This is a genomic window from Xanthomonas fragariae (genome assembly GCF_900183975.1).
In the GTDB taxonomy this organism is placed as follows: domain Bacteria; phylum Pseudomonadota; class Gammaproteobacteria; order Xanthomonadales; family Xanthomonadaceae; genus Xanthomonas; species Xanthomonas fragariae.
On sequence record NZ_LT853882.1, the window covers coordinates 1,945,255 to 2,175,940 of the forward strand.

The 230,686-nt window shown below is 62.4% G+C and carries 182 protein-coding genes, 3 other RNA genes and 38 pseudogenes (2 of these 223 running past the window's edge); 121 read left to right on the forward strand and 102 right to left on the reverse strand.

Translation table 11 applies throughout. The features are described 5' to 3' along the window. Positions 1-31, reverse strand: partial view of an imidazolonepropionase gene (gene hutI, locus PD885_RS09035; protein WP_088056815.1) — the 5' portion only. Its footprint begins 1,175 nt before the window's first position; only the first 31 of its 1,206 coding nucleotides appear in the window; the start codon lies at positions 29-31; its stop codon lies off the left edge, out of view. 60 nt (positions 32-91) lie between these two features. Here hutI and PD885_RS09040 point away from each other — a divergent pair, with 60 nt between their 5' ends. Both PD885_RS09040 and hutC read left to right on the forward strand, forming a co-directional pair. Then, entirely contained in the window at positions 92-1,468 is a 1,377-nt protein-coding gene (locus PD885_RS09040; RefSeq protein ID WP_088056816.1) for a formimidoylglutamate deiminase, read from the forward strand. A 184-nt stretch (positions 1,469-1,652) separates the two neighbouring features. Then, on the forward strand, positions 1,653-2,378 hold the full coding sequence (hutC, locus tag PD885_RS09045; protein WP_040762353.1) for a histidine utilization transcriptional repressor HutC: 726 nt from the start codon (positions 1,653-1,655) through the stop codon (positions 2,376-2,378). 495 nt (positions 2,379-2,873) lie between these two features. On the opposite strand, the gene PD885_RS09050 is transcribed toward hutC, so the two are convergent. Together PD885_RS09050 and PD885_RS09055 are read right to left on the reverse strand one after the other, a co-directional pair. After that, complete coding sequence (locus tag PD885_RS09050) at positions 2,874-3,440, reverse strand: phasin family protein (protein WP_002804515.1); 567 nt, start codon at positions 3,438-3,440, stop codon at positions 2,874-2,876. 164 nt (positions 3,441-3,604) lie between these two features. Beyond that, on the reverse strand, positions 3,605-3,880 hold the full coding sequence (locus PD885_RS09055) for a polyhydroxyalkanoic acid system family protein (RefSeq protein WP_002804516.1): 276 nt from the start codon (positions 3,878-3,880) through the stop codon (positions 3,605-3,607). A 248-nt stretch (positions 3,881-4,128) separates the two neighbouring features. On the opposite strand from PD885_RS09055, the gene PD885_RS09060 reads away from it, so the two are divergent. Then, complete coding sequence (locus tag PD885_RS09060; RefSeq protein WP_002804517.1) at positions 4,129-4,947, forward strand: FHA domain-containing protein; 819 nt, start codon at positions 4,129-4,131, stop codon at positions 4,945-4,947. On the opposite strand, the gene msrQ is transcribed toward PD885_RS09060, so the two are convergent. Genes msrQ through PD885_RS09075 form a run of 3 tightly spaced genes read right to left on the reverse strand, consistent with a single transcriptional unit; the run spans position 4,889 to position 7,085 of the window. Further along, positions 4,889-5,545 carry a protein-methionine-sulfoxide reductase heme-binding subunit MsrQ gene (msrQ, locus tag PD885_RS09065; RefSeq protein WP_002804518.1) on the reverse strand — a complete coding sequence of 219 codons (657 nt, stop codon included), beginning with the start codon at positions 5,543-5,545 and terminating at the stop codon, positions 4,889-4,891. The two genes, PD885_RS09060 and msrQ, sit on opposite strands and share 59 nt — an antisense overlap. A gap of 44 nt (positions 5,546-5,589) precedes the next feature. After that, on the reverse strand, positions 5,590-6,438 hold the full coding sequence (gene asd / locus PD885_RS09070) for an archaetidylserine decarboxylase (protein WP_002804519.1): 849 nt from the start codon (positions 6,436-6,438) through the stop codon (positions 5,590-5,592). Continuing rightward, positions 6,435-7,085 carry an SCO family protein gene (locus PD885_RS09075; protein ID WP_002804520.1) on the reverse strand — a complete coding sequence of 217 codons (651 nt, stop codon included), beginning with the start codon at positions 7,083-7,085 and terminating at the stop codon, positions 6,435-6,437. Before PD885_RS09075 ends, asd begins: the two co-directional genes overlap by 4 nt. 81 nt (positions 7,086-7,166) lie before the next feature. Here PD885_RS09075 and prmB point away from each other — a divergent pair, with 81 nt between their 5' ends. The 6 genes from prmB (at position 7,167) to PD885_RS09105 (ending at position 12,368) form a co-directional block, all read left to right on the forward strand. After that, positions 7,167-8,093 carry a 50S ribosomal protein L3 N(5)-glutamine methyltransferase gene (prmB, locus tag PD885_RS09080; protein ID WP_002804522.1) on the forward strand — a complete coding sequence of 309 codons (927 nt, stop codon included), beginning with the start codon at positions 7,167-7,169 and terminating at the stop codon, positions 8,091-8,093. Next, on the forward strand, positions 8,083-8,571 hold the full coding sequence (locus tag PD885_RS09085) for a hypothetical protein (protein ID WP_002804523.1): 489 nt from the start codon (positions 8,083-8,085) through the stop codon (positions 8,569-8,571). Before prmB ends, PD885_RS09085 begins: the two co-directional genes overlap by 11 nt. Next, positions 8,561-9,664 carry a chorismate synthase gene (gene aroC, locus PD885_RS09090; RefSeq protein ID WP_002804524.1) on the forward strand — a complete coding sequence of 368 codons (1,104 nt, stop codon included), beginning with the start codon at positions 8,561-8,563 and terminating at the stop codon, positions 9,662-9,664. The genes PD885_RS09085 and aroC overlap by 11 nt, the downstream gene beginning before the upstream one ends. Beyond that, a complete protein-coding gene (locus PD885_RS09095) occupies positions 9,657-10,745 on the forward strand; it encodes a 2-hydroxyacid dehydrogenase (RefSeq protein WP_088056817.1) in 1,089 nt (362 codons plus the stop codon). Before aroC ends, PD885_RS09095 begins: the two co-directional genes overlap by 8 nt. An 86-nt stretch (positions 10,746-10,831) precedes the next feature. Beyond that, the gene (locus tag PD885_RS09100; protein ID WP_088056818.1) at positions 10,832-11,857 is read left to right on the forward strand and encodes an aspartate-semialdehyde dehydrogenase; all 1,026 of its coding nucleotides are present in this window, start codon (positions 10,832-10,834) and stop codon (positions 11,855-11,857) included. A gap of 435 nt (positions 11,858-12,292) precedes the next feature. After that, positions 12,293-12,368, forward strand: a non-coding RNA gene (locus PD885_RS09105) — sX9 sRNA. Positions 12,369-12,499: 131 nt separating this feature from the next. Here PD885_RS09105 and PD885_RS09110 read toward each other — a convergent pair. Further along, positions 12,500-14,611: a methyl-accepting chemotaxis protein gene (locus PD885_RS09110; RefSeq protein ID WP_002804528.1), complete on the reverse strand. Its 2,112-nt coding sequence runs from the start codon at positions 14,609-14,611 to the stop codon at positions 12,500-12,502. 463 nt (positions 14,612-15,074) lie between these two features. On the opposite strand from PD885_RS09110, the gene PD885_RS09115 reads away from it, so the two are divergent. The 4 genes and pseudogenes from PD885_RS09115 (at position 15,075) to PD885_RS09130 (ending at position 20,416) form a co-directional block, all read left to right on the forward strand. After that, positions 15,075-16,589 carry an ATPase domain-containing protein gene (locus PD885_RS09115; RefSeq protein WP_002804529.1) on the forward strand — a complete coding sequence of 505 codons (1,515 nt, stop codon included), beginning with the start codon at positions 15,075-15,077 and terminating at the stop codon, positions 16,587-16,589. Beyond that, positions 16,576-18,654: a PAS domain-containing sensor histidine kinase gene (locus PD885_RS09120; protein ID WP_002804530.1), complete on the forward strand. Its 2,079-nt coding sequence runs from the start codon at positions 16,576-16,578 to the stop codon at positions 18,652-18,654. The genes PD885_RS09115 and PD885_RS09120 overlap by 14 nt, the downstream gene beginning before the upstream one ends. A 76-nt stretch (positions 18,655-18,730) precedes the next feature. Continuing rightward, a pseudogene (locus PD885_RS09125) lies at positions 18,731-19,856 on the forward strand (IS3 family transposase). 53 nt (positions 19,857-19,909) lie between these two features. Continuing rightward, positions 19,910-20,416 (forward strand): hypothetical protein, encoded by a 507-nt coding sequence (locus tag PD885_RS09130; protein ID WP_088057116.1) that lies wholly within the window; start codon positions 19,910-19,912, stop codon positions 20,414-20,416. A 167-nt stretch (positions 20,417-20,583) separates the two neighbouring features. Here the strand turns inward: PD885_RS09130 and PD885_RS09135 are convergent, their stop codons facing one another. The 13 genes and pseudogenes from PD885_RS09135 to PD885_RS09190 form a co-directional block, all read right to left on the reverse strand. Beyond that, positions 20,584-21,294 carry a tetratricopeptide repeat protein gene (locus tag PD885_RS09135; protein ID WP_002808160.1) on the reverse strand — a complete coding sequence of 237 codons (711 nt, stop codon included), beginning with the start codon at positions 21,292-21,294 and terminating at the stop codon, positions 20,584-20,586. Beyond that, the gene (locus PD885_RS09140; protein WP_002808159.1) at positions 21,294-21,743 is read right to left on the reverse strand and encodes a cytochrome c-type biogenesis protein; all 450 of its coding nucleotides are present in this window, start codon (positions 21,741-21,743) and stop codon (positions 21,294-21,296) included. The genes PD885_RS09135 and PD885_RS09140 overlap by 1 nt, the downstream gene beginning before the upstream one ends. After that, on the reverse strand, positions 21,743-22,078 hold the full coding sequence (locus PD885_RS21400; RefSeq protein ID WP_386271024.1) for a thioredoxin domain-containing protein: 336 nt from the start codon (positions 22,076-22,078) through the stop codon (positions 21,743-21,745). The genes PD885_RS09140 and PD885_RS21400 overlap by 1 nt, the downstream gene beginning before the upstream one ends. Next, a pseudogene (gene ccsA, locus PD885_RS09145) lies at positions 22,079-22,705 on the reverse strand (cytochrome c biogenesis protein CcsA); the annotation flags it as partial. It lies immediately after the preceding gene. Positions 22,706-22,768: 63 nt separating this feature from the next. Further along, a pseudogene (locus tag PD885_RS22510) lies at positions 22,769-23,353 on the reverse strand (cytochrome c maturation protein CcmE domain-containing protein). 10 nt (positions 23,354-23,363) lie between these two features. Beyond that, on the reverse strand, positions 23,364-24,683 hold the full coding sequence (locus PD885_RS09155; protein WP_002808156.1) for a S8 family peptidase: 1,320 nt from the start codon (positions 24,681-24,683) through the stop codon (positions 23,364-23,366). Beyond that, on the reverse strand, positions 24,680-25,342 hold the full coding sequence (locus tag PD885_RS09160) for a zf-HC2 domain-containing protein (RefSeq protein ID WP_002808149.1): 663 nt from the start codon (positions 25,340-25,342) through the stop codon (positions 24,680-24,682). Before PD885_RS09160 ends, PD885_RS09155 begins: the two co-directional genes overlap by 4 nt. Next, positions 25,339-25,920, reverse strand: a complete 582-nt coding sequence (locus PD885_RS09165; RefSeq protein WP_002808147.1) for a sigma-70 family RNA polymerase sigma factor — start codon at positions 25,918-25,920, stop codon at positions 25,339-25,341. Before PD885_RS09165 ends, PD885_RS09160 begins: the two co-directional genes overlap by 4 nt. Positions 25,921-25,983: 63 nt before the next feature. Continuing rightward, positions 25,984-26,724 (reverse strand): hypothetical protein, encoded by a 741-nt coding sequence (locus tag PD885_RS09170; protein WP_002808145.1) that lies wholly within the window; start codon positions 26,722-26,724, stop codon positions 25,984-25,986. 260 nt (positions 26,725-26,984) lie between these two features. Further along, positions 26,985-27,281, reverse strand: a pseudogene (locus PD885_RS09175) (c-type cytochrome); the annotation flags it as partial. Between the two features lie 28 nt (positions 27,282-27,309). Then, a pseudogene (locus PD885_RS09180) lies at positions 27,310-27,600 on the reverse strand (cytochrome C); the annotation flags it as partial. 4 nt (positions 27,601-27,604) lie between these two features. Further along, a pseudogene (locus PD885_RS09185) lies at positions 27,605-28,410 on the reverse strand (IS5 family transposase); the annotation flags it as partial. 47 nt (positions 28,411-28,457) lie between these two features. Further along, positions 28,458-28,686, reverse strand: a pseudogene (locus PD885_RS09190) (hypothetical protein); the annotation flags it as partial. Here PD885_RS09190 and PD885_RS22710 point away from each other — a divergent pair. Beyond that, positions 28,687-28,926 (forward strand): annotated as a pseudogene (locus PD885_RS22710) (hypothetical protein); the annotation flags it as partial. It abuts the pseudogene before it with no gap. Between the two features lie 92 nt (positions 28,927-29,018). Next, positions 29,019-29,094, forward strand: a non-coding RNA gene (locus tag PD885_RS09195) — sX9 sRNA. Positions 29,095-29,097: 3 nt separating this feature from the next. Here the strand turns inward: PD885_RS09195 and PD885_RS09200 are convergent. Continuing rightward, positions 29,098-30,504 carry an MFS transporter gene (locus PD885_RS09200; RefSeq protein WP_002808135.1) on the reverse strand — a complete coding sequence of 469 codons (1,407 nt, stop codon included), beginning with the start codon at positions 30,502-30,504 and terminating at the stop codon, positions 29,098-29,100. Positions 30,505-30,856: 352 nt separating this feature from the next. Here PD885_RS09200 and PD885_RS09205 point away from each other — a divergent pair, with 352 nt between their 5' ends. Beyond that, positions 30,857-31,858 carry an LLM class flavin-dependent oxidoreductase gene (locus tag PD885_RS09205; RefSeq protein ID WP_002808133.1) on the forward strand — a complete coding sequence of 334 codons (1,002 nt, stop codon included), beginning with the start codon at positions 30,857-30,859 and terminating at the stop codon, positions 31,856-31,858. A gap of 215 nt (positions 31,859-32,073) precedes the next feature. Here PD885_RS09205 and PD885_RS09210 read toward each other — a convergent pair whose 3' ends face one another. Together PD885_RS09210 and PD885_RS09215 are read right to left on the reverse strand one after the other, a co-directional pair. Further along, on the reverse strand, positions 32,074-32,745 hold the full coding sequence (locus PD885_RS09210; protein WP_002808131.1) for an exopolysaccharide biosynthesis protein: 672 nt from the start codon (positions 32,743-32,745) through the stop codon (positions 32,074-32,076). Continuing rightward, positions 32,729-34,069 (reverse strand): hemolysin family protein, encoded by a 1,341-nt coding sequence (locus PD885_RS09215; protein WP_002808128.1) that lies wholly within the window; start codon positions 34,067-34,069, stop codon positions 32,729-32,731. The genes PD885_RS09210 and PD885_RS09215 overlap by 17 nt, the downstream gene beginning before the upstream one ends. Positions 34,070-34,336: 267 nt before the next feature. Here PD885_RS09215 and PD885_RS09225 point away from each other — a divergent pair, with 267 nt between their 5' ends. The 3 genes from PD885_RS09225 to PD885_RS09235 all read left to right on the forward strand — a co-directional run bounded on the left by PD885_RS09225 (position 34,337) and on the right by PD885_RS09235 (position 36,976). Next, on the forward strand, positions 34,337-34,963 hold the full coding sequence (locus PD885_RS09225) for a DUF47 domain-containing protein (RefSeq protein ID WP_002808125.1): 627 nt from the start codon (positions 34,337-34,339) through the stop codon (positions 34,961-34,963). Positions 34,964-34,972: 9 nt separating this feature from the next. Next, on the forward strand, positions 34,973-36,100 hold the full coding sequence (locus tag PD885_RS09230; RefSeq protein WP_002808123.1) for an inorganic phosphate transporter: 1,128 nt from the start codon (positions 34,973-34,975) through the stop codon (positions 36,098-36,100). 117 nt (positions 36,101-36,217) lie between these two features. Then, on the forward strand, positions 36,218-36,976 hold the full coding sequence (locus PD885_RS09235) for a YdcF family protein (protein ID WP_002808121.1): 759 nt from the start codon (positions 36,218-36,220) through the stop codon (positions 36,974-36,976). A 221-nt stretch (positions 36,977-37,197) separates the two neighbouring features. Here PD885_RS09235 and PD885_RS09240 read toward each other — a convergent pair whose 3' ends face one another. Together PD885_RS09240 and parE are read right to left on the reverse strand one after the other, a co-directional pair. Continuing rightward, positions 37,198-38,703 carry a S10 family peptidase gene (locus PD885_RS09240; protein WP_002808120.1) on the reverse strand — a complete coding sequence of 502 codons (1,506 nt, stop codon included), beginning with the start codon at positions 38,701-38,703 and terminating at the stop codon, positions 37,198-37,200. Between the two features lie 309 nt (positions 38,704-39,012). Then, complete coding sequence (gene parE, locus PD885_RS09245; protein WP_002808118.1) at positions 39,013-40,902, reverse strand: DNA topoisomerase IV subunit B; 1,890 nt, start codon at positions 40,900-40,902, stop codon at positions 39,013-39,015. 162 nt (positions 40,903-41,064) lie between these two features. Here parE and PD885_RS09250 point away from each other — a divergent pair, with 162 nt between their 5' ends. The 8 genes from PD885_RS09250 (at position 41,065) to truD (ending at position 48,558) form a co-directional block, all read left to right on the forward strand. Then, the gene (locus tag PD885_RS09250) at positions 41,065-41,304 is read left to right on the forward strand and encodes a hypothetical protein (RefSeq protein WP_002808117.1); all 240 of its coding nucleotides are present in this window, start codon (positions 41,065-41,067) and stop codon (positions 41,302-41,304) included. 176 nt (positions 41,305-41,480) lie between these two features. Further along, positions 41,481-43,145 (forward strand): CTP synthase, encoded by a 1,665-nt coding sequence (pyrG, locus tag PD885_RS09255; protein WP_002808116.1) that lies wholly within the window; start codon positions 41,481-41,483, stop codon positions 43,143-43,145. Positions 43,146-43,392: 247 nt separating this feature from the next. Further along, positions 43,393-44,226, forward strand: coding sequence for a 3-deoxy-8-phosphooctulonate synthase (kdsA, locus tag PD885_RS09260; protein WP_002808115.1), 834 nt, complete (start codon positions 43,393-43,395; stop codon positions 44,224-44,226). A 175-nt stretch (positions 44,227-44,401) separates the two neighbouring features. Then, positions 44,402-45,694 (forward strand): phosphopyruvate hydratase, encoded by a 1,293-nt coding sequence (eno, locus tag PD885_RS09265; protein ID WP_002808113.1) that lies wholly within the window; start codon positions 44,402-44,404, stop codon positions 45,692-45,694. Between the two features lie 3 nt (positions 45,695-45,697). Beyond that, positions 45,698-46,054, forward strand: a complete 357-nt coding sequence (ftsB, locus tag PD885_RS09270; RefSeq protein ID WP_002808110.1) for a cell division protein FtsB — start codon at positions 45,698-45,700, stop codon at positions 46,052-46,054. Further along, the gene (ispD, locus tag PD885_RS09275; RefSeq protein WP_088056820.1) at positions 46,051-46,845 is read left to right on the forward strand and encodes a 2-C-methyl-D-erythritol 4-phosphate cytidylyltransferase; all 795 of its coding nucleotides are present in this window, start codon (positions 46,051-46,053) and stop codon (positions 46,843-46,845) included. Before ftsB ends, ispD begins: the two co-directional genes overlap by 4 nt. A gap of 3 nt (positions 46,846-46,848) precedes the next feature. Next, positions 46,849-47,340 carry a 2-C-methyl-D-erythritol 2,4-cyclodiphosphate synthase gene (ispF, locus tag PD885_RS09280; RefSeq protein WP_002808106.1) on the forward strand — a complete coding sequence of 164 codons (492 nt, stop codon included), beginning with the start codon at positions 46,849-46,851 and terminating at the stop codon, positions 47,338-47,340. A gap of 108 nt (positions 47,341-47,448) precedes the next feature. After that, complete coding sequence (gene truD / locus PD885_RS09285) at positions 47,449-48,558, forward strand: tRNA pseudouridine(13) synthase TruD (protein WP_002808104.1); 1,110 nt, start codon at positions 47,449-47,451, stop codon at positions 48,556-48,558. Between the two features lie 212 nt (positions 48,559-48,770). Here the strand turns inward: truD and PD885_RS09290 are convergent, their stop codons facing one another. Then, positions 48,771-49,310, reverse strand: a complete 540-nt coding sequence (locus PD885_RS09290) for a Smr/MutS family protein (RefSeq protein WP_002808102.1) — start codon at positions 49,308-49,310, stop codon at positions 48,771-48,773. A 99-nt stretch (positions 49,311-49,409) separates the two neighbouring features. Between PD885_RS09290 and surE the strand changes: the two genes are divergently transcribed. The 4 genes from surE to PD885_RS09310 are packed head-to-tail and all read left to right on the forward strand — an operon-like array spanning position 49,410 to position 52,272. Then, entirely contained in the window at positions 49,410-50,189 is a 780-nt protein-coding gene (gene surE / locus PD885_RS09295; protein WP_002808095.1) for a 5'/3'-nucleotidase SurE, read from the forward strand. Next, positions 50,186-50,863, forward strand: coding sequence for a protein-L-isoaspartate(D-aspartate) O-methyltransferase (locus PD885_RS09300; RefSeq protein ID WP_002808094.1), 678 nt, complete (start codon positions 50,186-50,188; stop codon positions 50,861-50,863). The genes surE and PD885_RS09300 overlap by 4 nt, the downstream gene beginning before the upstream one ends. Positions 50,864-50,881: 18 nt before the next feature. After that, positions 50,882-51,496, forward strand: a complete 615-nt coding sequence (locus PD885_RS09305; protein ID WP_002808092.1) for a YqaA family protein — start codon at positions 50,882-50,884, stop codon at positions 51,494-51,496. Next, complete coding sequence (locus PD885_RS09310) at positions 51,493-52,272, forward strand: peptidoglycan DD-metalloendopeptidase family protein (RefSeq protein WP_172404510.1); 780 nt, start codon at positions 51,493-51,495, stop codon at positions 52,270-52,272. The genes PD885_RS09305 and PD885_RS09310 overlap by 4 nt, the downstream gene beginning before the upstream one ends. A 126-nt stretch (positions 52,273-52,398) precedes the next feature. On the opposite strand, the pseudogene PD885_RS20645 reads toward PD885_RS09310, so the two are convergent. The 3 pseudogenes from PD885_RS20645 to PD885_RS09325 all read right to left on the reverse strand — a co-directional run. Then, positions 52,399-52,678: pseudogene (locus tag PD885_RS20645) on the reverse strand (transposase); the annotation flags it as partial. Positions 52,679-52,828: 150 nt separating this feature from the next. Next, positions 52,829-53,447: pseudogene (locus PD885_RS09320) on the reverse strand (DUF8082 domain-containing protein). 44 nt (positions 53,448-53,491) lie between these two features. Next, positions 53,492-54,621: pseudogene (locus tag PD885_RS09325) on the reverse strand (Cache 3/Cache 2 fusion domain-containing protein). Between the two features lie 256 nt (positions 54,622-54,877). Here PD885_RS09325 and PD885_RS09330 point away from each other — a divergent pair. After that, positions 54,878-56,229 (forward strand): annotated as a pseudogene (locus PD885_RS09330) (IS5 family transposase). A 23-nt stretch (positions 56,230-56,252) separates the two neighbouring features. On the opposite strand, the pseudogene PD885_RS09335 reads toward PD885_RS09330, so the two are convergent. The 3 genes and pseudogenes from PD885_RS09335 to PD885_RS09345 form a co-directional block, all read right to left on the reverse strand. Then, positions 56,253-56,808: pseudogene (locus tag PD885_RS09335) on the reverse strand (IS5 family transposase); the annotation flags it as partial. A gap of 145 nt (positions 56,809-56,953) precedes the next feature. Then, complete coding sequence (locus PD885_RS09340) at positions 56,954-57,184, reverse strand: hypothetical protein (protein ID WP_231892737.1); 231 nt, start codon at positions 57,182-57,184, stop codon at positions 56,954-56,956. A 58-nt stretch (positions 57,185-57,242) separates the two neighbouring features. Beyond that, the gene (locus PD885_RS09345; protein WP_088056822.1) at positions 57,243-58,610 is read right to left on the reverse strand and encodes an IS5 family transposase; all 1,368 of its coding nucleotides are present in this window, start codon (positions 58,608-58,610) and stop codon (positions 57,243-57,245) included. Between the two features lie 164 nt (positions 58,611-58,774). On the opposite strand from PD885_RS09345, the pseudogene PD885_RS20650 reads away from it, so the two are divergent. Next, positions 58,775-58,888: pseudogene (locus PD885_RS20650) on the forward strand (IS5/IS1182 family transposase); the annotation flags it as partial. An 89-nt stretch (positions 58,889-58,977) separates the two neighbouring features. On the opposite strand, the gene metX reads toward PD885_RS20650, so the two are convergent. Further along, a complete protein-coding gene (gene metX / locus PD885_RS09350) occupies positions 58,978-60,180 on the reverse strand; it encodes a homoserine O-acetyltransferase MetX (RefSeq protein WP_002809366.1) in 1,203 nt (400 codons plus the stop codon). A gap of 289 nt (positions 60,181-60,469) precedes the next feature. Between metX and PD885_RS09355 the strand changes: the two are divergent. Next, positions 60,470-61,742, forward strand: a pseudogene (locus PD885_RS09355) (transposase). Between the two features lie 347 nt (positions 61,743-62,089). Here PD885_RS09355 and PD885_RS09360 read toward each other — a convergent pair. The 9 genes from PD885_RS09360 to ccmA all read right to left on the reverse strand — a co-directional run bounded on the left by PD885_RS09360 (position 62,090) and on the right by ccmA (position 69,076). Continuing rightward, positions 62,090-63,103 (reverse strand): tetratricopeptide repeat protein, encoded by a 1,014-nt coding sequence (locus tag PD885_RS09360; protein WP_040762659.1) that lies wholly within the window; start codon positions 63,101-63,103, stop codon positions 62,090-62,092. Further along, a complete protein-coding gene (locus PD885_RS09365; RefSeq protein ID WP_172402154.1) occupies positions 63,103-63,537 on the reverse strand; it encodes a cytochrome c-type biogenesis protein in 435 nt (144 codons plus the stop codon). The genes PD885_RS09360 and PD885_RS09365 overlap by 1 nt, the downstream gene beginning before the upstream one ends. Next, positions 63,534-64,136, reverse strand: coding sequence for a DsbE family thiol:disulfide interchange protein (locus tag PD885_RS09370; protein ID WP_002808067.1), 603 nt, complete (start codon positions 64,134-64,136; stop codon positions 63,534-63,536). Before PD885_RS09370 ends, PD885_RS09365 begins: the two co-directional genes overlap by 4 nt. Further along, entirely contained in the window at positions 64,129-66,066 is a 1,938-nt protein-coding gene (locus tag PD885_RS09375) for a heme lyase CcmF/NrfE family subunit (RefSeq protein WP_002808064.1), read from the reverse strand. The genes PD885_RS09370 and PD885_RS09375 overlap by 8 nt, the downstream gene beginning before the upstream one ends. Before the next feature lie 213 nt (positions 66,067-66,279). Then, positions 66,280-66,729, reverse strand: coding sequence for a cytochrome c maturation protein CcmE (gene ccmE, locus PD885_RS09380; protein WP_002808063.1), 450 nt, complete (start codon positions 66,727-66,729; stop codon positions 66,280-66,282). After that, positions 66,726-66,896 (reverse strand): heme exporter protein CcmD, encoded by a 171-nt coding sequence (gene ccmD / locus PD885_RS09385; protein WP_002808062.1) that lies wholly within the window; start codon positions 66,894-66,896, stop codon positions 66,726-66,728. The genes ccmE and ccmD overlap by 4 nt, the downstream gene beginning before the upstream one ends. Then, on the reverse strand, positions 66,893-67,645 hold the full coding sequence (ccmC, locus tag PD885_RS09390) for a heme ABC transporter permease CcmC (protein WP_002808061.1): 753 nt from the start codon (positions 67,643-67,645) through the stop codon (positions 66,893-66,895). Before ccmC ends, ccmD begins: the two co-directional genes overlap by 4 nt. Positions 67,646-67,739: 94 nt before the next feature. Then, a complete protein-coding gene (gene ccmB, locus PD885_RS09395) occupies positions 67,740-68,435 on the reverse strand; it encodes a heme exporter protein CcmB (protein WP_002808060.1) in 696 nt (231 codons plus the stop codon). Next, positions 68,432-69,076, reverse strand: coding sequence for a heme ABC exporter ATP-binding protein CcmA (gene ccmA / locus PD885_RS09400; protein WP_002808059.1), 645 nt, complete (start codon positions 69,074-69,076; stop codon positions 68,432-68,434). The genes ccmB and ccmA overlap by 4 nt, the downstream gene beginning before the upstream one ends. 219 nt (positions 69,077-69,295) lie before the next feature. Between ccmA and PD885_RS09405 the strand changes: the two genes are divergently transcribed. Together PD885_RS09405 and PD885_RS09410 are read left to right on the forward strand one after the other, a co-directional pair. Next, positions 69,296-70,444, forward strand: a complete 1,149-nt coding sequence (locus PD885_RS09405) for a pyridoxal phosphate-dependent aminotransferase (protein WP_002808058.1) — start codon at positions 69,296-69,298, stop codon at positions 70,442-70,444. A 156-nt stretch (positions 70,445-70,600) separates the two neighbouring features. Then, positions 70,601-71,401 (forward strand): amidohydrolase, encoded by an 801-nt coding sequence (locus PD885_RS09410; RefSeq protein WP_002808057.1) that lies wholly within the window; start codon positions 70,601-70,603, stop codon positions 71,399-71,401. 83 nt (positions 71,402-71,484) lie between these two features. Here the strand turns inward: PD885_RS09410 and PD885_RS09415 are convergent, their stop codons facing one another. Next, positions 71,485-72,288, reverse strand: a complete 804-nt coding sequence (locus tag PD885_RS09415; protein ID WP_002808056.1) for a glutaminyl-peptide cyclotransferase — start codon at positions 72,286-72,288, stop codon at positions 71,485-71,487. Between the two features lie 170 nt (positions 72,289-72,458). Between PD885_RS09415 and PD885_RS09420 the strand changes: the two genes are divergently transcribed. Then, complete coding sequence (locus PD885_RS09420; RefSeq protein ID WP_002808054.1) at positions 72,459-72,896, forward strand: hypothetical protein; 438 nt, start codon at positions 72,459-72,461, stop codon at positions 72,894-72,896. Positions 72,897-73,098: 202 nt separating this feature from the next. On the opposite strand, the gene PD885_RS09425 is transcribed toward PD885_RS09420, so the two are convergent. Genes PD885_RS09425 through PD885_RS09435 form a run of 3 tightly spaced genes read right to left on the reverse strand, consistent with a single transcriptional unit; the run spans position 73,099 to position 76,829 of the window. Continuing rightward, on the reverse strand, positions 73,099-74,730 hold the full coding sequence (locus PD885_RS09425; RefSeq protein ID WP_002808053.1) for a pseudouridine synthase: 1,632 nt from the start codon (positions 74,728-74,730) through the stop codon (positions 73,099-73,101). Then, entirely contained in the window at positions 74,723-75,946 is a 1,224-nt protein-coding gene (gene scpB, locus PD885_RS09430) for an SMC-Scp complex subunit ScpB (protein WP_088056823.1), read from the reverse strand. Before scpB ends, PD885_RS09425 begins: the two co-directional genes overlap by 8 nt. Further along, positions 75,924-76,829 (reverse strand): segregation and condensation protein A, encoded by a 906-nt coding sequence (locus tag PD885_RS09435; RefSeq protein ID WP_002808051.1) that lies wholly within the window; start codon positions 76,827-76,829, stop codon positions 75,924-75,926. The genes scpB and PD885_RS09435 overlap by 23 nt, the downstream gene beginning before the upstream one ends. Positions 76,830-77,182: 353 nt before the next feature. On the opposite strand from PD885_RS09435, the gene PD885_RS09440 reads away from it, so the two are divergent. From PD885_RS09440 to PD885_RS09485, 10 genes and pseudogenes are all read left to right on the forward strand, one after another. Continuing rightward, a complete protein-coding gene (locus PD885_RS09440; protein ID WP_088056824.1) occupies positions 77,183-77,482 on the forward strand; it encodes a YciI family protein in 300 nt (99 codons plus the stop codon). Continuing rightward, positions 77,479-77,749, forward strand: a pseudogene (locus PD885_RS09445) (BolA family protein). Before PD885_RS09440 ends, PD885_RS09445 begins: the two are co-directional and overlap by 4 nt. A 374-nt stretch (positions 77,750-78,123) precedes the next feature. After that, positions 78,124-79,146 (forward strand): LacI family DNA-binding transcriptional regulator, encoded by a 1,023-nt coding sequence (locus PD885_RS09450; RefSeq protein ID WP_002808048.1) that lies wholly within the window; start codon positions 78,124-78,126, stop codon positions 79,144-79,146. A 118-nt stretch (positions 79,147-79,264) separates the two neighbouring features. After that, positions 79,265-82,243: a TonB-dependent receptor gene (locus PD885_RS09455; protein WP_002808047.1), complete on the forward strand. Its 2,979-nt coding sequence runs from the start codon at positions 79,265-79,267 to the stop codon at positions 82,241-82,243. Positions 82,244-82,349: 106 nt separating this feature from the next. Continuing rightward, the gene (locus tag PD885_RS09460) at positions 82,350-83,969 is read left to right on the forward strand and encodes a glucoamylase family protein (RefSeq protein WP_088056825.1); all 1,620 of its coding nucleotides are present in this window, start codon (positions 82,350-82,352) and stop codon (positions 83,967-83,969) included. A gap of 3 nt (positions 83,970-83,972) precedes the next feature. Next, entirely contained in the window at positions 83,973-85,319 is a 1,347-nt protein-coding gene (locus PD885_RS09465) for a sugar ABC transporter substrate-binding protein (RefSeq protein WP_040762612.1), read from the forward strand. Then, positions 85,316-86,200 (forward strand): carbohydrate ABC transporter permease, encoded by an 885-nt coding sequence (locus PD885_RS09470; protein ID WP_088056826.1) that lies wholly within the window; start codon positions 85,316-85,318, stop codon positions 86,198-86,200. Before PD885_RS09465 ends, PD885_RS09470 begins: the two co-directional genes overlap by 4 nt. Beyond that, positions 86,197-87,033 (forward strand): carbohydrate ABC transporter permease, encoded by an 837-nt coding sequence (locus PD885_RS09475; protein WP_088056827.1) that lies wholly within the window; start codon positions 86,197-86,199, stop codon positions 87,031-87,033. Before PD885_RS09470 ends, PD885_RS09475 begins: the two co-directional genes overlap by 4 nt. Positions 87,034-87,059: 26 nt before the next feature. After that, complete coding sequence (locus tag PD885_RS09480; protein WP_088057117.1) at positions 87,060-90,197, forward strand: discoidin domain-containing protein; 3,138 nt, start codon at positions 87,060-87,062, stop codon at positions 90,195-90,197. A gap of 259 nt (positions 90,198-90,456) precedes the next feature. Further along, positions 90,457-91,214, forward strand: a pseudogene (locus tag PD885_RS09485) (transposase); the annotation flags it as partial. Positions 91,215-91,394: 180 nt separating this feature from the next. Here PD885_RS09485 and PD885_RS09490 read toward each other — a convergent pair. Continuing rightward, positions 91,395-92,762: an IS5 family transposase gene (locus PD885_RS09490; protein ID WP_088057118.1), complete on the reverse strand. Its 1,368-nt coding sequence runs from the start codon at positions 92,760-92,762 to the stop codon at positions 91,395-91,397. 130 nt (positions 92,763-92,892) lie between these two features. Between PD885_RS09490 and PD885_RS09495 the strand changes: the two are divergent. Further along, positions 92,893-93,133: pseudogene (locus PD885_RS09495) on the forward strand (endonuclease/exonuclease/phosphatase family protein); the annotation flags it as partial. 149 nt (positions 93,134-93,282) lie between these two features. Here the strand turns inward: PD885_RS09495 and PD885_RS09500 are convergent. From PD885_RS09500 to ykgO, 7 genes and pseudogenes are all read right to left on the reverse strand, one after another. Further along, positions 93,283-94,515 (reverse strand): TraB/GumN family protein, encoded by a 1,233-nt coding sequence (locus PD885_RS09500; protein WP_002805789.1) that lies wholly within the window; start codon positions 94,513-94,515, stop codon positions 93,283-93,285. Next, positions 94,508-94,699 (reverse strand): annotated as a pseudogene (locus PD885_RS22715) (GNAT family N-acetyltransferase); the annotation flags it as partial. The pseudogene PD885_RS22715 and the gene PD885_RS09500, both read right to left, overlap by 8 nt. A gap of 27 nt (positions 94,700-94,726) precedes the next feature. Next, positions 94,727-94,906, reverse strand: a pseudogene (locus tag PD885_RS22720) (GNAT family N-acetyltransferase); the annotation flags it as partial. Positions 94,907-94,910: 4 nt separating this feature from the next. After that, a complete protein-coding gene (locus tag PD885_RS09510) occupies positions 94,911-95,795 on the reverse strand; it encodes a carbon-nitrogen hydrolase (RefSeq protein ID WP_002805787.1) in 885 nt (294 codons plus the stop codon). A gap of 77 nt (positions 95,796-95,872) precedes the next feature. After that, a complete protein-coding gene (locus PD885_RS09515; protein WP_002805785.1) occupies positions 95,873-96,907 on the reverse strand; it encodes an agmatine deiminase family protein in 1,035 nt (344 codons plus the stop codon). 225 nt (positions 96,908-97,132) lie between these two features. Then, complete coding sequence (locus PD885_RS09520; RefSeq protein WP_002805783.1) at positions 97,133-97,435, reverse strand: hypothetical protein; 303 nt, start codon at positions 97,433-97,435, stop codon at positions 97,133-97,135. 245 nt (positions 97,436-97,680) lie between these two features. Then, entirely contained in the window at positions 97,681-97,806 is a 126-nt protein-coding gene (gene ykgO / locus PD885_RS09525; RefSeq protein ID WP_002805782.1) for a type B 50S ribosomal protein L36, read from the reverse strand. 177 nt (positions 97,807-97,983) lie between these two features. On the opposite strand from ykgO, the gene cmk reads away from it, so the two are divergent. The 10 genes and pseudogenes from cmk to PD885_RS09575 form a co-directional block, all read left to right on the forward strand. Continuing rightward, positions 97,984-98,667: a (d)CMP kinase gene (gene cmk / locus PD885_RS09530; protein ID WP_002805781.1), complete on the forward strand. Its 684-nt coding sequence runs from the start codon at positions 97,984-97,986 to the stop codon at positions 98,665-98,667. A gap of 184 nt (positions 98,668-98,851) precedes the next feature. After that, entirely contained in the window at positions 98,852-100,537 is a 1,686-nt protein-coding gene (rpsA, locus tag PD885_RS09535) for a 30S ribosomal protein S1 (protein ID WP_002805780.1), read from the forward strand. Positions 100,538-100,625: 88 nt separating this feature from the next. Then, positions 100,626-100,937: an integration host factor subunit beta gene (locus PD885_RS09540; RefSeq protein ID WP_002805779.1), complete on the forward strand. Its 312-nt coding sequence runs from the start codon at positions 100,626-100,628 to the stop codon at positions 100,935-100,937. Between the two features lie 68 nt (positions 100,938-101,005). Then, positions 101,006-101,311 carry a lipopolysaccharide assembly protein LapA domain-containing protein gene (locus PD885_RS09545; protein WP_002805777.1) on the forward strand — a complete coding sequence of 102 codons (306 nt, stop codon included), beginning with the start codon at positions 101,006-101,008 and terminating at the stop codon, positions 101,309-101,311. A gap of 6 nt (positions 101,312-101,317) precedes the next feature. After that, complete coding sequence (gene lapB / locus PD885_RS09550; RefSeq protein WP_002805775.1) at positions 101,318-102,496, forward strand: lipopolysaccharide assembly protein LapB; 1,179 nt, start codon at positions 101,318-101,320, stop codon at positions 102,494-102,496. Further along, positions 102,496-103,464 carry an MraY family glycosyltransferase gene (locus PD885_RS09555; RefSeq protein WP_002805773.1) on the forward strand — a complete coding sequence of 323 codons (969 nt, stop codon included), beginning with the start codon at positions 102,496-102,498 and terminating at the stop codon, positions 103,462-103,464. Before lapB ends, PD885_RS09555 begins: the two co-directional genes overlap by 1 nt. Before the next feature lie 13 nt (positions 103,465-103,477). After that, a complete protein-coding gene (locus PD885_RS09560) occupies positions 103,478-105,385 on the forward strand; it encodes a polysaccharide biosynthesis protein (protein WP_002805772.1) in 1,908 nt (635 codons plus the stop codon). Then, entirely contained in the window at positions 105,385-106,278 is an 894-nt protein-coding gene (gene galU, locus PD885_RS09565; RefSeq protein WP_002805770.1) for a UTP--glucose-1-phosphate uridylyltransferase GalU, read from the forward strand. The genes PD885_RS09560 and galU overlap by 1 nt, the downstream gene beginning before the upstream one ends. Before the next feature lie 153 nt (positions 106,279-106,431). Further along, positions 106,432-106,716, forward strand: a pseudogene (locus tag PD885_RS09570) (cation:proton antiporter domain-containing protein); the annotation flags it as partial. Between the two features lie 108 nt (positions 106,717-106,824). After that, positions 106,825-107,471: pseudogene (locus PD885_RS09575) on the forward strand (transposase); the annotation flags it as partial. A 26-nt stretch (positions 107,472-107,497) separates the two neighbouring features. Here the strand turns inward: PD885_RS09575 and PD885_RS09580 are convergent. Further along, positions 107,498-108,422: pseudogene (locus tag PD885_RS09580) on the reverse strand (IS3 family transposase). Positions 108,423-108,479: 57 nt separating this feature from the next. Between PD885_RS09580 and PD885_RS09585 the strand changes: the two are divergent. Both PD885_RS09585 and PD885_RS09590 read left to right on the forward strand, forming a co-directional pair. Next, positions 108,480-109,580: pseudogene (locus PD885_RS09585) on the forward strand (IS5 family transposase); the annotation flags it as partial. Positions 109,581-109,723: 143 nt separating this feature from the next. Continuing rightward, positions 109,724-111,093, forward strand: a pseudogene (locus tag PD885_RS09590) (IS5 family transposase). 359 nt (positions 111,094-111,452) lie between these two features. Here the strand turns inward: PD885_RS09590 and PD885_RS09595 are convergent. Beyond that, complete coding sequence (locus tag PD885_RS09595; protein WP_002805766.1) at positions 111,453-111,773, reverse strand: DUF1244 domain-containing protein; 321 nt, start codon at positions 111,771-111,773, stop codon at positions 111,453-111,455. 49 nt (positions 111,774-111,822) lie between these two features. On the opposite strand from PD885_RS09595, the gene folD reads away from it, so the two are divergent. The 4 genes from folD to PD885_RS09615 all read left to right on the forward strand — a co-directional run bounded on the left by folD (position 111,823) and on the right by PD885_RS09615 (position 117,478). Beyond that, entirely contained in the window at positions 111,823-112,707 is an 885-nt protein-coding gene (gene folD / locus PD885_RS09600; RefSeq protein ID WP_002805762.1) for a bifunctional methylenetetrahydrofolate dehydrogenase/methenyltetrahydrofolate cyclohydrolase FolD, read from the forward strand. A gap of 103 nt (positions 112,708-112,810) precedes the next feature. Further along, complete coding sequence (gene guaB, locus PD885_RS09605) at positions 112,811-114,268, forward strand: IMP dehydrogenase (protein WP_002805758.1); 1,458 nt, start codon at positions 112,811-112,813, stop codon at positions 114,266-114,268. A 125-nt stretch (positions 114,269-114,393) separates the two neighbouring features. Next, complete coding sequence (gene guaA, locus PD885_RS09610; RefSeq protein WP_002805756.1) at positions 114,394-115,959, forward strand: glutamine-hydrolyzing GMP synthase; 1,566 nt, start codon at positions 114,394-114,396, stop codon at positions 115,957-115,959. A 307-nt stretch (positions 115,960-116,266) separates the two neighbouring features. Further along, complete coding sequence (locus PD885_RS09615) at positions 116,267-117,478, forward strand: tyrosine-type recombinase/integrase (RefSeq protein ID WP_002805754.1); 1,212 nt, start codon at positions 116,267-116,269, stop codon at positions 117,476-117,478. An 83-nt stretch (positions 117,479-117,561) separates the two neighbouring features. Here the strand turns inward: PD885_RS09615 and PD885_RS09620 are convergent, their stop codons facing one another. After that, on the reverse strand, positions 117,562-117,819 hold the full coding sequence (locus tag PD885_RS09620) for a helix-turn-helix transcriptional regulator (RefSeq protein ID WP_002805752.1): 258 nt from the start codon (positions 117,817-117,819) through the stop codon (positions 117,562-117,564). A 191-nt stretch (positions 117,820-118,010) separates the two neighbouring features. On the opposite strand from PD885_RS09620, the gene PD885_RS09625 reads away from it, so the two are divergent. Beyond that, positions 118,011-119,378, forward strand: a complete 1,368-nt coding sequence (locus PD885_RS09625) for an IS5 family transposase (protein WP_088057118.1) — start codon at positions 118,011-118,013, stop codon at positions 119,376-119,378. Between the two features lie 73 nt (positions 119,379-119,451). Here PD885_RS09625 and PD885_RS09630 read toward each other — a convergent pair whose 3' ends face one another. After that, a complete protein-coding gene (locus PD885_RS09630; RefSeq protein WP_002805744.1) occupies positions 119,452-120,456 on the reverse strand; it encodes a hypothetical protein in 1,005 nt (334 codons plus the stop codon). Positions 120,457-120,537: 81 nt separating this feature from the next. Between PD885_RS09630 and PD885_RS09635 the strand changes: the two genes are divergently transcribed. The 10 genes and pseudogenes from PD885_RS09635 to PD885_RS09680 form a co-directional block, all read left to right on the forward strand. Continuing rightward, entirely contained in the window at positions 120,538-120,771 is a 234-nt protein-coding gene (locus tag PD885_RS09635) for an SPRY domain-containing protein (RefSeq protein ID WP_002805742.1), read from the forward strand. A 3-nt stretch (positions 120,772-120,774) separates the two neighbouring features. Further along, positions 120,775-121,653 (forward strand): helicase RepA family protein, encoded by an 879-nt coding sequence (locus tag PD885_RS09640; RefSeq protein WP_002805739.1) that lies wholly within the window; start codon positions 120,775-120,777, stop codon positions 121,651-121,653. Further along, positions 121,607-122,512: a replication protein C, IncQ-type gene (gene repC / locus PD885_RS09645; protein ID WP_425477658.1), complete on the forward strand. Its 906-nt coding sequence runs from the start codon at positions 121,607-121,609 to the stop codon at positions 122,510-122,512. Before PD885_RS09640 ends, repC begins: the two co-directional genes overlap by 47 nt. 661 nt (positions 122,513-123,173) lie before the next feature. Next, positions 123,174-123,455 carry a TraK family protein gene (locus tag PD885_RS09650; protein ID WP_002805735.1) on the forward strand — a complete coding sequence of 94 codons (282 nt, stop codon included), beginning with the start codon at positions 123,174-123,176 and terminating at the stop codon, positions 123,453-123,455. A 411-nt stretch (positions 123,456-123,866) separates the two neighbouring features. Beyond that, on the forward strand, positions 123,867-124,121 hold the full coding sequence (locus PD885_RS09655) for a FitA-like ribbon-helix-helix domain-containing protein (RefSeq protein WP_002805732.1): 255 nt from the start codon (positions 123,867-123,869) through the stop codon (positions 124,119-124,121). Next, positions 124,118-124,537, forward strand: coding sequence for a type II toxin-antitoxin system VapC family toxin (locus PD885_RS09660; RefSeq protein WP_002805728.1), 420 nt, complete (start codon positions 124,118-124,120; stop codon positions 124,535-124,537). The genes PD885_RS09655 and PD885_RS09660 overlap by 4 nt, the downstream gene beginning before the upstream one ends. 156 nt (positions 124,538-124,693) lie before the next feature. Further along, a complete protein-coding gene (trbJ, locus tag PD885_RS09665; RefSeq protein WP_040762517.1) occupies positions 124,694-125,308 on the forward strand; it encodes a P-type conjugative transfer protein TrbJ in 615 nt (204 codons plus the stop codon). Positions 125,309-125,393: 85 nt separating this feature from the next. After that, a pseudogene (locus PD885_RS09670) lies at positions 125,394-125,636 on the forward strand (transposase); the annotation flags it as partial. Between the two features lie 117 nt (positions 125,637-125,753). Next, positions 125,754-127,121, forward strand: a complete 1,368-nt coding sequence (locus tag PD885_RS09675; RefSeq protein WP_088056828.1) for an IS5 family transposase — start codon at positions 125,754-125,756, stop codon at positions 127,119-127,121. A 22-nt stretch (positions 127,122-127,143) separates the two neighbouring features. Next, positions 127,144-128,049, forward strand: a pseudogene (locus tag PD885_RS09680) (IS3 family transposase); the annotation flags it as partial. A 244-nt stretch (positions 128,050-128,293) separates the two neighbouring features. On the opposite strand, the pseudogene PD885_RS09685 reads toward PD885_RS09680, so the two are convergent. The 4 genes and pseudogenes from PD885_RS09685 to PD885_RS09700 form a co-directional block, all read right to left on the reverse strand. Beyond that, a pseudogene (locus tag PD885_RS09685) lies at positions 128,294-129,669 on the reverse strand (IS5 family transposase). Positions 129,670-130,073: 404 nt separating this feature from the next. After that, on the reverse strand, positions 130,074-130,946 hold the full coding sequence (locus tag PD885_RS20655; RefSeq protein ID WP_145954097.1) for a hypothetical protein: 873 nt from the start codon (positions 130,944-130,946) through the stop codon (positions 130,074-130,076). Positions 130,947-131,287: 341 nt separating this feature from the next. Then, positions 131,288-132,059, reverse strand: a protein-coding gene (locus tag PD885_RS09695; protein WP_088056830.1) for an IS5 family transposase whose coding sequence is annotated in 2 segments (ribosomal slippage) — positions 131,288-131,816 and positions 131,815-132,059 — 774 coding nt in all. Because the reading frame shifts where the segments join, the coding sequence is not laid out codon by codon here. A 175-nt stretch (positions 132,060-132,234) separates the two neighbouring features. Further along, positions 132,235-133,041: an IS5 family transposase gene (locus PD885_RS09700; RefSeq protein WP_002802516.1), complete on the reverse strand. Its 807-nt coding sequence runs from the start codon at positions 133,039-133,041 to the stop codon at positions 132,235-132,237. Between the two features lie 594 nt (positions 133,042-133,635). Between PD885_RS09700 and PD885_RS09705 the strand changes: the two genes are divergently transcribed. The 15 genes and pseudogenes from PD885_RS09705 to PD885_RS09770 all read left to right on the forward strand — a co-directional run. Beyond that, the gene (locus PD885_RS09705) at positions 133,636-135,003 is read left to right on the forward strand and encodes an IS5 family transposase (RefSeq protein WP_065975201.1); all 1,368 of its coding nucleotides are present in this window, start codon (positions 133,636-133,638) and stop codon (positions 135,001-135,003) included. A gap of 341 nt (positions 135,004-135,344) precedes the next feature. Further along, positions 135,345-136,769 carry a histidine--tRNA ligase gene (gene hisS / locus PD885_RS09710; RefSeq protein WP_002806353.1) on the forward strand — a complete coding sequence of 475 codons (1,425 nt, stop codon included), beginning with the start codon at positions 135,345-135,347 and terminating at the stop codon, positions 136,767-136,769. A 223-nt stretch (positions 136,770-136,992) separates the two neighbouring features. After that, positions 136,993-137,319, forward strand: a complete 327-nt coding sequence (locus PD885_RS09715) for a YerC/YecD family TrpR-related protein (protein ID WP_002806359.1) — start codon at positions 136,993-136,995, stop codon at positions 137,317-137,319. A 9-nt stretch (positions 137,320-137,328) separates the two neighbouring features. Then, entirely contained in the window at positions 137,329-138,243 is a 915-nt protein-coding gene (gene hisG, locus PD885_RS09720) for an ATP phosphoribosyltransferase (RefSeq protein ID WP_002806360.1), read from the forward strand. Further along, entirely contained in the window at positions 138,240-139,535 is a 1,296-nt protein-coding gene (gene hisD, locus PD885_RS09725) for a histidinol dehydrogenase (RefSeq protein ID WP_002806361.1), read from the forward strand. Before hisG ends, hisD begins: the two co-directional genes overlap by 4 nt. Then, positions 139,532-140,623, forward strand: a complete 1,092-nt coding sequence (gene hisC / locus PD885_RS09730) for a histidinol-phosphate transaminase (RefSeq protein ID WP_002806362.1) — start codon at positions 139,532-139,534, stop codon at positions 140,621-140,623. Before hisD ends, hisC begins: the two co-directional genes overlap by 4 nt. Next, a complete protein-coding gene (gene hisB, locus PD885_RS09735) occupies positions 140,620-141,747 on the forward strand; it encodes a bifunctional histidinol-phosphatase/imidazoleglycerol-phosphate dehydratase HisB (RefSeq protein WP_002806363.1) in 1,128 nt (375 codons plus the stop codon). The genes hisC and hisB overlap by 4 nt, the downstream gene beginning before the upstream one ends. Next, positions 141,744-142,346: an imidazole glycerol phosphate synthase subunit HisH gene (hisH, locus tag PD885_RS09740; protein ID WP_002806364.1), complete on the forward strand. Its 603-nt coding sequence runs from the start codon at positions 141,744-141,746 to the stop codon at positions 142,344-142,346. The genes hisB and hisH overlap by 4 nt, the downstream gene beginning before the upstream one ends. Beyond that, positions 142,343-143,077, forward strand: coding sequence for a 1-(5-phosphoribosyl)-5-[(5-phosphoribosylamino)methylideneamino]imidazole-4-carboxamide isomerase (hisA, locus tag PD885_RS09745; RefSeq protein ID WP_002806365.1), 735 nt, complete (start codon positions 142,343-142,345; stop codon positions 143,075-143,077). Before hisH ends, hisA begins: the two co-directional genes overlap by 4 nt. Beyond that, a complete protein-coding gene (gene hisF / locus PD885_RS09750) occupies positions 143,071-143,847 on the forward strand; it encodes an imidazole glycerol phosphate synthase subunit HisF (RefSeq protein ID WP_002806368.1) in 777 nt (258 codons plus the stop codon). Before hisA ends, hisF begins: the two co-directional genes overlap by 7 nt. Next, positions 143,837-144,457 (forward strand): bifunctional phosphoribosyl-AMP cyclohydrolase/phosphoribosyl-ATP diphosphatase HisIE, encoded by a 621-nt coding sequence (hisIE, locus tag PD885_RS09755; protein WP_002806369.1) that lies wholly within the window; start codon positions 143,837-143,839, stop codon positions 144,455-144,457. Before hisF ends, hisIE begins: the two co-directional genes overlap by 11 nt. 181 nt (positions 144,458-144,638) lie before the next feature. Next, entirely contained in the window at positions 144,639-146,225 is a 1,587-nt protein-coding gene (locus PD885_RS09760; RefSeq protein WP_002806370.1) for a calcineurin-like phosphoesterase C-terminal domain-containing protein, read from the forward strand. A 233-nt stretch (positions 146,226-146,458) separates the two neighbouring features. Then, on the forward strand, positions 146,459-147,133 hold the full coding sequence (locus tag PD885_RS09765; protein ID WP_002806373.1) for a hypothetical protein: 675 nt from the start codon (positions 146,459-146,461) through the stop codon (positions 147,131-147,133). 198 nt (positions 147,134-147,331) lie between these two features. Beyond that, positions 147,332-147,427 (forward strand): annotated as a pseudogene (locus tag PD885_RS22895) (hypothetical protein); the annotation flags it as partial. Positions 147,428-147,462: 35 nt separating this feature from the next. Next, positions 147,463-147,981, forward strand: a pseudogene (locus PD885_RS09770) (transposase); the annotation flags it as partial. Between the two features lie 47 nt (positions 147,982-148,028). On the opposite strand, the gene PD885_RS09775 reads toward PD885_RS09770, so the two are convergent. The 6 genes from PD885_RS09775 to PD885_RS09800 form a co-directional block, all read right to left on the reverse strand. After that, entirely contained in the window at positions 148,029-149,105 is a 1,077-nt protein-coding gene (locus PD885_RS09775) for a C13 family peptidase (protein WP_040762558.1), read from the reverse strand. Between the two features lie 266 nt (positions 149,106-149,371). Further along, positions 149,372-150,070, reverse strand: a complete 699-nt coding sequence (mtnC, locus tag PD885_RS09780) for an acireductone synthase (RefSeq protein ID WP_002806381.1) — start codon at positions 150,068-150,070, stop codon at positions 149,372-149,374. Positions 150,071-150,072: 2 nt separating this feature from the next. Next, a complete protein-coding gene (locus PD885_RS09785) occupies positions 150,073-150,639 on the reverse strand; it encodes a 1,2-dihydroxy-3-keto-5-methylthiopentene dioxygenase (protein WP_002806387.1) in 567 nt (188 codons plus the stop codon). Positions 150,640-150,673: 34 nt separating this feature from the next. After that, the gene (locus tag PD885_RS09790) at positions 150,674-151,327 is read right to left on the reverse strand and encodes a methylthioribulose 1-phosphate dehydratase (protein WP_002806388.1); all 654 of its coding nucleotides are present in this window, start codon (positions 151,325-151,327) and stop codon (positions 150,674-150,676) included. A 74-nt stretch (positions 151,328-151,401) separates the two neighbouring features. Then, positions 151,402-152,832 carry an amino acid permease gene (locus PD885_RS09795; protein WP_002806392.1) on the reverse strand — a complete coding sequence of 477 codons (1,431 nt, stop codon included), beginning with the start codon at positions 152,830-152,832 and terminating at the stop codon, positions 151,402-151,404. A 73-nt stretch (positions 152,833-152,905) separates the two neighbouring features. Then, complete coding sequence (locus tag PD885_RS09800; protein WP_002806395.1) at positions 152,906-154,375, reverse strand: amino acid permease; 1,470 nt, start codon at positions 154,373-154,375, stop codon at positions 152,906-152,908. 181 nt (positions 154,376-154,556) lie between these two features. Here PD885_RS09800 and PD885_RS09805 point away from each other — a divergent pair, with 181 nt between their 5' ends. Further along, positions 154,557-155,144, forward strand: a complete 588-nt coding sequence (locus tag PD885_RS09805) for an NUDIX hydrolase (protein ID WP_088056831.1) — start codon at positions 154,557-154,559, stop codon at positions 155,142-155,144. Positions 155,145-155,273: 129 nt separating this feature from the next. Here PD885_RS09805 and serA read toward each other — a convergent pair whose 3' ends face one another. Next, a complete protein-coding gene (serA, locus tag PD885_RS09810; protein ID WP_002806401.1) occupies positions 155,274-156,515 on the reverse strand; it encodes a phosphoglycerate dehydrogenase in 1,242 nt (413 codons plus the stop codon). Between the two features lie 210 nt (positions 156,516-156,725). Between serA and PD885_RS09815 the strand changes: the two genes are divergently transcribed. Genes PD885_RS09815 through PD885_RS09825 form a run of 3 tightly spaced genes read left to right on the forward strand, consistent with a single transcriptional unit; the run spans position 156,726 to position 160,327 of the window. Next, complete coding sequence (locus tag PD885_RS09815; RefSeq protein ID WP_002806405.1) at positions 156,726-158,144, forward strand: FAD-binding oxidoreductase; 1,419 nt, start codon at positions 156,726-156,728, stop codon at positions 158,142-158,144. Positions 158,145-158,177: 33 nt separating this feature from the next. Beyond that, complete coding sequence (locus PD885_RS09820; protein ID WP_002806408.1) at positions 158,178-158,471, forward strand: DUF2388 domain-containing protein; 294 nt, start codon at positions 158,178-158,180, stop codon at positions 158,469-158,471. Continuing rightward, complete coding sequence (locus tag PD885_RS09825) at positions 158,468-160,327, forward strand: DUF7844 domain-containing protein (RefSeq protein WP_088056832.1); 1,860 nt, start codon at positions 158,468-158,470, stop codon at positions 160,325-160,327. The genes PD885_RS09820 and PD885_RS09825 overlap by 4 nt, the downstream gene beginning before the upstream one ends. Positions 160,328-160,379: 52 nt before the next feature. On the opposite strand, the gene yeiP is transcribed toward PD885_RS09825, so the two are convergent. From yeiP to PD885_RS09845, 4 genes are all read right to left on the reverse strand, one after another. Continuing rightward, positions 160,380-160,946: an elongation factor P-like protein YeiP gene (yeiP, locus tag PD885_RS09830; RefSeq protein ID WP_002806413.1), complete on the reverse strand. Its 567-nt coding sequence runs from the start codon at positions 160,944-160,946 to the stop codon at positions 160,380-160,382. Positions 160,947-161,062: 116 nt separating this feature from the next. Then, positions 161,063-161,833 (reverse strand): SDR family NAD(P)-dependent oxidoreductase, encoded by a 771-nt coding sequence (locus tag PD885_RS09835; RefSeq protein WP_002806416.1) that lies wholly within the window; start codon positions 161,831-161,833, stop codon positions 161,063-161,065. A 138-nt stretch (positions 161,834-161,971) separates the two neighbouring features. Next, positions 161,972-162,868, reverse strand: a complete 897-nt coding sequence (locus tag PD885_RS09840) for a hydroxymethylglutaryl-CoA lyase (RefSeq protein ID WP_002806419.1) — start codon at positions 162,866-162,868, stop codon at positions 161,972-161,974. Then, positions 162,865-163,662 (reverse strand): enoyl-CoA hydratase-related protein, encoded by a 798-nt coding sequence (locus tag PD885_RS09845; RefSeq protein ID WP_002806422.1) that lies wholly within the window; start codon positions 163,660-163,662, stop codon positions 162,865-162,867. The genes PD885_RS09840 and PD885_RS09845 overlap by 4 nt, the downstream gene beginning before the upstream one ends. Before the next feature lie 116 nt (positions 163,663-163,778). Between PD885_RS09845 and PD885_RS09850 the strand changes: the two genes are divergently transcribed. From PD885_RS09850 to rpfC, 17 genes and pseudogenes are all read left to right on the forward strand, one after another. Then, positions 163,779-164,027 (forward strand): FeoA family protein, encoded by a 249-nt coding sequence (locus PD885_RS09850; RefSeq protein ID WP_002806424.1) that lies wholly within the window; start codon positions 163,779-163,781, stop codon positions 164,025-164,027. After that, positions 164,024-165,883, forward strand: a complete 1,860-nt coding sequence (gene feoB / locus PD885_RS09855; protein WP_002806427.1) for a ferrous iron transporter B — start codon at positions 164,024-164,026, stop codon at positions 165,881-165,883. The genes PD885_RS09850 and feoB overlap by 4 nt, the downstream gene beginning before the upstream one ends. Position 165,884: 1 nt before the next feature. Further along, positions 165,885-166,139, forward strand: a complete 255-nt coding sequence (locus PD885_RS09860; RefSeq protein ID WP_002806431.1) for a DUF6587 family protein — start codon at positions 165,885-165,887, stop codon at positions 166,137-166,139. Positions 166,140-166,260: 121 nt separating this feature from the next. Continuing rightward, a pseudogene (locus tag PD885_RS09865) lies at positions 166,261-167,492 on the forward strand (aminotransferase-like domain-containing protein). A 413-nt stretch (positions 167,493-167,905) separates the two neighbouring features. After that, complete coding sequence (gene dapB, locus PD885_RS09875) at positions 167,906-168,622, forward strand: 4-hydroxy-tetrahydrodipicolinate reductase (protein WP_002806433.1); 717 nt, start codon at positions 167,906-167,908, stop codon at positions 168,620-168,622. Positions 168,623-168,861: 239 nt separating this feature from the next. Next, the gene (gene carA / locus PD885_RS09880) at positions 168,862-170,058 is read left to right on the forward strand and encodes a glutamine-hydrolyzing carbamoyl-phosphate synthase small subunit (protein ID WP_002806434.1); all 1,197 of its coding nucleotides are present in this window, start codon (positions 168,862-168,864) and stop codon (positions 170,056-170,058) included. 69 nt (positions 170,059-170,127) lie between these two features. Then, complete coding sequence (locus PD885_RS22020; protein ID WP_002806436.1) at positions 170,128-171,276, forward strand: AAA family ATPase; 1,149 nt, start codon at positions 170,128-170,130, stop codon at positions 171,274-171,276. Continuing rightward, complete coding sequence (locus PD885_RS09890) at positions 171,273-171,680, forward strand: PIN domain-containing protein (RefSeq protein WP_002806438.1); 408 nt, start codon at positions 171,273-171,275, stop codon at positions 171,678-171,680. The genes PD885_RS22020 and PD885_RS09890 overlap by 4 nt, the downstream gene beginning before the upstream one ends. A gap of 8 nt (positions 171,681-171,688) precedes the next feature. Beyond that, complete coding sequence (gene carB / locus PD885_RS09895; protein WP_088056833.1) at positions 171,689-174,931, forward strand: carbamoyl-phosphate synthase large subunit; 3,243 nt, start codon at positions 171,689-171,691, stop codon at positions 174,929-174,931. Positions 174,932-174,939: 8 nt separating this feature from the next. After that, on the forward strand, positions 174,940-175,404 hold the full coding sequence (gene greA, locus PD885_RS09900; RefSeq protein WP_172402120.1) for a transcription elongation factor GreA: 465 nt from the start codon (positions 174,940-174,942) through the stop codon (positions 175,402-175,404). 16 nt (positions 175,405-175,420) lie between these two features. Further along, on the forward strand, positions 175,421-176,341 hold the full coding sequence (locus tag PD885_RS09905; RefSeq protein WP_002806444.1) for a hypothetical protein: 921 nt from the start codon (positions 175,421-175,423) through the stop codon (positions 176,339-176,341). Further along, positions 176,338-178,077 (forward strand): single-stranded-DNA-specific exonuclease RecJ, encoded by a 1,740-nt coding sequence (gene recJ / locus PD885_RS09910; RefSeq protein WP_002806448.1) that lies wholly within the window; start codon positions 176,338-176,340, stop codon positions 178,075-178,077. The genes PD885_RS09905 and recJ overlap by 4 nt, the downstream gene beginning before the upstream one ends. A 277-nt stretch (positions 178,078-178,354) precedes the next feature. Next, positions 178,355-179,480 (forward strand): peptide chain release factor 2 gene (prfB, locus tag PD885_RS09915; RefSeq protein WP_108780202.1). Its coding sequence is split into 2 segments (ribosomal slippage): positions 178,355-178,429 and positions 178,431-179,480, totalling 1,125 coding nucleotides; the frame shifts between segments, so codons are not numbered across the junction. 208 nt (positions 179,481-179,688) lie between these two features. Further along, complete coding sequence (gene lysS / locus PD885_RS09920) at positions 179,689-181,206, forward strand: lysine--tRNA ligase (RefSeq protein WP_002806455.1); 1,518 nt, start codon at positions 179,689-179,691, stop codon at positions 181,204-181,206. Positions 181,207-181,345: 139 nt separating this feature from the next. Then, the gene (gene rpfG, locus PD885_RS09925) at positions 181,346-182,482 is read left to right on the forward strand and encodes a cyclic di-GMP phosphodiesterase response regulator RpfG (RefSeq protein ID WP_002806458.1); all 1,137 of its coding nucleotides are present in this window, start codon (positions 181,346-181,348) and stop codon (positions 182,480-182,482) included. A gap of 151 nt (positions 182,483-182,633) precedes the next feature. Then, positions 182,634-183,122 (forward strand): RpfH protein, encoded by a 489-nt coding sequence (locus PD885_RS09930; RefSeq protein WP_231895773.1) that lies wholly within the window; start codon positions 182,634-182,636, stop codon positions 183,120-183,122. After that, positions 183,119-185,308, forward strand: a complete 2,190-nt coding sequence (gene rpfC, locus PD885_RS09935; RefSeq protein ID WP_002806464.1) for a sensor histidine kinase RpfC — start codon at positions 183,119-183,121, stop codon at positions 185,306-185,308. The genes PD885_RS09930 and rpfC overlap by 4 nt, the downstream gene beginning before the upstream one ends. A gap of 13 nt (positions 185,309-185,321) precedes the next feature. Here rpfC and rpfF read toward each other — a convergent pair whose 3' ends face one another. Next, positions 185,322-186,191, reverse strand: coding sequence for a diffusible signal factor synthase RpfF (gene rpfF / locus PD885_RS09940; RefSeq protein WP_002806466.1), 870 nt, complete (start codon positions 186,189-186,191; stop codon positions 185,322-185,324). Positions 186,192-186,370: 179 nt separating this feature from the next. After that, complete coding sequence (gene rpfB, locus PD885_RS09945; RefSeq protein WP_002806467.1) at positions 186,371-188,056, reverse strand: fatty acyl-CoA ligase RpfB; 1,686 nt, start codon at positions 188,054-188,056, stop codon at positions 186,371-186,373. Positions 188,057-188,152: 96 nt separating this feature from the next. On the opposite strand from rpfB, the pseudogene PD885_RS09950 reads away from it, so the two are divergent. Then, positions 188,153-188,604, forward strand: a pseudogene (locus PD885_RS09950) (hypothetical protein). A gap of 238 nt (positions 188,605-188,842) precedes the next feature. On the opposite strand, the gene acnA reads toward PD885_RS09950, so the two are convergent. Further along, positions 188,843-191,611, reverse strand: coding sequence for an aconitate hydratase AcnA (gene acnA / locus PD885_RS09955; protein ID WP_002806469.1), 2,769 nt, complete (start codon positions 191,609-191,611; stop codon positions 188,843-188,845). A 143-nt stretch (positions 191,612-191,754) separates the two neighbouring features. Here acnA and PD885_RS09960 point away from each other — a divergent pair, with 143 nt between their 5' ends. The 4 genes from PD885_RS09960 to PD885_RS09975 all read left to right on the forward strand — a co-directional run bounded on the left by PD885_RS09960 (position 191,755) and on the right by PD885_RS09975 (position 196,063). Next, a complete protein-coding gene (locus PD885_RS09960; RefSeq protein ID WP_002806474.1) occupies positions 191,755-192,003 on the forward strand; it encodes an AbrB/MazE/SpoVT family DNA-binding domain-containing protein in 249 nt (82 codons plus the stop codon). Further along, positions 192,000-192,410, forward strand: coding sequence for a type II toxin-antitoxin system VapC family toxin (locus PD885_RS09965; RefSeq protein ID WP_002806475.1), 411 nt, complete (start codon positions 192,000-192,002; stop codon positions 192,408-192,410). The genes PD885_RS09960 and PD885_RS09965 overlap by 4 nt, the downstream gene beginning before the upstream one ends. Before the next feature lie 49 nt (positions 192,411-192,459). Continuing rightward, the gene (locus PD885_RS09970; RefSeq protein ID WP_002806477.1) at positions 192,460-195,051 is read left to right on the forward strand and encodes a bifunctional aconitate hydratase 2/2-methylisocitrate dehydratase; all 2,592 of its coding nucleotides are present in this window, start codon (positions 192,460-192,462) and stop codon (positions 195,049-195,051) included. A 196-nt stretch (positions 195,052-195,247) separates the two neighbouring features. Next, positions 195,248-196,063 (forward strand): alpha/beta fold hydrolase, encoded by an 816-nt coding sequence (locus PD885_RS09975; protein WP_002806478.1) that lies wholly within the window; start codon positions 195,248-195,250, stop codon positions 196,061-196,063. Positions 196,064-196,248: 185 nt separating this feature from the next. Here the strand turns inward: PD885_RS09975 and PD885_RS09980 are convergent, their stop codons facing one another. The 13 genes and pseudogenes from PD885_RS09980 to PD885_RS10030 form a co-directional block, all read right to left on the reverse strand. Next, entirely contained in the window at positions 196,249-198,561 is a 2,313-nt protein-coding gene (locus PD885_RS09980) for a sensor domain-containing protein (RefSeq protein WP_002806479.1), read from the reverse strand. Between the two features lie 60 nt (positions 198,562-198,621). Beyond that, positions 198,622-199,698 carry a protein-glutamate methylesterase/protein-glutamine glutaminase gene (locus PD885_RS09985; RefSeq protein WP_002806480.1) on the reverse strand — a complete coding sequence of 359 codons (1,077 nt, stop codon included), beginning with the start codon at positions 199,696-199,698 and terminating at the stop codon, positions 198,622-198,624. Then, a complete protein-coding gene (gene cheD / locus PD885_RS09990) occupies positions 199,695-200,285 on the reverse strand; it encodes a chemoreceptor glutamine deamidase CheD (protein WP_002806481.1) in 591 nt (196 codons plus the stop codon). The genes PD885_RS09985 and cheD overlap by 4 nt, the downstream gene beginning before the upstream one ends. Further along, on the reverse strand, positions 200,282-201,142 hold the full coding sequence (locus PD885_RS09995; RefSeq protein WP_002806483.1) for a CheR family methyltransferase: 861 nt from the start codon (positions 201,140-201,142) through the stop codon (positions 200,282-200,284). Before PD885_RS09995 ends, cheD begins: the two co-directional genes overlap by 4 nt. Before the next feature lie 185 nt (positions 201,143-201,327). Further along, complete coding sequence (locus PD885_RS10000) at positions 201,328-201,585, reverse strand: hypothetical protein (RefSeq protein WP_002806485.1); 258 nt, start codon at positions 201,583-201,585, stop codon at positions 201,328-201,330. A 67-nt stretch (positions 201,586-201,652) separates the two neighbouring features. Then, positions 201,653-202,135, reverse strand: a complete 483-nt coding sequence (locus PD885_RS10005; RefSeq protein WP_002806488.1) for a chemotaxis protein CheW — start codon at positions 202,133-202,135, stop codon at positions 201,653-201,655. Between the two features lie 129 nt (positions 202,136-202,264). Then, a pseudogene (locus PD885_RS10010) lies at positions 202,265-203,050 on the reverse strand (flagellar brake protein). A 127-nt stretch (positions 203,051-203,177) separates the two neighbouring features. Continuing rightward, a pseudogene (locus PD885_RS22410) lies at positions 203,178-203,324 on the reverse strand (methyl-accepting chemotaxis protein); the annotation flags it as partial. A gap of 319 nt (positions 203,325-203,643) precedes the next feature. Continuing rightward, complete coding sequence (locus tag PD885_RS10015; protein ID WP_002806493.1) at positions 203,644-205,905, reverse strand: methyl-accepting chemotaxis protein; 2,262 nt, start codon at positions 205,903-205,905, stop codon at positions 203,644-203,646. 215 nt (positions 205,906-206,120) lie between these two features. Next, positions 206,121-206,330 carry a hypothetical protein gene (locus PD885_RS10020; protein ID WP_145954098.1) on the reverse strand — a complete coding sequence of 70 codons (210 nt, stop codon included), beginning with the start codon at positions 206,328-206,330 and terminating at the stop codon, positions 206,121-206,123. A gap of 115 nt (positions 206,331-206,445) precedes the next feature. Then, the gene (locus PD885_RS10025) at positions 206,446-208,704 is read right to left on the reverse strand and encodes a methyl-accepting chemotaxis protein (RefSeq protein ID WP_088056834.1); all 2,259 of its coding nucleotides are present in this window, start codon (positions 208,702-208,704) and stop codon (positions 206,446-206,448) included. Between the two features lie 569 nt (positions 208,705-209,273). After that, a pseudogene (locus PD885_RS21405) lies at positions 209,274-209,477 on the reverse strand (hypothetical protein); the annotation flags it as partial. 108 nt (positions 209,478-209,585) lie between these two features. Further along, a complete protein-coding gene (locus PD885_RS10030) occupies positions 209,586-211,835 on the reverse strand; it encodes a methyl-accepting chemotaxis protein (RefSeq protein ID WP_065975204.1) in 2,250 nt (749 codons plus the stop codon). A gap of 249 nt (positions 211,836-212,084) precedes the next feature. On the opposite strand from PD885_RS10030, the gene PD885_RS10035 reads away from it, so the two are divergent. After that, positions 212,085-212,160, forward strand: a non-coding RNA gene (locus tag PD885_RS10035) — sX9 sRNA. A gap of 4 nt (positions 212,161-212,164) precedes the next feature. On the opposite strand, the gene PD885_RS10040 is transcribed toward PD885_RS10035, so the two are convergent. From PD885_RS10040 to PD885_RS10100, 12 genes and pseudogenes are all read right to left on the reverse strand, one after another. Further along, positions 212,165-214,420, reverse strand: a complete 2,256-nt coding sequence (locus tag PD885_RS10040; RefSeq protein ID WP_002806500.1) for a methyl-accepting chemotaxis protein — start codon at positions 214,418-214,420, stop codon at positions 212,165-212,167. Positions 214,421-214,635: 215 nt separating this feature from the next. After that, positions 214,636-217,008 (reverse strand): annotated as a pseudogene (locus PD885_RS22415) (methyl-accepting chemotaxis protein). Between the two features lie 13 nt (positions 217,009-217,021). Continuing rightward, on the reverse strand, positions 217,022-217,783 hold the full coding sequence (locus PD885_RS10050; RefSeq protein ID WP_002806505.1) for a transporter: 762 nt from the start codon (positions 217,781-217,783) through the stop codon (positions 217,022-217,024). Between the two features lie 327 nt (positions 217,784-218,110). Then, the gene (locus tag PD885_RS10060) at positions 218,111-218,644 is read right to left on the reverse strand and encodes a hypothetical protein (RefSeq protein WP_002806508.1); all 534 of its coding nucleotides are present in this window, start codon (positions 218,642-218,644) and stop codon (positions 218,111-218,113) included. A 440-nt stretch (positions 218,645-219,084) separates the two neighbouring features. After that, positions 219,085-221,079, reverse strand: coding sequence for a chemotaxis protein CheA (locus tag PD885_RS10065; protein ID WP_088056835.1), 1,995 nt, complete (start codon positions 221,077-221,079; stop codon positions 219,085-219,087). Between the two features lie 33 nt (positions 221,080-221,112). Then, the gene (locus PD885_RS10070; RefSeq protein WP_002806565.1) at positions 221,113-221,478 is read right to left on the reverse strand and encodes a response regulator; all 366 of its coding nucleotides are present in this window, start codon (positions 221,476-221,478) and stop codon (positions 221,113-221,115) included. Then, the gene (locus PD885_RS10075) at positions 221,475-221,783 is read right to left on the reverse strand and encodes an STAS domain-containing protein (protein ID WP_002806567.1); all 309 of its coding nucleotides are present in this window, start codon (positions 221,781-221,783) and stop codon (positions 221,475-221,477) included. Before PD885_RS10075 ends, PD885_RS10070 begins: the two co-directional genes overlap by 4 nt. Before the next feature lie 98 nt (positions 221,784-221,881). After that, complete coding sequence (locus PD885_RS10080) at positions 221,882-222,949, reverse strand: chemotaxis protein CheW (RefSeq protein ID WP_002806569.1); 1,068 nt, start codon at positions 222,947-222,949, stop codon at positions 221,882-221,884. Continuing rightward, on the reverse strand, positions 222,946-223,728 hold the full coding sequence (locus PD885_RS10085; protein ID WP_002806571.1) for a ParA family protein: 783 nt from the start codon (positions 223,726-223,728) through the stop codon (positions 222,946-222,948). Before PD885_RS10085 ends, PD885_RS10080 begins: the two co-directional genes overlap by 4 nt. A 1-nt stretch (position 223,729) precedes the next feature. Continuing rightward, positions 223,730-224,704: a flagellar motor protein MotD gene (motD, locus tag PD885_RS10090; RefSeq protein WP_002806572.1), complete on the reverse strand. Its 975-nt coding sequence runs from the start codon at positions 224,702-224,704 to the stop codon at positions 223,730-223,732. Positions 224,705-224,710: 6 nt separating this feature from the next. After that, entirely contained in the window at positions 224,711-225,451 is a 741-nt protein-coding gene (locus PD885_RS10095; protein ID WP_002806574.1) for a flagellar motor protein, read from the reverse strand. 115 nt (positions 225,452-225,566) lie between these two features. Continuing rightward, positions 225,567-226,935, reverse strand: a pseudogene (locus PD885_RS10100) (IS5 family transposase). A gap of 88 nt (positions 226,936-227,023) precedes the next feature. On the opposite strand from PD885_RS10100, the pseudogene PD885_RS10105 reads away from it, so the two are divergent. Continuing rightward, positions 227,024-228,067, forward strand: a pseudogene (locus PD885_RS10105) (PQQ-dependent sugar dehydrogenase); the annotation flags it as partial. 178 nt (positions 228,068-228,245) lie between these two features. On the opposite strand, the gene PD885_RS10110 reads toward PD885_RS10105, so the two are convergent. Then, positions 228,246-228,644, reverse strand: coding sequence for a DUF3693 domain-containing protein (locus tag PD885_RS10110; RefSeq protein ID WP_088056836.1), 399 nt, complete (start codon positions 228,642-228,644; stop codon positions 228,246-228,248). Positions 228,645-228,884: 240 nt separating this feature from the next. Between PD885_RS10110 and PD885_RS10115 the strand changes: the two genes are divergently transcribed. The 3 genes from PD885_RS10115 to PD885_RS10130 all read left to right on the forward strand — a co-directional run. Then, positions 228,885-229,946, forward strand: a complete 1,062-nt coding sequence (locus tag PD885_RS10115) for a replication initiation factor domain-containing protein (protein ID WP_065975223.1) — start codon at positions 228,885-228,887, stop codon at positions 229,944-229,946. Between the two features lie 124 nt (positions 229,947-230,070). Continuing rightward, positions 230,071-230,361 carry a hypothetical protein gene (locus tag PD885_RS10120; protein ID WP_065975225.1) on the forward strand — a complete coding sequence of 97 codons (291 nt, stop codon included), beginning with the start codon at positions 230,071-230,073 and terminating at the stop codon, positions 230,359-230,361. Positions 230,362-230,606: 245 nt separating this feature from the next. Next, positions 230,607-230,686, forward strand: the 5' portion of a protein-coding gene (locus PD885_RS10130) for a hypothetical protein (RefSeq protein WP_065975229.1). 133 nt of this gene lie beyond the right edge of the window; 80 of the gene's 213 nt are visible here — the first part of the coding sequence; its start codon is at positions 230,607-230,609; its stop codon lies off the right edge, out of view.

The window sequence follows — 230,686 nt, forward strand, 5'->3', positions numbered from 1 at the left end:
GCGCGTTGTGCCAAAGAACGTCGCAATGCATGGCGCAGGCTCGTGGTGTCTGATATGTATATACAATAAAGTCGGTGATTGAGGGTGTCCAGTGGCGGACCAGCAAACGCACACACAGGTGATATGGGCAGCCCGGGCGCTGTTGCCGGAGGGCTGGGCCAGCGATGTACGCATCACGCTGGCGCAAGGGCGTATCGCCGCAGTGCAGCCCGACACGCCGGCCGCTGCCACCGATGTGCGCAGCGAGGTACTGCTGCCGGGCTTGTGCAACCTGCACAGCCATGCGTTTCAGCGCGGCATGGCTGGTCTGGCCGAAGTAGGCGGGCGCAGCGGCGACAGTTTCTGGAGTTGGCGCGAGTTGATGTATCGCTTCGTCGACCGGCTCGACCCGGACAGCCTGCAAGCGATCGCCGAGCAGGCCTATGTGGAAATGCTTGAAAGCGGCTTTACCCGCGTCGGCGAATTCCATTATCTGCACCACAGCGCTAGCGGCGCGGCATATGCGCACGCTGGCGAAATGTCAGAGCGCATCGCCGCCGCCGCCGCCAATACCGGCATCGGGCTGACCTTGCTGTCGGTGTTCTACGCACATTCGGATTTCGGTGGTGTTGCGCCGAGTGCCGCGCAGCGCCGTTTGATCCACGACATCGACGGCTTCGCACGTTTGCTCGACGACTGCACGCACAGCCTCAAAGCGCTGCCGGACGCGGTGCTCGGGCTCGCTCCGCACAGCCTGCGCGCGGTCACGCCTGAGCAATTGGCCGCGCTGATGCCGCTCACCATCGGCCCGGTCCACATCCACATCGCCGAACAGCAGCGCGAGGTCGACGCCTGCATCGCATGGTCGGGTCAGCGTCCGGTGCAGTGGCTGCTGGCGAACGCACCAGTGGATGCGCGCTGGTGTCTGGTGCACGCCACGCATGTGGATGCACGCGAGCTGCAGGCGATTGTCGATAGCCACGCGGTGGTCGGGCTGTGCCCGATCACCGAGGCGAATCTGGGCGACGGGCTGTTTCCGATGCAGGCATTTGCTGTTGCGGGTGGGCGCTTCGGCGTGGGCTCGGATTCGAATGTGCTGATCGATGCGGCCGAAGAACTGCGCTTGCTCGAATACGGCCAGCGTTTGAAGCAGCAGGCCCGTAATGTGCTGGCGCAAGGTGAAGTTTCCAGTGGGCGTTGGCTGTTCGACCAGGCGGGTAATGGTGCAGCACAGGCGCTGGGCATTGCGCAATGTGGAATCCGTGCAGGCGCAGCGGCCGATCTGATCGAATTAGACCTCATCCATCCGGCATTGCTGGCACGCAGCGACGACGCACTACTCGATAGCTGGTTGTTCGCCGCACGCGGCAGCGCCGTGCGTACTGTCTGGCGCGGCGGGAAGCGGGTGGTGCGCGATGGGCAACATGTCGATCGCGCGCGCATTGCCGCGCGTTTTGCCGGCGTACTGCAATCGTTGCTGAGCAACTAAGCAGATGCCCGCACAAAACGGTGCTTAGAGTGGCTGATCACACCTGGCCAGCTGTCGTCAGACATGGGGGAGTGCGCTCGCAACCGCGGTGTGCCAATGGCACACACCGCATCGAGCACCGGTCGCCACCCCAGGCGGCGATGCACCATTTTTTGCATAGCCGCTCTTTCCGGAGACCTGAGCTTTGACCGCCACCGCCGCGCCCGGCACCTTGCATCAACGCATCCGCCAGGATCTGGAACAACGCATCTACAGCGGCGACTGGCCGCCGGGTCACCGCGTGCCGCCCGAGCACGAGTTGATGACGCAGTACGGGTGCTCGCGCATGACCGTGAACAAGGTGCTCGGCTTGCTGGCCGATGCCGGCATGATCGAGCGCCGCCGTCGCACCGGTTCGTTCGTGGCGCGGCCGCATCTGGAGCAGGTCGCGCTGTCGATCCCGGATATCGAAGTGGAAACGACCAAGCGTGGTCAGGTCTACCAGTTTTCGTTGATGTCGCGGCAACTGCGCAATCTGCGGCAGCGCTTGCCGCAGGAACGTGCGTTGGGCAGTACCGGCAAAGTGCTCGCGTTGGAAAGCGTGCACTTGGCCGGTGGCCGCCCGTTCGCGCTGGAGCAGCGAGTGATCGACATCACCACCGTGCCCAAAGCGTTAGCGCAATCGTTCACCGACGTAGCGCCGGGCAGTTGGTTGTTGCGCAACGTGCCGTGGACGCGCGTCGAGCACTGCATCAGCGCGGTCAACGCCAACGCTGCGCAAGCAGAGCGGTTGCAAGTGGATGATGGTGCAGCCTGTCTGGTCATCGATCGCCACACCTGGCGCGGCGACCAACCGGTCACTTATGTGCGTCAGTTGTTTTTGGGTGGTTCGTACGATCTGATCGCGCGGTTCGCGCCCAGGATGCGTTGAGGTTTGGCGTAATGTATCCGAGTCGCGCGTCATCCGATCGCCCGTAAGCATCATCAACCCGATCAAATCCTGGTGCACTTCGGTTGCCATCCGCGTTGATCCTGCAAAACACGCAACGCCATGGCGGAAAAATCGCCCCAGCGCATGGCGGCCAGGGCGGGTACGCCTTTTCGTCAATGGATCGCGGGCGCCGGATGTCTAGAGCTGTGATCCAGATAGCGAAAGACCCGCCAGTCCGAAGCCGTGAAAAGAGCGAAGCAAACGGACTTGGTGTTGCAGGACTGGCGAATCCTTTCCCGATTGCCCAAAAATCATGTTGCTTTGCAGCGTTGGCCGACGAGGCATTCAGAACTGCTGACGGCACCCATGACGGTACGCAGAAATGGGCCACATAAGGACGTGGAAAATGTGGGATACCAGAACGTGCGACACAGATGAAATCCCAGCACTGACCGCGCCCACCTACGCGATGACGCAGCCGTGTCGATCGCCGCTTTATTCGCCGTCAAAAGCGCCGGCGTTGGTGGGCGTCGAACCGGTTCCGGACGTTGTCGACGAGCTCTGGCTGGCCGAATCGCTGCCGGCCGCCTGCGCTGCTTGATGCGCAGTGCGGTTGGCACGCTTGGTGGTAGCAGTATTGGCGCGCATCTGGGCCTTCAAGGATTCAACCTCGCGACGCAGGTTCTCCAACTCTTCCTGTTCGGGGATGTTAAGCGTGCGCAGCACTCCCTTGACGCGGTCGTCGAAAGCCTTGCCCAGCTTGTCCCAGCCACGCACCGCCGTGTCGCGTGCCTGCTCGAAGTGGGTTTCCACTTCCTCGCGCAGCTCCTCGACGCTTTCGGCCGCCTTGCGCTGGCCGGTGCGCTCGTAGGCGGCGCCTTCGCGCACCAGCGAGTCGAACAATTTGCCGCCTTCACTCTGGACGCGACCCAGCGCGCCGAGTCCTGCCAGCCACACGGTTTGCGCCGATTCGCCGAGCCGGCGCGAGATCTGTTCCGCCTGCGCCTGAAAGCCCTGGGCCGCGTTGTCGCGGTTGCCGTTCCGATCGTATCCGGTGGTCATGCGATGCTCCTGTAGGTTGCCAAAGTGACGTTGCGTTCACCCTAGTGCCGACCCTGCATCGGGCAGGTGAAACGCTGCCTGATAAGGCGTGCTGCAAGCATCCGCCCATCAAGTCCAAGGTGGGTGACTTGGCGCTGAAGCGTCGCATTCGCAGATCTAGCGACTCAGTTGAGCTTTTCGGACAGCAGGCGGCGGATTTCCGATTCCACCATCGGCTGCACCGCCGACAACAGAAAACCGAGTTCGGCCGTGACGTGGACTTGCTGCGGCAGCAGCGTGATCGCTCCATCCACGCCAGCACGCGAAATGCGCAATGTGTCGCCTTCCCAGTGCGAGGCGATGCCGTAGCGATCGGTCAGCTTGCGCGCCGCCTCGTCGATTGCCGCGCGGGCCTGGGCCGGCGTCAAGGAATGGTCGTGGCGGATATCGATGCTGGACATGGGTTAGATGGGTCATGCGAAAGGAGGGGCGCATTGTGCGCATGCGCGAGCCAGGCTCCAAGTGCAGCGGCGTGTTGCCGCACCGACAACACCAGGAAAAATGTCTGTGCGGCGTCCGACTCGCAAGCGCGCGCGTTCGATCGGCACGGACTCACACTGCCGTTTCGGCGCGTCACGCGCATCCACTGACGGCAGCCGGTCACGTTTTGATGGGCGCTCTCGATAGCAAACCTGCTAGGCTACCGCGGGTGCGCGATTTGCAAGTTCATTTCACCCACCGGCAGCAGCCGGATCATTTCCTCAAGCCCGGTGTCCACCGGATCGTACGTCATGCCTCCGGCAGCGTACTGGTGGTGGACGATGCGCAGGGCGCGCTGCTGTTGGCGCAGTTCTGCCTGGATCGGCGCGGCCTGTGGCTGCAAGTGGCCAATGGCATCCGCGGCATCCGAGGCATCCACGTCAACGGACGTCCGGTGCGCCGCATGGCGCTGCTGCGTCCGGGCGATGCGATCTACGCCGACGGGGTGGAAATGCTGCTGCGTAGCGCGCCGTCGAGCGCGCCGGCCAACGATATCCAGGACGAGACTGCCGGGTTGAGCGAGGTCTGCTTGTTGCTGCGCGGTCTGGGCGGTCGCCACCACGGGCGCAGTTTCACCTTGGATCGCTCGCGGCTGGTCGGCAGCGACGCCGCATCCGACATCGTGATCGACGACCCGGCGTTTGCTGCCCAGCACGCGCGCCTGGAACGCCATGGCGACCGTGTGCTGATCCGCGATCTCGGCTCCGAAGAAGGCAGCTGCATCAACGGCGTACAAGTACGCGACGGCTGGCTGCAGGCCGGCGACCAGGTCGTGTTCGATGCCCGCCACCGGTTCGTTGTGGAGGTGCCACGCACCCATCACGGCACCACTTGGGATCTGCCCGACATCGAGCCGCTGCCGCCACAACGTGCCATCACCGAGCCGACGCGTGCGCCGATGAAGGTCGCGCGCTGGCCGTGGTTGCTGCTCAGCGCGGTGTTGCTGGCGGCGGCGCTGAGCGCTTTGCTGTGGTTTGGCGCGCGCTGAGTTTTTTCCAGGCCCGCCACCCGAGCAGCACGGCCAGGATGCCGGCATACAGCGCCGGCTCGCGGAGATCGGATTTCACCAGCCACCAGAAGTGCAGCACCGCCAACAGCCCGATCGGATAGATCAGCATGTGCAGGCGGCCCCAGTTACGCTTGAGCCGGCGCATCCAGCCCTGGGTCGATGTGATTGCCAAGGGGATCAGCAGCAGCCATGCCGCGAAGCCAACCGTGATGTAAGGGCGCTTGAGGATCTCTTCGAAAATCTGCGTCCAGAAGCCGCGCAGATCCAGCGTGAGATACGCGGCCAAGTGTGCGGTTGCGTAGAAGAACGCGTACAAGCCCAACATACGGCGGAAGCGAATCAGTACTGCCTGCCCGGTGAGCTGCCGTAGCGGGGTGATCGCCAGCGTGATCAGCAGGAACCGCAGCGCCCACAGCCCGGTGCGATGCTCGATCTCGGCCACCGGGTCGGCGCCCAGCGCATCGCTGCCGGCCTGCCACACCTGCCAGAACTGCCAGCCGAGCAACGCAATCGGCGCTGACCCGGCGGCATGCACCAGCGTCTTGGCGGCGATCAGGGGGGCGGAAGGCTTGGCCATGCGATCTCGAAAGATAAGGAAGACAGACTGCGCGGGAATGCGCGTCAGCTCACTTGCCGGCGTGCGAGCGCTTGTCCCAGCCGAACCGAAGTCTCTGCAGTCAGTCCGCCATCAAGCGTGGCGACACCCGCAGGCAGCAGCACGATTACGGTCGAGCCGTAGTTGAAGCGTGCCATCTCCGCAAACCGCTCCAGCACGATGCCCTTGCCGCGGTAATCCTTGCGCGTAATACGATTAGCATAGCGCGGAATCTCCACGCCGCTCCATACCGTCTCCACGCCGGATACCAGCAGCGCGCCCACCATCACCGATGCCATCGGGCCGAACTCGGTGTCGAAGTGGCACACCAGGCGCTCGTTGCGCGCGAACAGGCGCGGCACGTTGCGCACCGCATCTGGGCCCACGCTGAACAAGCGGCCGGGCACGTGCACAGTTTCGCGCAAGGCGCCGGTCCACGGCATATGCACGCGGTGATAGTCCTTGGGCGAAAGGTAAACGGTGGCGAACAGTCCGTGGTCGAACGGTAGCGCCGCCTCCGCATCGCCAAGCAATTCCGCTGCGGTGAACGACTGCCCCTTGGCCTGGAAAATGCAGCCGTTGTCGATCTGGCCGAGCTGGCTGATACGGCCGTCGGCCGGCATCAACAGTGCCGCAGGATCGGGGTCAGCAACGCGCGCGCCCGGCTTCAGGGCGCGGGTAAAGAACGCATTGAAGGTAGGGTAAGTGCGCGGGTCCGGTTCCAGCGCTTCGCTCAGGTCCACGCCGAATTTGCGCGTCACCGTGTCGATCAACCATTGCTTGGTGGAAGGGGTGTCGGAATAGGCCAGGGCGCGCGCCAGCGAGGACAGTAGCCGGTGCGGCAGCACGTAGGTCAGGGAAGTGACGAGACTCACGGAGCAGTTACCTTGGTCAGCTGTTGGAGGTCGGCGGCGATCGCCTTCGGGTCGAGCGGGGGACGCATCAAGCCGGCCAAGCGGCCTTGCGGATCGAGCACGGCGATGCCGGCCGAGTGATCCATGCTGTAGTCGTTGGGATTCTGCGCAAACCCTTTGCCCGGCACCTTCTGAAACACGAAGCCCAGCGCGGTGGCAAAGCGCTCCAGCGCGGGCACATCGGCGGTGGCCGCCAACGTGTCTTTATGGAAGGCGTGTGCATATTCGCCCAGGCGCGCAGGCGGGTCGCGCTGCGGGTCCACCGAGACAAACAGCACGCGTGGGCGTAATCCATCGGGAATGCTTTCCCACTGCTGCTGCGCCACGGCCAGATCGGTCAGCGTCGTCGGGCAGACATCCGGGCAGAACGTGAAGCCAAGAAACACCAGCGTCCAATGCCCCTTCAGCTCACCGGGCACTAACTGGGTGCCGTCGGACTGGCGCAAGCTGAACTGCGGCAACGGACGTGGTTGCGGGTAAAACCTGATCGTTTGGGTGGGTGGCCAAGGCGAGCTGGGCGCACCGCCAAGGAACTTCTGGCACAGCAACAGCCCCAGGCCGGCGGCCAGCGCCACCAGCAGCACGATGCCGGTATTGCGATTGAACATGGCGGTTTCCGGTGCAACGGACGCTCATAATACCGATCCGACCTCTATAATCGGCGGCCGATTCATCATTTAGTTGTTGCCATGACTGCCGCTGCGGCCGACGAACTGCACACCATCATCGACCTGATCCGCTACGGCACCAGCCGTTTCAACGCAGCCGGTCTGACTTTCGGCCACAGCTACGACAATGCGCTGGACGAGGCCACCCAACTGGTCCTGCACAGCCTGCATCTGCCGCATGATCTGGGCCCGGCCTACGGCCAGGCGCGCCTGCTGCGCTCGGAAAAAGAGCAGGTGCTGGGCTTGTTCGAGCGCCGTATCGTCGAGCGTGTGCCGGCTGCGTATCTCACCGGAGAGGCCTGGTTTGCCGGTCTGAGTTTCAAGAGCGATGCACGCGCGCTGGTGCCGCGTTCGCCGATCGCCGAGCTGATTGAGGCCGGCTTCGAACCCTGGCTTGGCGGCCGCGAAGTGACTCGCGCGCTGGACCTGTGCACCGGCTCCGGCTGCATCGCAATTGCGATGGGCCACTACAACCCGCATTGGCACGTGGACGGCGTGGACATCAGCGACGATGCGCTGGCACTAGCCGCCGAAAACAAGGCGCGCCTGCACGCCGACAACGTCACCCTGCTCAAGTCGGACCTGTTCACAGGTCTGGCCGGCCGCCAGTACGATCTGGTCGTCACCAATCCGCCATACGTCACCAATGACGAAACCGATGCGCTGCCGCAGGAGTATTCCTACGAGCCGCAACTGGGTCTGCGTGCGGGCGACGATGGTCTGGATCTGGTGCTGAAGATATTGCGCGATGCGCCGCAGCACCTCAGCGAAGATGGCCTGCTGATCTGTGAGGTGGGCGATTCCGAGCAGCACCTGATCAAGCTGCTGCCGGAAGTGGATTTGGCCTGGGTGGAATTCAAGGTCGGGCAGATGGGCATTTTTGCGGTCGAATGCCGCGAGTTGATCGCGCATGGCGCACGCATCACCGAGTTGGTCAGTGCGCGCTGAGCCGCACGCAACGCGGCCGCAGCTGACCGATATCGTGCTGTTGGTGCCGGTCTCGATGTTCGGTGTGTGCATTGCGCTCGGTTTGATGGATGTGGCGTCGCGTTTGTTCGACCTGGTGTACGCCGGCGTGTCTTTACCGCGCTGGTTGAGCGCAGCGGCGGAGTTTTGGTTCGGCTTGATGGCGTTTTTCGGCCTGGTGTGGGCCTGGATCGTGGTCGCCAGCTCTGAGGCGTCCTTGCGTGCGCACCGGCGTCGCACGCTGATCGAGGCACTCGGCTTGCTGGACGGGATTGCTGTTGCGCTGTATCTGCTCGCCGATTGGCTGCTCAGCGGGCGCATCGAGCTGGGTATGTTTCTGGTGGTGGTCAGCGGTTCGTTGGCCGTGGCACCGATGCTGGTGGCGGCACGTCGTCTACCGCGCAGCGTGCGCGCGGTGCCGCCTGCCACGATGTTGAGAGGATACCGATATGGGCAGTAACAGTTTCGGCCGCTTGCTAACGGTCACCACGTTCGGCGAATCGCATGGGCCGGCGATCGGCTGCGTTGTCGACGGCTGCCCTCCGGGGATGGAAATTACGCCGGAAGAATTCACCCACGATCTACAGCGCCGCGCCAGCGGCAAGAGCCGGCACACCTCCGCGCGCCGCGAGGCCGACGCCATCGAGATTCTGTCCGGCGTCTACGAAGGCCGCACCACCGGCACGCCGATCGGGCTGCTGATCCGCAACACCGATCAGCGCAGCAAGGACTACAGCAACATCGCCCAGCAGTTCCGCCCCGGGCATGCGGACTACACCTACTGGCAGAAGTACGGCATCCGTGATCCGCGTGGCGGCGGTCGCTCGTCGGCGCGCGAGACCACCATGCGTGTGGCCGCTGGCGTGATTGCCAAAAAGTGGCTCAAGCAGCGTCATGGCGTGCTGGTGCGCGGTTTCCTGTCGCAGCTGGGCGACATCCGCCCGACCGGTTTCGATTGGAACGCGGTCGAAGACAACCCGTTTTTCTGGCCACATGCCGACCAGGTGCCGGAGCTGGAAGCCTACATGGATGCGCTGCGCAAGTCCGGCGATTCGGTCGGTGCACGCGTGGACGTGGTGGCTGGCGGCGTGCCCGCGGGCTGGGGCGAGCCGATCTACGGCAAGCTAGATGCCGAGCTTGCTGCGGCGCTGATGAGCATTAACGCGGTCAAGGGCGTAGAAATCGGCGACGGCTTCGCCAGCACCGCGCAGAAGGGTACCGAACACCGCGATCTGATCACCCGGGAAGGCTTCCTCAGCAATCATGCCGGCGGAATCTTGGGCGGCATTTCCACCGGTCAGGCGATAACCGCTTCGATGGTGCTCAAGCCGACCTCGAGCTTGCGCCTGCCCGGTGCGACGGTGGATGCCGATGGTGCAGTAGTCGATGTGATCACCACCGGTCGGCATGACCCGTGCGTGGGCATCCGCGCCACCCCGATCGCCGAGGCGATGATGGCGCTGGTGTTGATGGATCAGGCGCTGCGTCATCGTGCGCAATGCGGCGATGTCGGCGAGGTGTCGCCGCGTATTCCCGGTCAGATCGATGTCTGAGTCGCGGCGCGCCAAGGTGTGGGTCAGCCAGCCGCTGTTCGACGATGTCCTCGCGCAGCTGGGTGAGCATTTCGAGCTGAACATCACCGAGCGCGTCACCGCGTATTCGCCGGCCGACCTGGCTGCGCGTTTGGCATCGCAGGACGGTGCCTTGCTCACCCTCAACGAGCGTATCGGCGCTGCGCAAATTGCTTGCGCACCACAGCTACGCGCGATCGCCAATGTCGGCGTCGGCTACAACAATCTCGATATCGATGCGCTGAGTGCTGCCGGCATTCTGGCCAGCAACACGCCGGATGTGCTGACCGAAACCACCGCCGATCTCGGCTTTGCCTTTTTGATGGCCACCGCGCGCCGCATCACCGAATCCGAGCGCTGGTTGCGCGACGGGCAGTGTGGGCAGTGGTCGTTCAAGACCATGCTCGGTGCCGATATCCACGGCAGCACGCTCGGCATCCTGGGCATGGGCCGAATCGGGCAGGGCATCGCACGCCGCGGCGCGCACGGCTTCGGCATGCGCGTTCTGTATCACAACCGCAGTCAGTTGCCGGCCCACACCGAACAGGCGCTCGGCGCCCAGTACGTGGATGTCGAGACACTGCTGGCGCATGCCGATCATCTGGTGCTGGCATTGCCGTCCACCAAGCAATCGCACCACATCATCGATGCCGCAGCGTTGGGCAAGATGCGCCCGACCGCCACACTGGTGAACATCGCGCGCGGCGGCCTTGTCGATGAACTTGCGCTGGCCGATGTGCTCGCCGACGGGCGCCTGGCCGGTGCCGGCCTGGATGTCTACGAAGGCGAGCCTGCGGTACGTCCCGAACTGCTGGCCTTGCAAAACGTGGTGCTGACGCCGCACATCGGCAGTGCCAGCCTGGCCACGCGCCGCGCGATGGTGCAGCTGGCGGTGGATAATCTGATCGCCGCGCTGGGCGCAGGCCCCAATGCCGGCCATCCGCCGAGCGCGCTCAATGCCGATGCGGTTGCCGCTGCCAAACAGGGCGGTAAGGCCGTGGGCACGATCGATAGTGACGCGATCAACGCCGGCGCGACCGAAACCATCTTGACCAAACGATAGGGAACCTCCGCGGCCAGCTTTGGAGGTTCCCCGAACCCAGTCTGCAGCGCGTTCCTCTTTTCACTACTCTCGATAAAGACATCCTCATGAGCAACGAAAACCGTCGTTTCAACGTCGCGGTCGTGGGCGCCACCGGCGCTGTCGGCCAGACCATGCTGAGCATCCTGGCCGAGCGCCAATTTCCGGTCGCCACCCTCTACGCGCTGGCCTCGTCGCGCTCGGCGGGCGGGCAGGTCGAGTTCAATGGCGGCAGGACCGACGTGCTGGATCTGGCCGATTTCGATCCCACCGGCGTGGACATCGCACTGTTCTCCGCAGGCGGCAGCGTGTCCAAGGAATACGGCCCCAAGTTCGCCGCTGCCGGCACGGTGGTGATCGATAATTCCTCGGCATTCCGTTACGACGACGACGTGCCGCTGGTGGTGTCGGAAGTCAACCCCGAAGCGCTTAGGCAGCGCCCGCGCGGCATCGTCGCCAATCCCAATTGCTCGACCATGCAGATGCTGGTCGCACTCGGCCCGATCCATCGCAAGTATGGTATCGAGCGCATCAATGTGGCGACCTACCAGTCGGTGTCTGGCGGTGGGCGTTCGGCGATGGAAGAGTTGGGCAAGCAGACCAGCGAGTTGCTGAGCTTCCAGCAGATCGACCCGCAGCGTTTCCCGGTGCAGATCGCCTTCAATCTGATCCCGCATATCGACAATTTCCAGGACAACGGCTACACCAAGGAAGAGATGAAGCTGGTCTGGGAGACCCGCAAGATTCTGGGCGATGAGTCGATCCAGGTGAATCCCACGGCAGTGCGCGTGCCGGTGTTCTACGGGCACTCTGAAGCGGTGGCGATCGAGACCCGCGACAAGATCACCGCCGAAGAAGCGCGCGCGTTGCTGGCAGCCTCGCCCGGTGTGGAAGTGGTAGACGAGCGCAAGCCCGGCGGCTACCCCACCCCGGTCACGCACGCCTCCGGCAAGGACGCAGTGTTCGTCGGTCGCATTCGCGAAGACTTGTCGCATCCGCGCGGTCTGAATCTGTGGATCGTCTCGGACAACATCCGCAAGGGCGCAGCGCTCAATGCGGTGCAGCTGGCCGAGCTGGTCGCACAGGAAGGTTGAGCAGCTGGAACCCGGAAGATACCTCTGCCTCTCAGCAGGCAAACGCTCCTTGCGGGTCAGCGGTATCCCGGTGCGGAGTAGAGGCGGGTTGGAATGTAGAAGCCATGGATATAGCGCGCGAAAGCGCGCGTCGCAGTGTTGGCGCGTCACAGGCCACTTCCCGGGCGAGGTTGACGGTCAGCGGCACGGCGTGTGCGCCGCAGCGTTTGCATTGGCGCCAGCCACGCCGGTGCCATGCATCACCCGCTCCGCACCGCTGCCATCCATGCATCTCATCCCGAAGTGCATAACACGCTCTAGTGGTTTAACCGAGATGTCCAACTGCCGGGCGGCGCCAGCACAGCCGATGCACTCGGCCAGCGTCACGGCTCTGAGTGGCCAGCAAAATGACTGCACTCACCGCCAGGGTGGGCGCGGCCAGTGCCCCGAATCGGTATATACCATGGATAAATTTCGGTTCCTCCACGCCGTCCGCACCCACCTGGCAACTGCTCGCTACGTTTTATCAGCTACTCATAGGCCTTGAAGTCATCGGTGTCACGACGAGCCATGGGGTGCATTAGCACCTCCAGGCGCGATGAAAAGTAGCGCTTCTTGGCGTCCGTTTCGGTAGGGCGGGTTCAGCCGAACTGTCCGGCGAAATCACATCACCGTCGGCTTGACTTTGAACACTTCAACGGCTCGTGTGAGTTGTGTGGAGTGCTCCTCGAGGGAGCGTGCGGCGGTACTCGCTGATTCGACCAAGCCGACGTTTTGCTGGGTGGTTTCATCCATCTGGGCGATGGTGTGGTTGACCTGTTCGATGCCGCCGGCTTGTTCCTGCGAGGCGGCGGAAATGTGGCCAATGATGTCGGTGACGTGCTGGACGCTGTTGACGACCTCGCCCATGGTGGTGCCAGCCTTGCGTACCAGTGTGGCGCCATCGGCGACGCGTTGCACGGAGTCGTCGATCAGCCGTTTGATTTGTTTTGCCGCGTCCGCGGAGCGGTGCGAGAGGGTACGCACTTCCGATGCGACAACGGCGAACCCGCGGCCTTGTTCGCCGGCGCGTGCAGCTTCGACCGCGGCGTTGAGGGCGAGGATGTTGGTCTGGAACGCGATGCCGTCGATAACCGAGATGATGTCGGCGATGCGCTTGGACGAAGCTGCGATGCCGGACATCTGTTCGATGACCTGGCCGACCACGTCGCGTCCTTCCGAGGCAATCGCGGCGGCGCTGAGCGCGAGCTGATTGGCGCGGCCCGCGTGTTCGGCATTCTGCTTGACCGTTGAGGTCAGCTCTTCCATTGAGGCGGCGGTTTCTTCCAAATTAGCGGCCTGTTGCTCGCTGCGGCGGGCCAGCTCCTGATTGGCACTAGTGATGTCTTCGGCGGCGAAACTAATGCTGTTGGAGGTGGTCTGGATGTGCGTGACGATGTCGGTAAGGCGGTGCACGGTGCTGTCGGCATCGTCGCGCATCGAGGCGAACACGCCATGGAAGTTGCCGGACATGCGCACGGTCAGATCGCCCTCGGCGATGGAACGTAGCAGGCCGGAGAACTTGGCCAGATTAGTGTCTGAAATGGCCATCATGGTATTAAGGTTTTCGACCATCAGGCGGAAGTCGTGCTCGAACTTTTCCGGTGGGCCACGTAGCGCGAAGTTGCCGGCGCACGCAGCCCGGGTAAGTTGCTGGATCTGTGCGTTGATAGCGTACAGGTTCTGTCTGACCTGCTGCATGGTGGCGGAGATGGCGGCTTTTTCGCCGGGATACTGTTCAATCTCGGGTGCGAAGTTGCCGATGGCGTAGTTGCCCATGACCTCGGTCATGCGCAATTGGGTCTGCACGTGTGCATGCACCAAAGCGTTGGTGTCTTGCACCATGTCACCGTATTCACCGGGAAAGCGCTGCGCGTCGGTGCGATAGCTGATCTCACCGGCGTCGTGGCGTGCAGCCATGGCGCGCTGTGCGGAGATCACATCCTGCAGGCGACGCTGCATCTGCTGCATGGCACGCAGCAGTTGACCGGATTCGTCGTCGCTGGTCGGAGTGTCCTGACTACGCAGATCGCCTTCGTTGATACGCTCTGCCAACCGTAGCGACAGGCGCAACGGCAGCACCACGCTGCGCGTCAGCAAAAACGCGATCGCCGCGCCCAGCAACAAGGCGATGATGGTGGAGATCACCATCAGTATCGCAAAGCCGCGTGCGATAGCCACGGCGTCCTTGGCGGCCTCGCGGTTCTTGGCTTCCTGCAGATCGATGAAGGCATTGATACTGGCCAGCCAGGCGATGAAGGCCGGGCGCGCGTCTCGCAGCAAGCGTTGTTCTGCCTGCGGTTTATCGGCGGCATTGCGGAACGTGCGCACCTGAACAATCAACGGCATGGTGCGCTGCTCGACAGCCTTGATTTGCTGGAGGATGGCCTTTTCTTTCGCATCCGAAGAGGCCGCGATCATGTCATCGAGCGGCTGCGCAGAGCGCGCATAGTCTGCGGCGAGCTTGTCGATCGATTGCTCGGCCGTATGGCGGCCTGCCGGATCGTCCATCAGTACGACATCACGCAAGGCGATCGCGCGGTCGTGGACGCTGCCACGGAAGTTGATCGCATAGCGTTGTTTGACGCTGTTAACCTCGTTGATGGCGGTGAGCTGTTGGTCGATGCTGCGAACGCGTTGGATGCCGACCACGGTGAGGATCACCATCAGGACGATGATCGCGAGGAAGCCCAGAGCCAGGCGCTGACCAATGCGCAGATTCGAAAAGAAATGCATAAGGGTTCGATCGGTGATCCGACTAACGGAGGAGTGGATAGGCCCGGCAACAGCAGGAGGACGGAAGTGCTCGGGATACCGCTGGAATCAGCCCAACCGCCGCTGCTCCGATCGTGTCTCGATGCAGTCATTAGCGACCCCAATCATTGGAGCTGAAACCCCAGCGCCTGCCGTATTCAGGTGCGGGTAGGCCTAGTCAGGGCGCCCAATCCGTCCGGCAAGTGGTCTGTGGCGTACGCTTTACCGTCGATGCAGCGACCGCTGCGGTAAGTGCAGGGCAGCTCGACGAAGGCATGGTGGTTGCGACTAATCCGTCTCTGGCGGTCGACCTGGAGCGGCGTGTCGTGCAGTTGCTGGAGTGGCAGCCGCAGTGCGTGCAAGAGCCGTCGCGCGTTGTCGGCCAGGTTGCGGCGATTCAGTCGTGCACACCGGTCTCTCACATACGCGTGATAAGTTGTGGGTTATGGGAAATTTGAAGCCGACGATCGCAAAGCGCATTACCACGGGCAGCGAAGGGCTGGATAGAATTCTCCGCGGGGGCCTCCCGCCCAATCGACTGTATCTGCTTGAAGGCCAGCCTGGGTCGGGCAAGACAACGGTGGCGCTGAAGTTCTTGCTCGACGGTGCGGCCAAGGGGGAGAGCTGCCTGTACGTGACCTTGTCGGAAACCATCGACGAGCTCAACGAGGTGGCTGCCTCGCATAACTGGGTGCTGGACGGCCTGCATATTTTCGAGCTGGCCTCGGCCGAGGCGTTCCTGAGCGACGGACGTCAGCAGTCCATCCTGCATCCGTGGGAAGTGGAGCTCGATGGCACCATCAAGCTCATCCAGTCCGAAGTCGATCGGGTCAAGCCGACGCGCGTGGTATTCGATTCGCTGTCCGAACTGCTTCTGCTGGCGCAGGATCCATTGCGTTACCGCCGCCAGATGTTGGTGCTCAAGCAGTTCTTCGCGCCGCGCAATATCACCGTGTTCTTGGTGGACGATCTGACTAGCGAAAACGGCGAGCGCGATGCGCATCTGCACAGCCTCTGCCACGGCGTGATCTCGCTGGAGCGCATGACGCTGGACTTCGGTGCGGCACGTCGGCGCATGCAGGTGCAGAAACTGCGCGGCGTGGATTTCATCGCTGGGTATCACGATCTGACCATCACCACCGGCGGCATGCGGATCTATCCGCGCCTGATCGCGTCCGACCACCACGTGCCGTTTATAGCCGACAAGGTGTCCAGCGGCGTGGAACGCATCGATGCGCTGTTGTACGGCGGCCCATTGCGCGGCACCAGCACGCTGCTGACCGGGCCGTCTGGCTCGGGCAAGACCAGTATCGCGCTGCAGTACGTCAGTGCAGCCTGCGAGCGTGGCGAGCACTGCTGCATCCTGGAGTTCGATGAGCGCACTGGAACGTTGTTGACGCGCGCCGAAAGCCTGGGCATCGATCTGCGCAAGCACCTGGATTCAGGCTTGCTGGAACTGCATCAGATGGACCCGGCCGAGCTGACCCCGGGCGAGTTCGCCTGGGCAGTGCGTGCCAGCGTGGAAGAGCGCAACTGCCGTATGCTGGTGATCGACAGTCTCAACGGCTACCTGTCGTCGATGCCACAGGAAAAGCAGCTGATGCTGCAGATGCACGAGTTGCTGTCCTATCTCAATCAGATTGGCGTCACCACGTTCTTGATCAGCCCGCAGCACGGTCTGGTCGGCACCATGCCGACCGGCAACCTCAACATCTCCTATCTGGCCGACTCCGTCATCCTGTTCCGCTTCTTCGAAGTGAAGGGACGCATTCGCAAGGCCTTGTCGGTGATCAAGAACCGCAGCGGTGCGCATGAGGATTCGATCCGAGAGTTGCGTATCGGCGACAGTGGTATCCACCTGAGCGAGCCGCTGGAAAAACTCCACGGTGTGCTGACCGGTACTCCACAGTTCATTGGAGACGATGCGCCGTTGCTGGATCGTCCACTTGACCACCAGTGATCCAGACGGCTCGATCGTCCACATCATCGCTCCATTCGGCCGCGATGCGGAAACCATTGCCGACATTGTCGGCCAGCGTGGACTGACGCGCAGAGTCTATAGCGCGCTTGCTGCATTGGCGGACGATCTGCTCGAAACCTCGGGTGTGGTGGTGTTGACCGAAGAAGTGGTCGGCGGCGATCTGCACCAGCTCTCGCATATCTTGCAGGGCCAGGCCGCGTGGTCGGATATTCCGTTCGTGCTGTTGCGTGCGCCGCGCGGCACGCGTAGCGGGCGGCAAGCCAGCCTGCCGGCCGAGATGACCAACGTTATCGAGCTGGAGCGGCCGCTGAGTTCGGCCTCGTTGCTGAGCGCGATCTCCAATGCGTTACGCTCGCGGCAGAAGCAGTTCGTGATTCGCGACCAGATGGCACAGCTCGCCGAAAGCCAGGCCGCGCTGGCACTGAGCGAGGCCGAGCTGCGTCGCGTTACCGATGCGTTGCCGGTGCTGATCGTCTTCATCGACAAGAATTTGGTGTATCGCTTTGCCAATCGCTCGTACGAGGATTGGATCGGCATCCCACCTGCGAATGTGATCGGGCGGTCATTATTGGAGGTGGTCGGCCCGGACGTGGTCGCCGAGCGCCGTGCCTGGGTCGACGCCGCACTGGCGGGGCAGGCATTGACCGTGGAAGCAAGCTGGCCGCACGTCGACGGGCGTCGCCGCGATGCGGAGATTCGCTACATGCCGCGCTTCGATGCGGATGGCAAGGTCGATGGCTTTCATGTATTTGCGACCGATGTGACCGCACGCGCGTTGGCGATGGAATCGATCCAGCAGCAGGCCAACCTGCTCGAGGTCAAGGTTGTCGAGCGTACTGCCGAGTTGCAGCAGCAGATGCTGGCGCGCGAATCCAGCGAGGCTGCACTGCGCCAGGCGCAGAAGATGGAAGCGGTGGGCCAGCTGACTGGCGGTATCGCACACGATTTCAACAATATGTTGACCGGAATTTTGTCGGCGCTGGATCTGGCGCGGCTGCGCATCGATCAGGGCCGCACCGAGGGGCTGGGGCGCTTCCTGGATGTGGCCTCGGCATCGGCCTTGCGCGCAGCTGCATTGACCCAGCGCCTGCTCGCGTTTTCGCGCCGGCAATCGCTGGAAGCGCGGCATTTGCATTTGAACGATCTGGTGGGGTCGCTGCAGGAATTGCTGGCGCGCACCTTAGGCGAGTCGGTGCGTCTGGAAACCGATCTGCAGGCAGATCTGCCGCAGGCCTACGTCGATGAAAATCAGCTGGAAAGCGCATTGCTCAATCTGGCCATCAACGCGCGCGATGCAATGCCCGATGGTGGGCAGTTGCGCATCGCAACGCGGCATCTGCAAGTAGAAGATCAGCCACTCGAACTCGGTCACGGCGTTACCCTGCCGCCGGGCACTTACGTAGTGGTGTTGGTGACCGACACCGGTACCGGCATGCCGGTGGATGTGCTCGAACGCGTGTTCGAGCCGTTTTACACGACCAAACCCATCGGGCAGGGCACTGGCCTGGGCATGTCAATGATCTACGGCTTCATGCAGCAGTCCAATGGGCAGGTGTGGGTGGAGTCGCAGATTGGCGTGGGCACCACGGTCAGCCTGTACCTGCCGGCCGGCGTGAGCCCGCACAGTGTGTTGCCTCAGCCGCAAGCCGGTGCGGTGGTGGCCGGGCATGGGCAGGGCCAGCAGGTGTTGGTGGTGGAAGACGACGAACAAGTGCGGCTGTTGGTGACCGAGCTGCTCAACGAACTGGGCTACCAGACTGCCGTGGTCGCCGATGCCGTCGCGGCACTACCGATTCTGGCCTCGCCGCGACAGATCGATTTGCTGGTCACCGATGTCGGGCTGCCTGGGCTCAATGGACGCCAATTGGCAGAGATCGCCCGGCAGTCACGTCGCGATCTGCCGGTGATCTTCATGACTGGCTACGCGGAGACTGCGCGCGACCGCGGTGAATTTCTTGCCGAAGGCATGAGCATGATCGTCAAGCCATTCACGCTGGGCGAGTTCAGCGGAAAGCTGCATGAGGTGTTGGGGCCGTCGTCATAGGGCAGACCCGACGTCCCCCCGATTTTGAGTAGCGCCTCAGTTTGGAGTCCAATTCCCTACCCCGAGGAGATTGGACGTGAAGAAGCGCTTTACCGAAGAGCAGATCATTGGCTTCCTGCGTGAGGCCGAAGCAGGCGTGGCGATCAAAGACCTGTGCCGGCGCCATGGCTTCAGTGAGGCCTCGTACTGCCTGTGGCGCAGCAAGTTCGGCGGGATGAGCGTGCCCGATGCCAAGCGACTCAAGGACCTTGAGTCCGAAAACGCGCGGCTGAAGAAGTTGTTGGCCGAGCAGCTGTTCGAGAACGACCTGATCAAGGATGCGCTGCGAAAAAAGTGGTGAGCGCACCGGCGCGTCGTGCGCTGGTGCGCGAGTGGATCGGGTGCGGTGCCAGCGAGCGTCGCGCGTTGGCCGCGATCGGCATGAGCGCCAGTGAGTTGCACTACTGCCCGCGCGAAGATCGCAACATCGAATTGCGTGAGCGCATCTGTGCGTTGGCGCATCGTCATCGCCGCTATGGCGTGGGGATGATCTATCTCAAACTGCGACAGGAAGGCCGCATCGTGAACTACAAGCGTGTGGAGCGGCTGTACCGCGAAAAGCAGTTGCAGGTCCGGCGCCGCAAGCGCAAGAAAGTGCCAGTGGGCGAGCGTCAGCCGCTGCTGCGGCCATTGCGAGCCAACCAGGTGTGGTCGATGGACTTCGTGTTCGACCGCACTGCCGAAGGCAGGGCGATCAAGTGTCTGGTGATCGTGGACGACGCAACCCACGAAGCGGTCGCCATCGAGGTGGAACGCGCGATCTCCGGCCACGGCGTGACGCGGGTGCTGGATCGGCTGGCGGACAGTCGCGGTTTGCCGCAAGTCATCCGTACCGAGCGCGAAGCCTGCCCTCGGGGCACAACGGCAAGGAGTTTTGCGGCAGGGCGATGGTCGCCTGGGCGCACGCCCGTGGTGTGCAGCTACGGCTCATCCAGCCGGGCAAACCGAACCAGAACGCCTACGTCGAATCGTTCAACGGCCGACTACGCGACGAATGCCTCAACGAGCACTGGTTCCCAACACTGCTGCATGCACGCACCGAGATCGAGCGATGGCGACGCGAATACAACGAGGACCGACCCAAGAAAGCAATCGGCGGCATGACGCCGGCCGCTTATGCCCAACATCTGGCAAACACCGATATCATCAGGCCCGGACTCTAAACCCGGCCGCTACTCAGGGCGGGGGGACGTCGATCCCTCGCACGCGGGATGGACTGAGTTTCGAGAACGATCCTGGATTTGCCGAAAGCAAGGCCGAGCAAAAGTGGCTTGACCGGCATGGCTATCCGAACGAGAAGCAACTAGAAGCTTACATGCCCGCCCCTGAGACGCTTCTCAAGCAAGCTGCCGAGACGGGTGATATGGCAGCGCAAGCAATGCTCGACGCAAGGCTGCTGCCAACTGACCAAAAAGCTCAACAACGTCTTGTGGATGCAGGAGCAGAAGGCAATCTTTTCGCATTGAATATGCTTGCGTCTTATCAGGGGGGCAGTGCCAGTGGAGATCCTGTGGCGGCCTATGCAGTGTCGCGTGTGGCGGAAATGCGGGGCGACACCCGAGCTGGAATAACCAGGGAAGTTATGATCGCAAAGTCTCTTACGACTGAGCAAAGAATGCTTGGTGAGTCTGAGGCCTTACGGCTGAATCAGGCAATAAATCAAATCTACATTTCAAAGCACGGCGCTGCGCCGATTTTGGATAAACGTCCCATCGGGGGGTAATAGTTTTTCTGTCGGCAGAAATGTCCAGAAACCAGTACTCAGCGTAACGAAAACTGCTAGTTCTGGCACGCACCTGGAACCATCAAAGCGTTGCGGCGATTGGGTGTTGGGGGTTTTACAGGAGAGACGAATTAACACTTTTACTCAAACCCAGCGTGCCATTGCGCTCAGTGCGAGGCACACTTTGACTGACGCGCACTGACCATCGATTCCGCCACGGCGATCTTGTCGGCTACTGCTTTCTGCATTGGCGAGCCGGCGTCCAGCAAGCCATGCAGGTGGCGCCAATGTTCGGTGGCGGCGCTGTAATCATGCTGTTGGAAGTCGCTGATGCCGAGCAGCCACAGACCGCGTTGATTCCCCGGCTCGCGTGCGACCACCTGTTGCAGACGTGTGCGTGAGGCGGCATCGATAGCGAAGTCGCTGCGCGTTGCCAGGTCTGCCGCCACCCAGCCGACGATGGCGGCACCGATGTCGGGTGCAATCTTGAGTGCTTGCGCGTAGGCCTGGCGTGCGTCGGCGGGGCGATTTTCCTGCTCGTGCGCTTTGGCCTGCTGCATCCACGATTCCAACGCCTGCTCCTGCGCATCATCGGCGGCGTGGGTGTCCTGCGTTTGCTCACCACCGGCAGTGGAAGAGAGTGTGGCTACCGATTGCGCAGTGGACTGCGCCGCCGCGTACACACGCCGTGCGATCGCATCCGGCGCACCGACCAGCCGATACAAACCGGCCGTGGCGATCGGCAAGGCGAGCACTAATAGAATCGGCAATGTGTAGTGTGCATCGCCATTGCGCGTGGGTTGGCGCACCAGCGGCATCAGCCACAACAGCAGCGCAATCGCCACCATTGTCGCGCTTGCGTAATAGAAAACTGTCATCACCACTGTTCCTCTGCTTGGGGCGCCACTGGCGTGCCGGCACACGCACGTTTGCGCCCTGTATGGATCACCACGCCCGCACCCGCACCCAGCACCAACAACGGCCCGAACCACAGCAGCCAGGTGCCGCGCTTGACCGGCGGATCGTACAACACGAAGTCCGAATAGCGATCGACCATGTACTGCTTGATCTGCGTGTCGCTGTTGCCGGCCTGGAGTTGGGCAAACACCTGATGGCGCAGATCGCGCGACGGCTCGGCTTTGGAGTCGGCCAGGTTCTCGTTCTGACACACCAGGCAACGGGGCTGCACTGTCAGCCGTTGATAGCGTGCTTCATCGCTGCGGTTCTTGAACGGTAACTGGGCCACCGCCTGCGCAGCCAGTGGTGGCGCAAACAACACGCCCAGCAGCAACAGCACGATCAAGCGCAGTTGACGACGCCACGGCATCACGGTGCGCCCTTGGGTCGCGCGGCGATGGCAGGCAGCAACTCGTCGTCGATGACATCGGGCGTGAGCACGCCGATGTGCTTGTAGCGGATCAGGCCTTGCGCGTCGATAAGGAAACTTTCCGGCACGCCGAGCCGGCTGGCTTGCGCCATCAATACAGGATGTTCGTGCACGCACTCGACGCACCAGCTGCCGAAATCATTGAGCACGCAGGGCTTGCCCAGCAGTTGCTCGCGGCTGACGCGTAGCTCGGGCTGATCCAGCCGCGGCAACGAGAACGCCGGTGCCGGTTCGCCGACCAACGGCGAGGGCACATCGCGCAGGTTGTGCTGCATCGTCCAGTAGATGCCGAAGCCGAACAGTGCCGCCGGCAACAAAAAGCCCAGCAAGGGCAGCATGCGATTCACGGGTGCGATGCCGATATACAGCACCGGCGGGTGGAAGGTCATGCCCGGATCCTGCAGCACCGGATTGAGTTCGTTGCCATCCAAGGGAATCGGCGACAGCCGCCCGAATGGGTTGGAGGTCCGCAGGACGAAAGCCGGAAAGCCTACCGACACCAGCCCCAACACCGCCAGGACACGCGCGGCAAGGTGCTGCGGCAAATGCCGGCTGAAGGCGGCCAGCAACAGCGTCCAGGTGGCGGGTATGGCGATCCACAGCAGCAACGAGCCTTCGTGCGCGCCCCACAACGTGGCAAACCGGTAATACCAGGGCAGGGCGATGTTGGCGTTGTCGGCGACAGAACGCACCGAAAAATCCAGAAAATCCAGCCAGAGCAGCGACCACGCGAGCAGGCCGAACGCCATCCATACAAACACCGCTTGACCCACCGCCGCAGGCCGCGCGATACCCATCAACGCGGTGTTGCCGCGCCAGGCACCGATCAGCGGCAACACGCCTTGAGCAAGCGACAGCAGTAATGCCAGGATCAGTGCGATCTGGCCGAATTCAGGCGTCACGGGCCATTCGCACGGTGCCACGAAAAGAGACTATCAAGGTGATTGAACGCAACCGGCATCGCATCAACGCGGTGCAGTCAGCAGTACAGCGGCGGCAGGAATCGGCTTGCCGACATGGCCTTCTGCCATCGCGTCTTTGGTTCTTTCGGCATGTAGGTTTCGTCGTGCTTGGCTATCACTTCGTTGGCGATAACGCGCCTGCCTTGCATGCGTCCGTTGGCGATCACCGATTGGTTGTTGCGAAACAGATCCCCAGATGCGGAAGAATGCCGGTGTACTCGCCTGCGTTGCCGCGTGCTTGTCGATGACGGTGAAGTTGACTTTCAGGCGATCGGTTGCGCGCTGGATCGAGCCAGCCTTGACCATGCCGCCTAGCCGGATTCGCCATACCAATGCGATAAACGCCGACACTCCCATCGCTGCGTAGATGAAAAGACTCATCCAGGCGCTAGGCACGTGGATGAAGATGATGCGGTATGCGTCGTGCTGCTGATAATCCGGCGGCGCCAACACCAGCCCGCCATACGCGGCGACCACGCCAAGCAGCAACGCCAGACCCAACGCCCACGGGCGCACGATGCCGGCGAAGCGATAAAAGACGGGCGGCGAGCTGAGTTTATGCAGCCACAAGTGGACCCGCTTGGCCATACCGATGCCGTCAGTTGGAATGTCTGGCGGGAGGCGCCAGCACTTCGACCGCTGCGCCGGCGTTGACCTGCAGCTGGCCGTTGGAGACCTTACTGGTGCGCTGCATCAGCTCGCGCAACGCAGTGGCATCCATCGATGGCGACAGCGACAACAGCAGCGCGGCCATACCGCTGACATGCGCAGTCGCCATCGACGAGCCGGAGGTAAAGTCGTAGCGGCCGTTCGGCTGCGTGGTCAGGATGTCCTTGCCGGGCGCGCTCAGCACGCCGGGCATGGCGGCAGTGGCGCTGCTGCTACGCACGACCAGCACGCCGGGTACATCGTTGGGAAACCCATCCAATCGCCCGTTCGGCGGCATCGCCGCCACCACGACGCGGCCCTGTTGCACCAGCCGCTGCAACATCTTGCTCAGCAGCGGATCGGCCGGGCCGCCCAGGCTCAGATTGATCACGCGTGCGGAGCTGTTGTTGATCGCCGCCAGCGCCTTGGCCAGGGTGAAGGTGTTGCAGCGCGCCGTTGCGCCGACTGTCGGCGCATACCAGCACGCTTTGTAGATGCTCATCATGGCCTTGGGCGCCATGCCGACGATACCTTGGTTGTTGTTGCTGGCGGCGGCAATGATTCCGGCCACTTCGGTGCCGTGCGAATCGGTGCTAGCCATGACCGGCGTGTCATCGACTAGATCGTGCACATCGCGGATGCGTGCCTTCAGATCGGGATGGTTGGCATCCACGCCGGTATCGACGATTGCGACCACGACGCCGCGGCCCTGAGTGGTGGTCTGCGCGCTGGCGGCATCGATGGCGATGAAGCCGCGCTGCATGTCCACATACGGATCGTTGTAGCTAGACAGCGGTGTGGTTTTTTCCGCCGCATCGGCGGAAAAAACCGAGAAATCCTGCACCGGTTGCACCAGCTCCACGCCTTCGTCGTCGGCCAGCGCGCTGACCAGCTCATCGCGCGACACGCCCGACGGCGGTTCGAGCACGGCGCAGTACAGGCCCAGCGAAGTGATCGGCCAGCCTGAGACTTGGCGCAGTTTGTAGCGCTGCTTGATGGTGTCCATACGCGCGGCCGCATGCTGGCCGGCGCCGTAGTAACTGGATGCGTAACCGATCAGGCTGGAGCCGGCGCGGGCCGGCGGTGCGGTGAGCGGATTGGCAACCGCCAGCAGGATGTCGCGGCTGCTGTCGGGCGTATGCGCATCGGCCGGCGGCGTGATGGCGACATCGGGCGTGGGTTTCTGCAGTGCCTGTTCGGCGCTCGCATTGGCGTGCGCGCCCAGGCCGAGGAGCGCAGCGATCAGGCCGATAGCAAAGAAGCGACTCATGGGGCCGAGACGATCTCGGCCAGCCGGATGCCCGGATTGGCGCGCAGCTGTTGCACGGTCTGCCGCGGCTGGGCCGGTGGCTGCGGTGCGGCAGGGACCACGGTGTAGGCGCCCATTTCGTTGGGGCCACCGACGACCTGCAGCTGCTGCGCATGTAGCAAACGGTCCCAATCGGCGACGCTCATCCTGGCGTCCGGCACCACGCGGATGGCACCTTGCGGCACCGGTAATGCCGTGGCGCTGCTGAGCGTGCGGTAATCGTGCGCCGGCACCGGTGCCGGCGACGCCAGCTTGACGCCCATGACGCCTAAACCAATTGCCTGCACCAAGGCGGCGGCGGCCAGTGCGCGCACCGTCCAGCTGCCGGAGCGGCGTGTCGCCGCGACCGGTGCAGGTGCGGCGTGCTGCTCCGGCGCATCCAGGCGCCCAAGCAGGCGTTGCAGCCCGGTGTTGGCGTCCAGCTTGACCGTCGATGGCAGCGCCAATGCCTGGCGCAGGCGGTTCTGCTGAGCAAACTCGGCGCTGCACGAGGCGCACTTGGCCAGGTGCGCGATCAGCCAAGTGTTCTCTTCTTCGGTGGCACTGTCCAGCAGCACTGCCGGCATCAGCTCCCAGGCGTGCGAGCATTCCTTGCCAGGTGCGATGAAAAAAGTCTTCATTGCATGGTCTCCGTGTAAGGGGCGCCGTCGGCCAAACCGGGCAGCACATTGCGTAATTTAACCCGCGCATGGAACAGGCGGGCTTTGATCGTGCCGACCGGGCACTGCATGATGTCGGCCACTTCTTCGAGCTTGTGGCCGACCCCGTAGACTAGCTCGATCACCAGGCGCTGATCCGGCGACAGCCGTTGCATGCCTTTATCGAGCCAATCGCGCAGCTCGCGGTCGTCGTTGTCGTCGGCGCTGGGGGCGTGCTCTTCCACCACGGCGGTATCGTCGATGGCTTCGCCGTCATGCTGACGCAGGCATTTGAGCCCGCAGCGGTAGGCGATGCCCATGATCCAGGTTGACACCTGCGAATCGCCGCGGAAGTCGCCGGCTTTTTGCCAGGCGATCCAGAAACAGTCGTTGATGGCTTCTTCGATGATGTCCGGGCGGCGGGTCAGGCGTGACAGGAATCGGCATAGCCGGCCGTGATAGCTGTGGTACATGCTCGCAAGGGCGTTGCGATCGCCCGCAGCCATGCGGCGCAACAGCATGCGGTCGGTGGCATCACTTAAGGTGTCGGTGTCATTCATCAAAGCGGGTACGGCTCAGGACGCATGTCAGTGCCCACGAGCAGGCAAAAGGTTGCGGGCGAATCAAAACGTCTTGGCCAGCATGCCCAGCCATGGCGTTTCGCCGGGCCCACCCTGCATGCGTGGCGTATTGTCGCTGGTGAGGATACGTTCCATTTTCAGGGTCCATCCGGCGCGGCTCCACTTCAGGCCCAGTTGTCCGTACCGATAAAGGCCTGCATTGGCGGCGCCGTAGGCCATCGCCGGAAACTGCGAGACGCCCGCGCCAGCCGAGAGGCTGAAATCCGCCGAGATCGGCACGTTGGCAGTGACGTCAATGGCCATGATCCAGGGCGAGCGCTGCGCACGGGGAAAATTGAAGGTGGAGAACGAGAACGTGAGCACGTCGCGGTACGACCAGGCCAGGCTGGCCTCCTGGCGGTCGAACGTGCGCGACTGGCGGTCGGCCGGGTAGGCGTAGTACAGCGCGCTGGCCTGCATCTGCCAGCGATCGTCCAGCATCCATGCACGGCTTACCTGAACCGTGGCGGCCACCGGCTTGCTCAGCGATGGAGATTGCAGCGCGGCGGAGACCGACACCGACCAGCCAGGCGATGGCAGCCAATCACCTGCAGCCTGCAGGGTGACCTTGTTGGGGGCGATGGAAATGCCGCGATCGATCAGCTCCGAAGCGACTGCAACCGTGCCGCCTACGTTGTCCGCAAGCGCGCTGCCACAAGGGCTCATGACCAGAGCGAGCAACAGCAAGTGGCGCAACCGGGCACGTCGCTGCGCCCCCCGCAGATACCCGCAGCGCGCATGCATACAGGGCATCACCAGCGAACGCCCGAAGCGAGGACGCTGCAAGGGTGATCTTCCCTTGCGGCCCATGGATGTCCGTCGCAAGCGCAGCTGCGTCGCGTTCGGCATGGGAACGACTTGGCGGACAAAACATTCGGCAAGGGTGCGAGGTCTCTACACGGAGCGGGGCGCATTGGTGACCCATTACGCTGGGCGAGACCGCCGTAGTTGCGGCAGTTTCCGTATACGCGAAGGAGCCGCGTTAGGCAACGCGGCTTGGTGACCGAGGACTGAGACAGAGAAGTCTTGAGCTGGGCCGGTGTCCATTGCCACTTGCTGGCCTTGAGCGCATCGGAGTCGTTGCTATAGTCCGGCAAGCTGGCGGCGGTGCGCCCGGCCACGCCGAACGGGGACCGGCCTTTCTTGCTTCTTGCCCTGGGCGGCACTTTGGCATTCGGCGCATTCGGTTAGGAAGATGCCTTTGCCCGGGCCGTCGGCGGAGCGGGCGGGGCCAGTGCGGCGCCGGCTAACAGCAGGCCGGCCAACGATGCGCACAACAGGGTCTTGTTGAGTGACTTCATGGGGAAGGACCTTACAAGTGCGGGGGAATCAGAACGACACATTCATCGACAGCGCGACGCTGTCGAGATCGCGTGGGTTGGTGATCGGATTGCCGGCACCGAACACATTGGTGGTGCTGCCGTTGAACTTGTCGAAGCGGAACCAGCTGGCCGAGAAACGCACGTTGGCGTTGGTGGTATGGGCGCCTTCCTTACCGAACGGCATCCAATACAGCAGGATCAGATTGGCGGTGGTATCGGGGATGCCGTACGGCAGGTAACGCGCGGCATCGAACGCGCCGCTGTTGATCAGGTGCGCCGCCAGCACGCCATAAGAGCGGGTAACAAAACCCAGGAAGAAGCCGTAAGCAGATGATGGAGCAAGCAAGCGAGAGCAACGCCAAGTGGAGATCGATGCGGCGTTCAAAGCGGATGCGCAGTTTGCCCATGCCTGCGAACCAGGCATGAGTGCGCTCGACGCCCCAGCGATGACGGCCCAACCGGTCGTTGCGCGCGATCCCCTTGCGTGCGATCCGCGCAATGATGCCGCGCTGCTTGAGGAAGGCGCGACAGCGGTCGATGTCGTAAGCCTTGTCGGCGTGCAATTTGTCTGGCCAACGTCGCAGGCGCCCTGGTTTGCCACCAATTGGCGGCAAGGCGTCGATCAACTCCTCGAACACGACCGAGTCGTGCCGATTGGCGCCGGTGACGCACACCGCCAAGGGGATGCCGTTGCGATCGACGATCAGATGCCGTTTGCTGCCGCGTTTGCCGCGATCGGTCGGGTTCGGCCCGGTATATGGGCCCCCCGGGGGGGTAGGCTACGCTAGCGGCGTCCAGACCAGCTCGGCTCAGGTCCAGCGTCTGAGCGCGACGTAGCTCGGCCAGCAACACCTGATGCAGACGATGCCACACACCGGCGGCCTGCCAATCACGCAACCGGCGCCAGCAGGTCATGCCGCTGCCGTAGCCCAGCTCCATAGGCAGGTCTTCCCACGGCACGCCCGTGCGCAGGACATAGACGATGCCGTTGAGGGCTTGCTGATCACTGATACGCGGCCGTCCACCTTTGGGCGAACGCTTCACTTGCGGAATCAGCGGCTCGATGCGCTTCCACAGCGCAATGGGGGATCTCTTTGCGACGTGTCATGTCCGCAATTTTGCCACCGGCGAGACAAGATTCAAGGGGTTTTGTTAGACGCTCTTAGTCTGCTTGAACGCGTAGTTCATGCTGATGTTCTGGTTGCGCACGCTTCTGCGGTCGCGCGGGGACATGGTTGGGTCGGTCGGCTGCCAGCCCGGATGGTCCTGCGCATCGCTGGACCGCGCGCTGTAGGTGCCCACGTCGCCGTACCAGTTACGTTAGGCCGTATAGGCTGGCGCCGATCACGCGGTTGGAGAGTGCCGACGCACTGAGCATGGCTGCGCACTGACGCCGACGCCGCACCGGCTGTCCGCAAAGGTGCTGCGTGTCTATGTCGCGGCTTCCCACGCGATGACGTGGCGTGCCTGCGTTCACGCGACGACGAAGATCGCATGGGGCGCCCGAGCGCATATCAGCTTGGCGATCGCTATCTGATGTATTGCATTCGCGGCGACACGCATGGCGGTTACTTCCCCGGCGTTGCCTTTAGGAGCAATGCTGTAGTTATCGGAGCACGGCTGGTAGGCGCAGACACTGTGCTACCCGGCCTTGGGGTGGCTAGCAAAACGACTGCGCTCACCGCCAGACGGGCGCGGCGGGTGCGCGGAATCGACATTTACCAAGCGTACCTTGCGGTTCCTCCGCGCCGTCCGCACCCACCTAAAGACTGCTCGCTACGTTTTGTTAGCCTCTCTAACCTGCAATCTCTTCCAACGCACGATTGCGCGTGGGTGGCCCAAACAGTGCAATCACACTGGCCACGATCGACAGACTGATCACGATGAAAGCCAGCACGCCATGGCTGCCGACCTGGGCAAGCAGCCAGCCGATCAGTACGCTGCTTGCTGCCGTCGAAAGGCGACTGAACGAATAGCAGAACCCAACCGCCCGCGCGCGCGATTCAGTCGGGAACAACTCGGCCTGGTAGCCATGATATGCAAAGCTCATCCAGGCATTGCAGAACGCGATCATCGCCCCGCATAGCACCATGCCAATCGCCTGATGCTGCAACGAAAACAGTACGCCGAACAACACTGCGCCCAGCGCCGACGCGGTGATCTGCCATTTGTTTTCCCAGCGCTGCGCAAAGCGCAGCAACAGCAACGGTGCCAGCGGATACGCCAGCGAAATTGCAAACGCATAGCTCAGGCTCTTGCTCACGCCGGTGCCTTGCGCCGAGATCAACGCCGGTAGCCAATTGCCGAAGCCGAAGAACCCGATCGCTTGAAAAATATGGAACACCACCAGCATGCCGATACGCCCGCGATATGGCACACGCCACAATATCGAAGCCTGCGCGTCGCCCAACTGCGAGGATGGGGCCGCCTGCGGCGCAGGCACAGGCAACGGCGCGCCCACATCGTGTGCGCAACGCGCTTCGAGTTGGTTCAACACGGCATCGGCTTCCGCATGGCGGCCTTGCGTGGCCAGCCAGCGTGCCGATTCCGGCAAACGGCTGCGCAGCCACCAGATCGCCAGCGCAAACACGCCGCTGAGCAACACCACCCAACGCCAGCCGCTCACGCCCAGCGGCGCATGCGGCACCAGCAGCCAGGCAGTCAGCGCGACCGTGGGAACCGCCAAAAACTGCACGAAGAACGCAAACGCAAACGCCGCACTGCGCATGTGCCGCGGAACCAATTCGGACAGATAGGTATCGATGGTCACCAGCTCGATCCCCAGTCCAATACCGACCACAAAGCGCAGCGCGATCACACCGAAGGCCGTGCTTTGCAGACCCATCGCCACGGTTGCGGCGGTGTACCAGATCAAAGCGAAGGTGAAAACAGGCCGTCGACCGAAACGGTCTGCAAACGGGCTCAACAGTACGGCGCCGACAAACAGGCCCAGAAACGTTGCCGCCGCGAATGCGGCCTGATCGGACATGCCAAACGCACCATCCGCGCCGCTGCCAAAGATGCCATCGCCGATCAGCCCAGGGCTGATGTAGGCGGTCTGGAACAGGTCGTACAACTCAAAAAACCCGCCCAGCGCAAGCAAGCCAACCAGCCGCCACAGCGTGGCGCTGGCCGGCAGCCGATCAATGCGCGCAGCGATCTGTGCGGAGTGGGAGAGTGCAGATGTTGCGTTCGAAGACATTCGTCGTACAGGCGCAGCCAAACCAACGGCTATCATAATCAGCGGCCCGATCCCGCAGCGATGACGCTTCGCGGCACGGTCGACGCATTCGCGCACGAACCCGACATACTCAGCAACAACAACTGAGAGCGGCTATTAAAAACACTGCGCTCACCGCCAGGCGGGCGCGGCCGGTGCTCGTAGTGGTTTTGATAGCCGCTCTCAGGCTCTGTCTGTAAAGAAGCCTTAGTAACCCCCCCCAGTGTTCGACTGCTGGAATGCTGTAATCCCTTCAGCGTCGGCCGAACGGCTAGCAATGCTGCCCGGTCAGCCCCATCTAGTAGAGATAAACTTGTTTCTCTGGAGTCATCTGATGACGCCTATTTCCGTGCTCGACCTGGCGCCGGTCTGCGAAGGCAGCGACACTACGCATGCATTCGCCAACATGCTCGATCTGGCCCGGCACGCCGAGCGCTGGGGCTATCGGCGCTATTGGTTGGCCGAGCATCACAACATGCCGGGCATCGCCAGCGCGGCCACCGCCGTGCTGATCGGTCACGTCGCCGGCGGCACCAAGACCATCCGTGTCGGCGCCGGCGGCATCATGCTGCCCAACCACGCGCCGCTGCAGGTGGCCGAACAGTTCGGCACACTAGCCTCGTTGTATCCGCAGCGCATCGATCTGGGTCTGGGCCGCGCGCCCGGTACCGATCAGCCCACTGCGCGCGCGTTGCGTCGCTATTTCGATAGTGCCGATCAGTTTCCGCAGGACGTTGCCGAATTGTTGCGCTACTTCGCACCTGCCGTGCCGGGCCAGTTGGTGCAAGCGGTGCCGGGCGCCGGGCTCGATGTGCCTTTGTGGTTGCTGGGCTCGAGCCTGTTCAGTGCGCGCCTGGCTGCGGCGATGGGCTTGTCGTTCGCGTTCGCCTCGCACTTCGCGCCCGATGCGATGGACGAGGCGGTAGCGATCTACCGCCGCCAATTCCGCCCGTCCGCACAGTTGGCCAAGCCGCACGTGATGCTGGCCCTGAATGTGGTGGCAGCGGAAACCCAAGCGCAGGCGCGCCGCCTGTTCACTACCCAGCAGCAGAGCTTCGTCAATCTGCGTCGCGGCAAGCCGGGCAAGATCCCACCGCCGATCGATCACATCGACAGCTTCTGGCAGCCGCATGAGCAGGTTGGCGTGGAGCGTGCATTGGCGTGCACCGTGCTTGGCGATGCCGAGCAGATCGCCCAAGGTGTTGCAGACTTCATCGACCGCCACACGCCGGATGAGTTGTTGTTCACCGCCAACATCTACGACCACGCCGCGCGTCTGCGGTCGTTCGAGATCGCCGCCGCCGCATGGCGCGAGCTGGAGGTGAGCACTGCATGATGCACGTCGCTTCGCGCGGCGATCCGCTGCGATGCGTGCACATCCATTGGGGACACGCGCATGCACCTGCAGGAACCTAGCAAAAGCATCAAACAGTTAGCCGAATTGATCCGCGGCGTGGACACGCCGTGACCGACGATCCGGGCAGCCCGCCGAACAACCGTGTGGTCGATCTGACGTAAGCGCGATGATCCAGGTGACTGGTCGCCTCGCACTCAGCCCCACGCGACCGGCCACCACCCGCGAATCAGATTTACCAACTGGTCGGAGGTGAAGCCAAACACAGCGACCGATATCAGCGCCGCCGACCACCCCACCAGCATCAGGGCGCCATCGCGCTCAAGCAAGGCGAGCGCGAACAGCAGCAGAATCAGGCCAAAAATGTAGTTGGTGAATGGGATCGGCAGCGTCAGCAAGAAACCGGTTAACACCAGCAGCAACCCGGTAAACACCTGCGCCGGTCTCCGATCCAGCATGCTGTGCAAACGCGGCTTGAGCAGCCGATCCAGGCGTTGCAGCGTCGGCGCTAATTTCGCGACAAAGCGCTGACTGGTCCTGCGACGCGGCCCGCGCTCGCCGATGAAACGCGGCACCCATGGCTTGCGCAGGCAGCACATTATCTGCACGCCGATCAGCATTGTCAGCGGACCGCTGATACCACCGGCCACGCCGGGAATCGGCATGAAGGACGGCAGGATCGCCAGGAACAAAAACACGCCGAAGGCGCTCTGTTGCAGATCGGCCAGAATCTCGCGCACACGCAGCACGTGCTCCGGGTCGCCTTCGCTGAAGGCCGCCAGCAAACGGCGGATACCTTCATTGCGATAACGCATCTGTTCGCTGCCGGTGTCGTCGGATGGCGGCGCGTGGTTATCCGACGATGTCATCGCTGTCCTCGTCGCCGACGCGGCTCAACAACAACTTGTCCACGCGTGCGCCATCCAGATCGACGATCTCGATGCGCCAGCCGGCCCAATCGAAAAATTCGCCGGCCTGCGGAATGCGTCCGAAGTAGTAAATGCACAGGCCGGCAAGCGTGTGGTAATCGCCTTCGTCGGCTTCTGGCAGCTCGGCGCCCAGCACTTCGCGCAGTTCTTCCACTGGCAGCGAGCCATCGATCAGCAACGAGCCGTCGGCGCGTGTCACGACCAGCGCGTCTTCGTCGGTGTTTTCCACTGCCTGCAGACGGCCAACCACCGCCCCCATCAGGTCGCTGATGGTCACCAGCCCGCGGATTTCGCCGTATTCGTCGACCACCAGTGCCATCGATTGCTGTTCTTCGCGGAAGATCTCCAGCAGCTTCATCGCATGCGTGGATTCGGACACGAACAAGGTGTCGCGCAAAGCCTGGAACAGGTGCGCGCCATGCCCATCCATACGCGTGACCAGCGATTTGACTTCCAGCACGCCGGCAATGTCCTGGTCGCTGCCGCGATACACCGGATAGCGCGAGAATTCGTGCTCGCGCATCACCTGCAGATTGCGTTCCGGCTCGGCGTTGGCATCCAGCCAGGCGATGCGGTTGCGCGGCGTCATCAGGCTGTCGGCGGTGCGGTCGCCCAGCCGCATCACGCGGTTCATCATGTCGCGCTCGTACGCATCGATCACGCCGGCTTCGTGGCTTTCGGCCACAAGCATGCGGATCTCTTCTTCGGTCACCGATGCCGATTCGTCTTTGCCCATGCCCAGCATGCGCAGCACCAGCCGGGTCGAGCGCGCCAGTACCCACACGCCTGGTGCGGCGATCTTGGCCAACCAGGCCATCGGCACTGCGACAACGCCAGCGATGTCTTCGGAATTGCGCAGCGCCAGCCGCTTGGGCACAAGTTCGCCGAAAATCAGTGTCAGGAAGGTGATCAACGCGACTGCCAGCGTGCTGCCGATGACCACCGAATACGGTTTGGGCTCGCCGATCAGGGCGAAGGTGGCTGACAGGGTGGGGAACACCTGCTGCAGCCAGACGCCGATGGCCTCGCCAATGGCTTCGCCGCCAAACAGGCCAGTCAGGATGCCGATCGAGGTGATGCCGATCTGTACCGTGGACAGAAAATTTTCGGGGCTTTCGGCCAATGCCAGGGCCCGCGCGGCGCGTTTGCTGGAGCCAGCCATCTGCTTCAGGCGGCTTTTGCGGGAGGTCATCAACGACATCTCCGACATGGCGAAGAAGCCGTTCACCAGGATCAGGGCGATGACGATCAGAAACTCAATCACGGGCGTCTTCCCCGGTCGGTGAAGGGAAGGGCGGGGGGGGGGGGGGCGGCGCGCGCAAAGGCTGGGCGGTAACGGGGGGGATAGGGTCGTCTTCCATAGGGTGCACCCGAGGGCGCGCTGCCATGTTAGCAAACCGAAGGGTGGTTCGAGCCGGGAAATGCCGATGTGAAGGCCCGTCCTGGCAGCAAGATACCCAGACAGGCGATGGAACGGTCATAATTGTTGCTTGGCGTCCGTCTCTCTCTTACGGCAGGAAGTGGTCTACCCATGTTCTCGTTGCAGACCATCTTCGGTTCAGGCAAGCAGCTTTATTGGCTTCTGAACGAAGCGGCGCAGGCCGCCTACGACAGTACCAAAGCGTTGCAAGTCATGATGCGCGAGTCCGACCGCCAACCCGTGCTGGACGCCTTCAAGCTGGCTCGGCTGCGTGAACGCGCCGCCTCCGACAAGATCGGACAGGCGCTGGTGGACAGTTTCATGACTCCGATCGAGCGCGAAGACATCGAGGCGCTTGGCTCGGCGCTGTACAAGATTCCCAAGCAGGTCGAAAAGTTTGCCGACCGTTATTCGCTGGCCATCCAGCACCTGGAGCACATCGACTTCGCCCCGCGCGCGGCGATGCTGGAACAGGCAGCCGCGGTAGTGGTGGACATGGTCAACGACCTGCCACGCATGAACGTCGATCGTATGACCGCGCTCAACGACAAGCTGCGTATGCTGGAAAACGAGGCCGACCGGCTGATGCTGGAGCTGTATCGCGACATCTATTCCGGCCGCCTGGACACGCTGCAGATGTTTCTGCTCAAGGAGTTCTTCGAGATTCTGGAAAAGGCCATCGACCGTTGCCGTGAGGCAGGGGTGGTGGTTTATCAGATCGTGCTGAAGAACAGCTGAGGTCGCCGCGTGTTTGCCCTTGTCCTGGTGGTGATTCTGGCTGCGTTGGTGTTCGAGTTCATCAACGGCTTTCACGACACCGCCAACTCCATCGCCACCGTGGTCGCCACCAAGGTGTTGTCGCCGGGTTGGGCAGTGATGCTGGCCGCTGGCATGAACCTGATCGGCGCACTCACCGGCTCGGCCGTGGCGCTGACCATCGCTTCCGGGCTGCTCAACACCAACGTGGTCGACGTCACCCCGCAGGTGATTTTGTGCGCGTTGCTGGGCGGCATCATCTGGAACCTGATCACCTGGTGGAAAGGCCTGCCGTCGTCCTCCTCGCACGCCTTGATCGGTGGCCTGTGCGGCGCCGGCCTGGCTGCCGCGCACAACGACTGGGACGCGCTGATCTGGTCGGAGAACATCGGCAACTGGGCCGGGAACAAGGGCTTGTTGTGGAAAGTGTTCGTGCCGATGATCACCTCGCCGATTGCCGGCTTCCTGCTCGGTATTGTGGTGATGCTGTTGCTGTGGGCGATCATCGCCGGCATGGCCGAGCTGGGCGGCGCGATCGGCCGGCTCGCGCGTCCGCGCTGGGTCAACGCGTTCTTCGGCAAGGCGCAGATCGCCTCTGCCGCTTACATGGGGTACGCGCACGGCCATAACGACGCACAGAAGACCATGGGCGTCATCGCCATGACTTTGATCGGCGCGCAGTCGGCCGGTGCGCTGGACGATCTGCCGAGCTGGCTGGCGTTTTTGCATCCAGGCACTGGGGTGGCTACGGGCGCCGGCATCCCGATGTGGATCGTGCTGACTTGCGCGGTGGTGATTGCCGCAGGTACTGCCTCGGGCGGTTGGAAGATCATCAAAACGCTCGGTCACAAAATGGTCAAGCTGCATCCCATCCACGGCTTTGCCGCAGAAACCAGCGCGGCGACGGTGCTCACCGTCGCCGCGCATTTCGGCATGCCGGTGTCGACCACGCACAGCATTTCCACCGCCATCATGGGCGTGGGCTTTGCCAAGAATCCGCGCTCGCTGCGGCTAGGCGTGATCGAACGTATCGTTTGGGCCTGGATTCTGACCATTCCGGCGGCCGGTGGTGTGGCGTATCTGATCCTGCGCTGCTTGGAAGCGTTTGGCTGGACATGAGCCTTGTCGTCGCGCGGTCAGCTTGGCCGGCGGCGCTGCGCCTCTGCCGCTGCGGGTCAGCCCGTTCGGCGTGCTTGTGTGATTGGCTAACACGTCCTGCTCAAGGAAAACGCAACGATGATGCTCGCCTTGGTATGCCTGCTGTTTCTGCTGTCCTGGCTGATTGGCCGTCGTGGTTGGTTGCGCAGTGCACCGATACTGGCGGCGGCCACGTTGTTGTTGTTGCTGGTCGGCTGCGGCCCGTTGCCGGCCTGGATGCTGCATGGGTTGCAGCAGACTGGGGTCAACGATTTCAATGATTGGCGCGCCCGTAACATGATCGTGTTGCTGGGCGCAGGCACCGTACGCCCGGATGGCCCTGATGCCACCGCCGAAGCCAACATGTTCGCTTATGGCCGCATCGTTGAGTCGGCGCGGCTGTACCGGCAGTGCCGTACGCACGGCGGCGACTGCAAGATCGAGATCAGTGGCGGCGATGCGCGCGGCCTGGGGTTGTCCGAGGCGGTGGTGTATCGGCAGGTGCTGATCGGGCTGGGTATCGATAAAGCCGATCTGATCATGGAGCCATCCAGCGTGAATACCTGGCAGAACGCGCAGTTCAGCCAGCCATTGCTGCGCAAGTACCGCCCCGATCGGGTTTTGCTGGTGTCGTCGGCTACCCATCTGCGTCGCGCCGAGTTGTATTTCCGGCACTTCGGCATCGATGCCACGCCGGTACGTTCGGACTGGTTGACCGCCTCCTGGGCATGGTTGCCGCAGAGCTACAACTTCACCGTGGCCGATGTCGCCTTGCACGAGTATCTCGGCATCGCGCGTTATCGTGTTTACGAGTGGATGGGCTGGAATCTCAAGGCCATGCAGCCCGGTGCGTTGTGAGCCGGGATTGGGAATTCGTAGTAGCCGGCGCGCGTCACCGCATACGCGGTTAGTTCACAACGGCGCCTGGCGCGGTTTCCAACTCGGCAATGGCTGAAGGACGCGCGTGGTGGCTGGAAGGTCAGCAAGAGCAGGTCCGGTAGCTCTGCAATCACACGTGCACTCGCTCGCAGTTGGTCCGATGCATCGCCGACCGCTGCTGCGGCCGGCGATGTTTGTGCTCAACGCGTTTCGTACATCGCCTTGACGTCGTTGCGGAACGCGGCCTGGCTGGCGGCGCGGTTATAGAACATGTGGCCGCCCGGATACTCGCGCACCTGCACGCGTTTCGGGTCGCTGCCCATCGCCGGCATCTGATCCACCGTCAGCACCGAGCCCATGAATGGGCAGGAGAGATCGTTCCAGCCGTGCGCGATCAACACGTGTAGCTTGGGGTCGATGGCAACCGACTGACGCAGTTGTGTCACCGCTCCCTTGCGTAGCTCGTCGTTCCAGTCCCACAGTTTGTTGACGTCGTAATTGAGCGCCTGATAACGCGCATCGATTTTCCAGCCGACCACACGGGTAACGAAGTCCACCATCGCGGTGGTTGTCGGCGCGATGATGCTGTCCAGCAGCGGGTCGTTGGCGCGTTGCTCGGGGTCGTTGGGGAAAGGGTCGAATGCGGTCACGTTGGAGTCGTAACGGCTGCCCAGCTCACCCTTGTCGCGGAACACTTCGCGTAGGTACGCCTGGGTTTCCAGCCGTCCACCAGAGCGTCGCACATAGGCTTGATCCAGCCCGGTCATGCGAGTGACCTGTTGCAGCATCGCTTCAGTCGCTTGCGGGTCGGTGCGCCCCTTCATCAGCGCCACCGCGTAATCGCTGCGGGTGTAATCGATCACCTGACGCATCGCTGCGTCGCTCAGCTGGCCCTGGCGCTCCAGGTGCGCGGCGGCAATCGACGGCAGCGTCATCATCCACGCCAGCGGTGACACATCGCTGTTGTCGTCCAGGGTCGGATTGAGATACGGTGAAACCAGCACCACGCCATTCATCGCCACGCCCAACCTTGTCTGCAGGTAATGGGTGATGCGCGGGCCACGGAAGCCGCCATAGCTTTCGCCAACCAGATACTTGCGTGCCTGCAGACGACGGTTTTTGAGCAGCCAGTCGTAGACCACGCGCGAGAGATATTCCACATCGGCCTGCGGGTTGTAGAACTGCTTCTTCGCGTCATCGTCGCCGATCAAGGCGCGGCTGAAGCCTGTGCCGACCGGATCGATGAACACCAGATCGGTGAAATCCAGCCAGGTGCCCGGATTGTCGCGCAGCGCCGTCGGTGCCGAAGCGCTATCGCCTTCGGCGCCAAAGCCCACCACCTTCGGCCCGATTGCGCCCATGTTCAGATACACCGACGAGGCGCCTGGTCCGCCGTTCAATGCAAAGGTCACCGGGCGGTCCTTGCCATCGACGGTGTAGGCGGTAAACACCACTTCGCCAGTGGTCTTGCCCTGCGCATCGCGCACCGGCAGCGTGCCGATGGTTGCGGTGTATGTCAGCGTTCGGCCGGCCACGCGCGTACTCTGGCGCAGGCTGGCATCGGCCGGCAACGGTGCGGGTTTGGCAACGGCGCTGGCATCGGGTTTAGCGTCGTTTTTACTCTCGTTTTTATTTGGCGCATCGGCCAGCGCCATCCCGCTGAGCAGGACACAGGCCAGCAAACTGGCACGGACAAAGAAGGGCATGAGCATCGACGTCAGCGTAGGGAACGACGATGGTAGGCCGTTGCAGAGTGCGTTGGATGTGCACAAAGGCATGTCTGTCGCGCCGACCGATGTGGCCTGCTGAGCGTGCTTCCTTGTCCCGCTCGGGAGAAGGTGTTCGGTAGGGGTGATGAAGATACGGGCGAAGCCTTCGCATCATTCCTTACCGAGTGGCTTAGCTCTGTAACTACCCCAGCGCCGCGGGCCGGGCGCTCGAATGCACGCGCGCCTGTAGCGCGCACGCTGCCTCATCGCCACGCAAGAGAGGAACTCTAGAGCTCTTCGGTGGTTTTAGACTTCCAGCGAAGCTAGATCGCCCTTGGTTTCCAGCCACTGCTTGCGGTCGCCAGCGCGCTTCTTGGCCAGCAGCATGTCCATCAACAATCGGGTCTGTTCGCCGTCGTCGATGGTCAGCTGTACCAGGCGGCGCGTGTCCGGGTGGATGGTCGATTCGCGCAACTGTTGCGGATTCATTTCGCCCAGACCCTTGAAGCGGGTGACGCTGACTTGTCCCTTAATCTTCTCGCGCGCGATCTTGTCCAGCAGCGTGGCCTTTTCTTCTTCGTCCAGCGCGTAGAACACCTGCTTGCCCACGTCCACACGGAACAGCGGCGGCATCGCAACGAAAACATGGCCGGCCGCAACCAACGCCGGGAAGTGCTTCAAAAATAACGCGGTCAGCAGCGTGGCGATATGCAGACCGTCGGAGTCCGCGTCGGCCAGAATCACCACCTTGCCGTAGCGCAGCCCGGTGATGTCGTGCTTGCCCGGGTCGCAGCCGATCGCGATCGCCAGATTATGCACTTCTTCGGAGGCCAGCACGCTGCCCGATGCCACTTCCCAGGTGTTGAGGATCTTGCCGCGCAACGGCAGGATCGCCTGGAAATCCTTGTCACGCGCCTGCTTGGCCGAGCCGCCGGCGGAGTCGCCTTCGACCAGAAACAGTTCGGTACGCGATAGATCCTGGCTGATGCAATCGGCCAGCTTGCCGGGCAGTGCAGGACCTTGGGTGACCTTCTTGCGGACGATCTGCTTTTCGGTCTTCAAGCGCGCACTGGCCCGATCGATGGCGATCTGCGCGATTTTCTGGCCGATCTCAACGTTCTGATTGAGATACAGACTGAAGGCATCGTGCGCGGCGCCTTCGATGAAGCCTGCCGCCTGGCGTGAAGACAAACGCTCCTTGGTCTGCCCGGAAAATTGCGGGTCGGTCATCTTCAGGCTGAGCACGAAGGTGACCCGGTCCCACACGTCTTCCGGCGCCAGCTTAACGCCGCGCGGCAGCAGATTACGGAAATCGCAGAACTCGCGCAGCGCATCGGTCAGGCCCGAACGCAGGCCGTTGACGTGGGTGCCGTGCTGCGCGGTGGGAATCAGATTGACGTAGCTTTCCTGCACCAGCTCGCCTTCCGGCACCCAGGCCGCGGCCCAGTCGACGATTTCGGTGTCCTTCTTCAGGCTGCCCGCGAACAGATCAGCCGGCAGCATCTCGTGCTCGGCCATCTCGCCTTTCAGGTAATCGCGCAGGCCGTTCTCGAAGTACCAGCTGTCCTGCTCGCCGGTGGCCTCGTCATGCAGCTTGACGGTCAGGCTCGGACACAACACCGCTTTGGCACGCAGCAAATGACGCAGCGCACGCACGTTGAATTTTGGGGTGTCGAAATACTTCGGGTCGGCCCAGAAGCGCAGCCGCGTGCCGGTGTTTTTTTTTCCGACAGTGCCAACCACTTCCAGCTTGGAGGCGGCGATGCCATCGCGGAATTCCATGCGGTGCTCGCTGCCTTCGCGCTTGATGAACAGCTCGACCTTGGTCGACAGCGCATTGACCACGCTCACGCCCACGCCGTGCAGACCGCCGGAGAAGGTGTAGTTGCGGTTATTGAACTTGCCGCCGGCATGCAGGCGGGTCAGGATCAGTTCGACACCGGGGATCTTCTCTTCCGGATGCATGTCCACCGGCATGCCACGGCCATCGTCGGACACCTCGCAGCTGCCATCCTTGTACAGGGTCACTTCGACTTGTTTGGCGTGACCGGCTAGCGCCTCGTCGACCGAGTTGTCGATCACTTCCTGCGCCAGATGGTTCGGGCGCGCAGTGTCGGTATACATGCCAGGGCGGCGTTTGACCGGGTCCAGGCCCGACAGCACTTCAATATCGGCGGCGTTATAACGGGTGTTCATGCATCTCGTTGGCACGTGAAACGACGCGCAAGTGTGGGGGCTGTAGCAACTTTTTGCACGCGACAGACGTTCAGTGCAGGGCCGGGTGCCACTGGCTACCCTGATGTTTAATTCGGAACCAAATGTCCCCACCTGAGGATGTAACCGAAACCGGAGGACACCATGAAGTTCAAGCACATCCTGATGCTCACCCTGGGTGCGGCCGCAGTGGCCGCGCTTCCTGCCCTGACCCAGGCGGCCCCGCAGCAGACCGGGCAGGGCGCCATCGCGCAGAAGGCCGACGACGCAAAGGCCAAGACCGAAGCCGAGCGCAAGGCCGAGCGCCGCGCCGCCGCCGCTGCGCAGAAGCCGAAGGGCGACGTCGCTCCGCGCGAGGAAGAAGAAGAGAAGCCGGCGCGCTGATGACGCTGCGCCTCGGGCACTCGTGACACAGACGCCCCGGCTTTGGCCGGGGCGTCTGCATTTTGCGGCCTGCACCGCTGGCGTTCTTCACTGTGGGATGACCTCGTCCTCACACAACCCTTGGGCATTCGCCCGGCACCCGTTAAACTATGGCTTTCCGGGAGGCTTCAAGCCCCATGACCCCCCTGATTTTTGTTACCGGCGGCGTAGTGTCCTCGCTAGGCAAGGGCATTGCCGCCGCTTCGCTTGCCTCCATTCTGGAAGCGCGTGGCCTCAAGGTCACGATGATGAAGCTGGACCCGTACATCAACGTGGACCCGGGCACGATGAGCCCGTTCCAGCATGGCGAGGTTTACGTCACCGATGACGGTGCCGAAACCGATCTGGACCTGGGCCACTACGAGCGCTACGTGCGCACGCGGCTGTCGCGTAAAAACTCCGTCACCACCGGCCGAATCTACGAAAACGTAATCCGCAAGGAGCGTCGCGGCGACTATCTGGGCGCCACCGTGCAGGTGATTCCGCATATCACCGATGAAATCCGTCGTTGCATCGACGAGGCCACCGCTGGTTTCGATGTCGCGTTGATCGAGATCGGCGGCACCGTGGGCGATATCGAGTCGCTGCCGTTCCTGGAAGCGATCCGCCAGGTGCGCACCGAGCGCGGCGCCGAAAAAGCCATGTTCATGCACCTTACGCTAGTGCCGTACATCGCTGCGGCCGGCGAGTTGAAGACCAAACCGACCCAGCATTCGGTCAAGGAACTGCGCTCGATCGGTATCCAGCCGGACGTGCTGCTGTGCCGTTCCGAGCAAACGGTACCGGACTCGGAGCGTCGCAAGATCGCTTTGTTTACCAACGTCTCCGAGCGCGCGGTGATCAGTTGCCCGGATATCGACGTGCTGTACGGCATGCCGCTGGAATTGCGTCGCCAGGGTCTGGACGAACTGGTCATCGATCAGTTCAAGCTGCGCGACAAGGTAGCTGCGGCTGACCTATCCGAGTGGGCGGCGGTGGTGGATGCGGTCAAGCATCCGCTGGACGAAGTCACCATTGCGGTGGTCGGCAAGTACGTCGATCACCAGGACGCCTACAAGTCAGTGGCCGAAGCGCTCCGTCACGGCGGCCTGCGTCAGCGCACCAAGGTCAATTTGAAGTGGCTGGAAGCGCAGGACCTGGAGGGCAGCGACATGGAGGCGCTGCAGGACGTCGACGGCATTCTGGTGCCCGGCGGCTTCGGCGATCGCGGCTTCGAAGGCAAGGTGCAGACCTCCAAATACGCACGTGAGCACATGGTTCCTTACTTCGGCATCTGTTACGGCATGCAGGCCGCAGTGGTGGACTATGCCCGCCACGTCGCCGACCTGGACGCGGCCAACAGCACCGAGAACGATCGCCAGTCACCGCATCCGGTAATCGGTTTGATCACCGAGTGGCGCACCGCCACCGGCGAAGTCGAAAAGCGCGACGAGAAGTCCGATCTGGGGGGCACGATGCGCTTGGGTCTGCAGGAGCAGCGCCTGAAGCCGGGCACGCTCGCGCGCGAAGTGTACGGCAAGGACGTGGTGGCAGAGCGTCACCGTCATCGCTACGAGTTCAACAACCGCTACCGCACCCAGCTGGAAGATGCGGGTTTGGTGATCTCCGGCAAGTCGATGGACGACACGCTGGTGGAAGTAGTGGAACTGCCGCGCGAAGCGCACCCGTGGTTCCTGGCCTGTCAGGCGCATCCGGAATTCCTGTCTACTCCACGCGACGGGCACCCGCTGTTCATCGGCTTCGTGCGCGCCGCGCGCGAGAAAAAGGCGGGCGGCAAGTTATTGAAGGAAGCGCGTGCGTGAGCGTTGCCTTTTTCCGCCGTGACCTCGCCTCCCTTCCTGGGGAGAAGGTGCCCCGAAGGGGCGGATAACGGTCGCCGCAGCACGCTGAAGGATGGTAGCCATGCCGAACGCGCCGCCACGCGCCATCCAAAGCAAAACCATCGGGCTCCTCTCAAGCGCTTCGCAACCGTCCCCTCACCCAACCCCTCTCCCCTTAAGGGGGACAATGTTCCGAGGGCAGAGGGGCATACCTCAAATAGGTGATCTGATGAAACTCTGTGACTTCGAAGTTGGCCTGGATCAGCCGTTGTTCCTGATTGCCGGACCCTGCGTGATCGAGTCGATGCAATTGCAGCTCGACGTGGCTGGCAAGCTCAAGGAAATCACCGGCAAGCTGGGGATCAACTTCATCTTCAAGTCGAGCTTCGACAAGGCCAATCGCACCTCCGGCACCAGCTTCCGTGGCCCTGGCCTCGAAGAAGGTTTGAAGGTGCTGGATGCGGTGAAGAAGCAGATCGGCGTGCCGGTGCTCACCGACGTGCACGAGTACACCCCGATGAACGAAGTTGCCGCCGTCGTCGACGTGCTGCAGACCCCGGCCTTTCTGGTGCGCCAGACCGACTTCATCAAGAACGTCTGCGCTGCCGGCAAGCCGGTGAACATCAAGAAGGGCCAGTTCCTGGCGCCTTGGGACATGAAGCCGGTGGTGGACAAGGCCAAGTCGACCGGCAACGAGCAGATCATGGTCTGTGAGCGTGGCGCTTCGTTTGGCTACAACAATCTGGTCAGCGACATGCGCTCTCTCAGCGTCATGCGCGACACCGGTTGCCCGGTCGTGTTCGATGCCACCCATTCGGTGCAGTTGCCGGGCGGGCAGGGCAGCAGTTCCGGTGGCCAGCGCGAGTTCGTGCCGGTGTTGGCGCGCGCTGCTGTTGCGGTGGGCATTTCAGGTCTGTTTGCGGAAACCCATCCGGATCCGTCCAAGGCGCTGTCCGATGGTCCCAATGCCTGGCCGCTGGACAAGATGGAAGCCTTGCTTGAAACGCTGCTCGCACTGGACACCATCACCAAGCGCAGCAGTTTTCTCGAACAAAGCGTCTGATGGCATCGGCAGTAGGCGGTCAAGCCTGCTGTGCGTTATGCGCTCTGCAACCCTCCACCGCTGCAGCCACGAAGGTCGCCGCACAGTCCCGCCATTTGGCAAGCCGAAGTCTTGCGGCGATAATCCGGCAGCTTGTTTCCGGTTTACTTCCTCCTTACTGGTAACCGATCGACCTATGACCACTATCGCCAAGATCCTCGCCCGCGAAATCCTCGACTCCCGCGGCAATCCTACGCTGGAGGCCGAAGTCACGCTGGACGACGGCTCGTTTGGTCGCGCTGCCGTGCCATCGGGTGCCTCGACCGGCACCAAAGAAGCAGTGGAGCTGCGCGATGGTGACAAGACCCGCTACTTGGGCAAGGGCGTGCGCCACGCAGTAGACAACGTCAACGGCACCATCGCCGAGACGCTGAAGGGCTTCGATGCGGCCGACCAGCAGGGTCTGGACCGTCGCCTGATCGATCTGGATGGCACCGAGAACAAGGGTCGCCTGGGCGCCAATGCGCTGCTGGGTGTTTCGCTGGCCACCGCGCATGCCGTGGCCGCCTCGCGCAAGCAGCCGCTGTGGCAGTACCTGTCTACCATCACCGAATCCGATGTGGCGTTGCCGGTGCCGATGATGAATATCATCAACGGTGGTGCGCATGCCGACAACAACGTCGACTTCCAGGAGTTCATGGTGCTGCCGGTGGGTTGCAGCTCGTTCTCCGAAGCGCTGCGTGCCGGCACCGAGATCTTCCATTCGCTCAAGTCGGTGCTCAAGGGCCACGGCCTGAGCACGGCAGTCGGTGATGAAGGCGGCTTTGCGCCGGATTTCCGCAGCAACGTCGAAGCGTTGGACAGCATTCTCGAAGCGATTGGCAAGGCCGGCTATACCGCGGGCGAAGACGTGCTGCTGGGTCTGGACGTGGCCTCCAGCGAGTTCTACGACAACGGCAAGTACAATCTGGTTGGCGAGAACAAGCGTCTGACCAGCGAGCAGTTTGTCGATTTCCTGGCTGACTGGGTGGCGCAGTATCCGATCATCAGTATCGAAGACGGCTTGGCCGAAGACGACTGGGCGGGCTGGAAGCTGCTGACCGACCGCGTCGGCAAGAAGGTGCAACTGGTCGGCGACGATCTGTTCGTCACCAACCCGAAGATCTTCAAGCAGGGCATCGACTCGGGCACCGCCAACGCGATCCTGATCAAGGTCAACCAGATCGGCACGCTGACCGAGACGCTGGAAGCCATCGCGATGGCGCATGCGGCTAATTATGCTTCGATCGTCTCGCACCGTTCCGGCGAAACCGAAGACACCACCATCGCCGACATCGCCGTGGCCACCACCGCCACGCAGATCAAGACCGGTTCGCTGTGCCGTAGCGATCGTGTCGCCAAGTACAACCAGTTGCTGCGCATCGAGCAGGCGCTGGGGTCTAGCGCCCGTTACGCCGGTCGCGACGCGTTCGTCTCGATCAAGCGATAAGCCGTGCGCAACTGGCGCTGGCTACTGCTGGTGCTGGCGGTTCTGCTGGCCTGGCTGCAGTACCGCTTCTGGTTCGGGCCTGGGAATTCCGGTGAAGTCATGATGCTGGAATCCCAGGTCGCGCATCAGACACAGGACAACGAAGGTCTGCGCCAACGCAACCAGGCGTTGGCGGCAGAGGTGAAGGATTTGAAGGACGGCGAGGCGGCAATCGAGGAACGTGCACGTAGCGAGCTGGGCATGATTAAGCCGGGCGAGACGTTTTATCGGGTGGTCGAGGATGCACTGCCGCTGCCGCCCGCAGTGGCCGCACCGTCGGCCGAGCCAACCGCATCTGCTGCTCAGGTGGAAAGGCCATGACCGGTTCGATCTGGGCGATCGTGCCGGCCGCCGGGCGCGGCACGCGCTTTGGTGGGCGGATTCCCAAACAATATCTGCCTGCCGCCGGTCAGCCATTGATCGCCTACACGCTGGCGGCTCTGGCAGTGCATCCGGCAGTGGCTGGCATCGTGGTGGCGATCGCGCCCGACGATGCCGACTGGCCAGGCTGGACGGCGGTACAGTCCAAACCGGTGCTGACTTGTGTGGGAGGAGCGACGCGTGCCGCGTCGGTATTGGCTGGATTGCTGGCCTTGCCTGACAGTGTGCGTGCCGACGACTTTGTGCTGGTGCACGATGCGGCGCGTCCGAATTTGGCATCGGCCGATCTGGACCGACTGCTAGAAATCGGTCGCGGCGACCCGGTCGGCGCCATTTTGGCCGCACCGGTGCGCGACACGCTCAAGCGTGCCGGCGACGATGGCGGAATCGATGCCACCGAGCCGCGCGAACGCCTGTGGCGCGCGTTGACCCCGCAACTGTTTCGTCGCCATCAATTGATTCGTGGCCTCACCGAGGCCTCGGTGGCGGGTGTTGACGTCACTGATGAGGCGATGGCGATGGAGCGGCTGGGATTGCGCCCACTGCTGGTGGAAGGTGCCGAGGACAACTTCAAGGTAACCACACCAGTGGATCTGGCACGCTTCGAATTTGAACTGGCGAATCGGGATCGGGGACCGGAGGCCGGGGATTGGGTGCAAGCCAGTCCGCAGAGTTCGGCCTCCGCTTTCTCTGGTCCTCGGTCCCCGGTCCTCGGTCCCGAACAGGCCTGATCCATGTCTTTCAATTTTCGAATCGGCCAAGGCTACGACGTGCATGCGTTCGGTCCCGGCGACCATGTGATGCTGGGCGGCGTGCGCGTGGCCCATAGCCATGGCGTGCTCGCGCATAGCGATGGCGACGTGGTCCTGCATGCGCTGTGCGATGCGCTGCTGGGCGCGTTGGCGCTGGGCGATATCGGTCAGCACTTTCCGCCCTCCGACGAGCGTTGGAAGGATGCCGATAGCGCGCAGTTTCTGCAGCACTGCGATTTCTTGCTACGCGAGCGTGGCTGGCGCGTCGGCAATGCCGACATCACCGTGGTCTGCGAGCGGCCCAAGGTCGGCCCGCATGCCTTGGCCATGCGCGAACGGATTGCCGCTCTGCTGGCGATCGAGCTCGACGCGGTCAGCGTCAAGGCCACCACGAGCGAAAAGTTGGGCTTTACCGGCCGCAGCGAAGGCATCGCCGCACAGGCGGCGGTGTTGCTGGGCAAGATCGCTGCGTAAACCGCAGCGATCCACGCCGGAGCGCTGCCGGCGTTGCGACACGACATCACCGCGCCGAAAGATTCGGCACACAGCGCGCGACACACAGGCGCGAAGGCGAACGACACCATGACCGATACTTCCTTCCTGCCACGCGCGCACGGCGCTGCGGTACTCAGCGCGGCAATGCGCAGCGCGCCGGAAGACTTTCAAGTCGACGAGCTGCCGGCATTCGAGGCGTCGGGCGAAGGCGAGCACTTACTGTTGACCGTGCGCAAGCGTGGCCAGAACACTGCATATATCGCCAGGAAACTCGCTCAGTGGGCCGGCATCGCAGAGATGGGTGTGAGTTATGCGGGTTTGAAGGATCGCCATGCGATGACCACGCAGCGTTTTAGCGTGCATCTGCCCAAGCGCATTGCACCGGACATCGCTACGCTCAATGATGCCGAGATGCAGGTGGTCGACCGCACTTGGCACAACCGCAAGCTGCAACGCGGTGCGCTGCATGGAAATCGTTTCGTACTTACCTTGCGTCAAGTGAAGGGCGAACACGCTGCGATCGAACAACGGCTGCAAGCGATCACCGTGCGTGGCATTCCCAACTGGTTCGGCGAACAACGTTTCGGCCGCGACGGCGCCAATGTAGCTTCCGCGCTGGCGATGTTCGGCTATGTGCAGAATGCCGATGGAACGTTTGCTGCGGCGCCGGTATCGAAGCGGCGGCTACGGAACGATCAACGGTCGATGTTGCTGTCGGCAGCGCGCTCGTCGTTATTCAATCGCGTGCTCAGCGCACGTGTGGAGCAGGGCAGTTGGGACGCTGCCCTAGAGGGTGAAGTGTGGATGCTGGATGGCTCACGTAGCGTGTTCGGCCCGGAGCCGTGGAGCGAGGTGCTGGCAGAGCGCCTGGCGCGCTTCGATATTCATCCCAGTGGCCCGTTGTGGGGTGCCGGCGAACTGCGTTCGACCGATCAGGCTGCAGCGGTGGAGCAGGGTGCCTTGGCCAATCCACAATCCGAGGCATTGCGGCAGGGCCTGGAAGCGGCTGGACTGAAGCACGAACGCCGCGCATTGCGCTTGCGTCCGCAATGCATGGACTACTGCTGGCTCGACGCGCAGAGCTTGCAAATCGAATTTGCGCTGCCGCCAGGCTGTTACGCCACCGCAGTGTTGTGGGAATTGGGCGAGGTCAGCGACGCAGGTCGCTTCAACGCCAACGTGCGCTCTGAAGAGTGAAGTGGTAGGTCCGCTGTCGGCCGCACAGCGTGACGCGAGCGACGATCTCCAAGGTACGCGGGGTAGTAGTAGTAGCGGCCTTGGCCGCGATGAGCGTTACCTATAAAGCGCCGCCATGCGCAGGGGCGCCTTGGCCGCGATAGGCATCCCCGATACGCCTAACCTGGCGCAAACGCGTCCCTACGACCCCAGATCTTTGTCGCGCAATCGGCTTATCGCCGTGCCAGCAACACCAACAACGCACCGGTCCCACCCTGTGTCGGCGGCGCCGAATGAAACGCCAGCACATCGTTGCGCTGGCGCAGCAGCCGGTCCATCAGATTCTTCAGCACCGGCGCGCCGTTGTCAGACTGCAACCCCTTGCCGTGGATGATGCGCACGCAGCCATGTTCGTGCGCGTGCGCCTCGAGCAGGAACTGCCGCAATAACGACTCGGCCTGCGCCGCAGTGGCGCCATGCAGATCCAACTCGTCCTGGATCGAAAACTGCCCGCGCTTGAGACGCTGAAACAATCGGGTGGGAAGATTCTCGCGCCGATAGCTGGCGGTATCGCCCGCTTCCAGCGGCGTGCTGCCGCGTAGCGAACGCGCGAATTCGGTGTGCGCCTCGGCATCGTCGCGCTCGGCCATACGCGCGCGGGGCTTGGGGCGCGGTTTGGCATTGGCCGGTGGTGCGACTTCACGCATCGGCTTGACAGCGCCGATCGCTGCGCGGAACAGCGCGCCGCCGTCTTCGTCTTTGGGATGCGACATGCGCACAGCGTAACGTGACGGACCTCAGGTGCAAGCGAAGATCAAGCGCGAAGGGCGCTGACGCATCCGGTATCATAGTTCGGTTTTCCGAGGAGTCTCATGCGCGTACTGGTTAGCAATGATGACGGTGTCGACGCCCCCGGCATCCAGATATTGGCCGAGGCGCTGCGCCATGCCGGTCATGAAGTGATGGTGGTCGCCCCCGACCGCGACCGCTCCGGCGCCAGCAATTCGCTGACGCTGGATGTGCCGATCCGCACCCGCCGCATCGACGCGCAGACCTGCGCGGTTGCCGGTACACCCACCGACTGCGTGCATCTGGCACTGACCGGCATGCTGGATGACGACCCGGACATCGTGGTCTCCGGCATCAATAACTCGGCTAATCTTGGCGACGACGTGATCTATTCGGGCACCGTCTCTGCCGCGATGGAGGGTCGCTTCCTTGGGCTGCCGGCGGTGGCGGTCTCGTTGGTGACGCACAACCACCAAGCGCATCACTACGACACTGCCGCGCGCGCGGCGGTGGAGATCGTAGCGCGCTTGAAGGACGACCCGTTGCCTGCCGACACCATCCTCAACGTCAATGTGCCGGATCTGGCCTGGTCGGATGTGCTCGGTTTCGAAGTCACCCGGCTCGGCAATCGCCACCGTTCCGAGCCATGCGTGCCGCAACGCGATCCGCGCGGCCGCACCGTGTACTGGATCGGCCCGGCCGGACCAGAGCAGGACGCCGGCGCCGGCACCGACTTCCATGCCGTGCGCACCGGGCATATCTCGATCACCCCGATCCACGTCGATCTCACCCGCTACCAAGCGCTGGAGACCGTGGCTGGCTGGGTCGGCGGGTTGACCGCTGCATTGGACGCATCGGCATGACGCCGAGGCTGCGCCTGCAACCGGAGTCGGTGGGGATCGGTATGACCTCGCAACGTGTGCGCGACCGTCTGGTCGAGCGCCTGCGTGAGGCCGGCATCCAGGATGAAGCCACGCTAAACGCGATGCGCACCGTGCCGCGTCATTTGTTCATCGAGGAAGCGCTGGCTTCGCGCGCATATGAAGACACTGCGCTGCCGATCGGCCACGGCCAGACCATCTCCCAACCTTGGGTGGTCGCACGCATGACCGAAGCGGTGCTGCGGGTCACACCGACAAAAGTGCTCGAAGTGGGCACCGGCTCCGGCTATCAGGGCGCGATTCTTGCCGCGCTGGGTCTGGAGGTTTACACCGTCGAGCGCATCGGCGATCTGCTGCGGCAGGCGCGCAAGCGCTTCCGGCATCTGGGCATGAATGTGCGCAGCAAGCATGACGATGGCCGCATCGGCTGGCCCGAGCACGGCCCTTACGACGCCATCGTGGTCACGGCTGCTGCGCCTGCGCTGATCGATGCCTTGGTCGATCAATTGGCTGTCGGCGGGCGTCTAGTTGCTCCGGTCGGTGGTGCCTCCTCGCAGTCGCTGGTGCAACTCACACGCGGTGCCGACGGTGCGATCGAACAACAGGTTCTGGCGCCGGTCACGTTCGTCCCGCTGTTGTCGGGCATGCTGGATTGAATCCATGAGAGTTCCTCGATGAAGATATTCGGGCCGTTGTACGACGTGGCCATTCGTTGGTCCCGCCATCGCCGCGCACCAGCGCTGCTGACCGGCCTCAGCTTCGTGGAAGGCTTCATCTTTCCGGTGCCGCCGGAAGTGATGCTGGCTCCGATGTCGCTTGCCGAACCCAAGCGTTCGTTGTGGTTTGCCACCTTGAGTCTGATGGGCTCGCTGTGTGGCGCTTTGGTCGGCTACCTGCTGGGCCACTTTGCGTTTGCCGCGTTGCAGCCGCTGATCGAATGGCTGGGCTGGAGCGTGAAGATTCATGCGCAGATAGAGACGTTGCGCGCGCTGGTGGCCGAATCGCCGTGGAAGGCGTTCTGGGCTCTGGTGCTGGTGGGTTTTACCCCGATCCCGCTGAAAATCTTTACCTGGGCGTCCGGTGTGGTCGGCGTGCCGATCCTGCCGTTTATCGCCAGCATGTTGGTAGGGCGCGGCAAGCGCGTGTATCTGGTCGCAAGCGCGATACGCTTGGGCGGTGCGCGTGCCGAAGCGGCATTGCATCGATGGATTGAGCCACTGGGCTGGGTTGCCATGGCCGTATTGGCGGCGGGTGCGGGTTGGTTGGTGTGGAAGACGATGAACGGATGAGCAAGACCCAGATGAATTCGGTAGGCAAGACTGCAGTCATGCTCGCGATGGTCATTGGGTTGACCGCCTGCAGTAGCGCCACGGTAGTGCGTTCGCCTGGCCCAGGCGGCGGCGGTTCGTCGTCTTCGCGTCCGGCAGCAGCGCCGCGACCGTCGGTGCCGCGCCCAGGTGCGACTGTCACCGTCCAGCGTGGCGACACCCTGTATGCGATATCGCGCCGAACCAACATCACCGCACCGGATCTGGCCGCCTGGAACGGCCTGGCGTCGCCGAACACGATCTATCCGGGCCAGACCCTCAAGCTCTATCCGCCTGGAGCCAGCAAGCCGGGCGCCAGCGCGCCGATCGCCGGCACGGTGGTTCCGTCGCGTCCGGCCGCGACGATCGTCGCACCGGTCGGTAGCGGGTTTCCGTGGCGTTGGCCGGCCGAAGGCGTGGTGGTTGGTACCTTCGTGACCGGCGAGACCACCAAGCAGGGCGTAGACATCGCAGGTGCCAGCGGACAGGCGGTGCGTGCCGCAGCCGATGGTGTCGTCGTGTATTCGGGCGCTGGCTTGGTCGGCTATGGCGAGTTGATCATCATCAAGCACAACGACCAGTGGCTATCTGCCTATGGGCACAACCGCAAGCGCTTGCTCAACGAAGGTCAGAGCGTGAAGGCAGGCCAGCAGATTGCCGAAATGGGGCGCAGCGGCGCTGCCCGCGACATGCTCCACTTCGAAATTCGCTACAACGGCAAGCCGGTCGACCCGTTGCTGTATCTTCCGAAGAAATAACAGCACGGCCATCGAGATCGACAGCCATGTAGTGATTGGTCTGGCAACCAGGCATCGTCGAACATCGGGGGCATCAGCAAGTCGGCTGTGAATCGGTCAGGCCAGCCTTCCACAGAGCCTCAAAGACAGCGCCTCAAACAAGCCCGCAGCTTCCCATTCCAGGAAGCGCTTATGGATGGCGCTAGCACTGCCGAAGCGATCCTTGGGCAGCGCCTTCCACTGGCAGCCGGTGCGCAGTCCGTAGACGATGGCCTCCAACACCAGTCGAGTCGAGCCGGCTTCGCGGGTCGGCCCGCACCGGGCTTGCGTACGTAGACCCTGTCAGCCACTGCACGCGTCAGGAATAAGCGGTTCTACCCGCTGCCAACTCATCGGTTACCACCCAGGACGCTACACGTTTGGCCATGATCTCGATCCAGCGCTGCTTACCATGCGGCTCGAATCGATAGTTTGCGTATTTGCGGATACATTCTAAGTTGATCTGGCCCAGCCTGCCCGGCACAAAAAAAGTCGCAAAATGCGCGGCTATGGGATACGCCTGCGTTGAAGACGCGCCTCAACGCACCTTGCCCAGCGCCACACGGGCATCGGCCGTGAAGCGCTGGGTTTCTTGCGGGGTGGAGAGGTTGGCGCCAAGCTGATTGAGCACCTGTTCGATATCGCTCGATGCTTCCCACGCTTTGTCGCAGAGCATGCCGGCGATCGGGCCGAGATAGTTTAGGCGACCTTTTCCAAGCCCTCGCGCACGCGTTCGTCGGGTGCAGATCCACCACCAGCGGAGGCAAGCGCTGCGCTCGGTGCCGTGACAGGCACTGCTGCTGCCAATACTGGCGCGACCGGTGCACGCGGCGCGGCCGAAGCACCGCCCAGATCCTGTTCGGAACTGCCCATCAGCCACTGACGCGAGTCATCGCTCAGCAGCGAAGGCTTGCCCATGCCGGCGCCGGGATCGAACTGGAAACGGGCCTTTGCGGCATTGACCATAGTGAGGCGTTGCACCGCCTCATCATTGCGCAGCATGCGCAACACCACTTCGTCGATCTGCCCGGCGTTATGCGGACGATGCAGGAATGGTTCTCCTCGGTGACGATGAACAGAAGGCCGGACGCCTTCTTCAATGCCAGCGCGTTGAGCTCGCGCAGGATGTCGATCAGCGCACGGAATTCAGCGGACATAGCATCTTTCTTGAACCATCTGGTGCGCAATGGGTGACAGCGGCTCAGCGTTTGCTGAGGCGCTCCATGGCTAACCGGACGCTGTTGGACAGGCGAGAGATGGCGCGTGCCAAAGTACCAATTTCATCTTTGAAATCGACCTCGGCGATGGTGTGGTTCCATTTGCCCAGGCTTAGTTCTTCGGCCACGGTGGTCAAGTGCTGGATCGGGCGCAACACGCGGTTCCAGATCAACGCCCACTGCATGCCGAACAGCAAGGCGCAGACCAGCAAGCCGATGCCGGCGATCCACAGCGACTGGCGCACGATCACGCCATTGACATCGCTCTTGGGATACGCCGAGACCAGGGTGAAGCCCCAATCGGGCACTTCCTGCTTGATCACGACCCAGTCGTCGGGGCTTTTCTTGACGATGCGCTCGATGGTGGCGGCGTCGGTGGTGGCGCCGGTGGTCGACTGGAAACGCAGCTTGTTCTTGCTGTCGAACACGGCGATGAAGCCGGAGTCGAGCACGCGACGGCTGCTGACCACGTTCGCCAGCGGCTGCGTGTCGGCCTTGTAGCTGACGTACCAAGCACCGATGACGCGCTTGTCGTTGCCGGCGAAGATAGGCTCGTAGCCGGTAACGTACGTGTTGCCGAGGATGTCCACCACGCCGTAGAAGCTTTCGCCGTTGCGCAGCTTGGCGGCGGCTTGGCCGTTCGGATCAAGCACGATGCCGATGGCGCGGCTGCCGTCATCCTTCTTGACGTTGGTGGAGATGCCCACGAAATCGTCGCCGGTGAGCGAGAACAGCGTGGCGGTGCCTTCATGGATGGCAGTGATGTCGTCAAGCATGCCGAACACGTTGGCCTGTGCTTTCTGGCCCAGCAGCAGGTCGTTGGCGTAGCGGTCGGCGACGCGCACCTGGCTGCCGACGCTTGCCACGCCCTGTGCACTGGCTTCCTTTTGCGCAGCTGGCGCATGGATGAATTGACGCGGTCGAGCATCATCGAGCGGGTGACCGCAAACAAGGTCTGCAAGGACGCCGACTGGCGCTCAATGAGGCCGCTGGCCTCGAACTTGACCCGGTACGCTTCGGTAATCGCCAGAATGGCCGTCAGTGCCATCGCCACGGCCAGCACCAAGGCCATCACCGGCAGCAGCAGGCGCATCCGCACAGAGTGACGAAGCATCGCAATTCCCCCGGAAGCGTTTAAATGATTGAGTCGAGTGCCGCCGCAGCGCAATGCTTCCATTGGACACAGCATTTATCGGCGTTCACACAAGATACTGAAGCGGCCCCTGTGCCGCTTGGCGGTGCAGACGATAACAAGTCGCCCCTGAAAAACCCCAACCACCCAACGACCGCAAGGCCTTGATGTCTGCACCGGCGTGCCAGAACTACCAGTGTTCGCTACGCTGAAGGCTGGTTTCTTGCAATTTGCGCCCATGCGTACACGCCGTCCTGCTGCCGAAGACAGACCCGCCGACGAGTTGTTTCGTTCGCGGCTGGAGAACCAGATCGATCTGCGTCATCCGCTGGCGCGGCTGAGCCAACAGATGCCGTGGACGGCGTTGGAGCAAGCACTTTCATCGCGCTTGCCGGCCACCCAGGCCGGTGGCGGTCGGCCGGCATTGCCGGTGCGGCTGATTGCCGGTTTGCTCTACCTCAAACACGCCTACGACCTGTCCGATGAAGCGGTGTGCGAGCGCTGGCTGGAGAATCCGTACTGGCAGTTCTTCACCGGTGAGGTCGTGTTCCAGACGCGCTTGCCGAGCGATGCCAGCTCGCTGACGCGCTGGCGGCAGCGCCTGGGTGAGGCCGGGATGGAAGAGCTGCTGGCGCACACCATCAACGCCGCGCATGCGATGCAGGCGGTGGACGCACGCGAGTTGTCGCGGGTGATCGTGGACACCACGGTGCAGGAAAAGGCGATCGCCTATCCGACCGACAGCCGTTTGCTGGAGGTGGCACGCAAGAAGCTGGTGTTACTGGCCAAGCGGCACGGCATCGGATTGCGGCAGAGCTACGCGCGGCAAGGCCCGGCCCTGAGCCGCAAGGCAGGTCGGTATGCGCATGCGCGCCAGTTCAAGCGGATGCGGCGCATCTTGCGACGTCAACGCACAGTGCTGGAACGGCTCGTGCGCGACATCCAACGCAAACTCGATCAGGTAAACACCGGCGTGCGCGAGCGCATCGCTGTCTGGCTGGAACGTGCGCAACGGCTGTACACGCAGCGTCCGAAGGACAAACAAAAACTGTACGCATTGCATGCCCCGGAAGTGGAATGCATCGGCAAGGGCAAGGCGCGTCAAGCGTACGAATTCGGCGTCAAGGTCGGCATTGCGGTCACCGCCTGCAAGGGATTGGTCGTGGGTGCGCGCAGCTTCCCGGGCAACCCGTACGACGGCGATACCTTGGCCGAGCAGCTGGAGCAGACACGCGGGTTGCTGCAGGATGTGAGCGTAGAACCGACGGTGGCGATCGCGGGCGCGAAGTCGATGGCGTGCAGGTCCTGCATCGCGGCAAGGCCAAGACGCTGACGCGACGGCAATGGCGCTGGATCAAGCGACGGCAGGCGGTGGAGCCGGTGATCGGACATCTGAAAGACGACTGCCGGTTGCGTCGCTGCAGGCTGAAAGGTGCCCAAGGCGATGCGCTGCACGTGCTCGGCTGCGCGGCCGGCTACAACCTGCGCTGGCTGCTGCGCTGGATCGCGTTTTTGCGTGCCTGGATGCGGGCGATGGGATGGTCATCCTTGAGTACCGTGCCGCTGTCACCGACGGCACCTGGCGCTTGAAGGGGATTTTTCAGGGACGACTAACCACTGTCGCACAGCAGGCTTTGTACATGCGTCAAGTTTGACTGACAGCGCTCCAGCGCCTGCAGCGCACCTTTGCGGTCGGTCACCTCCGCCGTCGTCACCGCGATGGCATGGGGCAACCCCTGGGTATCAACAGCGATATGCCGCTTGATGCCCGACACCTTTTTGCCCGCGTCATATCCCTTTTGCCCGGCTGTGTCCGTGTTCTTGACGCTCTGCGCGTCCACGATCAAGAACCTGCTGAAGATGTTGCGCTCCTGTTTCTGGCGGGCCACGCCAACCTGATTTTTTGAGCGCCCGCTCCAGCAGGCTCACTCCTTCATCGTCGCACTCGCTCCACTTGGCAAAGTACGCGTGCACGGTCCGCCACTTCGGAAAGTCGCTGGGTAGCGCTCGCCATTGGCAACCGGTTCGCAGCACGTACAACACTGCGCACCACACCTCATACATATCCACTCGGCGTGGCTTGGTGCGCTTGCGCGCTTGTTCCAGGATCGGGAGGATGTGTTCGAAACGCTCCCGGCTCATGTCGCTCGGATAGGTTTTTTGGCGCATCCGCAGAGTCTGCACCAATCAGGAAAGATCGTGAACAGGTTCTAAGACATTTCGAACGATGAACCGTTGCGATATCCACGCTATCTGACGGTGCGTTCGTGACGATCGGAGGTAGCAACGGTTGATCAGTATCCCGTGGGGCTGATCACTGCGCGCTCAGCGCCACCTTGTAAGCATTGAATGCTCGGGCAAACTCGCCTGCCGCGATAGCGTCAGAAAACTGATGCTCCTCTTGAACGCCTCCCGGGCTGGTGAACAGCAAGCGTCCATACTGGACGATCGGGATTTGGTTGTTGTCCCGGAAGCGCATGTCGCGCGAGCCGTTCTTATTCACCTTTGCCCATGTCTGCCCCACGACGGCAGCGTCGGGTGGCACGACCTCATCCTCAATGAAGCGAACGACGTGGCATTGAGTCGTCCCTGAAAAATCCCCGTCAAGCGCCAAGTGCCGTCGGTGACAGCGGCACGGCACTCAAGGATGACCATCCCATCGCCCGCATCCAGGCACGCAAAAACGCGATCCAGCGCAGCAGCCAGCGCAGGTTGTAGCCGGCCGCGCAGCCGAGCACGTGCAGCGCATCGCCTTGGGCACCTTTCAGCCTGCAGCGACGCAACCGGCAGTCGTCTTTCAGATGTCCGATCACCGGCTCCACCGCCTGCCGTCGCTTGATCCAGCGCCATTGCCGTCGCGTCAGCGTCTTGGCCTTGCCGCGATGCAGGACCTGCACGCCATCGACCTCGCGCCCGCGATCGCCCAGGTCCACGATCGCCACCGTCGGTTCTACGCTCACATCCTGCAGCAACCCGCGTGTCTGCTCCAGCTGCTCGGCCAAGGTATCGCCGTCGTACGGGTTGCGCGGGAAGCTGCGCGCACCCACGACCAATCCCTTGCAGGCGGTGACCGCAATGCCGACCTTGACGCCGAATTCGTACGCTTGACGCGCCTTGCCCTTGCCGATGCATTCCACTTCCGGGGCATGCAATGCGTACAGTTTTTGTTTGTCCTTCGGACGCTGCGTGTACAGCCGTTGCGCACGTTCCAGCCAGACAGCGATGCGCTCGCGCACGCCGGTGTTTACCTGATCGAGTTTGCGTTGGATGTCGCGCACGAGCCGTTCCAGCACTGTGCGTTGACGTCGCAAGATGCGCCGCATCCGCTTGAACTGGCGCGCATGCGCATACCGACCTGCCTTGCGGCTCAGGGCCGGGCCTTGCCGCGCGTAGCTCTGCCGCAATCCGATGCCGTGCCGCTTGGCCAGTAACACCAGCTTCTTGCGTGCCACCTCCAGCAAACGGCTGTCGGTCGGATAGGCGATCGCCTTTTCCTGCACCGTGGTGTCCACGATCACCCGCGACAACTCGCGTGCGTCCACCGCCTGCATCGCATGCGCGGCGTTGATGGTGTGCGCCAGCAGCTCTTCCATCCCGGCCTCACCCAGGCGCTGCCGCCAGCGCGTCAGCGAGCTGGCATCGCTCGGCAAGCGCGTCTGGAACACGACCTCACCGGTGAAGAACTGCCAGTACGGATTCTCCAGCCAGCGCTCGCACACCGCTTCATCGGACAGGTCGTAGGCGTGTTTGAGGTAGAGCAAACCGGCAATCAGCCGCACCGGCAATGCCGGCCGACCGCCACCGGCCTGGGTGGCCGGCAAGCGCGATGAAAGTGCTTGCTCCAACGCCGTCCACGGCATCTGTTGGCTCAGCCGCGCCAGCGGATGACGCAGATCGATCTGGTTCTCCAGCCGCGAACGAAACAACTCGTCGGCGGGTCTGTCTTCGGCAGCAGGACGGCGTGTACGCATGGGCGGAAATTGCAAGAAACCAGCCTTCAGCGTAGCGAACACTGGTAGTTTTGGCACGCCGGTGCAGACATCAAGGCCTTGCGGTCGTTGGGTGGTTGGGGTTTTTCAGGGGCGACTCCTAAGAACTTGTTCACGATCTTTCCTGATTGGTGCAGACTCTGCGGATGCGCCAAAAAACCTATCCGAGCGACATGAGCCGGGAGCGTTTCGAACACATCCTCCCGATCCTAGAACAAGCGCGCAAGCGCACCAAGCCACGCCGAGTGGATATGATCGATACACGTTAGTCGCGTAGTGCAGCATGCGCCAGAATGGCTGCCGCGTATCTGAAGCATCGCTCGCCCGCACGGACTCAGCGCAGCATCGGTCACAGTGCGTCGAGGAAGGTCCGCAATGCCGGCCCGAAACGAGCGAAATCGACCAAGAAGGCGTCGTGGCCTTGGGGCGAATCCAGTCCGAGGAAGCGCGCGTCGGCACCGCCAGCGCGCAGGCCTTCGGCGATCTGTCCCTGCTGCTGCACCGGAAACAGGATGTCGGTGTTGGCGCCGATTGCCAGCGCACGCGCGATGCGGATCTGCGCCAGGCCAGCCAGTACGGCGGCTTCGGTCGAAACGCCGGTGTCTTGCCGGACGGCGACACACGAGCCGTCGGCCTGCTTGTCATCGACACTCGCATCAGTGGCCGGCGCCTGATCGACATGCTCGGCCACATCGAACCAGTCCATCGAGCGACTCAGATACAAATAGCAATTGGGATCGAAGAAGCGCACGAAGCGGCGCGCATGCCCCTCCAGATAGCTTTCGACCTGAAATTCCAGGCCGAACGGATCATCGGCGGCCTGTTCGGAATCCAGGCGCACGCGGCCGAAGCGGCCATCCCATTCCAGTGCCGAGCGATAGGTGATCACGCCGAGTTTGCGGGCCATGCGCATGCCCGATTCCGGGTAACGGGAATCGTCGTAATGGCCACCGTCCCAATGCGGATCCAGCCGGATCGCTTCGCGCTGCAGCGAGCGGATCGCGATCGAAAACGGCAACGCCTGTGCGCTGCCGGAAATGTTGATGTGGCTACGCGCAATGCCGGGATGACGCAGCAACAGCGCCAACGCGGTCATGCCGCCCATTGAGTTGCCGATCAGGCAGGCTAGTTGTTCAATACCCGAGGCGCGCACGACATCGGCCGCGGCATCGGCGATATCTTCGATCGACAGCTCCGGGAATGTCAGGCGATACAGCTTGCCGGTGGACGGATCCACCGAGGCCGGCCCGGTCGAGCCTTTGCAACTGCCCAGCGAGTTGACGCAGAGCACGAACCAGCGGCTCGTATCGATCGGCTTGCCCGGCCCGACCATCCCCTCCCACCAACCTGGCTCGGGATTGGCCTGATTCGCAGCGGCATGCGCATCGGGCGACAAGCCGGTGACGATCAGCACCGCATTGTTGCGATCGGCGGCTAGCCTGCCCCAGGTTTCATAGGCGACGTGCGCTTGGTGCAGCACGCCGCCACGTTTCATCGGGAACGGCGAGCGCAGGGCATGGAACAGCGTGCCGGTGGGGATGAATTCAGTCATGGGCCAATTTTAGCCGCCATCGCGCGAGCCAGCGTGGGGAATCGGGAATCGGCTTGAGCCCCGTGCTCTCACGCATTGGGGCTTTGCGTTGCCGGCGACGCGTTGCCGACGACCTGTGTAGGCCGGCGCATTTGTGCTCGCTGTGTTCTTCGAGCGCGTGCCGGCTTTAGAGAGTCGCCCCTGAAAAACCCCAACCACCCAACGACCGCAAGGCCTTGATGTCTGCACCGGCGTGCCAGAACTACCAGTGTTCGCTACGCTGAAGGCTGGTTTCTTGCAATTTCCGCCCATGCGTACACGCCGTCCTGCTGCCGAGACAGACCCGCCGATGAGTTGTTTCGTTCGCGGCTGGAGAACCAGATCGATCTGCGTCATCCGCTGGCGCGGCTGAGCCAACAGATGCCGTGGGCGGCGTTGGAGCAAGCACTTTCATCGCGCTTGCCGGCCACCCAGGCCGGTGGCGGTCGGCCGGCATTGCCGGTGCGGCTGATTGCCGGTTTGCTCTACCTCAAACACGCCTACGACCTGTCCGATGAAGCGGTGTGCGAGCGTTGGCTGGAGAATCCGTACTGGCAGTTCTTCACTGGCGAGGTCGTGTTCCAGACGCGTTTGCCGTGCGATGCCAGCTCGCTGACGCGCTGGCGGCAGCGCCTGGGTGAGGCCGGGATGGAAGAGCTGCTGGCGCACACCATCAACGCCGCGCATGCGATGCAGGCGGTAGACGCACGCGAGTTGTCGCGGGTGATCGTGGACACCACGGTGCAGGAAAAGGCGATCGCCTATCCGACCGACAGCCGTTTGCTGGAGGTGGCACGCAAGAAGCTGGTGTTACTGGCCAAGATGCGGCGCGTCCTGCGACGTCAACGCACAGTGCTGGGACGGCTCATGCGCGACATCCAACGCAAACTCGATCAGGTAAACACCGGCGTGCGCGAGCGCATCGCTGTCTGGCTGGAACGTGCGCAACGGCTGTACACGCAGCGTCCGAAGGACAAACAAAAACTGTACGCATTGCATGCCCCGGAAGTGGAATGCATCGGCAAGGGCAAGGCGCGTCAAGCGTACGAATTCGGCGTCAAGGTCGGCATTGCAGTCACCGCCTGCAAGGGATTGGTCGTGGGTGCGCGCAGCTTCCCGGGCAACCCGTACGACGGCGATACCTTGGCCGAGCAGCTGGAGCAGACACGCGGGTTGCTGCAGGATGTGAGCGTAGAACCGACGGTGGCGATCGTGGACCTGGGCGATCGCGGGCGCGAGGTCGATGTGGCGTGCAGGTCCTGCATCGCGGCAAGGCCAAGACGCTGACGCGACGGCAATGGCGCTGGATCAAGCGACGGCAGGCGGTGGAGCCGGTGATCGGACATCTGAAAGACGACTGCCGGTTGCGTCGCTGCAGGCTGAAAGGTGCCCAAGGCGATGCGCTGCACGTGCTCGGCTGCGCCGCCGGCTACAACCTGCGCTGGCTGCTGCGCTGGATCGCATTTTTGCGTGCCTGGATGCGGGCGATGGGATGGTCATCCTTGAGTACCGTGCCGCTGTCACCGACGGCACTTGGCGCTTGAAGGGGATTTTTCAGGGACGACTAGAGAAGGTCTGAACAACTCTTCCATCCAACAACTGAAGCAGTTGCCTTTATATGTAAGTGCTTGATTTTCAGCATGGACGCTCGTCGCGTTTGAGCAAAATTCTACGTTCACTCGCAATGTCGCGAGTTATTCACAATTTCCCCAGGACGGCGAATGAAGCGTGGAGCGTGATCGCTGGACACGATGGACCGCGCGCTTCGAACCGGAGTGTGCGAGTGGTATTTAAGGATCCACGGCACCGTTAGAGCTCGCTTGGCGTAGCAGCTTTGTTGTTGACATTTAGCCCAGTGCACGCAGTTGCAGCCATGCAACACGGCGGGCGGTCAACGCCCAAGAACCAGCTCCACCGGCGCGTTTACTGGCAGTTCCAGCATCACCGGTACGCTTTCCACATCGTCGGTCTGGCGTATCGCGTTGCCGCTGCGCGACAGGCGCGCAACGACCTGCACCTTATCCAGCGACGACAGCGTGCGGGTCGGCATCGGGCTGTCGCCATCGTCTAGCGTGATGGTCAAGGGGAGTTTGCTGAGCGCGTGTTTTTCCACCGCCACTGGCATCGGCGTGTCTGCGGCGCGTGCGATGACGAACACACTGGTATCGGCGGGGAATTCGGCGCGTTTGGCGAACTCGGTATCAAGTCGCAGGTGCACTCGGATGCGTCTGTCGCTGGCGGCATCGGCAGCAGGCGCAGACGATGCGTGAATTGGCGACAGATTGGCTTCATGCCGTGCGGCATTGATCTGTTCGAGCAGGCCGGGGCGGGTGTTGGAGTCGACCACGCTGAGCAAGGGCGTCCAGGTGTCGCTGGCCTTGGCCGGCTGGCCGGCCTGACGTTGCACCACACCGAGAAACCAACGTGCGCGCTGATGTTCCGGTTGCACCGCCAGCGCATGTTCGAGCAACCGCATGGCCTCCGGGTCCGGGCGCCCGCTGTTGTCGGCGAGCATGCGCGACTGCGCGGCAGCCACCAGCACATCCGGCTCGTCTGGCCGTAAGGCGACCGCGCGCGCAAACGCGTCGCGCGCTTCGGCGAATTTCTGCTGGCTGGACAGCGAACGTCCCAGCAGCACCCAACCTTCGGGCTGATCGGGATTGCTTGCCAGCGCAGCGCGTAATTGCACGATGGCCTCGTCCAACGAGCGTGGCGTGGTTGAGCGATTGGCCGGCTGTTGAATCGCACTCGGCGTGCCGACCAACCCATACAGCGCCGCACTCGCGGCCAGCAGCAACACCGCGACGCTGGCGGCAAGGCTGCGCGTGCCGCGCCATAACGGCCGCAGTGCGAGGCCGAAGGCGAGCAACGCGACCACGACCACCGCAATGACGAAGCCGACCATCACCACTCCTGCTCATCGGCGGGCAAGGCGGGCGCGGCAGCACTGCGTCGGCGCACCACGAAGACTACGGCAGCACCACCTAGCAGCAGCACCAGTAGCGGCCCGAACCACAACAACCAGGTGCGTGATTCGACGCGTGGGCGATACAGCACGAACTCGCCATAGCGCGCGACCAGGAACTGGCGGATCTGCGCATCGCTGCGGCCTTCGTGCATCAGCGCCAGCACTTCGCGACGCAGATCCTGCGCGATCTGCGCATTGGAATCGGCCAACGACTGGTTCTGGCACTGCACGCAACGCAGTTCAGCGGTCAACGCATGGAAGCGTGCTTCTTCTTCGGCTGACGCGTAGCGCGGCGGCGCCGGGTCGCCGACCGGCTGGGCCAATGCCATCCAGGGCAACAACAGCAGCGTCAGCAGCCAGGCGCGCATTATTTTTTGGCGTGCAGTTCCGGTGCGGCGGTAGGCGAGCGTTCGATCTTTGTCAGTGCTGGAATCAGCTGCGCGTCGATGATGGATTGAGTGAGCATGCCGCTGTATTTCCAGCGCACCACGCCGCGCCCGTCGATCAGAAAAGTCTCCGGCGCCGCGGCGATACCGAAGTCGATCGCGGTGCGGCCATCTTTATCGGCGACCACCAGCAGATACGGGTTGCCGAGTTGTTCGAGCCAGCGTAGTGCATCGGCGCGCTCGTCCTTCCAGTTGTAGCCGATCACGCGCACCCGCTTGGTCAGCGCAAAGCGGCTCAGAACCGGGTGTTCTTCGCGGCAGGCCGGGCACCAGCTGCCCCACACATTGATGATGTACGGCGCGCCACGCAGCTCGCGTGCATGCACCACGATGCTGGGATCGTGCAGCAGTGGTAGCGCGAATTCCGGCGCAGGTTTGCCGATCAGTGCGGAGGGCAGGGCGTCGCGATTGTCCTGACCGGAGCGCAACACCGCATAGACCAACAGCGCTGCAAGTGCGAGCAGAAGCGCGATGGCGCCCACGAGTACCGCAGTGGGCAGGCGGGGTGAACGTGACTCAGACATCTTGGATCTCCGTAGAACGACGAAAACGCCGGTCGGCCGCAGTGACCAGACCACCAAGCGCCATCAGCAGCGCTCCGAGCCAGATCCAGCGGACAAACGGTTTGAGGTGAACGCGCACCGCCCAGGCCTGATTACCCAGCGGTTCGCCAAAAGCGACATACAGATCGCCGAACGGACCGGGACGGATCGCCGCCTCGGTCAAGGTCTGCCCGCCGCTGGCGTAGCGGCGTTTTTCTGCGTGCAACATACCGACCGGCGCATCGTCCTTGAATACCTGTAGGTTGGCACGATCGGAGACGTAATTGGGCCCGTGCAGTTCTTCGACATTCTCGAAATGCAGCGCATAACGGCCGATCTGCACCTGCTCACCGGGCGCCAGCGCGACCTCGCGTTGCAGGCTCAGCGATTCCACCAACAATGCACCGGCCAGGAACACGGCCACGCCAAGATGCGCGAGCACCATGCCCAGCATTTCGGCAGTGAGGCGCCGTCCCTTGGCCGCGCGCCGTGTCCATAGGAAGCGCAACGTGCCGAACAGCACCCAGGCCGCGCCCGCCACCCCAATGGCCGCTTTCAACTGCCCTTGCGGTGCAGCGAACCATGCCAGCAAACCTGCTGCAATCGCCAAGCCAACCCAGGGCGCCAGCATCGCCAGCGGACGCGATGCCTGCTCGCGTTGCCAGCGGGTGAGCGGACCGAACGGCAGCAGCGCCACCAGCGGCACCATCAACACCACGAACAGCGTGCCGAAGTAGGGCGGGCCGACCGACAACTTGCCCAGGCCCAACGCGTCGGCCAGCAGCGGATACAGTGTGCCCAGCAACACCATCGCGCAGGCGCAGGTGAGCAGCAGATTGTTCAACAGCAACAGCGTCTCGCGCGAGCTGCCGGCAAACGCGCGGCGCGGGTCGTCGACCAGCGACAGGCGCGGTGCACGGATTGCGTATAGCAGCAGCGAACCGCCGACGACCGTCAGCAGGAATACCAGAATGAACATGCCGCGCGATGGCTCGGCAGCAAACGAATGCACGCTGGTCAGCACGCCCGAGCGCACCAGGAATGTACCGAGCAGCGACAACGCAAACGCGGCAATCGCCAGCAACAAGGTCCAGCTCGCGAAGCTGCCGCGCTTTTCGGTAACCGCCTGCGAATGCAGCAACGCGGTGCCTACCAGCCATGGCATGAAGCTGGCATTTTCCACCGGATCCCAGAACCACCAACCGCCCCAGCCCAGTTCGTAATACGCCCACCAACTGCCGAGCGCGATGCCGACGGTGAGCATCGACCAGGCGATGTTGGTCCACGGCCGCGTCCAACGCAGCCAGCGTGCATCCATCCGCCCTTCCAGCAATGCGGCGATGGCGAACGCAAATGGCACCGCAAAGCCGACATAGCCGCAATACAACATCGGGGGATGGATGATCAGGCCGGGGTCCTGCAGCAGCGGATTGAGATCGGCGCCTTCCAGCGGCACCGGAAACAGGCGCGCAAACGGATTGGAGGTGAACAATAAGAAGGCCACAAAGCCGATGCTCACCAGCGCCATCACCCCGAGCACGCGCGCAATGATTTGCGCAGGCAACTGCCGCGACCAGGTCGCCACTGCGCCTGTCCACAACGCGAGTATCAAGGTCCACAGCAGTAACGAGCCTTCGTGGGCTCCCCATACCGCCGAGTAGCGATACATCACCGGCAGCAGGCTGTTGGAATTCTCGGCGACGTAGCGCACCGAAAAGTCCTGCACTAAAAATGCATGCGCCAACAGCGCGAATGCCGCCGCGATCAGGGCCAATTGCACCAATGCCGCCGGCCGTGCGACCGCCATCCAGCTGCTGCGCCCGCGCTGTGCGCCGGCCAGCGGCAACGCGGCCTGCACCAGCGCCACCAGCAAGGACAGGACCAGTAGAAAGGTGCCCAGTTCAGGCAGCATTGGCGAGCCGGGAGCGGGGATCCGGGATTTGGGACCCTGGAAAAGTGAAAGGCCGGAACCCTGGAAAAGCAAAAGATCGGGTCCCAAAACACATTGTCCGGTGCGTCCCGGTCGTACGCTTCCTGGCGGCTACGTCCCGCTTCCCGGCCCTGGCAAAAGACCCAGCACTCGGCTTTGCCTGGGTTCCCGGTCGGTGGTCCCCGGTCCCGATCTTCATTGTGTCTCCTCCACCCGATACTTGCGATGCGCGCTGCCCATCTTGTCGGCGACTTCTTTCGGCATATAGGTTTCGTCATGTTTGGCCAGTACATCTTCGGCCATGAACACGCCTTGCTGCATGCGACCGGTTGCGACCACGGCCTGCCCCTCGCGGAACAGATCCGGCAGGATGCGGTTGTAGTGCACCGGCAGCTGTGCGTCGCCATCGGTGACGCGGAACTGCGCTTCTAGCGAGCCGGACGCACGTTTGAACGAGCCTTTTTCCACCATGCCGCCAAGCCGGAACCGCGCATGCTCGCCGGCATCGCCGCGCAGCACTTCCGATGGCGTGTACAGATAGGCCACGTTGCGCTGCAACGCCATTGCCACCAGCGTGGTCGCCAACCCGCCCGCCAGTACCAATGCAATCACCAGCCACATCCGGCGGCGACGTTGCGGGTTCACCGAATCAACTCCGCATCCGTGGGTACCGCGGGCTTGCGCTCACGCAAACGGTGCGCCTGCGCCATCTTTAATGCCCGACGCACCTGCCAACGACCGGCGATCAGATCCCAAAGCAGCACCAGCACGAACACCGCATAGGCAGCTATGACATAGGGCAGGTAATTCATGCCGCGCCCTCCTGCGCGTCGCGCACGATCCATGCCTTGCCGGCCTCGCGTTGCAGATTGTCGGCACGCGCGCGCGTCAACAGCGAACCGGCGAACCAGAACTTGGTGCCGATCACCATCAACCACAGCGGCAGCAGCATGCTGGCGTCGATGGTCGAGGGGCCGAGCAAGCGAATGCTCTGGCCTTGATGCAGCGAGTTCCACCAAACCACCGAATAGCGGATCACCGGCAGCAGCGCCACCCCGACGATCGCCAGCAGCGCGGCCGCGCGCGCAGCCTGACGGCGGTCATCGATGGCGTAGTACAGACCGATCACGCCCAGATAGAGAAACAGCAGGATCAACTCGGCGGTCAGGCGCGGATCCCAATCCCACCAGGCGCCCCACATCGGCTTGCCCCAGATGCTGCCGGTCAGCAGGGTGATGACGGTAAACGCGGCACCGATTGGCGCGCAGGCCATCGCCAGGATCTCGCAGATTTTAATGCGCCAGATCAGCGCGATCGCCGCATACAACGCCATCAGCCCGAACACGAACAGGCTCATCCACGCGCTCGGCACATGGATATAGAGAATGCGGAAACTATCACCTTGCTTGTAGTCGGCCGGCACTGCAAACAAGGCCTGCCAAATGCCGACTCCCAGCAACAGCGCAGCCAGCGCGTAGCACCACGGCGCCCAGCGCGCAGTGAAACGGTCGAAGATCGGGGGGGAGGCGAGTTGGTGGAACCAGCGGACGACAACGTTCATGCGATGGCAGTAGCCTTTGGAATGGCGTTGGCTCTCGAAACAGCAACAACGCGCTGAGCGGAGCGTCCTATCGACAGCGCATCGACTGCACGGCTCAACTCAACGAAATGCGGATCGCGGCAGCTGCCGCCAGCGGTGCCAGGACCACCCCGATTACCAATCCGGCGCTCAACAACAACAACGCACCCACCGCATCCTGGCCTTGTCCGCTTGCCGCCACGCTACCGGCACCGAACACCAACACCGGCACATACAGCGGCAACGCTAGCAACGCCACAAGAATACCAGAGCGTTTCATTGTCACCGTCAGCGCTGCAACCACCGCGCCGAGCAGGCTTAGAAGCGGTGTTCCCAGCGCCAACGATGCCAGCAATACCGGGAGTTGGTCATGTGGCAGGTGCAGCAATTCGCCCAGCAGCGGCGTCACCGCGATCAACGGCAACGCACTGGTCGCCCAATGCAGCAGTACGCGCACCGCGATCAGCCACGCCAGCGGCACCGGTGCCAGCAGCCATTGCTCCATCGAGCCGTCTTCCACATCGCTACGGAACAGCGCATCCAGCGACAGCAAACCGGCCAGCAGCACCGACAACCACAGCACCGCCGGCGCAGCCTGCGCGAGCAGGTCCGGGCGCCCGCCCAGGCCCAGCGCGAACAAGACCACGATCAGCAGCGCGAACAGGGCAGGCTGCAAGGCATCGCTGCGACGGCGCCACAGCAGTTGCAGGTCGCGACTCAGTAATGCGCGCGCCGCCTGCCAGAGCGAGGGCTGTGGCGAATGGGTGCTCACGCCGCAGCCTCCAACGTGAGCATGCGGGTGCGCACCGGCGGCGCTGCGTAGGCGCCGTGAGTGGTCACCAGCGCCGCACCGCCACCGCGCAGATGCGCGCAGATCATCCGGTTGACCAGGGTGATGCCGTCCAGATCCAGGTTGGCGTAGGGCTCGTCCAGCAGCCACAGCGGCGCCGGCGACAGCCAGATCCGGGCAAGCGCCAGGCGCTTGCGTTGGCCGGCCGACAACTGCCGCACCAGTGCATCTTCGTAACCGGCCAGACCGACGATCGCCAGCGCGCTTCCAGGCATCTGCTTGGCCCGGCGGCCATGCAGGCCACACAGGAAATGCAGGTTCTCCAGCGTGCTGAGGTCGGCCTTCAGACCGGGTAGGTGACCTAGATAGACAATGAAGCGGCTGCGGTCGCCGCGCCGCACGGTCTTGCCGTCGATCTGGATCTCGCCACGCTCCACATGCAGCAAGCCGGCCAGCACGCGCAATAGCGTGGTCTTGCCGGCGCCGTTGTCGCCTTGCACCAGCAACGCCTCGCCCGCATCGACGTGGAAATCCAGCGGGCCGAACACCGGCTCCTCGTTGCGGCTGAAAGCCAGGGCGCGCGCCGCCAGCAGCGGTGGCGCAGTGAGCAGCGGTTCGATCATCGGTGCAGCGGGCTCCCGTCGCCGGACGGTAGTAAGGGGAAAAGGCTGGCGCATGACGCGCTCCACACAGGACGCGCATTGTAGCGACGATGGCCGCGTGCCGGGAGCGCGTCGCGCGGGGTGATGTGTCCGGGCACGCCGTTTTACACCGGCCGGGCGCATCGGCATGGCGGCTTTGCGTACACTCGCGGTCCTCCGTTTCTTGTCCGGACAGGCACGATGCTCCTCACGACCAAGTTGCCCAAGGTGGGCACCACCATCTTCACCGTCATGTCGCAGCTGGCGGCCGAGCACGGCGCGGTCAACCTTGGCCAGGGCTTTCCCGATTTCGAGGTGCCGTTGCGGCTGGTCGAAGAGCTCGAACGCGCCATGCGCGCCGGCCACAATCAGTACCCGCCCATGACCGGGGTGGCGGCGTTGCGTCAAGCCATCGCCGGCAAGGCGCAGCGTTGCTATGGCGCGCAGGTCGATGCCGATGCCGAGATCACCGTCACCAGCGGCGCCACCGAGGCGATCTTCAACGCCATCCACGCGGTGGTGCGGGCGGGCGAAGAGGTCATCGTGCTGGACCCGGCCTACGACTGCTACGAGCCGGCGATCGATCTGGCCGGTGCGCGCGCAGTGCACGTGGCGCTAGAGCCGCAGACCTTCGCTGTCGACTGGGATGCATTGCGCGCAGCAATCACACCGAACACGCGCTTGTTGATGATCAATTCGCCGCATAACCCGTCCGGCGCGATGCTCTCTGCCAGCGACATGCAGACGCTGACCGAGTTGCTGCATGGCACTGATATCTTCCTATTGTCGGACGAAGTTTACGAACACATCGTGTTCGACGGACGCCGTCACGAGTCGGTCCTGTATTGGCCGGAACTGCGCGAACGCGCATTCGTAATTTCCAGCTTCGGCAAGACCTATCACTGCACCGGCTGGAAGATCGGCTACGCCATCGCACCGCCGGCACTGAGCGCTGAATTCCGCAAGGTGCATCAGTACAACACCTTCACCAGCTTCGGCCCGGCCCAGCACGCCTTTGCCGCGATGATCCGCGACGAACCCGAACACGACCAACACCTCGGCGCTTTTTATCAAGCCAAGCGCGACCGTTTCCGCGAGCAGTTGCTGACCACGCGCTTGACGCCATTGCCAGTACCCGGCGGTTATTTTCAGTTGGTCGACTATTCGGCGATCAGCGATCTGCCCGATACCGAGTTCGTGAAGTGGCTGACGGTGGAGAAGGGCGTGGCTGCGATTCCGTTGTCGCCGTTCTACAAGACCGCCCCCGCCAGCCAGCGTTTGGCCAGGCTGTGCTTCGCCAAAAACGAGGCGACATTGGATGCGGCAATCGCGCGCTTGCAGAAGCTCTGACGAGCTGGGATCAGTGAGTCAGGATATGGAATTTGCAACGGCGGTTGGTCATTTTTTGATGTGAATCCGCAGAAAGCACGATGACTTGAAGCCGCACCAAAACCCGCTGTCCGAATCCCGATTTTCCATTCTCCGTTCTCCATTCTTGAGCTTCCCATGCACGAGCTCCGCATCTCGCTCATCCAAGGCGACACCCGCTGGCACGACCCCGCTGGCAATCGCGACTACTACGGCGCACTGCTGGAGCCATTGGCGGGGCAGACCGATCTGGTGATCCTGCCGGAGACCTTTACCACCGGGTTCTCCAACGATCTCATTGACAAAGCCGAGGGGATGGACGGGCCGACCGTAGCCTGGGTGAGTGCCCAAGCCGCCCGTCTGGGCGCGGCGGTGACCGGCAGCGTGCAGCTGAGCACCGAACAGGGCGTATTCAATCGGCTGCTGTGGGCCACACCCGATGGCGCGCTACAGTATTACGACAAGCGCCATCTGTTCCGCTTCGGCAACGAGCACCTGCGCTATGCGGCCGGGCGGGAGCGTCTGACGGTGCAATGGAAGGGCTGGCGGATCAATCCGCAGGTCTGTTACGACCTGCGTTTTCCAGTGTTCTGCCGCAACCGCTTCGATGTCGAGCGACCGGGTCAGCTGGATTTCGATCTGCAGTTGTTCGTGGCCAACTGGCCGTCTGCCCGTGCGTATGCTTGGAAGACGCTGCTACGCGCACGGGCGATCGAAAACCTGTGCTTTGTCGCGGCGGTCAATCGCGTCGGCGTTGATGGCAACCAGCTGCACTACGCCGGAGATAGTGCGGTGATCGATTTCCTCGGCCAGACGCAGGTGGAGATCCGCCAGCAGCCGCAAGTGGTTACCACCACCATCAGTGCAGCGGCATTGGTAGAACATCGCGCGCGTTTCCCGGCGATGCTGGATGCCGATGCCTTTGCGCTGACGGAATAAGTCGGGAGTCGGGATTGAGGATTCGCAACAGCGAGCACACTATCGCCTGTGTCAATAACGCTTGCACTAATCCCCGATCCCGGCTACTCAGAGCCCGAGTTGACCGCAGCCGGCAACAAAGGCTCCAGCTGGATTTGGTAAACCTTCGGCCAGCGCTTGCCGGTCACGAATAGTCGATCGTGCTCGGTGTCGTAGGCGATGCCGTTGAGCACATCGTTAGTGGGGTTCGTCAGCGTGTCGGCATCCGGTACCAGCGCCTTCAGATCGATCCATGCAACCACTTTGCCGCTGGCCGGATCGATGCGTGCGATGCGCGTGGTCAGCCAAACGTTTGCCAATAACTCGCCTTTGACCCATTCCAACTCGTTGAGATTATCCAGCGGTTTGCCGCGCTCTGTGACCTTGATGCGGCCGACCTGCTGCAACGTCTGCGGATCCAGCCGGCGGATGCTGGCGGTGCCATCGCTCATGTACAGGCTGGTGGCGTCGCGGGTCAGTGCCCAGCCTTCACCGGAATAGGCGAACTGCGATCGCGGCTTTAGCGTGGCCAGGTCGTAGAGAAAGCCACGCTGATTGCGCCAGGTCAGCTGGATCAGCCGGTCGTGCCAGGCCACGATGCCTTCGCCGTAATAAGGCGGTGGCGTAGTGACCTGCTGCAGGACTCGACCGGTCTCCAGATCGACCTTGCGCACGCTGGACTGGCCAAGTTCGCCGGTACCCTCGTACAGATGTCCGTCGAGATAAAACAGGCCTTCGGTAAAGGCAGCAGTGTCGTGCGGATAGATCCTGACGACGGTATAGCCCTGAGTCGGAATCGCCTCGCTGCAATGGGCGAGAGACGGAAGCAGCAGGGCGACGAAGAGTAAGCTGTAGGCGGTGCGTGACATGCCGTGATCATCCCATGCCTATGCTTAGGCAGTGGGTCGCAGCGTTGCAGACCTGTAGCTTGCGAAGTAGTGATTCGCTGAACAGTCGCATGCGCCACGCCGTCACGTTGTCGCGGCTGCCCCATGGGCGCTGCTAGGCTCGGCGCCACATCCGCTATGGGAATACTCACATGATCAAGTCGCTCTGTCTTCTCGCGCTGCTTGGCGCCGCCATGCTTGCACCGCAGGCGCAGGCCGCAGGCAATATCGACTGCAAGCTGTCATTCGACCTGTCGAGCTGGTCGGTGTTCTACAAGACTGCCAAGGGCACCGGCACCATCACGTGCGACAACGGCGCGGTGATCCCGATCAAGATCTCCAGCAAGGGCGGTGGTCTGACCGTCGGTAAGTCGACGATCGTCGGCGGCCGCGGCACCTTCTCCGGCGCCTATAGTCTCAATGATCTGTTCGGCACCTATGCAGCTGCCGAAGCGCATGCCGGTATCATGAAGTCCAGTACCGCGCAGGTGGTCACCAAGGGCGATATCTCGCTGGCCCTGGCCGGTACGGGTGAGGGCGTCGATCTGGGCATCAACGTCGGCAACTTCGTGATCGAGCGTCGCAAGTAAGGCACGGCTTGCCGCATGTCCTCGCCGCATGTCGTAGAGGTTGCAGCCTGGGTGCGAGACGCTTGCGATACAGCCTCATCGCACCCTGGTCTACTCGGTCCGGGTAGCTGTCGATGCGCTTGCTATATGCGCTTCGCAACACGACCTCAGCACCACTAAAAACGGCCCCATGCAGGGCCGTTTTTAGTGCGCGTGTCGCAGCTTAGCGCCCGCGATTGCCACCGCCACCGGGCGGTCGACGGTTTCCGCCTGGCGGACGGCTACCCGGGCCACCTGGACCGCGGGGTGCACCACCCGGACCGCCGGGACAGCGATTATCGCCAGGGCCACGGTTGCCACCAGGGCCGCCAGGACGCGCACCGGTCGGACGACCGTCCGCCGGGCGTGCCGTACCGTACGGGCTGAATCCCGGATTGGCATGATCGGACGGGAAGCTCGGTGCATTGCCCGGGTGACCATAGGGGTGCTTGCGCTGACCCTGGCCTTGACCCTGCGACTGACCCTGGCCGCCACCGGCGCCGCCACGACCTGGGCCGCCCGCACCGGGACGTGGGTTGCCCTGACCGCTGGCGCCTGGACCCTTCTTCGCATACGGGCGTGCCTGGCCAGTGCCCGGGCCGCTGGGGCCGGCATTGCGGTGGCCACTTGGGCCGGTACTCACGCCATCAGGCACATACCAGCTACGGAACGCGGCCGGGTTGCCATCTGGCAGCGCGCGGTCGCCCTTGCCGGGCGCGCGCTGCTTGAACGGCCGCTGCTGCGACTGTCGGGCGGCGGCTTCGCCGCTGACGGTGAGGCCACCGTTGTAACCGCCGGGCTTACCGCGACCACGGCCGCCGCGCTCTTCGCGCGGGTTGTCGAAACGGCGCAGCTCGCGGCCTTCATCGGCGCCGGAGGTCTGGCCGTTGACATAAGCGTTACTGCGGCCCTCGCGTGAGACATGCACGGTGGACTTGGCCGCGCGACGCTGGCCGATCACCGGCTGTAGCGTCAGTGCCGACGGCGCGCCTTCTTCCAGCTTGAGTTCGGCGCGTAGCGCGTCGACCTTTTCCTGCGGCACTTCGACCGATTTGCCACGCAGCAGTTCGCGCGGCAGCGAGATCTTGCCGTAGCGGCTGCGCTTGAGGCGACTGACCTGGCAGCCTTGTGACTCCCACAAGCGGCGCACTTCGCGGTTGCGGCCTTCCTTGACCACCACCCGGAACCAGTCGTGCGAGTCGGTGCCGCCGATGCGTTCGATCTGGTCGAACTTGGCGCCGCCGTCTTCCAGCAGTACGCCGCGCGACAGGCGCTCGATGATGGCGTCGGAGACTTTTTCTTCGTTTTCCGGGGCGCGCACGCGTACCACGTATTCGCGCTCGACCTCGTAGGAGGGATGCATCATTGCGTTGGCCAACTCGCCGTCGGTGGTCAGCAGCAACAGGCCGGTGGTGTTGATGTCCAGGCGACCGATCGCGATCCAGCGCGAGCCTTTCAGTGCCGGCAGCGACTCGAACACGGTTGGGCGGCCTTCGGGGTCTTCGCGCGTGGTCACTTCGCCTTCGGGCTTGTTGTAGATCAGCACGCGCGAAGGTTCGGTCAGCGCGCTGGCTACGAAACTGCGGCCGTCCAGCTCGATCTTGTCGCCGCTGCGCACCGACATGCCGGTCTGCGCAACGGCGCCATTGACCTTGATCAGGCCATCGGCAATGCGCTGTTCCAGCGCGCGACGCGAACCCAGGCCGGCCTGGGCCAGCACCTTGTGCAGGCGCTCTTCCAGCTTCGGTACTTCGGGCGCGCTGTCGCGCTTGAGGGAAAGCTTGTTCAACGACAGCTTGCGGGGGGTGTCACTCATGTGTCTGGCTCCGGCCGGCGCGTTCTGCGTCGGCCTTTGGGTCGGAATCGGCTTCGTCAACAGCCAAGGTCGTCGTCGCGACTGCGTTGTCTTCGTCTTCGTTCACTGCATCCGCGCACGTTCCCGGCGCGGTGTCGGGCTTGCCCTCACAGGCGTCATCTGGGTCCTGCGTGTTGGGGTCTTGCGCCGAGACATCCTCGGAGCGCTGCGGTGTTTCGTCGATCAACTCTTCGGCGTCAGCGGCATTGTCTGCATCGCCGGAGTCGTGGTGGTCTTCATCGGCATCGGCATCGGCATCGGTGCTGGATGCCTGGTCGCTCTGCTCAGCCTCGGCATCGACCGCCGACTCTGCATCAAGATCAACGTTCGCCTCATGGTCGGTGTCGTTCGCTGCGTCGGCACTGCTGTTCGGCTCTGGCAAGGTGTCGGCCTCGCGGTCTTCCGGACCGTTGTCGTTTTCGTCAGCGTTGGTGCCGACAGCTGCATCAGCGCCCGCATCCTTCGCGTCGCCAGCAACTGCATCGGCGCTGGCGCTGTCAGCGTTTGCCGCATCGGCATCGGCTTGACCCTGCGTTGCATCAATTGCCGCCGACGCCGGCACTGCGCCGTCCAGTTGGCCGTCTCGGTCCAGCGGCAATTGCGGTTCCAGCTCGGCAATGTCCTTCAGCTCAGACAATGGCGGCAACTCGTCTAATCGCTTGAGTCCGAAGTAATCCAGAAAGCCCTTGGTGGTGCCGAACAAGGCTGGCTTGCCGGGTACGTCGCGGTGGCCCACCACGCGGATCCACTCGCGCTCTTCCAGTGCCTGGATGATGTTGCTGCTGACCGCCACGCCGCGCACCTGTTCGATTTCGCCGCGGGTGATCGGCTGGCGGTAGGCGATCAGCGCCAGGGTTTCCAGCGTGGCGCGGGTGTACCTGGTGCGGCGCTCGGTCCACAGGCGTGCGACCCAGCCGTGCACATCGGCCTTGACCTGGAAGCGGAAGCCCGACGCCACCTCGACCAGTTCCACGCCGCGCTCGGCGCAGCCATCGCGCAGTAATTCCAGCGCACGCTCGACGCTGCCCGGCGGTGCAGGCTCTTCATCGGGAAACAAACCCTGCAGCTGCGCCAGCGTCAGCGGCTGGCTGCTCGCCAACAGAGCGGCTTCGAGAATGCGGGTGATCAGCGCTTGATCCATTCGGTGATCGGCTTCAGATAGGTTCGTTGGCTGCATCGCTGTCGTCGAATTCGCTGGAGAACTGCAACGGCGCGTTGGTATTGCCCAACGCAAGCGACTTCACGTAGATCGGCGCCAGCGGCGCTTCCTGCACGATGTCCAGCAACTGCTCCTTGGCTAATTCGAGCAGCGCCAGGAAAGTGACCAGCACGCCGAGCTTGCCTTCTTCGGCAGTGAACAGCGATTCGAATCGATAAAACTTGCCATCGTCCAGACGGCTCAGCACATCGCCCATACGCTGGCGCACACTCAGCGCCTCGCGCTTGATCGCATGGCCGGTGAAAAGCTCGGCGCGCTTGAGCACGTCGTACAGCGCCATCAGCATTTCTTTCAATTCCACCGGCGGTGGCAGCTTGACCGCGGCCCGCTCGGGCAGATGCACCTGCACCGGCGCGCTATCGCGGCCCATGCGGGGCAGGGTGTCCAGATCCTCGGCCGCTTGCTTGAAGCGTTCGTATTCCTGCAGGCGGCGCACCAACTCGGCGCGCGGGTCGTCCTCTTCGCCTTCCTGGCTGGGTGGGCGCGGCAACAGCATGCGCGACTTAATCTCGGCCAGAATCGCGGCCATGACCAGATATTCGGCTGCCAGTTCAAAGCGCAGTTCCTGCATCACATTGATGTAGTCCACGTACTGCCGGGTGATCTCGGCGACGGGGATGTCCAGAATGTCCAGATTCTGGCGGCGGATCAGATATAGCAGCAGATCCAGTGGACCTTCGAAGGCATCCAGTATGACTTCCAGCGCGTCCGGTGGAATGTACAGATCCTGCGGAATCTGCAGCACCGGTTGCCCATGCACGACCGCCAGCGGCATTTCCTGCTGCTGTGGCGGCTCGCTCGTGGCTGGCGGATTCGCGTCGTGCGCGAGTTCGGAATTCATCAGGTCGACATCAGGTCTTACGGTCGCTGGCAGCGGTCTGACGCCGCGCCTGCAGGGCTTTGCTTTGAGTTATTGCGATCAATGTCGTGCCTGTGCCGGCACGATCCCATAAATCCACATACCAAACGTTCGCCGCGTGGCATGCGGCGACGGAACAGCGAGGAGGTCGTCTACGCGAGCCGGCGGTAGACAGCGAATCGGTCGTCGAGTGAGGCGTGGAACCAGAGACGACGTGCCGCTGCGTCCGGTTGCGCGTTCAGTGGTCTTAAGGGTAATGCGTGTGCGGGGGCAGTGTCCAGCGCTGGCGCGGCTAGAATCCCTGCGGTGATCTTCAAGTCTTGGCGAGGTGGCGTGTGTGGTACGTAATCGAAGGGTATGACCTGGCCGAGGCGTTGGCTGCGCGGCAGCATGCGCGACCGGCGCATCTGGCGCGTTTGCAGGCGCTTGCGGCGGCCGGCCGTTTGCTGGTGGCGGGGCCATGTCCGGCTATTGATGCGGAAGATCCGGGCCCGGCCGGTTTCAGCGGCAGCGTGGTAATTGCCGAGTTCGACGCGCTGGAAGACGCGCGCGCCTGGGCCGATGCCGACCCGTATGTGGATGCGGGCGTATATGCGCGCACCGAGATCCGCCCGTTCTGCCGGGTGTTGCCATGAGCCGGGTCGAGCGGATCCGTATCGCATTGCAGACCGCGTTGGCGCCGAGCGAGCTGGAAGTGGTTGACGATAGCCATCGGCATGCCGGCCACGCCGGTGCGCGTGATGGTCGCGGACATTTCAATGTGCGCATGGTAAGCGCCGCCTTCGCCGATAAGCCGCAAGCTGGCGCGCCATCGTGCGATCTATGCCGCGGTCGGCGAGATGATGCAGACCGATATCCACGCCTTGTCGATCAAAGCACTCGCGCCGGGCGAGGCTGGATAGGCCGGAGGGCAGAAAGGCCAGAATGGCAGGTCTGGTGGACGGGCAGACACGCGTGCGGCCGCCCGCTTTTAGCAGCTCATCGGCCAAGCCAATATCAGAAAGTCCCGAAACTACCAGAAAAGCTGTCCATTCTTGTCCAGCCGTCAGCGTGCGAGCAATCCAACTCAGCGACCGTGATTGCCGGTTCTGCTTCGCTCGTGGACACGTGGGCAAGTGATTGTTGCGACGCAGCACATTCATTCACGTATCCATCACTTGCAGATGCTTGATCTGTAAGCGTTTCCATGGCGGTCGCAACAGGGGTTTACGCTCCTGTGTGAAAACGCTTACAGTCCGCGCCAGTTGTGGGAACTCGGTCCCAGAGGGTGACACGAATGGCCAAGGGTGCGGTGACCATCAAAGATGTTGCTCGGGAAGCACAGGTCTCTGTTGCAACCGTGTCGCGTGCGCTCAATGGTCACCATAACGTTGCCGTGTCGGTGCGCCAGCAGGTGCTCGAAGTGGCTCAGCGGCTGCGTTACAGCCCCCATGCGGCCGCACGCAGTTTAAGCAGCCGGCGCACGCAGACCCTGGGCGTGGTACTGCCCGACCTGTACGGCGAGTTCTTTTCCGAATTGATCCGCGGTATCGATGGCGCCGCGCGTGCCGCCGGTCAGTATTTGTTGGTGTCCAGTTATCACGGCGACCCGGAAGCGCAGGGCAGGGCGCTACGCGCGATGCGCGGACGCGTAGATGGACTGCTGGTGTTGTCGCCGTATGCCGAGCAGCCGGGGTTTCTCACCGACAACCTGCCGCAGGCGTTGCCGACGGTGCTGATCAACGCGCATCTGCCAGGCGCGGATTACCCGGTATTGAGCATCGACGACCATACCGGCGCAATGACCATGACCGAGCACCTGCTGCGTGCCGGCCACCGGCGTATCGCCTTCATCGGCGGCCCAGCGCTCAATTTCGATGCACGCGAACGCCTGCGCGGTTTTCGCGATGCGCTCGCTGCGCATGGCGACCAGGCGCAAGGCATCGAATATCCGGGCGACTTTGATGAAGCCTCTGGTTACCGCGCCGGGCTGGCGATGCTAGCCGATGGCGCGCTGCCCGATGCGGTGTTCGCCGCCAACGACATGACCGCGCTGGGTTGTCTGTACGCGTTTGCTCAGGCCGACGTGTCGGTGCCCGGCGACGTGGCTCTGGCCGGTTTCGACGATATTCCATTGGCCCGTTTCGTCCATCCGGCACTGACCACGATGCGGGTCAGCATTGCGCGCCTGGGCGAGCAGGCGATGACCCGGCTGATGCGGCTGGTGGACCAGCCTGGCTGCGACGACGGAATCCGCCAACTGCTCGCACCCGAGCTGGTGATTCGTGCCTCCTGCGGTGCCGACGAGCCAGGCCCCTGACCCTGATCCTGATCCTTTTCGCGGGCGGTCTGTCCGCTCCCGTTGCCCCCGAAGTGGTCGTTTCTACAAGACCGCAACGCTACAACACAACACACTGTACTGATCCCTGGAGGGACCAATGCGCCACGACCACCCCCATTTCGCCAGTCCGGCGCGCAAGCTGCTCAGCTGCGCCTTGGCCAGTTGTCTTGTCCTTAGCGCCGCACCCGTGTTCGCGCAGAGCACGGCCGCGACCATCCGCGGCCAAGTCACGGTCGACTCGGCACCTGCGGCCCAGGCCCGAGTCACCGCGACCAATCTGGCAACAGGCCTGACCCGCACCGTGCAGGTCAGCAACGGCGGCTATTCGGTCGGTGGCCTGCCGCCGGGCGCGTACCGCATCGATGTCACGGCCGACGGCCAGACCAGCTCGCAAAACGTCACTGTGCAGGTCGGCCAGACGGCAACCTTGAACCTCGGTGTCGGCGGCACCCCGGCCACGGCCGACGGTGGTAAAGCCACCACGTTGGACGCGGTGCAGGTAAAGGCGCCGCCGGTGCTGGTCGAAACGCGCACCTCCGAAAACGCCACCTATATTTCCAACGTACAGATCCAGAACCTGCCGCGTGCCACGCGCAACTTCCTGGAAGTGGCCGACACCGTGCCAAACGTGCAATTCACCCGCGAAGCCAACGGCACCACCAAGGTGCGCTCTGGCGTCACCTCGGCCGAAGGCACCAACGTCTACATCGACGGCGTGAGTCAGAAGAACTATGTGCTGACCGGCGGCGTCAGCGGCCAGGATTCCAGCCGCGGCAACCCGTTCCCGCAGTCGGCGATCGGTGAGTACAAGGTCATCACCTCTAACTACAAGGCCGAGTTCGACCAGGTCAGCGGTGCGGCCATCGTGGCCTCGTCCAAGTCTGGGACCAACGATTTCCACGGCAGCTTCTTCTGGGACACCAGCAACGACGGCTGGCGCGAGGAAAGCCCGCTGGAAAAGACGGCCGGTGTGCGCGACGACTTCAAGGAGACCCAGTACGGCGCCACCTTCAGCGGCCCGATCCTCAAGGACCAGGCGCACTTCTTCATCGCCTACGAGGCCAAGGAATACACCACCCCGAACGTGGTGATTCCCGGCTCGATCTATTCCGACCGCGTCGATCAGCTGCCCGCGCAGTTGCAGCCGCTGGTGGTCACTTCCAGCACGCCGTTCAAGGAAGACCTGTATTTCGGCAAGATCGACTGGACCATCGGCGAGAACAGCCTGTTCGAACTGACCGGCAAGTACCGCAAGGAAGATGAGCTCAACGACGTCGGCGGCACCTCGACCTATGAACACGGCAGCATCAACGGCCAGGAAGAAAAACGCGCCAATCTGCGTTGGCAGTACAGCGGCGCCAACTTCCTCAACGAAGCTAACCTGAGCTACGAAAGCGCGTTCTGGAATCAGGCGCCGCTCAACAATGGCAGCGGTTACGTGCTGAGCTACGCGCCGGTGCCCGGAATCGACGATGAAGTGCTGTCTGCAGGCGCCGGCAGCAGCTTCCAGCGCAAGGGCCAGAAGGGCTCGACCTTACAGGACGACCTGACCTTGAACAGCCTGGACTGGCACGGCGCGCACACCATCAAAATGGGTGTGAAGTTCAAGAGCATCGATCTGGATTCCACCCAGTTCAACCCGGCCAACCCGCAGTACCACTACAATATCCTCACCGACTTTGACACGCCGTTCCGGGTGCGCTTCGGTGCGCCGCTGGTCGAAGGCGGCGGTTCGGTGATGTCCAAGAACAAGCAGTACGGCATCTACCTGCAGGACGATTGGGAGGTCAACGAGCACTGGACCTTGAACCTGGGCGCGCGCTACGACTACGAAGAAACCCCGGCGTTCCTGGACTTTGTGACCCCGTCCGACATTGCCGGTGCGCTGCAGAACTGGACCAACCTGCGCAACGCCAACTACGACATCAACAACTTCATCAGCACCGGCAATAACCGCAAGGCGTTCAAGAATGCCTGGCAGCCACGCCTGGGTGCCTCCTACGACCTGTTCGGGGATCAGGCCCATGTCATCTACGGCGGCGCCGGGCGTGCCTACGACCGCAACATCTTCGATTACCTGGCGCTCGAGCAGCTCAATAGCTCGTTCAATTCCTATAGCTACTATTTCACCAGCGCCAACAACCCCAACTGCCTGGGCGACCCGTGCACCGCATGGAACCCGGCCTACAACACCCAGGAAGGTCTCGATGCGCTGGCGGCGACCAGCAGTGGCGGCGGTGGGCGTGAGATCTATCTGATCGACAACAACATCAAGACTCCGTACTCGGACCAATTCAGCATCGGCATGCGCAACATGGTGCCGCTGTGGGGCCAGGACTGGTTCACCGATGTGACCTTGAGCCGCATCGAAAGCCATGACGGTTTTGCGTTCGTGCGCGGCAACCGTTTGCCGGATGGCTCGTTCTTCGAGCCGGGCACCACCTCCGGCTCGCCGACCGACGGCCCGGACGGCTACAGCGCCATCGTGCTGGGCATCAATGGTGTGGAAACCCGCAACAATCAGCTCGCCCTGCAGGTCGAAAAGCCCTATGACGAAGAGTCCGGTTGGGGGCTGACCGTGGCCTACACGTACTCCGACGCCAAGGAAAACCGTCAGTTCGGCGAGCACTACGCCCTGGATCGCGAACGCATCGAAGACTACGGCTGGCGCGAGGCCGGCGGCATTCCGAAGAACCGCCTGGTGGTCACCGGCATCTACGGGTTGCCGTACGCGATCAAACTGTCCGGCAAGCTGTCGCTGGCCAGCCAGACCGCGCGCTACGGCCAGAATTGTCTGGCCGGCGACAGGCAGTGCGAGATCATCCAGTTCAAGCCGGACGGTACGCTGGGCTACAAGGAATTCAGCATCGCAGCCAGCAAAGAATGGGACACCGGTGGAGGTGTTAAATTCAACGTGCGTGCGGATATCCTCAACGTGTTCAATTGGGTGAACTACGCCGAGTTTAACGGCGAGACCGGGACACTCGGAAACTTGAACACGGCTTACGGCACACCGACCGGTGTGCTGGCGTCGCCGATGCGTACCTTCCGTCTGGCCTTTGGTCTGAACTGGTGAGGTGCTCGACCGCTTTGGCAGCGATGCCAGGGCGGTCGAACTTGGCGTTTGGAGAGTAGGGTAAGTTGGCGTGCAAGATGTAATCGATTACAGAGTTGGGGAGCGGATGGACAGGGGCAATACGTCGCGTTGGTTGACGATTCCGCTATTGCTGGGCGCGCTGGTGCTGGCGTCGTGCAAACAGGCTGAGCAACCCAAGGTGGCCGAAAAGAAGGCGCCGGTAAACGTCATCCTGATGGAGGCGCAACTGCCGCCCAAGCCGGTCAAGCCGCCGCTGCCACCGCTGTTTTCGGACATCGAGCGCCGCACCTTCCAGTTTTTCTGGGATACCGCCAACGAACTCAACGGACTGTCGCCGGATCGGTTTCCGTCGCGCCCGTTCGCCAGCATCGCCTCGGTCGGATTTGCGCTCACCGCGTATCCGATCGGTATCGAAAACGGCTGGGTCAGCCGCAATCAGGGGATCGACCGCACCTTGACCACACTGAGGTTCTTTCGCGACGCGCGGATGGGGCCGCAGCGGACCGGTAGGGCCGGTTACAAGGGCTTCTACTACCACTTTCTGGACATGCAGCAGGGCAACCGGTACGACAGCTGGGTCGAGCTGTCGAGCGTGGACACCGCAATGCTGATGATGGGCGTGTTGTTCACACAGTCGTATTACGACGGCGAGGACCCGCGCGAAAAAGAAATTCGCCAGATCGCCGACATGCTGTACAAGCGCGTGGACTGGCGCTGGCTGCAGCAGCGTGCGCCGTTGATCTCGATGGGCTGGTTTCCCGAGAGCGGTTTCATCGATCACGACTGGATGGGCTACAACGAGGCGATGATGCTGTACATCCTTGCGCTCGGCTCGCCCACCCACGGGGTCGATCCGGACGCGTGGACCAGCTGGAGCCGCACCTACAACAACGACTGGGGCGTGTACCAGGGACAGGAATACCTGTCGTTCGGCCCGCTGTTCGGTCACCAATACAGCCATGTCTGGATCGACTTCCGCGATATCCAGGACCATTACATGCGCGAACACGGCATCGACTACTTCCTCAACAGCCGCCGCGCCACGCTGGCACAGCGCGACTACGCCATCGACAACCCGATGAAGTGGAAGGACTACGGCGAGAACGTCTGGGGCCTCACCGCCGGCGACGGCCCGCAGAACACCAGTCAGGACTACCGCGGCGAACAGCGCCAGTTCCGGCATTATTCCTCGCGCGGCGCCGGCCTGCGCGAGAACTTCGACGATGGCACCATCGTGCCATCTGCGGCAATTTCCTCGATCGTGTTCGCGCCGGAAGTGGTGATCCCTGCCACCGAGGAAATGCACAAGCGCTACGGCGACTTCCTGTATTCGAGCTATGGCTTTCTGGATTCGTTCAACCCCAGCTTCAACTACGATATCCCGCTCAAGACCGGGCGGATGGTGCCCGATCGCGGTTGGGTAGCCAGCGACTACATCGCCATCGATCAGGGCCCGATTCTGGCGATGATTTCCAACTATCAGAACGAATTCGTCTGGAATGTAATGAAGAAAAACGCTTACATCCGCTCCGGTCTGGAACGCGCCGGTTTTACCGGCGGCTGGCTGACGCACGAAGGCGAGCCGCAGCCGTTGCCCAAGAAAGATGAGCAGGCCGCCACTGCGCGCGCGCTGGGCATTGCCGAGTCGCGTGCGGCTGCTGCCCAGGCTCAGCACGACCCCTCGCAAAACTTGAAACCCGAGTAATCCGTGCGCCTTTTAAAACTGTTGATGATGGCCGTCGCCCTGTGTGCAGGCGCGGCGGGATGTGGACGTTCCGACCCCGCCAAGACCACGGTGCGCTTCTGGGCGATGGGCAAGGAAGCCGAAGGAGTCGCCGAGCTGGTGCAGGACTTCGAAAAGCAAAACCCCCGCATCCAGGTCGATGTGCAGAACATCCCGATGACCGCCGCACACGAGAAACTGCTGACCGCCTTCGCCGCCGATGGCCTGCCAGACGTGTGCCAGCTAGGCAATACCTGGCTGCCGGAGTTTGCGTTGCTGGGCACGCTGGAGCCGATGCAGCCGTACGTGGCGCGCTCCAGGGTCATCGACCCACAGGATTATTTCTCCGGCGTGTGGGACACCAATCTGGTCGATGGCACGTTGTACGGAGTGCCGTGGTATGTGGATACGCGGCTACTTTTCTATCGCAAGGATCTGCTGCGCGAGGCCGGCTACAGCCAGATGCCCAAGACTTGGGCCGAGATGGAGCAGGTGATGGCGGCGATCAAGCGCAAGGTCGGGCCGGGCCGTTACGCCATCCTGATGCTGCTCAACGAGTTCGAGCCGCAGTTGTCGTTTGAGCTGCAACAGGATGATCGTTTGCTGCGCAACCACGACAGTTACGGCAACTTCCGCGGCGAAGGCTTCCGCAAGGCGCTGGGCTTCTACGACAACATGTATCAAAAAGACTGGGCGCCGAAGATTTCCGAGAGCCAGTTGTCTAACGTCTGGTACGAATTCTTCAACGGCTATTACGCGTTCTATCTGTCCGGGCCCTGGAACGTGCGCGAATTCAAGCTGCGCCAGCCGCCGGGCATGGAAGGCAAGTGGGGCACGGCACCTTTGCCGGGTCCCGATGGGTTGGGCGCCGGTATTGCCGGCGGTTCCAGCCTGGTGATCTTCAAGTCGTCCCAGCACAAGGACGCCAGCTGGAAGCTGATCGAATATCTGTCGCAGCCGCGGGTGCAGGCGCGCTTCCACGCCATCATCGGAGACCTGCCGCCGCGTCGCAGTACCTGGAAGTTGCCCTCGCTGGCCAACGACGAATTGGCGCATGCATTCGGCGATCAGCTGGAGCGGGTCAAGGCCACGCCCAAGGTGTTGGAGTGGGAGCGCATTGTGCAGGAAATGCGCCTGGTGACCGAGCGGGTGGTGCGTGGAGGTCAATCGCACGAAGCCGCCGTGCAGGAACTGGACAAACGCGTGGACAAGATTCTGGCCAAACGCCGCTGGATTTTTGAGCAGAATCGCGGGCATGTCAGTCCGGCTGGTGAATCGCCCAAGCCTGCCGCCGCGCCGGCCGCGGCAGCGGGCGAGGGAGCTGCACAATGATGAAGCGTAACTCCGTCGCCGGCTGGGTGTTCGTCGCGCCGTCGATTATGATGCTGGGCATGTTCTTCGGCGTGCCGGTGTTGGCCGCGCTGGTGCTCAGCGTCACCGACTTCGACCTGTACGCGCTGGCCGACAGCAGCCATCTTCGCTTCGTCGGCCTGGGCAACTACATCGAATTGTTGCGGACGCCGTTGTTCTGGAAGTCGTTGTGGAATACCACCTACTTCGCGCTGCTTGGCGTGCCGATGTCGATCGGCGTGTCGTTGGGTGCCGCACTGCTGCTCAATGCTAAAGCCTCGCGCTTCAAAGCGTTGTTCCGCACCGCCTTGTTCGCGCCGGTGGTCACCACGTTGGTGGCGGTGGCGGTGATCTGGCGCTACTTGTTCCATATCAAGTACGGCTTGGTGAACTTCGGCCTGAGCCATCTGGGGATTCAGCCGATCGACTGGCTGGGCGACCCGCGTTGGGCGATGCCGTCCATCATACTGTTCGCGGTGTGGAAGAACTTAGGCTACAACATGGTGATCTTTCTGGCCGGCCTGCAGGCGATTCCGCAAGACCTGTATGAGGCTGCGCGCATTGATGGTGCGTCGCGCTGGAAGCAATTCCTGCACATCACCTTGCCGATGCTCGGGCCGGTGCTGATGGTAGTCGGTGTGATCACCATCTCCGGCTATTTCCAGCTCTTTGCCGAGCCATACGTGATGACCCGCGGCGACCCGCTGCAAAGCACCGTGAGCGTGCTGTATTTCATGTTCGAGGAAGGCTTCAAGTGGTGGAACCTCGGCCGCGCCTCGGCGGTAGCGTTCCTGTTGTTCCTGATCATTCTGGCGGTGACTACCGTGATGCTGCGCTTTGGCCGCAAGAAGGAGCTGATATGAGTCGTGATGTTGGCCAATCGCGCTGGCATGCCTTGCTGATCAACGGCGGCTTGCTGTTGCTGGCACTGATCAGCCTGGCGCCGCTGCTGTGGATGCTGTCGGTCTCGTTAATGCCGACCGGCGAGGCCAGCCGTTTCCCGCCACCGATGCTGCCCTCGGCCTTCACCACGGCCAACTACCGCGAACTGTTCGCACGCACCCGCATGGCGCGCAACTTCGCCAACAGCCTGATGGTATCCGGGCTGATCACGCTCGGCTCGCTGCTGATCAACACCATGGCCGGTTATGCGTTCGCCAAGCTGCAGTTCGTCGGCCGCGAGCGCATCTTCAAGATCCTGATGGCCGCGTTAGTGATCCCGGCACAGGTGGCGATGTTGCCGCTGTTCCTGCTGATGAAGCAGTTGCATCTGGTTAACAACATCGGCGGGGTGGTGGTGCCGGCGCTGGCGACGGTCTTCGGCATTTTTCTGGTACGTCAGTACGCCCGCAGCATTCCCGATGAGCTGATCGAAGCCGCGCGCATCGACGGCGCAAGCGAGATGCGGATCTTCTTTCAGATCGTGCTGCCGATGCTCAAGCCGGTGCTAGTTACCTTGTCCATCTTCACCTTCATGGGCTCGTGGAACGACTTCATGTGGCCGCTGATCGTGCTGACCGACCAGGAGCAACACACCTTGCCGGTGGCGCTGGCGGCGCTGTCGCGCGAGCACATGATGGACGTGGAATTGATGATGGCTGGCGCGGTGGTGACGGTGATTCCGGTGCTACTGTTGTTCCTGCTGCTGCAGCGTTACTACATTCAAGGTCTTCTGCTGGGGAGTGTGAAGGGGTGATGCCGATGATCCGGGCAGTGCTTTCCATGGCTGCGGTCGCTAGCGTTGCGGGCGTGGCGCAGGCGCAGGAGCGCATGCTCGACGGCTTCGACGACATCGGCGCCTGGCGCTTGGTGGTCTCCAATCAGGTCAGCGGCTCGCTGCGCCCGGTGGCCACCACTTCTGGCGGACATGCGCTGTGCCTGGACTACAACTTCAACGGCGTGTCCGGTTATGTCGGCATCCGTCGCAATTTGCCGATCGAGTATCCTGAAAACTACCGCATCGGCTTCGCGCTGCGCGGCGAGTCGCCGTCCAACGATCTGCAGGTCAAGCTGATCGATGCCAGCGGCGACAACGTGTGGTGGGTCAACCGGCCGGGCTTTAATTTCCCGAACAACTGGACCACCGTCAGTTACCGCAAGCGCAACATCGAAAAGGCCTGGGGCCCGGGCCAGGACAAGCAACTGCGCAGCAGCGCGGATGTGGAATTCACCATTTACAACAAGGTCGGTGGCAAGGGCACGGTGTGCTTCGACCACCTGACCCTGACCCCGCTAGCGCCGGAAGACACCTTGCCGCTCAAGGCCGAGGCCATCACCGATACTGCACCCGCATTGGAACAACGGCTGGCTGACGGCAAACCGGACACCTTCTGGCTCAGCGGCGCGGTCAAGCAACAGACGGTGACGCTGGATCTGGGCAAGGTGCGCGAATTCGGCGGCGCGGTGGTGCAGTGGGTGCCGGGCCTGCAGGCCTCCCAGTACACGGTGCGTGCGTCCAGCGACGGACGCGGCTGGCGCGATCTGCGCACCGTCACCGCCGGTGCCGGCGACACCGATTGGCTGGCGCTGCCGGATACCGAAGCGCGCTATCTGCGTTTCGATCTCAAGGACGGCCCCAACTGGCGTTACGGCATCAAGGATGTGCAGCTGCAGCCGCTTGCGTTTGCGGCAACGCCAAACGATTTCATCAAGTCGCTGGCCGCGCAGATGCCTCGTGGCAGTTATCCGCGCGGCTTCTCCGGCGAGCAGCCGTACTGGACCATTCTGGGTCTTGACGGCGGCACCGAGCAGGGTCTGATCGGCGAAGACGGCGCGGTGGAAGTGGGCAAGGGCGGTTTCAGCATCGAGCCGTTCGTGGTGACCGGTGGCAAGCTGCTGCATTGGTCCGACGTCAGCAGCGAGCAAGGCCTGCAGGACGATTGCTTGCCAATTCCCAGCGTCGATTGGCATCACGATCTGATGAATCTGCGTGTCACCGCATTCGTGCAGGGCACACCCGATCAGGCACAACTGGTCGCACGCTATCAACTGCATAACACCGGCAAGGAAGCGCGCGACTTCACCCTGGCACTGGCGGTGCGCCCGTTCCAGGTCAACCCGCCAGCGCAGTTGCTGAACACCTTGGGTGGCGTCAGTCGTATCGAGCAACTGGCCGTGGATGGCGCGCAGGTCAGTGTCAACGGCAGACCGCGCGTGTTTGCCGCGCAGCGTCCGGATGCCGGTTTCGCCAGCGCTTTCGACAGCGGTATGGATGTCAGTCATCTCACTGCCGCCACACCGCCCACGATCACCCAGGTGAAGGACGAAACCGGCCTGGCATCGGGCGTGCTGCTGTATCGCTGGAAGCTGCAGCCCGGCCAGCGTCGTGAAGTGGCACTGGTGATTCCGCAGACCGGCACGGCGCAGTTGCCAGCAGGTTTCGATGCCGACACGGCGCAGCAACAGGTTGCCCAGCAGTGGCGCAGCAAGCTCGATCGCGTGCGCATCAGCGTGCCGGCCGAAGGCAAGCCGATGGTCGATACACTGCGTACTGCCCTGGCGCATATGTTGATCTCGCGCATCGGCCCGCGCCTGCAGCCCGGCACGCGCTCGTATTCGCGCAGCTGGATCCGCGATGGCGCGATGATTTCCGAAGGCCTGTTGCGGCTCGGCCATGAGGATGTGGTGCGCGAGTACGTGGACTGGTTCGCGTCGTATCAGTTTGCCGATGGCATGGTGCCGTGCTGCGTGGACGATCGCGGCAGCGACCCGGTGCCGGAAAACGATAGCCATGGCGAGCTGATCTTCAACATCGCCGAGTACTACCGCTACACCGGCGACAAGGCGTTCCTGGAAAAGATGTGGCCGCACGTCACCGGCGCCTACGACTACATGGAAAAGCTGCGCGCCAGCGAACGCACCGAAGACAACTTCATGCGCAACCCGGCCTTCTACGGAATGATGCCGGTGTCGATCAGTCACGAAGGCTATTCGGCCAAGCCGGTGCATTCGTATTGGGACAACTTTTGGGCGTTGCGCGGCTACAAGGACGCGGTGATGCTGGCCGGCGCGCTCAACAAGCCCGACGACGTTACCCGTTTCACTGCCGCACGCGATGAGTTCAGCGGCGATCTGATCGCTTCGCTAGGTGCGGCCGTGCGTCAGCACAACCTCGCTTTTCTGCCCGGTTCGGCCGAGCTCGGCGATTTCGACGCGACCTCCACGACCATCGCATTGGCCCCGGGTGGCGAGCAGCAACGTCTGCCGCAAGACCTGCTGACCAATACCTTCGAGCGCTATTGGAAGGAGTTCTCCGATCGTCGCGACAGCAAGCGCGAATGGAAGGTCTACACGCCGTACGAGTGGCGAAATGTGGCTGCATTTGTGCGCCTTGGCTGGCGCGACCGCGCCTGGGACGCCACCGCGTTTTTCTTCAAGGACCGTGCACCGCAACCGTGGAATCAGTGGACCGAAGTGGTCTCACGCACACCGCGCACACCGTTCTTTGTCGGCGACCTGCCGCATGCCTGGGTTGCCTCGGACTTCGTGCGCTCAGTGCTTGACATGTTTGCCTATGGGCGCGAATCCGATGCCAGCCTGGTGATCGCCGCGGGCGCGCCGACGCGCTGGTTCGAAGGCAAGGGCATTGGCATCGCCGAACTGCGCACGCCGTACGGGCGCCTCAACTACACCTTACAGCGTGCCGACAAGCAACTGGTATTGCAGCTGCAGCCCGGCCTGATCCTGCCGCCGGGCGGCGTGGTGTTGCCCTGGCCTTACCAGGGCACGCCGGGCAAGGCCAGCATCAACGGCGAGTCGGCTGAGTGGCATAACGGTGAGCTACGCATCCAGCAACTGCCTGCCAACGTGCAGATCGATGTGCCCAGCGCGGTGCGGCGCGCCGAGCGCGCCACGCAATGAGAGTGGTGCGTCGTGTGGCCGAGCCGTCCGCACGACGTGTTGCGCGCTTGTTTGTATGGTCGGTCGCGCTTGCGCTGTCGTGCGTGGCATTTGCACAGAAACGCAAACCTCTGCAGCGCCTGCACGTCAGATGAGCCTGGCTAGGCGCCCCTGAAAAATCCTTAACACCCAACCACCGCAACGCTTTATAGGCTGCACAGGCGTGCCAGATCTGACGGTTTTCGCTACGCTGAGGCCTGCTTTCTTGCAATTTGCGCCCATGCGTACACGTCGTTCTGCTGCTGAGCGCGTCTGCGCCGACGAGTTGTTTCGTTCGCGACTGGAGAATCAGATCGACCTTGCGTCGTCCGATGGCGCAGCTGAGCCAACGGATGCCGTGGACCGCGTTGGAACAGGCGCTTTTGTCGCGCTTGCCGGCCACTGCTGCCGCTGGCGGTCGTCCCTCACTGCCAGTGCGTTTGATGGCAGATTTGCTTTATCTCGAGCATGCATACGACCTGTCCGATGAAGCGGTCTGCGAACGATGGATGGAAAATCCGTATTGGCAGTTCTTCGCATGCGCCGGAAGTGGACTGCATCGGCAAGGGCAAAGCGCGTCAGCCGTACGCATTCGGCGTCAAGGTCGGTATTGCAGTCAGCGCCTGCAATGGGAGCGCGCAGTTTTTCGGGCAATCCGTATGACGGGGACACCTTGGTCGAGCAACTGGAGCAGACGCGCGGGTTGTGGGCATCCAACCAACCGTGGCGATCGTTGATTTGGACTATCGCGGGCGCGAGATGGATGACGTGCGGGTGTTGCATCGTGGCAAGGCCAAGACCCTGACGCGACGGCCATGGCGCTGGATCGAACGACGTCAGGCAGTGGAACCGGTGACCGGGCATCTGAAAGAAGACTGCCGGCTGCGTCGTTGTAGGCTCAAAGGCGCCTAGGGCGATGCGCTGCACGTGCTTGGTTGCGCCGCCGGCTACAACCTGCGTTGGCTGATGCGCTGGATCGCGTTTTTGCATGCCTGGATCTGGCCATCCTTGAGCAACGTGCACCTATCACCTATCACCGCTGGCGATTGGTGCTTGAAAGGGGTTTTTCAGGGACGACCGGTAACGCTCAACCTGCATTTCCTCCAACAGCAAACAGGCACCGGTAGCAATCGCCGACGATTTCAACACCGCTGCTTAGTCGTCCCTGAAAAATCCCCTTCAAGCGCCAAGTGCCGTCGGTGACAGCGGCGCGGTACTCAAGGATGACCATCCCATCGCCCGCATCCAGGCACGCAAAAACGCGATCCAGCGCAGCAGCCAGCGCAGGTTGTAGCCGGCGGCGCAGCCGAGCACGTGCAGCGCATCGCCTTGGGCACCTTTCAGCCTGCAGCGACGCAACCGGCAGTCGTCTTTCAGATGTCCGATCACCGGCTCCACCGCCTGCCGTCGCTTGATCCAGCGCCATTGCCGTCGCGTCAGGGTCTTGGCCTTGCCGCGATGCAGGACCTGCACGCCATCGACCGCGCGCCCGCGATAGCCCAGGTCCACGATCGCCACCGTCGGTTCTACGCTCACATCCTGCAGCAACCCGCGTGTCTGCTCCAGCTGCTCGGCCAAGGTATCGCCGTCGTACGGGTTGCCCGGGAAGCTGCGCGCACCCACGACCAATCCCTTGCAGGCGGTGACCGCAATGCCGACCTTGACGCCGAATTCGTACGCTTGACGCGCCTTGCCCTTGCCGATGCATTCCACTTCCGGGGCATGCAATGCGTAGAGTTTTTGTTTGTCCTTCGGACGCTGCGTGTACAGCCGTTGCGCACGTTCCAGCCAGACAGCGATGCGCTCGCGCACGCCGGGTTCCACCTGGTCCAGCTTGCGCTCGATATCGCGCAACACCCGCCCCAATACCGTGCGTTGACGTCGCAGCACGCGCTGCATGCGCTTGAACTGGCGCGCATGCGCATACCGACCTGCCTTGCGGCTCAGGGCCGGGCCTTGCCGCGCGTAGCTCTGCCGCAATCCGATGCCGTGCCGCCTGGCCACTAAAACCAGCTTCTTGCGTGCCACCTCCAGCAAACGGCTGTCGGTCGGATAGGCGATCGCCTTCTCTTGCACCGTGGTGTCCACGATCACCCGCGACAACTCGCGTGCGTCCACCGCCTGCATCGCATGCGCGGCGTTGATGGTGTGCGCCAGCAGCTCTTCCATCCCGGCCTCACCCAGGCGCTGCCGCCAGCGCGTCAGCGAGCTGGCATCGCACGGCAAACGCGTCTGGAACACGACCTCACCGGTGAAGAACTGCCAGTACGGATTCTCCAGCCAGCGCTCGCACACCGCTTCATCGGACAGGTCGTAGGCGTGTTTGAGGTAGAGCAAACCGGCAATCAGCCGCACCGGCAATGCCGGCCGACCGCCACCGGCCTGGGTGGCCGGCAAGCGCGATGAAAGTGCTTGCTCCAACGCCGTCCACGGCATCCGTTGGCTCAGCCGCGCCAGCGGATGACGCAGATCGATCTGGTTCTCCAGCCGCGATCGAAACAACTCATCGGCAGGCATGTCTTCGGCAGCAGGACGGCGTGTACGCATGGGCGGAAATTGCCAGAAACCAGCCTTCAGCGTAGCGAACACTGGTAGTTTTGGCACGCCGGTGCAGACATCAAGGCCTTGCGGTCGTTGGGTGGTTGGGGTTTTTCAGGGGCGACTGCTTACACTCTACGATCTGGAAGCCTTGTGCAAAGGCTACGGTGGCAGTTACGGCAGCGTGCATCGCAACAGCGACAGCACGGTCAGCGTCTTGAACCTGCATGTTTTCGACAGGCCGGCATGCATCGACCACGTGCTTCTTCCAGCAAGACCGTCTGCTCGCCGGCGAAGCCCGCATCCTGTTCGACGCGCCTTATGCGGAAGGCCGTTGGGCCTCAGACCACGACGGCGTCCGGGTACACCTGCAGTTGTAGCTTTGCGCGGGCGTGACCGGCAAAGGACCGGCTATCGGATGTCGTAGGAGATGGGAATTTACCAGTACAGCCCCATCGCGCCCAATGGCGCTCCCACGGAAGGTGAAAGATGTTTGCGGATGCGCCCCAACAACTCGGCACCGCCGCACTCACCCATGCAAGCGCTGAAAAATCTGCACGCCTGCCAACCCCACACCGGCCATGCTGCCGAAGTTGGTCAACAGGAACGTCAGCACCACACGCGACACGCGATTGCGGTACCAACCGCGCAGCGTCTGCGCATCGTCGCGTAGCGACAGGAAGTCGCCATAGGCCGGCTTGCGCATATGCACCTCGACCAGCGCCGCAAACGCGCCGGTCGGCACGCTCAAGCGGAACGGTTTAAATGGCGCCACCACGGCGGCGGTAAGAATGCTCAGCGGGTGGCTGCCGGCCAATAAACAGCCCAGCGCGGCCAGGCCGCCGGTATACATCGCCCACTGCAACAGCAGGTCGGCGCCCATGCTCAGGCCGCCGCGCCAGAAGCCAATCGCGATGCCGGCGATGACGACGGTCAGAATGCCCAGCGTGATCCACGGAACGCGTTTGCGCTGCTGCACGTATTCCAACGACTCGCGCAGCGGGCCGGGCGCATCGGTGTCCTGTTCCAGATGCCGCGCCAGGCCGGCCAGATGCCCGGCACCAACGACCGCTAATACTTCGTGCTGGCTGGCAGTGGCTTCTTCGCGCAGACGCGTGGCCATGTACTGATCGCGCTCGGCAATCACGGTCTCATACAACTCGGGGCTTTCGCTGGCGAAGTCGCCGAAGCTCGCTTCCAGCATGTCGCCTTGTTTGAGCTTTTCGATTTCTTCCTCGCCCACCTCATCGGCCGCAAACAGGCCGCCGAGCAAGCCGCCGGCCAACTTCATCTTGCCGAAGAACCCAAGCCGCCCGGACGCACGCTTGAAGGTCAGGCCGACCTCGCGATCGATCAAGTGCACCGGCAAGCCTTGCGCGCGCGCCAGATTGACCGCTTCCTTCAACTCCGCACCCGGCTCGATACCGAGCTGCTTGGCCAGGCGGCGCTGATAGGCAGCCAGTGCCAGGTTCGCGGCAAACAAGGCCACGCGGCCCTTGCGGATCACCTGCACCAGGTCCAGGCGGGCGAGGGCGTCCGGGTCGCTTAGCGCTTGTAGACGTTGCGCATCCAGCTCGACCGCCACCGCGTCGTAGCGTCCGCTGCCGATTGCCCGCTGCACTGCGGTGACACTTGCGAGCGACACGTGCGCAGTGCCGAGCAAGGTGTAGCGCACGCCATCGCGTTCGACGATGCGGTGCGGCTGGCCGGACAGGGCATCGTCCAGAACGTAGGTAGTCTGCTCAGTCATGGAGTCATTCATCAGAAGGAGGGGCGGTGTCACCGGTGCAGAGCGCGCTTTGCATCTGCACGCTGTCCAACCAGCGACTATGTTTGCGGTCGATTCCGGTGAACACTCCGACCGTGCGAAAACCAAAACGTTCATGCAGTCGTTGCGATGCACGGTTGCCGGCATCGCCGATCACCGTAATCATTTGCCGACGCTGCGGCCTTGCATGCCGGCAGCGAGATAGATCGAGTTCAGCGATCAGACACGGATATCCCGCATCCACGATTACACGCACGCGGATGCGTATTTCATCGCTCGATGTCGCGTTGTATTCGTAGGTATTGACCCCGGCGATCTGCTCCGTATGAATTGCAGTGATCGCCGGGATGTCCGCGTCGCGGACCGCACGCAACTCGACGGGCATGCGGTCAGTCGATGTAGCGCTTGAGCAGATCGCCGTACGCATCGATGCGCCGATCGCGCAGGAACGGCCAGATGCGCCGCACATGTTCGCTGCGCTGCAGATCGACATCGCAGACCAGCAAGGTCGGGTCCTGCCCGGCTTCGGCAATGAACTCGCCTTGCGGCCCCACCACATGGCTGTTGCCCCAGAACTGGATGCCCGATGCACCCATCGGTGAAGGTTCGTGGCCCGCGCGGTTGCACGACAGCACCGGCACACCGTTGGCAACGGCATGGCCGCGGTGGCTAAGCACCCACGCATCGCGCTGCCGTTCCTGCTCGGGCTGCTCGTCGTCGGGATCCCAGCCGATTGCGGTGGGGTAAAGCAACAGTTCCGCACCGGCCAGCGCCATCAGGCGCGCAGCTTCGGGGTACCACTGATCCCAGCACACCAGCACGCCGAGACGACCGACCGATGTATCGATCGGCGTGAAGCCCAGGTCACCCGGCGTAAAATAGAACTTCTCGTAGAAGCCCGGATCGTCGGGGATATGCATCTTGCGGTATTTGCCGAGCAGGCGGCCGTCCTTCTCAAATACCACCGCCGTGTTGTGATACAGGCCGGCGGCGCGTCGCTCGAATAACGACGCTACCAGCACCACACCATGCTGTTTGGCCAGCGCGCCCAGATACTCGGTGCTTGGGCCAGGAATCGGTTCGGCCAGGTCGAATTCGTCCACCGACTCGTGCTGGCAGAAATACGCGCCGTTGTGCAGTTCCTGCAGCAATACCAACTTGGTGCCCTGCGCGGCGGCTTCGGCCACGCGCGAGGCGATGACGGCCAGATTGGCCGCAGCGTCGCCGTGGTTGCGCTCCTGGATCAGCGCGACGGGAAGGAGATGATGGGTCATGGCAGCATCCGACTAGGTGGCACGCAGGTTAGCGCGCCATGGCATAACACCGGCCTGCCGGCCGGAACAGAAGCGGCTCATGCGGCCAGCAGGCCGGCGGGTAATTGCATGGTCAGGCAGTGCAGGCTGCCGTTCTGCCAGATCAGTGGACGGCACGGCACCGGCACGATTTCGTGCTGCACAAACGCCTCGGCCAGCACGGCCTGCGCGGCCGCATCGGCCGGATCGCCGTAGGCTGGCATCAGCACTGCACCGTTGACGATCAGGAAGTTGGCATACGACGCCGCCAGACGACGGCCGTGGTCGAGAATCGGCTCGGCCCACGGCAGTACGAACAGGCGGTACGGCTGCCCATCGGCCTTGCGCAGCGCAGCCAGCTCGGCACCCATCGCCTGCAATTCGCTGTAATGCGAATCGGTAGGCACATCGCAGCCCTGATAGACGATCGCATCCGGGCCGGCAAAGCGCGCCAGCGTATCGATATGCGCGTCGGTGTCGTCGCCTTCCAGATAGCCATGATCCAGCCACAACACCCGTTCCTGCGACAACCACGCCGCAAGATCTGAGCTCAGCGATTCGCGCGTGCGCTGCGGATGCCGCTCGTGCAGGCACTTCCAGGTAGTGAGCAGCGTGCCTGCACCATCCGTCTCGATCGCACCGCCTTCAAGTGCAAAGTCGACGGTCTGCACCGACGCCGGCACGAACACCTGCGCCGCATCCAGCGAGGCCACCAATTGGTCGTCCAGGCTCGCTTCGAACTTGCCGCCCCAACCGGTGAAACGGAAATCCATCAGCCGGAAGCCACCTTCCTGACGCAGCGTGATCGGGCCGGAGTCGCGCAGCCAGGTGTCGTTGTAGGCCGCGACAACGAAGTGCACGCGCTCCATGTTCAGCCGCGCTGAACTCAGCCGCGCCTCGGCGTAGATTTGCAGATCGTCATCAGCCACGCAGATGATCACCGGCTCGAAACGGGAAATTGCCGTCGTCAGCGCGATGTAGGTCTCTTCCACCTCGGCCAGACGCTCGGCCCAATCGGTGTCCGCATGCGGCCACGCAATCAACACGGCGTCTTGAGGTTCCCACTCGGCGGGAAAGCGAACACTGTTGGTCATAACGAGCAACTACCTATCAATACCAAGATAACGCCAGGCTGTTAACCAAATCCCCGCACACGGGTGTGCAGGCTTTACAGAAGGGCCCGCATTGAATCGGATTCAGCGAGGGACTTGTAGTGAACCGGCGCTCACGAATCCAGTGCGTCAAAACCCTGTTGCAAGAACTTAATTAAATAAACCGCTCAAATACCCAACTCACCTGATCGGCGGCTTTGGCCCGATCTAGTTGGCATCGGCCTGATTGGCCACCACGTCGATCACCCGGCTTTTTTCGAAGTACACGGTGAATGCCGGATACACCCAGCGATGGATCGTCGGCCACTGGCGCTTTTGACCACCGCGCGGATCGAGCTTTTCCTGTGGCGCGCCATAGCGGCCTTCGACCTGACTCATGCTCTCGCCGCGCAAGGGCAGGGCAGCGGCGGGCTTCTGCTGTGCACGATCGACCAACAGCGTCTCGGCCGAAGTAACAGCACTGATCCCCATCAGTGCGATCAGCGACAGGACAAACAAACGGTTGCGCATGTCACCTACTCCCCAGTGGACAAGATTCGGATGGTGATTACAGCGAAGAACCAAGACAGACGTAGCTGCGAAACCCGGTTATCGAAGCGGTGTTGGGCTTCGGCCAGGTCGGCCTACTCAGAGCGGGTCAAGCCATGGCTAGCCCAAGCGCACCACAGCCTGCATGTAGCAACAGCTGGCGTGACGCATCGACCAAGAAAAAACCGCCCGGAGGCGGCTTTCTCGGGCCTTGCCACGGCGTCGGCTTAGCGCTGACGCGCCTTGAAGCGCGGGTTCGACTTGCAGATGACGAAGGTCTTACCGTGGCGGGTGATCACCTTGCAGTCAGGGTGACGGGTCTTCGCAGACTTCAGGGAAGACAGGACTTTCATGGCATACCTCGGCGTAAACAGTTGGATTCGATGAGTATAGAGTGCCCACGGTCGAGGGCGCACCCGGAGTGTAAGTCGGTAATTTTAACCGGCTTTTCGTCATGCTTTCAAGTGGTTGCATCTGAATCGCAGCGGGCGGCGCTACACTACCGCTTGATGACCTTACCGGAAACCTGAATGACCGACCTTTCGCCCGTCCTCACCATCGATGGCCCTTCCGGTGCCGGCAAGGGGACCGTGAGCCGGATTGTGGCTGCCCGGTTGGGCTGGCACTACCTCGATTCGGGCGCACTGTATCGCGCGGTCGGCGTGTCGGCGAGCTGGGCCGATCTGGACGTGTCAGACCCGGCGGCGCTGGTGCGCTGCACCTTCGATACTAAAGTGGAGTTCGACGATGCGGGCGATGCCGGGCTGCGGGTGCTGGTCAACGGAGTGAATGCCACTAGGGAATTGCGCCTGGAAACCACCGGTGCGCTGGCTTCGGCGATTGCCGCCATTCCAGAGGTGCGCAGCGCCTTGAAAGAGCGTCAACGTGCATTCAGACGGGCGCCCGGATTGGTCGCCGATGGCCGCGACATGGGTACGGTGATCTTCCCCGACGCTGCCTTCAAGGTCTTTTTGACCGCCAGTGCCGAAGAACGTGCGGGCCGTCGCCATAAACAGTTGATGGAAAAGGGTGTTTCGGTTACCTTTGGCGATATGCTGCGCCAGATCATGGCCCGTGATGCACGGGATGCGCAGCGGGTGGTGGCGCCATTGCGGGCGGCCGAAGACGCCGTCCGGATCGATACCAGTGGAATGGGAATCGAGGATGTCGTCAAGCGTGTGGTTGGGTTGTTGGCAGACCGCACGCCGTCGTAAGCGTTCCGCAAGCGGGCCTGTCCCGCCGACCGTAATGCGTTCCAAGGCTCCGTTGCACATCCCGTGTGGCGGTTCTATGACTATTTAACCGACTCGCTTTTCGGAGTCGATCAACAGGCTGGGCGGCTGGTATCTGTCGCAATCCGACGATCAACGCCCGTGTGTTCAACCGAGTAGAATTCAAATGACAGAATCTTTTGCTGAACTGTTCGAAGCCAGTCAAACCAATCTGGCGAAGCTGAAGCCGGGCTCGATCGTCACTGGTACCGTGGTGGAAGTACGCGGCGACGTGGTGGTGATCAACGCTGGCTTGAAGTCCGAAGGCATCGTGCCGATCGAGCAGTTCCGTAATGACGCTGGCGAGATCGATGTTGGCGTAGGCGACCAGGTCAAGGTTGCCCTTGATTCCATCGAGAACGGCTTCGGAGAGACCGTGCTGTCGCGCGAGAAAGCCAAGCGCGCAATGGTGTGGGATGAGCTGGAAGAGGCGTTGGAAAAGAACGAAACCATCACCGGCCGCATCAGTGGCAAGGTTAAGGGTGGTTTCACCGTGGATATCAAGGATGTCCGCGCGTTCCTGCCTGGTTCGCTGGTGGATGTGCGCCCGGTGCGCGACCCGGCCTACCTAGAAGGCAAGGAACTTGAGTTCAAGCTGATCAAGCTGGACCGCAAGCGCAACAACGTGGTGGTTTCGCGTCGTGCAGTGGTCGAGAGCGAGCATTCGGAAGAGCGCGAGCAGCTGATGGACAAGCTGCAGGAAGGCGCGATACTGAAGGGTGTCGTCAAGAACCTGACCGACTACGGCGCATTCGTGGACCTGGGCGGTATCGACGGCCTGCTGCACATCACCGACATGGCCTGGAAGCGCGTGCGCCATCCGTCCGAAGTCGTCAACGTTGGCGATGAGCTGGACGTTCGCGTGCTGAAGTTCGATCGCGAGCGTAACCGCGTCAGCCTCGGCCTGAAGCAGCTGGGCGAAGATCCGTGGGACAACATCGCTCGTCGTTACCCGGCCAACAGCCGCGTGTTTGGCAAGGTCTCCAACGTTACCGATTACGGCGCATTCGTCGAGATCGAGCCGGGCGTCGAAGGTCTGGTGCACGTCTCTGAGATGGATTGGACCAACAAGAACGTCAACCCGTCCAAGGTTGTGCAGGTGGGTGACGAAGTCGAAGTGATGGTGCTGGATGTCGACGAGGAGCGTCGCCGCATCTCGCTGGGCATGAAGCAGGTTGCCGCCAATCCGTGGGAAACTTTCGCTGCCACCCACAAAAAGAACGATAAGGTGTCCGGTCAGATCAAGTCGATCACCGACTTCGGCATCTTCATCGGTCTGGACGGCGGCATCGACGGTCTGGTCCACCTGTCCGACATCAGCTGGAACACCACCGGCGAAGATGTTGTGCGCAACTATAAGAAGGGCGACACGCTGGAAGCCGTGGTGCTGGCAGTCGATCCGGAACGTGAGCGCATCAGTCTGGGCGTCAAGCAGCTGGAGCAGGATCCGTTCGGCCAGTACATGGCTTCCAACCCGAAGGGTTCAAAGGTCGAAGGTGTGGTCCGAGAAGTCGATGCCAAGGGCGCCATGATCGACTTGGCCGATGGCATCGAAGGCTACGTCGCTGCACGCGACATCGCCAACGAGCGTGTGGACGATGCGGCCCAGCACCTGAAAGTCGGCGACAAGATCGAAGCCAAGTTCGTGGGCATGGACCGTAAGGGCCGCACCCTGCAGCTGTCGATCAAGGCCAAGGACGACGCCGAAATGCGCGAAACACTGGAGGAATACCAGTCCTCCGCCGCATCCGGTGGCATGACTCAGTTGGGCGCGTTGCTGCGTGCACAGTTGAACAGCAACAAGTCCGAGTAAGCGCGTAGCGCTCGCAAGAGCGTGATGGATCGGCCCGGGCTTGCCCGGGCCGATTCCGATGTGTCAGTCGAAAAAAGCAAGTTTTCCCATGACAAAGTCCGAATTGATTGAAATCCTGGCGCGACGCCAAGCGCATCTGAAGTCGGACGACGTGGATCTGGCAGTGAAGTCGCTGCTGGAAATGATGGGGCAGGCGCTCTCGGATGGTGATCGGATCGAAATCCGCGGGTTCGGCAGTTTCTCGCTGCATTACCGTCCACCACGCCTGGGCCGTAATCCAAAGACCGGCGAGTCGGTCGCCTTGCCTGGCAAGCATGTTCCGCACTTCAAGCCGGGCAAGGAATTGCGTGAGCGTGTGAGCTCCGTGGTCCCGGTCGATCTGGCCGATGCAGCGGATTGAAGGCTGTTCTGGCGCTGCGTTTATGTTGTCTCGGTTAAGCTAAGCCCCTTCCCGACGGAGTTCTCGCCATGAAGGTGTTTCGTTTGCTGGTGATGTTGGCCTTCCTGCTGGTCGGTCTGATCATCGGTGCGGTCAATTCCCAGGACGTCACTCTCGATTTCCTATTCTCTAATGTGCATACCACCTCCGGGATCGCGATCATCGTCGCGCTGCTGGTCGGTGTGTTGATTGGTGCCGGCATGGTGCTGGTCAGTGTGGTCATTCCCATTTATTCCAAACTGCGCCAGGCCAACAAGGCTGTTGCTGTCAGTCGCGTCGACGCTAGGCCCATTCCGCCTGGCTCAGCCGAGCCCCGCCCCTTTGACGGGATGTAAGTACGTATGGACTTTCTGACCGAATGGATCTGGTTCTTCCTGTTTGTACCGGTGGCAGCGCTAGGCGGCTGGATCGTTGGTAGCCGCGGTGGTCAACGCCACGGCGATACTCAAGTCAGTCGCTTGTCCAGTACCTACTTTCGCGGCCTGAACTATCTGCTCAACGAGCAGCCGGACAAGGCGATCGAGCTATTTCTGCATATCGCCGAATTGGATAAAGAAACCTTCGAGACGCAGGTCGCGTTGGGCCATCTGTTCCGTCGTCGCGGTGAAGTCGACCGTGCGATCCGTTTGCACCAGGGGCTGGTGCAACGCGCCGACCTGACCGATCAGCAGCGCGTCCAGGCCTTGCTGGCACTAGGCGAGGATTACATGAAGTCCGGTCTGCTGGATCGTGCCGAAACCGTGTTCACCGAACTGGCGCAACTCGATCAACGCGCACCGCAGGCGCTGCGTCATCTGATCGGTATTTATCAGGCCGAGCGCGATTGGGAAAAGGCGATCGACAACGCGACTCGCTACGAAGAGGTGACCGGCGAGCCGATGGGCAAGCTGATCTCGCAATTCGAATGCGAATTGGCCGATCGCTATCGCAGTCTGAACAAGAGCGACGAAGCGCTGCAGGCGATCGCACGCGCTTATCAGGCCGATGGCACTTCAGTGCGTGCAGGCATCCTGGAAGGGCGCATCGAAGCCGAGCGCGGACACGACGAAGCGGCGGTACGCGCGTTCGAGCGTGCGGCCCGGCATGACCCCGAATACTTGCCGGAGATTATTCCGGCATTGATGGCGGCGTATCGCCGGGTCGGCGATATTCCAGGTGCGCGCAATTTCCTGTCGGAGATGACCGAGCACTATCGCGGCATTGCGCCGGTGCTGGCGCTGACCCAGTTGATGGAAGCGCAAGACGGTGTGGCGCCTGCGCTGGCCTACCTGGGGCGTCAGCTCAAGGATCGGCCGTCGGTACGCGGCGAGTCGGCATTGATCGATCTCGCCCTGGCCGAAGGCAGCGATCCGGTTGGCACGCTGCAGAATCTCAAACACATTACCGATCAGTTGCTGGTGCGCAACCCGAGCTACCGTTGCACCCGTTGCGGCTTCGGTGCCAAAACGCACCATTGGCAATGCCCGAGCTGCAAGGAATGGGGTTCGGTCAAGCCGTTGTTGAACTACGCGGTGGTCTGATGGTCTGGTTGTGGTGCGTGCTGCATCTGGTGGCTTCAGCGCTGGGGACGTGGTTGTTGCGGCGTTATGCGTTGCACCGCCGCTTGCTCGACCAACCCGGTGAACGACGCAGCCATGTGGTCGCAACGCCGCGGGGCGGCGGTATGGCCATCGTGTCGGCCATCCTGCTGGGTTGCTTTGCCGCAAGCGCGTTATGGCCGGCGGCAAACCTGGTCGTCGGTTGGTTCGCTGCAGGGTTGGTGTTGGTAGCTGCTGTGGGTTGGTGGGACGATCATCGCCCGTTGTCGGCCAAGCTGCGTTTTGCGATCCATCTGGCCGCATCGGCGTCGTTAGGCTGGTTGGTCAGCCACTACACGGGCAATGTGTGGGATGGCGTTCTTACCGCAGCGGCGTCCGTGGTGCTGATCAACGTCTGGAATTTCATGGACGGCATCAACGGTTTGGCAAGCAGCCAGGCTGCGCTGGCTGCATTGGCATTTGCGGCCGTGGCGCCAGTTGCATGGTCTTGGGCGGGTCTGGCGATTGCCGCCTCCTGTCTGGGATTTCTTCCATTCAATTTTCCGCGGGCGCGCATTTTCTTGGGGGATGGCGGCAGCGGTGCGCTCGGATATGTGCTGGCCGCTTTGCTGGCGGTCAACGTGGTGAGCGGGCAGGTGAGCTGGTGGATCAGCTGGTTGCCGCTCACGGCATTTCTTGTAGACGCCGGTTTTACGCTACTGGCTCGCATGCTTGCCGGGCAACGCTGGTGGGAGCCGCATGCCCAGCACGTCTATCAGCGTCTGGCACGCCGGCTTGAGACGCACGTTCCGGTAACGGGTGTTTACTTTGCTTTCAGCCTCGCTGCGGTCTGCTTGTATGTGTTGAGTCGTCATGATCTGTTTTGGCTGCAGGTGTCCGAGGCTCTGGCATGGGGTGTAGGCGCTACCGCGATTTGGCATTTTCTGCGCGATGGACTGCGCAATTCCTGAGTAATGGACTTTTATGATTTCCTTGCGTGATCGTTTGACCAAAGCATTGCCGCAGACGGCAGTAGTAGTGCACGACCTGCTGATGGTGTGGGTGTGTTGGCAGCTACTGCATGCCGGCCGCTATTCCATGCTGCGTGAAGCGCCCGATCTGCCGCTATCGGACTGGCGCACCGCAGTAGTACTGGTGGCGCAGGGGTTGGTATTCTGGAAGATGGGCCTTTATCGCGGGCTGTGGCGGTTCGCCTCGGTGCCGGATCTGTGGAACATCTTCAAGTCAAGTTTTCTCGGCTTGGTCGCGATCGTGTTGGCGCTGTCTTACGACCGCCTGGACGGTGTGCCGCTCTCGGTGCTGGTCGTTTACCCGTTCGCGCTGTCGGCATTGCTGGGTACGCCGCGCCTGCTGTATCGCGCCTGGAAGGATTATCAGATCGCACACTCCGGCGCTGCTGCGCAGCGCGTGCTGATCCTGGGCGCCGGTCGCGCCGCCGAAGGATTGGTGCGCGATCTTCGTCGTAACGGTGCGTTTGTGCCGGTGGGTTATCTGGATGACGCCAGCAATCTGCATGGCGCCAAGATCCAGGGTCTTAACGTGCTTGGCAATCTGGATCAGGCCGCAGCCATCGCTAAAGAGACAGCGGCCAAGTTGCTGGTGATCGCGATTCCGTCCTTGGATGCCTCCGGCATGCAGCGCGTGGTGGCGATCTGCGAAAGTACCGGCTTGCCGTTTCGGATGGTGCCCAAGCTGATCAACGTGCTGGAAGGGCGCTCGTTGCCGGGCGAGTTGAAAGAAGTCGCGATCGAGGACCTGCTCAATCGCAAGCCGGTCACGCCTGACTGGCGCTTGATTCGAGACTGGCTGACCAACAAGACGGTGATGGTGACTGGCGCTGGTGGTTCGATCGGCTCGGAGGTTTGCCGCCAGTGTGCGCGTCACGGTGCGCGTCGGATCGTGCTGCTGGAAATCGACGAGCTGGCATTGCTGACCATCGACTCGGATCTGCGCCGGTTGTTCCCCGATATCGAAGTGGTGCGCGTACTGGGCGATTGCGGCGACCCGGCCGTCGTTGCGTATGCGCTCAACACCGCAACGCCGGATGCGGTGTTCCATGCGGCCGCCTATAAGCAGGTGCCGTTGCTGGAAGAACAGTTGCGTGAGGCGGTGCGCAACAACGTGTTGGCGACCGAGAATGTGGCGCGTGCCTGTCAGCGTGCGCGGATCGAGACCTTCGTCTTCATCTCCACCGACAAGGCAGTCGAGCCGGTCAACGTGTTGGGCGCGAGCAAGCGCTACGCCGAGATGATCTGCCAGAGTCTTGACGCACGCGATGCGCCGACCCGCTTCATCACCGTGCGCTTCGGCAATGTTCTCGATTCGGCCGGTAGCGTGGTGCCGTTGTTCCGCGAGCAGATTCGTCAGGGCGGCCCGGTCACGGTGACGCACCCGGATGTGACGCGTTACTTCATGACGATTCCGGAAGCCTGCCAGCTGGTGGTGCAGGCCGCTGCATCCGCGTCGCACGGCGCGATCTACACGCTGGACATGGGCGAGCCGGTGCCGATTCGCTTGTTGGCCGAACAGATGATTCGCCTTGCCGGCAAACAGCCAGGCAAGGACGTGGCGATTCTCTATACCGGCCTGCGTCCCGGCGAAAAACTGCATGAGACGCTGTTCTATTCCGACGAAGACTATCGCCCCACCGCGCATCCCAAGATCCTGGAAGCCGGTGTGCGCGAGTTCTCGCACGAGCAGGTGTTGCAGTTGGTGACGCGCCTGCGTGAGGCAGTTAACCGCTATGACATCAAGGTGATGGAGACTGTGCTGGGCAGTCTGATGCCGGATTTCGCGGCTGCTCGACGGAAAGTCGACGCGCGATCTGATACGGTCGTTCCATTCCCCGCACGTGAGGTCAGAAGACTTTAATGAGTAAGCGTATTCGCAAGGCCGTTTTCCCCGTTGCAGGTCTTGGGACCCGCTTTCTTCCGGCAACCAAAACGGTTCCGAAAGAAATGCTGCCAATCATCGACAAACCGCTGATCCAGTACGCCGTCGACGAAGCCATCCAGGCTGGTTGCGATACCCTGATCTTCGTCACCAACCGCTATAAGCACTCGATCGCGGACTACTTCGACAAGGCCTACGAGCTGGAGCATAAACTCGAGCGCGCAGGCAAGCTGGAGCAACTGGAGCTGGTGCGTCATGCGTTGCCGAAAGGCGTTAGCGCCATTTTTGTGACGCAGGCTGAAGCACTGGGTCTGGGCCACGCAGTTCTTTGCGCCAAGGCGGTGGTGGGTGATGAGCCGTTCGCTGTGTTGCTGCCAGACGATCTCATCTGGAATCGCGGCGCTGGTGCGCTGACGCAGATGGCTGATGTGGCAGAAGCCTCCGGTGGCAGTGTTATCGCGGTCGAAGATGTGCCGCACGACATGACCGCGAGCTACGGCATCGTGGCTACCGACGTGTTCGATGGCCACAAGGGTCGCATCACCGCCATTGTTGAAAAGCCCAAGCCGGAAGTGGCGCCTAGCACTCTGGCCGTGGTCGGGCGCTATGTGCTCAGCCCGAAAATCTTCGAACTGCTCGAACAGACCGATGCAGGAGCGGGTGGAGAAATTCAATTGACTGATGCGATTGCTGGGCTGCTGCAGCAGGAAACTGTCGATGCGTATCGTTTCGAGGGCCGTCGCTTCGATTGCGGCGCGCATATTGGTCTGATCGAGGCTACGGTGCACTTCGCGCTTGAGCACAAGAAGCATGGGGGACTTGCGAAGGAAATCCTGCGCGCTGCGTTGGCCGAGGCAGACGCTCGCAGCTGATTGCCTCGCACCGTTTGCATCCACGAACGACGCCACCTGGCGTCGTTCGTCGTTTTGGGGCGTCACTGATCAGGGCCGATCTGCTGTTTGGGATCGATCCAACAGGGACGACTGATCGACAGACGCGCATCCAGGTGCAGGCCAGTGCAGAGCGTGTACGGCTGGGATCCCTGGCATGAGCAGCCTGCCGAATACAGTGAATTGATCAACGTGGTGGCCCTGCTGGGCGCTGCCGTGGTTGCGATTCTGCTATTTCGTCGCCTCGGCCTGGACTCGGTGCTCGGTCACCTGGGCGCCGGATTGGCTATTGGCCCATTCGGGCTGGGCTTGTTCGACGAGCCGCAGGCGATCTTGCATGCGTTCGAATTGGACGTGTTGATGTTCCTGTTCTTGTTCGGGCTGCAAACGCAGCCGTCGCATCTGTGGAGTTTTTGCAAATAGATCTTCGGTCTGGGCACTGTGCAGATCGTGGTCTGCGCGACGTCCCTCCGATTTTGAGTAGCGCCTCAGTTTGGAGTCCAATTCCCTACCCCGAGGAGATTGGACGTGAAGAAGCGCTTTACCGAAGAGCAGATCATTGGCTTCCTGCGTGAGGCCGAAGCAGGCGTGGCGATCAAAGACCTGTGCCGGCGCCATGGCTTCAGTGAGGCCTCGTACTGCCTGTGGCGCAGCAAGTTCGGCGGGATGAGCGTGCCCGATGCCAAGCGACTCAAGGACCTTGAGTCCGAAAACGCGCGGCTGAAGAAGTTGTTGGCCGAGCAGCTGTTCGAGAACGACCTGATCAAGGATGCGCTGCGAAAAAAGTGGTGAGCGCACCCGCGCGTCGTGCGCTGGTGCGCGAGTGGATCGGGTGCGGTGCCAGCGAGCGTCGCGCCTTGGCGGCGATCGGCATGAGCGCCAGTGCGCTGCGCTACTGCCCGCGCGAAGACCGCAACGTTGAGCTACGCGAGCGCATTCTTGCGCTGGCGCATCGCCATCGCCGCTATGGCGTGGGGATGATCTATCTCAAACTTCGTCAGGAAGGACGCGTCGTGAACTACAAGCGTGTGGAGCGGTTGTACCGCGAACAGCAGATGCAGGTCCGGCGCCGCAGGCGCAAGAAGGTGCCGGTGGGCGAGCGCCAACCATTGTTGCGGCCATCGCAGGCCAACCAGGTGTGGTCGATGGACTTCGTGTTCGACCGCACCGCCGAATGATACGCCCAGGGTTCCGTAGACACTCAAGACCCTCGTTGCGCGTAGCGCCGTTCAAACTCTACAGGGGACAGGTCGCCAGTTGAACCGTGGCGGCGGTTGGGGTTGTAGAACATCTCGATGTAGTCGAATACCTCGGCGCGAGCGGCGTCCTTGGTGGAATAGGTCCGCCGCCTGATCCGCTCGCGTTTGAGCAGTCCGAAGAAGCTCTCCACGGGTGCGTTGTCGTGGCAGTTGCCACGCCGACTCATGCTGCACACCACGCCATGGGACGCTAGGAAACTCTGCCAGTCATCGCTGGTGTAGACAGACCCTTGGTCCGAATGAACCAAGCAACCAGCGTTGGGTTTGCGCCGCCACACCGCAGACAACAAGGCCTGCACGACCAACTCGGTGTCGGCCCGATCGCGCATCGCCCAGCCGACAACCTGCCGGGAAAACAGATCGATCACAACAGCCAGGTACATCCAGCCTTCATGCGTGCGGATGAAGGTGAAATCGCTCGCCCAGGCCGTGTCCGGCTCAGTCACGTCGAACTAGGTTGGCCGCCGCCTTGCACTGCATTCCTCCATGGAGGCGCGGTTTGCGACCATAGCCCACCTGGGCACGCAGTCCCTCGGTGCGCATCAGCCGATGCACCCGATGGCGACTGCAACGCTCACCCAGATCGCGCAGATCCCTGGTGATCTTGCGATGCCCATAGACACTGCCGCTGGCCAGCCAGTGGTGCTTGATCAGTCCAAGCAAGCGCTCATCTTCCTTGGCGCGCTCACTGTTGGGCGAGCACAACCAGGCGTAATGGCCCGACCGGTTGACCCGCAATACCCGGCACATCGCACACACCCTGAATTCCCCGCAGTGGGCTTGCATGAAGGCGTACTTGAAACCACGATTGGTCACTTGCCGGACCGCCTCGATCTTGAATTCATCCGTATACCGCTTGCTGCTCATGGACACCTCCGAATCGACCATTTTCCATGGCCTTGAGATGTCTAGGAGACCCTGGGCGTATCAAATCCGTACTGGCAGTTCTTCACTGGCGAGGTCGTGTTCCAGACGCGCTTGCCGTGCGATGCCAGCTCGCTGACGCGCTGGCGGCAGCGCCTGGGTGAGGCCGGGATGGAAGAGCTGCTGGCGCACACCATCAACGCCGCGCATGCGATGCAGGCGGTGGACGCACGCGAGTTGTCGCGGGTGATCGTGGACACCACGGTGCAGGAAAAGGCGATCGCCTATCCGACCGACAGCCGTTTGCTGGAGGTGGCACGCAAGAAGCTGGTGTTACTGGCCAAGCGGCACGGCATCGGAGTGCGGCAGAGCTACGCGCGGCAAGGCCCGGCCCTGAGCCGCAAGGCAGGTCGGTATGCGTATGCGCGCCAGTTCAAGCGCATGCAGCGCGTGCTGCGACGTCAACGCACGGTATTGGGGCGGGTGTTGCGCGATATCGAGCGCAAGCTGGACCAGGTGGACCCCGGCGTGCGCGAGCGCATCGCTGTCTGGCTGGAACGTGCGCAACGGCTGTACACGCAGCGTCCGAAGGACAAACAAAAACTCTACGCATTGCATGCCCCGGAAGTGGAATGCATCGGCAAGGGCAAGGCGCGTCAAGCGTACGAATTCGGCGTCAAGGTCGGCATTGCGGTCACCGCCTGCAAGGGATTGGTCGTGGGTGCGCGCAGCTTCCCGGGCAACCCGTACGACGGCGATATCTTGGCCGAGCAGCTGGAGCAGACACGCGGGTTGCTGCAGGATGTGAGCGTAGAACCGACGGTGGCGATCGTGGACCTGGGCGATCGCGGGCGCGAAGTCGATGGCGTGCAGGTCCTGCATCGCGGCAAGGCCAAGACGCTGACGCGACGGCAATGGCGCTGGATCAAGCGACGGCAGGCGGTGGAGCCGGTGATCGGACATCTGAAAGACGACTGCCGGTTGCGTCGCTGCAGGCTGAAAGGTGCCCAAGGCGATGCGCTGCACGTGCTCGGCTGCGCCGCCGGCTACAACCTGCGCTGGCTGCTGCGCTGGATCGCGTTTTTGCGTGCCTGGATGCGGGCGATGGGATGGTCATCCTTGAGCGCCGTGCCGCTGTCACCGACGGCACTTGGCACTTGAAGGGGATCTTTCAGGGACGACTATGTAGTCGCCCCTGAAAAACCCCAACCACCCAACGACCGCAAGGCCTTGATGTCTGCACCGGCGTGCCAGAACTACCAGTGTTCGCTACGCTGAAGGCTGGTTTCTGGCAATTTTCAGTCATGCGTACACGCCGTCCTGCTGCCGAAGACATGCCTGCCGACGAGTTGTTTCGTTCGCGGCTGGAGAACCAGATCGATCTGCGTCATCGGCTGGCGCGGCTGAGCCAACGGATGCCGTGGACGGCGTTGGAACAAGCACTTTCATCGCGCTTGCCGGCCACCCAGGCCGGTGGCGGTCGGCCGGCATTGCCGGTGCGGCTGATTGCCGGTTTGCTCTACCTCAAACACGCCTACGACCTGTCCGATGAAGCGGTGTGCGAGCGCTGGCTGGAGAATCCGTACTGGCAGTTCTTCACCGGTGAGGTCGTGTTCCAGACGCGTTTGCCGTGCGATGCCAGCTCGCTGACGCGCTGGCGGCAGCGCCTGGGTGAGGCCGGGATGGAAGAGCTGCTGGCGCACACCATCAACGCCGCGCATGCGATGCAGGCGGTGGACGCACGCGAGTTGTCGCGGGTGATCGTGGACACCACGGTGCAGGAAAAGGCGATCGCCTATCCGACCGACAGCCGTTTGCTGGAGGTGGCACGCAAGAAGCTGGTGTTACTGGCCAAGCGGCACGGCATCGGATTGCGGCAGAGCTACGCGCGGCAAGGCCCGGCCCTGAGCCGCAAGGCAGGTCGGTATGCGCATGCGCGCCAGTTCAAGCGCATGCAGCGCGTGCTGCGACGTCAACGCACAGTGCTGGGACGGCTCATGCGCGACATCCAACGCAAACTCGATCAGGTAAACACCGGCGTGCGCGAGCGCATCGCTGTCTGGCTGGAACGTGCGCAACGGCTGTACACGCAGCGTCCGAAGGACAAACAAAAACTGTACGCATTGCATGCCCCGGAAGTGGAATGCATCGGCAAGGGCAAGGCGCGTCAAGCGTACGAATTCGGCGTCAAGGTCGGCATTGCAGTCACCGCCTGCAAGGGATTGGTCGTGGGTGCGCGCAGCTTCCCGGGCAACCCGTACGACGGCGATACCTTGGCCGAGCAGCTGGAGCAGACACGCGGGTTGCTGCAGGATGTGAGCGTAGAACCGACGGTGGCGATCGTGGACCTGGGCGATCGCGGGCGCGAGGTCGATGTGGCGTGCAGGTCCTGCATCGCGGCAAGGCCAAGACGCTGACGCGACGGCAATGGCGCTGGATCAAGCGACGGCAGGCGGTGGAGCCGGTGATCGGACATCTGAAAGACGACTGCCGGTTGCGTCGCTGCAGGCTGAAAGGTGCCCAAGGCGATGCGCTGCACGTGCTCGGCTGCGCGGCCGGCTACAACCTGCGCTGGCTGCTGCGCTGGATCGCGTTTTTGCGTGCCTGGATGCGGGCGATGGGATGGTCATCCTTGAGTGCCGTGCCGCTGTCACCGACGGCACTTGGCGCTTGAAGGGGATTTTTCAGGGACGACTATGTAGTGTGGGTGCTGGAGCATGCTCAGCACAGCTGCTGTGCCGGCTGGTCGCACCAAATTTTTGTACTGGTCGCGCCAACTTTTTCGCATACGCGCTGTGCGAGCGTGTTGCCTGCCGCAATCCACGAGATACGAGCGCTGAAGCTTTGGCTGTGGTGCGCACCGCATCTGCCGCAGCCTCGTTTCGCATTCGTGCGTAAGAGCGCTGGCACAGACGCTTATGCCGGTGGACTGCGGCCACGCAGCAATATTGCTTGGTGCCGGCCGTACGCAGGTTGGCAACGATGTAACGAATAAAAAAGCCGGCGCCGATAAGCCCGCTGGCGCCTATCCAGTCAGCCGTGCTTGCGTTGAGCCGCGGCAAAGGCCTCCAGCTGCTCGGGCGTGGCGTCTTTCTGATACTGCTGCTTCCAGTCGGCGAACGACATGCCATAGACCGCTTCGCGTGCCTGGTCCTTGCTCATCGTTTGACCTTGCGCTTCGGCCGCTTCGCGGTACCAGTCGCTCAGGCAATTGCGGCAGAAGCCAGCGAGGATCATCAGATCTATGTTCTGCACATCGCTGCGATCCTGGTTGAGATGCTGCAACAGACGGCGAAATGCGGCCGCTTCGATGGATGTCGTGATTGAATCCGGCGTTGAGGTGGTGTCGGTCATGACAGAATCGGGGACAATAGACGGCCTCCGACTCTACACCTGACGCCACATGACCGCTTCCGCGCCAGCTGCATCTGCTACGGCCCGCCTTCTCGATGGTCGCCGCATTGCCGAGGACCTGCTCGACGGATTGAAGCTGCGGGTGGACGCGCGTCTGGCAGCCGGCAGGGTACGCCCCGGATTGGCGGTGGTGCTGGTCGGCAGTGATCCAGCCTCGTCGGTGTATGTGCGCAACAAGCGGCGTGCGGCCGAAAAGGTCGGCATCGAAGCCTTCGATTACGACTTGCCGCAAGGTACCAGCGAAATCGAATTGGCGAAGCTAGTCGACCAACTCAATGCAGACCCCAAGATCCACGGCATCCTGATCCAGCTGCCGTTGCCGGGGATCTCCGATGCCAATCGTTTGATCCAGTGCATCGACCCGTGCAAGGACGTGGATGGTTTCCATCCGCAAAATGTCGGGCATCTTGCGTTGCGCGAATTTGGCCTGCGTCCATGCACGCCCCGCGGCATCGTGACTTTGCTCGGTCATACCGATCAGCCGGTGCGTGGCCGCAACGCGACCATTGTTGGCGTGAGCAACCACGTCGGTAGGCCGATGGGCCTGGAGTTGCTGATCGCCGGTTGCACGGTCACCAGCTGCCACAAATTCACCCCGCCCGAGGTGCTGGAAGCCAGCGTGCGCAATGCCGATATTCTAGTGGTGGCGGTGGGCCGTCCGGGCCTGATTCCTGGCGAATGGGTCAAGCCGGGCGCAGTGGTGATCGATGTAGGCATCAATCGTTTGGAAGACGGCCGTTTGGTAGGCGATGTCGGTTTTGACGCCGCAGCGCAGCGCGCGTCCTGGATCACGCCGGTGCCGGGCGGGGTAGGGCCGATGACGGTGGCCACGCTGATGCAGAACACGTTTGAAGCCGCCGACGCGTCTGATTGAGGCGCAGTCGTAACGCAGCATTGCGGCTGTAGCCACGCACCGCAGTGTCTTCGTGACGTCTTTCAGGGTAAAATGTCGCGCTTTCCCAAACTCGGGTCCGCCGATGCTGCGCATCCAGGCTGAAGCTCTTACCTACGACGACGTTTCGCTCGTCCCTGCTCATTCGATTGTCCTGCCCAAGGACGTCAGTCTGGAAACTCGGCTGACGCGCGATCTGCGCCTGAAGCTGCCGATTCTCTCGGCTGCGATGGACACAGTGACCGAGCACCGCCTGGCGGTGGCCATGGCCCAGCTGGGCGGCATCGGCATCATCCACAAGAACCTCACGCCGGCCCAGCAGGCTGCTGAAGTGGCCAAGGTCAAGAAGTTCGAGTCAGGCGTGATCACTGAGCCGTTTACCGTCAGTCCGGACACGACGATCGGCGAGGTGCTTGCGCTGACCCGCGCGCGGAATATCTCCGGTGTGCCGGTGGTGGATGGCACCGAACTGGTCGGCATCGTCACCAGCCGCGACATGCGCTTCGAAAAGAAGCTCGACGATCCTGTCCGGCACATCATGACCAAGAAGGATCGCCTGATCACAGTGCGCGAAGGTGCCAGCGATGAGGAAGTGCTCGAGCTGCTGCATCGCAACCGCATCGAAAAAATCCTGGTGGTCAACGACAGCTTCGAGCTGCGCGGCCTGATCACGGTCAAGGACATCCAGAAAAAGACCGACAACCCGAACGCGGCCAAAGACAACGCCAAGCGATTGCTGGTGGGCGCGGCGGTGGGCGTGGGCGGCGATACCGAGCAGCGCATCGAGCTGCTCGCCGCAGCCGGCGTTGACGTAGTGATCGTGGATACCGCGCATGGCCATTCGCAAGGTGTGATCGACCGCGTGGCCTGGGTCAAGAAGGCCTATGCACAGCTGCAGGTGATCGGCGGCAACATCGTCACCGGCGATGCTGCGCTGGCGTTGATGGATGCCGGCGCCGATGCGGTCAAGGTCGGCGTCGGTCCGGGCTCGATCTGTACCACGCGTATCGTTGCCGGTGTCGGCGTACCGCAGATCACTGCGGTCGATATGGTGGCCGAAGCGCTGCAGGACCGCATTCCGCTGATTGCCGATGGCGGCATCCGCTATTCCGGCGATATCGGCAAGGCGCTGGTTGCCGGTGCGTCCACAGTGATGGTCGGCGGCCTGTTGGCTGGTACCGAAGAAGCGCCGGGCGAGGTCGAATTGTTCCAAGGTCGCAGCTACAAGAGCTACCGCGGCATGGGCAGCCTGGGTGCGATGGAGAAGGGGTCCAAGGATCGTTATTTTCAGGACGCCAGCGACGCCGACAAACTGGTGCCGGAAGGCATTGAAGGCCGCGTGCCGTATCGCGGCCCGGTCGGCGGCATCGTCCATCAGCTGATCGGTGGTCTGCGAGCGACCATGGGTTATGTGGGCTGTGCCACCATCGAAGACATGCGCACCAAGCCGAAGCTCGTCAAGATCACCGGCGCCGGCCAGCGAGAGAGCCACGTCCACGACGTGCAGATTACCAAGGAACCGCCGAACTACCGCGCTGGGTGAAACAGTGCGCGGGATTGGGGATATGGCATTCGGGATTCGTAAGAGCCTACCGCTTCCTCATCCGGCAGCGGTCGCCACCTCCGCTTTTGCGAATCCCCAATCCTAACTCCCGATTCCCGGCCCCAATGACCAATATCCATAACGACAAGATCCTTATCCTCGATTTCGGCGCGCAGTACACCCAGCTGATTGCGCGGCGTATCCGTGAGATCGGGGTCTATTGCGAGATCTGGGCGTGGGATCATGATCCGTCAGAGATCGCCGGCTTCGGTGCCAAGGGCATCATCCTGTCTGGTGGTCCTGAGTCGACCACGTTGCCGGGTGCGCCGTTCGCGCCGCAGGAAATCTTCAACAGTGGCTTGCCGGTGTTCGGCATCTGCTACGGCATGCAGACGCTTGCCGCGCAATTGGGTGGTGCAACCGAGGCGGCGGATCAGCGCGAATTCGGTCATGCCGAAATCGATGTGGTTGCCGCTGACGCCTTGTTTTCCGGGCTGACCGATCACGCTGGATCGTCGCGTTTGAACGTGTGGATGAGCCACGGCGACCACGTGTCACAAGTGCCACCGGGCTTCATCATCACTGCAGTGACCGACCGTATTCCGGTTGCGGCGATGTCCAACCAGGACAAGCGTTGGTATGGCGTGCAGTTCCACCCTGAAGTTACCCATACGTTGCAGGGCCAGACCTTGCTGCGTCGTTTCGTGGTCGATGTCTGCGGTTGTCAGACGCTGTGGACGGCGGCCAACATCATCGATGACCAGATCGCGCGCGCGCGCGAGCAGGTGGGCGATGACGAAGTCATTCTCGGCCTGTCCGGTGGTGTCGATTCGTCGGTGGTCGCCGCGCTGTTGCACAAGGCGATCGGCGACAAGCTGACCTGCGTGTTCGTCGACACCGGGCTGCTGCGTTGGCAGGAAGGCGACCAGGTGATGGCGATGTTCGCTGAGCACATGGGCGTCAAGGTGATCCGCGTCAACGCGGCCGATCGCTATTTCGCCAAGCTCGAAGGCGTCAGCGACCCGGAAGCCAAACGCAAGATCATCGGTAACCTGTTCGTGGATATCTTCGATGAAGAATCCAACAAGCTGGCCAATGCCAAATGGCTGGCGCAGGGCACGATCTATCCGGACGTGATCGAGTCGGCCGGCAGCAAGACTGGCAAGGCGCACGTGATCAAGAGCCACCACAATGTCGGTGGCCTGCCCGAGCACATGAAGCTGGGTCTGGTCGAGCCGTTGCGCGAGCTGTTCAAGGACGAAGTGCGGCGCCTCGGCGTCGAGCTCGGCCTGCCGCGCACGATGGTGTATCGCCACCCGTTCCCCGGCCCCGGCCTGGGTGTGCGGATCCTGGGCGAAGTGAAGCGCGAATACGCCGAACTGCTGGCCAAGGCCGATGCGATCTTCATCGACGAACTGCGCAAGGCCGATCTGTACGACAAGACCAGCCAGGCGTTTGCGGTGTTTCTGCCGGTGAAGTCGGTGGGCGTGGTCGGCGACGCGCGCGCCTACGAATGGGTGATCGCACTGCGTGCGGTGGAGACCATCGACTTCATGACCGCGCACTGGGCGCACCTGCCGTACGATTTCCTAGGCACAGTGTCCAACCGCATCATTAACGAATTGCACGGCGTCTCGCGCGTGGTCTACGACATCTCCGGCAAGCCGCCTGCGACGATCGAGTGGGAATGATCCGGTGTCTGGCACCGGCTGGCATCTGGTAGCAGGAGAACATACCTAAGCCCGCGTCATTGCGGGCTTTTTTGTGTTTTCATTCGGCACCGGCTGGCAATCTTTGGCATCCCCGAGCACCGTTTTTTCATGGCATGATGAATGGCATTGAATGCTTCGATGCCATGAGGTGCCACCGATACCATGTAGCTACCCTTCTACCTATCATGGTATTTATCTGACGTAGTGCAATGATTCCATTGTGTTTTTACGCCAGGATTGGGCTGATTTTCGATCATGGTATTTGAGCCGACCTAGGGCGAGAACCATGCTTACCGATACCAAGCTGCGCAACCTCAAGCCGAGAGACAAGCTCTACAAGAAGAACGACCGTGACGGCCTCCATGTGGCCGTCACGCCGGCTGGGGCGATCTCGTTCCGCTACAACTACTCGATCCACGGCCGCCAGGAAACCATCACCTTCGGCCGCTATTGCGTAGGCGGCATCACGCTGGCCGAGGCCCGCCAGCGGCTGGGCGAGGCCAAGAAGATGATCGCGGCCGGGAAGTCGCCTGCCAAGGAAAAGGCGCGAGACAAGGCCCGCGTCAAGGATGCGGAGACGTTTGGAGCCTGGGCAGAAAAGTGGCTGCGCGGCTACCAGATGGCCGATTCCACCCGCGATATGCGCCGCTCAGTCTACGAGCGAGACTTGAAGCCGAAATTCGGCAATCAGAAACTGGTGGAGATTGCCCACGAGGACTTGCGCGCGCTGACCGATGCCATCGTGGAGCGAGGCGCACCGGCAACCGCGGTGCATGCCCGCGAAGTGGTGTCGCAGGTCTATCGTTGGGCTATCGAGCGCGGCCAAAAGGTTGAGAACCCGGCAGAGCTGGTGCGCCCGACGAGCATTGCCAAGTTCGAGCCGCGCGACCGTGCGCTGAACCCGGACGAAATCAGCTTGATGTACCAATACATGGAGCGCATCGGCACAACGCCATCCATCCGGGCGGCGGCCAAGCTGCTGCTGCTGACGATGGTGCGTAAGAGTGAGCTGACCAATGCGACCTGGAGCGAGATCAATTTCAGTGATGCGCTTTGGACGATCCCGAAGGAGCGGATGAAGCGGCGCAATCCGCACCTGGTGTTCTTGTCCCAGCAGGCGCTGGATATCTTCATTGCCATGAAAACCTTTGCGGGGGGATCGGACTACGTGTTGCCGTCGCGGTATGACTCGGACTTGCCCATGAGCAGCGCCACGCTCAACCAGGTGCTGACGTTGACGTATCGACTGGCGCAGAAGGAAGGGAAGTCACTCGCCAAGTTCGGCCCACATGACTTGCGGCGCACGGCCAGCACGTTGCTGCACGAAGCTGGCTACAACACCGATTGGATCGAGAAGTGCCTTGCCCACGAACAGAAGGGCGTCAGAGCCGTCTACAACAAGGCTGAGTATCGCGAGCAGCGCACGGCGATGTTGCAGGATTGGGCGGACATGATCGACGAATGGACGCTGAAACGGCCGAAGGGATCGGTCAGTTGAAGGCAGGGTAGGCAGTAGCCGCCCACGCATCGAGGCGTCGCCTCGGGCTTTATTGACACTTGAGGGGCGCAGCGTTTTAGCCGCTAAAAAGCGGCGACGGAACCGCCTGCTACTGGCGATGGAGTGAATCCGGGGCGCATGGCCTGAGTGCCAGACGCCTTGCGCGCCTCAATCCATTCCTCGATCTCGGTCAAGTCCCAGGCGACATTTCGGCTGGTGAGTGCGATCCGGCGCGGGAACTCCCCGCGCTGCTCCATGTTGAAAATCGTGCGCTCAGACAGCGGGATCATCGCCAGCAGTTTCTTGCGATTGATGAGCGTCTTACTTGTCGTTGCCTGCATCCCCTGGCCTCTTTCAGTCAATTGCGAACATGTGCCTGATGGTGCCCGGCAATTCAGATCAGATCGGCCTAATAAGTCGCCCCTGAAAAACCCCAACCACCCAACGACCGCAAGGCCTTGATGTCTGCACCGGCGTGCCAAAACTACCAGTGTTCGCTACGCTGAAGGCTGGTTTCTGGCAATTTCCGCCCATGCGTACACGCCGTCCTGCTGCCGAAGACATGCCTGCCGATGAGTTGTTTCGATCGCGGCTGGAGAACCAGATCGATCTGCGTCATCCGCTGGCGCGGCTGAGCCAACGGATGCCGTGGACGGCGTTGGAGCAAGCACTTTCATCGCGCTTGCCGGCCACCCAGGCCGGTGGCGGTCGGCCGGCATTGCCGGTGCGGCTGATTGCCGGTTTGCTCTACCTCAAACACGCCTACGACCTGTCCGATGAAGCGGTGTGCGAGCGCTGGCTGGAGAATCCGTACTGGCAGTTCTTCACCGGTGAGGTCGTGTTCCAGACGCGTTTGCCGTGCGATGCCAGCTCGCTGACGCGCTGGCGGCAGCGCCTGGGTGAGGCCGGGATGGAAGAGCTGCTGGCGCACACCATCAACGCCGCGCATGCGATGCAGGCGGTGGACGCACGCGAGTTGTCGCGGGTGATCGTGGACACCACGGTGCAAGAGAAGGCGATCGCCTATCCGACCGACAGCCGTTTGCTGGAGGTGGCACGCAAGAAGCTGGTTTTAGTGGCCAGGCGGCACGGCATCGGATTGCGGCAGAGCTACGCGCGGCAAGGCCCGGCCCTGAGCCGCAAGGCAGGTCGGTATGCGCATGCGCGCCAGTTCAAGCGCATGCAGCGCGTGCTGCGACGTCAACGCACGGTATTGGGGCGGGTGTTGCGCGATATCGAGCGCAAGCTGGACCAGGTGGAACCCGGCGTGCGCGAGCGCATCGCTGTCTGGCTGGAACGTGCGCAACGGCTGTACACGCAGCGTCCGAAGGACAAACAAAAACTCTACGCATTGCATGCCCCGGAAGTGGAATGCATCGGCAAGGGCAAGGCGCGTCAAGCGTACGAATTCGGCGTCAAGGTCGGCATTGCGGTCACCGCCTGCAAGGGATTGGTCGTGGGTGCGCGCAGCTTCCCGGGCAACCCGTACGACGGCGATACCTTGGCCGAGCAGCTGGAGCAGACACGCGGGTTGCTGCAGGATGTGAGCGTAGAACCGACGGTGGCGATCGTGGACCTGGGCTATCGCGGGCGCGCGGTCGATGGCGTGCAGGTCCTGCATCGCGGCAAGGCCAAGACGCTGACGCGACGGCAATGGCGCTGGATCAAGCGACGGCAGGCGGTGGAGCCGGTGATCGGACATCTGAAAGACGACTGCCGGTTGCGTCGCTGCAGGCTGAAAGGTGCCCAAGGCGATGCGCTGCACGTGCTCGGCTGCGCCGCCGGCTACAACCTGCGCTGGCTGCTGCGCTGGATCGCGTTTTTGCGTGCCTGGATGCGGGCGATGGGATGGTCATCCTTGAGTACCGCGCCGCTGTCACCGACGGCACTTGGCGCTTGAAGGGGATTTTTCAGGGACGACTAATAATTGTTCACTTTGGTTGACAACGAAAAAGGTCGGGGAATGAGCGCGCCTACCGCTTCTTCAGGTGAAACGTTGCAGGGATTGATGCCAGCGCCTTAAGGGTTTTAGATACTGCTTGGCGCGTCAGCGGCCGTTGATCGTTACTTGAAAGCTGTTCTGCAATCTCTGACTGATTAAGCCCGGAATACTGGAGCAACAAAATCTTCTTCTTGGTGTCCGACAGCTTCGAGTCCACCATCAATCGCGCCAGGTTGCGTAGCTCAGTCAGGTTGGCTGGCTGTAAGGTCTGACTCAGCATGTAGTGAAAGAAGTAACCATCAACCAGTTTGTCGCCTGATGCCGCTGCATGGGGTCTGGATCGCTTCGCGCATTGCCGGGTAAGTCTTGCCAATTCGAGATCGAATTGCGCGATGGATCGTGTTACTTGTCTATAGGCAGGGTTCGCTGCGCCGTTCAGCAGCTTGGGCTTATGAGCTACGCAGTACAGGCTGCTCAAGCGAAGTGAGTCAGCGGCTCCGCGCAATTGAGACTCATCGCCTGCAAACGAAGCCAGCTCGGTAAGCGCTCCGCAAAATCGGCAAAATCCTTGCCGGCGTCTTCCATTCAAGCCGCGTGCCTTGCCATCCGAGCCGCGCAGTGGCGATTCGACTGGTTGCTTGCGGGCGCAGGCCCATATCAGCTCAAACAGCGATTCGAGGGTAGCTGTAAACCGTTTGTCCCTTGCGCTTGTGCAGTCCTCCTGGCGGATGAACTTCCGGAGTAGTTCCCGTTGCAGGAGAACCATCGCATCAAGTCCCACCAGTCGGATGATTCCGCTGAAACTCACCCCTGTTCCTGCTCCGGGGATATGGCCCAAGCAGCGTTGCGGCAGCGTCGCCGTGTACGCAGCCACGGCGGGGTCAATGAGTTCCTGTATCAGCCCAACGATGGGGTAGCGCCGCGAGGAGGCGGAATACGGCCGCCAGCGATCCTCGAACTGCTCGATGGCTTCCGAGACAGTGGGGTCGCAGCCTTCCCAGGTGACAATGGTTGTATCATTCTTCATGTCAACCATTTTGGACAACTAATAAGATGTAGGTAATCCCCATAAAACCTAACCTTCGTAGCAATTCGGTTGATAACGGAGGTTTACGCAATGATGATAGAAGACACGCTGCTGCAACGCTTCGGCCCGCTGCTGAGCATGGCGCAGCTCGCCTCTGTCCTGGATCGATCACCGGATGGACTGCGGGTCAGTTTGCGCACGGCGAGCGAATGGGCGGGGCGAATCAACAAGGCTCGCTTCAAGATCGGTCGGCGCGTCTACTTCCGAACCTCGCAGATCGCCGAGGTGTTGAGCGACGAGTCCCTATACGGAACGGGGAACTGAGGCGTGGCGATTGACGTCCTCGCGGCGTTCGAGTGCGAACCGCCGGTGCTGGACTTCATATGGCCGGGCTTCCTGGCGGGAACCGTGGGCGCGCTCGTTGCTCCAGGAGCCACCGGTAAGAGCTTCTGGGCGCTGGAAGCGACCATGAGCATCGCATGCAGCGTTGCCGGCGGCGACCTCGTGGGCCTGGCTCCCGCACACTCCGGGCGCGTGGTTTATCTGGCTGGGGAAGACCCGCCGTCCGCGCTTGTGCGGCGCATTCACGCCATCGGCCAGCACCTCGGACACGCAGCACGCCAAGCCATCGCAGAGAACCTTGCGCTTGAGCCAATCATGGGTAAGCGCTTGAACGTCATGGACGAGGCTCACTTGCGCCGCGTCATTGAGTACAGCGCCGGGGCCAGGCTGATCGTGCTGGACACCCTGAGCCGCATCCACGCCCTCGATGAGAACAGCAATGGCAGCATGGCCAACCTCGTGGCCGTGTTCGAGCAGGTCGCGGCTACCACGGGCGCATCCGTGCTCTACCTGCACCACGTCAGCAAGGGAAGTGCCCGCGAAGGCCAAACCGACCAGCAGCAGGCCGCGCGTGGCGCTTCCGCGCTCATCGACAACGCCAGGTGGTGCGGTTACGTCGCGCGCATGACTGAGGACGAGGCGAAGCGCCTTAGCGACCGCGCCCATGACCGGCAGCCCATCGGCAATGAGCGCCGCGGCTACTTCGTGCGTTTCGGCGTTAACAAGCAGAACTACGACGCTACGACGCTTGATCGCTGGTACATGCGGCACGCAGGCGGCGTTCTGGTGCCAGTGGAGCTGCATGAAGCCAGCAAGAATGAAGAAAAGGGACGTGATGGCAGGAGGCGAAGCGATGGCTTTTAACCTTACCCATGCCCGGCACGATCCGATGCATTGCCTGGTCCCCGGTTTGTTCCGCAGTCTTAAGCGCGGCGAACGGAAGAGGCTCAAGCTCGATGTGACGTATCACTACGCCGAGAATGAACAAGCGCGGTTTGTCGGCCTCGAGCCTCTTGGCGCTGATGACATGCGACTGCTACAAGGTCTTGTGGCTCTTGGAGGGCCGAAGGGCATCATCCTGACGCCAGATCCAACAGCAGAGTTGCCGAGGCAACTGCGTCTATTCCTTGAGCCGAAGTTCGAAGCGGTAGGGCAGGATGCGCTTGTCGTGCGAGAGAGCATGACAAGCCTGCTAGCCGAAATCGGCTTGACCGATGGCGGCGACAATATCAGGGCGATCAAGGCGTGTTTGCTGCGCATGGCAAACGTGACGGTGGTAGTCACCAATGGGATTAGGCAAAGGTCTTTTCACTTGATGAGCTACGCCTTCGACGAAGAGGACGGACGGCTATTCGTCGCGTTGAATCCCCAGATTGCAGAGGCGATTCTTGGGCGGCGCCCGTATACCCGCATCGAGATGGCCGAGGTGCGGGCGCTACAAACCGACCCGGCCCGCCTTATTCACCAGCGGCTATGCGGCTGGATCGATCCTGGCAAAGCCGGGCGCGTGGAACTCGATACGCTTGCTGGCTACGTCTGGCCGGACCAGGCGAACGCCGAGGCTATGAAGAAGCGCCGCCAGAAAGCGCGCAAAGCTCTGGCCGAGCTTGCTACCGTGGGCTGGAAGGTGAGCGAGTATGCAGCAGGGAAGTGTGAAATTTGCAGGCCGAAGCCCGTAGTAACGTTCCCCAAGCTCCGTAGCAATGTTCCCCTTTACCCGTAGCAATGTTCCCCTTTACCCGTAGCAACGTTCCCCTTTATCCGTAGCAACGTTCCCCGCCTCAAACCGGAAAACACAGCAACGGCGCGGGCTTGCGGCTAGTTCGCAAGTTCCATCCATGATCTTCCAGGATCATCTACTAGGCGCGGTACTTGCCGCCGCCATGTAGGGCGACGCCAGGCCCTTGCCATGGTCGGCTTTCAGCCGTTGAGTTGTACGCCAGGAGGGGTGGCTCGGCCGCACCATTTTTAGCGGCTAAAAACTAAGCGCCCCTCAAGTGTCAATGAATCGGTTTTTTATGTTGTAGCGCACTACAACATACAACAAGCGCCATTCGCGGCCTGGCCGCGAACGTTAGACCCGTCTTTGGCGGTGTTTCAGGATCGTCATCCCAGGCAAGGCTTGCGTCTAACGCCGCTTTCTACGATGGCGGCCGAACGGTTCATTGACACTTGAGGGGCCACCTCGCTGCCGATTATCTATGGACCAACTCCCTTCTTGGCGTTCAACTTGTCGGTGATGCTGAATGGCTGCCGTCGCTGTCTTGGGGCACGCTAGTGGCACCAGCTTCATGTCAACCATTTCGGCCAATTATTGGAATGTTGCGCAGGCCGACACTCCTTAAGCTTCGCAGTAGTTCAGTTGATAACGGAGGTTTACGGACATGGCGACGACAGACAGCAGCTACCCTGCCGAGTTGGCCGCACGGCTCGCTCTTGAGCAGCAGACCTCGCAGATCAAGCGCCGGGACTACCTGGCCGCTTTCATGGCGGCGCGCTCAGACGTTAAGAAAGCGATGGAGGCCGGCTACACGCTCAAGATCATCTGGGAGCACATGCGCGATATCGGGCGCATCCCTTTTCGATATGAGACGTTCCTGAAATACGTTCGCCAGCACATCACCAATGCGCCGCCTGGGTCCATGAGTCACGGCAGCGCGAAGTAAGGAAAGCCCCGTGTTCAATCGCTGCAAGTGCGTGGCTGAAACACTGCTATCGGTTGTTGGATCGCTGCAAACGCGCGGAAATGGGGCGTTTTTGTCGATCCTCGCGCTGCTGGTGCGCTGTTGCGAAACAACGGTGCGCTTACAGCGCGAAATTCGATGAGTCATACGAGGCAAAAACAAGGCCGTAAGGCGGGCAGGATAGGTGAAGTAGGCCCACCCGCACGCGGGTGGGCCTACTTCACTGTCCCTTATTCGCACCTGCGGTGCTCAACGGAAATTCTGCTCTGCGAGGCCGGGCCGGCTACCGCCGAAGACTTGGAACGCCAGAGAGATAGGCCGCAGCCGCCCTTGCCTGGATGATGTCATTTGTGCGATATTGAAGTCAATGAAGTCACATATGAGGTCCTGACTATGGCAATCCTGACAGTGCGGAATGTGCCCGACGAGGTGCATCGCGCTCTGCGCTTACGGGCCGCCGAGCATGGCCGCAGTACAGAGGCGGAGGTCCGCGAGATTCTGGAGAGTGCAGTTAAGTCAGAAAAGCGCATCCGCATGGGCGACGCGTTGGCGGAGCTTGGCCGCCAAGTAGTGCTGACAAACGATGATTTCGCAGTGTTGGACCAGGTGCGCGACAAGGTGCCGGCAGAACCGATGAGGTTTGAATGATTGTCTTGGATACGAATGTAGTCTCCGAGGCGATAAAACCCGAACCCAACCCGGCCGTGCGAGCTTGGTTGAATGAGCAGGTAGCGGAAACCCTCTACCTGTCCAGCGTGACGCTTGCCGAACTGCTGTTCGGCATCGGCGCGCTGCCGAACGGGAAACGTAAGAAAGGCCTGGGCGAAGCACTGGACGGCTTGCTCGAACTGTTCGGCGAGCGGGTGCTGATGTTCGACACCGAAGCGGCTCGCCATTATGCCGAGCTGGCGGTGAAGGCCCGCACAGCCGGGAAGGGTTTTCCAACACCTGACGGATATATTGGGGCTATTGCGGCCTCCAAGGGATTTATCGTAGCAACACGCGACACCAGCCCTTTCGAAGCGGCTGGGCTTACTGTTATCAATCCTTGGAACCATCAGTAAATCCAATCACTACTTGACACCGTGATCTGATCAAAAAGGCCGGGCTTCGGTGTCGCCCAGGTCAATCACCGGTAGCTCCGTGGCGCAGCTACGCGATGAACCCTTGAACAAGAGCGCTTGCTCGAGGGTGCAGCCATTTATCGCGAGGTAATGACCATGAAGCAGCATGTTTTAGCGGCTAAAATCGCTTTCTCCATAGGCCTCACTGTTGGCGTCGCCTCGATGCCTGCGCACGCGGGCATCCCGGTCATTGACGGAACCAACCTGTCGCAAACGACCGTCACCGCGATTCAACAGGTTGCGCATGTCCAGAAGCAAATCGAGCAATACCAGACGCAGTTGCAGCAGTACGAAAACATGCTGCAAAACACGGTCGCGCCCGCGGCCTACATGTGGGATCAGGCACAAACCACCATCAACGGCTTGATGCAGTCCATCGACACCCTGAATAACCTCACCAATCAGGCCGGCAGCCTGGACGCTTACCTAGGCAGGTTCCAGGACGTGTCCTACTACAAATCCTCGCCGTGCTTCACCTCGACCGGCTGCTCTGACACCGAACGCGCGGCGCTGGAAAAGACCCGCGCCTTGGCTTCACAGTCTCAAAAGGCTGCAAATGATGCGCTGTTTAAGGGCATCAAAGATCAGCAGGAAAATCTAAAGTCGGATGCGCACCAGCTCGAACGGCTGCAATCGCAGGCGCAGGGCGCAAAAGGGCAGATGGAAGCCATCGGATATGCAAACCAGATTGCCAGCCAACAATCCAACTAGCTCCTGCAAATCCGTGGCCTGCTGATACGCCCAGGGTTTCCTAGACATCTCAAGGCCATGGAACATGGTCAATTCGGAGGTGTCTATGAGCAGCAAGCGGTATACGGATGAATTCAAGATCGAGGCGGTCCGGCAAGTGACCGATCGTGGTTTCAAGGTGGCAGAAGTCGCGGAGCGACTGGGTGTCACCACGCACAGCCTCTACGCCTGGCTGCGCAAGTTCGGCAAGCCTGGCGTGGTGCAGCGCGCCGAGGTGGACCAGAGCGCCGAGGTTCGGCGGCTGAAGGCAGAGTTGCGTCGAGTGACCGAGGAGCGCGACATCCTAAAAAGTCGCCCCTGAAAAACCCCAACCACCCAACGACCGCAAGGCCTTGATGTCTTCACCGGCGTGCCAGAACTACCAGTGTTCGCTACGCTGAAGGCTGGTTTCTTGCAATTTCCGCCCATGCGTACACGCCGTCCTGCTGCCGAAGAGATGCCTGCCGATGAGTTGTTTCGTTCGCGGCTGGAGAACCAGATCGATCTGCGTCATCCGCTGGCGCGGCTGAGCCAACGGATGCCGTGGACGGCGTTGGAGCAAGCACTTTCATCGCGCTTGCCGGCCACCCAGGCCGGTGGCGGTCGGCCGGCATTGCCGGTGCGGCTGATTGCCGGTTTGCTCTACCTCAAACACGCCTACGACCTGTCCGATGAAGCGGTGTGCGAGCGCTGGCTGGAGAATCCGTACTGGCAGTTCTTCACCGGTGAGGTCGTGTTCCAGACGCGTTTGCCGTGCGATGCCAGCTCGCTGACGCGCTGGCGGCAGCGCCTGGGTGAGGCCGGGATGGAAGAGCTGCTGGCGCACACCATCAACGCCGCGCATGCGATGCAGGCGGTGGACGCACGCGAGTTGTCGCGGGTGATCGTGGACACCACGGTGCAGGAAAAGGCGATCGCCTATCCGACCGACAGCCGTTTGCTGGAGGTGGCACGCAAGAAGCTGGTGTTACTGGCCAAGCGGCACGGCATCGGATTGCGGCAGAGCTACGCGCGGCAAGGCCCGGCCCTGAGCCGCAAGGCAGGTCGGTATGCGCATGCGCGCCAGTTCAAGCGGATGCGGCGCGTGCTGCGACGTCAACGCACAGTGCTGGGACGGCTCGTGCGCGACATCCAACGCAAACTCGATCAGGTAAACACCGGCGTGCGCGAGCGCATCGCTGTCTGGCTGGAACGTGCGCAACGGCTGTACACGCAGCGTCCGAAGGACAAACAAAAACTCTACGCATTGCATGCCCCGGAAGTGGAATGCATCGGCAAGGGCAAGGCGCGTCAAGCGTACGAATTCGGCGTCAAGGTCGGCATTGCAGTCACCGCCTGCAAGGGATTGGTCGTGGGTGCGCGCAGCTTCCCGGGCAACCCGTACGACGGCGATACCTTGGCCGAGCAGCTGGAGCAGACACGCGGGTTGCTGCAGGATGTGAGCGTAGAACCGACGGTGGCGATCGTGGACCTGGGCTATCGCGGGCGCGAGGTCGATGGCGTGCAGGTCCTGCATCGCGGCAAGGCCAAGACGCTGACGCGACGGCAATGGCGCTGGATCAAGCGACGGCAGGCGGTGGAGCCGGTGATCGGACATCTGAAAAACGACTGCAGGTTGCGTCGCTGCAGGCTGAAAGGTGCCCAAGGCGATGCGCTGCACGTGCTCGGCTGCGCCGCCGGCTACAACCTGCGTTGGCTGCTGCGCTGGATCGCGTTTTTGCGTGCCTGGATGCGGGCGATGGGATGGTCATCCTTGAGTGCCGTGCCGCTGTCACCGACGGCACTTGGCGCTTGAAGGGGATTTTTCAGAGACGACTAAAAAAGGCCGCCGCGTACTTTGCCAAGGGGTAAGGGCAAATTACGCCTTCATGCAAGCCCACTGTGGGGAATTCAGGGTGTGTGCGATGTGCCGGGTATTGCGGGTCAACCGGTCGGGCTATTACGCCTGGTTGTGCTCGCCCAACAGTGAGCGCGCCAAGGAAGATGAGCGCTTGCTTGGACTGATCAAGCACCACTGGCTGGCCAGCGGCAGTGTCTATGGGCATCGCAAGATCACCAGGGATCTGCGCGATCTGGGTGAGCGTTGCAGTCGCCATCGGGTGCATCGGCTGATGCGCACCGAGGGACTGCGTGCCCAGGTGGGCTATGGTCGCAAACCGCGCTTCCATGGAGGAATGCAGTGCAAGGCGGCGGCCAACCTGCTTGACCGACAGTTCGACGTGACTGAGCCGGACACGACCTGGGCGAGCGATTTCACCTTCATCCGCACGCATGAAGGCTGGATGTACCTGGCTGTTGTGATCGATCTGTTTTCCCGGCAGGTCGTCGGCTGGGCGATGCGCGATCGGGCCGACACCGAGTTGGTCGTGCAGGCCTTGTTGTCTGCGGTGTGGCGACGCAAACCCAACGCTGGTTGCTTGGTTCATTCGGACCAAGGGTCTGTCTACACCAGCGATGACTGGCAGAGTTTCCTAGCGTCCCATGGCGTGGTGTGCAGCATGAGTCGGCGTGGCAACTGCCACGACAACGCACCCGTGGAGAGCTTCTTCGGCCTGCTCAAACGCGAGCGGATCAGGCGGCGGACCTATTCCACCAAGGACGCCGCTCGCGCCGAGGTATTCGACTACATCGAGATGTTCTACAACCCCAACCGCCGCCACGGTTCAACTGGCGACCTGTCCCCTGTAGAGTTTGAACGGCGCTACGCGCAACGAGGGTCTTGAGTGTCTACGGAACCCTGGGCGTATCACCTCCGTAGAAACGCTCCCCTTCACCCGTAGCAACGTTCCCCGGCCCAAACTGAGAAACACAGCAGTGGTGCGGGCTTGCGGCTAGTCCGTGAATTCCATCCATGATCTTCCAAGATCATCCACTAGGCGCGGCACTTGCCGCCGCCCTTTAGGGCGACGCCAAGCCCTTGCCCATGGGGCGGCCATTCGGTCTTTAGTCGTCCCTGAAAAATCCCCGTCAAGCGCCAAGTGCCGTCGGTGACAGCGGCACGGCACTCAAGGATGACCATCCCATCGCCCGCATCCAGGCACGCAAAAACGCGATCCAGCGCAGCAGCCAGTGCAGGTTGTAGCCGGCGGCGCAGCCGAGCACGTGCAGCGCATCGCCTTGGGCACCTTTCAGCCTGCAGCGACGCAACCTGCAGTCGTCTTTCAGATGTCCGATCACCGGCTCCACCGCCTGCCGTCGCTTGATCCAGCGCCATTGCCGTCGCGTCAGCGTCTTGGCCTTGCCGCGATGCAGGACCTGCACGCCATCGACCTCGCGCCCGCGATCGCCCAGGTCCACGATCGCCACCGTCGGTTCTACGCTCACATCCTGCAGCAACCCGCGTGTCTGCTCCAGCTGCTCGGCCAAGGTATCGCCGTCGTACGGGTTGCCCGGGAAGCTGCGCGCACCCACGACCAATCCCTTGCAGGCGGTGACCGCAATGCCGACCTTGACGCCGAATTCGTACGCTTGACGCGCCTTGCCCTTGCCGATGCATTCCACTTCCGGGGCATGCAATGCGTAGAGTTTTTGTTTGTCCTTCGGACGCTGCGTGTACAGCCGTTGCGCACGTTCCAGCCAGACAGCGATGCGCTCGCGCACGCCGGTGTTTACCTGATCGAGTTTGCGTTGGATGTCGCGCATGAGCCGTCCCAGCACTGTGCGTTGACGTCGCAGGATGCGCCACATCCGCTTGAACTGGCGCGCATGCGCATACCGACCTGCCTTGCGGCTCAGGGCCGGGCCTTGCCGCGCGTAGCTCTGCCGCAATCCGATGCCGTGCCGCTTGGCCAGTAACACCAGCTTCTTGCGGGCCACTTCAAGCAAACGGCTGTCGGTCGGATAGGCGATCGCCTTTTCCTGCACCGTGGTGTCCACGATCACCCGCGACAACCGCGACAACCGCGTGCGTCCACCGCCTGCATCGCATGCGCGGCGTTGATGGTGTGCGCCAACAGCTCTTCCATCCCGGCCTCACCCAGGCGCTGCCGCCAGCGCGTCAGCGAGCTGGCATCGCACGGCAAGCGCGTCTGGAACACGACCTCACCGGTGAAAAACTGCCAGTACGGATTCTCCAGCCAGCGCTCGCACACCGCTTCATCGGAAAGGTCGTAGGCGTGTTTGAGGTAGAGCAAACCGGCAATCAGCCGCACCGGCAATGCCGGCCGACCGCCACCGGCCTGGGTGGCCGGCAAGCGCGATGAAAGTGCTTGCTCCAACGCCGCCCACGGCATCCGTTGGCTCAGCCGCGCCAGCGGATGACGCAGATCGATCTGGTTCTCCAGCCGCGAACGAAACAACTCGTCGGCGGGTCTGTCTTCGGCAGCAGGACGGCGTGTACGCATGGGCGCAAATTGCAAGAAACCAGCCTTCAGCGTAGCGAACACTGGTAGTTCTGGCACGCCGGTGCAGACATCAAGGCCTTGCGGTCGTTGGGTGGTTGGGGTTTTTCAGGGGCGACTTGTTAGCCGCTCTTAGGATGCGCTGGCGGCAAGGGATGGGTAGCCGCGTGGAGCACAATAGCCCTGAGTCTCAGCCAGCTTTCAGGCATTGGGCTGCATACGGCGCCATTTGTCCAAAGCTTCCTATCGTTTCAGCCTCAAGCTCTGCCTGCGCAAAGTGCCGAGGCGACTTTTTGCAGCCATGATGCGCTGCCAGCATTGATTGCGGCCAATTTTGCGAGAAAATCGCAATTTTTCCGGCCGAGGGCCAGGGCTAATCAGGAAATCTCATCCACGGGTCATAAGGCCTATCTATACATCCACGGGTCATAAGGCCTATCTATATCTGAATCTGAATCTGAATCTGCATATGGATCTGCATATGGATATCGATATGGATATCGATATGGATATCGATATGGATATCGATATGAATCTGCATCTGAATCTGCATCTGAATCTGAAAAGGCTTCTGGCAGCCTCGATAGATTGCGTAAATAATGTGGGGCTTCAATGAATTGCCGTTGCGTAATGGAGCCGGCATTTGAAGCGGCTTCTGGCAGCCTCGGTAGATTGCGTAAATAATGTGGGGCTTCAATGAATTGCCGTTGCGTACTGGAGCCGGCATCTGAAGCGGCTTCTGGCAGCCTCGATAGATCGCGTAAATAATTTGCAGCTTCAATGAATTGCAATTGCGTAATGGAGCCGGCATCTGCTCGATTTCGATAAATGTCTAGTAATGTCGAAGCGCGGGCATGCGTTAAATTGGTGTGGCGTGGTGAGTTAGATCCTCGCTGGGTGGGAAGATCGGCAAGGATCCTATCGGCCTGAGCGTTCAACCGATTGGTCCTTTCCTGTGTTCTCTGAGGGCGCGTAGACTCTTCGGATGAACTGTAGTCATCGTCCGAGGGATGGACAGAATAAGAAGCAGTAAGCGTTGGCTCCGGATGGCCCATGTCTTCGGCTTCTGGCGGCACCGCTAGCGGCTGCAAATATAGCCGCTGCAGATGATTAGCGGCTTCAATGAATTGCCCTTGCACAATGGAGCCGGAATTTGCTTGATTTTCGTAAATGCCTGGTAATGTCGAAGCGCGGGCATGCGTTAAATTGGTGTGGCGTGGTGAGTTAGATCCTCGCCGGGTGGGAAGATCGGCAAGGATGCCATCGGACTGCACGTTCAACCGAGCGGTCCTTTCCTGTGTTCTCTGAGGGCGCGTAGACTCTTCGGATGAACTGTAGTCGTCGTCCGAGGGATGGGGAGAATGAGAAGAGCCGATCGAATTGGGGCGCATTGCAAGTTTCCTAGATGTAATGTGTCCAGATTAGCCGTCAGCGGTGTGTGCAACCTCGCATGAGCGAACCATGGTGAACGAAAACGAATACCGCTGCTTTCAAGACTCCGCAGCGCGCTTGTGCATCAACAGGGATATGCCAGGTCACGGGCGAAGTTGAGGGCAGGTAGGAATTCGCCAGGGAAAAGATTGCATCATCAATACCTCGGGTCCAACATCTTAGAGCCTGTTCACGATCTTTTGAGTAGAAGCGCCAAGAAGGCCAGATGGATGAACTGCAAGCTGGTGTTGAGTTTGCGCTCGCAGTTCTTCCACAGCCTTCGGTTTTTCTCCAGCCAGGCAAAACTGCGCTCGACGATCCAGCGCTTGGGCATGACCTTGAAGGTGTGCAGTTCGCTGCGCTTGGCAATCTGCACCGTGAGCTGCTCGCCTAGAATCTCTCGCACGCCTTCGGCAAACGCTACTCCGGTGTAACCACTGTCGCACAGCAGGCTTTGTACATGCGTCAAGTTTGACTGACAGCGCTCCAGCGCCTGCAGCGCACCTTTGCGGTCGGTCACCTCCGCCGTCGTCACCGCGATGGCATGGGGCAACCCCTGGGTATCAACAGCGATATGCCGCTTGATGCCCGACACCTTTTTGCCCGCGTCATATCCCTTTTGCCCGGCTGTGTCCGTGTTCTTGACGCTCTGCGCGTCCACGATCAAGAACCTGCTGAAGATGTTGCGCTCCTGTTTCTGGCGGGCCACGCCAACCTGATTTTTTGAGCGCCCGCTCCAGCAGGCTCACTCCTTCATCGTCGCACTCGCTCCACTTGGCAAAGTACGAGTGCACGGTCCGCCACTTCGGAAAGTCGCTGGGTAGCGCTCGCCATTGGCAACCGGTTCGCAGCACGTACAACACTGCGCACCACACCTCATACATATCCACTCGGCGTGGCTTGGTGCGCTTGCGCGCTTGTTCCAGGATCGGGAGGATGTGTTCGAAACGCTCCCGGCTCATGTCGCTCGGATAGGTTTTTTTGGCGCATCCGCAGAGTCTGCACCAATCAGGAAAGATCGTGAACAGGTTCTTAGCTGGATCTCAGCGCACTGCATCGACTATGACCCGTGCGATGTGCCCACCCGGATAGGGTAAATCGCTCAGCCACTTCGAAATTTTTCTGGATTAGAGCGTGTTATGAACTTTGAAAGAGGGTGGCTGCATTTCCAAGCATCAGGATCGTGAAGACGACGAAGTGCAAACCGGCCAAGGTTTCCGGCAATCGCTCGTAGTCGCGTGCCAGCCGTCTGAAACGATTGGCCCATCCGAAGCTGCGCTCGACAACCCAACGGCGCGGCAGCAAGACAAAGCCTTTTTTCGCTTCTTGCAGCTTGATCACTTGCAACTCAATGCCTTCTTCCGTGGCCGCCTGCGCCGGTTCTTGACCGGTGTAGCCCTGATCAACAAAGGCGATCTTGACCGTTTCACCGGTCACGTGTTGTACCTCTTGTGCCAACGATCGGACTTGCGCGCGCTCCTGCTCATTAGCCGGCGTCACCTGGACAGCGAGCAGATGTCCAAGCGTATCGACGGCCATGTGTACCTTGCTGCCTTTCTTGCGTTTATAGCCATCGTATCCAGCACGCGGCCCGCTTTCGCAGGTGGACTGCAGCGTGCGAGCATCGAAAATGACCGCGCTCGGCTGGCCTTTTTTCCCTTGCGCCACACGCAAGAGTGAGCGCAGATCACTGACCATGGCCTCAAAGCAGCCCGCTTGCAGCCAGCGCTGTGTTTGCTGATACACCGCTTCCCAGGGCGGAAAATCGTTGGGAAGCAATCGCCATGGTGCGCCGGCGCGCGCGATCCACCGCAGTGCGTTGAACATCGCGCGTAGCTCATACTTGCGCTGCGGTGCCTGCACGTCCATCAGCGTCAAATAGGGAGCCGCAAAGGCCCATTCTTCGTCGGAAATATCGGTGGAATAAGGCTTACGAGGCTTCATCCGTATACGTTAGCGTGACAAGGGCAAAGTTCATAACACGCTCTAAGGCAAAGTTTGGGCTTGTTCAACCCGTTGACCTTGAGCTGTTTGGTGACGACGCGATACTCAATGCCGCAGATACCAAAGATACCAACCATCTGCCAATCGTAAACCCGACGATGCAATAGCCATTCGGAAACACGCTATACATCATTTTTCCAGTTGGCCCCAATATCATTCTCGTCGAAGGTCGGTAGTGACGCTTGCGACATACCGGTGGTGCGCTGCGGCACTGCAGCGTCTGGATGCAGTGCATCCCGGTCCAATGCAAAAGTGGAATTCGACGCCCTGAGCTAGGCTGACCACGAAGGTCCCATCACCTCCACCTCTTCGTGCGTATCGGGAATCCAGATGCCTTCAGCCACCTGCGGCCAGCCATCCGGAGGAGCGGGTGGAAACATGGAGTAGTCAGAAAACTCCGCCGGTTCGGCTCTACTTCGTCGCACCTGAAAAACCCCAACCACCCAACGACCGCAAGGCCTTGATGTCTGCACCGGCGTGCCAAAACTACCAGTGTTCGCTACGCTGAAGGCTGGTTTCTGGCAATTTCCGCCCATGCGTACACGCCGTCCTGCTGCCGAAGACAGACCCGCCGACGAGTTGTTTCGTTCGCGGCTGGAGAACCAGATCGATCTGCGTCATCCGCTGGCGCGGCTGAGCCAACGGATGCCGTGGACGGCGTTGGAGCAAGCACTTTCATCGCGCTTGCCGGCCACCCAGGCCGGTGGCGGTCGGCCGGCATTGCCGGTGCGGCTGATTGCCGGTTTGCTCTACCTCAAACACGCCTACGACCTGTCCGATGAAGCGGTGTGCGAGCGCTGGCTGGAGAATCCGTACTGGCAGTTCTTCACCGGTGAGGTCGTGTTCCAGACGCGTTTGCCGTGCGATGCCAGCTCGCTGACGCGCTGGCGGCAGCGCCTGGGTGAGGCCGGGATGGAAGAGCTGTTGGCGCACACCATCAACGCCGCGCATGCGATGCAGGCGGTGGACGCACGCGAGTTGTCGCGGGTGATCGTGGACACCACGGTGCAGGAAAAGGCGATCGCCTATCCGACCGACAGCCGTTTGCTGGAGGTGGCACGCAAGAAGCTGGTGTTACTGGCCAAGCGGCACGGCATCGGATTGCGGCAGAGCTACGCGCGGCAAGGCCCGGCCCTGAGCCGCAAGGCAGGTCGGTATGCGCATGCGCGCCAGTTCAAGCGGATGCAGCGCGTGCTGCGACGTCAACGCACAGTGCTGGGACGGCTCGTGCGCGACATCCAACGCAAACTCGATCAGGTAAACACCGGCGTGCGCGAGCGCATCGCTGTCTGGCTGGAACGTGCGCAACGGCTGTACACGCAGCGTCCGAAGGACAAACAAAAACTGTACGCATTGCATGCCCCGGAAGTGGAATGCATCGGCAAGGGCAAGGCGCGTCAAGCGTACGAATTTGGCGTCAAGGTCGGCATTGCGGTCACCGCCTGCAAGGGATTGGTCGTGGGTGCGCGCAGCTTCCCGGGCAACCCGTACGACGGCGATACCTTGGCCGAGCAGTTGGAGCAGACACGCGGGTTGCTGCAGGATGTGAGCGTAGAACCGACGGTGGCGATCGTGGACCTGGGCTATCGCGGGCGCGAAGTCGATGGCGTGCAGGTCCTGCATCGCGGCAAGGCCAAGACGCTGACGCGACGGCAATGGCGCTGGATCAAGCGACGGCAGGCGGTGGAGCCGGTGATCGGACATCTGAAAGACGACTGCAGGTTGCGTCGCTGCAGGCTGAAAGGTGCCCAAGGCGATGCGCTGCACGTGCTCGGCTGCGCCGCTGGCTACAACCTGCGCTGGCTGCTGCGCTGGATCGCGTTTTTGCGTGCCTGGATGCGGGCGATGAGATGGTCATCCTTGAGCACCGTGCCGCTGTCACCGACGGCACTTGGCGCTTGAAGGGGATTTTTCAGGGACGACTAACAAAACCAGTTCGCAGCCGCCAGGCGGGCGCTGCCGCTGTTGGGGCCAGGCCTCTGAAGTTCTGAGCGCGCTGGGCGGGCGCGCAGTAGCCCGTGCCAGCGTGCGTACCATGTGCAGCGCGCTGGAGTTCAGAGTGTATGTAGACGTGATGGCGCGTTTCGCCCGCGCGCACCACGCAGTTCACGCTGGGGTCCCAAAGTTGCGGGTGCATGAGCCACGCACTGCTGGGACGCGTTGGATGACACGCCATGCGGTCAGCGCGGCCGGCAGCCGGTAGAATTGTGTGTTCGCCACATTGCCTCGCAGGAGTTTCGCTCGTGATCAAGCCCCGTACGCCGCCCGGCATCATGGAATTGCTGCCGCGCGAGCAGATCGCGTTCCAGCACATGCTGGACGTCATCCGCCGCAACTACGAGCGGTTCGGGTTTCTGCCGGTCGAAACCCCGGTGTTCGAGCTGTCCGATGTGTTGCTGACCAAATCCGGCGGCGAGACCGAGCGCCAGGTGTACTTCGTGCAATCCACCGGCGCGTTGGCCAATGCCGCTGCGTCCGCTGACGAGGGCGGCTTGCCGGAGCTGGCGCTGCGCTTCGACCTGACCGTGCCGCTGGCACGCTATGTGGCTGAGCACGAGCACGCGTTGAGCTTCCCGTTCCGCCGCTATCAGATGCAGCGCGTGTATCGCGGCGAGCGCGCCCAGCGCGGCCGCTTCCGCGAGTTCTATCAGTGCGATATCGACGTAATCGGCAAGGATGCGCTGAGCATCCGCTACGACGCCGAAGTGCTGGCGGTGATCCACTCGGTGTTCGCCGAGCTGGGTATCGGCGAGTTCAAGGTGCAGTTGAACAATCGCAAGCTGCTGCGCGGCTTCTTCGAAAGACTGGGCGTTGCCGAAGGCGAGCTGCAGCTGGCGGTGCTGCGTGAGATCGACAAGATCGACAAGCGCGGCGCCGATCATGTGCGCGATACGCTGGTTGGCGAAGGCTTCGGCATCGCCGCCGAGCAGGTCGACAAGATCCTGGCCTTCGTGGCGGTGCGCTCGAACGGGCATGCCGATGCGCTGGCGCAGCTGCAGGCGCTGGAAGCCTCGGTCGGTGCAAGTGCGACCCTGGGCGAGGGCATCGCCGAACTGCGCGAGGTGCTGGAGCTGGTCAAGGCGTTGGGCGTGCCCGAGAGCGCGTATTGCCTGAACTTTTCGATCGCGCGCGGGCTGGACTACTACACCGGCACCGTTTACGAGACCACGCTGACCGACCAGCCGCAGATCGGCTCGATCTGTTCGGGCGGCCGTTACGAAAGCCTGGCCAGCCACTACACCAAGTCCAGGTTGCCGGGCGTGGGTATTTCGATCGGCCTGACCCGCCTGTTCTGGCAGCTGCGCGAGGCCGGGTTGATCCAGGGCATCGCCGAAAGCAGCGTGCATGCGATGGTGGCGCTGATGGACGAGTCGCGCCTGGGCGATGCGCTGGACATCGCACGCCGGCTGCGCATCGGCGGCATCAACACTGAAGTGCAGATGGAGCCAAAGAAGGTCGGTAAGCAATTCCAGTACGCCGCACGCGCCGGAATCCGCTTTGTAGTGCTGGCCGGTGACGACGAACTGGCGCGCGGCGTGGTGGCGGTCAAGGACCTGGTGCGCGAGCAGCAGTTCGAAGTCGCCCGCGACGAGCTGGCCAGCACTTTGTTGGTGGAGCTTGAGCAGGCCAAGGCGATGCTGGTGGCCGGGGGTGTCAAGGGCGGCTGAGGTCTGTCGGCCGGCAGGTGATCGCTCGCCGTGTCGGCCGCAGTGCGCTAGCCGGACGCATGCATCCACTTTAAACCTGACCCACAGACACATCGATGTCTGTGGATCTTCCGCTTGTGTCGGTGAAACATAACCGTGCGCTTCTCTGAACCCATTGAGCCGGTACGCTTGCTTCGCTGACTCTGCTTGCGTTAATGTACTAACACGCTATTACGTTAACGCAATGAAACAACTACCAGCTCCGCGCGAAATTACAGAAGTCGCCGCCTCCCTCAAGAGGCTGGCCGACGCGTTGGCATGCCTGGACGAGCCGGGCTCAGTCGAGGCGTTCCTGCGCGATCTGTGCACCCCAGCCGAGCTGGAAGCGATGGCCGATCGCTGGCGGGTGGTGCCGCTGCTGGTCAAAGGCGTGCCCTACCGCGAAATCCACGAGCTGACCCGGGTCAGCGTGACCACCATCGGGCGCGTTGCGCGCACCCTGGACCACGGCGCCGGCGGCTATGCCGCTGCCCTGCGCGAGCAATCCTCGCGCCCTGTCGAATCCCACTGAGAGATCAAGATGAGTGCTTCCACGGCAGCGCCGGCACGTGACCGGTTGCGTATCGCCATTCAGAAGAGCGGCCGTCTGGCCGAACCGGCGCGCAGCCTGCTGGCCGCGTGCGGGCTGAGCTGGCGGCAGAGCCGCGACAAGCTGTTCTGCTACGGCGAATCGTTGCCGGTGGATCTGCTGCTGGTGCGCGACGATGACATCCCCGGCCTGATCGCCGATGGTGTCTGCGACCTTGGCATCGTCGGCCAGAACGAGCTGGAAGAACAGGCCGCAGAGCGCCGCCGCAACGGCTTGCCGGCCGCGTATCACGCGATGCGTGGGGTCGGTTTCGGCCAATGCCGGTTGATGCTCGCAGTGCCGGAAGAATGGAAGTGGCAGGGTGTGGCGCAGCTGGCCGGCAAGCGCATCGCCACCAGCTATCCGGCAATCCTGGCCGATTGGCTGGAGCGCCAGGGAATCGATGCGTCAGTGGTTGAGCTGTCCGGTTCGGTGGAAATCGCACCGCGCCTGGGCACCGCCGACCTGATCTGCGATCTGGTCTCCAGCGGCGCGACTCTGGCTGCCAACCAGCTCAAACCGGTGGAACTGGTGATGGAAAGCGAGGCGGTACTGGCGGGCGCAGTGCGCGAGCCGGCCGATGCACGCGCCGCGTTGTTGGCGATGCTGCTGCGGCGCATGGATGGCGTGCTCAAGCTGTGCGACAGCAAGCTGCTGATGTTCCGTGCTGAGCAGGACAATGTGGATGCGTTGCGTCGCTTGCTACCTGATGCCGACCCGTTGGTGCAGCTGCCCGACGATGGCAACGGCGCGTTGCGCCTGCAGACGATGTGTCACGGCGCGGTGACTTGGCAACGCCTGGAAGAACTCGAACGCGCAGGTGCGCAAGGTTTGATGGTGTTGACGATGGAGCGCTCGCTGGCATGAACATGCTCGATTGGTCCCAACTCGATGCCGCAGCGCGCACCCAGGCATTGACCCGCCCGGTGCAGACCGTGGCCACGCAGACGCGCGATGCGGTTACCGCATTGATTGCCGATGTACGCACGCGCGGCGATGCGGCATTGCGCGAGATCACCGTGCGTTTCGATGGCGTATGGCTGGACAACTTGGCCGTGAGTGAAGCCGAATTCGCTGCGGCCGAAGCCGCTGTGGCGCCGGAACTGCGCCAGGCCATGCAGGACGCCGTGGCGCGGATCGATACCTTCCACCGCGCCGGCATGAGCGAAGGCTATGCGGTGGAAACCGCGCCGGGTGTGGTGTGCGAAAAGATCGTAAGGCCGATTGGCCGGGTGGGCTTGTACGTGCCTGCCGGTAGCGCGCCGTTGCCGTCGACCGCCTTGATGCTCGGCGTGCCGGCGCGCTTGGCCGAGTGTCGTCAAGTCGTGCTGTGTACGCCGCCGCGCAAGGATGGCAGCGTGGATCCCGCGGTGTTGGTCGCTGCGCAGCTGACCGGCGTGCGCCGCGTGTTCAAGCTCGGTGGCGCACAGGCGATCGCGGCAATGGCGTACGGCACTGAATCGGTTCCGAGTTGCGACAAGGTGTTCGGTCCGGGCAATAGCTATGTCACCGAAGCCAAGCAGCAGGTGGCGCAGTCGGGTGCTGCAGCGATCGACATGCCGGCCGGCCCTTCAGAAGTGCTGGTAATCGCCGATGCCGGAGCGCAGCCGGCCTTCGTTGCCGCCGATCTGTTGTCGCAGGCCGAACATGGTGCGGATTCGCAGGTGTTGCTGCTGTCCGACAGTGATGCGTTGATCGCGGCGGTACACGTGCAGTTGGATGCGCAGCTGGCGCAACTTTCGCGTGCCGACATCGCGCGTCAGGCCTTGGCGCAGTCGCGCCTGATCAAGGTGCAGACGCTGGAGGAGGCGTTTGCAATCAGCAACCGCTATGCACCGGAACATCTGATCCTAGCGCTGCGCGAACCGCGCGCGTGGTTGAATCAGGTCGAGGCGGCCGGCTCGGTGTTTCTCGGCGATTACACGCCCGAAGCGCTCGGCGATTACTGTAGCGGCACCAACCACGTGTTGCCGACCAGCGGCGCGGCGCGCGCCTACAGCGGCGTCAGCGTAGCCAGCTTTCAGAACATGCTCAGCGTACAGGCGGCGAGCAAGGCCGGCATCGACGGCATCGGCGAATGCGCATTGATTCTGGCCCGCGCCGAGGGTCTGGACGCGCACGCAAATGCAGTGGCATTGCGCATGGGAGCGGCAGCATGAGTGGGGCATCGATTCTGGATCTCGTGCGCGAAGATCTGCGCGCCTTCGCTGGCTATTCGTCGGCACGGTCAAGTGGGTTGCAAGGCGATGTGTGGCTCAACGCCAACGAGTCGGCATGGGCAAATCCGGCCGACCCAGGCGCGAGCACGCGGCGTTACCCGGATCCACAACCCAAGGGTTTGCGCAGCGCGTTTGCGGAGTTGTACGGTTGCGCGCCCGAGCAGCTGCTGATCGGCCGCGGCAGCGACGAGGCGATCGATCTGCTGGTGCGCGGCCTGTGCGTGCCCGAGCGCGATGCGGTGGTGGTGACGCCGCCGGTGTTCGGCATGTATGCGGTGTGCGCGCGGCTGCAGAACGCACCGCTGGTTGAAGTGCCGCTGGTGGATGGGCTTGAGAGTTTCCACGCGGACATCCCGGCGATTGTGGACGCGGCGCTGGCCTCGCATGCCAAGCTGGTATTCCTGTGCTCACCGTCGAATCCAGCCGGCTCGGCAATCCCGTTGCAAGCCGTCGAGGAGGCTTTGCAGGCATTGCAGGGCAAGGCGTTGGTGGTCGTCGACGAAGCCTACGGCGAGTTCTCCGATGTGCCATCGGCGGTTAGTTTGCTCGCGCATTACGACAATCTCGCTGTGCTGCGCACGTTGTCCAAGGCGCATGCACTGGCCGCAGTACGCATCGGCAGCCTGATCGCCAATGCCGATTTGATCGCTCTGCTGCGCCGCTGCCAGGCGCCATACCCGGTGCCGACGCCGTGCGCGGCGATGGCCGAGCAGGCCTTGTCTGCGCCAGCGCTGGAAGTTACCCGTCGGCGCATTGCCGAGGTTCGCAGCGAGCGCGAGCGTGTACACAAGGCGCTCGCACAACTTGCCGGTGTGCGTCAGGTGTATTCCTCGCAGGGCAACTTTCTGCTGGTGCGTTTCGATGATGCCGAAGCTGCGTTCCAGTCGCTGCTGCAGGCCGGCGTGGTGGTGCGCGATCAACGCGCGGTACCCCGTCTATCCGATGCGTTGCGCATCACTTTGGGCACGCACGAGCAGAACGAATGCGTGCTGAGCGTGCTGCAACGCAATCAGGAGGCCGCCGCATGACCCCGATTCTTTTCGTCGATCGCGATGGCACGTTGATCACCGAGCCGGCCGATTACCAGATCGATGCGTATGAAAAGTTGCGTTTCGTCGACAACGTGATTCCGGCAATGCTCAAGTTGCGCGATGCCGGCTATCAGTTCGTCATCGTCAGCAATCAGGATGGGCTGGGCAGCGAAAGCTATCCGCACGCGTCTTTCGATGGCCCCAACAATCTGATGCTGCAGATCTTCGCCAGCCAGGGCATCGAGTTCCGCGAAGTGTTGATCGATTGCAGCTGGCCGGACGATAACGCGCCCACGCGCAAACCGGGCGTCGGTCTGGTGGTGCCGTATCTGCAAGACCGCACCATCGACTGGACACGCTCGGCGATGGTGGGCGACCGCATCACCGACATCCAATTCGCGCAGAACCTCAATATCCGCGGCTTCCAGCTGCGCACCGAAGAGTTCGGAGGCGAGTGGGATTGGCACGGTATCGCACACGAGCTGGCCGATGCGCCGCGACGTGCTGTGGTCCAACGCAACACCAAGGAGACCAGAATCCGCGTCGAACTGGATCTGGACCGCGTGGCCGAACCGAAGACCGCCACCGGTCTGCCGTTCTTCGACCATATGCTGGAACAGATCGGCAAGCACGGTGGATTTGCGCTGGATATCAGAGCTGAAGGCGATCTGCATATCGACGAGCACCACACCATCGAGGACACCGGTCTGGCCCTGGGCCAGGCATTGCGCGAAGCCTTGGGTGACAAACGCGGCATCGGCCGTTATGGCTTCGATCCGATCGAAAGCCCGTGGCGTGTCGCCGGCGACACCGCGCAGCATGGCTTTACGTTGCCGATGGACGAAGCCGTCGCCAGCGCCGCACTGGATTTCAGTGGCCGGCCGTACTTTGTATTTGAAGGCGATTTCAAGCGCGAACGCGTGGGCGACATGCCTACCGAACTGGTGCCGCATTTCTTCCGCTCGATCTGCGATGCGTCCGGCTTGAACCTGCACCTGAGCGTGCGCGGCGACAACGATCACCATAAGGTCGAAGCCTGCTTCAAGGCTTTGGCACGTGCGCTGCGTCAGGCGATTCGCCGCGAAGGCACCGCGTTGCCGTCCACCAAAGGTGCGTTATGACCGACGTTGCGCTGATCGATGCCGGTGGCGCCAACCTCGGGTCGGTGCGTTATGCATTGGAACGGTTGGGCGTGGAAGCACGTGTGGTGCGCGATGCGGAAGAATTGCAAGGCGCGCAGCGCGTGATTCTTCCCGGCGTCGGCGCCGCGCCCGAAGCGATGTCGCGCTTGCGCGCGCAGGGCCTGGTGGAACCGCTGCGACAGCTGCAAGTACCGCTGATCGGTATCTGTCTGGGCATGCAGCTGTTGTTCGAACATTCCGAAGAAGGCGATGTCGATTGTCTCGGGCTTTTGCCTGGAATCGTGCGCCACATGACCCCTGCGCTTGGGATTCGCGTGCCGCACATGGGCTGGAATCAACTGGTGCCGATGCGTGACTCAGCGCTGCTGGCCGGTCTTCCGGAACGCGCCAGCGCCTATTTCGTGCATGGTTATGCGGCACCGGTAACGGCCGATACCGTGGCCGCCTGCGATCACGGTGGCCTGTTCACCGCGGTGGTGCAGCACGGCCTGCGCTGCGGCGCGCAGTTCCACCCCGAGCGTTCTGCCGACACCGGCACACGCATCCTGCGCAATTTTCTTGAGATGAGCTTCCCATGAGTTTCACCGTATACCCGGCGCTGGATATCCGCAATGGCCGTGTGGTGCGCTTGCTGCAGGGCGATTACGCGCGAGAAACCCGGTACGGCGATGACGTGTTGCTGCGTGCGCAGGCATTTGCCGATGTCGGCGCGCGGTGGATGCATCTGGTCGATCTGGATGCGGCAAAGGCGGGCGGTTACACATTGGCCACGACGCTCGGCGAGATTGCACGTGCCACCGGTTTGCAGGTGCAGACCGGCGGCGGTGTGCGCTCGCGCGACGATGTGGCGCGCATCCTCGATGCCGGTGCTGCACGTGTGGTGATCGGCTCGTTGGCAGTGCGCCAGAGCGACACCGTCATCGGCTGGTTGCAAGAGTTCGGCGCTGATCGGCTGACCATCGCGCTGGACACGCGCCAGCGCGCCGATGGCGTGTGGCAACTTCCGGTGCACGGCTGGACCGAGCCGGCAGAAGCGACGTTGGATCAACTGGCGGTGCGTTACGCGCAGGCCGGTCTGCAGCATCTGTTATGCACCGACATCGCGCGCGACGGCATGTTGTCCGGCCCCAACATGGATTTGTACGCGTACTTGCGCGTGCTGGCGCCGCAGCTGCAGATACAGGTCTCCGGTGGCGCGCGCAATCTGGCCGATGTTGCTGCCGCCAAGGCGGCAGGCTGCGCCGGCATCGTGCTCGGTAAGGCATTGCTGGAAGGGCACCTGGATCTGAAAGAGGCAGTGGCATGCTGAGCCGCCGGATCATTCCATGCCTGGACGTGCGCGGTGGCCGCGTGGTCAAAGGCGTCAAATTCCGCGACCACATCGACATGGGCGATATCGTCGAACTGGCGCTGCGCTACCGCGCGCAGGGAGCCGATGAGCTGGTGTTTTACGACATCGGTGCCAGCCCCGAAGGGCGCTCGGTCGATTACACCTGGGTCGAGCGGGTTGCGCGGCTGATCGATATTCCTTTCTGCGTCGCTGGCGGTATCGGTGACGTCGAAACCGCACGCGCGGTGCTGCATGCCGGTGCCGACAAGATATCGATCAACTCGCCGGCACTCGGCCGCCCACAGTTGATTTCCGAGCTGGCCGATACATTCGGTGTGCAATGCGTGGTGGTCGGTGTCGACTCGGTTCGTGAGCAGGATGGTGAGTGGCGCGTGCGTCGCTATACCGGCGATCCGAGCAAGACCCAGGCACTGCCGATGCGCACGCTGGATTGGGTGACAGAAGCGCAGCGCCTGGGTGCCGGCGAGATCGTGCTCAACTGTATGGACAACGATGGCGTGCGGCGTGGTTACGACATCACGCAGTTGCGCCAGGTGCGCGCACTCTGCCGCGTGCCCTTGATCGCCTCCGGCGGTGCCGGCGAGATGCAGCACTTTGCCGAAGTATTCGACCAGGCCGATGTCGATGGCGCGCTGGCGGCCAGCGTGTTTCATAGTGGTGCGATTCCGATTCCGGAACTCAAGCAATTCCTGCGTACGCAACAGATCGAGGTACGTGATGGGCAGTAACGATGTGGTCGCGAGCGACGCGCTCGCAGCGTTGGACTGGAGCAAGGGCGAGGGGTTGTTGCCGGTGATCGTGCAGGACGCCGACAACCTGCGCGTGCTGATGCTTGGCTATATGAATGCCCAAGCATTGGCGGTCACGCAGCAACGCGGCGAGGTCACCTTTTTCAGTCGCAGCAAGCAGCGTTTGTGGACCAAAGGGGAAAGCTCGGGCAATGTCTTGCGCGTGGTGTCGATCGAGACCGATTGCGATGCCGACACGCTCCTGATACAGGCACGCCCGCATGGCCCGACCTGTCACCTTGGCCGTACCAGCTGTTTCCCGACCGCACCTGGTCAGTTTCTCGGCACGCTGGATGCCTTGATCGCCGCACGCGAACACGATCGCCCATACGGCAGTTATACCACCAAACTATTCGAGCAAGGTATCCGCCGCATCGCGCAGAAAGTGGGTGAGGAGGGCGTGGAAACAGCACTGGCCGGTGTGGCGCAGGGCGATGCCGAGTTGCTCGGCGAGTCGGCCGATTTGCTGTATCACCTGATCGTGCTGTTGCGCGCGCGTGGCCTGGCCTTGGGCGATGCGGTGGCGTTGTTGGAGTCGCGGCACAAGTAGCATGGTTGGCAAGAGCGGCCTAGGGCGCGACGGGAATGACCGATAACGCCTCATCGCGCCCAAGGCCACTCCTGCAACGATGTGTCGTTGTTATGTGTCTACGTCTTTCGGTATCCAGGCCTGCGCCGTGCGGCTTGCCAGTACGGTTACAATTTCAGCTGATCTTGGCACGGGAAAACGCATGCAGCTTCGCTTCGCTCTTCTGGCACTGGGCTTGCTCGCGGGAAGCGCACGCGCACGCGACGCCGTGGTCAATGGAATCGTCTACGAAGAGCGCGACGGGCGTGCCGGACGCAGCGCCGATGAGCCCGGCATTGCCGATGTGACGGTTTCCAACGGCGAGCAATTGGTGCGCACCGATGCGCAAGGCCGCTACCGCTTGCCGGTGCGCGACGGGCAGACGGTATTCGTGATCAAGCCGGGCGACCGCAGTTTTGTGCCTGCCGCCGATGGCTTGCCCGGCTTTTGGCGCCACTACGCACCAAGCGGTTCGCCCAAACGCAATTACAGAGGAATCGCTGCGACCGGTCGCAATACGCATCACTGGGATTTCGCGCTGACCGTGCGTGCCAGCGCCGCGGCTGATGGCTTCCAGATGCTGGTGTTCGCCGACAGCCAACCCGCCAGCCTCACTGATGTGGGCTACTACCAGCGCGACATTGTGGCGCCGATCATCGGTAAGACCTCGGCGAAGCTGGGTACCACGCTGGGCGATGTCGTCAGCAACGATCTGAGCCTGTATCCCACGTTGAACAAGGTCACCGCGCAGTTGGGCGTGCCGTGGTTCCATGTGCCGGGCAATCACGATCTCAATTTCGATGCGGGCGACGATGCGCATTCGTTAGACAGCTGGCGCGCGATCTATGGCCCCGACACCTATGCGGTGGAAGAGGCCAACGCCAGCTTCGTGTTCCTAGACGATGTGATCTACAAGCCAGGCGGCAAACCGGCCTATGTCGGTGGCCTGCGCGAGGATCAATTCGTGTTCTTGCAGGCGTATCTGGCGCAGCTGCCGCGCGATCGGCTGCTGGTATTGGGGATGCATATTCCGCTGTTCGATGCAGCGCCGGGGCAGGAAACCTTCCGGCATGCCGATCGCAGCCGCCTGTTTGCATTGCTGAAAGAGTTCCCGCATGCGCTATTGCTCAGTGGGCACAGCCATACGCAGCGGCAGGTGGATCACGGCGCGGACGAAGGCTGGCAGGGCGCGCGCCCGTTGCACGAATACAACGTGGGCGCGGTCTGTGGCGCGTTCTGGTCGGGCGCCAAGGATGCGGCAGGCATTCCCGATGCGACGATGAGCGACGGCACGCCCAATGGCTACGCGGTGTTGCAGGTCGCGCCGAGCGGCGACTATACGTTGGCGTATCACGCCGCGCGCGCGGCAGATGATGCGCAACTGTTGCTGTACGCGCCCAAGGTGCTGCGCCAGGGCGCGTATGCTGCTTGGGGCATCTACGCCAATGTGTTCATGGGCCAGGACGGCACTGTGGTTGAGATGCGTATCGACAATGGCCCCTGGCAGCCGATGACGCGGGTGGAGCGCGCCGACCCGCGTCTGCTTGCCGAGAACGTGCGCGATGATGCGGCCGAGCAATTGCGCGGCTATGACCGCTCGCCGGAGGCCACGCCGTCCACACATCTGTGGCGTGGCGCTTTGCCGACAACGCTCAGTATCGGCAAGCACACTGTCGAAGTGCGCGCTTGGTTGCCCAACGGGCAGTACAACGCACGCACGGTGTATCGCTTGCAGCGTGCCGATCCTTGATGGTGGGCGTGCATGCGCCGCGTGGGGCATGGGTCCTTCCGGTGAAGCCTGGCGCGCATAGGTACGCTCCTACGGCATCGCCGGGTCGGATCGTCCGCGTCTCGGGTGCGCTGCATAAACCTTATTATCAGATACACACACGCCTCCACAGGGGAGGCGGTTTGGGATCCAGGCTGGCTGGTGTGATGCTTGCTGGCTACGTGAGTGTAACGATGCCGGGACTGAACACCTAGATGAGTTCAGTGGATGAAGTAGCGACGGAACGCAGCGCCAACATTGGTGGGGAAGTGATCGAGCTCACAGACCCGAGCTTTCCCTCGCTCTCCGCAGCAATGGCGCACTATGCACAAGTGACCGAGCAGAGCCGCGCCGGTCCAGTCGAGCGCTGGAGCTTGGCGATTGGCCTGATCGGTGCGGGCGTCGGGATCTTGTCTGGCACCCTGCTAGATGGCAAAACTGGTGTTTATTTAGCTGTTTTCGGCCTCGTAACTGAGCTGACGGGCTTTCTAGTGTCGGCAGCGCTAACCGTCAAGCGCGAATGGCCAGGGTTCTGCCGCCCCTATGTCGAGCACGCAGAACAGATGGAGCAGGAATTCCACCAGTATCAATCGATCGTTGCGGCGCTTCGGAGGTTTCCGCTGGAACAACGACGTCGACGCGAGGCATTCATGCGTGACCGCCGCACCAACATGCACGACCGCTTGGGGCTGTTCACCGGCGGCATGGAGAAGCTGGGCTTCATGCCCGTCCTGCTTGCCCTCTATCTGCAGCTGAAAGACTGGCGTTTAGGGGACTGGACGGTGTTGAGCAAGATCACGCTGATGCAGGGCGTGCTGGCCTTTACCCTCCTGTTTGCCTTTGCGATGTCATTGCATCTCATTCGCCTACGTATGCGCCTGCAGTCGTAGGAGCAATTAATTGCTGAGGCGAATCGGCAAGATAGCGCTTCCAGCAAGTAAGTGGCAGCCAACTAGAGAAAGTCAAGCTCCTGGTCAACAAGCTAATAGCGTCAGGCTGCCGAGCACATGTCTGCAGAGGAGTTGTTTCGTTCGCGGCTGGAGAACCAGATCGATCTGCGTCATCCGCTGGCGCGGCTGAGCCAACGGATGCCGTGGACGGCGTTGGAGCAAGCACTTTCATCGCGCTTGCCGGCCACCCAGGCCGGTGGCGGTCGGCCGGCATTGCTGGTGCGGCTGATTGCCGGTTTGCTCTACCTCAAACACGCCTACGACCTGTCCGAGGCAAGGCGCGTCAAGCGTACCAATTCGGCGTCAAGGTCGGCATTGCAGTCACCGCCTGCAAGGGATTGGTCGTGGGTGCGCGCAGCTTCCCGGGCAACCCGTACGACGGCGATACCTTGGCCGAGCAGCTGGAGCAGACACGCGGGTTGCTGCAGGATGTGAGCGTAGAACCGACGGTGGCGATCGTGGACCTGGGCGATCGCGGGCGCGAAGTCGATGGCGTGCAGGTCCTGCATCGCGGCAAGGCCAAGACGCTGACGCGACGGCAATGGCGCTGGATCAAGCGACGGCAGGCGGTGGAGCCGGTGATCGGACATCTGAAAGACGACTGCCGGTTGCGTCGCTGCAGGCTGAAAGGTGCCCAAGGCGATGCGCTGCACGTGCTCGGCTGCGCGGCCGGCTACAACCTGCGCTGGCTGCTGCGCTGGATCGCGTTTTTGCGTGCCTGGATGCGGGCGATGGGATGGTCATCCTTGAGCGCCGTGCCGCTGTCACCGACGGCACTTGGCGCTTGAAGGGGATTTTTCAGGGACGACGAATTAGTCTCAGCCAGTCTATGCTGTCAGGGTCTGAAGGACCGGGGCAAAGAGGAGGACCTGTATGCCGAATTCGCTGGCGTTGGCACTCTTGCGCGTGTCGAATCGTCCGCTGGCCCGTCACCCGCGTTGGCTTTCAGCTCAACTTCTGAATCCGCATCAGGATCCAAGTCCAGCGCCGGATACGGATAGGTAACCGCAGGACCCATATGTAGCCCGGCGCGCCAGCGTGCCAACACCGGCGCAATGCGCTTGCCGAGCGATTGCTGCGGCAACGACGGCAGTTCGCCGTCGTGTTTTTCGCGCGCGGTGATCGCTGCCTTGGCGATGTCGAACGCAGCCAACGGGTCATCGCTCTCATTCATCGCATCGACCAACCACGCCTTGCCAAAGTAGGTTGCGTTGAAGGTATTGCCGCAGCCGAACGACGGCCGATCGGCGCGTGCGGCGGTGAGGATAAGCGTATCCGGCGAGCGCAGCGCGGGGATGAAGCCACCCGAATAGCAGGCAGACAACACGATGATGCGATTGCCGATGCCGGCATCTTGCAGCGCCTTGCGCAGATCTTGCGGGCTGATGAAATCTTCTTCGTTCTGATCCACCTGCACGTACAACGTGTGGTCTTCAGTGCCGTGCGTAGTGACGAACAGCAGCAATGCGTCTTCTTTGCGGTCCATGCGCTTGCCGATCGCGGCGAGCGTGTCGTAGAGATTGTCGTAAGTCGCCAGCGGCGCGTACGGCTGCTCGCCGAGATTGTCCGGGTTGTTGACCAGCGTGATCACGCGGCCACGTGCATCGAAGCGTTGTTCGAATAGCTGCTTGAGGTAGAGCGTCTCGTTACGGAATACATCGTCGCTGGCATCACCGGCAAAGCCGACCACGTACAGATCGGTGACGCCAGGCCGTTGCGGCTGCAGCGCTTTGATTGCCTGCGCGAGCGCGACCTGATCGACCTGATCGACTTCATCCTGGCTCGCAGCCGCTTTGGTCGGCAGCGCGGCGCCGGCATCCGGATGACAGCCGGCTATCAGCGCAGCGATGACGATCAGCAACAAGAGGCGCCGCAGCAAAGCGTTCGATCCGAATCTGGAATGAAGCGACATGAAGAACGCCGAAGGCTGAAAAATGCAGGGGGAGCGCAGCAGCTCGATCATTGCAACCAGCCCGAGTTGCATTGTGTCTTCCGTAGACACCACTGACCGAATGAGCCGCATGCCGTGTCGCTGCGTTGGTCTGCCATCACGGCACGTGTTGGCGCCTAATAGATGGAACGCATCCTCCATCGTGGCGTATGCCCACACGCGGCCGGGCTTGCAGAGAGCAACAACATGGAGCAGGCGCCGCCGTCATATCGGCGCTGCTCTCTTGCTTACAGCACCAGCTGGGCAAAGCTCTCCACGCGCTGATGACTGCCGACATCGTCCGCCGAACGGGGAGTGGGGTAGTCCTCCAGCCGGTCCAGCAGTGCGGTGCGCATGCCGGCGCGCTTGGCCGCGTCGAGTTCTTCGATCACATCCGACAGAAACAGAATCTCGGGCCCCGGCACACCAATGTGCTCGGCGATGCGGCGGTAGCTGGCGCTCTCGCGCTTGGGGCCGACCTCGGTATCGAACCAGTCGGTGATCAGCCCGCTCAGATCGCCGGCATCGCTATGCGCGAAGAACAGCTTCTGCGCCGGCACCGAGCCGGATGAGTACACGTACAGCGGAATGCCTTGGGCGTGCCAGGCCTGCAACTGGATCGCGGCATCGGCATAAATATGCGCGGTGAAATCGGCAGTCTTGTAGCCGTCTGCCCAGATCAGCCCCTGCAGCGCCTTGAGCGCAGTGTGCTTGCGATCTTCGTCGATCCAGGTCTGCAGTGTGCTGATCAAGATTTCGTCCGGCACGTCCTCGCCGATCTCGTCGGCCACCTGGTTGAGCCAGTGCCGCACCTGCGGGTGGTTGCCGTGCTCGCGCACGTAGGCCGGCATGGCGCGATGCGCATACGGGAACAGCACGTCCTTGACGAACGAGATGCTGCTGGTAGTGCCTTCGATATCTGTGAGGATCGCGTGCGGTCGTGTCATCGTCAGCTGGCCTTGTGAGGTTTCTCGGGGGCGTAGCGGGGAAATTGTTTGGCGATTTCGGTGCCGGTGAAGTGGCCGACCCAGCCGTCCGGCTCGGTGAAGAAACGGATCGCCACAAAGTGCGGTTCCGGTCCCATGTCGAACCAGTGCAAGGTGCTGTCGGGCACGGCAATCAGATCGTCCTTGACGCATTCGATCTCATAGACCTTGCCGTCCACGTGCAGCGTGAACAGCCCCGAGCCGGCAACGAAGAAGCGCACTTCGTCTTCCTTGTGGAAGTGCTCATCGAGGAACTTGGCGCGCATCTGTTCGCGCTTTGGGTTGTCCGGCGCGATGCTGACCACGTCCACGGTCTTGAAGCCGCGCTCGGCGCTCAGACGATCGATGTCGTCCCGGTAAGCAGCCATCACCTGCTCAGGTGTAGCGCCCGGTTCGATCGGCTGATTGGCCTGCCAGCGTTCGAAGGTCACGCCGATCTTGACCAGCTCGGCGGCGATCTGATCGCCATTGCGGCTATCGAATTCCGGCGTGGTGGGATTGGTGTCGGCAAAGATACGCAGTCGGCTCATGACGGTCTGGCTCACGAATGGGGTCGGGCGGTACTCAGCGCGTGCTGCGCAGTTTCAACAGCTCGAGTTCGCAATGGAGCAGGAATTCGAAGGCCTCCAGGTGACGGCGTGCCTCGGCCATGTTGCGGCCCCAGGCATACAGACCATGTCCTTCGATGAGATACCCCCACATGCTCTGTTTGTCCAGCAAGGCATCGACCTGCGCGGCTAGCACCTGCATGTCCTGGGTGTTGGCGAATACCGGCACGTCTACTGCAGTTTCATGGGTGGTGTTGCCTTCGAAGGCTTTCAACAGCTCATAGCCTTCCAGCCGGATCACGCCGCTGCCGGCATACAGGCGCGAAGCGATGGTCTGCACTGGCGAGTGCGTGTGCAGCACGCAGCCGATCTCCGGGAACCGACGATACAACTGGGTATGCAGCAGCGTTTCTGCGGACGGCCGCAACAGGCGGCCGACGGCCAGGCCATCGAAGTCCACCACCATGATGTCTTCTTCGACCAGACGACCCTTGTCGCGGCCGGACACGGTGATCGCGGCGTGCTGTTCGTCCAGACGATGGGAAAAATTGCTACTGGTGGCAGGCGTCCAGCCGGCCTGGGCAAGCTCGCGGATGTTGCTGATCAGCAACTGCGCTAAGTCGTGCAGACGCGTGGTGCTATAGGGCAGGGGAGCAGTGGTCGCGTTCATGGGCCTATTCTACTGCCCCACTCGATGACGGCCAGGTGCGGCGCAGCAGGTTGTGTTCTCTGCCATGCGCGTGCTCAGCAACCGTCGCGCAGGCGGCTGTGCCGATAGCCATAGCCGAAATAGATCACCAGCCCGACCAGCGTCCACAAGCCCATCAGCATCCAGTTGTGCAGGGTCATCGCCGACAGCAATGCCAGGCAGCTCAACACGCCGGCGCTGCAGATCAGCCAGGCCACCGGCATGCGGAACGGACGCGGCAGTTCCGGGTGGGTGCGGCGCAAGATCAGCACGCCAGCGCACACTGCCGCGAAGGCGATCAGCGTGCCCATCGAGGTCAGCTCGCCCAGCACATCCAACGGGAACACCGCCGCCAGTAAAGCGATGCCGATGCCGGTGATGACGGTATTGACGTGCGGGGTGCGGTACTTGGGATGGATGCGAGTGAAGATCGACGGCAGCAAGCCATCGCGCGCGATGATCATGAAGATGCGCGGCTGCCCGATGATCATCACCAGCACCACCGACGACAACCCGATCAATGCACCCACTTCCACGATCACGCGCAACCAGGCCAGTTGCGGATGCGCCGCCACGGCGGTCACCACCGGCTCGTCGGTGCCGAGCAAGGTGTAGGGCACAAGGCCGGTCATCACTGCGGCCATCGCGATGTAGAGCACGGTGCAGATGACCAGCGACAGAGCCATGCCGATCGGCAGATCGCGCTGCGGGCGATGCGATTCCTGCGCCGCCACCGACACCGCCTCGAAACCGATGTAGGCGAAGAACACCATCGCCGCGCCGCGCAGCACGCCTTCCATACCGTACTTGCCCGGGCCTTCGTTGGCTGGGATGAAGGGGTGCCAGTTGGCGGTGTCCACATACTTCCAGCCCACCGCGATCACCAGCAAAATCAGTCCGGTCTTGAGGATCACCATGGCCATGTTCATCGCCGACGACTTGCGGATGCCCACATAACACAGCCAGGTCAGTAGCGATACGATGCCGGCAGCGGGCAGGTTGGCGATCGCGCCGGTGCGCTGCAGCTTGCCGTCCAACGGAGCGCTGACCAATGCGGCCGGCAAGTGGATGCCGAGGTGTTCGAGCAGGCTGAGGAAATAGCCGGTCCAGCTGACCGCCACTGCGGACGCCGAGACGCCGTATTCGAGCACCAGCATCCAGCCGATGAACCACGCCGCCAGTTCGCCGAAGGTGGCATAGGTATAGGTGTAGGCGCTGCCGGATACCGGCACCATCGCGGCGAATTCGGCGTAGGCCATCGCGCAGAACGCGCAGCACACCGCGGCGAGCACGAACGAGAGCATGATCGCCGGGCCGGCATGATCGGCCGCGGCCTGGCCGGTGATGACGAAGATGCCGCCGCCGATCACCGCGCCGATGCCAAGGGCGGTCAGTCCCCACGGCCCGAGCGCGCGTTGCAGGCCCAGCCCGTCGGCCGCCTCATGACTGGCGTGCGGGTGCTTGGTGGTCCACAGTTGTTTGAACATGGAGCGGTTCCGGCCTTGCGCTGCGTGCGATCACTGAACGAGAAGACCGGCGCGAACGCCGGTCTTGGAAGACTCAGGCCTTGGCCAGACGGCTGTGGCGGATGCCGTAGCCGAAATAGATAAACAGACCGATCACGGTCCAGCCCACAAATACCTTCCAGTGCTCCTGGAACGCCTGGAAGAACAGGAACACACAGGCCAATGTACCCAGCGGGCAGATCAGCATCGCCAGCGGCACACGGAACGGACGTGGCAGATCCGGCTTGGTAAAGCGCAGCATCATCACGCCGGCACAGACGGTGGCGAAGGCGAGCAGGGTGCCCATCGACACCAGTTCGCCCAGCACGTTCAACGGAATCACCCCGGCCAGCAGCGCCGCGACCGCGCCGACAAAGATCGTGCCGACGTAGGGAGTGTGGAACTTAGGATGCACCTTGCCGAACAGTGCGGGCATCAACCCATCCTTGGCCATGGTGTAGAAGATGCGTGGCTGCGCCATCAGCATCACCAGCACCACCGAGGACAGCCCGGCGATTGCGCCGATTTCCACCGCGGTTTTCAACCAGATCAGTTGCGGGTGGGCTTCCAGCGCAGTGGCCACCGGTTTGGCGGTGCCGAGCTGGGTGTAAGGCAGCAATCCGGTCAACACCGCGCAGACGATGATGTAGATGACGGTGCAGACCGCCAGCGACACCAAGATGCCGATCGGCATGTTCTTCTGCGGATCCTTGGCTTCACCGGCGGAGGTGGACACCGCGTCGAAGCCGATATACGAGAAGAACACAATGGAGGCCGCGCGAAACACCCCGCTCCAGCCGAACTGGCCCGGCCCGGTGTTCTCCGGGATGAAGGGGTGCCAGTTCGCCGGGTCGATGTAGGCAATGCCGAAGCCGACAAACAGGCAGATCACCACCACCTTGATCGCCACCACAATTGCATTGGCGACCGCCGATTGGGTGACACCGATGTAGCACAGCACGCTCACCGCAGCGACGATCAGCACGGCCGGCAGGTTGACGATGTTGCCGGAGCTGACAAAGCCATGGCCGTCCCAGGCCAACGGCGCACCCGCCAGCTCCACCGGGAACGGAAATCCGAGGGTGCCGGTCAGGAAGCTGATCAAGTAGGCGGACCAACCGACTGCGACGCTGGAGCCAGCGAATAGGTATTCCAGCACCAAGCACCAGCCGATGAACCAGGCGATGCCTTCGCCGAGCGTAGCGTATGAATACGAATAGGCACTGCCGGAGACCGGCATCATCGCCGCGAACTCTGCATAGCACAGGCCGGCGAAGGCGCAGGCCACGCCGGCAAACACGAATGAGAGCATCACTGCCGGGCCTGCATGGTTGGCAGCGGCCTGGCCGGTGAGGACGAAGATACCGGCGCCGATCACCGCGCCGATGCCGAGCATGATCAGGTGCTTGGCGGTAAGGGTCCGTTGCAGCGTGGCCTCGCCTTGCAGGCTGCCTTCGACCGGTTCGCCCGCATCGACACGTCCAGCGGGTTCGATCGGTTTGACCCTCAACAGAGACTTCAACATTCGGTACATCCCTAAATGACAATGCCAAGGCGCTGGCGCCTGGACCAAGGTAGTGCGCCGCATCCCGGTAGGGCAGGCAAGCCGCCTACCTTGCCAAAGCTACGCGCTCTCGACAAGCACGTACGCAGCATGAATGACGATAATTGCCACCTATCCTACGACTAGAGACCAGGAACGATAGATGGCGGATGCAACTGTGCAACAGCAATTGGCGGCCTACCGCGTGCGCTGGCCAGATGAGGCCGAGCTCGCCGAGCAGTTCGCGCAGCTGCTGGACGATGCCACCGATCCGTTCGTGCGCGAGCGTGTCGAAGGGCATTTCACCGGCTCGGCATGGCTGGTCAGCGCCGACGGAACACGCACGCTGCTGACCCATCACCGCAAGCTGCAACGCAAGCTGCAACGCTGGCTGCAGCCGGGCGGACACGCCGACGGCGACCGCGATCTGGCGCAGGTCGCGTTGCGCGAAGCGGAAGAGGAATCAGGCTTGAACGGTTTGCGCCTGCTCGATGCGGATATCTTCGATTTGGACCGCCACTGGATTCCAGCGCATGGCGAGGTCGCCGGGCACTGGCATTACGACGCGCGCTATGTCGTGGTGGCCGGTGCAGACGAGGAATTCGAAGTCAGCGAGGAATCGCTGGCGTTGGCCTGGCGCCCGATCGCCGAGTTACTTGCAGAGCCAGCGCTGGATCCATCGATGCGGCGCTTGGCGGAGAAGTGGGTGGGGCGTGGGTGTCAAGCAGCTGGATTGAGCAAAACGTGCTGAATGCCCCAACCCCTCTTGCGCGGGGAGGGGGCTGGGGTGAGGGTATGGGCGACTGGAATTCTCGATGCGCCTCTACCTTCTTCTCTCCATGAGGGGGACCAATGTCCCCGCAGGAAAAGGGATTCAAATTCAAAACAAAATTCGCGTCCGCAACGTTCCCTGGATTAACGCCAGCGCTTGTTTCAATGCAATGGCTTGCGTCTCGCTGGCGCTGATGTCGATCACCACGTAGCCAACCTTGGGGTCGGTGCGCAGGAACTGGCCGTCGATGTTGACATTATGGCGCGAGAATAATTCGTTGATCTGCGACAGCACGCCCGGCACGTTGCGATGGATATGCAGCAAGCGCAGGCTGTCGGGGTGCTCGGGCAGGGTGACTTCGGGGAAATTCACCGCCGACAAGGTGCTGCCATTGTCGCTATAACGCACCAACTTGGCGGCCACTTCGACACCGATATTGTCCTGCGCCTCCAACGTGCTGCCGCCCACGTGCGGGGTCAGGATCACGTTGTCGTGCGCGGTCAACGGCGATTCGAATGCATCGCCATTGCCCTTGGGTTCGATCGGGAACACGTCCACCGCCGCGCCGCCGATCTGGCCTGAGGTCAGCGCGGCATCCAGCGCATCGATGTCGATCACAGTGCCGCGCGAGGCGTTGATCAGATGCGCGCCGTGCTTCATGCGCGCCAGCTCCGCTGCGCCGATCATGTCCTTGGTCGACCGCGTCTCGGGCACGTGCAAAGTCACCACGTCCGAGCGTGCCAGCAGATCGTCCAGGTCGATCGCCGCGCGGGCGTTGCCCAGCGACAGCTTGGTTTCGATGTCGTGGAAGATCACCTGCATTCCCAACGATTCGGCCAGCACGCCGACCTGGGTGCCGATGTGTCCGTAACCGACGATGCCGAGCACCTTGCCGCGCGTTTCGTGGCTACCAGTAGCCGACTTCGACCAACCACCACGATGGCATTGCGCATTCTTCTGCGGGATGCCACGCAGCAACAGAATCGCCTCAGCGATGACCAGTTCGGCCACGCTGCGGGTGTTTGAGTAGGGTGCATTGAACACAGGAATGCCGGCCAGTTCGACCGCATCCAGATCGACCTGATTGGTGCCGATGCAGAAGCAACCCACCGCGATCAACCGCTTGGCATGCGCCAGCACCTCGGCGCTCAACTGCGTACGCGAGCGGATGCCAACGATGTGCGCGTCGGCGATGCGCGCCTTGAGTTCGTCTTCCGGCAACGACTTGGCATGCAGTTCGATCTGCGAATAACCGGCGGCGCGGAACACGTCCACGGCGGTCTGGCTGATGCCTTCCAGCAACAGAACGCGGATGTCCTGCTTGGGAAACGAGGTTCTTTTCGGCGACATGGGGGAGCGCGCATTGCAGCAATCGGGTCGGCAACTATGCCAGATGGGGTGCCCGATTGGGCGGCCACACTGCCGCGTCTGCACAGGCAGAGTCCTTGCGGTGCAACGGTTTCAGCTGAATCCAACCCCGCTTCGGCACCACGCGCCGCAACTGGACGAAGCTGGCGCACACTGGCACGCTGTGCGGTTCCTCCTGCAGCGCCGCGTGCCATGACCGATCCCCGCATTGTTTCCTTGCAACAGGCCGTGCCCGCGTTGCGTTTGAAGACCGAGCCGGCCGACCTGGAGCATTACGGCCGCGACTGGACGCGGCGCTGGACGCCGAACCCGCTCGCCATCGCGCTGCCTGGTTCGGTGGACGAAGTCCAAGCGGTGGTGCGCTGGGCAAATGCGCAAGGCGTGGCGGTGGTGCCATCGGGCGGACGCACCGGCCTGTCTGGCGGTGCAGTGGCCGCCAACGGCGAGCTGGTGCTGAGCCTGGAGCGCTTGAACAAGCCGCTGGATTTCAATGCCGTGGATCGCACCCTCACCGTGCAGGCTGGCATGCCGCTGGAAGCGGTACACAATGCCGCGCGCGAGCATGGTCTGGTCTATCCGGTGGACTTCGCAGCGCGTGGTTCGTGTTCGATCGGCGGCAATATCGCCACCAATGCCGGCGGCATCCGCGTGATCCGCTATGGCAATACGCGCGAATGGGTGGCCGGTTTGAAAGTGGTCACTGGTGCAGGCGAGCTGCTAGAACTCAACAATGCGTTGTTGAAAAACTCCAGCGGCTACGATTTCCGCCATCTGATGATCGGCTCCGAGGGCACGCTCGGTATCGTGGTAGAAGCGACGTTGCGGCTGACCGACCCGCCGCCGCCAAGCAACGTGATGCTGCTGGCGCTGCCCTCGTTCGAGGTGTTGATGCAGGTGTTTGCCGCGTTCCGCGCGCAGCTGCGTCTGGAAGCGTTCGAATTCTTCACCGACCGCGCGCTGGAGCACGTGCTTGCGCACGGGGCGCAAGCGCCGTTTGCCGAGGTCCATCCGTATTACGTGGTCACCGAATTCGCCGCAGGCGATGAGGCGCAGGAAGCCTCTGCGATGGCCGCGTTCGAGACCTGCATGGATCAAGGCTGGGTCAGCGATGGAGTGATCAGCCAGAGCGATGCACAGGCAGCCCAACTATGGCGGCTGCGCGAAGGCATCACCGAGGCGCTGGCGCGCTACACGCCATACAAGAACGATGTGTCGGTGCGCATCTCTGCGATGCCGGCATTTTTGGCCGAAACGCAGGCGTTATTGCACGATGCCTATCCGCACTTCGATGTGGTGTGGTTCGGCCATATCGGCGATGGCAACTTGCATATCAACGTGCTCAAGTCCGACGACACGACGCGAGCCGATTTCGTGGCTGCCTGCGATCAGGTGACCAAGTTGTTGGCGCAAGCCTTGCAGCGTTTCGATGGCAGCATCTCCGCCGAACATGGCATCGGCTTGGTCAAGAAGGCGTACCTGTGGAGTACGCGCTCTGCGGCCGAAATCGCGTTGATGCGTGGGATCAAACATGTGCTTGATCCTCATCTTTTGCTGAATCCCGGCAAGCTGTTCGAGATGGACGACGCGCCGGTTACCACGCGTGCCGGTTAGTCTCTCAACACCTTCAACGGAATCGATACGCCAATGATGCGCTCTCTCGTGTTTTGCGCTTTGACGCTGCTGCCGCTGGCAGCATTCGCATCCAGTCTGGCCGGTACCTCAGCGGGGGCATCGTCTGCTGGTTCGTCCGATAGCAGCAGTTCCGGTGACGATAAAGTGGTTGCCGACGCACGCGAAGACGCGGCCGGTTTTGTCGCCAGCGATGGCGTGATCCGCGGCGCGCGTCTGGAGGCGGCGCTGTTGCAGTTGCGCAGCCGTAGCGATGCAGCGCGGCTGTCCAGTGACCTGGAACTGGCTCAGTCCATCCTGGCCCAGTGAACCTGCGCTGGCGATGCGGTTGGGTGTTGCTGGCCGCAATGATCGCACCGCAAGCGCATGCCCAATTGCTGATTGAAGTCGCGCCGCTGGACCTGACTCCGGCGGAGATCGATGCTACTCACGCGCTAGTGCGACAGGTGGCACAGCGTCTGCCGCAGGGCTGGACGCAGCGGCTTACGACGCCGATCCAGCTGCAATGGCGCACCGATCTGCCGGCGCAGGTGCATGGTCGTGCGATCGGTCAGCGCATTCTGCTCGATCGTAGATTGCTGCAAGCATGGAGCGCGCAGTCCGAACACGCGCGCACCGATATCGACACGCCCGCCACGCGGGCAGCGATGGCAGCGCTCGTGCACGAGCTGGCGCATGTGCTCGATCGCGGCGCACACAGCGCATTCTCACGCGATGGGCGCTTGCGCGATCTTGCCGGTTGGCAGGTGCGGCCCTGGCGGATCGGACGCAGCGCAAACCAGTTCAGCGACCGCATTCCAGACGACTACGAGCGTCGCAGTCCTGCTGAGTTCGTTGCGGTCAATCTCGAACATTACGTACTGGATGCCGACTATCCCTGCCGACGCCCCGCGCTGGCTGCGTGGTTTGCCGAGCACATCGGTGCATCACGTGAGGTGCTGCCGTGTGGGACGACACTGCCGTATCTGCAGGCCGACAACGACGCCGGTGCGATGTCACTGCTGACGTTGGACCCGTCGCGCGTGTACGCGGTGGACTATCTGCTCGCCGAGGGCAACGAACAGCCGATGAGTCGCTGGGGCCACAGCATGTTGCGTCTGGTGATCTGCGCGCCCGGTCGCACGCCTGGGCCGGAATGTCGCCTGGATCTGCAATATCACCGCGTGCTGTCGTTCCGCGCCTTCGTCGGCGATGTGCAGATTTCCAGCTGGCGCGGGCTCACTGGCTCTTATCCATCGCGATTGTTCGTGCTGCCGTTGAATCAGGTCGTTGACGAATACACCAAGGTGGAATTGCGCGCGCTGTCGTCGGTGCCGCTGAAGCTGACGCCTGACGAGATCGCCGCACTGCTCGCACGCGCCGCGCAAGTACATTGGAGTTACGACGGGCGTTACTACTTCATCGGCAATAACTGTGCGGTGGAAACCTTCAAGCTGCTGCACGACGGTGTGCCACGGCTGGCTGGGGCCGGATTGTTGTCGATCACCCCGCGCGGGCTGCGACATCGCTTGCAGCGCGCCGGCATTGCCGACATGCAGGTGCTGGACGACCCGGCGCAGGCGATCCGGCAAGGTTATTACTTCGAATCGGCGGCCGCGCATTACCAGGCCATGTTCGCGGTGATTCGGCGCAGCATCCCGGTGCCGCAAACGCGCGTGGCGCAATGGCTGGACGCGCAGCCCGCAGCCCGTGCACAGTGGTTCGAGCAAGGCGGCCTGCGCGAAACAGCGGCGGCGTTGTTGCTGGAGCAGGCGGCATTACGACGCCAGCAATTGCTGACACGCGATGCGCTCAAGCGGTTGTTGCGCCCCGGCGTGGCCGAGCGTGAGACGGTACAGGGCCAGCTGCAATCGCTGTTCGCGCGGCAGGCGCAGCTCAGTCACCCGGCGACATTGCTAGGTATCTCCAGTTACGGACTACCGCAGGCAGAGGAGCAGCGAAAATTGACCGCGCGCGTGGCGCAGGAAAGCGCAGTGTTGGTCGACGGTTGGAAACAACTACAAGCGCTGGGTCGGCAGCAATTACCGGCCGAGGTGCGTAACGGATTGGAGCAGGGCGAAGCCAACATCGCGCAGTTGCAGGCCCGGTTGCGCATGCTCGCGCGTGGCGCCGCGGCCGCCGACAAAATGCAGTTGGACATGCGCATACCCTTGCGGGCGCAATAGCGGCCCGGACCCACGCGGATAGGTGAGCGGTGCGGAGTGGCCAGCTGACGCCTCAGTCGGCGCGACCGGCAAATTCGCCCGTGGTGGTGTTGACCAGCACGCGCTCACCGTTGGTGATGTACTCGGGCACCATGATTTCCATGCCGGTAGTGAGCTTGGCCGGCTTGGGGCGCTTGGTGGCGGTGCCGCCCTTCAATTCCGGCGGAGTTTCGACCACTTCCAGCGTCACCGTTTGTGGTAATTGCACGGCCACCGGCTGGTCGTCGATGACCTGCACGTAGATGCCGGTCAGGCCGTCGGTAATGTAGCCTACGTCGGTGCCGATCACATCCGCGTCCAGCGTGTAGGGCGTGAAGTCTTCGTCGTCCATAAACACGAACGCCTCGCCATCCTTGTACGAAAACGTAGACAGACGACGCAGCAGTTCCACTTCCGGCAGGTTGTCGTCGGCATCGAAGCTGGCGTCGGTTTTCACGCCGCCCGGCACGCTGTACATGATGAAACGGAAGCGCACATTTCCACCGCGGCCCTGCGGCGAGCTGCGCTCGATGTCGCGGATCTGGTAAATGCCGCCGTTGTATTCGACGACGTTGCCTTTCTTGATGTCGTTAGCTTTCATGGATTAAGTCAGACATGGATTAAGTCAGAGATTGGGGATTAGGGGATTGGCAAAAGCCGGTGGGGCACGGCAGCATTTGCTGCTACCAATCCCCAATCCCGACGCACCAACCCCAGCTACTTCGGCGCCAACCGCACGCCGCCGTCCAGACGAATCACTTCGCCATTGAGGTAGCGATTGCGCAGGATGAATGAGACGGTGTCGGCGTATTCGTCCGGCTGGCCGAGGCGTGAGGGGAACGGGATCGAGGCGGCCAGCGATTGCTGCACGGTGTCGGGCATGCCGTCGACCATCGGGGTCCAGAACACGCCAGGCGCAATCGTCATCACGCGGATGCCGAAGCGTGCCAGTTCGCGGGCCATCGGTAGGGTCATGCCGACCACGCCGCCCTTGCTTGCAGCATACGCGGCCTGGCCGATCTGGCCCTCAAAAGCGGCGACCGAAGCGGTATTGATGATCACGCCGCGCTCGCCGTCGTCACCAGCCGCGTTGTGCTGCATCACCTCAGCCGCTGCCTTGGCGACATTGAAGCTGCCGACCAGGTTGACCAGCACGGTGTGACGGAAGCTCGCCAGCGGCATCGTCGCTTCCTTGCCTAGCACCCGGCCCGTACCCAGGATGCCGGCGCAATTCACCGCAAGGTTGAGCCCGCCCAGTGCCTGCGCGGCCTGCGCCACATTGGCGGCGACCTGGGCCTCATCGGTGACATCGGTGGCGAAATAATGCGCGTTGCCGGCACCCAGCAGCGCGAGCGCGGCCTCAGCCTTGTCGGCGTTGACGTCGAACAACGCGACCTTGCCGCCGTCGGCCACGATGCGTTGCGCCACGGCCAGGCCCAGGCCGGAAACGCCGCCGGTGACGATGGTGAGGACAGAGGATGGCTGCATGCGGTGGTTCCCTGAGTAGCGTTGGAGGCCGATGGATACCGGCGAGCGAGTGAACGGCCAAACAGTCGGCAATTCTAGCCGAAGCCTCTGCGTGGTCGCGGTGGTGGATGATGCGGGCGTGGGGAATGCAGTGACGTGTCAGCCTGCAGCCGCCAACGCCTTACCGACCTTGCTGCCGGTGTCGCGACCGAGCAACTGCGCCAACCAGCGGCCGGTGCGGGCAAGGGCAGGTAGGTCGATCCCGGTCTGCATGCCCGATCCATGCAGCAGATAGACCACGTCTTCGCTGGCGACGTTGCCGCTGGCGCCCTTGGCGTACGGGCAACCGCCAGCGCCGGACACCGCCGAATCGACCACGCGCACGCCCTGTTCCAGGCAGGCGGCGATGTTGGCCAGCGCCTGGCCATAGGTGTCGTGAAAATGCACGGCCAACGCCGACATCGGCACTGCCTGCGCCACAGCGGCCAACATCTGGCGCGCCCTGACCGGCGTGCCGACACCAATGGTGTCGCCCAGCGAAACTTCGTAGCAGCCCAGCGCGTACAGCCGTTGCGCGACATCGACCACGTCGGCCACCGGCACCTCGCCTTGATACGGGCAACCCAACACGGTGGAGACATAGCCGCGCACGCGCACGCCATCGAGGACGGCTTGTTCCAGGATCGGGCGAAACCGCTCGATCGATTCCTCGATGCCGGCATTGGTATTGGTGCGATTGAACGTCTCCGACGCCGCGGTGAACACCGCCACTTCCTGCGCACAGGCCGCGCGTGCACGCGTATACCCCTGCAAATTCGGCACCAGCACCGGGTAGGCGATGCCCGGCACTTGCGCGACGCCGGCGAACACCTCGGCCGCATCGGCCAGCTGCGGCACCCAGCGTGGGCTGACGAAACTGGTTGCCTCGATGGTGCGCAAGCCGGTGGCCGACAGCTGATCGATCAGCGCGATCTTGTCGGCAGTGGCGATCTGCTGCGCCTCGTTCTGCAAGCCGTCGCGCGGGCCGACTTCGACAATACGGACGAAGTCGTTCACGCCACACTCTCCTGCACCCAGGCCGGCGTGCGTTTGTCCAGGAACGCGCTCAGGCCCTCTTTGCCCTCGGGCGAGACGCGCAAGCGTGCGATCCACGCCGCGTTAGCCGCATCGATGGCGTCACGGTCGGCTGCCGGCAGTACCGAACGCACCAGGGATTTGGCGTTGCTGGCTGCCAGCGGGGCGGCAGCCAGCAGCAACCGAATCTGCCGTTCCACTGCGATGTCCAGCTGATCGGTGGCGACCAATTGATGCAACAGCCCCATCAGCTGCGCGGTGCCGGCGTCGAAGATCTCGGCGGTGGCGAACCAGCGCCGCGCCTGGCGCGCGCCGATCGCCGCGACCACGTAGGGCGAAATGACCGCTGGTAGCAAGCCAAGCTTGCTCTCGGTCAGCCCGAAGCGCGCTTCCGTGCAGCCGATGGCGATATCGCAGCACGCCACCAGGCCCACACCGCCGCCGAACGCCGCACCGTTGACGCGCGCGACGGTGGGCTTGGGCAATTCGTCGAGAGTACGCATCAGTCGCGCCAACGCCAGCGCATCGGCAGCGTTCTCGGCCTCGCTGGCAGTCGCCATGCCGCGCATCCAGTGCAGGTCGGCGCCAGCCGAAAAGGCGCCACCATTGCCGGTCAGCACGACGACACGAACATGCGATGCCTGGCCGGCCTGTTGCAAGGCTTCGGTGAGCGCGGCAATCAGGGGTGCGTCGAAAGCGTTGTGCACCGCCGGGCGGTCCAGTCGCAAGGTGCGGACCGGTCCCTGGTTCTCGACGATCAAGCCGGTGTCCTGCATTGCGCATACGTCCATGAATGGGATGCGAACCATGATAGCGGGCCGGGTTGCTGGAGGCATGACGCGGTGCGTCGATGCTAGAATTGAGAACCATTCCTAACAATCAGGCCGTCTTTGTGACGCTGTCCGACATGCCTTTGCATCGCGCCGCCATCGTGAACTCCGTGGAGGATCGCCTCCCCAACGACACGATCGCCCGGCGCCTGCGGGAACTGGGCTTTGTCGCGGGCGAGGAGGTCACCGTGTTGGCGACCGGGCCGGTCGGGCGCGAGCCGTTGCTGGTGCAGGTGGGCTATACGCGGTTTGCCCTGCGTCGCAGCGAGGCTGCGCGTGTGCAGGTGCGCGATGACGGGGTGCAGACATGAACGCTGTAAGCGTTCCGCTGCGCCTTGCGCTGGTCGGCAATCCCAATAGCGGCAAGACCGCACTGTTCAATCAGCTGACCGGCAGCCGCCAGAAGGTGGCCAATTACACCGGCGTCACCGTCGAGCGTAAAGAGGGACATTTCCGCGCACCGTCCGGGCGCGATTTCGCGGTGCTGGATTTGCCCGGCGCCTACAGCCTGCAGCCGGCCAGTCTGGACGAGGCGATCACCCGCGACCTGTGCCGCGGCTTCTATCCTGGCGAACCACCACCGGACGTGCTGGTCTGCGTGATCGACGCGACCAATCTGCGCCTGCACCTGCGCTTTGCGCTGGAGCTGCGCGAGCTGGGCCGGCCGATGATCGTGGCGCTGAACATGGCCGATGCAGCGCAGCGCCGCGGCATCCTCATCGACCTGACGGCACTGGAGCAGGCGCTCGGGGTGCCGGTGGTCGAAACTGTGGCGGTGCGGCGCGGTGGTGCCAAGGCCCTGGTCGAGCGGCTCGATGCACAGGCCGCCAGTCTTGTTGCGGCCAATGCCACGCCGCCGGCCGACGGCAACCATCATGCTCAGGTGCGGCAGATCCTGAGCGTGGCGGTCACCATGCCGACCCGCACCTCACGCGTGGACGACGCGCTGGACCGTTGGCTGCTGCATCCGATCTGGGGCCTAGTCACGCTGGCTGTGGTGATGTTCCTGATCTTCCAGGCGGTGTACGCCTGGGCCACGCCGGTAATGGACCTGATCGATGGGGGCACCTCGGCGCTGGGCGAGTGGGTCGGCGCCACCTTGCCGGAAGGCCCGCTCAACAGCCTGCTCAAGGACGGCATCATCGCCGGCCTGGGCGGGGTGGTGATCTTCCTGCCGCAGATCCTGATCCTGTTCGCCTTCATCCTGGCATTGGAAGAATCCGGCTACCTGCCGCGCGCGGCGTTTCTGCTCGATCGCATGATGGCAGCAGCCGGCTTGTCTGGTCGGTCGTTCATCCCGTTGCTGTCGAGCTTTGCGTGTGCGGTGCCGGGCATCATGTCAACGCGCAGCATTCAGGACCCGCGCGACCGGCTCGCCACCATCATGGTCGCGCCGCTGATGACGTGTTCAGCGCGGTTGCCGGTGTACGCCTTGCTGATCGGTGCTTTCATTCCGCAGAAGACCGTGTGGGGAATCTTCAATCAGCAAGGGCTGGTGTTGTTCGCGTTGTATGCCGCAGCCATCGTCAGCGCGCTGCTGGTGTCGTGGACGATGAAAAAGTGGCGTCGCGACAAAAGCGAGCATCCGCTGATGTTGGAGCTGCCGTCCTATCGCGTTCCGCATCTGCGCGACCTGGCGTTGGGTCTGTGGGAGCGTGCGCTGATCTTCCTCAAGCGTGTGGGGGGCATCATTCTCGCGCTGACCATTTTGCTGTGGTTCCTGCTTTCGTTTCCGGCTGCGCCCGCCGATGCAACCTTGCCGGCGATCGACTACAGCTTCGCTGGCCGCATCGGGCATGCCCTGGCGATTTTCTTCGCGCCGCTGGGCTTCAATTGGCAGATCTGCATCGCGCTGATTCCCGGCTTGGCCGCGCGCGAAGTGGCGGTGGCGTCGCTGGCCACCGTATACGCACTGTCGGCCGCCGATGACGATGCCGCCGCGCAGGCGTTGTCGCCATTGATCAGCGATGGCTGGTCGCTGGCTACCGCACTGTCGTTGCTAGTCTGGTACATCTACGCACCGATGTGCATCTCCACGCTGGCCACCATAAAGCGAGAAACCAACTCGTGGAAGCAGATGACCATGAGCGCGGTGTATCTGTTCGCGCTGGCGTACCTGGCCTCGCTGGTGACCTGTCAGCTGGCGATGCTGCTGGGAGCCGGCTGAGGTGGATCTCTCGCTCACGCTGCAATACGTTGTCATCGCGCTTGCGGTGTTGCTTAGCTTATGGGTAGTGATGAAGACGCAATTTCCCGGCACCTTGCGGCGCCTGCGCGGTGCGCTTGCGCTTGGTCTGGTGCGCGATGGGTGGCCTGCCTGGATGCAGTCGTTGGGGCGCCGCATGGCACCGCCAGCGGTGCAGAACGCCTCGGCTTGCGGCGGTTGCGAGAGTTGCGGCCCGACACCTCCGCGCAGCCACTAACCTCAGCGGCGTCGGCCACACCTGCGCGGGCGCAGGATGCGGCGATTCAATAGACAGGCGATCACCAAGATCCAGATCGCATTGAAAGAACTCGGTAGAGAGCGCCGCGACGAATGTGGGGATGACCGCGTGTGCAGACAGGCTCGGCGCACGCGAACATCTGTCACGCAACGCAGCCGCCAGGCACGCTGCAGTGCAATGCGCGTCGGCCACTGGCGTTCGCTATGCTTGCGCGACGGCGACCTCCTTCCAGATCTCCCGACGTGCGCAGGCGCTGACCAGTTCGGTGATTGGCGAAATCCTCAAGCTGACCGAGCAGCCGGAGGTCATTTCTTTCGCCGTTGCTTGCCATCGCCGGCGACCTTTCCGGTGGAGCGCATGCGTGCGGCCAGCGATCAGGTGCTGTGCGATGCGCCGCAAGCGGCGCTGCAATACGGCCCCACCGAAGGCTATGCGCCGCTACGCGAATGGGTGGCCGCGCGGCTGAGTCGCGATGGCGCCAGCATCCGGCCCAGCCAGGTGCTGATAGAAACGCCGAGCTATCTCGGTGCGTTGCAGGCGTTCTCGTTGTTTCAGCCGGCGTTCGTCGGCATGTCTTCGGACGACGATGGCGTGGTGGTAGACGCGCTGGATCCGGCGTTGCTGGCCGATGCGCGCTTTCTGTATTGCCTGCCGAATTTCCAGAACCTTACCGGCAGCCGTCTGCCGTTGGTGCGACGTCACGCGTTGGTGGCGCACGCGGCAAAGGCAGGCGTGCCGATCATCGAAGACGACCCGCACGGTGAGCTGTATTACAGCGGGCAGCCGCTGCCGAGCCTGTTGTCGCTCAATCCGGAGGGTGTGATGTACATGGGCTCATTCTCCAAGGTGCTCGCGCCTGGGTTGCGGCTGGGCTATGTGGTGGCGCCGGAAGCGGTGCTCGGCAAGCTGATCCAGGCCAAGCAGGCGGCTGACCTGCATACGCCGTCATTCACTCAGCGCATTGTGTACCAGACGCTGCGGGACGACTTTCTCGATGCGCATATTCCGCAGATCCGCGCGCTGTATGCAAGCCAATGCCGCTCGATGCTGGAGTCCCTGGACCGCCATTTCCCGGAGCAGGTGCAATGGAATCGTCCCGAAGGCGGCATGTTCCTGTGGGTGACATTGCCACTCGGGTTGGACTTCACCGCACTGCTGTCGCGGGCGATCGCACGCAACGTCGCGTTCGTGCCGGGCGCGCCGTTCTTCGCCAGCATGCCGCAGGCCAATACGTTGCGGCTATCGTTCGTCACCGTGCCGGGCCAGAAGATCGATGCCGGTATCCAAGTGTTCGGCGAGGTGCTGGGCCAGTTGCCAGGGCAGGTCGCCTGACCACGTCGACCTCAGCGCAGGATGCGTCGATCGCAACACGGATCGACAGCGTCGCGATCGGTATCGCGCGACGTCACCCGCCCCGGCAGCCGCAGTGCGATCGACGAACGTGCGGTGCAAGGCCCGGTGCGTGTCGGCATAAAGGCCCGGACGGCGACGAGCAGGCCGCCACCGTGTGCATGGCGCGCCAGACAAGGCGCTCCATCATTTCCCAGACCGACCTTACGGCTGCTCGCGATGTTGTGTCAGCCGCTGAGCAGCGATCAATCACAGCGCGGCAACCACGCAGACGCTGACAAGACGCAGCACATCGGGAAAATGCCCATCCGCACATCGCTTTTGCGATTCCTCGATCCCGATTGCCCATTCCCGGCTATCTTGTACAACCGACACAGCCTAGTGAGCCTGCAGCCATGACAACCTCTCCTGTGAAAGTTCTGATCTACGGTGCCTCCGGACGGATGGGCAAGGCATTGCTGCGATTGGCTGCCGAAGACGAGGCATTGCACGTCGTCGGGGCAGTGGTAGGGCGCTCGCCGTCGCAACGTGTCGTGGAAGGTGTGCCTTACTTCGCCGCGAGCGAACTGGGCGGTGCCCCGGCCTTCGATGTGGCGATCGACTTCAGCTTGCCACAGGGCTTCGCACCGATCCTGGCGTTATGCGCGCAGCGCGGCAAACCGCTGGTATCTGGCACCACCGGATTGGACGAAGCGCAACGCGCGGCGTTGCGCGATGCAGCGCAGCATATCCCGTTGCTGTGGGCGTCCAATTTCAGTCTTGGCGTTGCGGTGTTGACCGAGTTGGTGGAACGTGCCGCCGGCAGCTTGCCGGGCTGGGATTGCGACATCCTCGAAGCGCATCACGTGCACAAGCAGGACGCGCCCTCCGGTACCGCACTGACGCTGGGCGAAGCGGCCACTGGCAGCGGCGCGCAGCCGCGCTACGCCAGCTTGCGTGCCGGCGACATCGTCGGCGAACACACGGTGCAGTTCACCGGGCTGGGCGAGCGGGTCGAGTTGGTCCACCGCGCCACCAATCGCGACATCTTCGCGCGCGGTGCCTTGCATGCGGCCAAGCGACTGATCGGCAAGCCGCCCGGCAGCTACCGGGTGCGCGACCTGGTGCTGTAACCCGGCGCGCCACCGCGCATGAACGGCAGCTAGCAGCACCGGCCGATTCATGCCGCCGCTGCGATGACGGCGCGGCATCCGCCATTCTTCAGGCTGGCATGCAGGCGCACTTGCCTTTACAATTCTCGCTTGCCCGAACCAGCGTCGGACCGGTCCTCCACACCGAGTCCGCGCTTTGCTGCAACCGGAATTTGGCCGGAAGCGCATCGGAGTCCCAGGCAGCCAGAGCGAGACCCCACGTGACCCAACCCGCAATCCTTGTCCTCGAAGACGGCACCGTGTTCGAGGGCGAATCCGTAGGCGCCAACGGGCTTTTAGGCGCCAACGGGCTTTCCGTCGGTGAAGTGGTGTTCAACACCGCCATGACCGGCTATCAGGAAGTCCTGACCGATCCCTCCTACGCCCGCCAGATGGTCACGTTGACCTACCCGCATATCGGCAATACCGGTTTTACCGATCAGGATGACGAAGCCAGCAAGATCTGGGCCGCCGGCCTGATCGTGCGCGATGTGCCGCGTCGCCCCAGCAGCTGGCGCAGCCAGGTGGCCTTGCCAGAGTGGCTGCAGGCCCGCGGTGTGGTCGCCATTTCCGGCATCGACACCCGCAAGCTGACCCGCCTGCTGCGTCAGAAGGGCGCCCAGAACGGCGCGTTGATGGCCGGCGAGATCGACCTTGAAAAGGCGCTGGAAGCCGCACGCAATTTCCCCGGCCTGAAGAGCATGGATCTGGCCAAGGTGGTCTCCACCAAGGCGACTTACGGTTGGCAGGAAGGTCAGCTGGATCTCAACTCCGACACCTTTCTTGGCCTAGGTGCGTTGAATGTTGGAAAGTCCGCACGTGGAACTGCGGGCTCCGGCGAGGGACTCGCATTCAATGTTGTCGCGTACGACTACGGCGTCAAGCTCAGCATTCTGCGCATGCTGGCCGAACGTGGTTGCGACGTCACCGTGGTGCCGGCGCAGATGCCGGTGGCCGAGGTGTTGGCGATGCAGCCTGACGGCGTGTTCCTGTCCAATGGCCCGGGCGATCCGGAGCCGTGCGATTACGCCATCAGCGCGATCCAGGAATTGATCGCCAAGAAGGTGCCGACCTTCGGCATCTGCCTGGGCCATCAGCTGCTGGCGCTGGCCGCTGGCGCCAGGACGGTCAAGATGACCACCGGCCACCACGGCGCCAATCACCCGGTGCAGGATCTGGACGGTGGGCGGGTGATGATTACCTCGCAGAACCACGGCTTTGCGGTCGACGAAAGCACGCTGCCGGCCAATGTGCGTGTGACCCATCGTTCGTTGTTCGATGGCACCAATCAGGGCATCGCGCTGACCGATGCACCGGCGTTCTCGTTCCAGGGCCACCCGGAAGCCTCGCCGGGCCCGCGCGATGTGGGGCTGTTGTTCGATCGGTTTGTGGCGCTAATGGCTGAAGCGAAAGCTTGAACCCCGTCCCGGGCCACATGCTCGCTCTGATGACTGCATCGCATACCGTCGGCCCCAGTGGAGATCCCAATGCTTGATCGCATCGACATCGAAGGTTTGAAGGGAGTTGGCAAGGTAGAGCTGCAGTTCGACGCCTCCAGCCGGGCGCGCGTGCTTTTTGGTGTCAACGGCGTTGGCAAGACTAAATCGTTAGAGGCCATCTATGGTGTATTGCTATTCACCAATGAGGAGCTCTTGCGGGTCAAGGGTGAGCGGTTAGCCAATCTAGAGAAATGCGTGCCCGCGTCCAACGTCCTTATCGACGATGCGCAGTACCTTCTTGATAAGCCTTCGCAGCAGGTCGTAGAAGTAAGAAGTGTTGCTTCACAGGCGGTGCGTCACTCGCGTCCCTTGGTTTACATCGGGGCGGGTGGGCGGTCGTCGGTGGGACGTCAGCCTACATCCATTGCGGCACTGGGAAACTTTGAAGAACGTAGGTCTCAGCATTTTGATGTGTTGTTACAGGAGTGCGAGAGCGGCTCGTTGCGCTCTGCCGGCATGGATGCGGACATCCGCGTGTGGTTCATACAGCGTGCGCAGTCGGTCAATCCTTTTCAGGTTGAAAAGGACAACCTGCGTAACGAGATCGAATCGGTATTGAAGCTGTTGCATCGCATCGATCAGCGCGTGCATGCGGAGCGCTTGCAGATTGACGGCTCGCAGCGCGTTTATCTGAGTGTTGAAGGCCGGATGGTCGAGCTGGGGGAGCTCAGTTCGGGTTTTGCCTCGGTGGTGAAGCTTTTCCAGGCGATCATCTCCGGGTATGCCGGTTTCAGCAATTCCAAGGATCTCCAAAACCAGCCAGGCGTGGTGCTAATCGATGAAATCGAAAGTCATCTCCACGTTGGTTGGCAGGTAAGTATCGTCAGACATTTGAAAGCGCTTTTCCCGAACACCCAGTTCTTCATCAGCACCCACTCGCCGCTCGTGTTGACCCAGCTGGAGCAGGGAGAGGCCTATCTGCTAGAACGCGACGCGGAAGACGGAGTCGTCAGATCGTCTGTTATCGACTCGCCCAACATGAAGGCATTTGCGGATGTGCTTGAAGAGACCTTTGGGGTCGATCTCAATGCGCTCAAGCGCGATGCGCTTGTTAGCGAAGACCAGTCCGCCACCAAACGTGCACTGCTGGATCTGATCAGGCAGCGCAGCGATCGCCAGGGTGGGGAGCAAGCATGACCCGTCTGGTACTACTGGATGCCAACCTGCTGATCGGCGCACTGGACGGGGAGGAGGGAAGCGCGGCTCACGAAGCCTCGCTGTCGACGTTTGAGGCGCTGGTCGCCGATCCGGACGTCAAGATAGCGATCTCCCCGCTGATTCGATACGAAGTGCTGCGCGGTATGGACCAGGCGGATGTCGAGGCGGTGAACGCCATCCTCAACGATATGAAGGAGTTCGAGGTACGGGGCCAAGAGGCCATACGTGCTGCGGAAGTATTCCGGAAAGCTCGCCAGACCAATGTAAAGCTGGATAAGCGCAAGTTCGACGTATTCCATTGCGTCTGCGCGGAAATCAATGAACTCGAGATGCTCAGCAAGGATGAGGATGTCGAGATGATTCAAAAACTTATGAAGGCCTGAAGAAGAAAATGCCCAAGCGCAGTGATCTCAAGACCATCCTCATCATCGGCGCAGGCCCGATTGTCATCGGCCAAGCCTGCGAGTTCGATTACTCCGGCGCGCAGGCGTGCAAGGCGCTGCGCGACGAGGGCTATCACGTGGTGCTGGTCAACAGCAATCCGGCCACGATCATGACCGACCCGGACATGGCCGATACGGTGTACATCGAGCCGATCAACTGGCAGACGGTCGAGAAGATCATCGCCAAGGAAAAGCCCGATGCGCTGCTGCCGACCATGGGCGGACAGACCGCGCTTAATTGCGCTCTGGATCTGGCCGAACACGGCGTGCTGGAGAAGTACAACGTCGAGCTGATCGGCGCCAAGCGCCAAGCGATCCGCATGGCCGAAGATCGCGAGCTGTTCCGCGTGGCAATGGGCGAAATTGGCCTGGATTGCCCCAAGGCCGAAGTGGCGCACACGCTGGAAGAAGCGCTGGATATCCAGACCCGCGTCGGCTACCCGACCATCATTCGCCCTAGCTTTACCCTGGGTGGCAGCGGCGGCGGCATCGCCTACAACCGCGAAGAGCTGATCGAGATCGTCGGCCGTGGCCTGGAGCTGTCGCCGACCACCGAAGTGCTGGTGGAAGAGTCGGTGCTGGGCTGGAAGGAATTCGAGATGGAAGTTGTCCGCGACACCGCGGACAACTGCATCATCGTCTGCGCGATCGAAAACCTCGACCCGATGGGCGTGCACACCGGCGACTCGATCACCGTGGCGCCGGCACAGACGCTTACCGACAAGGAATATCAGCGCCTGCGCGATGCCTCGATCGCGGTATTGCGCAAGATTGGTGTGGATACCGGCGGCTCCAACGTGCAGTTCGGCATCAGCCCGACCACTGGCCGGGTGGTGGTGATCGAAATGAATCCGCGCGTGTCGCGTTCGTCGGCGCTGGCGTCCAAGGCCACCGGCTTCCCGATCGCCAAGGTCGCCGCCAAGCTGGCGGTGGGTTACACGCTGGACGAATTGAAGAACGAGATCACCGGCGGTCTGACACCGGCCTCGTTCGAGCCGTCGATCGACTACGTGGTCACCAAGATTCCGCGTTTTGCGTTCGAGAAATTCCCGCAGGCCGATGCGCGTTTGACTACGCAGATGAAGTCGGTGGGCGAGGTGATGGCAATGGGTCGCACCTTCCAGGAATCGCTGCAGAAAGCGCTGCGTGGTCTGGAAACCGGCAAGATCGGCCTGGACCCGACCGGCCTGGATCTGAGTAGCGAAGACGATATCGCCGCGCTCAAGCGCGAGCTCAAGGCACCGGGCCCGGAGCGCCTGTTCTACGTGGCCGATGCGTTCCGCGCCGGGATGACGGTGGCCGACGTCTACGCGCTGTCGTTCATCGATCCGTGGTTCCTGGATCAGATCGAAGAACTGATTAGCCACGAGCAGCAGCTGGCCCACGACGGCATGGCGTCGCTGGATGCGGCGCGGCTGCGTACGCTCAAGCGCGCCGGTTTCTCCGATGCGCGTCTGGCCGAGCTGACCGGCACCAACGAAGAGTCGGTACGCACGCTGCGTCGCGCGCTGAAAGTGCGCCCGGTCTACAAGCGCGTGGACTCGTGCGCTGCCGAGTTTGCCACCAGCACCGCCTATATGTATTCGACCTACGAGGACGAGTGCGAAGCGCTGCCAAGCAATCGCGACAAGATCATGATCCTCGGCGGTGGCCCCAACCGTATCGGCCAGGGCATCGAGTTCGATTACTGCTGCGTGCATGCGGCGCTAGCGCTGCGCGATGACGGTTACGAAACCATTATGGTCAACTGCAATCCGGAGACCGTCTCCACCGATTACGACACCTCCGACCGTCTGTATTTCGAGCCGCTGACGCTGGAAGACGTGCTGGAAATCGTCGAGCTGGAGCAGCCCAAGGGCGTGATCGTGCATTACGGCGGCCAGACCCCGCTGAAACTGGCGCGTGCGCTGGAAGCCAACGGCGTGCCGGTGATCGGCACCTCTCCCGATTCGATCGATCTAGCCGAAGACCGCGAGCGTTTCCAGCAGCTGGTCGACAAATTGGGCCTGAAGCAGCCGCCGAACCGCATCGCCCGCAATGCCGAAGAGGCGTTGGTGCTGGCGCGCGAAATCGGCTACCCGCTGGTGGTGCGCCCGAGCTATGTGCTGGGCGGCCGCGCGATGGAAATCGTGTATGGCGAATCCGACCTGGCGCGCTATGTGCGCGATGCGGTCAAAGTCTCCAACGATTCGCCGGTGTTGCTGGATCGCTTCCTCGATAACGCGGTGGAAGTGGACGTGGACATCATTGCCGACAAGGACGGCAAGGTGCTGATCGGCGGGCTGATGGAACATATCGAAGAAGCCGGCGTGCATTCGGGCGATTCGTCCTGCTCGCTGCCGCCGTACTCGCTTTCGCCCAAGACCCAGGCCGAGCTGCGCCGCCAGGTGGTGATGCTGGCCGAAGGATTGAACGTGGTCGGCCTGATGAACACCCAGTTCGCAGTGCAGGTCAACGAGGCCGGCGACGATGTGGTGTTTCTGCTGGAAGTAAATCCGCGCGCCTCGCGCACCGTGCCGTTTGTCTCCAAGGCGATCGGCATTCCCTTGGCCAAGATCGCCGCGCGCTGCATGGCCGGCAAGACGTTGGCCGAGCAGGGCGCCACCAAGGAAATCGTGCCGAACTACTACTCGGTGAAGGAGGCGATCTTCCCGTTCGCCAAGTTCCAGGGCGTGGACCCGATTCTTGGGCCGGAGATGCGTTCCACCGGTGAAGTGATGGGCGTGGGCCGCAGCTTCAGCGCTGCGTTTGCACGGGCCCAGGAAGCCGGTGGCATCAAGGCGCCGCCGGTGGGCAAGGCATTCGTGTCGGTACGTGACCCGGACAAGCACCGCGTGCTGCCGGTGGCGCAGGCATTGGTGGAGCGTGGCTTCACTCTGGTTGCCACCCGCGGCACCGGCGCCTGGCTGCAGCAGAACGGGCTGACCTGCGACATCGTCAACAAGGTGGCCGAAGGTCGCCCGCATATCGTCGATTCGATCAAGAATGGCGACATTGTGTACATCGTCAACACCACTGAAGGTCGCGCCGCCATCTCGGATTCGTTCTCGATCCGGCGCGAAGCGCTGCAGCATCGCGTGACCTATTCGACCACTGTCGCCGGCGCCAAGGCGCTGGTGCATTCGCTGGAATTCCGCGGCACCGGCCCCGTCTGGTCGCTGCAGGAACTGCACAAGGAGCTGGAAGCATGAGAGCACCCATGACGTCGAAGGGCGCGCTACGTTTGCGCGAGGAACTTGATCAGTTGAAGTCGGTCAAGCGTCCAGCAGTGATCGCGGCGATCGCCGAAGCGCGTGCGCACGGCGATCTGAAGGAGAATGCCGAATACCACGCCGCGCGCGAGCAGCAAAGCTTTATCGAAGGCCGCATCAAGCAGCTGGAAGGCGAGCTCTCGCATGCCGAGATCATCGACATCACCAAGCTGTCGGCCGGCAGCAAAATCGTGTTTGGTGCGACGGTGACGCTGGCCGATACCGAGACCGATGAGGAAAAACGCTACCAGATCGTTGGCGATCTGGAAGCCGACATTAAGATGGGCCTGATCGCGATTTCCTCGCCACTGGCACGTGCGTTGATCGGCAAGCTGGAAGGCGATTCGGTCACCATCGATGCACCGGCCGGCCAGCGCGAATACGAAGTCGTCAGCGTCGCGTATTTAGATTGATCGGCGCGATTGGCCGATGACCACTGCAACGCTGCTGCTGCCGGAAAAGCGCCGTCTATCCGGAACATTGGGCAACACGGTGGTGGCGCGTGCGCTTGCGCGCGCGGCGCAGCACAGCGCGGAGGCTGGCGAAGTGGCGCAATTGCAGCGCCATTTCACTTTGACGCCTGCGCATTGGCCGGTCGCCGCACTGACCCGTCAGCTGGATGCCGGCGATGCGGCCGGCGCAACCTGGGTGCGTGCCGATCCGGCCTATGTGGTGCCGGATATGCAGGGCGCACGCTTGATGGGCTACGGCGAGGCGCTCGGCTCCACGGCGGAAGACATGGCGATGCTGTTGCCAATCCTTAAGCCGATGTTCGGCGATGCGGGGTTTTTGCTGGATGCGCCGACGCCGTCGCGCTGGTATCTGCGCCTGTCGCCGGATGCCAAGCTGCCGGACTTTGCCCCTCCGGATGTTGCGATCGGCGATGACTTGCTCGAGCATCTGCCCGCTGGCGATCTCGGTCGGCGCTGGCGTGCGTTGTTGACCGAAGCGCAGGTGCTGCTACATCAGCATCCTTGGAACGCGGGCCGCGTTGCCAGCGGCAAACCGGCGATCAATTCGCTGTGGTTCTGGGGTGGTGGTGTGTTGCCGCATGCGGTGACTTCTCCACATCGCCAGGTGCGTAGCCGCGAGTCGCTATTGCGTGCGCTGGCCTTGGCGGCCGGTGCCGATGCGCAGCGCGAACAACGCGTCGATGCGCTGGTCGATCTGCGTCATTTGCGTTCGCTGCAGCAGTTCAGCGACGACGCGATGGCACCGCTGCTTGCGGCAATGGCAAGCGGCGAACTGGATCGGTTGGTGCTGGATTTCCAGGACGGCGAAACCGTGTCGCTCACGCACGCGCAGCGCTGGCGGTTCTGGCGCAAGCCGCGGTTGCAGCTGGCGCAATGACGTCGAGCCCGCGGATCGTCCGGCGCCCGTCTGGGCAGGCAGGAAGCTGGCCCGATGCCATGTTGCCGCTGCTGCGCCGCATTTACGCTGCGCGCGGTGTCACCGATGCGCAGGGCGCGCAACCGCGGCTGGGTCAGTTGCTGTCGCCGGACCTGCTGCACAACAGTGGCGTTGCCGCCAACTTGCTGGCCGATGCGATCGCACAGCAGCGACGCATCCTGATTGTTGGAGATTTCGATTGCGATGGCGCAACTGCCTGCGCGGTCGGCGTGCGCGGTTTGCGCATGCTCGGCGCGCCGGACGTGCATCACGCGGTGCCCAATCGCATGGTGCACGGGTATGGCCTGTCGCCCGCACTGGTCGACGAACTGGCTGCGCTGCAGCCGGATGTGCTGGTCACCGTCGATCACGGCATCGCCTGTCATGCGGGTGTCGCCGCGGCCAAGGCGCGTGGCTGGGCGGTGCTGGTCACCGACCACCATCTGCCGGGCAAAGTATTGCCGCCGGCCGATGCGATCGTCGATCCGAATCTGGCCGACGATCCTTTTCCGAGCAAGTCTTTGGCCGGCGTCGGCGTGATCTTTTACGTGCTGCTGGCATTGCGCGGCGTGTTGCGCACGCGCGGCGCATTTGCCGGGCGTACCGAACCGGATCTGTCGGTGTTGCTGGATCTGGTTGCCGTAGGCACCGTCGCCGATCTGGTGCCGCTGGACACCAATAACCGTGCGCTGGTTTCGGCTGGTCTGCGTCGCTTGCGCGAGGGCAAAGGGTGTATCGGTCTGCGTGCCTTGATCGATGCCAGCGGTCGCGACGTGGCGCGTTTATGTGCCAGCGATATCGGGTTCGCACTTGGTCCGCGTCTCAACGCGGCCGGTCGGCTCGAAGACATGGCTTTGGGAATCGAGTTGTTGCTCAGCGACGACTGGAGCCAGGCGCGCGCGATTGCCGGCACCCTGGAAGAGATCAACGCCGAGCGCCGCGCGGTACAGCAGTTGATGACCGACGATGCCGAGCAAGCCGTCACCAAGGTGATGTTGGATGCCCACGGCGAACTGCCGATCGCCGCGTGCCTGTTCGATGCCGAATGGCATCCGGGCGTGATCGGCCTGGTGGCGTCCAAACTCAAGGACCGGCTGCATCGTCCAGTGATCGCGCTGGCGCCAGCGGAGCCGGGCAGCAGCCAATTGCGCGGCTCGGCGCGGTCGATTCCCGGCCTGCATATTCGCGATGTGCTGGCCGCAGTGGATGCGCGCCATCCCGGCGTGATCCAGAAGTTCGGCGGCCACGCGATGGCGGCCGGCCTGAATCTGGATCATGCCGCGCTGGCCACGTTTGAACAGGCGTTCCGTTCGCAAGTGCAAACCATGGTGGATGCCTCGCTGCTGCATGCCGAATTGCATAGCGATGGCGAACTGGCTGCGCACGAACTCGATCATGTGCATGCCGAGGCGCTGCGGGTGGCCGGACCGTGGGGGCAGGGCTTTCCCGAGCCGCTGTTCGATGGCCACTTCGAGGTGCTGCAGTGTCGCGTGCTCAAGGAACGCCACCTCAAGTTGACGCTGCGTTGCCCCGGTCGCGCCGAACCGCTCAACGCCATTCACTTCAATGGTTGGCGCGGCAGCGAACCGGGACGCATGGTGAGGCTGGCCTATCGTCTGGTCAGCGACGATTATCGCGGCGGCACCGCGGTGCAATTGATCGTCGAGCACTGCGAACCGGCGATGGCGAGTGCTTGATCGATGCGTCGGTGGGTTGGGTTGCTTGCAGTTGGCGATCAATCGGCCGCGTGAGGTGAGGACCTTGATCACCAGCGTCGGCAATTTCCACGCAACATCTTGCCGCTGTCCGGCACGGGCCAGGTGTCATGCAGTGGTCGCTATCTGTCGCCGCTCCGCCCGGCTGCCGGCCACGCCGAGGCGCCGGCGATGCTGAGAGTGGCGGGCTTAACAGTGCCGCCACCGCGTTCCGCCGCGCGCTTGCTAAACTAACGCGCTCGTTCCCCGGAAGTCCTTCATGATCGAAACCAATCTGATCCGCCAGCGCATCACCGATCTCAGCGATCGCGTGCTCTCGCTCAGGGGGTATCTTTGACTACGACGTCAAGAAAGAACGTCTAGAGGAAGTTGGCCGGGAGCTTGAAAGTCCCGAGGTGTGGAACGATGCCGAGCGCGCGCAGGCGCTGGGTCGCGAGCGCTCCATGTTGGAAAAGACCGTCATCGGCATTGCCGATGCGCTGGCTGGTCTGGCTGACGCGGGCGATCTGCTGGAACTGGCCGAGAGCGAACAGGACGAAGACACCGCAGTGGCGGTGATCGCCGATCTGGATGCATACCAGGCGCATGTAGAAAAGCTGGAATTCCAGCGTATGTTCTCCGGCCAGATGGACGGCGCAAACGCGTTTGTCGACATCCAGGCTGGTGCGGGCGGCACCGAAGCGCAGGACTGGGCTGAGATTTTGCTGCGCATGTATCTGCGCTGGGCCGAGTCGCGCGGCTGGAAAACCGAGTTGATGGAAGTGTCCGGCGGCGACGTGGCGGGCATCAAGTCGGCCACGATCCGGGTCGAAGGCGAGTTCGCCTATGGTTGGTTGAAGACCGAAATCGGCGTGCACCGGCTGGTGCGCAAGTCACCATTCGACTCGGACAATCGCCGGCATACCAGTTTCACCTCGGTGTTCGTGTCGCCGGAAGTGGACGACAACATCAAGATCGACATCAATCCGGCCGATCTGCGTACCGACGTGTATCGCTCCTCCGGCGCCGGTGGCCAGCACGTCAACAAGACCGAGTCGGCGGTACGTATCACGCACATTCCGACCAATACCGTGGTCGCCTGTCAGACCGGGCGTAGTCAGCACCAGAACCGCGACAATGCGATGAAAATGCTGGCCGCCAAGCTATACGAACTGGAAGTGCAAAAGCGCAACGTCGAGCGCGACGCGCTTGAAGCCACCAAGTCCGACATTGGTTGGGGCAGCCAGATCCGTAACTACGTGCTCGATCAGAGCCGCATCAAGGATCTGCGCACCGGTGTCGAACGCAGCGATACGCAGAAAGTGCTCGATGGCGATCTGGACGAATTCGTCGAGGCCAGCCTGAAAGCAGGTCTGGCGGCGGGTTCCAAACGCCTGGATGCCTGATCGCAGCACGACGTGGAGGTGTCTGCATCGACGTCGCGCAGCGCACTGCGGCGATGCTGGCTTCGCAAAGGCTGCAGACAGCGCGGCAATCAGGCATACCGCTGACCGCCTACACGTCCCAGTTCCATCGTAAGAGCAGGGGCCGGCAACGCCGGTTCCTCATTCCCCACCGGGCACGCGCCCGACCCACAGCAGATCGATTCCCGCCATGACCGAGCAGACCCCCGCGACGCAGATCCCCGCCGACGAGAACAGCCTCATCGCCGAGCGTCGCGCGAAACTGGGCGCGTTGCGCGGCCTGGGTATCGCCTATCCCAACGACTTCGTACGCGAACACTTCGCTGGCGACTTGCAGACCGAATTCGCCGATACCGAGACCTGGACGCCCGAGGCGCTGGAAGCCAGCGGACGCACCGTCAAGATGGCCGGCCGTTTGATGGCCAAGCGGGTGATGGGCAAGGCCAGCTTTGCGCAGATCCAGGACGAATCCGGGCGCGTGCAGCTGTTCTTGCAGGGCAATGTGCTCGGCGATGCCTACGTTGCGTTCAAGGGGTGGGATGTGGGCGACATCGTGGCGGTGGAGGGTGGCTTGACCCGCACCAAGACCGGCGAACTGTCGGTCAAGGCCACGGCGCTGCGGCTGCTGACCAAGTCGCTGCGTCCGCTGCCGGACAAGTGGCACGGGTTGTCGGACGTGGAGCAGCGTTATCGCCAGCGCTATGTCGATCTGATCGTGACCCCGGAAGCGCGCGAGGTCTTCATCAAGCGCTCCAAGATTATCCGTGCGATACGCGCCTGGCTGGATGCGCGCCGTTTCCTTGAAGTGGAAACGCCGATGATGCATTACATCCCTGGCGGCGCCACCGCCAAGCCGTTCACCACCCACCACAACGCGCTGGATCTGGATCTGTACCTGCGCGTGGCCCCGGAGCTGTATCTCAAGCGCCTGGTCGTTGGTGGGCTGGAGCGCGTCTACGAAATCAACCGCAATTTCCGAAACGAAGGCGTGTCGACCCGGCACAACCCCGAGTTCACCATGCTTGAGCTCTACGAGGCGTATGCCACCTATTACGAGATCATGGCGCTGACCGAGCAGATGATCCGCGACACCGCACAGTCGGTGCTCGGCACCACGCAGGTGAGCTGGGACGGTGCCGACATCGATCTGGCGCCGGCTTTCCGGCGCTGGCGTATGGATGAGGCCGTTCGGCATCACAATCCGGAGATCAGCGCGGCCGATTGCACCGATCGCGAGGCGCTGCTGCGGCATTGCGAACGGCTGAAGATCCGGGTCAAGCCGTCGTACGGCTGGGGCAAGCTGTTGCTGGAAATCTTCGAAGCCACGGTGGAACACACCTTGGTGCAACCGACCTTCATTACCGACCATCCGATCGAAGTGTCGCCATTAGCGCGTTCCAGCGACACCGAGCCGGGTTACACCGATCGCTTCGAGCTTTTCATCAACGGCAAGGAGCTGGCCAACGGCTTCTCCGAGCTCAATGACCCCGAAGATCAGGCTGCGCGCTTCCAGGCGCAGGTGCAGGCCAAGGACGGTGGCGACGACGAAGCGATGCATTACGACGCCGACTACATCCGTGCGTTGGAGTACGGCATGGCGCCGACCGGCGGCTTGGGTATTGGCATCGACCGTCTGGTGATGCTGCTGACCGGCAGCACCTCGATACGCGACGTCCTGCTGTTCCCGTACATGCGTCCGGAAGCCTGACTTTTTTGTGCTGTCGGCGTGCCGAAGGCACAGTTACTGCATATGCTAGGACAGAGCCGCGAACAGCGTACTGTTCGGGGAGTCGGCACAGGGGGCGGCATCACCGCTTTTCCGTTCTCGAGATAGAGGAGCAACGGCTATGCAGGATGTTTTAGGAACTCCGGGCGGCGTCTCGTCGACGGATACATGGGAAAGCTGGTCGGAAAAGGCGGATCTGGGATTGAACATCGTCATTGTCGATGACCAGATGTCTGCGCGGACGATGCTGCGCCATGTCATCGAGGACATTGCGCCGGAATTGAAGGTCTACGACTTCGGTGATCCGCTCGACGCGCTGGCGTGGTGCGAAGCCGGGCGCGTGGACCTGTTGCTGCTCGACTACCGCATGCCCGGCATGGATGGTCTGGAGTTCGCACGCCGTCTGCGCCGTCTGCCCAGCCACCGCGATATTCCGATCATCCTGATCACTATCGTCGGCGACGAGCCGGTTCGCCAGGCCGCATTGGAAGCCGGTGTGATCGATTTCCTGGTCAAGCCGATCCGCCCGCGCGAACTGCGCGCGCGTTGCTCCAATCTGTTGCAGCTACGTCAGCAGAGCGAGAGCGTCAAGCAACGCGCGCTGTCGTTGGAACAGCGCCTGCTGGCCAGCATGAACGAGGTCGAAGAACGCGAACGCGAAACGCTGTCACGGCTGGCGCGCGCGATCGAATATCGGGACTCCGGTACCAACGCGTTTTTGGAGCGCATGTCGCATGTCGCTGGACTGATCGCCGAGCAACTGGGGCTGCCGGAAGAAGAAGTGCGCATCATCGAGATGGCCGCGCCGCTGCACGACATGGGCAAGATCGCCATTCCCGATTCGGTGCTGCTCAAGCCGGGCAAGCTCACCGAAGACGAGATGAGCATCATGAAGCGCCATCCCCGCATCGGCTATGAGCTGCTCAGCGGCAGCCAGAATCGTTTTATCCAGGTCGGTGCGTTGATTGCACTGCGTCACCATGAGCGCTACGACGGCACTGGCTATCCGGACGGCTTGTTCGGCGAAGCGATTCCGCTGGAAGCGCGCATCGTGGCGGTGGCCGACGTGTTCGACGCCCTGCTGTCGCAGCGCCCGTACAAGGAGGCTTGGACGATGGATGCCGCGCTGGCCTATCTGTATGCACAACGCGGCCGCCTGTTCGACCCTCGCTGTGTGGACGCGCTGTTGCGTGGCCGCGCGCAGCTGGATCAGATCTGCGGGGAGTTCTCCACCGCATCGGCGCGGCCCGGGGTGTGAGGTGAGGTTGGCGCGTGGTCAACTGCGTGATCAACTCGCCAAGCGTACCGACAGCGAGCACGGCCAGGCGTCGGTACGCATCGCGATGATCTTGGTAATCGTCGCGTACAGCGTGCGGTCTGCCAGCCAGTGGCAGGTCTTCCGACACCAATTGCATCAGCTGTTCTGGCTGATCGCGATCGGCAAGAAGGTGGCGCTGCTGATCGTTGTGTGGAGTGTTGCCATGCCGAAAAAATTATACCTGCGTCGCACGCTGGGGATGCAGTCGGACTACGGTCTGGTTGCGCTGGCGATGACCCGGCTGGGTGCGCCCATGGCCTGTCTGTCTGTCTTCCTGCTGTGGGTGACGATCGGCGATGGCTTGCACGTCGACCGCCAGACCCTGCACATGGCCATGGCCATGGCAGCACCTAGCGTCGGCATGACCCTGGCCGACAGTGCCGATTGCCAACAGCAGCTCGGGCTTGCGATCGCACTGTTGAGTGCGCTGATCGTCATTCCCATGTCATTGTTGCGCCTGCTAAGCGAACAGGCCAACGCTCCTGCCGCGCCGCATCCCGTCGGGGGCGATGACGCTGCGTCAGCGCACGGCCGAAATCCCTCATCCAGCGACGCGACCGCGCGTCTGAGGCGCCTATGAAGTCTCCATTGCCACGGTTAAAGCGGCGCCTCTCGGGGCGGGCGGATACGGAACACGCGCAAAATCTGATCCGTATCATCATCACCACATTGTTTATTTCCTACCTAGGCTGGCGCTATCAGCACACCCATGGCGACACGCTGATGGCCACCTGGTTCATTCTGGTCGGTGAGCTGCTGGTGTCGCTGGGCCTGATGGTGGCAATTTTGGTACGGCCGCAGGTGTCGCATGTGCGGCGACTGATCGGCATGCTGCTGGATTACACCTGCACCGGCGCGATCATGGCTATCCAGGGCGAACCGGCGTCGCCGCTGTATGCGGTCTGCATGTGGGTGACTATCGGTAACGGGCTGCGTTACGGCAGCAACTACCTGCGTGCCGCCACTGCCATGGGCAGCCTGTGTTTCCTCAGCGCCATCCTGATTTCGCCCTATTGGAAGGCCAATCCCTACTTGAGTTGGGGCTTGTGGCTGGGCCTGATCGCAGTGCCGCTCTACTTCGATTCGTTGCTACGCGCAATGACGCGCGCGGTGCGCGAGGCGCGGCATGCCAACCAGGCCAAGAGTCGCTTCCTGGCCAATATGAGTCATGAGTTCCGCACGCCGCTCAACGGTCTGTCGGGCATGACCGAAGTATTGGCGACCACGCGTCTGGACGCGGAGCAGAGGGAGTGCCTCAACACCATCCAGGCTTCTTCGCGCACGCTGCTGTCGCTGGTCGAAGAGGTGCTGGACATTTCGGCGATTGAGGCCGGCAAGATCCGCATCGAGCATCGCGACTTCTCGCTGTGCGAGCTGATCGACTCGGTCAACATGATCCTGCAGCCGCAGTCCAGGGCGCGGGGGCTGGAGTACTTCACCCAGGTCGGCACCGACGTACCGGATTTGCTCAAGGGCGATACCAGCCATCTGCGTCAGGTGCTGCTGAATATCCTCGGCAATGCGGTCAAGTTCACCGAATACGGGCATGTGCTGCTGCGGGTCACCAGGATGTCCGGCGGTAAGGGCAAGACGGTACGGCTGCGCTTCGTGGTGGAAGATACCGGTATCGGCGTGCCGATGGACATGCGGCCGCGGCTGTTCGAAGCCTTCGAGCAGGCTGATGTCGGCTTGTCGCGTCGTTACGAAGGGACCGGGCTGGGCACCACGATTGCCAAGGGTCTGGTCGAGGCGATGGGCGGCAGCATCGGCTTCAAGGAAAGTCCGTGTGGCGGCAGTGTGTTCTGGTTCGAGCTACCGATTGCAATCGGTGAACCGGTGCAGACGGCAAAGACGGCGCTGGCGCGTGTGCCGACCGGTGCGCTGCTGGACACGTCCGACAAGTTGGAGGCGTCCAACGTCATTGCCTTCTCCAACCCGTTCCTGCGTCACCGCGCGCGCGTGCGCAGCATGCGCATGCTGGTGGCCGACGACCACGAAGCCAATCGCATGGTGTTGCAGCGCCTGCTGGAAAAGGCCGGGCACAAGGTTCTTTGCGTCAATGGCGGCGAACAGGTGCTGGATGCGATGGCCGAGGAGGAGTTCGATGCGGTGATCGTGGATCTGCATATGCCGGGCATGAGTGGACTGGACATGCTCAAGCACTTGCGCGTGATGCAGGCCAGCGGCATGCGGTACACCCCGGTGGTCGTGCTTAGCGCCGATGTCACGCCGGAAGCGATTCGCAGTTGCGAACAGGCGGGCGCACGGGCGTTTCTGGCCAAGCCGGTGGTGGCTGCCAAACTGCTGGATACCCTGGCGGATCTTGCCCTCAGCACACGGCCTCTGGCCACGCCGGCGACCAGCGTGCAGATTCCCGCCGGCTTCGACGGTGTGCTCGATTCCAGCGTACTTGATGAACTGGCGTCACTCGGGATGGGCGACGAGTTCGAACGTCAATTCGTGCGGCAATGCCTGGAAGACGCGCAGAACTGCATCGACGCAATCGAGCGCGACGGCACTCGTTCGAATTGGGAGCAGTTGCGCGAAAGCGCGCATGCGCTGCGTGGGGTCGCCAGCAACCTGGGCCTGGCCCAGGTCGCTGCCAATGGCGCTGAGCTGATGCGCATGGCCGACCGGCAATTGCAGTCGGAATGGCGACAGCAGCTGTCTGCGTTGCGCGAGCAATTGACGTCCGGAAAAGACGCACTTGACGTACGTATGCAGCGTGTCGGGCACGGCGAGCGCTCCCCGCGGAGTAGCGAATAAGCCCCCAGGCACATCAGATTGCCTCGCGTCCAGAACGGCGTGACTGCGCGCGTCGCAGGCGGTCCATGGTGCGCAGCGATTTTTCGCCGAGCTGCATCGCAGTGTCCACCCAGATTTCGGTGATGCGCATCATTTCCTGCAGCGGCACGGCGGTGGTCATTTCACGCATTTTCTGCATCGCCGCCCACGCGTGCGGGGTGCGCTTGCTCTCGCGGATCACCTGTTCCACCGCGGCCACACCTTGACCACGCGGTACGACGAGATCGACCAGGCCCATTCCCAGCAGATCTTCGGCCGAATACAGATTGCCTTCGAGCATGATCTTTTGCGCCAGTTGCGGGCTGACGCGCTGGCACATGAAGGAGTAGGCACCCATGCCAGGGAACAGATCGAACAACACCTCGGGCAAGCCCATCATCACGCCTTCCTCGGCGATGATGGTGTTGCAGCTCAGTGCCGCCTCGAAACCGCCGCCGAGCGCATTGCCCTGGACCAACGCGATGCTGTGTGCGCCGGCCCCGAGGCCGACATGGAAGGCATGCACGCCACGCACGCAGCGCTGCGCGTAATCCAGCAGGCGTGCACGGTCGCCTTCGCGGATCAGCTGGCAAAACAATGCCAGATCGCCACCCAGATTGAACACGTCGGTGTCCGAGGCCAGCACCACGTGCGGGGACAGTACGCCGGCGCTGTTCAAGCGCCGCCCCAGGTTGACCTGATAGCCGGTGATGTCGTCGACCAGGCGCGATGAGAAGCAGGCACGTCCCGGATTGACGGCCAGGTCGGCATGCATGTGGATCCAATACACGTCACGCTGCGGTTCTTCGATGATGCGCAGGGTTGAGCCGATGTTGGTGCGAATGAAAGGTTGAACTGCAGACATGGTGATTCTCCGTGAAGACCGTCCGGCCGGCCGCCTTACGGACGGAGATGAGTGAACAAGGAGCGTGCGCCGACCTCCGATTCTATGCGTACCAAAGCGAACACCCGCAAGGCCTTGCGGCATTGCGGGTGCTGGATGACGGCCGGATGGCCCTTAGCTCTGCAGGGGCGCCGAAGGACTCACTCCTTGGCCGCATCCCGCAATTCGCGGCGCAAGATCTTGCCGACGTTGGTTTTCGGTAGTTCCTTGCGGAATTCGATCACTCGCGGCTGCTTGTAACCGGTCAGGTTGGCGCGGCAGTAAGCCTTCACATCCTCGGCGGTCAGGGCGGGGTCCTTCTTTACGACCACGGCCTTGACGATCTCGCCGGATTTTTCGTCCGGTACGCCCACGGCTGCCACTTCCAGCACGCCGGGCAACTCGGCGATCACGTCTTCGATCTCGTTGGGATACACGTTGAAGCCGGACACCAGGATCATGTCCTTCTTGCGATCGACGATATAGACGAAACCTTGCTCGTCCATTCGCGCGATATCGCCGCTGTGCAGCCAGCCCTCGGCATCCATGACATTGGCGGTTTCTTCGGGCTTCTTCCAATAGCCTTTCATTACCTGCGGGCCCTTGATGCACAGCTCGCCGATCTCGCCCTGCGGCAGCACTACGCCAGCGTCGTCCTTGATGCAGGCATCGGTGGACGAAATCGGCAGGCCGATCGAGCCGTTGTAGTCCTTCAGATTCATCGGGTTTATGCAGGCAGCCGGCGAGGTCTCGGTCAGGCCGTAGGCCTCGACCAGGGTCAAGCCGGTGACCTTCTTCCAGCGTTCGGCGACCGAGCGCTGCACCGCCATGCCGCCGCCCAGAGTCATCTTGAGCGAGGAAAAATTCACCGCGTCGAAGCCGGGCGTGTTGAGCAAACCGTTGAATAGCGTGTTGACGCCGGTGATCGCGGTGAAGCGTGTCTTTTTCAGTTCCTTGACGAATCCGGGCATGTCGCGCGGGTTGCTGATGAGATGATTGCAGCCGCCGATCTTCATGAAGACCAGGCCGTTCGCCGTCAACGCGAAGATGTGATACAGCGGCAGCGCGGTGATCACCACCTCGTTGCCTTCTTCCAACTTGCCAGTGCCCGCGAGCCACTGGTGCGCCTGTTGCATGTTGGCCACCAGATTGCGGTGCGTCAGCATCGCGCCCTTGGCCACGCCGGTGGTGCCGCCGGTGTATTGCAGAAAAGCGATGTCGTCGGGCTCGATCTGCAGCGTCGGCACCGTGTGCTTGCGGCCCAGTGCCAGCGCCTCGCGGAAACGCATCGCGCCTTTGATGCGATAATCCGGCACCAACTTCTTGATGTACTTGACGACGAAGTTGACCACGGCCGCTTTCGGGAACCCGAGCATGTCGCCCAGGCCGGTGGTGATCACCTGCTTGACCGGCGTGTCGGCAATGACTTGCTGCACGGTAGTGCCGAAGTTGTCGATGACCACCAGCACAGTGGCGCCGGAGTCGACCAATTGATGCTTGAGCTCGCGCGGGGTGTATAGCGGATTGACGTTCACCACGGTCAAGCCGGCACGCAAAATGCCGAACGTGGCGATCGGATATTGCAGGCAGTTGGGCATCATCAAAGCGACGCGGTCGCCTTTCTTCAACTGCAGTTCGCCGAGCAGATAGGCGGCGAATTGATCGACCAACTGATCCGCTTCGCGATAGGTAATGGTCTTACCGTAACTGTGGTAGGCGGGGCGGTCGGCAAAACGCGCAACCGAGGTGGCGAACACCTCTGTCACGGTGCGGAACTGCTCCAGATCGATCTCCGCGGCGACGCCGGACGGATAGCTTTGCAACCAAAGACGTGCCTGCTGATTCATCTGCCCACTCCAGGATATTCGGTACGTGACGCGGTATGTTCCACGGCACTACATCAGCTGGCAGCATATCGTCATGCATGGAAAAGGCGAAGCGCGCTGCAGAGCAGCATTCAAGCGCGCAGACGTTTCTGGTCGGTTGCGGTTTGTCTCGTAGTCTTGGTCGGTTGCACGCGTGCTGCGCCGGCACAACGTCTGCGCGCGACGTTGGCGTAGATGCCTCGCGAGATCGAAGCACGCGGCATCGGCGATGTGATGGCGCCAGTGGCGGTGGCGGAAGATTCCGTCGGCGAAAACGGCCCCGATGCAGCCGGATTGCGGCGGTTGATGCAGCTGCAGATGCTGTGCAACCGACAGATTAGCGTGACGATGGGGCCGGTCGATTTCGAGCTGCGTGGCGAAATGGCCAACGTGCGCTTTACGGCGTTGCTGACCGGCGGCAGGGGTGGGTGGCCGATCGGGCGCCGACCTGTCAGGTCACCACTGGCTGGCGATTGCAGGGCGGCAACTGGCAGCTGTACCACGCGCAATGGGCGCCAGCCAGGCGATAGAGTGGCCTTCAAGACGATAGAGCGGCCATCAAAAGTGCTGCGCCCCGGGCGCACTGGCGGATGAGCGCGACCGATGCACGGTGCAGCATTTACCGCTCGTGCACTGCGATGCTAAGCGAGCTGCAACAGCCGAACGACTTTCGTTACGTGTTGTCAGCCACTCCTGGCGAGCGCCCGAAACGACTCTCCCGCCAAGCTGCGGGAGGGTCGTTACACAGGTAAAAGGCGATGCGCGCGATCAGGCCGCCTTGCGCGCGGCCAGTTGGCGCAACACGTATTGCAGCAGACCACCGTGCTTGAAGTATTCCACTTCCTTGGGCGTCAGCAGCAGCACCTTGACCTGGAATTGCGTGACGCTGCCATCGGATTTCTTCGCATCGACTGTGGCGCGGCGGCTGGCACCGTCCTGCAGGCCGGTGATGTCCAGCACTTCCGAGCCATCCAGGCCCAGGGTCTGCGCGTTTTGGTTTTCTAAGAATTGCAACGGCAGCACGCCCATGCCGACCAGATTGGAGCGGTGGATACGCTCGAAGCTTTCGGCGATCACGGCTTTGACGCCGAGCAGGTTGGTGCCCTTGGCCGCCCAGTCGCGCGAGGAGCCGGTGCCGTATTCCTTACCGGCCAGCACCACCAACGGCACGCCATCGGCCGTGTACTTCACCGCGGCATCGTAGATCGCCAGTTTTTCAGGCGCGGCGCCGTCCTTGCCGTAATACAGCGTGTTGCCGCCTTCTTCGCCACCGAACATCAAGTTCTTGATGCGGATGTTGGCAAAGGTGCCGCGCACCATCACATCGTCGTTGCCGCGGCGACTGCCGTAGCTGTTGAAGTCGGCCGGCTGCACGCCGCGTTCCTGCAGGAAGCGACCTGCTGGCGAGTCCTTTTTGATGTTGCCGGCGGGCGAGATGTGATCGGTGGTAATCGAATCGCCGAACAAGCCCATGATGCGCGCGCCATGCACGTCCTCGACGTGGCCGACCTGCATGGTCATGCCATCGAAGTAGGGCGGATTCTTGATATAGGTCGAGGCCGCATTCCATTCGTACAGGGCGCCATCCGGGGACGCAATCGTGTTCCAGCGCGTATCGCCCTTGAACACGTCGGCGTAGTTCTGCTTGAACATCTCCGGGCCGACGGTGGCGGCGATGGTGTCGCCGATTTCCTTGTTGCTCGGCCAGATGTCGCGCAGGTAGACCGGCTGTCCATCACTGCCGGTGCCTAGCGGCTCAGTGGTGAGGTCGATGTCGGTGGTGCCGGCGATTGCATAGGCCACCACCAGCGGCGGCGAGGCGAGATAGTTCATCTTCACTTCGGGGTGCACGCGGCCCTCGAAGTTGCGGTTGCCCGACAACACCGAGGCGACCACCAGATCGTCCTTGGCGATTGCGGCAGACACGTCTTCCGGCAGTGGGCCGGAATTGCCGATGCAGGTGGTGCAGCCGTAACCGACCACGTAGAAACCGAGCTTTTCCAGATCGGCCATCACGCCGGCCTTGGTCAGATAATCGGTGACCACGCGCGAACCCGGACCGAGCGAGGTCTTCACCCACGGCTGCGCCTTCAGGCCCTTGGCCGCCGCATTGCGTGCGAGTAGGCCGGCGCCCAGCATTACGGCCGGGTTGGAGGTATTGGTGCACGAGGTGATCGCGGCAATCACCACCGAGCCATCGCGCAGCCGCCAGCCGGCACCGCTGTCGTTGGCACTTTTCGCCTGCGAAGCCTTGGCGCCCACCGCAGTGCCGCCGCCGCCTTCGTTCTTCAGGCGGTCTTCCTGCTTGAGATCGGTGATGCGCTTGCTGCGCGCCTCGACGAACGGCTTGAGACTTTCGCGGACGTTGGCCTGCATGTCTTCCAACAACACGCGATCCTGCGGGCGCTTGGGGCCGGCCAGCGAGGGCTTGACCTCGCCCATGTCCAGCTCCAGCGTGGCGCTGTACTGCGCTGGCGGGGTGTTGGCGTCGTGCCACAGACCCTGTGCCTTGGCATAAGCTTCGACCAGCGCGATCTGCTCTTCGCCGCGGCCGGACAGGCGCAGATAGGTCAGCGATTCTTCATCGACCGGAAAGATGCCGCAGGTGGCGCCGTATTCCGGCGCCATGTTGCCGATCGTGGCGCGATCGGCCAGCGGCAGATGCTGCAGACCTTCGCCATAGAACTCGACGAATTTGCCGACCACCCCGGCCTTGCGCAACATCTGGGTGACGGTGAGCACCAGATCGGTAGCGGTGGCGCCTTCGGGCATCTTGCCGCTCAGCCTGAAGCCGACCACCTGCGGAATCAGCATGGACGAAGGTTGCCCCAGCATCGCGGCCTCGGCCTCGATACCACCCACGCCCCAGCCCAGCACGCCGATGCCGTTGATCATGGTGGTGTGGCTATCGGTACCGAACACAGTGTCCGGGTATGCGATCCGGGTGCCGTCCTCGTCCGCGCTCATCACCACGCGCGCCAGATTTTCCAGGTTCACCTGGTGGACGATGCCGGTGTTGGGCGGCACCACCTTGAAGTTTTCGAACGCCTTTTGGCCCCAACGCAGGAAACCGTAGCGTTCCTGGTTGCGCTGGAATTCAATCTTGCCGTTGAGGTCGAGCGCGTCGGGCTTGCCGAATACGTCCACCTGCACCGAGTGGTCGATGACCAGTTCGGACGGAATCTGCGGGTTGATCTGGTCAGCGTTGCCACCCAGCTTGACTACTGCATCGCGCATCGCAGCCAGATCGACCACGCAGGGCACGCCGGTGAAATCCTGCAGCACCACGCGTGCCGGCATGAAGGCGATTTCGATATCAGGCTCGGCCTTGGGGTCCCACCTGGCGACCGCCTCGATATGGTCCTTGCCGACAGTGATACCACCGTCTTCGTGCCGGAGCAGGTTCTCCAGCAGGATCTTCATCGAGTAGGGCAGGTGGCCGATATCGAAGCGTTCGCCCAGCTTCGGCAGGCTGTAGTACGCGTAGCGTTTGCCGTGGACCTCAAGCGAGGTGCGGGTGCAAAAGGAATCGCTCATGCATCACTCCTATGGCGTCTAGGCTTAGGGAGCCACACATACTGAGCGATTCAGTGTACACACGGTGTGTCCGAGGCGGTCGGCCGACTTGAGTACGACAGCATAAGTACGTATGATTTTCGCATACTTTCTGGAGCATGCTCATGGAAGCCACAGTTGCCGAACGCGGGCAGATCACGCTGCCCAAGGCCGTGCGCGATGCCCTGGGCCTGACCAAGGGCACCACGCTCAAGATCGAACTCGACGGCGGGCGCATTATCCTGCGCAAAGATGTTAGCGAGGCGCTGCGCAAAGTGCGCGGCAAGTTCAAGCTGGTCGATGGCCTGACCAATACCGACGAGGCCATGCGCGCTATCCGCGGCCGCGCTCCCGGCGATCCGTTCGACCCATGATCGCCCTGGATTCCTCGGTGTTGCTCGACATCCTGATCGGCGACCCGATGTACGGTGAAGTGTCGGAGATCTGCATCGGCGACGCCTTGGCGCGTGACGAAGTCGTGGTCTGCGACGCCGTTGTGGCTGAGGTGCTGGCCATGCTGGACACCCAGGTCGACCTGATGGAAACGCTGGCTTCGATCGGGGTGCGCTACGAAGCCACCCAGGAAGCGGCGGCAGCGCGCGCCGGCCATATGAACAAGCGTTTCCGCGCACGCGGCGGCAAGCGCGAGCGGGTGGTTGCCGACTTTCTTATTGGTGCCCACGCAATGCTCCAGTGCGACGGGTTGATCACCCGCGACGAGGGCTTCTTCCGCGATTACTTCAAGGGTTTGAAGATCGTCGTTCCCACACCCGCACCTTAGATTCACGTTACGCGTTTACACATTCACTGCTGTCCTTTGGAGAATCCGCATGTTGGAAGCCTATCGCCACCACGTTGAAGAGCGCGCCGCGCTCGGTATCCCGCCGCTGCCGCTGACTGCGCAGCAGACCGCCGAGGTCATCGAGCTGCTGAAGAACCCGCCTGCGGGCGAAGAAACATATCTGGTCGAACTGCTCAGCCAGCGCGTGCCGGCCGGCGTCGATGACGCCGCCAAGGTCAAGGCCTCGTACCTGGCCGCGGTGGCCTTTGGCGCCGAAAAAACCGCACTGATCAGCCCCAAGCGCGCGACCGAGCTGCTCGGCACCATGCTGGGTGGCTACAACATCCAGCCGCTGATCGATCTGCTGGATAACGCCGAGCTGGGCGCCACTGCCGCCGAAGCGCTCAAGCACACCTTGCTGGTGTTCGATGCGTTCCATGACGTGCAGGAAAAAGCTGGGGCCGGCAATCCGCATGCCAAGTCGGTGCTGCACAGCTGGGCCGATGCCGAGTGGTTCACCAGCAAGCCGGAAGTGCCGCAGAGCATGACCGTCACCGTGTTCAAGGTGCCGGGCGAAACCAACACCGACGACCTGTCGCCGGCCCCGGATGCCACCACGCGGCCGGACATCCCGCTGCATGCATTGGCGATGCTGAAGAATACCCGCGAAGGCGCGGCGTTCGTGCCGGAAGAAGACGGCAAGCGCGGCCCGATCCAGGCCATTGCCGACCTCAAGGACAAGGGCCATCTGGTCGCCTACGTGGGCGACGTGGTCGGTACCGGTTCCTCGCGCAAGTCGGCCACCAACTCGGTGCTGTGGTGGACCGGCGAAGACATTGCGTACATCCCCAACAAGCGCTTCGGTGGCGTGTGCCTGGGCTCGAAGATCGCGCCGATCTTCTACAACACGATGGAAGACGCCGGTGCGTTGCCGATCGAGCTGGATGTGTCGCAGATGGAGCACGGCGATGTGGTCGAGCTGCGTCCGTATGACGGCAAGGCGTTGAAGAACGGGCAGGTAATCGCCGAGTTCGCGATGAAGTCGGACGTGCTGTTCGACGAAGTGCGCGCCGGTGGCCGCATTCCGTTGATCGTCGGCCGTGGCCTGACCGCCAAGGCGCGCGAGTTCCTGGGCCTGCCGGCATCGGACCTGTTCCGTCTGCCGATGGACCCGCCGGACACCGGCAAGGGCTTCTCGCTGGCGCAGAAGATGGTCGGCCGTGCCTGCGGCCTGCCGGAAGGCCAGGGGATGCGTCCGGGCACCTATTGCGAGCCGAAGATGACCTCGGTGGGTTCGCAGGACACTACCGGCCCGATGACCCGCGACGAGCTGAAGGACCTGGCCTGCCTGGGCTTTTCGGCCGACCTGGTGATGCAGTCGTTCTGCCACACTGCGGCCTATCCGAAGCCGGTCGACGTTAAAACCCACCACACCTTGCCGGAGTTCATCTCCACCCGTGGAGGCGTGTCGTTGCGTCCGGGCGATGGCGTGATCCACAGCTGGCTCAATCGCATGCTGCTGCCCGACACCGTCGGCACCGGCGGCGATTCGCACACACGTTTCCCGATCGGCATTTCGTTCCCCGCCGGCTCGGGTCTGGTGGCGTTTGCCGCCGCCACCGGGGTGATGCCGCTGGACATGCCCGAGAGCGTGCTGGTGCGCTTCAAAGGCCAGATGCAGCCGGGCGTGACCTTGCGTGACCTGGTCAACGCCATCCCGCTGTACGCAATCAAAGACGGTCTGCTGACCGTGGCCAAGCAGGGCAAGAAGAACATCTTTTCCGGCCGCATCCTGGAGATCGAAGGGCTGCCGAACCTCAAGGTTGAGCAAGCGTTCGAACTGTCCGATGCCTCGGCCGAGCGTTCGGCGGCCGGTTGCACCGTGCACCTGGACAAGGTGCCGATCATCGAATATCTTACCAGCAACATCACCCTGCTGCGCTGGATGATTGCCGAAGGCTATGCCGATGCGCGCACGCTGGGCCGCCGCATCAAGAAGATGGAAGAGTGGCTGGCCGATCCGCAGCTGCTGCAACCTGATGCCGACGCCGAATACGCCGCCGTCATCGAGATCGATCTGGCAGACATCCATGAGCCGATCGTGGCGTGCCCGAACGACCCGGACGACGTCAAGACGCTGTCCGAGGTTGCCGGTGCGGCGATCGACGAGGTGTTCATCGGTTCGTGCATGACCAACATCGGTCACTTCCGTGCCGCCGCCAAGTTGCTGGAAGGCAGGCGCGATATCCCGACCCGGTTGTGGGTTGCGCCGCCGACCAAGATGGATGCCTCAGAGCTGACCAAGGAAGGCCATTACGGCACCTTCGGCGCAGCCGGTGCGCGCATGGAAATGCCGGGTTGCTCGCTGTGCATGGGCAACCAAGCGCAGGCACGCGAGGGCGCCACGGTATTCTCCACCTCCACGCGTAACTTCCCCAACCGCCTCGGTCGCAACACCAACGTGTATCTCGGGTCGGCGGAGCTGGCGGCGATCTGTTCGCGGTTGGGCCGCATCCCGACCAAGGACGAGTACATGGCCGATGTGGGTGTGATCAAGACCAGTGGCGATCAGATCTATCGCTACATGAACTTCGATCAGATCCAGGAGTATCAGGACGTGGCCGAGACAGTGGCTGCCTGACACAACTCATCGATCGCCTGTTTCTGAACGCCCGGCAGTGCCGGGCGTTTTTCGTTTTTCGAGGAATTGCTTCGTTTTCAGCACTTAAGGCTGGAAGTTAAGGCGGTCGCAGTCAACCCGCTTGTTGCGTTACAACAAAAATCTTGAGCGCGGAGGTCTAAAGTAGCGCTGCTTCCCCTACATAAGTTCTATGCCGATGCCCACTTGCACGATCGCTGGTCAAACGCTGCACTACATGCAACACGGTCAAGGTTTTCCGGTTCTGCTTGGCCACAGTTATCTCTGGGATGCGGCCATGTGGGAGCCGCAGATTCAGGCCCTTTCGCCGCATTACCAGGTCATCGTTCCCGAGTTGTGGGGACATGGGCAATCGGCGGCGCTGCCCGCAGACACACGACAAGTCGGTGATCTTGCATGGCAGATGCTGACCTTTCTGGATGCGCTGGAATTGCCGCAGTGCGCAGTGGTCGGTCTGTCGGTCGGTGGCATGTGGGGTGCGGAGCTTGCGTTGCTTGCACCGGAGCGCGTGCGTAGCTTGGTGTTGATGGACACGTTTCTGGGGGCCGAGCCGCAGGCGACGCGGACGCGTTACTTCGGTCTGCTCGATGCGATCGAAGCGGCAGGGCAGGTGACGCCTGCATTGATTGATGCGATCGTGCCGATCTTTTTCCGTCCAGGGATCGATTTGAATTCTGCATTGCCGTCCGCGTTTGCGCAGCGCCTGGCCGCGATGTCTGCCGAGCAGCTGCGTGCATCGGTTGTGCCGTTAGGGCGCCTGATCTTTGGGCGTGACGATCGGTTGGAGGCGTTGTCTGCGTTGGATCCTGCGAGGACGTTCTTGCTTGGTGGCGAATACGACATTCCACGCCCGCCGGAAGAGTTGTGGATGATGGCCGAGGTGATCGGCTGCGATTACGAACCGGTACCCGATGCCGGGCATATCGCACCGCTGGAGAATCCGGCGTTCGTCAATGCGCAGTTATTGTGTTGGTTGCAACGTACGGTCGGGTGATGGTTGGCGCAGGTCTTGGGTAGAGCGCCCGCGGGTTGACGACTGCAAGGGTGAGGCCCGTGTCCTCGCCCCAGCCCCTCTCCAGTACTGCAGGCAGAGGGGCTTTGCTTCCAACTCCGAGTGCTACCAACAATTCAGGCGCTACGCGCAGGCAAATACATTTCAAAGCCGAACACGCCAGTAGGCTACGGCTGCGCACTCAGCCACGCTTCCAGCGCCGCAGCCGGCAACGGGCGTGAGAACAGATAGCCTTGTAGGACTTCGCAGCCGAGATCGGCGAGAAACAACCGCTGCGCTTCGTTTTCCACACCTTCGGCAACCACGTGCTTGCGCAGATGCGCGCCGATGCGTAGCACCGAGGTGATGAGCGCGCGTGCGTCTTCGCTGTGTTCGATGTCGCGTACGAAGCTCATGTCCAGTTTGAGTTCGTCAATCGGCAGGCGATGCAGATGGCTCAGGCTGGAGTAGCCGGTGCCGAAGTCGTCCAACGACAACGAGATGCCGGCTTCGCGAATGGCGTGCAGATTTTCCAGTACGTCGGGTTGCCCGGAAAGCATCACGCTCTCGGTCATTTCCAAGGTCAGGTCGGACGGCAGCACGCCCATGTCGGAGATCAACCGGAGCAGATCGACGAGCATGCGCGGGCTTTCGAAACTGCTGGCCGACAAGTTCACCGAGACGCGCGCTACCGGAACGCCGCGATGGCGCCAATCGGCGATCTGCCGACACGCACTGCGCAGCACCCAATCGTTTAGCTGCGGCATCATGCCTTGTTCTTCGGCAACGGGCAGAAACCGGGCCGGCGAAATGGTGCCAAGCTGCGGATGATTCCAGCGCAGCAACGCTTCAACACCATACAGCGCGTGCGGCGCGGCGCTAAGCAATTGCGGTTGGTAATGCAGTTGCAGCTGATTGCGACCGATCGCCTGGCGCAGTTCCGCTTCCAGCGCGACGCGCTCCTGCGCCATACGGTTCATGTCGGAGCTGAAAAAACGGAAACGTCCGCCGCCTTCCTTCTTGGCGCGATTCATTGCCAGATCGGCATGCCGCAGCAGGATGTTGATTTCGCGCCCGTCTTCGGGAAACATCGCCACGCCGATGCTGGCCGACGGATGCACGGTCATATGTCCGACCGGCAGCGGGCCTGCGATGGTGCCAAGCAGGCGCTCGGCTACGGCACCGGCCTGCTCTGCACTGCACTGCGGCAGTGCAAGTGCGAATTCGTCGCCGGCCAGGCGCGCCAGCATTGCGGTGGCGGAAAGTTGGTCGCCAATACGCAGCGCGATGTCGCGTAACAAACCATCGCCTGCGGAGTGGCCCTGACTATCGTTGATCAGCTTGAAGCGATCGATATTGATGAACATCAACGCGGCCGGTTCGCCTGCGTATTCGGCCTGTGTCAGTGCCTGTTCGGCGCGCGCGCTGAACATGAGGCGGTTGGGCAGGCCTGTGAGCGTGTCGTAGAACGCCAATTGATGCACGCGTTGGCGGATCTGCTCGCGTTCCAGTGCCAGTGTGCACAGCTGTTGGCATAACTCGGTGAGTCGCACATGCCAGGCGTCGGCGCGCTGCGGCTTGCGGTAGTACAGCGCGAAGGTACCGAGCACGCGCGAGCTGTTGGAGCGGATCGGGGTGCTCCAGCAGGCGCGTAATCCCATCTGCAACAGGGTGTCGCGATACGGCGCGAACAGCGGGTCGGTGGCGATGTCTTCCACCATCACCGCACGGCCGCGCCAGGCGGCAGTCCCGCATGCGCTGGCGCCAGGGCCGATCTTCAATCCGTTGACCGCGTCGGCATATTCGGGTGGCAGGCTGGGGGCAGCCAGCGTTTGCAGGCAGCCATGATTGTCGGCACTCATCACCGTGGCCAGCACGTCCGGTGCGATGCGTTCGACCTCGGTGCAGATCAGCGTCATCACTTCGATCAGCGGCCGCTCTTGTACCAGTGCTTCCAGCACGCGGTGCTGCAATACCTCATGCACCTTGGTATCGGTGATGTCGGTCAGCACCGTAACGTAATGCGATGGATTCTGGTCGGCGTCGTAGATCGGATTGAAGTTGAGCGAAATCCATAGCGGTGTGCCGTCCTTGCGATAGACCAGCAAGTCGGCCTGGCTCTGCTGCAACGCATCGGCGCGTTCGCGGATGCGCGCCACTTCGCTATGGTCGCTTTGCGCCCGGGTCAGCACATGCGATGGGATCTGACCGACCAATTCGGCTTCGGTGTAGCCGAACATGCGCTGGAAACCGTCGTTGGCGAAGAGCAGACGCGATTGCAGATCGCAGATGAGGATGGCGCTACTGCTGCCATCCAACGCTTCGGCCAGCAGGCGCGAACGGCATTCTTGGGGCTGCTCGCCGGCCTTCGCCACGCCGGCAGTGACGGGGCCCGGCTCGATCGCGCCAGCAGTGATCGGGTCGGTCTTGATTGGGCCAGTGGTTGCTGCTGCGCTATCGGCCAGCACGTCCGCAGCGATAGCTGAGACGGGTTCACGCATGCCGGGAACCTCCGCCGGGTCGGTCGGGTGCGGGTGCGGGGGCCGGGCGGTCATGCGGGATCAGCGCGCCTGCGCCGACAGCGCGATCAGGCGTTCTGCAACGCGATCCAACGGCACCACTTCCTGTGCGGCACCAAGTTTGTAGGCAGCGCCGGGCATGCCCCAGACCACGCTGCTGGCTTCGTCCTGCACCAGCGTAGGTGCACCGGCCTGCAGCATTTCCAGCAGGCCGCGTGCGCCGTCGTCGCCCATGCCGGTCAGGATGGCACCGACCGCGTTGGGGCCGGCGTTGGCAGCCACGGAACGGAACAGCACGTCCACTGCCGGCTTGTGGCGATTGACCGGCTGGCCGTCGTCGATGCGGCAGCGCCAGCGGGCACCGTCGCGGATAATGCGCAGATGCTGGCCGCCTGGTGGCAGATAGGCGTGGCCGGGCAGGATCGCTTCGCCGTCGCTGGCTTCGCGCACCGACATCGCCGAATGACGATTGAGGCGTTCGGCAAAGGCGGTGCTGAAGCTGGCCGGCAGATGCTGGGTCATCACCACCGCCGGGGCATCGGCAGGCATATGTTCGAGCACCACGCGCAACGCTTCGGTGCCACCGGCAGAGGCGCCAATCGCTATCAGGCGATCGGTGGTGCGGAAGCGCAGCGCGCTGCCGGGCACCGGTGCGGAGTGCATGTCCAAGATGACCTTGGGCGCGCTTGGGCGATTAAGCGCGCTAACCTTGGCTTTGGCGGCCATCTTGACTTTGCTGACGATCTCCTCGGCATAGTCTTCCAGCCCGCGCGCGAGGTCGATCTTGGGCTTGGAAACGAAGTCCACTGCGCCCAGCGACAAGGCTTGCAAGGTGGTGTCGGCGCCGCGTTCGGTCAGCGATGAAATCATCACTACCGGGGTTGGGCGCAGGCGCATGAGGTTTTCCAGAAACACCAGACCGTCCATGCGCGGCATTTCCACATCCAGCGTGATCACGTCCGGATTGAGGCGCTTGATTTTTTCGCGTGCCAGGATCGGGTCGGCGGCCGAGCCGATGACTTCGATGCCGGGGTCGCGCGAAAGAATTTCGGTGAGCATCTGGCGCACGACCGCCGAGTCGTCGACGATCAATACGCGCACAGGGGTTTCCAGCGTCATTCGAACAACTCCACTCCACCGGTGATCGGTGCTTTGGACAGACGGGCATGCACGGCCGATTCGGCGACGGCGACTTCGTGTGCGTGCGGCAAACGCTGCACTACGACGCGGCCGGTCGTCGGGAAGAACCACACCTTACGCGGATGGATGCCGCACAGATCTTCTGCAATGATGGGAATGTGTTCGGCCTGCAGATATTGGCGTACGAATTCGGCGTTGCGCGTGCCCACCGGATTGCTGGTGAACCCCTTGAGCACGTTGGCGCCACCGAAAACCTTTGCTTCGATCCGCTTGCGATGTGCGCCGCGCTTGAGCATGTCGTTGATCAGCAACTCCATCGCATAGCTGCCGTAGCGCGCAGGTGCGCCATCGCCGACCTGGCCTTCCGGCAGCAGAAAGTGGTTCATGCCGCCGATTTTCAGCACCGGGTCGCGAAGGCAGGCGGCAACACACGATCCCAAGGTGGTCGTCAACGCGGTGTCGTCGTCGACCACCAGATACTGGGTGGGCAGCAGCTTGGCGGTAATGGTCTCGAACCGCGAATCGCGGTAGCGCATGACATCGTCGACCTGCACGGCAGTACTCATGCAGATGCTCCCGCGCGCGGGGCGCGCCGATACAGCGTGCGTCCGCACGGCTGGATCAGATCGGCCGCGTGCAGGTAGTTCTCCGAGTGCCCGGTGTACAGCAGGCCGTCGTCGCCCATGTGGCTGACCAGACGCGACAGGATGCCGCGCTGGGTGGGCTTGTCGAAATAGATCATCACGTTGCGGCAAAACAGCGCTGCGTACGGGCCGCCGACGTCGTACCGCGGCGACAGCAGATTCAATTGCCGGAATTCGATGAGCTGGCGCAGCGCTGGAATGACCCGGCACTTGCCGTCGTTGGGGCCGCTGCCGCGTTGGAAGTACTTGCGCTTGATCGAGGCATCCAGCGAGGCGAGGCGATCGATGGCGTAGACGCCGCGCGAGGCGGTTTCCAGCACCTGGGTATCAACGTCGGTGGCCATGATACTCACCGGCGGAGTCAGCGAACCGAAAGCTTCGCACGCGGTGATGGCAATCGAATATGGCTCCTCACCGGTGGATGCCGCGCACGACCAGATATTGAGCGGTGCTTGCGAAGCGCGCTTTTGCAGTTCTTCGCGCAGCTTGTCGAAGTGGTGCGGCTCACGGAAGAACGAGGTCAGGTTGGTGGTTAGCGCGTTGGTGAACGCCTGCCATTCTTTTTCGTCATGGCCTGCTTCCAGTTGGTCGAGGTAATCGCGGAAAGAGCGCAGACCAAGCGCGCGCAAACGACGCGACAGACGGCCATACACCATGTCGCGCTTGGCCGGAGCCAGTGAGATGCCGACACGCTGGTAAATCAGGTCGCAGACGCGCTTGAAGTCGCGATCGCCGAAATCAAATTCGCGTGTGTCTGAGGCGGAAGTCGTAGTCGTCATATCCGTACACGTCGTTAACTATCACCTGGTATCGGCCATGTGGTCGCGCAACTGAAGGGCCAATGCATCGATTGACTCGGTTGGGTCCGGTTCTGGTGTGCGACGCGGCGGCGCTGGTGTAAGTCGGCCCGCGTCGCTGCAACAACACATCGCCTCGCGTGGAGGCATGGCGATGTGCGAGGCGATTACTTGATGGTGACGGGCTTCAGGCTGGCCGAGAAACTGACTTCGATTCCGGCACGCGAGCTGTCGCGCTGGATCTTGCAGAGGACGCAGACGTCTTGAATCCGAAAAAGGTGATTCATGCCGCACTTCAATCTGGTTGTGCCTCGCGTGTCGGGAACTTCCTGACACGCGAGGGTCGTGGAGCAACCGATAAAAACCAATGCCGCCGCCAGATGGGTGTGGCCGGCGTCGGTGGCTGCCGTATGCACGTTATACATGGCAGCTTCCGCACACCCTCAACACCTCCGTCGCGACCGCTGGCGATGTTGAAGTCGGCCGTTCGAATCAGGCTGCTTCTTCAACCAGTTGCTGCCCCAGCTCGGTACTATCCAGCAAGGTCTCGATATCCAGCAGGATCAACATGCGATCGTCCTGGGTGCCGATGCCGGAGATGAAACGGGTGTCGACCGCAGCGCCGAACTCGGGCGTCGGGCGGATCTGATCGTCGTTGAGCGGAATCACGTCCGAGACGCTATCCACCACGATGCCGACCACACGGTCTTCGACGTTGAGCACGATCATTACTGTAAAGGCGTCGTAGCGCGCTTCTTTCAGGCGCAGCTTCAGGCGCAGGTCGATCACCGGCACGATGGTGCCGCGCAGGTTGATCACACCCTTGATGTAGTCGGGGGCGTCGGGCAGGCGAGTGACCGAATCGTAGCCGCGGATTTCCTGCACTTTCAGGATGTCTACGCCGTAGTGTTCTTCGCCCAAAGCGAAGCTAAGGAATTCACCACCGGTGCCGGTGGCAGTGCTCTTGTCGTTCATGGAAACTCCAGGCGTTGCTGCTGAGTGTCAGGTTGCGGCAGAAGATTGCGGCAGAAATAGGGTTGCCCTAGCAACATCGGCGCAGCGGGCAGCAACTTTAGGTGCATGCTCCGCGCCGTGCGGTCAGGTTCAGAACGTGCTGCTCTTGTGGGCGTTGCGTTGGCGGTCTGCCCGGAGGATGTAGCGCTGGATAGTTTCGTCGGCGCCGCGTGGCAAGTCGCTGAACCTCATACTGACGCGGACGCTTTCGCTACCGTTGGGCAGTGTCTGCTTGTACTGGCTGCACACTGTGAGCGGCAGCGTGATCGGCGCGGCGTCGGGCAGCTGCAGTGTGCAGTTGCGGTAGGTGTGCTGCGGTTCGAGCAACGGCATGCCGTCGGTGAGCGACACCGCAACGCCGCCGCTGCTGATGTCGATCACGCGTAGCTGCAGGTCGAATGCGCCGCCGTGGGCCTGGTCCTAGTGGATGATGCAGATGGGCGATTCGGTGATCGGCGTTTCCAGCCGGTACGACTCGCGCCGCTGCATGTGGTACATCGCGTCGGGCAGGTCGGCGCGGAAGGCGACATGGATGTCGCGCTCCATCCGCTTTGCTTTTTTCAGCCGGAAACGGATGTTGACCCGTTCCAGCTGCGCGTAGCACAGCAGGTAGTTGGCGCCTTCGATAGCGCGATTGGAGGCGTCGCTGTGGCTGCAGTCAAGAATCACGCAGTTGTCGTCTTCGTCCACTTCCAGTACGGCGGTGGCCACGGCCATGTCGCGGCCGGCCACATGCATGGTTACCACGGCGCGTTGGTCGAGCAGCTGGCGCAGCAATCTACGGATCTGCCGCTTGTTGCGCAGCAGATAGCGCTCGTCACTTTCGGCCAGGTGGTCGTCGTTGTGGTCCAGCGCCGGGGTATCGCCTTGGGACATGGGCATAAGCACAGTGAAAGCTGGAATTCGCCAGGACGGTCGTCCCGATATTGCTTTGATATCGGCGGACAGACCGAATCTTTAAGTGTTGCGGCAATGTTCCGTGCGATTTCGTTGCGGCGCGGCGCTCGGAAGCCAGCCCAGCGCCATTGCCGATGCGGGTTGCCGGGTCTTCGATGAAGTGTTTGATCTGCTTGGCCGCGCCGGCCGAGCACTGTGCCGCCGTGCGCATTTCGGAGGCGACCACCGCAACGCCACGGCCTTGTTCGCTGGCGGACGGGTTGATTGCCGGCACGCAGCGAAGGCGTTTGCTGCCCGCCGATGGTCACGGTGCTCCAGTGGACGTGCAAAAAAAGGGCCGCTTTCCCCTCGCAAAGGAAGCGACCCGCAAGACCCGCGCACAGCGAATCGAACCACTTTCGAATGGTGGGTGTTGCTAACTGCGGTATTACTCGAAACGGTGATCAGTGCGCCCGCGCAGGCAGAAGGCGGGGTGCAGCCGATGCAAATTGGCGCATCGGCCGCGCCCACTGCGATTCCTGCGCGCCGTTCCTACCTGCTCGGTAACTGCCCGTTACGTGCTGCAGCCGCGCTTAAAACTCCCGCCAGTCGCCTGATTCTGCAGCCGATGCCAATGCACCGGTCGTGCTGCGACGTGGCGCTGCCAGGGCGGCAGTTGCACGTGCCGCCGGACGCGCCACCGAGCGTGCATTGGTCGGTGCACTGGCAATCGCCGACAACTGCCGCGCCACTGGTGCCTGCGCGACGATCTTGAACACCGCAACCGTTTCGGTAAGTTGCTGGGCCTGTTCCTCCATCGCGCGTGCGGCGGCGGTGGCTTCTTCCACCAGCGCGGCGTTTTGCTGCGTCGTTTCGTCCATCTGGGTGACGGTCTGGTTGACTTGTTCGATGCTAGCCGATTGCTCCTGCGAGGCGGCGGAAATTTCGCCCATGATGTCGGTGACGCGTTGCACCGACGACACTATCTCGGCCATGGTCTTGCCTGCTTGGTCCACCAGCTGCGAGCCGTCGGCAACGCGTTGCACCGAGTCGACGATCAGTTCCTTGATCTCCTTCGCTGCGGCGGAGGAGCGCTGCGCCAGCGTGCGGACTTCGGAAGCCACCACCGCAAATCCGCGGCCTTGTTCGCCGGCACGTGCGGCTTCCACCGCCGCGTTCAAGGCCAGGATATTGGTCTGGAACGCGATTCCATCGATGACGCTGATGATGTCGGCGATTTTCTTGGACGAGGTTTCGATCCCGGCCATGGTGTCGACCACCTTGCCAACGACTGCGCCGCCCTGCGAGGCCACGCTGGCTGCGCCGATCGCCAGTTGATTGGCCTGACGCGCGCCCTCGGCGTTCTGCTTGACTGTGGAGGTGAGCTCTTCCATCGATGCAGCGGTTTCTTCGAGATTGGCAGCTTGTTGTTCGGTGCGCTGCGATAGGTCCTGATTGCCCGCTGCAATCTCGGTGGCCGCAGCATTGATGGAGACCGCCGAGTGCTGGATATGCCCGACGATGCCTGCCAATTGCGTAACGGTGGCATTGGCATCGTCGCGCATCTGTGCAAACACGCCCTTGAACTCGCCCTCCATGCGTGCGGTTAGGTCGCCTGCGGCAATCGCCTGCAACATGCCCGACAGTGACTGCAGGCTGCCGTCGGCGGTGGCCATCAACTGGTTCAGGCTGTCCACCATCACCCGGAAGTCGTACTGGAACTGGGCCGCGTCGCCGCGAGCGCTGAAGTCGCCATTGGCGGCGGCTTGCGCCAGGTGCTTAATCTGCTGATTCATCGACGCCAGATTGGCTTTGACCTGCGCCATGGTGTCGGTGAGCTTTGCTTTTTCGCCGGGCAGGGTGTCCATGTCCTCGCTGAGGTCGCCGATTGCGTAGCGGCCCATGATCTGCGCCAGGCGCAGTGTGACCTGGATGTGGCTGTCGACCAAGGCATTGGTGTCGTCGGCCATGCGGCCATAATCGCCTGGAAATGCGCTGGCATCCATGCGGAAACTGACTTGGCCGTCATCGTGGCGCCTGGCCATGTCCACCTGTGCGGTGATCAGGTTGCGCACCTGCAACTGCATCTTGTCCATCGCCTGCAATAAGCGGCCGGTTTCGTCGTTGGCGTCGGTATGCACGGCGTTATCGAGCCGGCCCTCGGCGATTGCTTCAGCGGCGCGGGTGGCACGGCTCAATGGTTGGGTCAGACTGCGGGTGATCAGCAGGCCCAATGTGCCGCTCAGCACCACCACCAGCAGCGACCCGCCGATCAGCAGCTTGCGCGAGTCGTCCATCGAGTCCAGTGCCACGGTGGCGACTTCTATGGCCAGCTTGTCTTGCAGCGTAATGTTCTCGCCGATCTTGTCCTGCCATTGCTCCAGCGCCGGTGCGGCCTTGGTCAGCAGCAACGGGAGCGCTTCATCGCGATGGCCCGCCTTCACCAGCTCGATGACTTTATTGTTCAACTCTCTCACCGCGAGAGTGCGCCGATCGATGTCGTCACGGATGGCTTGGCCCTGCGCCGACGTCGGCATGGCATACAAGGCTTCGCGTGCCTTGCCGTAGTCGGCACGCCCGGACTTGATCGCCTCGATAAATTTCAGGTTTTCTTCGTTACTTGTGGGTAGCACGACGTTGCGCACTTGCGCGGCGATGGCGTAATTGGCATTCATCATGTCATTGGAGAGCCGGATCTTCACCATGTTCTGGTGCACCAGCTCGTCGACAAGTGCGCGTGCCGAGGTCAGCCCGCGGTAACCGATGAAAGTGATAAAACCCGACAACAGAATCAGCACGGTGAATGCCGCAGCCAATCGTGGCCCGACCTTGAAACGCAGCAAAAGAGAGTTCATTGGATCGCTCGACTCGATGAGGATGGGCAGGGAAGGCCGACTGATAGCCACGCTTTTTGTGCTTGCGTCTGCTCGTCGTACTGCAATTGATAACGGCACAGCCTGTGGCGAATTGAGTTGGCACCGATGTATTAGTAAAGCGCGGTTTCACACAGGTGATGAACAGGTGCGGATGGCATCGGCAGTCGGTCTGTGACTGTGCTGCTTTGCATGTTCTATCGGCTGGAATACGCCTTTTTTTCCGAAATCTTCGAATTTTCAGCAGTCGCGAGCTTGCCCTGAGTTTCACGTGCTGTGCGCTGATCGAGCGTGTGCGTATGCAGGTAAATAGCGTAATGCTTACGGTGCACGCGGCGGCGCATATCGGCTGCCCGGCGCAACGACAAGTGCAGAATAAAAGTGCCCTGCACCTGATCCATCTGCAACAGGTCTTGCCTGCCAGACAAACTCAAGGCTGGTGCAATGACGCTGGGCCAGCCTTGCTTTCATACGTCGTGTTGTAGCGGGACGCTGGCGCGCGCGCGGCACGTTCAGCCGCGCTCAGAACTGCTTCCACTCCCTCAGGTCAGCGGTCGATGCCGATTTGCCGACGGCACTGCGCCGTGACGGCGCGACCGTCGTGGAGCGTGCTACCGGACGCGCCGCGAAGCGCGCGTTGGCCGGTGCACCAACCATGGCCGGCAACTGACGTGCTACCGGTGCATTTGCGGAGACCTTGAACACCGCCACCGCTTCGGTGAGCTGCTGCGCCTGCTCTTCCATCGCACGTGCGGCAGCGGTGGCTTCTTCCACCAACGCGGCATTTTGCTGGGTGGTTTCGTCGATCTGGGTCACGGTCTGATTGACCTGTTCGATGCCTGAATATTGTTCCTGCGACGCCGACGAAATCTCGCCCATGATATTGGTGACATGCTGCACGCTGGCGACGATCTCGGCCATGGTGGTGCCAGCCTGATCGACCAGCACTGTGCCTTGGGTGACCTTGTCGACCGAGTCGTCGATCAGGCGCTTGATCTCTTTGGCGGCGCTGGCCGAACGCTGTGCCAATGTGCGCACTTCGGAGGCGACCACCGCAAAACCACGGCCTTGTTCGCCGGCACGCGCTGCTTCCACCGCAGCGTTCAAGGCAAGGATATTGGTCTGGAACGCGATACCGTCGATGACGCTGATAATCTCGGAAATCTTCTTCGACGAGCTCTGGATGTCCGACATAGTGGTAACTACTTTGGCCACCACATCGCCGCCCTGCGAGGCCACCGCAGCCGCGCCGATGGCGAGCTGGTTGGCCTGGCTGGCGTGTTCGGCATTCTGCTTGACGGTAGAGGTGAGCTCTTCCATCGATGCTGCGGTTTCTTCCAGATTTGCAGCCTGTTGCTCGGTGCGCTGCGATAGATCCTGATTGCCGGAGGCGATTTCACCCGATGCCAAACCGATCGAATCGGCGGCAGTCTGGATGCGGCCCACGATGTCGGCCAGCTGTTCGGTGGTGGCGTTGGCGTCGTCGCGCATCTTCGCAAACACGCCTTGGTACTGGCCGCTCATGCGTGCGGTGAGATCGCCGGCGGCGATCGACTGCAACAGACCGGACAGCGACTGCAGATTACCGTCGGCGGTGGCCATCAGGTGATTGAGGCTCTCCACCATGACGCGGAAATCGAACTGGAACTGCTCGGCGTTGCCGCGTGCAGTGAAGTCGCCGTTGGAGGCGGCCTGCGCAAGATGCTTGATTTCCGAGTTCATCGTGGACAGATTCAATTTGACCTGGTCCATCGCCGCGGTGATGGCGGCTTTTTCGCCGGGCAGGCGCGGCATGTCGTCGCTCAGGTCGCCGATGGCATAGCGCTCCACCAGATGGATGGTCTGCATCTCGACCGCGATGTGAGCAGCAACCAGCTCGTTGGTGTCATTGGCCATGCGGCCGAAGTCGCCAGGAAAGGCGCCGGCATCCATGCGGAAGCTGATCTGGCCGTCGTCGTGGCGCTTGGACATGTCCAGCTGCGCGGTGATGAGATTGCGCATCTGGTCCTGCATACGGCCCATAGCGTGCAATAAACGGCCAGTTTCATCGTTGGACTGCGTGCGTACATCGTTGTCGAGATTGCCGTTGGCGATTGCCTCGGCAGCACGCGTGGCCTGCGTCAGTGGGCGCACCAAGCTGCGGGTAATCAATAAGCCAAGCAGGCCACTGATCAGCACCACGGCCACACCGCCTGCGATTAGCAGACTACGGCCTCGTACCATAGCCGCGTTCGACTCTGTATAAACCTCCTGACTGCGCTTGCGCTGCAGTTCGGAGTAGCTGGCGAGCGCATCCTGCCACTTCTGGGTTGCCGGTCCCGCCTGTGTCAGCAGCAGTGCCTGCGCCTGGTCGAGCTTGCCGTCGCTGTCGAGTGCCATCACTTTTTCATTAGTCGCACGCGCAACCGCATTGGCGGCATCGATGTCGTTGCGGATGGTGGTGCCGGTCGGCGATGACGAGAATTGATACAGCGCGTTGCGCGTATCTTCGTAGCGGGCGCGTTGCTGTTTGATCAGCGCAATAAAGCGCTGATTGTCTTCTCTGGTATCGGCCAGGACGAGATTGCGCAGCTGCACGGCGATGCTGGCGCTGGCGTTGGTCATGTCCTGCGACAGCTGGATGATCTTGATCTGGCGATTGACCACGGTGTCCATGCGCTCGCGCGCCTGCGCCAGCGTGTAAAGGCCGGTGGCGACCAGTCCGCACGACAGCAGAATCAGCGTGCCGAAGGCAAAGGTCAGGCGCTTGCCGACGTTATACCGTTGTAGAAGAGCGATCATGTTGAGTCTCGTGCAAGGGGCAGGAAGGGCAATGCGCAGTGGTTCGCGCGCGGTGGCGGTCTATTGGCGAACCGGAAGCGGGCATGCAGCGAGCCGATCCATCGCCGCGCGTGAGGTCTGCTCACCGTACAAGCGATTACAAGGCGGGTATGTATGCTTGGAGCCCATAACGGCCGCTGTCGCTACGACTGAAGCCGCCGTGCCGACTTCGGACGGATGACCGTTACCGAGGCGACGGCGGTTTGGACAAGTAGGACGAAGACCCTTGTAGACGCGCTACCAGATCGCTTGGCAGGAGGCGCCGGTCACGGCTTGCCTGCGCGCCCGGAGCCGGACTCAGACGGGTGACGGGGTGTGCAATCAGAAGCCGGGCACCGGCTGCAGCGGCGACGCATGGTTTCAACCAAGGCCGGCCGATGTTCGGGACGCATGGATGTGTCGGCGTTCTGGAGCGTGTTATGGACTTCGGGAGGAGGTGCGTTGGTTGTCAGCGGTGCAGAGCGGCGGATGCGTGGCGCCGGCCGGGCACGCCACGACCTTGCCGCGCTGCGTGCACGTATGCGGGGGCATCAGGCAGCATACCCCAGACGGACCGGCGTCGAGCTGGCTTGCAACCGGAACACCGTCACCGCATCGCGCAGCTGCTGTGCCTGTTCTTCCATCGTGCGTGCGGCGGTGGTTTCTTCCGCCACCCCGGCGTTCTGTAGGGTGGCCTGATTCATCTGCGTGATGGTCTGGCCGGCCTGCGCGATGCCTTGCCACTGTTGCGGCGACCGTGCGGGCGAGGTGGTCGTAGGTGCTTCCCAAATGCGTACGCAGCTGTCGGCCGTGTACGCTTTATCTTGAGCCGGCCGACATCGCTGTTGGCTGGCGCGGCTCAGTCAGAACTCCTGCCAGCTGCTGTCGTTGCTCGGTGCGGTTACCACCGCGCGCGGCTTGGAAGCCGGGGCACGTCCGGCGGCGACGACTTTTGCCTTGATCGCAGAGCTCACCACCGGCCGTGGCGCTGCTACCCGCAGCGCTGGTTGCGTATTCGCCGCGTCAGTCTTGAACACCGCTACCGCATCGGTGAGCTGGATGGCCTGCTCTTCCATCGCACGCGCGGCGGCGGTGGCTTCTTCCACCAGTGCGGCGTTCTGCTGGGTGGTTTCGTCCATCTGGGTGACGGTCTGGTTGACCTGCTCGATGCCGCTGGACTGCTCCTGCGAGGCGGCGGAGATCTCGCCCATGATGTCGGTCACCCGCTGCACGCTGGAGACGATCTCGCCCATGGTCTTGCCGGCGCTGTGCACCAGCAACGAGCCGTCCGATACGCGCTGCACGGAGTCGTCGATCAGGCCCTTGATCTCCTTGGCCGCAGCCGAAGAACGCTGGGCGAGGGTGCGCACCTCACTGGCAACCACCGCAAAGCCACGGCCCTGTTCGCCGGCACGTGCCGCTTCCACTGCGGCATTCAAGGCCAGGATATTGGTCTGGAACGAGATGCCGTCGATGACGCTGATGATGTCGGCGATCTTCTTGGACGAGGCTTCGATCCCGCTCATGGTCTCGACCACCTTGTTGACGATCTCGCCACCTTGCGCGGCCACACCGGCCGCGCCAATGGCGAGCTGATTGGCCTGGCGTGCGCTTTCGGCATTTTGCTTGACGGTAGAGGTGAGCTCTTCCATCGAGGCGGCGGTTTCTTCGAGGTTGGCCGCCTGTTGCTCGGTGCGCTGCGACAGATCCTGGTTGCCGGCAGCGATCTCGCTGGCAGCGCCCTTGATCGAAATCGCCGACTCCTTGATGCCGCTGACGATCTCGGTCAACTGCGTGGCAGTGGCGTTGGCATCGTCACGCATCCGCGCGAATACGCCGCGAAACTCGCCGCTCATGCGTACGGTGAGATCGCCCGCAGCGATCGACTGCAACAGCCCCGACAGCGATTGCAGGTTGCCATCGGCGGTGGACATTAGGTTGTTGAGGCTCTCCACCATCACGCGGAAGTCGTACTGGAAACGCTCGGCGTCGCCGCGTGCGCTGAAGTCGCCATTGGCGGCCGATTGCGCCAGCTGCTTGATCTCCGTGTTCATCGTGGACAGATTCGATTTGACCTGGTCCATCGCCGCGGTGATGGCGGCTTTTTCGCCGGGCAGACGCGGCATGTCGTCGCTCAGGTCGCCGATGGCATAACGCTCCACCAAGCGGATGGTCTGCATCTTGACTTTGATATGGGAAGCAACCAGCTCGTTGGTGTCCGTGGCCATGCGGCCAAAGTCACCGGGGAACGCGCTGGCGTCGATGCGGAAGCTGATCTGCCCTTCATCGTGACGCTTGGCCATGTCCAGCTGCGCGGCAATCAGGTTACGCAGCTGCAGCTGCATCTTGCTCATCGCCTTGAGCAGGCGGCCCGCCTCGTCGTTGGAGTGGGTTTCGACGTCGTTGTCAAGATTGCCGCCAGCGATGGATTCGGCTGCGCGGGTGGCACGGCTCAGCGGCTGGGTGAGGCTGCGGGTGATCAGCAGGCCCAGGGTGCCACTGAGCAAAACCACCAGCAACGAGCCGCCGATGAGCAGCTTGCGCGAGTCGTCCATCGATTCCAGCGCGGCGTCCGATGCAGCGCTTGCTATCTTATCCTGCAACGCGATGTTCTCGGCAATCTTGTCTTGCCAGCCCTGCATCGGCGGCGCGGCTTTGGTCAGCAGATAGGGCAACGCTTGGTCACTATGCCCGGTCATCACCATATCGATCACCTTGTCGTTCAACGCCTTGACCTCGGCGCGGCGTGCATCTAAGTCTGCGCGCAACTGTTTTTCCTGCTCGGATGGCGGCATTGCGTATAGGGCATCGCGTGCCTTTGTGTAATCGGCACGTGCAGACTGGATCTGCGCGATGAACTTGAGATTGTCTTCATCAGAAGTGGGCAGCACCACATTGCGCACCTGCACGCTGATGGTGAAGTTGGCATTCATCATGTCGTTGGACAGACGGATCTTTACCATATTCTCATGTACCAGCTGTTCCAAAAGCGAACGCGCCGAACTCAGGCCGCGGTAGCCGATAAATGCGATGACGCCGGACAACACGATCAGCACAGCAAAAGCCGCTGCCAGCCGTGGACCGATGTTGTAACGCTGGAGAAGTGCAGTCATGACAGAGTCCTTGAAGCGTTGTAATGAAAAGGGGCAACCCGTGCTTCACCCCGCATTGCGTAACATGTCGCTGAGAGGAATAACGGCGGCATATCGCGATCACTTAACTCATCGACACAAAAAACCTATAAATCAAGTCATTTTTGTGAACTGGATGCACAATCGGTGCAGGCGTAGTCTTCCTTTTGGATCGGCCAACAAAACTACTACACAGCCGCCAGGCGGGCGCGGCCGGTGCTCGAAATCGGCATGTGCCACGCGTACACTGCGGTTTATTCGCACTGTCGGCACCCACCTGGCGACTGTTCACTACGGTTTGTTGGCCACTCTTAGAATTCCGCCCAATCCGATTCATTGGACTTTGCTGCTGTAAAGGCAGTGCGTGCTGCCGGCCGAGCGGGCAGCTTGGCGACGTTGGTACGGGCCGGAGCCGTCGGCTTGGCAGCGATATGACGCACCACCGGCTTGGCACGCGTCACTGTTTCCAGCTCGGCGGACAGGCGGAACAGCGCTACCGCTTCGGTAAGCTGCTGCGCCTGCTCTTCCATCGAACGGGCAGCGGCAGTGGCTTCTTCCACCAACGCGGCGTTTTGCTGAGTGGCCTCGTCCATCTGCGTAACGGTCTGGTTGACCTGCTCGATGCCGGACGACTGCTCTTGCGAGGCGGCAGAAATCTCGCTCATGATGTCGGTGACGCGCTGCACCGAGGAGACGATCTCGCTCATGGTGCTGCCGGCCTGATTCACCAGCGCCGAGCCTTCGGCGACCTTGCTCACCGAGTCGTCGATCAGGCTTTTGATCTCTTTCGCTGCGCCGGCCGAACGCTGCGCCAGCGTACGCACTTCCGAGGCGACCACGGCAAAGCCGCGACCCTGCTCACCGGCACGTGCGGCTTCCACCGCGGCGTTCAAGGCCAGGATATTGGTCTGGAAGGCAATACCATCGATGACGCTGATGATTTCGGCAATCTTCTTGGACGAGGTCTCGATGCCGGACATGGTGGTAACCACCTTGCCGACCACGCTGCCGCCGTGCGAGGCCACACCTGCCGCGCTGATGGCCAGCTGGTTGGCCTGGCGTGCGCTTTCGGCATTTTGCTTGACGGTGGAGGTGAGCTCTTCCATCGAGGCGGCGGTTTCTTCCAGATTGGCGGCCTGCTGTTCGGTACGCTGCGAAAGGTCGTTGTTGCCGGCCGCAATTTCGCTCGCGGCAGTGTGGATTGCCAAGGTGGAGTGCTTGATGCGGCCGACAATATTGGTCAGCCGCTGTGTCGTCGCATTGGCATCGTCACGCAGACGCGCAAATACGCCGTGGAATTCGCCATCCATGCGAGCGGTTAGGTCGCCGTCGGCCACTGCGCCGAGCAATTGTGACAATTTGCCCAGGTTGCGATCGCTGACTTCCATCATCGAGTTCAGATCCGACACCATTACCGCGAAGTCGTACTTGAAGCGCGTCGCGTCACCGCGCGCACTGAAGTCGCCCGCCGCTGCGGCTTGCGCCAGCTGCTTGATCTCGGTGTTGATCGACAACAGGCCGGCCTTGGCCGCATCCATCGCCTCGTGCAGGATCGCGCGGCTGGCCGGCAGACGACGTGCGTCCTGGCTTAAATCGCCCTGGGCATACTGGTTGAGGATGCGCACCGAATCAGTAATGGCATCCAGATGCTCGAAAATCATCGTGTTGATGCCGCCGGCAAGCTTGCCGTACACGCCAGGGAAATCTTCCGGCATGCGATGGGTGATGTCTTCGGCGGCGTGCAGGTGCGACATGCGCACAGTCTCGTCGGAGAAGCGGCGCAGCATCTGGGTCATGCCGCCGGTAGCCTCCAGCATCTGGCCGATCTCATCCTTGCTAGTCTTTCCGATCTGCGCGCTCAGATCGCCACGCGAGACCGCCTGGATGGCGCCCAATGCCTTGGACAGCGGCGTGGTAATGCTGCGTGCGATCAGCCAGCCAAAGGTCACCGACAAGGCAGCCATCAACAGCGTGCCAAGCAGTAGCACGGCGCTGGTCACTTTGAACGAGGCGTTGCTTGCGTCTACCAGGTCGCCTAGCGCTTTGGACTGCTGTGCGTACAGCTTATCGACCGAGGCGAACAGTTCCTTGCGGATCTCGCCAGACTGCTTGCGCGAAAATTCCATCGCTGCGGTGCGGTCGGGTTTTGCATAGAGCTTGCGCAGCTGCTGGTTGGCGGCAAAGTAACGCGCACTGGCATCGGCCAGTTTGGCGTATTCGGCCTTCAACGGTGATGCGGCGCCGATCTTGGCATCCAGGGTTTTCTGCGTTTCGACGTACTTGGTCTGGATTTCGTCCATGCGTTTGAAGAAGTACGCAAAGCGTTCCGGGTCGTCGAGATTGACGAACTGGCCCACTTCGTAGACGCGGAATTCGCCAGCGAAACCACGCAGCTCGGACAGACGACTCAGCACCGGCACCACGTCCTGGTTGATCAGGGTGGTTTCCTGCTGCATCTGCTTCATGCGCGAAAAACCCAATCCGCCCAGCAAGGCGGTGAGCACTGCACTCAGGCAGAAAGCACACATCAGTTTGCGGCGGATCGGCCAGTCGTTGAACTTGTTCATCACTTACTCCGAGTGTTGTGTCTTGACGCTGTCATGCAGGCTAACGGCTGACGGGCGTGATTCTTTATCCTTGGACGGTGAACGCTGCGGCGAGCGGTCTTGGCATGGTGCGATCAACCAGCTCGACAGACAGTCGTGCCGGGCAGGGCGGCCCAGGCCGCTGAACGATATCCACCAGGGTGAGCAAGGTGGGCCGCATGCATCGCGCGGGTAGCTCAACCGTCCTGCCACTGTCTGTCGTTGCCAGCGGCGAGCGCAGGCGCGCTGGCCAAGGGACGGCGCGTAGCCGGTGCGGGCATGCTGGCTGTGGCGACACGGCGGACCGTAGCGACAGCCAGTTTCCTGGCGGCAGGCGTCATGTCACTGGAGTTCTACGCATCGGCAAGCCTGAAGCGCGACACCGCCTGCGCCAGCCGACTGGCCTGGTCTTCCATCGTGCGGGCAGCAGCGGTGGCTTCTTCCACCAGTGCGGCATTCTGCTGGGTGGCTTCATCCATCTGGGTGATGGTGAGATTGACCTGTTCGATACCGGACGACTGCTCCTGCGAAGCGGCGGCGATCTCGCCCATGATGTCGGTAACGCGCTGCACGCTGGCCACGATCTCGGCCATGGTGGTGCCGGCCTGATGCACCAGCTGCGAGCCTTCGGCAACCTTGCTGACCGAGTGGTCGATCAGGTGCTTGATTTCTTTCGCCGCAGCGGCCGAGCGTTGCGCCAATGCGCGAACCTCGGTGGCGACCACGGCAAAGCCACGGCCTTGCTCGCCGGCACGCGCGGCCTCTACCGCTGCGTTCAGAGCCAAAATATTGGTCTGAAACGCAATGCTGTCGATGACGCTGATGATCTCGGCAATCTTTTTCGAAGACACTTCGATGCCGGACATGGTGGTGACTACGTGCGCCACAACCGCGCCACCTTGCGAAGCGACACCGGCTGCGCCGATGGCTAGCTGATTGGCCTGACGTGCGCTCTCTGCATTCTGTTTGACCGTGGAAGTCAGTTCTTCCATCGAGGCGGCGGTTTCTTCCAGATTGGCGGCCTGTTGTTCGGTGCGCTGCGACAGGTCGTTGTTGCCGGCGGCGATCTCGCTGGACGCTGTGTGGATACTGCCGGCCGCCTGCTGGATGTGCCCAATCACCAGCGCTAGCTGCTCGGCGGTGGTGTTGGCATCGTCGCGCATGCTGGCGAACACGCCGTGGAAGTTGCCGTGCATGCGCGCGCTCAGATCGCCTTCGGCCAGCGCACTGAGCAGGCGCGAGACCTCGGCGATGCTGCCTGCGTTCGCATCGAGCAATGCATTGAGCTGTTGCGCAAGTTGCAGGAAAAAGCCCTGCTTGCCGTTGCTGTCGATGCGCTTGGAAAGGTCGCCGGCAGCCGCGCTGCGCACCACATCGGCCACGTCAACTTCGACCCGCGCTTCGGCGGTGCGGTCGCGCCATTCGCAGACAAAACCAAGATGTGCACCGGTGCCATCGCGAATGGCCGAGACGTCCTGGGTAATGCAAGCGGCGCGATACTGCACCTCACGCTGAGCAGAGCCTTGGTGGTCGAGGCGTTGATAGATTTCCGCATCCTGCGCGTTGCCCACTTCCAGTAGCGACACCGATTGGCCGATCAGCCGCTTCGAGCGGTCGAATGCCGGTACGCAGGCGTGGATGTCGTCGGCGTAGGTCTGCACCAGCGTCTGAAATGCGTTGTTGGTGTAGATGATGGTCAGGTCTGGGTCGGCGATGTACATCCCGGTGGAGGCGTTGTCGAGCGCGGTGCGAATGCGCAGGTTTTCGGCGGCGATGCCGCGCTCGCGCTCCAGGCGTTCGCGCAGGTCGCGCTGCATGCGCGCCAACGCCCCCATCAGGCTGCGCGCGTGGTTTGCCGCAACCGGAATCGGTTGGTCCAGGCGGCCTTCGGCGATGTGTTGTGCGGCGGCCATGGCCAGCTGCGGCTCGCCGCCAAGCAGGCCGAACACCGAGCGCAGGATCCAGCCGGCGGCCAGTGCCAGGCATACCAAGGCAAGCACCATGGCGCTGCCTTGCTGCCACATCACGCGTTTGCTGTACTGCTCGGCCTGGCTGCGCGCGGCTGCGTTCAAGGCCAGGATGCGCTCGCTGATCGCGCCCATGCGGGTTTCGAGCTGGCCGAATTTTTCAGTGAAATCGGCGTAGCCCGCGCCGCTGTCGGCGTGCGATTCGGCCAGCCTTATCACGTGGTCGGCGGATGCGATGTAGGCCTGCAGTGTGGGAGTGACCGCGTCCAGCTCGCTGCGCAATGCCGGGTCCAGCGGCAATTTGCGGTTGGCCTGCAGGGATTTGCGGAATTCGCCGGCATGTTCGCCAAGTGCGGTGCGTGCTGTGGCAATGCCGGCATCGTCGTGCCTGGAGGCGGCGAGCAGCGCGGCAGTGACATCGCCGCGCAGCGCATCGTGCATCATGTCGGCCTGCATGTGGTTGCGCAGTGCATCGGAGGAGGTGACCTGTGCGGCAATCGCGTCGAGCAAACCGCGTTGGCCGTTGTAGCCGACGCCGCCCAGGGTGAGCAGGGCCAGCGCCGCCACCAGCACCAGAATTGCCAGCATGTGCATGATCTTCATGGTGGGGCCTGTATCAGAAGCGGAAGGACAGACCGACGCCGAGCGCGTGATCCGGTGAGCGGTCGTTGAGGCCGCGGCTGTACACCGCATCCAGTTGCACATCGTTACTCAGCAGCCAGGCCGAGCCGACATCGAGCAGCGCGACCGTGCCGCCGTTGTCGCGCTTGGCGATCTGCGGCAGCGCCAATTCCACGAAGGAGCGCACGCGGTCGTTCCACGCCTTGCCGAGTACCGCGCCGAAAATACCTGCGGTGTAGCGATGGCCTTGCCCATCGTCGTCCCGGATCACGCCGGGCATCATGCCGGCCGAGATACTGTCGCTGAGATCCCACTCGGCCACCAGCCGGAACGATGGCCTTGCGCCATGACCGCGCACGGCATGCGCGCCGCTGGGCAGATCCACGTGCAGCAGCCAGGCCAGCGAGGTCTTGCCGTCGTCGGAGCTGACTAGGTGGTGTTTGATGCCGAGCGACACATCGGCCATGCCGCTGACTTTGGCTTGGCCCGGTGCATCAATGCGCTGCCAGCCATCGGTTTCCAGACGCAATTCCCATGTCTGGCCAAGGCCGTAGCGAAACAGCGTGGGCGTGGAATAAGTCGCCACAGACGCATCGCGTTCCCACGCGACGCTGGTTTCCACCTGTACCCAATGGTTGCCTACAGTGAGGCTGGACTCGACAAAATCCGGTCGATCGGTCGCGATCGAATCTTCGGCGCGGGCATGGCCGGCAACTCCGAACAGAACAAGGCAGCTGGCAAGAACACGTGACTTCATGGCGACCCCTGGAACGACCGAACATCCGGACGCATGCGGTTGTCTGGCGACGGTGCCCATGCGGTGTTGAACCGGCGACCGCCGCGGGGGAGCGGTCGACCGATATCACCCTCACTAACGGCAGCGGCGCATGAATCTTGATGCGCGCCCGATGGACGGCGCGTGTGAGGGGGGCACGAGGTTGGAAGTCATGCACCGTGTGCACGATCAAGCTGTAGTGCACGACGCACGACGGCTTGAGTGGCAGCCCGCGCGATCGGTGCACTGGGACCTGGTCGAAAGGCTGTGGCCAGCCGATGCAACTAGCGCCGCAGCGCCGGCGTTCGCTCAGTGACGTTGCGGGCCGCTCACGCTGGCGACCGATTGCTGCAGATTCTGCAGTTCGGTCCACAGCAGGTGGCGCGTATCGCCGGTGTGACCCAGCGCCAAGGCTTGTGCGTACTGCAGATCACCGTCGTGCATGGCGCGATTGGCCAAGCGGTGCTGCGCCAAATACTGGCCCAACTGCTGCTGCACCAATGCAAACTGGCGTGCCTGTTCGCCCTGCGGCGCGGTGGCCTGGAAGTAGCCTGCGTGCCGGGCGATGCGTTGACGCAGGTTGCCCAGGCGCTCGTCGTAGGCATCGATGCGTTCCATGTCATGGGATGCGGCAAGCTGCGCACGCTGGTCGTGGCGTAATTGCACCAGATCCAGCGCAAGCGACTGCAACGCGGTGACCGGTACATTGTCCAGAAGAACGCAGACGGGCGCCGCCGGTGCGGCGAAGGAGGGGGGGAGCGAAACGCCGGCAGCCAGCAGCGCGACGGCGAACACAGAGCCCAGCATGGTGCGGGCGGAGCGGATGGATTTGGCGGTGTGCATGCGGACTTCCTTCAACGTAGCGCGGGCATGGCAGCCCTTATGGCGTTGTGTATCGGCCGCAGCGGCTTGCGCTTGATCACCTTTCGATCAACGGTAAAGATATCGGTGAAAGGTTGGGTCCATGTGGCGAGTTGGTTAGGTTCTTTGCACAGCAAAACGCCCCGACAGGCAGGGCGTTTTGGAAGCAGCAGAGTGCGACTATGGAGTGGTCGATGCAGTGCGCCTGCACCTTAGTCCTACCTCAACCTCTCGCCAGCAGGAGACACGCTTTAGCTTCCTGTCCCTGTCAAATTGGCAGGCCGCTGACCCCCGCTCAACACAGCATCCATGCCCGCCGAGTTGGCGTGCGCAGCCGTTGCAGGTGGCCATCGCTATGCGCCAGCCGGGGCTTTGTTGACTGCTTTGTCATTCGACCTTCGCACCGTGCCCGGTTGCCGCTTTTACGCAGCTTGCGGCACGCGCAGTGAGCGCACCAGCCCACCGATGTCCACGATTAGCGAAACCCGACCATCGCCGAGAATGGTGGCGCCAGAAACGCCCGGGATACGGCGATAGTTGTTTTCGATGTTCTTGACCACGACCTGTTGCTGGCCAAGCAATTCGTCCACTTCCAACGCGATCTTCTGGCCGTCGCCTTCGACCACCACCACCAGCGGTTCCTGCGAGGACTGTTGCCCGCCGAAGCCGTAGTAGTTGGTGAGCGAAAGAATCGGCAGATACTCGCCACGCACCCGCAACACACGGCCGTCGCCAGCCATCGAGCGGATGTCTTCCGGCGCAGGCTGCAGTGCTTCGAGCACGTAGGCCAGCGGCAGGATCAAGGTTTCGCCAGCCACCGACACGGTCATGCCGTCGAGAATCGCCAGCGTCAGCGGCAGACGGATGAGCACGCGGGTTCCGCTGCCGGCGTTGCTTTCCAGCTGCACTTCGCCACCCAGCCCCTGGATGTTGCGGCGGACCACGTCCATGCCCACGCCACGACCGGAGAGATCGGTGACTGCGTCGGCGGTAGAGAAGCCTGGTGCGAAGATCAGATCCCACACCTGCGCATCGGTCGGGTTGTCCGGCACGGCAATGCCGCGTTCGGCCGCCTTTTCCAGGATCTTGGCGCGGTCGAGGCCGCGGCCGTCGTCGCTGACTTCGATTACGATGTGACCGCCTTGGTGCGATGCCGCCAAGGTAATCGTGCCGGTCTCGTCCTTGCCGGAGGCGCGACGTGCATCGGGCATTTCCAAACCATGGTCGATCGAGTTACGCACCAGATGCACCAGCGGATCGGCGATCTTTTCGATCAAGCCCTTGTCCAGCTCCGTGCCTTCGCCAATCGTGCGCAGACGCACCTGCTTGCCGAGACGGCTGGAGAGATCGCGGACCAGGCGCGGGAAGCGGCGGAACACCGCGTCGACGGGCAACATGCGCACGCCGATGACCGCTTCCTGCAGGTCGCGGGTGTTGCGCTCAAGCAGATCCAGGCCGGCAAACAGACGCTCGGCATGTGCCGGGTCCAGATCGGCGGAAACCTGCTTGAGCATGGCCTGCGTGATCACCAATTCGCCAACCAGATTGATCAATGCATCAACCTTGTCGACGCTGACGCGGATCGAGCTTTCGGCTTCGGCAGCAGCAGCCTTGGCAGGCGTCGCAGCGGCGGTAGCAGTCCCCGCGACAGCAGGGGCTGCAACAGGTGCGGCTGCGCCGGCGTCGATCGCCAGGCTGGCCGGCGGGCCGGGGACCGCCATCGGGCGGATGTCCAGTTCGCAATCGTCCACCACCCAGGCAAAGGTGTCTTCGATCTTGCTGCGCGGAATCTTGCCGATCAGGCCCAGATCCCACGCCAGGTAGGCTTCCAGTGGATCGATGTTTTCAAAGCCCGGCATGCGCTCTAGACGTGCGGCAATCTGCAACGGGCCCAGATGTTCGAGCTCGCGAATGATGCGCAGCGGGTCGTTGCCGCTCATGAACAGCGACGGCGCGGGCGTGAAGCCGATGTGCCAGGCGTCGGGTTCTTCTTCCTTGGGCATGGCGACCGCGGCGGCCACAGGCGCTTCGCCAGCCAGCACTGCGTTCAAACGAACGTGCACGGCCTTGACCGCAGCCGGCTCGGCAGGAGTGCCGTGTTCGGCTTCACGCAGCAAGGCGCGCAGCACATCTACCGAGCCGAGCATGGCATCGACTGCATTGGGTTCGAGCTGGCGCTTGTTGGAGCGCAGTTCGTCCAGCAGCGTCTCCAGCACGTGGGTCAGGCCGGCGACGGCCTCGAAACCGAAAGTGGCAGCGCCACCTTTGATCGAGTGCGCGGCGCGGAACACCGAGTTGATGATTTCCGGGTCGCGGTTGCCCTCTTCAAGGGCCAGCAGCCCGGCCTCCATCGCGTCGAGCCCTTCACGGCTTTCCTCGAAAAAGGTCGCGTGGAAACGTTGCAGGTCCATGCTCATGGGCGTGAGATCCGATGGTGAAGCGAAAAGGAATTAACCCAGAACTTTCTGGACGGTGGCGATCAACTGTTCTGGATTGAACGGCTTCACCAACCAACCCGTCGCACCCGCCGCCTTGCCTTCGGACTTTTTATCGGCCGCCGATTCGGTGGTAAGCATGAGCATCGGGGTGAACTTGTAGTCCGGCAGCTGGCGCAGTTCGCGGATCAGAGAAATGCCATCCATGTTGGGCATGTTCACGTCGGTCACCACCGCATTGAAGCGCTGGCCCTTCGCGCGGCCCAGTGCAACGGCGCCGTCTTCGGCTTCTTCGACGGCAAAGCCGGCCGAGGTGAGGGCGAAAGAAACCATCTGGCGCATCGACGCCGAATCGTCCACCACCAAGATACGTGCGCTCATGCGGCGTTCTCCACAGATTTCAGGTTGTCATTGGATGCGGAAAGTCCGAGCGCGTCGGTGACGCCGAGCAGACGAGCCGCATCTCTAAAGGTGTCGTTGCAACCATCGAATTCGATGTGCAGGCCGGCTTGGCGGCGAGCCTGCACAAAGGCGTAGAGCACCTGCACGCTGGCAGTGTGGATGCGCCGGACGTCGCCGGCATCAAGCAACAACTGGCCGTCCTGCTCGAGAAATCCGACAAGTTTCTGCTTGAGTTCGGCGCTGGTCTCGATGCCGAGATCCTCGCCCAATGTCACTGTGCTCATGGTTGCTCCGAACAGATTGTTCTATGCGTACTAACGGCGGGGGGCGGAAAAGCTTTAATGCTGAATCGTTGTGCGTGCAGGTGCGCGTCGGTTGCGCATCAATGCAGCAGGTGGCTGGCGTCTAGCAGGATCATCGGCTGGTGGCCCAAACGTGCCACGCCACGGAATAGGTTGTTGGAAATGCGGCACAGGCGTGCGTTGTCCGGTGGCTCGATCTGCTGATCGGTGAGGCTGGTGACGTCTTCCACCGCCGACACACGCAAGCCCATGGTTTCGCCATTTTCTTCCAGCACCACCACACGCGTCTGCAGATCCATGTCCACCGGCGACGAACCCAGATGCACGCCCAGATCGATCACCGGCACCACTTGGCCACGCAGATTCATGATGCCGAGCATTGCGCTGGCGGTGCCGCGCAATGGCAGCAGCGGCACAGGCAACACCACTTCCTGCACCTTGAGCAATTCCAGCGCGTAGGTCTGTTCGCCGCAGCGCAGGCGCAACCAACGTGTGCTGCGTTCGCTTACGCGTCGTTCGGAATTGATGCGTTCGGCCTGGCCGGGCGCCAACAGTGCTTGCAGGCCTTGCGGATAGGCCGGTGCCGGTGGCGCGCGGTGGGGTGCCTGCATCGGTGTCGGCGCAGCGCGTGCAGGTGCAGGTGCAGCCGGTGCGGCAAGACCGAAGGCTGGGTCCGCGTCCATTTCGGCCATCAGATCGGCCGTGCTCATAAACGGGCTGGGTGCGGCCGTGGCGAAGGCCGGGTCGGCATCCATTTCGGCCAGGAAATCGGCGGCGATATCTACGGCACTCGGTGCGGCAACCACTGGCGCACCGAAGGCCGGATCGGCGTCCATTTCGGCCAGGAAATCGGCGGCGATGTCTATGGCCCTTGGTGCGGCAACTACTGGCGCACCGAAGGCTGGGTCGGCATCCATTTCGGCCAGGAAATCGGCGGCGATCGCTTCGGCACTGAGGACTGTGGCAGCGGCTTGAGGTGCGGCGGCGATCTGCACAGGTGATTCGGCTAATGCGACGTCTGCATCGGCAAGTACCTGTGCAGCGGCGATGTCGGCAATCGCGGGGGGGGCAGGGATCTCGATACCGGCATCGTGCAGCAGCCCTTCCAGATAATCGTCCATCTCACCGTTGGCGCTGTGGTTGCTCATGCGGCTTGCTCCATGCGCATCGCGTCTTCGGCCAGCACCCATTCCAGCGCACGGCGATAAGCGGACAGGCCGCGGCCCTGATAGTCACTGCCGGTGGCGGGGAGGGTCAGTGCAGCGGCATTGCAAATTCGGGTATCCACCGGCACTGCGTCTTCCCAGACCACGGCGCCGTAGGTGGCCTGCATTTCCTTGAGTGTGTCGGTGCCGGCGCGCGTGCGTCGGTCGAACAAGGTCGGCAGGATCGACACCGGGAGTTCGCGACGACGCGAACGCTGCACCATGTCGGCGGTGCGCACCATGCTGGCCAGACCATGCAGCGCGAGCGGCTCGGCCTGAGTCGGTACCACCACGCGGTCGCAGGCGGCCAATGCATTGATCATCAACAGGCCGAGCGTGGGCGGGCAGTCGAGCAGGATGTAGTCGTGCTGGCCGGCATGGCGGCTCATGGCGTTCTGCAGGGCCAAGCCCAGACCTGGCTGCGTGGCGCTGCGACGTTCCAGCGTGGCCAGTGCGGCTTGCGCGCAGACATAGGACAAGCCGGGGATGGCGCTTTCGTGCAGCAGGTTGGCCAGATCGCTCGGCGGAGTGCCGAACAGGTCCAGCACCCCGCGCGGCGGCGGGTCCACCGCCACGCCGAACGAGCGGGTGAGCGAGGAGTGCGGATCGAGGTCGATCAGCAACACCCGGTGGCCGAGCGCGGCCAGACCACGACCCAATGCCAGCGTCGTAGTGGTCTTGCCTACACCGCCCTTTTGGTTGGCGATTGCCCAGATACGCATCTCACTGCACTCCTTGAATTACGGCGGGGACGGAATTTGTTCCGCTTACGGTGGTAACGGCCGTTTGGCCGCCGCCAGACTTGGGAAGCTTGGGCGCCCCGGCAGCGGTCGCATGCATCTGCGATGGCGGATCGGGAGCGAGTGAGCCAGCCGAGTCAGCGAGGATGATCAACACCACACGCCGGTTCGCATTCCGTCCCGCCTCAGTACTGTTATCGGCACGTGCGCGGAATTCTCCATAGCCCACCATCGCCAATCGCTGCGGGGCGATGCCGTCATCGGCAAACAAGTGCACAACGCTGGCTGCGCGCGCGGCCGATAGCTCCCAATTGGAAGGGAACTGCGCGGTCGCGATCGGCTGATTGTCGGTATAACCCTCCACGCGCACGCCGTTGGGCGCATCGCGCAGCACCGAGGCCAGCGTGGACAACGTGGCGCGCGCCGTGCTGGCTAGTGCGGCCGAACCGGTGCCGAAGAGAATGTCGCTGTTGATCTCCACCTCGATCCACAGATCGTTGCGGCGGATGGTGATGAGTTTCTTGTCGATCAGCGGCGACAACGTCTTGCTCAGCTGTTGCGCCACCGCATCCATCTGCCGCTGCGCGCGCGCCAGCTGCGCCTGGTTGCGCAACGACACCGGCATGCGCATCTGCGCGGCTATGGAGGGCAACAGGGTGGGGTCGGTCGGCCTGTTGGGATCGGCCATCGGCGCGTCGGCCTTGATCACCGACGGGCGGTCGTAGTCGGCGCCCTGCGTCTGGGTCTTGCCGATCTGCACCGGGCTGGCCGCATTGGACGAGCCACCGAAGGCAGTGGTGAACGCCTGTGCCACGACTTTGTACTTGCCTTCGTTGAGCGAGGAGATGGCGTACATCACCACGAAGAACGCCAGCAGTAACGTCATCAGATCGGCATACGGGATCGCCCACGCTTCGTGGTTGCCATGTTCTTCGTGATGTTTGCGACGACATGCCATGGCGGACTAATGCAAGTATCCGGCCAGTTTCGATTCGATGTTGCGCGGGTTCTCGCCCTGGGCGATCGCGATCAAGCCTTCGATCGCCATTTCACGCTCGTTGGTACTGCACTGGATGACGCTCTTCAGCTTGGCAGCGACTGGGAGAAACAACAGATTGGCCGAGGCGATTCCGTAGATGGTGGCGGTGAACGCTGCCGCGATGCCGTGCCCAAGCATGGCCGGGTTCGCCAGATTCTTCATCACTGCCATCAGCCCCAGCACCGCACCGATGATGCCCAGCGTGGGTGCGTAAATGCCCATGCCTTCGAACACCTTGGCTGCGGCAAGATCCTGACGCTCCTGATTGTCGACTTCGATCTCAAGCATATGCCGCATGGATTCCGGCTCAACACCATCGACCAACATCTGCAGGCCCTTGCGCAGGAAGGTGTCGTTCTGCCGCGGTAGCTGGTCTTCCAGGCCCAGCAGGCCCTGGCGACGGGCAATGTTGCTCCACTCCACGATACGCGCCAGCAGCTGCGGCCGATTGCTGGCCGGCGGCTGGATCACCCAGCGCAGGATCTTGAACGCGCGCCGGAAGACTGCCGGCGAGGTGTGCAACAGGATCGCCGCCACAGTACCGACGATCACGATCAAGAAGGCCGCCGGCGACCACAGCGACGAAATGCCGGCACCTTTCAAAACGCTGCCGCCCACGATCGCCACGATCGCGAGCACCAGTCCGATTACGCTAAGTCTGTCCATGCAGGCGGTATCGGCCCAAGCGCGGCGGACTTGATAGAAACACACGCGCGCTGCACCAGAAAGTTGTCGTGGGCAGTCCCAAAGGGCCTCTCTAGTCGTCCCTGAAAAATCCCCTTCAAGCGCCAAGTGCCGTCGGTGACAGCGGCACGGTACTCAAGGATGACCATCTCATCGCCCGCATCCAGGCACGCAAAAACGCGATCCAGCGCAGCAGCCAGCGCAGGTTGTAGGCAGCGGCGCAGCCGAGCACGTGCAGCGCATCGCCTTGGGCACCTTTCAGCCTGCAGCGACGCAACCTGCAGTCGTTTTTCAGATGTCCGATCACCGGCTCCACCGCCTGCCGTCGCTTGATCCAGCGCCATTGCCGTCGCGTCAGCGTCTTGGCCTTGCCGCGATGCAGGGACCTGCACGCCATCGACTTCGCGCCCGCGATCGCCCAGGTCCACGATCGCCACCGTCGGTTCTACGCTCACATCCTGCAGTAACCCGCGTGTCTGCTCCAGCTGCTCGGCCAAGGTATCGCCGTCGTACGGGTTGCCCGGGAAGCTGCGCGCACCCACGACCAATCCCTTGCAGGCGGTGACCGCAATGCCGACCTTGACGCCAAATTCGTACGCTTGACGCGCCTTGCCCTTGCCGATGCATTCCACTTCCGGGGCATGCAATGCGTACAGTTTTTGTTTGTCCTTCGGACGCTGCGTGTACAGCCGTTGCGCACGTTCCAGCCAGACAGCGATGCGCTCGCGCACGCCGGTGTTTACCTGATCGAGTTTGCGTTGGATGTCGCGCAACACCCGCCCCAATACCGTGCGTTGACGTCGCAGCACGCGCTGCATCCGCTTGAACTGGCGCGCATGCGCATACCGAACTGCCTTGCGGCTCAGGGCCGGGCCTTGCCGCGCGTAGCTCTGCCGCAATCCGATGCCGTGCCGCTTGGCCAGTAACACCAGCTTCTTGCGTGCCACCTCCAGCAAACGGCTGTCGGTCGGATAGGCGATCGCCTTCTCTTGCACCGTGGTGTCCACGATCACCCGCGACAACTCGCGTGCGTCCACCGCCTGCATCGCATGCGCGGCGTTGATGGTGTGCGCCAGCAGCTCTTCCATCCCGGCCTCACCCAGGCGCTGCCGCCAGCGCGTCAGCGAGCTGGCATCGCACGGCAAACGCGTCTGGAACACGACCTCACCGGTGAAGAACTGCCAGTACGGATTCTCCAGCCAGCGCTCGCACACCGCTTCATCGGACAGGTCGTAGGCGTGTTTGAGGTAGAGCAAACCGGCAATCAGCCGCACCGGCAATGCCGGCCGACCGCCATCGGCCTGGGTGGCCGGCAAGCGCGATGAAAGTGCTTGCTCCAACGCCGCCCACGGCATCCGTTGGCTCAGCCGCGCCAGCGGATGACGCAGATCGATCTGGTTCTCCAGCCGCGAACGAAACAACTCGTCGGCGGGTCTGTCTTCGGCAGCAGGACGGCGTGTACGCATGGGCGGAAACTGCCAGAAACCAGCCTTCAGCGTAGCGAACACTGGTAGTTTTGGCACGCCGGTGCAGACATCAAGGCCTTGCGGTCGTGTGGCAGAAGGCCGTGGCGGCTCCGCACCGAATCTCAAGCCCAAGGACATCATTGCCGGCTTGATCAAGGCAAAGGGTACGTCGCCGGTTAAAAGCGGCAATCGCTTGACCTTGTTGCGCGATGCCAACGGCGATGGCACTTATGAGTTGAAGACCGTGTTCGCCGACAAGCTCAACGCGCCGTACGGACTTGCGCTGATCGGCAACGCGCTCTACGTCGCCAATCAGGATGCGCTGGTGCGTTTTGCGTATCGCGATGGCCAGACGCAGGCGAGCAGCGCGCTGGGCAAGGTCACCGACCTGCCATCGGCGATCAATCACCACTGGACCAAAGCGCTGACTGCGAGCGCCGACGGTCGCTATCTGTATGTGGCGATCGGCTCCAACAGCAATATCACCGAGCACGGCATGATTGCCGAAGTGGACCGTGCTCAAGTGTGGCAAGTGGATGCGGCGACCGGCGCGCACAAGCCGTAGGCCACCGGCCTGCGCAATCCCACTGCGCTCGCTATCCAGCCGGGGACCGGCGCATTTTGGGCCGTGGTCAACGAGCGCGACGAAATCGGCCCGAACCTGGTGCCCGACTATCTGACCTCGGTGCACAAAGACGGATTCTACGGCTGGCCCTACAGCTATTGGGGCAAGAACGTTGACAAGCGCGTCATGCCGCAGGATCCGCAGAAAATCGCATCGGCTATCGTTCCTGACTACGCGTTGGGCTCGCATGTGGCCGCACTTGGTGTGGCATTTTCGTCTACAGCGATGGGCTCAAAATTCGCGGACGGCGTGTTCGTCGGCGAGCACGGCAGTTGGAATCGCAACCCGCCAGCCGGCTACAAGGTGGTGTTCGTGCCGTTCCGTGACGGTCACCCGGCAGGCGACCCGATCGACTTCGTTTCTGGCTTACATGGCGAAGACGGCAAGACCCGCGGCCGACCGGTTGGTGTCACCGTCGACCCACGTGGCGCATTGATCGTCGCCGATGACTTGGCCAACATCATCTGGCGTGTCACGCCTGAGACGACCACTGCTTCGCCGCAGTAACACGCTGATGAGGCAGTGGCCGCTGATCATGCCTCCCTCCAGGACGCCCGAGAAACCTTGGAGCGAGGCCGGCAAACTATGCAGGCCACGTGGAGGTCGATCGGGCACGTCAGCCAAGTAGCAGCTGGCTACCAGCCAGAGAGAGCAGCGGTGACTGAGCGCCGATTTGAGGAAGCACTTACATTTCGCATAATGTATAGAGGGTTGGCGTTATGGCGACCGGAGAGAAGGCCGCCACTACCGCCTCATGGCTTCCTGCGTGGATCCCTAGTGCGACTAGGCCCAGCACCCCGACCACCGCGGTGATCGGGGCCAGTCTGTCCAGGATCGATTGCCACAGAGCACGTTCTGTCGCGGACGCTGCACGCTCGGTGTGAATCCTTGCCATCCAGCTTGCCCCGTCTAGCGTTGCAAGCGCACAGAGCTGCGCAATTTGATCGTCCGGCAGCACATACCTGCCCGAACGCCAAGAGCTAACCATCGCCCTGGTCACCCCCAGCTTCTGAGCTAACTCATTGTCTGAACTGAACTTTCCTCCTGCTCGCACAAGGTTGATCAGTTCGTTTTCCGCGCTCATGTTTAGCTGACCTTTACATTCTTGTTTCGCTGAACTATACAAGCGTCTGCGTTTAGCGTGGCTAAGCGTCCCGCCCCCCGGCACCCCCCGGGGGTCACGGGTCAGGGTAGGGGACATGTCAAGGGGACATTTCGTGACGCATCACTTTATGCTGGCCGGCTTGCTGGTGCTGATCGCCTGCGCATACCTGCGCGGCGTGATCGGCTATTACATGATCGGCAACACCCCGGCGGTGGTTCTGTGACCCCGCTCCTCGCCCTTTGTTTACCCTTTTCACCGGCGCAGCTGTGCAATCGGCCGGCGCACCCGGTTGGCCCGAGCAGTAACACGGGCCAAAAGTCTCAGACCCTCGAATGTCTCTCGAAGCCGATCATCGATTTCTGCACCCTCGTTTTTGACTCTGACAAGGCCGTCAATTTCTTCAAGCGCATGAACGCACAGCAGATGGTGGCCTACGTGTTCGGCACCTCCAGCAGCATCGTTGCTGGCCCCCTCGCTGATCGCTTGTGGAACTTCCGCTATCAGCGCAGCGCAATGCTGATCGATGAGACTTCTAGCGTCTGTGGTCGCCTCGGTCTCTCCGACGATGGTGAGGTCATGATCAGCCTCACAGGGCAGGGCTGTAGCCACGTCCCCAGCTGGCCGTTTGTCGAGCGCATCGCCGAGGATCTCGGTGCGCATTTGACTCGCGTCGATATCGCCATCGATGACCACAGCGGTGAGATTTTCGATGTCCAGCAGTTCCGTGAGGCATACCACGAAGGACTGTTCACAATGAACGGCCGGCCTCCGCACGCTAAGTCGATCAACGACGAGGGCACCAACAAGGGGTCATCGTTCTACATCGGCCAAAAGGGCCACAAAGAGCTGTGCATCTACGAAAAGGGCAAGCAGCTCGGCGACCCGGAAAGTGATTGGGTTCGCTGCGAACTCCGTCTCTACGCCAAGCGTATCAATCTTCCCCTGGCCGCGTTGTCTAACCCTGGCAAGTACTTCGCCAGCGCTTACACCGTTCTCGCTGATCTGGTCATTGGTGAGTTGACCAGGCTGGAATTGAAAGAACGCATGGTTAATCCGTCCGTCAAAGCCATGGTCGATTTCATCGACACGCAAGCCGGCACAGCGCTCCGCGTCCTCTGGAACGCGTTGAACAGTCGCAGCCCCGAATACGCCGTGTCTGTCCTGCAGCGCTACCTGTCGCACGACGGCGTACCAGGGCGTTTCAAGAACCTGCATCAGCTCGACTTAGAGGTTCGCATCAGCAACCAGCTGGATGAGCTGTTCCCCGATTGCGCCTACTAGGGACCGTGTCGCTTGCGGCGCGGGCCCCACCAACACCGCATTCGTGACTCTTCACGAAACTAATTTATCGCAACCGCACCGTGACGCATCACGGAATTCCATCACAGTCAAGGTAACAATCGCAATGAAGATCACGATCACAAGCCAGCACGTCAATGAAAAGCACTGGGAGAAGCAGGGCCGCAGCGGAATCATCCGCACGCAGGAAGCCAGCGCCGAAACCCCGAAGTTCCGCCAGACGGTCCGTCTGGATCTTGGCAAGGAACCGCCCTATGAAAACGGCGTCTACGAGTACAACCTCGAAGACAACGTGGCTGTCAATCGCTATGGCGATTTCGAGCTCCCGCGTAAGCCGACCCTGGTGCGCGTCGACAAGCCCGCCCAGGGCGTCCAGCAGCCGCCCAAGGCTGCATAAGGAATCCTCATGGCCGTCTTTGTCCTGCACTGCAAGGAAGCCGACTACGACGCTTCTACGGGGCAATGCGCGGTCCCCTTCTACGGACCTGCATCGAGTTTCCCGCCGCCGATCGATGCAACCGAAGGCCTAATCCTCAGTGTCGCTATTGCTGGCATGTGGGGAGTGGGTTTCATGATCCGGCAAGCACGCCGGGCAGCAGGCGGATAACCCGATTCACCATCACTCAACCAAGGCACAAGCAAATGAAGAAGAACACCACCAAGCGTTTCACCCTTGCCAAGATCGGCACCGGCCTGGCCGCTGCTGCAGCTGCAGGCGCTGC

What these genes read in the sequence shown, in the direction of transcription:
- PD885_RS09050 (WP_002804515.1), bottom strand. Translation starts at nt 3,440, where the DNA reads ATGACCACCGGATACGATCGGAACGGCAACCGCGACAACGCGGCCCAG.
- PD885_RS09055 (WP_002804516.1), bottom strand. Translation starts at nt 3,880, where the DNA reads ATGTCCAGCATCGATATCCGCCACGACCATTCCTTGACGCCGGCCCAG.
- msrQ (WP_002804518.1), bottom strand. Translation starts at nt 5,545, where the DNA reads ATGGCCAAGCCTTCCGCCCCCCTGATCGCCGCCAAGACGCTGGTGCAT.
- PD885_RS09075 (WP_002804520.1), bottom strand. Translation starts at nt 7,085, where the DNA reads ATGTTCAATCGCAATACCGGCATCGTGCTGCTGGTGGCGCTGGCCGCC.
- prmB (WP_002804522.1), top strand. Translation starts at nt 7,167, where the DNA reads ATGACTGCCGCTGCGGCCGACGAACTGCACACCATCATCGACCTGATC.
- aroC (WP_002804524.1), top strand. Translation starts at nt 8,561, where the DNA reads ATGGGCAGTAACAGTTTCGGCCGCTTGCTAACGGTCACCACGTTCGGC.
- PD885_RS09095 (WP_088056817.1), top strand. Translation starts at nt 9,657, where the DNA reads ATGTCTGAGTCGCGGCGCGCCAAGGTGTGGGTCAGCCAGCCGCTGTTC.
- PD885_RS09100 (WP_088056818.1), top strand. Translation starts at nt 10,832, where the DNA reads ATGAGCAACGAAAACCGTCGTTTCAACGTCGCGGTCGTGGGCGCCACC.
- PD885_RS09110 (WP_002804528.1), bottom strand. Translation starts at nt 14,611, where the DNA reads ATGCATTTCTTTTCGAATCTGCGCATTGGTCAGCGCCTGGCTCTGGGC.
- PD885_RS09115 (WP_002804529.1), top strand. Translation starts at nt 15,075, where the DNA reads ATGGGAAATTTGAAGCCGACGATCGCAAAGCGCATTACCACGGGCAGC.
- PD885_RS09135 (WP_002808160.1), bottom strand. Translation starts at nt 21,294, where the DNA reads ATGACAGTTTTCTATTACGCAAGCGCGACAATGGTGGCGATTGCGCTG.
- PD885_RS09140 (WP_002808159.1), bottom strand. Translation starts at nt 21,743, where the DNA reads ATGCCGTGGCGTCGTCAACTGCGCTTGATCGTGCTGTTGCTGCTGGGC.
- PD885_RS21400 (WP_386271024.1), bottom strand. Translation starts at nt 22,078, where the DNA reads ATGCAGCACAACCTGCGCGATGTGCCCTCGCCGTTGGTCGGCGAACCG.
- PD885_RS09155 (WP_002808156.1), bottom strand. Translation starts at nt 24,683, where the DNA reads ATGAGTCGCTTCTTTGCTATCGGCCTGATCGCTGCGCTCCTCGGCCTG.
- PD885_RS09160 (WP_002808149.1), bottom strand. Translation starts at nt 25,342, where the DNA reads ATGAAGACTTTTTTCATCGCACCTGGCAAGGAATGCTCGCACGCCTGG.
- PD885_RS09165 (WP_002808147.1), bottom strand. Translation starts at nt 25,920, where the DNA reads ATGAATGACACCGACACCTTAAGTGATGCCACCGACCGCATGCTGTTG.
- PD885_RS09170 (WP_002808145.1), bottom strand. Translation starts at nt 26,724, where the DNA reads ATGCATGCGCGCTGCGGGTATCTGCGGGGGGCGCAGCGACGTGCCCGG.
- PD885_RS09200 (WP_002808135.1), bottom strand. Translation starts at nt 30,504, where the DNA reads ATGTCTTCGAACGCAACATCTGCACTCTCCCACTCCGCACAGATCGCT.
- PD885_RS09205 (WP_002808133.1), top strand. Translation starts at nt 30,857, where the DNA reads ATGACGCCTATTTCCGTGCTCGACCTGGCGCCGGTCTGCGAAGGCAGC.
- PD885_RS09210 (WP_002808131.1), bottom strand. Translation starts at nt 32,745, where the DNA reads ATGACATCGTCGGATAACCACGCGCCGCCATCCGACGACACCGGCAGC.
- PD885_RS09225 (WP_002808125.1), top strand. Translation starts at nt 34,337, where the DNA reads ATGTTCTCGTTGCAGACCATCTTCGGTTCAGGCAAGCAGCTTTATTGG.
- PD885_RS09235 (WP_002808121.1), top strand. Translation starts at nt 36,218, where the DNA reads ATGATGCTCGCCTTGGTATGCCTGCTGTTTCTGCTGTCCTGGCTGATT.
- PD885_RS09240 (WP_002808120.1), bottom strand. Translation starts at nt 38,703, where the DNA reads ATGCCCTTCTTTGTCCGTGCCAGTTTGCTGGCCTGTGTCCTGCTCAGC.
- parE (WP_002808118.1), bottom strand. Translation starts at nt 40,902, where the DNA reads ATGAACACCCGTTATAACGCCGCCGATATTGAAGTGCTGTCGGGCCTG.
- PD885_RS09250 (WP_002808117.1), top strand. Translation starts at nt 41,065, where the DNA reads ATGAAGTTCAAGCACATCCTGATGCTCACCCTGGGTGCGGCCGCAGTG.
- pyrG (WP_002808116.1), top strand. Translation starts at nt 41,481, where the DNA reads ATGACCCCCCTGATTTTTGTTACCGGCGGCGTAGTGTCCTCGCTAGGC.
- kdsA (WP_002808115.1), top strand. Translation starts at nt 43,393, where the DNA reads ATGAAACTCTGTGACTTCGAAGTTGGCCTGGATCAGCCGTTGTTCCTG.
- eno (WP_002808113.1), top strand. Translation starts at nt 44,402, where the DNA reads ATGACCACTATCGCCAAGATCCTCGCCCGCGAAATCCTCGACTCCCGC.
- ispD (WP_088056820.1), top strand. Translation starts at nt 46,051, where the DNA reads ATGACCGGTTCGATCTGGGCGATCGTGCCGGCCGCCGGGCGCGGCACG.
- ispF (WP_002808106.1), top strand. Translation starts at nt 46,849, where the DNA reads ATGTCTTTCAATTTTCGAATCGGCCAAGGCTACGACGTGCATGCGTTC.
- truD (WP_002808104.1), top strand. Translation starts at nt 47,449, where the DNA reads ATGACCGATACTTCCTTCCTGCCACGCGCGCACGGCGCTGCGGTACTC.
- PD885_RS09290 (WP_002808102.1), bottom strand. Translation starts at nt 49,310, where the DNA reads ATGTCGCATCCCAAAGACGAAGACGGCGGCGCGCTGTTCCGCGCAGCG.
- surE (WP_002808095.1), top strand. Translation starts at nt 49,410, where the DNA reads ATGCGCGTACTGGTTAGCAATGATGACGGTGTCGACGCCCCCGGCATC.
- PD885_RS09300 (WP_002808094.1), top strand. Translation starts at nt 50,186, where the DNA reads ATGACGCCGAGGCTGCGCCTGCAACCGGAGTCGGTGGGGATCGGTATG.
- PD885_RS09305 (WP_002808092.1), top strand. Translation starts at nt 50,882, where the DNA reads ATGAAGATATTCGGGCCGTTGTACGACGTGGCCATTCGTTGGTCCCGC.
- PD885_RS09310 (WP_172404510.1), top strand. Translation starts at nt 51,493, where the DNA reads ATGAGCAAGACCCAGATGAATTCGGTAGGCAAGACTGCAGTCATGCTC.
- PD885_RS09345 (WP_088056822.1), bottom strand. Translation starts at nt 58,610, where the DNA reads ATGCGTACACGCCGTCCTGCTGCCGAAGACAGACCCGCCGACGAGTTG.
- metX (WP_002809366.1), bottom strand. Translation starts at nt 60,180, where the DNA reads ATGACTGAATTCATCCCCACCGGCACGCTGTTCCATGCCCTGCGCTCG.
- PD885_RS09360 (WP_040762659.1), bottom strand. Translation starts at nt 63,103, where the DNA reads ATGGTCGGCTTCGTCATTGCGGTGGTCGTGGTCGCGTTGCTCGCCTTC.
- PD885_RS09370 (WP_002808067.1), bottom strand. Translation starts at nt 64,136, where the DNA reads ATGTCTGAGTCACGTTCACCCCGCCTGCCCACTGCGGTACTCGTGGGC.
- PD885_RS09375 (WP_002808064.1), bottom strand. Translation starts at nt 66,066, where the DNA reads ATGCTGCCTGAACTGGGCACCTTTCTACTGGTCCTGTCCTTGCTGGTG.
- ccmD (WP_002808062.1), bottom strand. Translation starts at nt 66,896, where the DNA reads ATGAATTACCTGCCCTATGTCATAGCTGCCTATGCGGTGTTCGTGCTG.
- ccmC (WP_002808061.1), bottom strand. Translation starts at nt 67,645, where the DNA reads ATGAACGTTGTCGTCCGCTGGTTCCACCAACTCGCCTCCCCCCCGATC.
- ccmA (WP_002808059.1), bottom strand. Translation starts at nt 69,076, where the DNA reads ATGATCGAACCGCTGCTCACTGCGCCACCGCTGCTGGCGGCGCGCGCC.
- PD885_RS09405 (WP_002808058.1), top strand. Translation starts at nt 69,296, where the DNA reads ATGCTCCTCACGACCAAGTTGCCCAAGGTGGGCACCACCATCTTCACC.
- PD885_RS09410 (WP_002808057.1), top strand. Translation starts at nt 70,601, where the DNA reads ATGCACGAGCTCCGCATCTCGCTCATCCAAGGCGACACCCGCTGGCAC.
- PD885_RS09415 (WP_002808056.1), bottom strand. Translation starts at nt 72,288, where the DNA reads ATGTCACGCACCGCCTACAGCTTACTCTTCGTCGCCCTGCTGCTTCCG.
- PD885_RS09420 (WP_002808054.1), top strand. Translation starts at nt 72,459, where the DNA reads ATGATCAAGTCGCTCTGTCTTCTCGCGCTGCTTGGCGCCGCCATGCTT.
- PD885_RS09425 (WP_002808053.1), bottom strand. Translation starts at nt 74,730, where the DNA reads ATGAGTGACACCCCCCGCAAGCTGTCGTTGAACAAGCTTTCCCTCAAG.
- scpB (WP_088056823.1), bottom strand. Translation starts at nt 75,946, where the DNA reads ATGCAGCCAACGAACCTATCTGAAGCCGATCACCGAATGGATCAAGCG.
- PD885_RS09435 (WP_002808051.1), bottom strand. Translation starts at nt 76,829, where the DNA reads ATGAATTCCGAACTCGCGCACGACGCGAATCCGCCAGCCACGAGCGAG.
- PD885_RS09450 (WP_002808048.1), top strand. Translation starts at nt 78,124, where the DNA reads ATGGCCAAGGGTGCGGTGACCATCAAAGATGTTGCTCGGGAAGCACAG.
- PD885_RS09455 (WP_002808047.1), top strand. Translation starts at nt 79,265, where the DNA reads ATGCGCCACGACCACCCCCATTTCGCCAGTCCGGCGCGCAAGCTGCTC.
- PD885_RS09460 (WP_088056825.1), top strand. Translation starts at nt 82,350, where the DNA reads ATGGACAGGGGCAATACGTCGCGTTGGTTGACGATTCCGCTATTGCTG.
- PD885_RS09470 (WP_088056826.1), top strand. Translation starts at nt 85,316, where the DNA reads ATGATGAAGCGTAACTCCGTCGCCGGCTGGGTGTTCGTCGCGCCGTCG.
- PD885_RS09475 (WP_088056827.1), top strand. Translation starts at nt 86,197, where the DNA reads ATGAGTCGTGATGTTGGCCAATCGCGCTGGCATGCCTTGCTGATCAAC.
- PD885_RS09480 (WP_088057117.1), top strand. Translation starts at nt 87,060, where the DNA reads ATGGCTGCGGTCGCTAGCGTTGCGGGCGTGGCGCAGGCGCAGGAGCGC.
- PD885_RS09490 (WP_088057118.1), bottom strand. Translation starts at nt 92,762, where the DNA reads ATGCGTACACGCCGTCCTGCTGCCGAAGACATGCCTGCCGATGAGTTG.
- PD885_RS09500 (WP_002805789.1), bottom strand. Translation starts at nt 94,515, where the DNA reads ATGAATGACTCCATGACTGAGCAGACTACCTACGTTCTGGACGATGCC.
- PD885_RS09510 (WP_002805787.1), bottom strand. Translation starts at nt 95,795, where the DNA reads ATGACCCATCATCTCCTTCCCGTCGCGCTGATCCAGGAGCGCAACCAC.
- PD885_RS09515 (WP_002805785.1), bottom strand. Translation starts at nt 96,907, where the DNA reads ATGACCAACAGTGTTCGCTTTCCCGCCGAGTGGGAACCTCAAGACGCC.
- PD885_RS09520 (WP_002805783.1), bottom strand. Translation starts at nt 97,435, where the DNA reads ATGCGCAACCGTTTGTTTGTCCTGTCGCTGATCGCACTGATGGGGATC.
- ykgO (WP_002805782.1), bottom strand. Translation starts at nt 97,806, where the DNA reads ATGAAAGTCCTGTCTTCCCTGAAGTCTGCGAAGACCCGTCACCCTGAC.
- cmk (WP_002805781.1), top strand. Translation starts at nt 97,984, where the DNA reads ATGACCGACCTTTCGCCCGTCCTCACCATCGATGGCCCTTCCGGTGCC.
- rpsA (WP_002805780.1), top strand. Translation starts at nt 98,852, where the DNA reads ATGACAGAATCTTTTGCTGAACTGTTCGAAGCCAGTCAAACCAATCTG.
- PD885_RS09540 (WP_002805779.1), top strand. Translation starts at nt 100,626, where the DNA reads ATGACAAAGTCCGAATTGATTGAAATCCTGGCGCGACGCCAAGCGCAT.
- PD885_RS09545 (WP_002805777.1), top strand. Translation starts at nt 101,006, where the DNA reads ATGAAGGTGTTTCGTTTGCTGGTGATGTTGGCCTTCCTGCTGGTCGGT.
- lapB (WP_002805775.1), top strand. Translation starts at nt 101,318, where the DNA reads ATGGACTTTCTGACCGAATGGATCTGGTTCTTCCTGTTTGTACCGGTG.
- PD885_RS09555 (WP_002805773.1), top strand. Translation starts at nt 102,496, where the DNA reads ATGGTCTGGTTGTGGTGCGTGCTGCATCTGGTGGCTTCAGCGCTGGGG.
- PD885_RS09560 (WP_002805772.1), top strand. Translation starts at nt 103,478, where the DNA reads ATGATTTCCTTGCGTGATCGTTTGACCAAAGCATTGCCGCAGACGGCA.
- galU (WP_002805770.1), top strand. Translation starts at nt 105,385, where the DNA reads ATGAGTAAGCGTATTCGCAAGGCCGTTTTCCCCGTTGCAGGTCTTGGG.
- PD885_RS09595 (WP_002805766.1), bottom strand. Translation starts at nt 111,773, where the DNA reads ATGACCGACACCACCTCAACGCCGGATTCAATCACGACATCCATCGAA.
- folD (WP_002805762.1), top strand. Translation starts at nt 111,823, where the DNA reads ATGACCGCTTCCGCGCCAGCTGCATCTGCTACGGCCCGCCTTCTCGAT.
- guaB (WP_002805758.1), top strand. Translation starts at nt 112,811, where the DNA reads ATGCTGCGCATCCAGGCTGAAGCTCTTACCTACGACGACGTTTCGCTC.
- guaA (WP_002805756.1), top strand. Translation starts at nt 114,394, where the DNA reads ATGACCAATATCCATAACGACAAGATCCTTATCCTCGATTTCGGCGCG.
- PD885_RS09615 (WP_002805754.1), top strand. Translation starts at nt 116,267, where the DNA reads ATGCTTACCGATACCAAGCTGCGCAACCTCAAGCCGAGAGACAAGCTC.
- PD885_RS09620 (WP_002805752.1), bottom strand. Translation starts at nt 117,819, where the DNA reads ATGCAGGCAACGACAAGTAAGACGCTCATCAATCGCAAGAAACTGCTG.
- PD885_RS09625 (WP_088057118.1), top strand. Translation starts at nt 118,011, where the DNA reads ATGCGTACACGCCGTCCTGCTGCCGAAGACATGCCTGCCGATGAGTTG.
- PD885_RS09630 (WP_002805744.1), bottom strand. Translation starts at nt 120,456, where the DNA reads ATGGTTGACATGAAGAATGATACAACCATTGTCACCTGGGAAGGCTGC.
- PD885_RS09635 (WP_002805742.1), top strand. Translation starts at nt 120,538, where the DNA reads ATGATGATAGAAGACACGCTGCTGCAACGCTTCGGCCCGCTGCTGAGC.
- repC (WP_425477658.1), top strand. Translation starts at nt 121,607, where the DNA reads ATGAAGAAAAGGGACGTGATGGCAGGAGGCGAAGCGATGGCTTTTAAC.
- PD885_RS09650 (WP_002805735.1), top strand. Translation starts at nt 123,174, where the DNA reads ATGGCGACGACAGACAGCAGCTACCCTGCCGAGTTGGCCGCACGGCTC.
- PD885_RS09655 (WP_002805732.1), top strand. Translation starts at nt 123,867, where the DNA reads ATGGCAATCCTGACAGTGCGGAATGTGCCCGACGAGGTGCATCGCGCT.
- PD885_RS09660 (WP_002805728.1), top strand. Translation starts at nt 124,118, where the DNA reads ATGATTGTCTTGGATACGAATGTAGTCTCCGAGGCGATAAAACCCGAA.
- trbJ (WP_040762517.1), top strand. Translation starts at nt 124,694, where the DNA reads ATGAAGCAGCATGTTTTAGCGGCTAAAATCGCTTTCTCCATAGGCCTC.
- PD885_RS09675 (WP_088056828.1), top strand. Translation starts at nt 125,754, where the DNA reads ATGCGTACACGCCGTCCTGCTGCCGAAGAGATGCCTGCCGATGAGTTG.
- PD885_RS09700 (WP_002802516.1), bottom strand. Translation starts at nt 133,041, where the DNA reads ATGAAGCCTCGTAAGCCTTATTCCACCGATATTTCCGACGAAGAATGG.
- PD885_RS09705 (WP_065975201.1), top strand. Translation starts at nt 133,636, where the DNA reads ATGCGTACACGCCGTCCTGCTGCCGAAGACAGACCCGCCGACGAGTTG.
- PD885_RS09715 (WP_002806359.1), top strand. Translation starts at nt 136,993, where the DNA reads ATGAAACAACTACCAGCTCCGCGCGAAATTACAGAAGTCGCCGCCTCC.
- hisG (WP_002806360.1), top strand. Translation starts at nt 137,329, where the DNA reads ATGAGTGCTTCCACGGCAGCGCCGGCACGTGACCGGTTGCGTATCGCC.
- hisD (WP_002806361.1), top strand. Translation starts at nt 138,240, where the DNA reads ATGAACATGCTCGATTGGTCCCAACTCGATGCCGCAGCGCGCACCCAG.
- hisC (WP_002806362.1), top strand. Translation starts at nt 139,532, where the DNA reads ATGAGTGGGGCATCGATTCTGGATCTCGTGCGCGAAGATCTGCGCGCC.
- hisB (WP_002806363.1), top strand. Translation starts at nt 140,620, where the DNA reads ATGACCCCGATTCTTTTCGTCGATCGCGATGGCACGTTGATCACCGAG.
- hisH (WP_002806364.1), top strand. Translation starts at nt 141,744, where the DNA reads ATGACCGACGTTGCGCTGATCGATGCCGGTGGCGCCAACCTCGGGTCG.
- hisA (WP_002806365.1), top strand. Translation starts at nt 142,343, where the DNA reads ATGAGTTTCACCGTATACCCGGCGCTGGATATCCGCAATGGCCGTGTG.
- hisF (WP_002806368.1), top strand. Translation starts at nt 143,071, where the DNA reads ATGCTGAGCCGCCGGATCATTCCATGCCTGGACGTGCGCGGTGGCCGC.
- hisIE (WP_002806369.1), top strand. Translation starts at nt 143,837, where the DNA reads ATGGGCAGTAACGATGTGGTCGCGAGCGACGCGCTCGCAGCGTTGGAC.
- PD885_RS09760 (WP_002806370.1), top strand. Translation starts at nt 144,639, where the DNA reads ATGCAGCTTCGCTTCGCTCTTCTGGCACTGGGCTTGCTCGCGGGAAGC.
- PD885_RS09765 (WP_002806373.1), top strand. Translation starts at nt 146,459, where the DNA reads ATGAGTTCAGTGGATGAAGTAGCGACGGAACGCAGCGCCAACATTGGT.
- PD885_RS09775 (WP_040762558.1), bottom strand. Translation starts at nt 149,105, where the DNA reads ATGTCGCTTCATTCCAGATTCGGATCGAACGCTTTGCTGCGGCGCCTC.
- mtnC (WP_002806381.1), bottom strand. Translation starts at nt 150,070, where the DNA reads ATGACACGACCGCACGCGATCCTCACAGATATCGAAGGCACTACCAGC.
- PD885_RS09785 (WP_002806387.1), bottom strand. Translation starts at nt 150,639, where the DNA reads ATGAGCCGACTGCGTATCTTTGCCGACACCAATCCCACCACGCCGGAA.
- PD885_RS09790 (WP_002806388.1), bottom strand. Translation starts at nt 151,327, where the DNA reads ATGAACGCGACCACTGCTCCCCTGCCCTATAGCACCACGCGTCTGCAC.
- PD885_RS09795 (WP_002806392.1), bottom strand. Translation starts at nt 152,832, where the DNA reads ATGTTCAAACAACTGTGGACCACCAAGCACCCGCACGCCAGTCATGAG.
- PD885_RS09800 (WP_002806395.1), bottom strand. Translation starts at nt 154,375, where the DNA reads ATGTTGAAGTCTCTGTTGAGGGTCAAACCGATCGAACCCGCTGGACGT.
- PD885_RS09805 (WP_088056831.1), top strand. Translation starts at nt 154,557, where the DNA reads ATGGCGGATGCAACTGTGCAACAGCAATTGGCGGCCTACCGCGTGCGC.
- serA (WP_002806401.1), bottom strand. Translation starts at nt 156,515, where the DNA reads ATGTCGCCGAAAAGAACCTCGTTTCCCAAGCAGGACATCCGCGTTCTG.
- PD885_RS09815 (WP_002806405.1), top strand. Translation starts at nt 156,726, where the DNA reads ATGACCGATCCCCGCATTGTTTCCTTGCAACAGGCCGTGCCCGCGTTG.
- PD885_RS09820 (WP_002806408.1), top strand. Translation starts at nt 158,178, where the DNA reads ATGATGCGCTCTCTCGTGTTTTGCGCTTTGACGCTGCTGCCGCTGGCA.
- yeiP (WP_002806413.1), bottom strand. Translation starts at nt 160,946, where the DNA reads ATGAAAGCTAACGACATCAAGAAAGGCAACGTCGTCGAATACAACGGC.
- PD885_RS09835 (WP_002806416.1), bottom strand. Translation starts at nt 161,833, where the DNA reads ATGCAGCCATCCTCTGTCCTCACCATCGTCACCGGCGGCGTTTCCGGC.
- PD885_RS09845 (WP_002806422.1), bottom strand. Translation starts at nt 163,662, where the DNA reads ATGCAGGACACCGGCTTGATCGTCGAGAACCAGGGACCGGTCCGCACC.
- feoB (WP_002806427.1), top strand. Translation starts at nt 164,024, where the DNA reads ATGAACGCTGTAAGCGTTCCGCTGCGCCTTGCGCTGGTCGGCAATCCC.
- dapB (WP_002806433.1), top strand. Translation starts at nt 167,906, where the DNA reads ATGACAACCTCTCCTGTGAAAGTTCTGATCTACGGTGCCTCCGGACGG.
- PD885_RS22020 (WP_002806436.1), top strand. Translation starts at nt 170,128, where the DNA reads ATGCTTGATCGCATCGACATCGAAGGTTTGAAGGGAGTTGGCAAGGTA.
- PD885_RS09890 (WP_002806438.1), top strand. Translation starts at nt 171,273, where the DNA reads ATGACCCGTCTGGTACTACTGGATGCCAACCTGCTGATCGGCGCACTG.
- carB (WP_088056833.1), top strand. Translation starts at nt 171,689, where the DNA reads ATGCCCAAGCGCAGTGATCTCAAGACCATCCTCATCATCGGCGCAGGC.
- greA (WP_172402120.1), top strand. Translation starts at nt 174,940, where the DNA reads ATGACGTCGAAGGGCGCGCTACGTTTGCGCGAGGAACTTGATCAGTTG.
- PD885_RS09905 (WP_002806444.1), top strand. Translation starts at nt 175,421, where the DNA reads ATGACCACTGCAACGCTGCTGCTGCCGGAAAAGCGCCGTCTATCCGGA.
- recJ (WP_002806448.1), top strand. Translation starts at nt 176,338, where the DNA reads ATGACGTCGAGCCCGCGGATCGTCCGGCGCCCGTCTGGGCAGGCAGGA.
- lysS (WP_002806455.1), top strand. Translation starts at nt 179,689, where the DNA reads ATGACCGAGCAGACCCCCGCGACGCAGATCCCCGCCGACGAGAACAGC.
- rpfG (WP_002806458.1), top strand. Translation starts at nt 181,346, where the DNA reads ATGCAGGATGTTTTAGGAACTCCGGGCGGCGTCTCGTCGACGGATACA.
- rpfC (WP_002806464.1), top strand. Translation starts at nt 183,119, where the DNA reads ATGAAGTCTCCATTGCCACGGTTAAAGCGGCGCCTCTCGGGGCGGGCG.
- rpfF (WP_002806466.1), bottom strand. Translation starts at nt 186,191, where the DNA reads ATGTCTGCAGTTCAACCTTTCATTCGCACCAACATCGGCTCAACCCTG.
- rpfB (WP_002806467.1), bottom strand. Translation starts at nt 188,056, where the DNA reads ATGAATCAGCAGGCACGTCTTTGGTTGCAAAGCTATCCGTCCGGCGTC.
- acnA (WP_002806469.1), bottom strand. Translation starts at nt 191,611, where the DNA reads ATGAGCGATTCCTTTTGCACCCGCACCTCGCTTGAGGTCCACGGCAAA.
- PD885_RS09960 (WP_002806474.1), top strand. Translation starts at nt 191,755, where the DNA reads ATGGAAGCCACAGTTGCCGAACGCGGGCAGATCACGCTGCCCAAGGCC.
- PD885_RS09965 (WP_002806475.1), top strand. Translation starts at nt 192,000, where the DNA reads ATGATCGCCCTGGATTCCTCGGTGTTGCTCGACATCCTGATCGGCGAC.
- PD885_RS09970 (WP_002806477.1), top strand. Translation starts at nt 192,460, where the DNA reads ATGTTGGAAGCCTATCGCCACCACGTTGAAGAGCGCGCCGCGCTCGGT.
- PD885_RS09975 (WP_002806478.1), top strand. Translation starts at nt 195,248, where the DNA reads ATGCCCACTTGCACGATCGCTGGTCAAACGCTGCACTACATGCAACAC.
- PD885_RS09980 (WP_002806479.1), bottom strand. Translation starts at nt 198,561, where the DNA reads ATGCGTGAACCCGTCTCAGCTATCGCTGCGGACGTGCTGGCCGATAGC.
- PD885_RS09985 (WP_002806480.1), bottom strand. Translation starts at nt 199,698, where the DNA reads ATGACGCTGGAAACCCCTGTGCGCGTATTGATCGTCGACGACTCGGCG.
- cheD (WP_002806481.1), bottom strand. Translation starts at nt 200,285, where the DNA reads ATGAGTACTGCCGTGCAGGTCGACGATGTCATGCGCTACCGCGATTCG.
- PD885_RS09995 (WP_002806483.1), bottom strand. Translation starts at nt 201,142, where the DNA reads ATGACGACTACGACTTCCGCCTCAGACACACGCGAATTTGATTTCGGC.
- PD885_RS10000 (WP_002806485.1), bottom strand. Translation starts at nt 201,585, where the DNA reads ATGTATAACGTGCATACGGCAGCCACCGACGCCGGCCACACCCATCTG.
- PD885_RS10005 (WP_002806488.1), bottom strand. Translation starts at nt 202,135, where the DNA reads ATGAACGACAAGAGCACTGCCACCGGCACCGGTGGTGAATTCCTTAGC.
- PD885_RS10015 (WP_002806493.1), bottom strand. Translation starts at nt 205,905, where the DNA reads ATGAACTCTCTTTTGCTGCGTTTCAAGGTCGGGCCACGATTGGCTGCG.
- PD885_RS10025 (WP_088056834.1), bottom strand. Translation starts at nt 208,704, where the DNA reads ATGATCGCTCTTCTACAACGGTATAACGTCGGCAAGCGCCTGACCTTT.
- PD885_RS10030 (WP_065975204.1), bottom strand. Translation starts at nt 211,835, where the DNA reads ATGACTGCACTTCTCCAGCGTTACAACATCGGTCCACGGCTGGCAGCG.
- PD885_RS10040 (WP_002806500.1), bottom strand. Translation starts at nt 214,420, where the DNA reads ATGAACAAGTTCAACGACTGGCCGATCCGCCGCAAACTGATGTGTGCT.
- PD885_RS10050 (WP_002806505.1), bottom strand. Translation starts at nt 217,783, where the DNA reads ATGAAGTCACGTGTTCTTGCCAGCTGCCTTGTTCTGTTCGGAGTTGCC.
- PD885_RS10060 (WP_002806508.1), bottom strand. Translation starts at nt 218,644, where the DNA reads ATGCACACCGCCAAATCCATCCGCTCCGCCCGCACCATGCTGGGCTCT.
- PD885_RS10065 (WP_088056835.1), bottom strand. Translation starts at nt 221,079, where the DNA reads ATGAGCATGGACCTGCAACGTTTCCACGCGACCTTTTTCGAGGAAAGC.
- PD885_RS10070 (WP_002806565.1), bottom strand. Translation starts at nt 221,478, where the DNA reads ATGAGCGCACGTATCTTGGTGGTGGACGATTCGGCGTCGATGCGCCAG.
- PD885_RS10075 (WP_002806567.1), bottom strand. Translation starts at nt 221,783, where the DNA reads ATGAGCACAGTGACATTGGGCGAGGATCTCGGCATCGAGACCAGCGCC.
- PD885_RS10080 (WP_002806569.1), bottom strand. Translation starts at nt 222,949, where the DNA reads ATGAGCAACCACAGCGCCAACGGTGAGATGGACGATTATCTGGAAGGG.
- PD885_RS10085 (WP_002806571.1), bottom strand. Translation starts at nt 223,728, where the DNA reads ATGCGTATCTGGGCAATCGCCAACCAAAAGGGCGGTGTAGGCAAGACC.
- motD (WP_002806572.1), bottom strand. Translation starts at nt 224,704, where the DNA reads ATGGCATGTCGTCGCAAACATCACGAAGAACATGGCAACCACGAAGCG.
- PD885_RS10095 (WP_002806574.1), bottom strand. Translation starts at nt 225,451, where the DNA reads ATGGACAGACTTAGCGTAATCGGACTGGTGCTCGCGATCGTGGCGATC.
- PD885_RS10110 (WP_088056836.1), bottom strand. Translation starts at nt 228,644, where the DNA reads ATGAGCGCGGAAAACGAACTGATCAACCTTGTGCGAGCAGGAGGAAAG.
- PD885_RS10120 (WP_065975225.1), top strand. Translation starts at nt 230,071, where the DNA reads ATGAAGATCACGATCACAAGCCAGCACGTCAATGAAAAGCACTGGGAG.